Source organism: Bacillus sp. RK1064, from assembly GCF_051488405.1.
GTDB lineage: Bacteria > Bacillota > Bacilli > Bacillales > Bacillaceae > Bacillus.
The window spans coordinates 1,775,927-2,006,612 of record NZ_JBPSCZ010000001.1 but is presented as its reverse complement, the minus strand read 5'-3'; the positions used below and the strand labels follow the sequence as shown (position 1 = coordinate 2,006,612).

The window sequence follows — 230,686 nt, the reverse complement described above, 5'->3', positions numbered from 1 at the left end:
AGTCTGAAACAGGCATCGTCCCAAACGCGGACAACACTTTATGGGATGCCCATTTTGGAAACACCCGATTTATTAGAAAAAGAAACAAGAGATACGGTGTTGTCTGAGTTAAAGCAGATCTTGCTGAATGACGAGGAATATATTTTGAATATTCGCATTGGGGCAACGGATCTTTGTGGTTTGTACGGTATTCGCCGTGATCGTGACACGACCATCTATGAGATCAAATTGATTGCAGATTTAATCACAGATATCATCAATTATTTTGGGCGTTCCTTTGTAATATCTGGGGCTGTGTGGGAGCATTTTGGCCCTGCTCGAAAGGAACAAAAGCCATTCATCCGTGCGCTTTCTCATAGGAGCGGTGAACCGTCTTTATCTGAATTTGATGACGTACAAGGTTTACTCAAGGAGACAAAACTCGATGTGGCTAACGGCATTCATGGAAAGACGGTCATTCATCCAACACATCTTAAGCCGGTGCAAAGCATGTATGTTGTGACGAAGGAAGAGTATATGGATGCATTAAGCATTCTTGAACATGCAGACGGCACAGTTGGCGTAATGAAGAGTACCTTCTCTAATAAAATGAATGAAACGAAGCCGCATTACCGGTGGGCAGAGCACATTTTAATTAAGTCAGATATTTACGGGGTGTTTCATGAAAATAGAAGCTATATCGACATACTCACAGAAGCAGAAGCCGCATACGCTGAGCATCTTGGAACATATGGAAGTTGAGCTTGATCTTAAAGAAGGTGCGCTTCAGCTGGAAAAAGAGCATCTTTTTGACATGGCAGCAAGAGTGAACAAAAAAAGAGCCTTTTTATTCGTTAGTAAGGTGCTCGGTAAGCATATTCCTGTTCATCCAGTAAAACCGCTTCTTGTCTCGGGTCTTTTAGCCATGGCGTATGCACAAGAGCAAACAGGCAAGACGTCTCCGCATCAAGACCTTTTAGTAGAAGCACTCAAGACGGATGACCACACGGCATTAACTAAAGCCTACGAAGCACTCAAAAAAGAGAAGCTTTCATCAGGAAAACAGCCGATCGTGATCGGCTTTGCAGAAACAGCAACAGCACTGGGTCATGGTGTGTATGACGTAATAGAAGGAGCATCTTACATCCATACGACACGTGAACAGCTGCTGGATCTTGATCCTTCATTGGTATTTGAAGAAGAGCATTCGCATGCAACGGATCAGCTTTGTTATGCAGACGAAGTATTACTTCGCACAGACCGTCCCATCGTGCTAGTAGATGATGAAGTTACGACAGGCCGTACGAATATCAATATCATTCGGGACCTTCATGCAAAGCATCCGCGGCATTCTTACACGATTCTTTCTATTTTGGACTGGCGGACAGAGGAGCACGAGAAAGCCATGTGTGAGCTTGAAGAGGAGCTTGGTATTCACATCACATCATTGTCTTTATTAAAAGGGCAAATGGTCTTTCGGGGAAAAACGCTGGATGAGCCAGCTTATTCGTATGAGATTGCTGAGCAAAAGGATCTGCCAAGTCTCTCTGTTCACTCTCTTCAATCTTTCTTTAAGCACGAGCCGTATGCACTTTCTCATGCAGCAAATTCGGCAGGTCATTCGCCATATATACATGAAACGGGCCGTTTTGGTTTAAACGCAGCAGATACGGCAGCCATCGACCAAGCAGCTGCAGAGGCTGGGCTGAAACTGAAAAAGGAACGCAAAGGAAAGCAGACACTTTGTTTAGGAACAGGTGAGCTGATGTATGTGCCGATGAGACTGGCTGCACATATGGGAGAAGGCGTTCTCTTTCATTCAACGACGAGAAGCCCAATTCACCCTGTTGAAAAGGATGGATACGCTGTTCAAAATGGGTTTACCTTTGTGAGTCCAGAGGATGCCCGAATTCAGCACTACGTGTACAACATACCAAAAGATCAATACGATGATGTATTTCTCTTTTTTGAGAAAAAGGTCTCTCAGGAGGCATTGCGTCCGCTTGTTCACTTATTTGCCGAGCGGCATGTGAAGCATGTGCATATTGTGACTTTATCAGACGAGGTGAAGGTGAATGGCTAATGTGTATACAAAGATGGGAAGCTATCCAGAGCAGGATGTAACCTTCTTACTCAAAGATTTATCATCCATTGAGATGGAGAAAAGTACAGAAGAGCGGGAGCGTTCGATTCAGAGCGGTGCGCATTATTCAGAAATGCTGCCGATTGAGTATAAACCAACGGAATCTTATATGGATTTATTCTATCAATCTCTGAAAGAAAGTAAGGAAAAGGTAGCAGAAGCCGTAGCTGTGGTAGCAGAACAGATTGTGAAAAAGCGAGGCTTCCAAACGGTTCTTTGCAGTTTGGCTAGGGCGGGAACGCCGATCGGGGTGCTCATCAAACGATATATTCGAAAGACATATGGTCTTGAACTGCCTCATTACAGCATCTCTATTATTCGTGACCGAGGAATAGATGAGAATGCGCTGCATTATATGCTCAAAGAACATCCGGGCTTTGAGGTTGCCTTTATTGATGGATGGACCGGAAAAGGTGCGATTTCGAGAGAGCTCCAAAAAGCTGTGATTGATTTTGAAAGAAAGTATGATATTCGTCTTTCTAGTGAACTGGCTGTACTAGCTGACCCTGGCTATTGTACAAATGTCTACGGAACGAGAGAGGACTTTCTCATTCCAAGTGCTTGCTTGAATTCGACGGTATCTGGACTTGTCAGTCGAACGGTACTAAACAACCGCTGGATCAGTGCCGATGATTTCCATGGGGCGAAGTATTATGAAGAGCTGCTTGATGAGGATGTGTCCAATCTGTATGTGGATACAATTGAAGAAGCATTTTCTAGCCTCGAACCAAATGTACGTGAGAAAGCAGAGACCATCCTCACACAGGGAATGCCTGCGGACTGGCGGGGGATGGCGTCCATTGAAGCGATCGGTCAGGAGTTTCAAATTAAAAATACCCATTTGATTAAGCCGGGTGTTGGTGAGACGACCCGTGTGCTGCTTAGAAGAATCCCTTGGAAAATCCTGATTCAGCCTGGGTCTCAGGAGAAGCTGAAGCATATTTTGCTTTTGGCAGAGGACAGAGGCGTTCCTGTCATTGAATATGCCAATATGTCCTATACGTGCTGTGGGCTCATTCGTCCGCTGGAGCAGACGTCATGAAGACAAGTGCGTTTGCCAGTGATTTAGACCGGACACTGATTTACTCACATCGAGTGCTGGATCAGTATGAGTATGAAGGAGATTATGATTTAGTTGAGGTGCTGGATGAACGGCCGCTTTCCTATATGTCGGTTGAAACGAAAAAATCCTTGCAGACAATCCATCAACTGGGCTGGTTCATTCCAGTGACGACAAGAACGACTGCTCAGTATGAACGGATCACCTTCTTTCAGCAAGAGCTCCAACCGGAGTATGCCGTCACGACAAATGGAGGCTGTATCCTTCATCACGGCAAGCCGCTTGAGGATTGGCAGGCTATCGTTGATGAGAGGCTCAAAGCGTGTATGTCAGTCAGAGAGATGCTGAGAGCCATCTCCGACCTTCCAGTTGCGGCATGGGTGAAGCGTACCCGGACAGCAGAGGGAAGATTTCTTTATTTGATAATGAAAGATGAGTACTTATCTCGCATTCCACTTGCTGAATTGAAGCTGTGGGGCGAGGAAAGAGGCTGGCAGGTTTCTCTTCAAGGACGGAAGCTTTATTTTATTCCGGAGCCGCTGAATAAGTGGGATGCTGTTGCTTTTTTAAAGGAACGGCTGGAGCTTGAATATGTATATGGTGCAGGCGATTCCCTTTTAGATGCAGGTCTTATTCGTCAGGCGGATATGGGCTTTGCCCCAAGGCATGGAGAAGTGCTCGACTTTGACCCACTACTTGAGCCGACAGCAGCATCGGGCATGGCAGCAGCAGATGAAATCACCGCTTGTGTCATGAAGCAGATGACGACCGTAAAAAAGCCTTCGATTCGATAGCAGAAGTAGAAGGGTGAATGATATGATAGTAGTAGCTTTCGAGAAAATATAGAAGAAAGGAAGGAGCGGCGTGAGTTATAAAGAAATCGATGTCAACCATACACGGGCGGAGCAGGAAGCCTGGAAAAACGTGCTGAAAAAGCCGCTCCCTGAAAGAGACGGTTATGTAAAGGACGAGCATACATTGTCCTTGCCGCGTCTCGCCGCCCGGGTCCTTGGAACTCCGCATGATGCAACCGATTATTTTATTTATTTACATGAATTATATGAAACAGATGGCGTTCATATTTTAAGTGAAACGCTCAATCGTCATATTGAGCCGGAGCATTTTCAAGCGCTTCAACGCATTCATTTGATTAACCAAGAAGAAAAGGGATTATCCGTGAATCGCTTTGTGGCTTTTTTAGATGGTGAACAGCTGATTGTACGCCATCCAAATCCTGTGATGAACCGGCATATCCGCCTTTCATTGATCAAGGTGTTTGAGCATTTCAAACAGATGCATGAGGGTGGATTTCAGCATCCCGATTTCCGCCGGGTTCTGCTGGATGTAGTGAAGTTTTCAAATAATCATCTAGGTCCATGGCTGAAGGAAGTCAATATAGAAGAAAAAATGCCGGCTGTCATTTGGTATGGAGAGGCGAATAAAAGTCAGCTTTATTTTCTTTACTATGTCATGCTGATTGGCTGTGATGTTGTGCTATTTCATCCAGAGGGCGAGGATTCGTTCCGCGAATTAGATCCAGAAGAAAAGCTGACTTTTATTGATCAGTATCCGGGAAATTCAAAGCTTGAACCGTTCCCTACTGAAAAGCCTGAGAGGAAATCAACGGTGGCGTACCGCTCGACAAGAGAGCTTGAAGAGGTGCTCCACACGGAAGATTCAATGCTGTATAAGCCGTGGCAATTCAGAGATCATACCCCTCATTCCATTACGCTGAAGACAACGTATGATGAGCTGTTTTTAATTGCAAAGGAACGTTCCTTTATCCGCCCTAATTTTCAAGCAGATCGGGACACGATACAGATTCCGAATCTCTTTGCGAAAATGATGGGGATCACACGAGACAAGCGTGAATACTGGGATCGTATCCATACGTTAATGGAAGGGAAAGAGACGAAGACCATTCGCCATTTTCCTTTTACGAAAGAAGTGTCTTCGAATTATCAATTTCATTATCAGCATGCCCTTTCTTCTGCTGGAGAGATTGATCCTGAATTATTAATGAAAAGCAATGTATGGCAGTTTTCTCATCTATATGAGGGCGCGCAGCGTGCGATAGCAGAGGCGATATCTCGAATCTGTCAGCATCCAAAGCTATTAAAAGAAGGCAATGAGACCGAATTAGATGTCCGTATTTATTTATTCAAACAGATACTGCATATCGGTCAGGAGCTCATTGAACTCATTCAAACCTTTGATTATGCACAAACCGTACCGAAAGTGATTTTATACCATACGGAATATAATGGTGAGCTGACTCGTTCTGATGCGGCTGCCCTCATTTTCCTAAACGAAATGGGGGTGGATCTCTTCGTGTATCATCCGGCGGGATACCAGTGTATCGAGCGGTATATAGATGACCAATTATTTGATACCCATTGGCTTGATGAGATGGTCATGAATCAGGAGTTTAAAGAGCCATCCATCGTCAGAAAGTTATTTCAATCCATTAAAAATCGATAAGGAGATCAAAGCTTATGACAAATACAAACGGAAATGACATCATTTCAATTGATAAAGAGGAAATCTCCATTGAGAAGGCAGACGATATCCGCGTTCAGCTTCGAAATGAACCAGAAGTGCAAAATATTGCGAGACAGATCGATGCGAAAAATCAGCTGGAGCTGCTTGAATACGGAAAGCAGCCGGCCGTTGAAATCTCTAAGTTCTCTGATCGTATTCTTTCGATGATGCGTTCAACAAGTGTCACTGACTCAGGAACGATGCTGACGCAGCTTGGAAAAATTATGGATCGTTTTGATAAAAATGATTTTGACGAGCCAAAGGGTGGTTTGTTGTCAAAAATCTTTAAACGCGGCGGCAGCATGATTGAAAAGATTTTCAGTAAATATCAAACGCTCGGTGCAGAGATTGAAAAAATTAATGTAGAAATCAGTAAATATAAAGACGAAATGACCAAATCGACTGTGACGCTTGAAGAAATGTATGAGCATAACATTCAATACTATATGGAGCTTGAAAAGTATGTTGTTGCAGGTCAAATGAAAATCGAAGAATTAAAGCAATTGGTTCCTTCTTATGAAGAAAAAGCGGCTAGTGGAAACCAGCTGGCACAAATGGAGCTTGATACACTTCGTAACGGCATTCAAGCATTGGAAGAGCGTGTATATGACCTTGATATGGCACGGATGGTGGCTCTTCAAACGGCACCGCAAATTCGTTTGCTGCAGCGTGGGAATACGAAATTAATCGGTAAAATCAACTCTGCGTTCATCATCACCATTCCAATTTTTAAAAATGGGATCATTCAAGCTGTTACAGCGAAGAGACAAAAGCTTGTGGCTGATTCCATGAGTGAGCTGGATAGAAGAACAAATGAAATGCTGAAACGAAATGCTGAAAACATCTCAAGTCAAAGTGTGGAGATTGCCAAATTGTCTGGACGTCCAAGTATCGACATTGAAACGATCGAATCTTCCTTTAATACGATTGTACAAGGGATGAAAGAGACGAAACAGATCGAAGAAGAAAACAAACGATTACGCGAAGATGGAACAAAACGTATGCTTGAATTGCAAGATAATATTAAGCGGGCTGCCCTAGAGTCCTAAAAAATAAGCTGTCTGTAACTAAAGTTGCAGGCAGTTTTTCCATCAATTTTATTAAAATTTGAAGAAAAAAGGTTTTTATGTGACCATTTTCGGGTAAATCCTGTTCAGGGGAATGGTTCACCCACGTTTGGAAAAGTCCGCTATGGTGAGGATTCGAGTTATTTTTTAGCATAATTAGGAATTTCGAGTAAAATATTGTCTGATGAGAGGAAATACCCCGTAAAATATGTAGTTTATGAAGCATTCTATAGGATTTACGAGTAATACGGCGTATAAACTCTAATCACCAGACCTCTATATGGAATTCATACATATTGTGCGGAAATAAGCGAATTCTAAAGATTGTTCGCATCATAACGCTTATGTTACGGTTATAAAGATGCTAATTTGGAGGGAAAATATGAATTCTGAAGAGAGAACTATCAAAATCAAGATAAATAATGTATCTAAAATTTTCGGTAAAAATGCTAAAAAAGCATCTCAAATGCTTGGAAAAGGGAAAACAAAAAGAGAGATCCTAAAAGAGACCGGCGCAACAGTTGGTGTCAATCGAGCAAATTTTGATGTGTATGACGGCGAGATATTTGTCATCATGGGGCTATCAGGGAGCGGAAAGTCCACACTTGTGCGGCTGCTAAATAGGTTAATCGAACCAACCTCCGGAGAAATATTTATTGATGGGGATATGATAACAAATATGTCAAAGGATCAATTGCGTGAAGTCAGACGGAAAAAGATCAGCATGGTCTTCCAAAACTTCGCATTGTTCCCCCACCGTACGATTCTTGAGAACACAGAGTACGGTCTTGAATTACAAGGTGTAGACAAAGAAGAACGCCGCTCAAAAGCGCTTGAATCCTTAAAGCTTGTTGGACTTGAAGGCTTTGAAGAACAGTACCCAAACCAATTAAGTGGCGGGATGCAGCAGCGTGTTGGATTGGCACGTGCATTAGCAAATGACCCTGACATTTTATTAATGGATGAAGCATTCAGCGCACTCGATCCATTAATTCGTAAAGATATGCAGGATGAATTGCTTGAGCTTCATACATCTGTAGGAAAAACGATCATTTTCATTACCCATGATTTAGATGAGGCGCTTCGGATTGGCGACCGCATTGTGCTCATGAAGGACGGAAATATCGTTCAAATCGGAACACCAGAAGAAATCCTGATGAACCCATCGAATGAATATGTTGAACGTTTCGTTGAAGATGTCGACCTTTCTAAAGTATTAACCGCTGGTCATATTATGAAACGTGCAGAAACAATTCAGATCGACAAAGGGGCACGTGTTGCGCTCACGCTCATGAAAAACCTTGGGATTTCGTCTATCTATGCAGTAGATAAGAAAAAGCATTTATTAGGTGTTATTTCTGCACAAGCAGCGAAAAAGGCGGCAGAAATGGGAGCGTCGCTTGAAACAGTTCTCGATAAAGAATTCACGACAGTATTGGAATCTACGTATTTGACAGAAATCTTTGACGCAGTATCTGATGCAGCAAACATTCCGATTGCCGTTGTCGATGAGAAAAACAGAATGAAGGGTATTGTGGTCAGAGGTGCATTAATTGGTGCGTTATCAGGTAATGATGAGTATATCAACATGTCTTCTAACAAACTTGAGGAAATTAAAACACAAGAGCCTTCTGCACAGGAGGTAGAATAAGATGTTTAGTATGAGTGATTTACCTAGAATTCAGTTCGCGGATTACATTGATCGATTTGTTGACTGGTTAACATTAACGTTTGGTGGTTTCTTTGATGGCATCACAAATGGATTAGCAGGCACAGTAAATGGAATTGTGGCAGCACTTGGTGTGATTCCATCCATTATTTTAACCCTTATTTTTGCCGGCATTGCCTGGTGGATCAGTACAAGAGGAGTTGCTCTTTTCACACTTATTGGATTTTTGCTGATCGACTATTTAGGCTACTGGCATCCAATGCTACAAACACTTGCGCTCGTTTTGACAGCTGTGGTCATTTCCATCGTGATCGGGGTTCCGATCGGTATTTGGGCATCACAGAAGGAAACTGTGCGTAAGATTGTAACACCTATTTTAGATTTAATGCAGACAATGCCTGCATTCGTTTATCTATTACCAGCAATCTTCTTCTTTAACATTGGCGTTGTGCCTGGGGTTGTAGCATCAGTTATTTTCTCCATGCCGCCAACGATTCGTATGACGATTCTCGGTATTAAACAAGTACCAGCTGATTTAATTGAAGCAACAGAAGCATTTGGTTCAACGACATTCCAGCGTTTGTTCAAAGTTCAGCTTCCACTTGCAACAAAAACCATCCTAGCTGGTATTAACCAAAGTATCATGCTTGCTCTATCAATGGTCGTCATTGCGGCAATGGTAGGTGCGCCAGGACTTGGTTCAGAAGTATATAGTGCGGTAACGCAGCTGAAAACAGGAATTGGTTTTGAAGCAGGTATTGCCATTGTGATTGTGGCGATTACACTCGACCGTATTACACAAAACATTAAAACGAAAAAAACCAGGGGGAATGCTTAATGTGGAAAAAGTCTCTCTACATTGGGATGACCGCCCTGCTTGTCTTTTTACTAGCCGCTTGTGGCGTGAAGTCAGATTCAAATGCGAGTGCAGCACAGCAGGTGAATAAAACCATTATCGGCATTGATCCGGGTTCAGGGATTATGGCGCTAACGGATCAAGCGAAAAAGGATTACGGCTTAGAGGATTGGACGGTTGTGTCTGCATCAAGTGCAGCTATGACCGCAACGCTCAAGAAATCTTACGACCGTAAAAAGCCAATTATTATCACTGGCTGGAATCCACACTGGATGTTTACTCGCTATGATTTAAAATATTTAGAGGATCCAAAGAAATCTTACGGTGAAGCGGAAGAGATTCATACGATTTCACGTAAAGGTTTTGCAAAAGATCAGCCGGAAGCAGCCAAAATGCTTAGTCAATTTAAATGGTCTCAAGATGACATGGGCGAAGTCATGATGGATATCCAAGATGGTATCAATCCAAAGGATGCCGCCGTTAAATATGTGAAGAAACATAAAGACCAAGTAGCGAAATGGACAAAAGGCGTGAAAAAGTCGAATGGTGACAAAGTTAATCTTGCCTACGTTGCGTGGGATAGTGAGATTGCAAGTACCAATGTCGCTGCAGAAGTACTGCGTGAGCTCGGATTTGAAGTGACCTTGACTCAGGTGGAAGCAGGTCCAATGTGGACAGCAATTGCAACTGGAAGTGCGGATGCCTCATTATCTGCTTGGCTGCCAAATACGCATAAAACGTATGCAGCGAAGTTTAAAGGGAAATATGATGATCTAGGCACAAGTATGAAAGGTCTTCGCATGGGGCTAGTTGTTCCGACATATATGAAGAACGTCAACTCGATTGAGGATTTGAAAAAATAGCCTATAGTGATGAGGTTCCCTTATAATAGAAGGGAGCATATGAAAAAGCAGTCTGCTCAAAAAGCGGCTGCTTTTTTCTTATATAAGGAAGGTGGACGAGTTGTCGATGATGGATAAGCCAATCATGATTTTCCTGCATGGCGGAGGAGTCAGCAGCTGGATGTGGCAGGAGCAGATGGAAACATTCAAGGAAGCGTATGAATGCTATACGCCTGATCTGATTGGTCATGGGACAAGAGCAAATGAACAGTCATTTTCCATGCGAGAAAGCGCTCTTGAAGTCATCTCGTGGTTCAAGCAGCATGCGCACGGCCGTAAAGTGATACTCATTGGATTCTCTCTAGGTGCACAGGTTGCCGTTGAAGTGTTATCGAATGAGCCTGATATCGTAGACATAGCCGTCATCAACAGCGCTCTTGTGATGCCGCTGCCGTGGCTTTACTTGATGGTGAGACCTCTTTTACCTCTTACGTATCCATTATTAAAGAAAGATTGGTTTATCCAGCTCCAAGCTGAAAAGATGGGGCTTCCAAACGATGTACTGAATGACTATGCGGCGGATTCGAAGAGTTTGCAGAAGAAAACCCTTCTGACGATGTTTCAAGAAAATCTCCATTACAAGCTCCCAGACACGTTTCAACAAGCGAAGGCACGGATTCTTGTCACAGTGGGAGAAAAGGAAAAAGGTATCATGAAACGGTCAGCAAAGAAAATAACGACATCACATCCGAAGGCAGCAGGTGTCGTCGTTCCTGATATTGGACATACATTTACGTTTGAAAAGAAAGAACTGTTTATTGATATGATTCAATCCTTTATAGAAGAGCGTGCGTTACCAGTGGAATTAAAGGAAATCAAGTAGCCGAAAGTGAAGACAGGCATAAAAGAGGCAGTTAGATCTTAGAACCTATATGATATAGGCATAAAACGCTTACAGATGAGCTGCAGTCTGACTGAAAGCTCATGAGCTGTAGAAGGAGGAGCTATGAGTAAAAACTATATCATATTCGGTGCGAGTCAAGGCTTAGGGGATGCTTTTGTAAAAGGTCTTCCTTCAAGTGGAGATACAGTTTGGATTGTGTCTCGAAGTGAACCGAGCAGTTTGAACATAGATGACGGTGTACATAGAATTTGGCTGAAAATTGATTTATCAAGCCAAACCCACATCCCTTTTATGCTCGAAGCATTGGAGAATCAAACCATTGATGTTCTCATCTATAACATTGGTTTATGGGAAAAACGAGGCTTTGAAGATGATTATTCATTCGATCACGATCAGCCAGAGGATATCGCTCATTTAATCAATGTGAATGTCATCTCTACGATTACTTACATCCAAGCACTGCTTCCGCACGTAAGGAAATCGGAGAATGGAAAAATCATCGTGATTGGCTCAACGGCGGGACTCGATCATACAAACCTGCCGCAAGTTTCTTTTGTCGCATCTAAATTTGGCCTGCGCGGAATTGTGAATGCACTGAGAGAGCATGTGAGAAAAGATAAAATATCTGTTACCTGTATCAATCCAGGAGAGCTGGCGGCAGAGGTTCCATATGAAGATGGTGCCGAAAAAGCCATCGCTCTATATGATGAAACGAGAATCCCTGTACAGGATATAGTAGAGCTTGCGAGATGTGTGATTCATTTATCAAGGGTATCCTGTGTAAAAGAAATCAATGTCCCAGCCATGACAGATTTGAATGCGTAATATAAAGAAGACCACCCGTTTAAAGAAAAAACGGGTGGTTTTTTGATTTTATGATGAATGCTGCTGAAGTGTTTGATAAACAGCTTCAGTCAAAATCTCAATGCCGGTAAAGATAGCAGAGCGGTCGAATGTCATATAAGGATGATGTAGACCGGGCTCTAGATCACAGCCTAAACCAAGCATCGTGGATTTGATATGCGGAACCTTTGCTGCATAAAAGTGAAAATCCTCTCCGCCTGTCGTGACGATCGGGGGATCGAGCTGTTCTTTGCCTAAAACCTGTTCAATGGCATGAGACATGATCTGGACAGCTTCCTCATTTAAGGTTGCGGCAGGCAGACGGTGATCGGTTGAAAGTGTAATGGAAGCGCCAAAGGCATCCGCTACAGCATGTACGGCTCTTTCAATTTCTTTTTCTAGTTCATCCATCACAACATTTGTTTGTGCCCTGACATCCAATGTAAAAGAAGCTTTGCCAGGGATGATGTTTGAACTGCCTCCGCCAGCATTCAGGTTGGTCATTTTCACAGAATGTGCAACTCTTGGGTCGACATGGATATGCGCGAGTCTCTGTACGAGGGTAGAAGCCACTTCAATGACGTTGACCCCAAGATGCGGGCGTGCACCGTGGGCTTCCTCTCCAATAATTGTGCCGATGTAATGATTACTCGATCCATGCAAAATGGCAGGTGCACAGCGTCCGTTTAATGTTTCTTGAATTGGGCGCACATGCACTCCGTATAAGTAATCAACGTCTGCTAACACACCTTTTTCAATCATTTTCAGCGCGCCGCCGCCTTTTTCCTCAGCAGGCTGAAAAATGAAGCGGATGGTGCCGTTCGGGAGCTCCTTTTCCTTTAATGCCATGAAGGTGCCGAGAGCCATTGTCATGTGTGCATCGTGACCACATGAATGATTGGCTTGAAACTCACCATCTACTTCCTGCCAAAGTGCATCAATATCGGCTCTCACAGCGACCACTGGTGCGCCTTCTCCCATTTCACCAATCACTCCTGTACAGTCGTCAAATGTTCGAGTCTTGCAGCCCATTTTTTTTAATATGCCTTCAAGATAAGCCGTCGTATTCGTTTCTTCCCAGCTGATTTCTGGGTGGGCGTGCAGGTGTTCAAAGATGTCTGTCACGGTCTGTTGCATTTCGTTTGTCAAAGTTGTCATGAGTAGCCTCCTTGCTGACAGGAAATCTGCCAAAACATTCTTTTAGTGAAATAATATTGATCTTAAATATCATCAGTGTTTATAATATAACACATCATTTGATTATTCAGAAAATTAAGTGAAATTCCGATCGGGACAAAGGGGTTTTGACACATGAAAACAGCGGCAGTATCAGCAGCACCAGAGAAACAAAAACGAAAACTTCAAATGCCGGATGCGTATGTTCTCTTATTTATCATTGCGCTCATTTGTACCATTGCAACGTATTTTGTACCAGCGGGTGAATTTGATCGAAAGACATCAGGGGAAATCACAACAGCTGTTCCTGGCAGCTTTCACCGCATTGATCAATCACCCGTGAGTCCCGTTGGCTTTTTTACAGCCATTCAGGAGGGGATGGTAGGGTCCTCTTCTATTATTTTTCTCATTCTATTTACTGGCGGAACCATTGCCATTTTGGAGAAAACAGGTGCTATTAACGGAATGATTCACCATGTCATCAGCAGGTTTCAAACGAAGCAATTATTGTTTATTTGTATTGTTGGAGGATTATTTTCGGTGCTTGGAACGACCGGCATTGTCGTGAACTCTGTTATAGGATTTATTCCAATCGGGATTATTGTGGCAAGGTCCTTAAAATGGGACGCTGTGGCAGGAGCAGCGGTCATTTACATCGGCTGTTATGCTGGATTTAACGCAACCATTTTGTCTCCATCTCCACTAGGTTTATCTCAGACGATTGCAGAGCTGCCGATCTTTTCTGGCATTGGCCTGCGTGTCATTATTTATCTTTGCTTTCTTATATCTAGTATTGTGTACATCTATTTATATACAAGACGCCTGAAGAATAAAGAAAAGGGAAGCCTTCTTGGTGATCAATGGTTTCCTGCGAAGGGGCTTGGCGGAGCTGATGCGGAATCTGTGGACAAGCCTGCATTTACCGGCAGACATAAGCTGATTTTAGCGGTGTGCGGATTGTCTCTTGGGGGCTTCTTATATGGCGCGCTTCAGCTTGGCTGGACCGATAAGGAAATGGCAGGTGTGTTCATTTTTATGGCCATTGCTGCTGGATTGCTTGGCGGATTAGCAGCCAATGATATTGCGAAAACATTTATTGTCGGCTGTCAAAGCCTTGTGTACGGCGCACTCATTGTCGGAATGGCACGCTGCATTTCTGTCATTTTAGAAAACGGTAAGCTGCTGGATACAGTGGTCAATGGCTTGGCGAGTATGCTGACAGGATTTAGTCCAATTGCTGGTGCGATCGGGATGTATATTGCGAGTGCGCTTCTTCACTTTTTGATTTCATCAGGATCAGGAGAAGCGGTTGTCTTTATTCCAATTCTTGCGCCACTGGCTGATTTAATGGGCATCACAAGACAGGTAGCTGTAGAAGCAGTGATGCTTGGTGAAGGGGTGGTTAACTGTATCAATCCGACGTCAGGTGTGTTGATGGCTGTGCTTGCTGCAAGTGGTATTCCTTATGTGAAGTGGCTGCGTTTTATGGTGCCGCTTGCGCTCATTTGGTTTGTCATTGGCCTTGTCTTTATTTGTATCGGCGTTATGATCAACTGGGGACCTTATTAAACATGTATAAAGCTGCTGACAATTGTTTGGCAGCTTTTTTCTTGTGGAAATATGCATGGAGACAGCGCTTTGAAAGCACAATAAGTGTGTTCACAAATTCGCTACATATTTTTTTTGAGCAACCCCCTTGCAAAAGTTTGTGAAGTGTTGCACAATAAGAATGTGAAATACTTCACATAGGAAAACAACCTAGTTTTACTCAGGAGGATGAGATAAATGACAAACGAAAAAGTAAACAAAGTAGCACTTATTGGAGCAGGTTTTGTAGGCAGCAGTTATGCCTTTACATTAATAAATCAAGCGATCACAGATGAATTGGTTGTCATCGATTTAAATCAAGATAAAGCAATGGGTGACGTCATGGATTTAAACCACGGGAAAGCATTTGCTCCGCATCCTGTGAATACATGGTATGGAGATTATGAGGATTGTAAGGATGCAGACATTGTATGTATCTGTGCTGGTGCGAACCAAAAGCCAGGTGAAACGAGACTTGACCTTGTTGAGAAAAATTTAAATATATTTAAAGGCATTGTAGACAATGTGATGAAAAGTGGATTCGATGGTATTTTCTTAGTCGCCACGAACCCTGTTGATATTTTGACATATGCCACTTGGAAATTCAGTGGCCTGCCAAAAGAGCGAGTGATTGGCAGTGGAACCACACTTGATACTGCAAGATTTAGATACATGCTCAGTGAGTACTTTGAAGCAGCGGCACACAATGTGCATGCGTACATCATTGGAGAGCATGGGGATACAGAGCTTGCTGTGTGGAGTCATGCGAATATCGGAAGTGTACCCATTACAGAATTAATGAAGAGAAATGATCAATACAAACAAGAAGATTTAGATGAGATGATGGAAAATGTCCGCCATGCCGCTTACCAAATCATTGAGAAAAAAGGCGCCACTTACTACGGCGTAGCGATGAGTTTGGCCCGCATTACAAGAGCGATCCTGCACAATGAAAACAGTATTTTGACCGTCAGCACTTACTTAGATGGAGAGTATGGAGCAGAAGATGTCTACATTGGTGTACCTGCCCTTGTGAATCGAAATGGCGCAACAGAAGTGATGGAACTTGCACTTAATGATACAGAAAAAGAACAATTCGCACACAGTGTGAATGTGTTAAAAGAGATTTTGGCTCCTCATTTTTAATCAAAAGCAACCTATCTGAGCAGAAAAGGATGAATCACTATGTGGCAGCAAATATATAATCCGTTTGGTAATGAGTTCGTGAGTGCATTGGTAGCAATGCTCCCAATTTTGTTTTTCCTGCTTGCATTAACTGTATTTAAGTTAAAAGGTGTTTTAGCCGCTTGTTTTACCTTAATCGTCAGCTTTGTAACAGCTGTTTTCTTCTTTCATATGCCAATTGAAAAGGCATTATCTGCTGTGCTGCTCGGTATATCTAATGGGCTGTGGCCGATTGGATATATCGTCATCATGGCGGTATGGCTCTATAAAATTGCTGTGAAATCTGGAAAATTCGATGTCATTCGTTCTAGTATTGCAGGAATCTCTCAAGATCAACGTCTTCAGCTATTATTAATTGGTTTTAGTTTTAATGCATTTTTAGAGGGAGCCGCTGGGTTTGGTGTACCGATTGCGATCAGTGCTGCTCTCTTAACAGAGCTTGGGTTTAAACCGCTGAAAGCTGCGATGCTCTGCTTAATTGCCAATGCTGCGTCTGGCGCATTTGGTGCTGTGGGTATCCCAGTCATTACAGGGGCGCAAATGGGCAATATGACTCCGCTTGCGTTATCTCAAACCCTTGTGTATACGATACCGTTTATTTCATTCTGTATTCCGTTCCTCCTCATTCTCATTGTGGACGGATTCAAAGGGATTAAAGAAACGCTCCCTGCCTTGCTTGTTGTAAGTGGAAGCTATGCCATTTTACAAGCTGTCACAATGGTGACAATGGGTCCTGAGCTTGCCAATATTATTTCAGCTTTAGCAAGTATGGGCATTTTGGCTTTATTTCTTCGAAAATGGCAGCCGAAACACATTTATCGTGAAGAAGGAGCACCAGCCATTGAACAGAAACAAACGTATCGCGGCATTGAAGTGCTGAAAGCATGGTCTCCGTTCTATATTTTAACCGCCATTATTACGGTATGGAGTCTTCCAGCATTTAAAGCATTGTTTGCTGTAGGAGGCCCGCTCAACTGGACAACCATTTTAGTGAAAATGCCTTTTTTGCATCAGCAAATTGTGAAATTACCACCAATTGCACAAACAGAAACACCTATTGATGCGATCTTTAAAATTGATGTCATCAGTGCAACGGGTACTGCCATTCTGATTGCGGTGATGCTGACAGGTTTGTTTAGCAGACATATTACATTAACAGAAGGAGCTGCCTGCTTAAAAGCATCAGTGAAAGAGCTTTGGGTACCTGTTCTTACCATTTGTTTTGTCATGGGCTTTGCCAACTTGGCGAACTTCGCTGGACTAAGTTCAGCCATTGGGCTTGCACTTGCCAAAACAGGCGATTTGTTCCCGCTTGTCAGCCCGGTGCTTGGCTGGATCGGGGTGTTTATTACAGGATCTGTCGTGAGTAACAACGCCTTATTCGGCAACCTTCAAGCGGTCACTGCTTCTCAAATCGGCTCACAGGCAGGTTTGTTAATCGGGGCAAATACAACTGGCGGGGTCATGGCAAAATTAATTTCTCCACAATCCATCGCCATAGCTACAGCAGCTGTTGGAGAAACAGGTAAAGAATCTGAGCTCTTCCAAAAGACCGTGAAGTACAGCTTCATCCTGCTCGGCATTGTGTGTATATGGACATTCATTCTTGCTCAATTTGTATAGGTTTAAAAAAAGACTGAGACAGCTCTCAGTCGCAGCGTGTAGATAAACCCTCGCATTCTTTGTCCGGTCTGTGCTCCGGTGCTCGTCCTTCCTAGACTGCAAAGGTTTTCTATCACGCTGAAAGAAGGAAGACAAAGGGCTAAAACAAAGATCATTTTAGCCCTTTGTAAACAAAAAAGACTGAGACAGCTCTCAGTCTTTTTTGTTTATGTCGATTCCCTTGTCACAAGCCGGGTAGGCAGCTGGATATGTTCACGCTGTAATGGTTTTTGGTCTTGCAGGATCTCGATTATTTGCTGCACAGACCGCTGGCCAAGCTCTACGATCGGGATGTCAATTGTGGTGATTGTTGGAGCTGTCACCTCGCAAATGTCTTGATTGTCATAGCCGATCACCGCTAGATCCTTAGGGATTTGATAACCGTATGAAATGGCCTGTTTAATGAGCCCTGCTGCGACTTGATCATTACCCGTGAAAATGGCATCAGGTGCATTCTTCATGTCATGGATGACATCCATTAAGCGAAAACCGTCTTCAATGGTGAAGGCCTCCCCGAAAAGCCAATCGTCATGCAGCGGCAAGCCGTGTGCAGAAAGTGCATCAAGATAGCCCTGTTTCCTTTGTTTTTGTGCTTCACTGCTTTCAGTATCAAAGCAAAACCCAATCGATCTTCGCCCTGACTGAATCAAGTAGTCAACCGCTTTATAGGCGGCTTCCCGCTCATCGTATCCAATAATCGGGATGTCTGCTGTTTGATGATATTCGTTCGCCATGACAATAGGGCCGTTCGTTAAAAATGGCTCGATCTTTTCCCACGGATTTTCTAATGCCCCTAATATGACCCCATCTACTTCTCTTTTTTTTAATAATTGAAGCCCTTCAAGCTCTAACGATTCCTGATAAAACGTCTGAAGCACGATGGCTTTATAACCTTGATCCAGTACTTCCTTTGATATGCCTTTAATCAATTGTGCAAAAAAAGGATGGTCCACAGCCGGGACAGACACAGCAATGGTTTTTGTCTGATGTGAACGAAGAGTGCGAGCCGCTGAACTCGGTGTATATTCCATTTCTTTCATCACCTGTAAAATGAGCTGACGCTTTTCCTCTGACACATATGGATGATGATTCAGCACTCTGGAAACGGTGGTGGTTGAAACCCCGCAGCGTTTGGCAATTTCATAAATTGTACACATATTAACAAATCCTTTACACAAAGTTATTGTTCTGAAATCGATAACATCATTTACAATGTGAAACAAGTTAAATATTAACAAATGGAATTGATTAATTGGAGGGAATGGAATGCAAATATTGACGAAGATATCAGGTAAAAGCAAGGATTATCTTCCTTTGCTGGATATGATCAATCAAGGTGTTCAAGTAAAGTCTGATTCAGTTGAGAAGCACCTAGCAAATGAAAAGCTGGTGACGTTCCTTGAGCAAGATATAGGGCGCACAGGCTTGGAAAAAATTCTCTTCCATTATAAACAAAATAAGGAAAAAAAGATACCATTTCTGCCAGTTGATAAACTGATTTCAGAGGATGAGATCGATGATATCATGCAGGTGTTGAAAGAAGTATTGAGTTCTGGCCGTTTTACTTCAGGGCCATATATTCCGGCGTTTGAAAAGCAGCTCGCTGAGTACTTAGGGAAGAAATATGTCATTGCCACGTCAAGTGGAACAGATGCCCTAATGATCAGCCTCATATCAGCAGGCGTCCATCCGGGAGACGAGGTCATTTTGCCAGCGAATAGCTTTGCTGCAACAGAAAATGCAGTGCTTGCGATTGGGGCTGTTCCGGTCTATGCCGATATTGATCCAGATACTTACTGCTTGGCACCGAGTGAAATTGAGAAGCATATCACAGATCAAACGGCATGCATTCTTCCGGTTCATTTATATGGAAAGCAAGCGGATATGAAGGCCATTTCGGCGATTGCGAAACAGCATGGGTTGAAAATCATTGAAGATGGCTGTCAGGCGATCGGCAGCAGCGGCCTTGGTGCATATGGAGATGGACTTGTTCTCAGCTTTAATCCATACAAAAACCTTGGCGTCTGCGGTAAGGCAGGGGCTATCGCCACAAATGATGAAGCCTTAGCGGAAAAATGCATGGAGATCAGTTATCACGGCTTTGAAGTAGGAAAGAAAAATGTCAAACGCAGTGACTATGGATTTAATTCTAAAATTGATAATTTGCAGGCAGCGATCGGACTCGAACGCATGAAGTATTTAGGGTTACAAAACTTTAAACGCTTTTACTTAGCAAAGCGATATATTGACCAGCTGCAAACGCTTGAGGATGAAGGATACTTGAAGCTTCCGAAGCTGACGGATGATCATGTCTGGCATCTGTTCCCGATTAGAGTGTTGAAGGGAGAACGAGATGAGCTTGCAGCGAAATTGCTGGAAATGGGCATAGAAACAGATGTTTATTACCCGATTCTATCGCATCAGCATCAAACAAATCTTGTTTCTCAAAAGTATAAACAAACGACACTTCCACACACGGAAAAAGCAGCACAGCAATTACTTCACTTGCCGCTGTATCCAGGCATGCCGCTGCAAGATCAGGAGAAGGTCATCGAGGGGGTTCATCATGTTATCAAGTCTTCCATTCAATAAAAAGCTGCTGAATCAGCCGGAAAATCCGAAGTGGATCGTCTTCTGTGACTTTGATGAAACCTATTATTCTCACGGAATGACCGATGAGCAGAGAGAGGATGTAAAGCGGCTGGAAGCCTTTGTGGCAGAAAAGAGCGAAGCAGGACAGCTCATGCTTGGCTGGGTCACGGGAAGCAGCCTCGATTCTGTCACAAGTAAAATGGAAAAAGGCGGTTTTCATCAATTCCCGCATTTCATTGCGTCGAACTTAGGAACTGAAATTGTGTATACATCGGAAGCTCGTTTTGGACAGCCAGATGCGGAGTGGATGAAGCGGCTGGATGCGCAGGGCTTTTCAGATGAAAAAATTGAAGACATCCTGGAAACCGTACGTGAAAAGGGAATTCATCTCAGACCGCAAACGCAGCTGGGCAGCTCAGGGTATAAGAAGAATTTCTATTATCAGGAGCAGGATGAACGGACAGATCTTCATCATCTATCATTCATCCAAACACTTGCCAAAGAGCGCGGGGTGGCGGTCAACATTAACAAATGCAATCCGCTCGCAGGAGACCCTGCGGATTGCTATGATGTCGATTTTTTACCAGTCGGAACAGGGAAGGATGAAATTGTCCGCTTTATGCTGAACCAATATGATCTGTCGAAAGATCAAGGCTTTGCCTTTGGAGATAGTGGGAACGATTTGCGGATGCTTCAATCCGTCACGCATGGTTTCCTCGTCCAAAATGCGACGGTCGAAGCCAAGCGGCACCATCATCAGATTTGTCATCATGGGTATGCAAAAGGAATCTATGAAACACTGAAAACAGTGATGTATAAACATGAGGAGGCACATTCATGAAGAAAATTGGAATTGTTGGAGCAGGGAATATTGCAAAAGCTCATGCAAGAGCATTATCAACAATCAAAGGTGCAGAGTTATCCGGTGTCTATGATTTGCACGAGTCAGTTGCACAGGGATTCATTAAACAGTACGGCGGACGTGTGTATTCAAGTATTGAAACACTAGCAGATGCATCTGATGGGTTGATCATTGCCTCCCCTAATTTTTGTCACAAAGACCATGCCCTTCAGGCACTAAGAGCAGGACAGCCCATTTTATGTGAAAAGCCGATGGCTGTGTCGCTGAAGGAAGCGAAGGAAATGGTGGAGACAGCCAAACAGTTCCAGGTTCAAGCCAGTATGGGCTTTAACTATCGTTACTTATCCTTTGTGAATATTTTGAAGAACTTGATTGCCAATGGTGAATTAGGCCGCATTTTGACCGTCAGGACTCATTTTAAGAAAAACAGTGCCCTCAGAAGAAAGACATTTTCATGGAGAGACGGCGGTGAGAGTCTGCGCACGAGCGGTGCATTAGGGGATCTTGGTATTCATTTAATTGATATGCTGTGGTACTTATTTGGCAGTGACATGAAGAAAGAATCACTTAATACCAAGATGCTGACACATGTAAAGGAAAAAGAAGAGAAAAAGGTGCAGGTGGATGATCATACCGAAATTTTCGGTCAGATGGAGAATCAAGTGTTCTTTCACTTGGTCACATCCAAAAGCACGCAGCCTGAGGAATGCGGATTTAGTGTAGAAGTCGTTGGTCATGACAAGGTATTCAAATACCATACGAACATGAAAAACGAATATGAGATCAGTGATGGATTGTGTGTGGAGCGTCATCAAATGCCGCAAACCCTGCTGACAGATCCGCCAAATGAATTTTACGGATGGTCTGATACGTTCCGTGATCAGCTGATGCACTGGGTGAATACAGATTCATATCCATCTCATATGAAAGTGGCTGATTTTGTAGATGGGTATCGCGCACAGGCTGCGCTCAATACATGCTTCGAGAGGGAAGAGGCTGTCAAGTCTGCCCGGACATATTAAAGAGGTGGAGCGGAGGATGTCATGACTCCGCTCCTTTTTAGAGGAAGTGAAAAGATGAAAAAAGTATTTTATTTTGGCTGTGTCTTTTATTTTTTTATTGGGACCATTCATGTGTTTTTTGGCAGCTTAACTCCTTATTTACTGTCAAGTTACGATAAGGGTCCCGGGGAATTATCTTCTTTAATCTTTTTTCAGTTTATTGGTTTTTTGACAGGTGTTCTGTTATCCCCCATTCTTGTGAGGAAAAAAGGCTATGGCGCTGTTCTGACCATGGGTCTTTTGCTGATGATCGGGTCACTTCTCCTTGGACTTTTGGTGCCGGGCTGGACAACACTTGTGCTGGCAGGTTTTTTTCTTGGGAGCGGTGCAGGCAGTCTTGAGACCACAGCCGGAGCGTATGTGATTTCGATGGCAAACAGTGCGAAGCGAATCAGCATCATGGAGGTCTTTTTTGGGTTAGGAGCGCTATTATTTCCACTTGTGATTCTGCTCACTGTCACTGAACAGACGTGGCACTATGTGTTTTTATTTCAAGTCGGTGCACTGACTTTCTTTCTTATGCTCTGGCTTGCCTTTATGAACAAATTGCCTCGTGGACAGATGGCTTCTTCTTCCAATTCCAATGGGATGAGAAAACCGTCCTTACTTGTTGATCGAAACAATCGAATGATTGTGGTGCTCATGATCTGTTTTGCTTTTTTCTACGCAGGGATTGAAACGAACTTTGCGAACTTTTTGCCGTCGATCATGCTGGATAAAGGGGGAGACAACTGGAGTCTTTTTGCGGTTTCTACCTTTTGGACAGCGATCGTCATTGGCAGAACTGTCATTGCGAGAAAAGCTGATCAGCTGCATCCGCTGCGTTTTTTAAAGCTAAGCGCAGCACTCATGATTGTGCTGCTCGTTGTATTTGCCCTGACAACCCACATCGCCGCGCAGCTGCTTCTCATCTTTTTCATCGGCCTGTGCGCAGCTGGCATGTTCCCAATCGCACTGACTGCATCTGCATTAATGATTGAAAATGCCATCGACGAGGCAACGAGTTACTTTATTGCAGCCGCAAGTTTAGGCGGAGCCTGCTTGTCCTTCTTGATTGGCTTTAGTCTTGAATGGGCAGGAGCAGCAAGTGCCGTCTTTGTTTTCGCCTTCTTAGCTGTTCTTCTGTTTGCAGCTGCGATTCAAATGAATCGTGCTAAGAAAAAGGATACGGTCCTGTCGCAGCAATCGGCGCTGAAAGCCGATCGGTAAGCAATATCCAATGTCTCCTTGAGTCCACCTGAAAAGATGACAAAGGACTTGTACTAAAACACAGAACGTTTGAATAATATGTACAAGTCAGCATCAAAAGGAGGACGTCTATGTGGCGGTGTTTTTTGGTTATATCTTTTTAGGGTTGTCACTTTCAGCGCCTGTTGGGCCAGTCAATGCAGCCCAAATCGACAGAGGGATTAAAAGTGGATTTTGGCACGCGTGGATTTTTGGTGTGGGGGCGATGGCCGCGGATATTGTCTATATGCTCCTCATCTATTTTGGTGTCGCCCAGCTTTTGACTGCACCTCTAGTGAAAACCTTTTTGTGGCTGTTCGGCTTTTTCGTTCTGACCTATACGGGCATTGAAAGTCTGCGTAAAATCAATTTGCAGGAGAGCCCGAAAAAGGATGGTGGAAACACTTCGGTTGGTCAGTCGTTCATGACGGGGTTTTTCATTTCTCTTTCCAATCCGCTCAGTATTTTATTTTGGCTTGGCATCTACGGCAGTATTTTGGCTAATACGATTGAAAAGTATGGGGCATCTCAAATGCTGATGTACAGCATGGCTATTTTTATCGGCATGCTGATCTGGGATTTCAGTATGGCGCTGCTTGCTAGTTCGTTTAGGCGCTATTTAAGTGAACGTGTCTTACATGGCTTATCCGTTCTTGCAGGCTTATCTTTACTTGGTTTCGGCGCCTATTTTGGGTATCAAGGGATCATGGCGTTGATTGGGTAGAAAAACAGACTGATACATTCAGTCTGTTTCAGCGTGTAGACAAACCCTCGCATTCGGTGTCAGTCCTGCGTGCCGGTGCTCACGAATGTCAAATTCGCTCCGCTCCGGTACTCGTCCTTCCTAGACTGCAAAGGTTTTCTATCACGCTGAAAAGAAGACAAAAGGCTAAAATGAAGATCATTTTAGCCCTTTGTCAACAATTTGAAACAGACTGATACATTCAGTCTGTTTTTTGTAAGGATTGACAGACATAACACATTCTTGAATAATGATGGGATATAAAATGGTTTCAAGGAGCTTTGCCATGCGTATTTTTCTTCCAGTATTTAACTATGTGTGCATGCTGATCTTATCAGTTATCACAGCTACAAAGTCTATCTGTTTAGCTTTTGCTCAGCCCTCATTTATTGGGTGCTTGATTCTGTCTTTTTGATGAAGAACAGATCATAGGAATGATACAAAAGCGCTCTATTAAAAGAAGCAGTTTGACGGCTGCATACACTTGTCTGTTCATGCATCATGGAGTGAAAGACACACATACATGCTCAATTTGAACGAGAACGTCCACCTCTTGAATGCGCAAGGAAAGTCGTTGAAGGACAGTCACCACAGCCTTTTTTTCTCATAGGCTATGGAGAAGACGCTAAAACGAGGTGGAAGAAATGGCCCAGTTGTATGCAAAAAGTTGCCTTGATCAAAATCTACGATCACTAGAAGAATGGAAGCAGGATGCTTTTACTCAATTTGGAGAGATGGTAGGAGATGAGGCAGATACATTCCCTTGTGTACCGGGAAGACAGGGGTTTTTTCTCGATCATTTACGCTATGGGTTTGTTGGTGATCCGAGGGAAGAGGAAGCGGTTGATGAATTAGCCCAGCTGCTGAGAGAATATCAAAGCTGTGCGAAAGAAACGGGTCAATATGCTTCATTTATTTGTTTTTTTGAAACACCGCAGGATTTAAAAGAAAGTTCGCTTGAAGAGTTTGAGCAGCAGTTTTGGTCACTGCTTCAACGACTGCACCAGAAAGATGAAGTGCCATGGCCTGAGGATATTCCACTAGATACTCATCATCATGAGTGGGAGTATTGCTTTCACGGGGAAGCGTATTTTATTTTGTGCTCCACACCGGCTCATAAGCTCAGAAAAAGCCGCCACTTCCCTTATGTCTTGATGGCATTTCAGCCTAGATGGGTGTTTGAGAAATTGAATGGATCGACCAAGTTTGGTCAAAAAATGAGCCAGCTCGTTCGCAAGCGGCTCAAAGCGTATGATGAGGTCAGCGTTCACCCATCATTAAAATGGTACGGTGATCCGACCAATCATGAATGGAAGCAATACTTTCTCCCAGATGAAGAGGCGGAGAAACCAGCCTCCGCCAAATGTCCTTTTACTGCATTAAAAAACATGATGAAATTATGATGCGGTCTGATCCTGCTGCTTCCACTTTTTTCTCATAAATAGCACCATGATGGCAATCACTGCAATGATCCCAAGGCTGATAAAAAAGCCAGGTCGTCCGCTTGCCTCTGTTAAAGTGCCTGAAATGGCGGCTCCAATCAAGAGAAGCGCAAGAATCATTTCGCACGTTTGGCGAGTGGATGGCTTTGATAGCTTTTTACTTGAGAACAGAATGAATACCCATGTGTACAGAAGGGTAAGGCCGGCTGCTGTTGTGAGATGCTCGTAGATGTGTTTGGACAAAAAGAGTGCAAGCAAAATCGAGACAATTAATCCAGCAGCAGTTAAAATAATCGAAGGCCATCCGACATGAGATGGGTCTTTTTGTTTAAAACAAGCAGGTGCATCTTGATGCTCCGACATCGTGCCAAGCAGCGTCGTGACTGCATAGAGTGAGGCAACCAATGTCGAAAAGCCGGCAATAATGAAAATGCCATTAAAGATATGAAGAAAGATTGATAAATGAAATGGATCTAATGATGTAATAAATGGACTGCTGTTCTCGTTAAAGGCTGTTACTGGGACAAGCAAGAGAGCAAGTCCGATCGAGACGATATAGATAACCGCTAGAATGATCAGCATGACGCGTCCAGCCTTTGCCGCATCTTTCGGATCTTTTAAATGAACCGCCATCAGACCCATGACTTCAATTCCCCCAAATGCATAAAACGCGTAAATCAATCCATTCCAAAGACCAAGTGCACCGAGCGGCATCCATTCGTGATCTTTGTTTGGCAGATGCAGGGTCGGTTTATGATCTGTCAGAATGCCGAATAACACAAGCACCGCAAGGATCATAAACAGAAAAATCGCCGCTGTCTTCAGTACCGCAAGGACATTTTCTGTCTTTTGAAAAGAAGAAAGCCCTATGATAATCACGAGCAGGGCAAGAGCGGAGTAAATCGCAGAAAACACCCAGAGCGGAATAGATGGAAACCAGTGGCGGGTAAAAAGAGAAATCGCTGTTAACTGACTTCCCGTAATCAACATTTCTGCAAACCAATACACCCAGCCATTGCTAAACCCTGCCCAGCGTCCATATGCTTTACGAGCATAGGAACAAAATGACCCTTTATCAGGGTTATCGGCTGTCATCGCAGCCAAATGCTTAAAGACGAGATAGGTTCCGACCGCAGCAAGCAAAAAAGAAATGCAGACGGAAAAACCGGACTTTGTAATGGCAATGCTGGAACCAAGGAAGAAACCAGTGCCAATTGTACAGCCGACTCCGATGAGAGAAAGCTGCCACCAAGATAAAGTTTGTTCTTCTTTCAATGCATGTGCAACACCTTTCGATTTCAATGACATTAGCTTGTGACCGCCGTCTTTTTTTATACATGATCAAGGGGACGTTTTGGGCATACTGACATGGAAAGGAGTGCATGTGATGAACGGAGAATATGTCATTTTACCAAAGGATGGACACGGCTTTCGCTTAGGAAAAGGCCAATGTATGCGGGTCGTTGATATTGAAGGTCAGCAAGTAGCAGATGTCATGGCCTATCATGAAAAGGATTTTTATGAAAAATTTGACCAAGGCGCGACAATGGACAGCCTATTTTCGTCAAAAGTGAAAAAAGGGGATAAGCTCTATTCTAATTTATATAAACCGATGTTTACGGTCATTGAAGACACAGTCGAATGCCATGATTTATACATGCCCGCCTGCCGGCAAGAAATGTATCAGCTTTTATACGGACGGACGCATTTAGAGGTCATGCATACATGCTACGATAATTTGCGGACTGCCTTTGAGCCATTTGGGATTCCTAAGGAGGATATGTACTATCCTTTTAATGCCTTTATGAATACAGTCATTGATGAAAAAGGAAAACTGTCTGTGGAGCTCCCAAAATCTCTTCCCGGTGATTACATTCGTCTGCGAGCCGAAATGGATCTCATTGTGGCCGTATCCGCATGTCCTTCTGATATTGGGAAGTGTAATGGCGCAAGCTGTACATCTATACGGGTAGAAATTGATTGAAAAAAGAAAAGGGCCAGTCCATATAGACATGGTCTTTTTCTTTTGTGAATGTTTGATCATTAATGAAAGAGGGGAACGTCTAACAAAATGTTCTTCCTGAAAACATGGTATAATGAAGACTCAAAAAACGTTGTCAAACCAATGAATTCAGAGTAAAACCTGTTCTCTTCATGTAGAGGATGCTTAGGAGGAAAAGTGTATGAGTTTGCAGAAAAAGATCAGCCAAGAGTTGCATGTGCAGCCCTCAATTGACCCAAAGCAGGAGATCGAAAAGCGGGTTGGATTTCTAAAGGAATACTTGAAAAAAACTGGCGCAAAAGGATTCGTCCTCGGCATTAGCGGCGGACAGGATTCAACGCTCGCTGGCCGTCTTGCACAGCTGGCTGCATCTGAGCTGCGTCAAGAAGGAAAAGAAGAGGCAGTCTTTATTGCGGTGCGCCTCCCGCACGGTGTGCAGCAGGATGAAGATGATGCACAGCTCGCTTTATCATTTATTCAGCCGGACAAGTCGTGGAAATATGATATTGCGCCTGCCGTGACGGCATTCAGTGAACAATATCAAAAGGACACAGGCGGTCCGTTGTCTGACTTTAATAAAGGAAATGTCAAAGCACGCATGAGAATGATCGCGCAGTATGCTGTCGGAGGAGAAGAGGGATTGCTTGTCATCGGTACAGATCATGCAGCTGAAGCAGTAACCGGCTTCTTCACGAAGTATGGTGATGGCGGTGCAGATGTTCTTCCGCTCACAGGTCTGACGAAACGCCAAGGCCGGATGCTGCTAGAAGCGCTGCAAGCACCTGAGCGTCTATACTTAAAGAAACCGACAGCGGATCTGCTTGATGACAAACCTCAGCAAACGGATGAAACAGAACTTGGCATTACGTACAATGAAATTGATGATTACTTAGAAGGTAAGCCAGTGTCAGATCAAGCAGCAGAAGCGATTGAAAAGCGTTATGTTCAATCAGAGCATAAACGCCAAGTACCAGCTTCCATGTTTGATGACTGGTGGAAATAAGAAAATGCAAGAGACCTCTCCTGTGATGGAGAGGTTTTTTATAGTAAAAATACTGTTTTGAAAATATAAAATTATTTATAATGGTCTCTTATTGAATATGTATTTAGGATGATAATCAGCAACTTTAACCAGCAGATATTGCTTAATCATTTAAGAAATAAAACAAACCTATATTATTTACTAGAAAAATGAAATTGATTGTATTGTTATTTGAATAATTAAAATTTTCTAAAAAGTAAGTTGACAATCTCCGTTATGTCATTTTATGATTGTTTACGTAAACGCTTACCGTAAACGTTTACTATAATCGAATGGGGAGGAATTTGTTGATGAAAAATAAAGAAAAATGGAGCGGTGTATTCCCGGCTGTCTTAATTCCTTTTAAAAATGACTATTCAATTGATGAACCTGCTTTTCGTAAGCTTGTCCGTTGGGTGGCGGAGCACAAAGGGATTAACGGTATCGTTGTCAATGGACATACTGGCGAGATTATGACTTTACTGCCACATGAACGAGCTGAGGCTGTGCGCATTGCAGCCGACGAATTAAAAGGGGAAGTACCTGTCATTTCTGGGGTTTCTGCTGAAGGGACAATTGAAGCGATCCAACATGCAAAAGCCGTTGAAGAAGCTGGCGGAGAAGGTATACTTCTCATGCCGCCACATTCATGGCTAAGATTCGGTATGCAGCCTGAGTCACCTGTCCAATTCTTTAAAGATGTTGCAGAAGCGATTGACATTTCAATCATCGTACATCAATATCCAACTTGGACAAAAACCTCATATACAACCAATCAATTACTAGAAATGTCGGAAATTGAGAATGTTGTCTCGTTTAAAATTGGTCAAAGAGACATGGCACAATACGAGGTCGATGTGCGGGCATTGAAAAAACATGCACCAGATGTATCGTTACTCACATGTCACGATGAATATTTATTGCCAACATTAATTCAAGGGATTGATGGAGCACTTGTAGGTTTCGGCTGTTTTGTGCCAGATTTGATCGCTGAACTTGTGAAATGTGTGGAAGAAAAAGATCTTGTAGCGGCCAATAAAGTTTACGATAGAATCTTCGAATTAAAGCATGCTGTGTATAAAATGGATGAACCTTCATCTACCTCTCATCTGCGAATGAAGGAAGCGATGTACCAGCGAGGTCTAATCAGTAGTTCGCTTGCTAGGAAGCCGGTCTTACCTTTAACTCATAAGGAGAAAGAAGAGATTCGCCAGGGCCTTCAAAGTGTTGGTTTGCTTAAGGAAAACGTCAGTAGATAACAGACCATTAATTTCATGATGAAGGTGAGTCAGGTTATAATAGAGGACAAAACAACAGACTCCCGGAGGTATGAAATGTGTCAGTAAGTATTAAAGATGTAGCATTGAAAGCTGGAGTGTCTATAGCATCTGTTTCCCGAGTATTAAGTGGTAAACCAGGAGTAGGTGCTCAAACGGCTGAAAGAATCAAACAAGTAATTGATGAATTAGGCTATCGTCCTAATTTAGGAGCTAGAGGGCTCGTCAAAAGGAAGACAGGGAATATAGCTGTAGTGGTTCCGCGTGGTTCATATATTTTGAATAATCCATTTTTTTCAACGATTCTAGATGGAATAGCGAAGGAATTAGATGAGACGGAATTCAATATGTTGATGTCGTTTACATCTATACAGCAGCAGCGATTACTTGAAACGCAGGCAGTAGATGGAGCCATTCTATTTTCACCAAGAAATGAAGAACTAAGCATGGATTGGTTAAAAAGTTTAGCCATTCCCATTATAGTTGTCGGAAGTTATCTAGAGGATTCTCCATTTCCATGTGTCAGGCCAGATGATGAAGAAGGTGTGTGTCAATCAATAACGGCCTTATTTGATAAAGGTCATCGAACCATTGGGCTGGTCAATGGTCCAATGAGTTCGATGCATAGTGTGAGGTATTACAAGGGATATGAGCGCACACTTAAAAGTTTAGGGTTAACAATGAACAAAGAACTTGTGTTTGAGTTAGATGAATTTGATGGGGGAAAAGTAGTAGAAGTGGTTTCTCAATTTCTCCAAGGAAACCAGCACATGACTGGAGTTGTTTGCTCTTCAGATTTTTTGGCGATGGGGGTCATGAAAGCGGCAAATAACGCAAATGTGTCAATACCTCATGATTTGTCTGTCGTTGGTGCCGATGATGTGCCCATTGCAAGTTTTCTAACCCCTTCTTTATCTTCAGTTCATGTTGATTTAGTTGGAATGGGAAGAAAAGCTGTTTCTTTACTAACACAGTTATTGGAAGGAGAACAGTTAGATGCGATGGAACATATCTTCCCTATGTACTATATAGACCGGGGCACCACGGGAACGCCAAAAAAGAAATGATAGATGCTGAAAACTCGTATGAACGCTTTAGAATGTCTCTTGGTTTAAAATGTAAGCGATTTCTTTAGCGCTCTTCGGCATGTACTTTTGCATCATTTCCTCTAATAAGGAGGAGATAACATGACGTTAGAATTCAGCGAAAATTCAAATTCTCATGATGGAGAAGTTGTTGATAGAGCTTCACAATTATTGACTAGGATGGAAAGTGTACCTTTTTCTAGATGGCATTTAAAACCTCGTATCATTATGGGATCTGCTACTTTTTTTGATGCTTTTGATGCTCTATCTTTAGCGTTTGTTCTCCCAGTTCTCATCGGAATGTGGAGTTTATCACCTGCTCAAATTGGTCTTCTTATTGGGTCTGGTTATATAGGACAAGCGATTGGTGCTATTTTCTTTGGATGGTTAGCAGAAAGGCGCGGCCGTGTATTTAGTGCAAAGTGGACAGTATTCCTCATGTCAATTATGAGTATCGCGTGTGTATTTTCAGGTAATTTTATGGCCCTTTTTATTTTTCGTTTTATACAAGGGATTGGGGTAGGGGGAGAAGTGCCGGTAGCGGCATCATATATCAATGAGTTGTCCAGGGCCCAAGGGAGAGGTAGATTCTTTATGCTTTATGAGATGATTTTCCCATTAGGATTAATGATCTCAGCTCAAATTGGCGCATTTGTTGTACCTAGCTTTGGGTGGAAGTGGATGTTTTTGATTGGGGGCATTGGAGGTTTAATCGTCTTTGTATTCTTTTTCATGTTGCGCGAATCTCCAAGGTGGCTTATTTCGAAAGGCAGGTTAGATGAAGCCGAAAGAATTATTGAAGAAATTGAAGCTAGTACTGACAAACGAATGCCTGTAGCAAAGCAAGTATCTAGCAGTACTGAAAAAGGCGACTGGAAAGAGCTTTTTTCAACTTTTTATCGTAAAAGAACATTGATCGTATGGGGACTATGGTTTTCTGCCTACTTTGTTTCGAATGGTTTAAATAACTGGTTACCGAGTCTTTATAATACTGTTTACAATTTGCCAGTTGGAGATTCATTAAGGGCAGCATCTCTAACAAATATTTTACAGACCATAGGGGTATTCGCTTGTGCATTTTTAATTGATAAAGTAGGACGAAAGCGCTGGGCAACCATTGCATTTATTGTAACAGGTGCTTTATTAACTGCTTTATGGATCAGCGGAGCTAATTCTCCAGAAAGTGTTATATATTTAGGGTCCGCTGCTTACGGAATGATGGGGACAATTACAGTTCTTCTCTATCTATATACACCTGAAATTTATCCAACACGTATGAGGGTGATTGGAACGGCATTTGCTACAGCGTGGCTTAGGCTGGCCTCAGCGATCGCTCCTATTATGATAGGCTTTATTTTAGAGGTAAGCGGTGTTTCAACTATTTTTATTCTTTTCGCAAGTGTGACTGTAGTGGGAGCAATTCTTGCTTTTAAAATGATCGAAACGCGCGAGAAAGTATTAGAGGATATTGCACCGTGAGTTACGCACGCAGTGAAGAACTTATTCCAAAGAGGGTAGGTTCTTTTTTCTATACAGATGATCTACGTACAATTTTTCAAATTGCCTATCTTTTCGCGCGCCATTTATCATATAATAGATACATTATGTAGCATTCCTTGTCGTAAGGAGGACGTGTCACGAATATGAAAAACAATAGAGAAATCCCTGTGAGACAGCGAAATATTGTCCTCATTGGCTTTATGGGTGTTGGGAAAACAACCATTGGGCAGCTGGTTGCCAAAAAGCTATATAGAGATTTTATTGATGTGGATCAGGAGATTGAGAAAAAGTATAACATGACGATTCCTGAGATCTTTCAGCAAAAAGGAGAAGCATTCTTCAGGCAGGCTGAAAAAGATTATATCGTCGATTTATGTGAACATACGCAGCTAAAGATCGTTTCTCTTGGAGGCGGTGCATTCAAACAGGAAGAAATCAAACGCGCCTGCTTGAGGCATTGTACGGTTCTTTTCCTTGATTTATCTTGGGAGAATTGGAAACAGCGGCTTGATATTTTGATTGAAAACCGCCCTGTTCTTCACAACCGGACGATTGACGAGATGAAAGAGCTGTTTGAAGAGCGCCGGGAAATATATGCCCTTCATAACTCAAGAGTCGAAACAGATCATCTAGAAGCTGAGGAAGTCGCCAATTATATTGTGGACACACTCAAGCTTGGCTGGGATTTATACTCGAAATAAAAAAGTCTACCAACGAGGGTAGACTTTTTCTATAAGTTCAATTCTTCATTCCTTGAATGAGTGCAGCTTTTAAACAGAAGGAAATAGGCTGCTGCTGTGCATCGAATTGAAGTTGAAACAGCTGCTTTGTATCAGGGTCTGCGAATTGAAGATGGGAAACGATCTCTTTTTGAACATTCTCTGGTGTGCGTCCACGCATCATCCAGTCCTGATAATCAATTTGCAGATCCCAGTAACGCTTCTCTTTTTGAGTCAGTTGGTTGGCAGCGAAGAGCTCTTTCCATTCTGATAACGAGCTTTCTCGCACATGAGAAGGATCTCTGAGTCTATTTAAGTGATTAATGAATGAATCCTGTGCAGTGTTTTCGGGTGCGTAATGATCGACGAGCAGGAATGTGCCGCCTTTTTTTAAGACACGGCTGATTTCAGACATGGCTGCCGGCAGGTTTGTAAAGTGGTGAGCGGCAAATCGGCACGTCACGATGTCAAATGATTTATCAGCGAAGGGCAGTGCTTCTGCGGCTGCCCGCTCAAAAGTAATATGTTTCAGTTGGCGTTCTTCCGCAAGTGCTGCTGCAACCTCGATCATTTTTTGCGTGACATCAATGCCGATTCCTTTAGAAATGATATCTGAAAAGGAAAAAACGGTATGTCCTGCCCCACAGCCGATATCAAGTAAATGCTCGTGACCCTTCGTATTGGCTATTGCTTTCATCCATTCCAGCTCTTCTCCGGCTGCAAATATAGGTGAATCTCGATAGTTCTCGGCATTTTGTGAGAATTGGTTTTCGGCTTTAGCATATGGATTCATTTCTTCTCCCCCTTTGTTGTCTCTTTATCGTAAAATTCATTTTGTTATTTGTCTAAGACATAAAAGATATGACATGAATAGTTAAAACCTATGAGGTGATGAAAGTGGATATACGAATGATGGAATATGTCATGGAAGTGTACCGGCAGAAAAGTTTTACAAAAGCAGCGGATCAACTTCACATTGCACAGCCTTCTTTAAGCCAACAAATGAAGAAGCTGGAAGAGGAATTAGACACACCCCTCTTTATTCGAAAGTATGGACAAGTCACGCCCACACCTCAAGGGAGTCGATTCATTAAAAGGGCTGAGAACATTTTGAAGGAAAGAGATGATTTGCTGCGTGAAATGGGAGAAGCAGCTTATGAGGTGGGGAAAGAGCTGAACATTGGAGCGCCAGCAGTCACAGGGGGCTATGTCTTGCCCGGTTTATTAAAAACCTTTTGTCAAACGTATCCTCATGTTCACGTTCAACTAATAGAAGAATCACCTCGTGAGCTAGAAAAACTTCTATTGGCTGGAAAGCTGGATTTGGCTATTTTATCTATGCCTGTCGAGCATGAATCATTGAAAACGAAACACATGCTGACAGAGCCGCTTCTTCTCGCAGTTCCGCAAACTGCCCAGCCCTGGTCAACAGATGAATTGAACGAAATCATCAATCAAGCAGATCAGAAAGGGTCTGTTCCGTTTCGCCTTCTGGAAGACGCCGCATTTATTATGCTGAAAGAGGGATATGGCTTTCGGCAAGTGGTCATGGAACTATGTCTTCATCATGGTTTTCAGCCGAAGATTACCTTTGAAACAAGTCATATTCAAACAGCGCAGGCATTGGTCAAAAATGGACTAGGTGTGACAGTTGTGCCGAAAATGGTGGCACAAGAGGAAAGGAACGAAGTCACTTATTTGAAAATTGATTCATGCCCAACCCGCACTCTTGTGTTTGCATATGTGGAAGAAAGGTATTTAACGAAAGCCGCTCAAGCCCTAATGGACCTTTACCAGAATCAAGCTTAAACAAACGTTTAATTAAATGCAAAAAGCAGGGGAGCACCCTGCTTTCTAATAGATATCCAGACGCTGATCCGTCATCACAGGAATTTGCTGTCTCACTTCATCCACTAGCTGAAGATCAATTTCCGCATAATAAATGTCTTCCTCATGGCTTGTTTCAAGCAGAATACGGCCAAGTGGATCAATCACCATGGAGTGGCCAGGGAATTCAGTGTCTCTGCTTGTGCCTGTTCTGTTAACAGCAATCATAAATGACTGGTTCTCAATCGCTCTTGCGATGAGCAGGCTGCGCCAATGATCCACTCTTGCTGACGGCCATTGCGCCGTATTGATGAGCACTTTCGCTCCTTTGTTTACAAGTGTTCTGGAAAGCTGCGGAAAGCGAAGGTCGTAGCAGATCATCGCACCGATCTTCACATCCTCATCATAGTCAAATAAACCAAGCTGATCACCAGCGGTTAAATAGTTGTGCTCATCCATTAAGCGGAATAAGTGAATTTTATCATAATCCACTAAGAGCTCACCTTGGCGGTTAAAGACATACATCGTGTTGGTGATGTTGTCATCTTCTGTGCGCTTGTTCAATACACTTCCTGCGATGAGAACCACTTGGTGTTTGCGGGCAAAGGAAGAGAAGAGCTGTTTTGTGCGTTCACCGTTTACATCTGCAAGCTCCTCGGCTTGTTCAAGATCGTAACCGGTATTCCACATTTCGGGTAAAATGATCAGATCAGGCTGCTGACGGATGGCTTCTTCTAAAAACGCTTCTGCTTTTTGAAAGTTCACATCAGGTTCCCCAATTTGAACGTCCATTTGGACAAGAGCGATTTTCATACAGGTTCCTCCTTTATTCGATGGTGTAAATGTGAAAATCCATGAATGTCTATCGATTTGTTTTGCCTGAGAACATCTAGTTTTCAAGCCAGTTTCTTTATCATAAAGGTTTCAATCTTTTTTGCCAATAGAAATGTCAGAAGGTTTTGTCTTTTGTAGTGAAAATGACTTTCTAAGTCAAGAAAACAGTGATATGATACTCATAACTAATAAAACAAAGGGGGATAGTATGGTATGCAATTGTTCGATTTACCACTAGAAGAGCTAAAAGTATATAAACCGAAGAAAACAGCACGACCTGATTTCTCAGACTTTTGGAAGGCGTCGCTCGAAGAACTGCGCCAAGTGGAGGCAGAGCCAGCACTTGAACCTTATGACTATCCAGTGAAAGGCGTCAAGGTGTACCGCCTGACGTATCAAAGCTTTGGTCATTCTCGAATTGAAGGCTGGTATGCGGTACCAGATCAAACAGGTCCGCATCCAGCGCTCGTTCGTTTTCATGGCTATAATGCCAGCTATGACGGCGGCATTCACGACATCGTCAACTGGGCACTGCATGGCTATGCGACATTTGGTATGCTCGTCCGCGGTCAAGGCGGCAGTGAAGATAAGACAGTGACACCAGGCGGGCAGGCTTTGGGATGGATGACAAAAGGCATTTTATCGAAAGAGACCTACTATTATCGAGGTGTTTATTTAGATGCGGTTCGTGCACTCGATGTTATTCAGTCCTTTCCGGAAGTGGATGAACACCGTATCGGCGTGGTGGGTGGAAGCCAGGGAGGTGCACTGGCGGTTGCAGCTGCGGCACTTTCAGACATTCCAAAGGTCGTCGTGGCAGATTATCCTTACTTATCAAATTTCGAGCGTGCAGTGGATGTGGCATTGGAGCAGCCTTATTTAGAAATCAATTCATACTTTCGAAGAAACAGTGATCCAGAAGCGGAAGAAAAGGTATTTGAGACATTGAGCTACTTTGATTTGATCAATTTAGCCGAATGGGTGAAACAGCCCACATTGATGGCCATCGGTCTGATCGACCAAATCACCCCGCCATCTACTGTGTTTGCGGTATACAACCATTTAGAAACAGATAAAGATTTAAAGGTGTATCGCTACTTTGGACACGAGTACATCCCGGCTTTTCAAACAGAGAAGCTTGCCTTCTTACAAAAGCATTTAAGGATCTAAAAGAACAGAGGCCGCTCTAGGAGGGCCTCTTTTTTAATAGCTCGTATTCTGTCTCGTTTTTTCATCAGGCACTAACGCAGTGATAATCAGGGCAAGGGCAGTGATGATATGAAGAATGAATCCGAGAATCGGAATCCAAGCAAGGCAGGATGTGACAATTCCGATGATGCTTCCAATCATTGGTCCCTGGTCTCGCTTCGATAAGACGAGTGTGATAATATGCAGAATAAGCATGACCATGAGCGGTGAATAGCCATTGCTGATAACGAATAGACCTCCGATCACAGGGATGGCAAGGCAGGCTTCAAAAATCCCGGTGATCCATTTCATAATGCGAGATATAGACATCAGATCCAACTCCTTTTTTATATGTCTTATTCGTATTTTCCCAAAACGTGAAGAAGTCATGCAGAATTCTATAGAAAGAGTTGATGGATGTTGAGAGAGAGAATCAAGGAAGAGCTGAAAATCATCGAAGAAACGTATGACGTAAAGATTTGCCTCGCCGTTGAATCAGGCAGCAGGGCATGGGGATTTCCCTCGACTGATAGTGATTATGATGTTCGTTTTTTATATGTTCCCCGGAAAGAATGGTATTGGGCGATGGAAGAGCATCGTGATGTCATTGAACGGCCGATTGATGACGTGCTTGATATCAGCGGCTGGGAGCTTAGAAAGGCACTTCGCTTATTCAATAAATCAAATCCATCCATCATGGAATGGCTATCTTCTGACATCATCTATGCTGAATCTTTCTCTTTAGCAAAGCAGCTAAGAGAATTAAAGGATCGAGCGTTTTATCCTGCAGCATTGATGTATCATTACCTCAATATGGCGAAGCGGAATGAAAGCCGGCATTTACGAGGGGAGCAGGTGCGAATCAAGAAGTATTTCTATGTGCTTCGTCCGCTATTTGCCTGTCAGTGGATTGAACGCTACCGGACGGTTCCGCCGATGGACTTTCATGAACTGCTCGAGGAGCTAGTGGAGGAAGGCCCGCTTTTAACAGAAATTCACGAGCTGCTCAAACGTAAAATGGACGGAGAGGAAATGGATGTAGAGAACCGTCTCGTCTATGTCCATCCATTCATCGACAAAGAGCTGGCGCGTTTTGATGAATTGGTGAAAAGCTACAATCAGCCGAAAGACAATCTCACGCAAGAATTAAATGAGCTGCTGCAGTCTACCCTTGATGAGGTGTGGGCGTAGGAGGGAAGAGCCAGCCGGATAGCGGCAGGCTCTTTTTTATCTCTTATTGTGATAAAACCACAAAAAAAGTCAGAATTTTTGTCATCTTCAAATATTGTAGCGGACAGCTTATGAGCCTTACAATAAAGACATAGCTTACAAAGAGTGGGAGGTGCCCTTTATGGAGTCGGTCACAAGAAATTTCTTCTTGTTTTTGTCAAAGAGCAGTCTCTTGAACCATATTGCTCGTAATTGGGGAAGTGCTGTTGCATCTAAGAAAATCATCGGTGGGAAAGATTTTGAGAGCGCTATCTCTGTCATTAAACGATTAAATGATCAAGGAATGGCTGTAACAGTCGATCACCTTGGTGAGTTTGTCACAAAGGCAGAGATTGCAAATGAGCGGACGAATGAGTGTATTCAAACCATTCAGCGGATTGCTGAGGCGGGACTCAATTCCCACGTGTCACTCAAAATGACATCACTTGGCCTGGATATTGACGATGACCTTGTGTATCGCAATATGAAAAGCATTTTAGATACGGCAGAGAAACACCGTATCATGGTGACAATCGATATGGAGGATGAACAGCGCTGTCAAAAAACGCTGGACATTTTTAAAGAGATGAAATCTCAATATGAGTATGTCAGTACGGTCCTGCAGGCGTATTTGTACAGAACAGAAAAGGATCTTGATGACCTAAATGAGCTTCAGCCATTTTTAAGACTTGTAAAGGGTGCCTATAAGGAATCCGCCGAAGTGGCGTATCCAAACAAAAAAGACGTCGATCAGAATTATCAAAAGCTGATCGAAAAGCAATTACTCACAGGGAACTATACAGCCATTGCGACACATGACGATCAAATGATCGAGTTTACGAAAAATATTGTGAAAAAACACAATATACCGACAAGTCAGTTCGAATTTCAAATGCTGTATGGCATGAGGTCAGAAACGCAGCAGGCACTTGTGAAGGAAGGCTATCAAATGAGGGTCTATACCCCGTATGGACGAGAGTGGTATGGCTACTACATGAGACGTCTTGCAGAACGGCCGGCAAACATTGCCTTTGCTTTAAAAGGGATGACGAGAAAATAATTTGAAACGGGAGCGTGACAAAGATGACAACACCTTACAAACATGAACCATTCACGGATTTTAGCCAGGAAGAAAACCGCAAAGCGTTTGAACAAGCATTAGCAAAGGTAACAGAATCACTTGGTCAAACCTATCCACTCGTGATTAATGGAGAAAGAATCGAAACGAAAGACCAGATTATCTCGATCAATCCAGCGAAAAAGGATGAAGTCGTTGGAACCGTATCAAAGGCCGGAAAAGAAGAGGCAGAACAAGCGGTTCAGGCTGCGGCGAAAGCATTTGAAACTTGGCGCTATACGTCTCCAGAAGAAAGAGCCAGCGTCATCTTCCGTGCTGCGGCAAGCATTCGCCGTAAAAAGCATGAGTATTCAGCCCTTCTTGTCAAAGAAGCAGGTAAGCCTTGGAATGAAGCGGACGCAGATACAGCAGAAGCGATCGACTTCCTTGAATATTATGCTCGTCAAATGCTGGAGCTGGCGAAAGGCAAACCAGTGAACAGCCGCGAAGGAGAACACAATCAATACGTATACACACCAACTGGCGTGACACTCGTCATTCCGCCGTGGAACTTCTTGTTTGCCATTATGGCAGGAACTACAGTAGCACCAATCGTCACTGGGAATACAGTTGTCTTAAAACCAGCGAGTGCAACTCCTGTGATTGCGGCACGTTTTGTGGAAGAGCTTGAGCAAGCAGGTCTTCCAAAGGGTGTGGTGAACTTTGTACCAGGAAGCGGAGCAGAGGTCGGAGATTACTTAGTAGATCATCCGAAAACAAGCCTGATTACATTCACTGGCTCAAGAGAAGTAGGGACACGTATCTTTGAACGCGCGGCAAAAGTACAGCCAGGTCAGCAGCATTTAAAGCGCGTCATTGCTGAAATGGGCGGTAAAGATACAGTGGTTGTAGATGAGGATGCAGACGTCGAATTAGCGGCTAATGCCATTTTCACATCAGCCTTCGGTTTTTCAGGTCAGAAATGTTCGGCTGGATCTCGGGCTGTCGTCCACGAGAAGCTGTATGACCAAGTGGTCCAGCGAGTGAAGGAAATCACAGAAACAAAAACAACAGCGAATCCTCTTTCTGCGGATGTCTACATGGGACCTGTCATTGATCAAGCGTCCTTTGACAAGATCACGGATTATATCGAGGTGGGCAAGGAGGAAGGCCGCTTAGTGACTGGTGGAACGAGTGATGATTCGGAAGGATACTTCATTCACCCAACTATTTTTGCAGATCTTGAGCCAACATCTCGCTTGATGCAAGAAGAAATCTTCGGACCAGTCTTGGCCTTCTCGAAAGTGTCTAGCTTTGATGAGGCACTTGAAGTAGCCAACAACACGGAATATGGTTTGACAGGTGCTGTCATTACCAATAATCGTGATCACATCAACCGTGCGAAGCAGGAGTTCCATGTAGGGAATCTCTACTTTAACCGTAACTGCACAGGAGCCATCGTGGGATACCACCCATTTGGCGGATTCAAAATGTCAGGAACCGATTCAAAAGCAGGCGGTCCAGATTACCTAGCTCTACACATGCAGGCGAAAACGATTAGTGAAATGTTTTAAGATGGAAAAGCATGAACCTGTGCACACGGGTTCATGCTTTTTTTGCTTGTCTACGACTTGTTTCTATACAAATCTGACTGGAAAGAAGTATGATAAATGTATCACTTAATCAGGGAGCAATCAGGATGGAAGAGATATTAGAAAAGCTTCATACATTTTTTGATGTCGATAAGTTAATTGCATTTATTAGCGGGTATTTAAAAAAACCAGTCATTTTAGAAAGCACAGAGTGCCAGCTCCTTGCTTATAATTCTTACAGCATTCAGCAGTTTGACCCAGTCAACCAGCAAACGATTTTCTCAAAGGAATGTCCGGGGTCTGTAGTCGATTGGTTAAAGAAAACAGGGGTAATCGAGCGGCTTCACACGGATTCAAAGCCTTTTTATGTGAGCGGTCATGACGAGCTCGGATTTAATCGGCGGGTGGCTGTGAGCGCCAAGCATAAACAAGAAGTTGTGGGCTTTATTTGGGTGCAGGACATTGAGGATTCCCTCTCTCAGGAGGAGCTGCAATTTTTGCACGAAGCTTCCTTTCAAGTGGGAAAAGTGATTTATAAGAATAAGAAACAGCTGGAGAAAAAGGAAGGCAAGATTGAAGAATTTTTCAAAAAGGTCATGGATGATCATTTTTATACAGAAGAAGAACTGAAGTGGGAGGCTGAGAATTTAAGCATCCCGCTGCCGGCAGTATTTACTGTCATGGTCGTACATGCTGCCGATAACAAAAGTGAGACGGCAGAAGACGTGAAGGATGTCATTCGAACGTATTTGCAGCTAGAAGATAAGGTGAATCACGTATACTCCGTTCAAGCCGACATTGTCGTGATATTGGGCAGCTTGTCAGACCGGCACTCACCGAAAGCGACTGCGGCTGACGTCATCGCTCATCTGCAATCGAAAACGCATGCCCATCCTTCGCCGCTGTATATCGGGATGGGAAGAGAGTATCGAGATGTCATGAAAATGAGTACAAGTCGATTTGAAGCGATAGAGGTCGTGAAGGCTGTGAAAATTGTTGGGGGGCAAGAGCTGATTCCATATGATTACGAGAATCTGGGGGTTTTCCGGTTCTTAGACTCGATTTACAGCCATCAAAAAAAGAAAAATGATTTCAATCCAGATTTGTTACGTTTGAAGGAAAAAGACCGTGACAGCCAAACTTCTTTTTTAAAAACGCTTGAAGTCTACTTATTGAATAACTGCAAGCTAAAGCCTGCTGCAGAGCAGTTGTTTATTCATCAAAATACATTAAACTATCGAATGAAACAAATCTTTGATATGACCTCAATTGATTTAAGTCACTTCAGTCAGCGATGTGAGTTATTTATTGAATTGATGCTGATGAAAAAGGATCAATAGTCATCGAATCCGCAGGTGCCCGGGATCACCTGCGGGTTTTCATGTGAAAATGGCATACAACTGCTGCGTTTCGTTGTATGATAGGTAAGGATTTTATGAAAGGGGGGCCACCTTTGGGAGCAGTCACCTTGGCCATTTTGATTTTTATCCTGACCCTCGTCCTTGTCATTTGGCAGCCAGGACGTTTAACCATTGGATGGTCAGCATGTGGAGGCGCCATTCTTGCCCTTGTCTTTGGTGTCGTTCATCTGGGCGATGTGTGGGAAGTGACGCATATAGTATGGAACGCGACATTTGCGTTTATTGGCATCATTATTATTTCGTTAATTTTAGATGAAATTGGGTTTTTCGAATGGGCTGCACTGCATATGGCAAAAGCCGCAAGAGGGAACGGTGTCCGCATGTTTATTTATTTAACATTGCTCGGCGCTGTCGTGGCTGCTTTTTTTGCGAACGATGGAGCGGCACTGATTCTGACCCCGATCGTCTTGTCTGTGGTGAGAGCGTTAAAGCTGGATGAGCAGATGATCCTGCCTTTTGTGATGGCGAGCGGCTTTATTGCAGATACAACCTCCTTGCCATTTGTCATTAGTAACTTGGTCAATATCGTATCAGCCGACTATTTTCATATTGGATTTCTAGAATATACAGCAAACATGTTCGTGCCAAACCTTGTATCGCTTGGAGCGAGCATGCTAGTGCTTTATGTGTTTTACCGGAAGCTCATCCCAAAAACATACGATCTGTCACAAGCGAAAGAGCCGGCATCAGCTATTCGAGATATCCGCATGTTCCGGTTGTCTTGGTATGTGCTCGGCTGTCTGCTTGTCGGTTATTTTGCAGGGGAACTCATTGGGGTTCCGGTCTCCATCATTGTGGGCGGTATTGCCCTTGTCTTCTTGTGGCTGGCGAGAAGAAGTCCGCAAGTGGCGACAAAACGCGTCATAAAAGAAGCACCGTGGTCCATAGTCTTTTTCTCAATTGGCATGTATGTCGTCGTATATGGACTGAAGAATGTCGGTCTCACAGAAATATTGGCGGCATGGATCGAACAAGGCGCATCGCATGGCTTGCTTGCGGGAACGATGTTTATGGGCGTGCTTGCCGCAGTGCTGTCCTCTGTCATGAACAATCTGCCCACTGTGTTAATCGATGCGATTGCGATCGGTCATACAGATACAGCAGGCGTCATGAGAGACGGACTGATTTATGCCAATGTCATCGGCTCCAACCTTGGTCCGAAAATGACGCCAATCGGCTCATTGGCGACATTGCTGTGGCTTCATGTTCTCAAGAAAAAGGGCGTCCATATTTCTTGGGGTGCATACATGAAAGCCGGAATCATCCTGACCATCCCAACCTTGATCCTTACTTTACTAGGGTTATATGTGTGGTTATGGCTGATACATTAAAGCTAAATACAAAAGAGAGCAGATCCATGAGATCTGCTCTCCTTTATTACAGATATTTCGCATAGCGCTTTTCTAAAAAGTCTTGAAGCAATGAGACTACGCTGCAAATGCCCCAGTAAATGAGTGCGACCAAAATATACATGGTCATATAATCGAATTCGCGTCCGCCTACAATTTTTGCTTGCTGGAAGAGCTCGGGTACAGTAATCATCGCAGCCAGTGAGGAGGCTTTGATTAAATCGAGCATGACATTGGTCAATGGCGGAAGTGCGATGCGGACAGATTGAGGTAAAATGACACCGCGCATCGTTTGCCAATAGCTGAGACCTAGTGACTTGGCAGCTTCCACCTGTCCACTCGGAACAGAGGAGAGAGCCGCCCGGTTGATTTCTGCAATATAGGCAGCGCTATTGAAGCTGAACCCAATAATGGCAGCAGTGACCGCTGTAAATTCAATCCCGATATAAGGGAATCCAAAATAAAGAATAAATAAAATCACCAGAATGGGCACGCCTCGCATGAATGAGATATACAGCCGTGCAGGCAGCCGAAGCATCCACGTGTTCGCCATTCTGGCAAGCGCAATAAAAAAGCCAAGAATTGTACCAAAAAACATGCTCACAAAGGAAATGAGCAGCGTCAGCCAGATGCCTTTCATGACAAATGGAAATGACGCCTTTGCCAGTGCAGGATTAAATATATATTCTAAATGAATATCTCCCACGATTGCGGCTCCTTATTTAGAAATGTCGACATCTTCGACATCAGCATCTATTTTCTTTGAGACGTCTGCATGATGAAAGAATTTTTCGGAAATCTTTTTCATGGTTCCGTCTTTTTTCATGTCTTTTAAGACACGATTTAATTCTTTTTGAAGCTCTGTGTTGTCTTTCTTCATCACAAAACCTTGTTCGTTTGGCATGTATTTTAAGTCAGGGTGAATCGTAATATTTAATTTCGGGAATGCAGCAAGAGCTAGTGTCTGCAAGTAATAATCATTTAGAATGACATCTGTACGACCATTAGCGACATCCTTTAAGTATTGCTCGTTTGTCGCATTATCATAAATGACTTCCTTCGCACCGTACTTGCGAGCGACATCCATGTAAATCGTTGTGGCAGCACCAGCTGCTTTCTTTCCTTTTAAATCTTTTAACGTTTTAATGCCAGACAAATCATCTTTTCGTACGATCGCCGTGCCATAGGAATATTTATAAGGAGTTGAAAAGGCAAACTTATCTTTTCTGTCATCTGTGATGTCAATGTCGTTTGCAGCGGCATCCACTTGACCAGAATTAATGGCGCTCAGCATGCCATCATAGCCCATTTCTTTAAATTCTACTTTCACATCAAGGCGTTTAAACGCTTCTTTGACCACTTCCACTTCATAACCAGTCAATTGATCCTTGCCATTAGATGTATCATGATATGACGTTGGATAAAGGGTGCCTGAAGTAGCAACCACGATTTTCCCTTTCTTTTGAATCTCATCCCACTTTGAATCTCCAGACTGAGAAGAGCTTGATTGACTGCAAGCAGACATGACAAGTATGAAAGCAGACACAACAAGCATCACCCATATCGATTTTCTATGATAAAAACGACTCATTTAAGAATCCTCCTCTATTTTTTATACAAAACAAAACATAGCACGCTTTTTCTGTTAGGACAACGTTTTCAGAAGAAAAGTGAAAAAGTAAGAATATTATGTGCAATTTGCGTGGTGAAATAATGTATAAAAAAGGAAGGTGCGTACAAAATAATTGCGAATAAAGGAGGGAATAACAATGATGAAAAAAGTAAGTGGCTTAATCATATTATCGATGATGCTGTTGCCTGGTTTTTATATGGAAACAGCTCATGGTGAAACACCCCAAATGGAAAAGCGTCCAGTAACGCATCAAGTAAAATTAACGACAGAACAACAAAAACAAATTGAAATGCTTGAGCAGCAAATTCTTTCTAAACGAAAAGAAGTGATTGAGAAATACGTTCAATATGGTGTGTTAACAAAGGAACAAGGTACACATATTACCAAACGAATGGATGAGCATTACAATCATTTGAAAAATAACGGATTCGTTCCATTGCTGAAAAAACCACAGCACCATCGACCATAATGATGAAACCGGCAGCGAGGTGCCGGTTTTTTATTATTTATGAATCTTTTCAGAAGGTGAGGCTTTCACCATCTTTAGGGACAAAAATGGATTGATCTGCATGATGCTCCTGAATGTAAGCTTTTAAAGAAGCTCTTGTTAGCAAGCAATGGTTCACTGCCTCAAGGTGACAAGCGACAATTTGTGCTTTTGGCTGAGAACGGTGAACGTCTAAAATATCTTCCTTCGTCATGGTAATCGGATCGCCTTCTAAAAATTGAGCAGCTCCGCTATTAACCACAATGACATCTGGCTTGCATGTATTGACAACCTCCTTCGGCTCATCACACCAAATGGTATCACCTGCAATGTAAAGGGTAGGTTCATCAGGGTGAGAGAAAACAAAACCGCTGACCTGTCCCATCCGCTTCGCAGTTTCTCCTGTCCCATGCTGTCCACCTGTCCGCTTAATATGAACACCGCAAATGTCTATTTCATCTTCAATGCATGTGACATGCTGGAAACCGGCTTCTTCAACTTCTTTTTTGTCATTCTCCGATTGCGTATAAATGGGCTGGTCTTGAGCTAATTTTTGTTTTGCCTCGTCATCAAAGTGATCCACGTGCAAATGAGTGAGTAAGACAGCATCTGGGTGTAACATGTTGTCTAAGTCAATGTTTACAGGCAGATCAACAATAGGATTGTTCAAATGTTGATTGGCTGTATGAGGAAACGGTGGATATGTTCCTTTTGCTGCTAAAAAGGGATCAATGAAGAAAGTTGCCTGACCATATTGAAGGTATAAAGTAGCATTCCGAATGAGCGTGATTTTCATGAAAAGGCCTCCTTTTTTTCTGATTAAGTTTACAGTATATTAAAAGAGTTCCATATGACAGAGGGTAATGAAAGTCTTTCAGCAGAAGGACTTGATTTTTGAAAGAGGTGAGCCAATGTTAGACCAAACCGATATGGATATATTAAAAGAGCTCTCTAAAAACAGCCGATTGACCATGAAAGCACTAGGTGAAAAAGTTCATTTAACCGGTCAAGCTGTTGCAAATCGTGTGTTAAAGCTTGAAGAAGAGGGTGTGATTGAAGCATATACCATTTCGATTGACTGGCGGACTCAAAAGACCATCCAAACATTTATGCAGCTCTATACCCGCAGTCATCATCACGAACCACTTCTGTCGTTTCTCGACCAACAGGAAGAGATCAAGAACTTGTTTAAAATAAGTGGTGAGGGCTGTTATATGGCTGAAGGCCATTTTTCCAGTCATGATGAACTGGATCTGTTTTTAACGGAGCTGACAAATTACGCAAATTATAAACTGTCTATTGCGGTTAAACGTCTCATTCATCAGTAATAGAAGAGACGCAGGAGGAAAAGGAACGATGAAAAAATTAATCAAAAATCAAGCTGAACCGATGACAAAGGAAAGAATCAAAGCAGACTTGGTTCAACTTGGTGTGAAAAAAGGCATGATTTTATGTGTTCACTCATCTTTATCATCTATCGGCTGGGTAAACGGAGGCGCTGTTGCTCTCATACAAGCATTGATGGAAACCTTATCAGAAGAGGGGACACTGATCATGCCGGCACAAACGTTAGAGCTTTCTGATCCCGCTGATTGGATCAATCCGCCTGTTCCTTTTTCGTGGTGGAAATCGATCAAAGAGACGATGCCTGCATTTGATCCAGCATACACGACGCCAACAGCAATGGGAAAGGTAGCGGAAACGTTTTGGAAATATCCAGGCGTGGCGAGAAGCAATCATCCTCATTTTTCATTCACAGCCTGGGGCAAAAGGAAACATGAGCTTCTGAAACACCACGCACTTTCTTTTGGATTAGGAGAACATTCGCCTCTAGCCCGCATGTATGATCTTCAGGCTCAGGTGCTGCTGATTGGTACGTCATTTGAGAGCCTGACAGCTTTCCATCTTGCTGAATATCGCATCCCTCAGCAAGACCTCATGACAAGAGGAGCTCCCATCTTAGAAAATGGTTGGAGGGTATGGAAAGAGTACCAAGATATTATCACAAGAGAAGAACTATTTGAGCAGATCGGTCGTGATTTTCTGCAATCAGGAGGCACTCATGATCACGGTCAAATCGGACTTGCCAGTTCATATTTATTGCCGGTGAGAGAATCAGTAGACTTTGCGGAAAAGTGGCTTGATTTGTACGATCAGTCGTGATCTACACAGTTTGGAAATTTATATGATAAAGGTCTTGATCAGGCTGCTGTGAGGTATAGCAGGTGAGCTGATAGTCTCCCTTTGGAATAGGGAAAGACAGCACCTGAGCCATGACGCTTGTGATATAAACTTGATCGCTTGCATGCGTAAAAGGCACTGTAACTGTTCTGTCAGCCGAGGCTGGGGGCATATCGCTATTTAAAGTTACAGTAATAGATGCTTTTCCGTTGTTGACCCCTTCAAAGGACACACCCTGATCTCCCATGGCGAATCCTTGAAGAATGTCATCATCTGACCAATCAATCACAGGTGGTGTTTTGCTTCCGGTGTATACGGTGATTTGGTGATAAGAGATAGATAGGGAATAGGCTTGGTTTAACTTATTCATTTAAAAAACTCCTTTATACATAGATTTTCGTTGGAATGTGAATGATTGAAAGAATGATTCTTGAAGAGAATGTTAGGCAGCAAGACGATTGTCGCCGTCTTGCGCTTCTATTTGAGGAATCTAGATGTGAAATTGCGAAACCATTGCTTTTAAATCTCCTGCTAAATGGGCAAGAGCTTCTGATGATGCTGTTACTTCTTCCATTGCGGCAAATTGTTCTTCTGTTAAACCGGCTACTTGCTGTGAATGTTCACTCGTTAGTTTAACGCCTTCTGTGATAGTGGCAAAGGATTGTTTCGCATCGTTTGTATAAGCTGCGATTTTTTGTGATGCACTAGATAAATGCTTGATGCCATCTGCCATTTCTCTCATTGACTGTTGAATATCAATAAATGATTCTTCTGTATGAGAAATAAGTACAGTCCCTTGAGCCGCTTCCTCTTTTACTCGTTTGATGGCATTCGTCGAATGAGTCATCTCTTTTTGGATTTCAGAAATGAGATGGGAAATCATATTTGATGATGCTTGAGATTCTTCAGCGAGCTTTCTCACTTCGTCTGCGACAACCGCAAAACCTTTTCCATGCTCGCCTGCTCGTGCTGCTTCAATTGCTGCGTTAAGAGCAAGCAGGTTTGTCTGATTAGCGATGTCTGTAATAACATTGGAAATATGATCAATTTCAGCTGAACGTGTTTCTAATGCTTTGAATGGCTGTCCCATTTTCCTCTATTGAATTTGCAATAGATTTCATTTGTGAGTTTACTTCCCCAATATTCTGTACACCTTTTAGGGCCATTTCTTGTGCAATTGACTTCTTGAAGCCATTTGTTCCGCATTTTCCGTGATGTTTGCCAGCTCGTTAGATACTTGAATCATCGTGTGCTCACTTGTTGTCATTTGAGCAGATTGTTCTTCTGATGATTGAGCTACTTCTTGAATACTGTGGGTGATTTTTTCTGATGCTGCACTTGTTTCTTCTGCGCTAGCTGAAAGCTGCTCAGATGAGGTGGCCACTAATTCAGATGTGTTCATGACATTAAGAATGGTTTGATTTAATTTTTCCCGCATCTTATTGAAATGACCAGCCAGGTCAGACAGTTCATCGCCTGCCGTATTCGACACATTGATGGTTAAATTTCCTTCGCCGGCACTTTTAATGGCAGAAGCTATGCACTTGAGGCGTGACTGAAACCGCTTTGTGAAAATAGAAATAATGATAACTGCAACAATTAAACTTAACAACAGAACAATGACAAATTTATTATAGAATGACTGAAGCATTTGTGAAATCATGCTTTGATTGGCGCCCGTATAAAAAATACCAATCGTTTTGCCTGCTTCATTTTTGATCGGCATATAAGCCGTTTGATAGTCTTTCCCGGCAACATTTGCTGTGCCGTAATAGTTTTCTCCTTTATCTAATACAGTGGCCTTCACTTCAGGTGAGACTTCTGTACCGACAGCTCGTTTTCCGTTTAACATGACATTCGTCGCGACACGGGTATTCCCTTGGAAAATTGTGATGGTATCATCGGTATATTCAGCTAATTGGTCAACCAATGTATCATGATCATTGATTGGGGTATCCCCTTTATAAAGCTTGCCATCTTTTATCAGCCACGAGCCTGCCACTTTTTCATCTAGGTAGGCATAGCCTAGCTTTAATCACTTTTTGCTTTTTCAGTGGCCATGTGCTTGATGTTTTCTGTCATTTCACGATTCACCACATAACCAACAACTGCTGAAAAGATGATGAGGACACTTAAAAAGATCAGCAAAATTTTGGCACCAAGCCTCAGTTTTCCCTTTTTTTTCATGCTTTTTGACTCCTTTAGGTATAAGGTAGGATAATCCTCCTTAAGGATTATCAGCATGAAAAAAATGTTTGAAATACCTGTATGCAGTTACGAGAAAATTTTTTTAGATAGAAAAGGGAAATGGCGTTAATCGATGATAAATTGTATTCTTGTGCCGTCAGGATCATCCGATAATTGATGACCGACCCATGAGCCTGCTCCCCTATTATCTGAAGGACTGATATATTTGACAGAAGCTCCTGTTCCTCCTTCCTTACACATCGCCATCGGCCATTCGTCCCGATCATACCCGCGCTTTGTTGGGATGCCATGAAGTGATTGGTCTCTCTGTTCATCGCTATGTTTACGGTCAATCGTACATACGGATGAATGGCCTTCATCAATTGCCTCTTCTATGTGCTTCGCGGTTTCTGGGTAACGATCTGATGGGAAGTGAATGGTTTTGTCATAAGATGAATTCGTCGTCTCTTGTTTACTTTGCTCCAGCTGAATATAGCCTGTTGCTACACCAACGACGATTAGTAAAAGCAAGAGAATGATTTTAAGAAGTTTCATAGATGCTAGCTCTCTTTCTTGTTTGCGTATTTTGTAAACAGAAGTATAGCAGAATTACTTACCAATTTCTCCTGGTTTTGAAAAAACGCCTTTTAAAGTTCGAAAAACGGTTTTTATCCGTTTTCTTGCTTTTCATATTTGTAAAAATTCATAAAAATTTTAATTTTGCTGGTCAAAAAAAGATTATGCTTTATCAAAATGGCTTTATCACTGCTTTTTGGGCTAATTTCAAGAATTTAACACACAGAAATTTTAAAAAATAAAATTGACTAGACCGATATGCTTTAATAATATGGAGTCAAATATCAAAAAATGTCGTAATTTATCAAAATATGATTCTATTTACATTGCAGGAGGGGAGTACAAATGGCGGATGTCTCTTATCGGCTTGGTATAGACATAGGAGGAACATTTACTGATTTATCGCTGATGAATGAAGCAACAGGGGCGCTGACTGAACTCAAAACACCCACAGTGACTGACGACCCAGCCCAGGGAATTATCAATGGGCTAAAACTTCTAAAAGACAGAGGTGTTGATTTATCTAAAATCCAATATCTCGTACATGGAATGACAATCGGTCTTAATACATTATTGCAGCGGAAAGGAGCAGATTTAGCCCTTTTTGTGACGGAAGGCTTTCAAGACATATTATCACTACAACGATTACGATTACCCATTCCTTATGACTTCAATTCTCGTTTGCCGGAACCATTGATACCACGAAAGCATGTATACCCAATCTCTGAAAGGTTGATACACGATGGTACGATCAAAAAACCTCTCCATCTGCAGCAATTAGATCATGCTGTCCAGCAGGTCATGTCTAAAAGGCTAGCAGGTATTGTCATTTCTTTTTTACATAGTTATCAAAATCCAGTTCATGAATTACAGGCAAAAGCCTATATCAAACACCATTATCCGCAATTAGAAGTCCTTACTTCATCTGAATTATGGCCTCAAATGAGAGAATACGAGCGTACTGTGATGTCTGTTGTCAATTTGTACATTCAACCAAAGGTAAAACAGTATTTACAAACATTGAAAAGCCGTTTGAAAGAAGAAGGTGTACCAATTTCTCCATACATTACACAATCAAATGGTGGTTTAATGGATGCAGAAAGTGCAGCAACTTCACCTGTTAAAACACTTTTTTCTGGTCCGGCAGCTGGTGTCATTGGTGCGGCAAGAATCGCAGCCTCTGCAAACGAATCCAACCTGATCACTTTTGATGTAGGGGGGACGAGTGCAGATATCTCCATTATTCAAAAGGGGCAGCCTACAATGGCTCAGTCTAATCAGCTTTCAGGTTTTCCTATCATTCTTCCATCTGTTGCGATGTATTCAATAGGGGCAGGCGGAGGTTCTGTCGCGTGGATTGATCAGGGCGGGCTTCTCAAAGCAGGACCAGAATCAGTTGGCTCACAGCCGGGACCAGCTTCGTATGGTAAGGGAAAGAAAGCTGCCTTAACTGATGCGTTCCTCATATGCGGTTATCTCAATCAAGAGCGTTTTGCTGGAGGACATTTACACCTACAGCTATCCGCGGCGGAAAAGGCCTTTCAGCCAATTGCTGACCAGCTCAACAAAACGGTAGAAGAAGCGGCTGACCAGCTGATCCAAGTAGCTGTCGCCAATATGTACACAGAATTAAGCAATGTCATGGAGCAGCAAGGGTTTGACCCAAGAGATTTTAGTTTACTAGCGTTTGGCGGAGCAGGACCGGTTGTGGCGAATTTCCTTGCTCGAGAAATCCATGCGAAAAACGTGGTCGTTCCTCCAAGTCCAGGAACATTATGTGCATTAGGTGCTCTGACCGCTGATTTTATTCATGATGCGGTGCTGTCGAAGAAAATATGCTTACAAGACTACTCGATAGATCAACTAAAACAAGATTTTGAGATGCTTTCGCGAAAAGCGGCTGATTGGTTCAGTCGGCAGAACATTCAGCATATTAAACAGACATCCATTCTATTATTGGCAGATGCACGTTATCAAGGACAAGCCTTTGAGATTGAATTACCATTATCAGCTGAATGGCTGAAGCAAGAACAAGATATCCACCAACTCATTGAAGCCTTTCACAAACTGCATCAGCGTCAATATGGTCATAGAGATGATCAGGCGAACATCGAGTTTACTCATTTACGAGTTCGAGTCATAGGCGAGACGCCGCCGCTGCCTTTCACACCTGTTCATGAAAGCAGCGGACAATCTTTGAAGCCATATGAATACAGGCGAATCTTTATAGAAGAAAAAGAACATGAAGCAGCTATTTATTACAGAGATACTTTGTCAGTAGGTTCTGTCATCAATGGACCTGCCATTATTGAGCAGGATGATACGACAACATTGATTCTGCCAAATTGGACAGGCAGCATTGATCAATCAGGGAACTTGGTGATTTCAAGGGAGGCGGCTTTACATGAGAACTGATCCAGCAAAGCTTGAGATGATGCGCAGTTATTTTAATGCAATTGCGTCTGGCATGGGACATGTCATTGAGCGGACGTCTTTTACGACTTTCGTCAAAGAATCAGCTGACTTTGCGACAGCGTTAGCCACGCCTTCTGGAGATTTCTTTGTTTATCCGAAGACAGTGGGTGTAACGATCTTTTTAGGGCTGAGTCTTAAAAAAGCGATTGAAGAGAGCGGGGCGATGCAGCCGGGAGATATTATCATCACAAATGACCCTTATACGACAGATGGTTTAGCGACTCACCTGCCGGATGTCCATATCATTAAGCCAATTTTCGTAGATGGTGAAATTGTCAGCTATGCTTGGTCTTTTGTTCATGTGAGTGATGTGGGCGGACTTGTGCCCTCGAGTATTTCACCGACAGCAACAGATGTCCATCAAGAAGGATTAAGAATCCCGCCAGTGAAAATTTATGAAGGCGGGAAAGAGAATCAGGTCGTTCGTACCTTTTTAAGAGCCAACAGCCGAGCCAGTCATTTAAATGATGGGGATATCAATGCGATGATTGCTGCAGTAAATACAGCAGAAATTCGGTTAAAAGAAATGATCGGCAAATTTGGAAAAAATGAAGTGAAACAAGGAATGATGGACCTGCTGAAGCAAGCTGAGATTCGTGCAGGAAAGGTCATTGAAGCCATTCCGAATGGAACGAGTGAATTCGCTGATTATTTAGATGATGATATGATCTCGGATGTGCCGATCCGTTTGAAAATCAAGTTAACGGTGAAAGGAAAGCGGCTGATTCTTGATTTTTCTGAGTGTGACCCTCAAGTGAAAACAGCTTTTAACCTTGTCACCAATGGTCAGAAGCATTCCTTCCTATATCAAGGGTTGATTAATTACATTATTAGTAAAGATCCCTTTATACCGATTAATGGCGGAATAACATATCCGATTGAAGTGATTTCACCTAAAGGGACGCTGGTGCATCCAGAATACCCGGCCTCTGTTGGTATTCGGCATTCGATTACGATGAGGCTGTATAATGTCGTGCTAGGCGCCATTGGTAAGCTGTTACCTGAAGCAGTGCCGGCAGCAGGTGCAGGTCAATCTGCTATTGTTGTTCTCTCTGTTCCTGATGATCAAACAGGTGGCAGGAAAATGTCTGTTGTCGAACCATTAGGCGGAGGCGGCGGTGCTCAAAATGGAACTGATGGAGTAGATGGCATTGATCATTCATCTGGCTTTTTGAAAAATACACCCATTGAGAGTTTAGAACAGCATATTGATATTCATGTTCACCGATATGAGCTTTTGCCGAACACAGGCGGGGCAGGAGAAAACAGAGGTGGACATGCGATTGGTTTGGAATTTGAAATGATCAAGCCTGAATCTATGGTGACCGCACGAGGAATGGAACGAATGAAGTTTCAGCCTTGGGGGTTAATGGGCGGCCGAGCAGGAGCTGTTGGTGAGGTCAAGCTGATCACAGCAAAAGGTGAAAAACAAGACCAGCCAAAAATAGATGTTCTGCGTCTTGAAAAAGGCGATATTGTGCAATTAATATCACCAAGTGGAGGCGGCTGGGGAAATCCATTTGCTAGAAATAAAGAAAAAGTGCTTCAGGAAGTGGAAGCAGGTCTATTAAGTGAAGAAAGAGCGCTGCAGCAATATGGCGTTAAAGTGTATCTAGACCAAAATGAATGGAAGATTGATGAAAAGCAAACGAATAAGCTTCGTGAAAAGGTTGATCATCCTGCTGATATCATGTGGGATTTCGGAGAACACAGAGAAGCTTATGAGAAAGTATGGACGGATGAAGCCAGCAGCGAGCTTGCCGTGCAGCTGCGTTCTTACCCAGCTAATGAACGTACGCATTATAAACATGCAGTTCATCAACATTTCAGTCATAGAAATGAGCCGTTAACAAAGAAAGATATTATTCAAGCACTTCGTCATATGGATGGACAAAAAGGGGGAAATCAATCATGAAAAGAAGATTAATCACTATTTTTGCAGGTGTACTATCAATGATTCTACTGCTGACAGCTTGCGGTGGAAATGGACAGGATCAAGGTAAACAGCAGCAGACTGTGATCGTTGGCGTATACGGAGGCGATTGGGAAAAGAATATCAAACCAATCCTCGAAAAGTTTGAAAAAGATACGGGAATTAAAGTCCAAACCGTCTCTGGAGCGGATTCTGAATGGTTTACGAAATTAAAAGCGTCCAATGGAAAAAATCCACCGTATGACCTGCTTATTTTACAGCCTGATACGATTCAAAGAGGCATTGCAGCAAATGTTCTTGCGCCGATTGACGAAGAGCAAGCACCGAATGTCAAAAAACTTTACCGTTCTGTCCAAAAGAAGCTCACTATTGATGGGAAACAATATGCAGCAGGCTTTAGCATGGGGCAGCTAGGAATTGCTTATCGAAAAGATCTTGTGAAGCAGGAACCAAACAGCTGGACAGACCTATGGAGCAGTCAGCTAAAAGGGAAGGTGGCGATATCATCTCCGACTTATTCAGCTGGTTTGCAATTTTTTTCTGCGCTTGTCCATGCTCAAGGTGGGACAGAATCAAATCCTAAGGATATTGATAAAGCCTTTAAAAGCCTTTCACAATTAAAAGGACATGTAGCTGCTTTTCCAGATAATCCAGGGTCTATTCAAACCTTGTTAGAACGTGGTGACGTGGCAGCAGTTCCATATTGGGATGGACGAGTATTTGCACTTGAAGAAGAAGGAATGGATATAGGTTTCTCATATCCGAAAGAAGGCGCTGTTGCAGCTGTTGCGAGCTGGGCTTTAACGAAGGGAAGTCAGCATGAAGAAGCGGCTTACAAACTATTAAACTATTTAAGTGGAAAAGAAGCTCAGGAGGCTTTCTCGGAAAAATCTTATTATGGCATGTCGAATTCTGATGTGAAATACGGTGACAAGATTAAGGGGAAGGTCAAGGTTGGAGAGAATTATTATAGCAAGCTGACTTGGGTAGATTACGAAACAGCAACTTCAGAGCTTGGCAATTGGACAAATCGATGGAACGAAGTATTAGGCGGAGGAAAATAGGTGATCGCATGAGTGGAATCCATTTAGAACATATCAGCCAGCATTTCGGCGAGCAGATTGCTCTTAACGATGTCAGTCTTACGGTGAATGAGGGAGAGTTTTTCTCCCTTCTTGGCCCTAGCGGCTGCGGAAAATCAACGTTATTAAACATCATTGGCGGTTTTTTAGAGCCAACAAAAGGTGTCGTCTATATTGGTGATCAGGATGTGACGACTTTACCGCCTTATCAAAGAAAAACGGGTATGGTCTTTCAAAGCTATGCACTCTTTCCGCATCTGACCGTATTTGATAATGTGGCGTATGGGTTAAAGGTTCAAAAGAAAAAGAAGGCAGAAATCAAAGAGAAAGTAATGGAATGTTTGTCTCTTGTACAATTAGAGGCGTTTGCGAAACGTATGCCGCATCAATTAAGTGGTGGACAGCAGCAGCGGGTAGCGATTGCAAGGGCGCTTGCGATTCAGCCGTCTGTTCTTCTTCTTGATGAACCGCTCAGTAACCTAGATGCAAAACTTAGAAAAAATATGCAGACAGAGCTTCGAAATATTCAAAGGAATGTCGGAATTACAACCATCCTCGTGACCCATGACCAAGAGGAAGCATTAAGCCTTTCTGATCGGATTGGGATTTTAGGTGAGGGAAGAATCCAGCAGATTGGGACGCCTTTAGAGGTGTATCGCCAGCCAAACAATCGATTTGTTGCTGAATTTATCGGGCAGGTGAACCTATTTGAAGCAGTATATGATGAAGCTAAAGCTGCATTTATCGTTCCTCATTTAACCCAGTCAAACGGGCAGCATGTTGAGTTAAAGGCTGCGGCACACCAAGAGAAGAAGGGGAATCATTTACTCATGCTCCGTCCAGAAAGAATCAGCATATCTTCTGAGTGGGAAGACGTTCAGCCCAACCATGTATCAGGCGTGCTGGCAGATGTCAGTTATATTGGTCACTCATTACGTTTGGTGGTGGGGCTCGATAGCGGTGAAATGATTGTCCATGCTTCTGATGCAGCATTTCCTGAACTGCCGAAAGCTGGAGAAGCAATTCATATCAATTGGCAGCCTGAAGATATCGTTTTCCTAGATTCGAAGGTGCATACGTGATGCGTATCAAGAAAAAGAATCAGCGATTTCATTGGTTCATGCTGCTGCCTGCGTGTTTGTTTCTTGTTGTATTTCTTCTAGCGCCGCTTGTGATGATGTTCGTCCTCAGTTTTCGCGATGTGGATTCAATGATGAATACATTACAAACATATAGCTTTTCTCAATATATTCATGTGTTCACGACAGATGCGTATGTGAAGGCGATTGGAAGTACAGTGTGGGTAGCCTTGCAGACAACGGTGATTTGTTTATTGATGGCATACCCCGCAGCATACGTGCTTGTCAAGGCACCTCATCCGCGTCTGCGGGCATTTTTCTATATCTTACTTGTCTCGCCGCTTTTGACAAGTGTTGTGATTCGGACGTTTGCATGGATTGTCCTTCTTTCGCAAAATGGTCTGGTCAATGGCATGTTATTAGATTTACATGTGATTGAAAAGCCGCTCTCTATGCTGTGGAATATGAATGCGGTGATTATTGCTTATGTTCAGGTCATGCTGCCTTTTGCAGTGCTGCCTATCGCGACGAGCTTAACCGATATGGATCGTCATTTACGACCGGCTTCTATGAGTCTAGGAGCTGGACGTATTCGAACCTTCTTTCATGTGACCTTTCCACTGACCATTCCAGGTATGGTGACTGGAGCTATTATTGTCTTTTCACTGGCGGCTGGGAGCTATATCACCCCGCTGTTAGTCGGCGGAAGGATGCAGCCTCTGCTGCCGCTGTCTATTTATCAGCAGGTCATGCAGGTGTATAACTTGCCTCTTGCTGCAGCGATGTCCTTTACGTTATTGGTTTGTGTGCTTGTGGTGGTCAGTTTATTAAGCTATCTATTGAAGCGTTGGGAGGCGAGGATGCATGCGTAAAAAATCATTAGGTGACCGCTTGCTTTCAATCCTGATTTGGACTGCTGGGTCATTGGTTTATCTCTTTTTAACCATACCTGTTCTTGTCATCGTCCTATCTGCTTTTAGTCCAAATGCCTTTCCTGAATTTCCGCCGACTTCGTTCTCCGTTCGTTGGTTTCAAGAGGTCGTGTCGAATCCAGAATGGATGGAGTCTCTGCGTATCAGTGTGATTTTGCTATTCATCGTAACGCCGCTCACGGTTCTTTTAGGCACGATGGCTTCGTATGCTTTAGCAAGGCTTACCTTTAAGGGAAAGGAGGCCATCCAAGCCTTCATTTTGTCACCACTTATGATTCCTCAGGTAGTGTTGGGGATTGCCATGCTTTATTTGTTTACGGCTATGGGGTTTACGGGATCTTTGTGGGCGCTTGTCATAGGTCACGTCATTATTGGCTTTCCCTATGTGGTTCGAACAGTAGGCGTCAGTGTCTCGAATTTGGACCCGCGGCTTGAGCTAGCTTCAATGAATCTTGGCGCAGGACCCATTCGCACATTCTTTCGAGTGACGCTGCCTTTGATTAAGCCAGGAATTATTGCAGGCGGGGTGTTTTCAGCTGTGACGTCATTTGGGGAAATATCGATCAGTTTGTTCGTTTCCTCTCCCCAAACCATTACGATTCCCATCAGGACGTTTAATTACATTGAGCAAACCTTTGATCCGAGTGTCAATGCGATATCTGTCATATTTATTATCATTTCTATCATTGCGTTGCTCATCATTGAGAAAACGATTGGCCTGTCTAAGGTGATGTAAATATAATGAAGAAACAAGGGAGCTGTCATTTGAAATGGCAGCTCTTTTTGTGTTGTTTTTACGGTAAATATTTTCAATTTTTCAGGGAATATAGTTCTTAAGATTTAAGAAATTTTGGAGAATGAAAGGAGACCTCTATCCTGCATTTTCGGTCATATTTGCAAATTTTAAGGGGAAACATGAAATTTTTGCGGTATTTAGTCGATTATTTTCGGTTGAACGCAACTATTATTAGTTATTTTCGGTAAATATCGTAAATTATCATGTGATTCATTCGGTATAACGCATGAATCTTTACACCCATTTTTCGGTGAAAAAAACAATAATTTCATATAAAGTGGACGTAAATAGAAAATATTTAAAAAGAAAAGAAGAAAAAGGCAAATCTATGGAAACGTAGAGACGCAAAGCCATGTCCTAAGGTAAATGTTGCTTTTTTACTATGGTCGGCAGGTTACCGAATCAAAATGGGAGTCCCTCCGTTTTATTCGGGGTGGGCTTCTTTCCGTATTGCGTCTATTTAATCAAATAGACTTGGTTCTTTTGATATAGAGGGTTCAGGGTGTCACATTGGTGGAGAAAACATAGAAGAGGCGGAGGATAAGAATGAATACAGTTTATTACCCCTTAACACATGCGCAAAAGCGAGTATTCTACACGGAAAGATTTTATCCAGGTACAAGTATTTCTAATTTGGGTGGATTCGCCAGATTGAGATCGGTATCAGGTTTAGATCCATCTTTAGTCGTTGACGTGCTTCAAGCATACATTCGCCAAACTGATTCCCTTCGTTTGAGGCTGGTGTATCGACATGAGCAGGAGGAGCCTGTTCAATATATGAAGCCTTATGAAGAACAGCCGATTCGCATGGAGAAGGGCTGGAGTGAAGAAGAAGTGAGGGCTTGGGCGAATGAGCAAATCCGTGAGCCAATGCCGTTAATTGACAGCCCCTTGATTGAATTTACGGTCTTTCAAATCAGTGATCAAGAGTGCTGGCTGTTCTGTAAAGCACATCATATTGTGGCGGATGGTATCTCGATTATCTTGATGGGAAATCGCATTATCGACTTATACCAGGACATGCTGCACGGGGTAGACATCTCACCGGTTGAGGAGATTTCCTTCGTTGATCACATCATGAGTGAGCAAAGCTATGAAACTTCTAAACGATTTCAAAAAGACCAAGCCTTTTGGAATGAGCAATTTGCCAATATTCCAGATTTCGCTTCTTTAAAACCGCATAAGGGATACGAGATGAGTTTACATGCGCAGCGATTTTCGGGGGATATTCCAGATTCTTTGAAGGAGAAACTTCGTGCTTTTTGTGAAGAGCAGAAAGTCAGTATGCTCTCGATGTTTATGTCCACTGTTTATGTATATTTACATCGTTTTAGCGGCTTGGAGGATGTTGTTCTTGGAACCTTTATGGGCAACCGAACGAATGCCAAAGAAAAAAAGATGATTGGTATGTTTGTTTCCACGATTCCAATGCGTGCATCTGTTCATGGGTCGCAAACATTTCTTGATTTCGTAAAACAGGTCATGGCGGATCAAATGAAGATCTTGCGTCACCAAAAGTACCCTTACAATCTCCTCATGAATGATTTGCGAGAAAGAGAAGGGTTTACAGGGCGCCTTTTTGATATTTCTTTAGAATACCAGGTCATGCAGTGGCAGAAAAAAGAGAATCTGTCTTTTATTACTGAACCGATTTTTAGCGGGAGCGGAATGAATGATATTTCAATCCATGTAAAGGACCGCTGGGATACAGATACATTGACCATTGATTTGGACTACCGTACAGATGTATTCACCGAAGAAGAAATCAGTAAAATGTTTGATCGATTTTTGATCATACTAGAGGCGGCGGTCTCTCAGCCTGACCAGCTGATCGGGACACTTCCTTTACTTCCATCAGATGAACAAAAGGAACTGCTGCAACTATCTGAGAGAATTCCGTTTGAAAAACCAGCTGAAAAACCGGTTCACCACATGTTTGATGAGACAGCAAATAAGTATGCAGAGCGGACAGCCGTTGTAGCGGAAAATGGAGCATTTACTTATGGAGAGCTGTATCAAAAGGCAGAAAAGCTGGCGCGGTTTTTACAAATGAAAGGTGTCTCGCGTGATGTGCCTGTTGCTGTCCTAATGGATCGGAAGGCAGATGCTATGGTGGCGATCTTCGGCATATTAAAGGCTGGCGGGGCGTATGTACCGATTGATCCGGCATTACCTGAGGAGCGCATTCAATATATTGTGGAGGATTCTGGTGCTTCCATTGTGTTAACAGAGGAATCGTTCGTTTCAACATACCGTGCCCTCTCGGAAAAAATGGTCGTTCAGCAGCAAATCGAATTAGATGATGGTCTGCTGCCTGAGCTTGTAAATCAGTCGGCACCTGAGGATTTGGCTTACATGATTTATACATCAGGTACGACTGGAAAGCCGAAAGGCGTCATGATTGAGCATCTTCAGCTGCATCATTTGGTCCATGCCTTGCATCATGAGATTTATCAAGGGGCGAGTGAGCTTCAAATGGCGCTTCTTGCACCATTCCATTTTGATGCATCGGTGAAACAAATCTTTGCTGCTCTTTTATTTGGGCATACGCTTCATATCATCCCGCGAGAAACGACGAGAAATGGTGTTCAATTAGCGGCTTATTATAAAAAACATCAAATTGAAGCAGCAGACGGAACACCGGCGCATGTGCAGCTTTTACTTGCAGCGGATTTGGACGGGCTGTCATTGACACACATGTTGATTGGGGGAGAAGCATTGCCTGCGAAAGCAGCACACTCTCTTATCGAAGCGGTTCGTATGAGTGAGCCTGATTTTACTTTGTGGAATGTGTATGGTCCGACTGAGACGTGTGTCGATGCGGCGGTTCATCGTCTGGAACTAAGTGAGCTGCGCGAATCATCTGAACAGCAGCGTTATGTGTCGATCGGAAAACCACTCGGTCATCACCGTCTTTATATTTTAAATGACCATGATCAATTACAGGTGCAGGGGGCTGTTGGAGAGCTATGCATTGCAGGGATAGGTGTTGGACGAGGCTATGTGAATCAGCCTGAATTAACGGAGAAGGTATTCACGGCAGATCCGTTTTCTCCACACGAGCGTATGTATCGAACGGGGGATCTAGTCAGATGGCTTCCGGATGGCAAGATTGATTATCTTGGCAGAATGGATGATCAAGTAAAAATAAGGGGTTACCGCATAGAAACAGGCGAAATTGAAGCAGTGATGGAGCAGGTAGATGGAATCGATCAAGCTGTCGTACTTGTGGTTGATGAAGCGGACGGGGAAAAGGCGTTAAGTGCTTACTATCAAGCTCGTCAAGAAGGTGTGTCAGTTGACATGCTGCAAGCCGTTATCAAACATCAGCTTCCAGCTTACATGATGCCGCTCTATTTCAAAGAGCTCGATGCATTTCCACTCACAGTCAGCGGCAAAGTCGATCGTCGTGCACTTGCTGCTTTAAAAGGCGACAAAGCAGTTCATGCTGTATATGCTGCACCTAGAAACGATCTCGAAACGAAGCTTGTGCGTTTGTGGGAAGAAATCCTTGGTCAAGAGAAGATTGGTGTATATGATTCTTTCTTCGAGCGAGGTGGTCATTCACTTAAAGCGATGACAGTACTCACACATGTTCAGCGAGACTTTCAGGTGGAAGTGCCGCTCTCCATTTTATTTGAACAGCAGACCATTGCCGCTTTGGCTGCCTACATTGAGCAAGCGGAAACATCTTCTGAAACGTTGATACCAAAAGCGCCGGCAGCAGACCACTATCCATTGTCACCTCCACAGCAGCGCGTTTATATGGTGAGTCAATTGGAGCAAAGCACCGCATACCATATGCCAGCTGTTGTGAGGTTAAAAGGAACATTGCAGCGAGAGAAGCTGACTGAAGCCTTTGAAAGACTCATCACACGTCATGATATGCTGCGTACTTCTTTTCATACGTTGAAAGGTGTTCCATGTCAGCAGGTAGCTCCATCAGTGCCATTTCAAATAGAGCAGCTGACAGGCGGCACGATGGAAGAAAATATGCAGCAATTTGTCAGACCTTTTGACCTTGAGTGTGCACCACTTCTTCGTATTGGCTTGAAGTCATTACATGATCAGGAGCACCTGCTCTTTTTCGATATGCATCATCTCATCTCAGATGGTCTTTCGATTGATTTAATGCTGCTTGAGCTGTCAGATGCTTACGAGGGATCGGTCAAAGCTCCATTGAAGCTTCAATATCAAGATTATGCTGTTTGGCAAGAACAACAAGATTTTCAAAAAGAAGAGGCATTCTGGCTGCAGGAATTTTCGGGTGATCTTCCTGCTTTACAGCTGTTGACCGATTATCAACGCCCAGCGGTCCAGTCTTTTGCAGGGGACCGTGTGATCAAAGAAATAGATGAAACGTTAAAGGAACAATTGCAGGAGCTTGCGGCAAATCACCACACGACACTGTATACGGTTCTGCTTTCTGCTTACTATACATTGCTTGCGAAGTACACGGGTCAAAAGGAATTCGTGGTTGGAACACCGGCGGCAGGGCGTGTGCATGCAGACCTGGATGACATGATCGGCATGTTTGTCCAGACACTTGCTTTGCGGACAGAGGTTGATCCGAATGGAACCATGTCGCAGTTGATCGAGCAAGTTAAGGAAAAGACGATGCATGCATTTGAGCATCAGCAATATCCATTTGAACGGCTGCTTGAAAAGCTGAATATACCAAGAGATTTTAGCCGTCATCCTTTATTCGATACCGTTTTTACACTCATGCCAGATCATGGAGCAGCCCAGCATATTGGAGAGATGCAAGTTGAAATTGAAGAAACCAATTTCCATATTGCAAAGTTTGATTTAACGCTGCAAGCGATGGAGTCAGATCAAGGTTTATCCTTTGTCCTCGATTACAGTACGGCGCTATTTAAACGAAGTACAGCCGAGCAAATGCTGCATCATTATATGTATTTGCTGGAGCAGATGGTCCAATCGCCGGAGGAAGCGATTCGATCCTATCGATTACTGTCTGAACAGGAAGCGGAAGCTCAACTGAATCTGTGGAATCCGTTACCGACGCCTTATCCGGCAGAAGAAACCATTGTGACGCAGTTTGAAGCGCAGGTGCAGGAGCATGGTCATAAGTCTGCACTCCAATGTGAAGGTGTGATTCTTTCTTACCAAGAACTGAATGACCGAGTGAACCAGCTGGCTCATTATTTGCGTGAACATGGGTTTGAAAGAGGGATGAAAGCGGCCTTATTCTTTGAACGATCCAATGAGATGGTACTCTCTGTTCTAGCTGTGCTTAAGGCGGGCGGCGTCTATGTACCAATTGATCCTGATTTCCCTGATGAGCGCGTGAAGCACTTTTTGACAGATAGCGGTGCACAATTTTTACTGACACACCAGGTGCTGCGCCAACGTTCGGTACTCGCTTCTTTTGAGGGAACCGTCGTCGAAACAGAAGATCAACTGATTGTTCAGCAGTCAGGCAGCAATATAGACATACCTATTTTACCTGAGGACTTGGCGAATTTGACCTATACATCTGGTACAACTGGCAAGCCGAAAGGAAATATGGTGACACACCGGAATATTTTGAGAACGGTGAAGCAATCAAATTATCTTGCCATTCATCATGAAGACACGGTGATGAGTCTATCAAACTATGTATTTGATGCTTTTATGTTTGATGTGTTTGGTGCTTTATTAAACGGAGCGAAACTGATTGTTCTGCCAAAGGACCATATCTTAAATATGAATGAGCTTTCTGGAGCGATTGAGAAGGGAAAAGTCAGTATTTTAATGATCACGACAGCTCTTTTTCACTTACTCATCGATATGAAAAAAGACAGCCTGAAGAACGTCAGAAAAGTTCTGTTTGGCGGAGAGCGAGCTTCCGTGCCTCATGTCATGACTGCACTTGAAACGGTGGGGGAAGGCAAGCTTGTTCATATGTACGGTCCTTCTGAAAGCACGATTTTCACTACGTATTATCCAGTGAATCACATTGAGAAGCAGGCGTTATCCATTCCAATTGGAAAGCCAGTGAGTCAAACGGCTGTTTACATTGTAGATGAATTTGGACATGTGCAGCCGCCGGGTGTTGCGGGAGAGCTATGTGTCGCTGGTGATGGACTGGTGAAAGGATATTATGGGCAGCCAGAACTCACAAGCGAAAAATTTGTGGAAAATCCTTTCCGCCCTGGTGAGGTCATGTATAAAACGGGTGATCTTGCACGATGGCTGTCAAATGGAGAGATTGAATTCATTGGACGGATTGATCATCAAGTGAAGATTCGAGGTCAGCGTATTGAACTTGGAGAAATTGAGCATCAGCTGCTGCGACATCCGCAATTGAAGGAAGCCGTCGTCATTGCAGCTCCAAATGACACATTATGTGCATATTTTACAGCCGAAGGGTCCGTCTCATTAACTGATTTGCGCGAGCAAGCAGGGCGTGAACTGCCTGTGTATATGATGCCGTCGTTCTTCATGCAATTAGACGAGCTTCCGCTGACGAATAACGGCAAGGTAGATAGGCGCGCCTTACCGGTGCCTGACCTAAGTGAGCAGGGGGTAAATGAGTACATCCCTCCTCAAACCGAAACAGAGCATCACGTAGCGCGCGTTTGGGAGGAAGTTCTTGAAGTGCCGAGAATCGGCAGGGACGATCATTTCTTTGAATGCGGTGGCCATTCGCTGCGCGGCATGAAAATGCTGAACAGGCTGTATGAAGAGATGCACGTGGAGCTCACTTTGAAGTCTTTATTTGAATCTCCAACATTAGAGGCGTTTGCCTTTGCGGTTGATCAAGCGGATCAAACGGAGATCAAGCGGGTGGAGGTTGCAGAAGAAGCGGCCTATTATCCAGTGACATCTGCTCAGAAAAGGCTGTTTGTATTGGAGAAAATGACCGATGCGGAGCAAAGCTATCATATGCCGGCTGCTTTAAAGCTAGAAGGTGTTTTTGATGAAAAACGATTTAAAAAAGCGATTGAGCAGCTTGTCCATCGTCATGAAGCATTTAGAACGAGCTTTGACTTTGTTCAGAATGAACCTGTTCAACGGATTGAATCAAATATTTCCTTAGACATTGAGGAAATCGAAGGGAACGGAAGAGACATACAGGAATTGATGAATGACTTTATCCGTCCATTTGATGTAGGAAAGGCGCCTTTACTCAGAGTAGGTCTAGTTTCTGTTTCCGTAAATGTCCATTATTTACTGATTGATATGCATCATATCATTTCAGATGGCGCATCTGTTGGCATTTTAATTGAGGAGCTTTCAGCCTTGTATCGAGGAGACAAACTACAGGAATTACCTGTTCAATATAAGGATTATGCGGTTTGGTCAAAAAGTGAGACGTTTGCTGCACAAAAAAGAGCTGAAGAGGCGTTTTGGCTGGAGCAATTACAAGGAGAGCTGCCTGTACTGGGACTGCCGGAAGACCTGCCAAGACCAAAAGTGCAAACATTCGCAGGAGAGCGTGTCTCCTTTACAATCGATGGGCCGCTTAAAGCGAAATTGGATGAGCTGGTCAGAGCGCTCAACAGTACGACGTATACAGTCCTGCTCACTTGCTACAGTACCCTTTTAAGCAAGCTTTCGAGACAAGAAGATATCATCATCGGTTCTCCGATTGTAGGCAGAACTCATCCTGATATTCAATCTGTCATCGGTATGTTTGTGAATACGCTGGCACTTAGAACCAAGCCAGCAGGACATCAGACAGCTGCAGAATTTGCGTCAAATGTACACCAGCTTGTGTTAGAGGTAAATGAGCATCAGCTGTACCCATTTGAAGAATTGGTAGACCAAGTGCAAACGGTTCGAGACACTAGCCGTCACCCAATCTTTGATGTAGTGTTCTCGATGGAAAATGCGGATATCCGTGATTTAACGATGGATGGACTTTACATCGTTCCAGAGCCATTTGAAGAAAATATCGCCAAATTTGATTTGACCTTAACTGGAAACGAATCGGCTGATCACATTGAGCTTGTGTTCGATTTTAATACTTCTATCTTTCAACAGTCTTCGATTGAAAAGTGGAAGGAGTTTTTCCTTCATTTATTGGAACAAATGGTATCAGCGCCAGATCAATCGTTAGATCAAATGCAGCTATTATCACCGAAGCAGCAGCAAAAACTGCTCAGCGAATGGTCAGGACCTGTCCTAGACGTCCCGTCAGATCAAACGGTCCATGCACTGATTGAGGCCAAGGTACATGAGGCACCCCTACAAAAAGCGGCGACTTTCTGCGGAACGAGCTGGACGTATGAAGAGCTCAACAGCCGGGCGAATGTAGTTGCTTCAAGACTTATCTCAAGCGGTACAAAACCAGGAGACCGCGTCGGTATTCTCACCCGCCCATCGCTTGATATGATGGCCGCTGTCCTTGGAGTTCTCAAGACAGGTGCGGCATTCGTTCCAATTGATGCGGATTATCCTGATCAGCGTATTGCTTACATGATGGAAGACTGCGGGGCAGAGATACTTCTGATGCAAAAAGGATTAACTGCACCAACTTCCTTTGCAGGTCATGTCCTGCTGATAGAAGATGCGGTAGAAGGCGAAGCAAAAGAGATTCAGGTTCATATGAAACCAACAGATCTCGCCTATATGATTTACACGTCTGGAACGACTGGACAGCCGAAGGGTGTCATGGTCGAGCACCAGTCCCTTGTCAATCTTGCTTTCTGGCACAATGATGCCTTCCAAGTGACAAATGCGGATCGAACCGCCAAATATGCCGGCTTTGGCTTTGACGCCTCCATTTGGGAGATGTTCCCGACATGGATCGCCGGCGCAGAGCTGCACATCATCGATGAAGCGATTCGTCTCGATATGATCAAGCTCAATGCTTATTTCAATCAAGAAGGTATCACCATTGCGTTCCTGCCGACCCAGTTATGCGAGCAGTTTATGTCAATGGACAATCATTCTCTGCGCTACCTACTGACTGGCGGAGACAAGTTGAAACAGGTAAAGCCTGTTCCATATAAACTCGTTAATAACTACGGTCCGACGGAAAATACAGTCGTGGCGACAAGCGGGATCATCAACCCAGATCAAGGAACGCTTCCAATCGGAACAGCGATTGCCAATACCCGTTTTTACATTATGGGTTCGTTATATGACCTCTCGCCGCCAGACGTACCGGGTGAGCTCGTGATTGCGGGGAAAGGACTGGCAAGAGGGTACTGGAATCTTCCAGAGGAAACCAACAAACGATTTGTCCCAGATCCATTTTATCCAGGTGAGCGCATGTACCGTACAGGCGACTTAGTGAAATGGACAGAGGATGGCGAGCTGATCTATCTCGGCAGAAAAGACCATCAGGTCAACATTCGAGGCTTCCGGATTGAGTTGTCAGAAATTGAGGCGCAGCTTCTTGAACTGAATTCAGTCAAAGAAGCAGTTGTGACAACGGTGAAAGATACGAGCGAACAAGATGCGCTTGCCGCATATGTCATCACGGAGAATGAAACAGAAGACTTAAAAGAAAGCTTAAAACGCACGTTGCCAGACTATATGGTGCCTTCATGGATCATCAAGCTAGACCAACTGCCGATGACGGCAAATGGCAAAGTCGATCTGAAAGCATTGCCAGCGCCTGATATGGAAGCAAACCAAACGGCATACGAAGCGCCAAGAGACGAAGTCGAAACGCTTCTATGCGGCATTTGGGAAGACGTGCTTGGCGTGAGCCAAGTCGGCATTCACGATCACTTCTTCTTCCTTGGCGGAGATTCGATTAAAGGCATTCAAATGGCAAGCAGACTCACACAAGCGGGCTGGAAGCTTGATATGAAGCTATTGTTCCAATATCCAACGATTGCGGAGCTCCGCCCATATATTGAAGAAGCTGATCAAATGACAGCCGACCAATCACCAGTTGAAGGGGAAGTCATTTTCACACCGATTCAGCGCTGGTTCTTTGAGCGAAACTTTACGAGTCAGCACCATTGGAACCAATCGGTTATGCTCCATGCGCTAAATGGCTTGGATGAAGCCATCGTTCAGCAAGTGTTGGAGCAGCTGATGATCCATCATGATGCCTTGCGAATGGTGTATCAGCTTGAAGAAGGGCGCATGATCCAGCGTCATCGAAGAATTGAGGAAAACATGGTGGCTGTTGATGTGATGGAAGTACAAGGAGAACTGTCGCAGCAAATCCAGCAGGTAGAAAAGCTTGCAAATGAAGTGCAGGCGAGTATATCGCTGGCGGAGGGACCTTTAGTGAAGCCAGTCATTTTCCGAACGGATCAAGGGGATCATTTATTGCTCGCTGTACACCATCTTGTCATCGATGGTGTGTCATGGCGTATTTTCCTTGAAGATTTTATGGCTCTTTATGAACAGTCGAAGCGGGGGGAAGACCTGACACTTCCTGAAAAAACACACTCCTTCCAAGAATATGCCCAGAAGCTGACGGAATACGCGATGTCAGATGAACTGCTATCGGAAAGAGCTTATTGGAAAAAGGTACTTGCACATTCCGTTACACCGCTTCAAAAGGATCATGTGACGGAGGATCAGCGGATGCTTCATACACAGACCATTCGCTTTACATTGTCTAAGGAGGAAACACGCAGTCTGCTGACAGATGTACATGAAGCATACCAAACAGACATCAATGATATTTTGCTGACAGCATTAGGATTGTCCATGAAAGAGTGGACAGGTGAAGAGAGACACTTTATTCATCTTGAAGGACACGGAAGAGAGGAAATCCTCCCTGGGGTCGATGTATCACGAACCATCGGCTGGTTTACAAGCATGTATCCTGTGTTACTGGATATGTCGCATGCAGACGATCTTTCTTATCAGATCAAGCATTTAAAAGAGGAACTCAGGCACATTCCGAACAAGGGAATCGGCTATGGCATATTAAAATATTTAACCCCTGACAAGATGAAGGACGATATCTCATTTGATGTCACACCAGATATCAGCTTTAACTATCTTGGTCAGTTTGATGAACAGATCGGCGGTGAGTTAAGCCGCTCAACGTGGCATCCAGGACAATCGTTGAGCCCTGAATCAGAGAAGCCTCATGCACTTGATATTGTTGGTTTCGTAGAACAAGCAATGCTCCATGTGACGATTTCTTATCATCATCTTGAATTTGAAGAAGGTACGATGGAACAATTCAAGAATCTCCTTGAAAAGAATGTGAAGGCGCTGATCTCACATTGCGTATCACAGGAGGAAACCCAGATGACACCTAGTGATGTAGGGGATGAAGATCTCACCATGGATGAACTTGAAAAGCTAATGGATATATTTTAAGCAAACGAAGAGGTGGACTTATGAGCAAGCAGAAGATTCAAAAGGTATATCCTTTAACACCCATGCAGGAGGGCATGCTGTATCATGCCATGCTAGACCCTAATTCCTCCTCTTATTTCACACAGCTTGAGCTTGGAATAAGCGGAGAGTTTGATCTCGCTCTTTTTGAAAAAAGTCTCAATGAGCTCATACGGACATATGACATTCTCCGTACAGCCTTTGTCTATCAACAATTGCAAAAGCCTCGTCAGGTTGTACTGGCTGAACGTCATCTAGATGTGTATCGAGAAAATCTATCTCATCTGAATCATCAAGAGCAGCAAAAGGTATTGGGTCAATATAAAAAGCAAGTGAGAAAGCAAGGATTTCACTTAACGAATGATCTATTATTGAAGGTCGCTGTTTTTCAACTAAATGAAACAAATTGGCATCTGATTTGGAGCAACCATCACATCATCATGGACGGTTGGTCCATGGGTGTTTTAATGAAAAAACTGTTTCATTACTATGAATCTTATCGGAACGGTCGAACGCCGGATCGCTCACAGGGTAAGCCTTATGCAGATTATATCCATTGGCTTGGAAAGCAAAATAAACAAGAAGCGGAAAGCTATTGGAAGAAGCGTCTAGATGGCGCTGTTCAACATCAAGGACTGCTGCAGCAAAAAGAATCGAACGGACAATACGACCATCGGGAATGGACGTTTACATGGGATGCTCATACGGTACAAGCCATTCAAGATGTGGCAAGACAAAGCCAAGTGACGGCACCGAACTTGTTCCAAGCGGTCTGGTCCGTTCTTTTAGGCACCTATCATGCAGCAGATGATGTGACATTCGGAACCGTTGTATCAGGCAGACCTCCTAGTATATCTGGGATTGAGCGCATGGCAGGGCTGTTTATCAATACGATACCCGTTCGGGTGACATTGGATCAGGGGCAGACGTTCAAACAGTTGTTTCAAAAGGTTCAGCAGCATGCACTGGAAGCGGAAAACTATGATTTTATGCCGCTTTATGACATTCAGCAAAAGACAGCTGCTGGAGGGCAGCTCTTTGATCATTTGGTTGGGTTTGAGAACTATCCTTTAGATCAGGAGCTGTCTGGTGATACCATGTCTGCACGGCTTGGTTTTTCCATTGATGTAAAGGACGGATTTGAACAAACGAATTTCGACCTAAATGTCCTTGTTTATCCAGGTGAAACGTGGACATTGAAAATCAAATACAACGCCATAGCTTTTGAAGAAAAGATCATTGAAAACATATCAAAACATCTGACCAATCTCATGAAGCAAATCATCCAGAACCCTGATGTACGCCTTCATGATGTGACATGTATCACAGAAGAGGAGAAGCAGCAGATTGAAGCGTGGAATCAGACAGAGCGAGATTATCCGAAGCATCTGTCTATTCCTGAGCTGCTTAATGAACGTATGAAGGCGCAGCCTGACTATCTGGCATTAGTTGAAGGCGATCGAACATTCACGTACGGGGAGCTTGGACAAGAAATCCGTCGTTTAGCCGGCAGTCTTGTTGAAAACGGCGTACAGCCGGGGGATGCTGTCGCGGTGTATATGAACCGATCAACAGATGCGGTGATCGCCATTTTAGCAGTTCTGCACGCAGGGGCTGCTTATGTGCCGATTGATCCTTCCCAGCCTGAGGAGAGAATCCGATGGATGCTTGAAGACAGCGGCGCATCCATTTTGCTTCATGCTGACAATCAGCCGCCAGTTGATGAACATATCAAGGCTGTACATGTGACGAGTAAGCCTCATCACTCACACGTGGATTTATCAGCCCGGACGTCTCCATCTCAATTGGCGTATATCATGTATACATCAGGATCAACTGGACAGCCAAAAGGGGTTCAAATTGAGCATCAGCATATTGTGAGATTGGCTTGCTCTCAGGAGAAATTAGGCTTGACCCAGTCGGATCGTATGGCGCATACAGGGGCCGTTAGCTTTGATGCTATTACCTTTGAGATATTTACCACGCTGCTAAATGGGGCGACGCTTTATCCTGTTGACCGTGATACTTTATTGGATATCCATCGATTCGAACAATTTATCCAAACACATCAGTTGACGGCGCTCTTTTTAACAACTGGATTATTTAATCAGCTCGCTCAGCAGCGGCCGCAAATGTTCAAAGGATTAACCACATTAATTACAGGCGGTGACGTCATCAATGTGAAGAGTGCGGAGCTTGTGAAACAGCATCATCCAGCACTTGTCTTACTGAATGCCTATGGCCCAACAGAAAATACAACCATCTCGACCATTTACGAAGTAAGAGGAGATGAAACGGGGCCGATCCCAATTGGCCAGCCGATCAACCATTCGTCAGCTTATATTTTAGATGATGATCAAAGATTGCAGCCAATTGGAGCGCCAGGAGAGCTGTATGTTGGTGGAGATGGTGTCGCAAGAGGGTATCTCCATCGTCCAGATTTGACCAATCAAGTGTTCATGGCAGATCCTTTTAAGCCGTCAGGCCGTTTGTATCGAACAGGAGATTTGGCTAGATATGGCGCGGATGGCCAGATCGAATTCCTCGGCCGGACAGATGATCAGGTGAAAATTCGAGGCTTCCGTATTGAGCTTGGTGAAATTGAAACAGTGCTTCAGCAAGAAGCGGGCATAGATGATGCGGTTGTGCTTGTCCATTCGTTTTCCTCAGATGAAAAGGAAATCACTGCTTACTTCACAGGGACGATGACAGAAGAAGAGGTGCGGGATTTATTCAATCAAGAGCTGCCAGCTTATATGGTGCCGCACCATGTGATGAAGCTGGATGCTTTTACGCTCACGTCGAACGGGAAGGTAGATCGAAAAGCTTTACCAAAGCCGGACGCGCATCGGGATGAAAAGGAGATCATTCCGCCTGAGACGGAGACGGAAAAGGCACTTGCTCAAATTTGGGAGGAGCTCCTTGGGAAAACGGTAGGAGTAGATGAACATTTCTTCATGGCCGGCGGGCACTCTCTCAAAGCAATGATGATGTCCGCGAAAATTCAAGAGGTGCTTCAAAAGGAAGTACCGATTCAAGTGATTTTTGAGAAGCCGACAATTCGTTCATTAGCGGCTCATGTCGATCAGGATGGTCAAGAAGAAACGGGGCATCCCATCTTACCAGCAGAGCAGGCGGACGAATATCCGGTATCACCAGCCCAGCGCCGTTTATACATTTTGCAGACACTTGAACCTGACAGCACGAATTATCATATTCCGATCGTCTTAACGCTTGAAGGGACACTCGAATATCAGCGGCTCAGATCAGCGTTTGATCAGTTGATCCAAACGCATGAAATCTTAAGAACGAGTTTTCATATAAATGGAGAAGACATCGTCCAAAGGGTGAATGAATGGACTGCATTTGACCTTCCCGTTCATGACATCAAGGAAGAAGAGGCGGAGGCATTCCTTTCTGAAAGTCAAACACCATTTGATTTAACAGCTGCGCCTCTATTGCGAGCTCAGTTGTTGAAGGTCAGTGAGAACCGTCATCTTCTCGTCTTGGAAGCACATCATCTCATTACAGATGGCAGCTCCATGAAGACGTTCATTCAAGATTTGGCGAAGGCCTATGATGGAGAAGCTCTTGCAGAAAGAGCCATTCATTATAAAGATTACGCTGTCTGGCAGTTAAGTGAAGAAGAGACGGAGAAACAGAAGGAGCATGAAGCATATTGGTTGAAGCAATTCGAAGGGGACTTGCCGGTATTAGAGCTGCCAACTGATTATCCGCGTCCAGCGGAACGTGATTTTTCCGGGGAACGATTCATGTTTGGCTGTGATCAAGCGACGACTCAGCGGATTCATGAATTGCTTCAGAAAACAGATACGACCATGTACATGTTCTTGTTATCTGCTTTTCAAGTGCTGCTTGCCACTTATAGCGGCCAGGAAGATATCATTGTTGGTTCCCCTGTTGCAGGACGGACACATCCTGATATACAGGACATGCCGGGGATGTTTATCAACACCGTTGCGATGCGCGGAAAACCAGAACAAACGAAAACATTTTTACAGCTGCTTGAAGAAATAAAAGAAACGAGTGTTGACGCTTTTGCTCATCAAAGCTATCCGCTCGAAGAATTAATTGCACGCCTTCCGCTAGATCGTGATACAACCCGAAGCCCGCTCTTTAGCGTGTCATTTAACATGCAGAACATGGAGGTTCCGGCGCTAAAGCTCGGCGATCTGCACATTTCGCCTTATGCCATTCAGCATCACTCTGTCAAATTTGACTTGTCTCTAGAAGCATTTGAACGAGAGGGAGCATTAAAGCTGAGCTTTGACTATGCAGCGGCATTATTTAAAGAAGAGACGGTCCGCAGGTTCGGAACTCATCTTCTAGCGATTATTCGTGAAGCGGTCCAACACCCGGATGAACAGATCGGCTTGCTCCGTATCCTTGATCAACATGAGCAAATAGAGCGATTGGAGAAAAAAGACGAAGTGCAATCGAATCGTCATGAGCCCTTCCATGTCCAATTTTCGCGTCAGGTAAAGGAAACACCAGATGCCATTGCGGTGATGGATGATCAACGGAAGCTCACTTACCGCGAGCTGGAAGACATGGCAAATGCGCTTGGCAGTGAACTGAAGGTACGAGGCGTCGAGAAAGAAAAGACTGTAGCACTGATTCTTGACCGCTCTGTCTATGTCATCGTCTCAATGCTTGGTGTGATGAAAGCAGGTGGTGCATTTGTACCAATTGATCCGGCCTTCCCTGCGGAACGTATCCGTTACACATTAGAAGATTCAGGTGCACAAGTGATCGTGACAAATGAGTCTCTTGCAGGTTCCTATCAAGATCACAAGTCGATTCAGGTGGTGCAGGTTGAAAAAGCAGTGCAGCAAAGCCGCTCGCTAGATCTGCCGGAAGGCTCAGCCGATCAGCTCGCTTATGTAATATACACATCTGGTACAACAGGGAAGCCGAAGGGTGTACAGCTCACGCATCGTAATCTATCACACTATGTCAACTGGCTGACAAATGAGGTGACATTGCAAGAATGCGATCGGACGGCACTGCTTTCTTCTTATGCATACGATCTCGGTTACACAAGCATTTTCCCTGTTTTAAAAGCAGGGGGGACACTGTATGTGCCTCGTGAAGATGTGTATACAGACCCGGTGCGTCTAATGCTTTTGATTGATGAACAAGAGCTGACGTATATCAAAATGACACCATCCTTATTTCATATGATGGCAGATTCGAAGGATCATGCATTTAACGCTTTACGCCTTGTGATACTTGGAGGGGAACCGATTGTCTCTGAGGATGTTGAAACGTTTATGGAGCAGCACCCATGTGTGGCAGTGATGAACCACTATGGTCCGACAGAGACAACTATTGGGACTGTGACCAAGCTGATCACACCGCAAGAGCTAGGCGCTTTGAAGGATCGCTCTGTGATCGGGCAGCCAATTGCTCACACAAGAGCGCTCGCACTCAATCGTCAGCAGCGCCTTGTCCCTTATGGCGCACCTGGAGAGCTTTATATATCGGGGGAAGGTGTATCGAGAGGGTATTTGAATCAGCCTGAATTAACAGCAGAGCGTTTTCTTGAAAATCCGTATTTTCCTGAAGAGCGGATGTATCGTACAGGGGATTTGGTGAGACAGCATGCAAATGGAGACATTGAGTTTCTCGGAAGAATAGATGATCAAGTGAAAATCCGCGGTTATCGTATTGAGAAACAGGAAATTGAGCATGCCGCGCGTGCACGATTATCCATTCAAGAGGTGTATGTCAAAGTAATTCACATGTCCCGTTTACCGGAGCTTGCACTCTATTACGCAGCGCCTGAACCAATTGGAACACTGACGTTTAGAGAAAAGCTTGCGGAGACACTGCCGGATTATATGATTCCAACGTACTTTGTCAAAGTCGACCACATTCCGCTCACACAAAACGGAAAGGTAGATGCGAAGTCTCTGCCGCTTCCGCACGAGGTGCATATGAACCGCGCGGTGCATGCAGCACCAGAAACGGCACTTGAGCAATCGCTGTGTGACATTTGGTCAGAAGTACTCGGGGTTGAACAAATAGGTGTTGATGGTCACTTCTTTGAATTGGGAGGTCATTCTCTCAAAGGCATGGTGCTCATTTCGAAGGTACAAGCCAAGCTGAACAAGCATGTGCCGCTCAAAGTCCTTTTTGAAAAGCCAACGATACGGGCGATGGCAGCCTATTTGGAAGAAGTGGATTCTTCGGACATCACATCCATTCATCCGGCGGAGAAGCAAGATTTTTATCCTGTCTCTTCCGCTCAAAAGCGGATGTATGTGTTACAGCAGCTGCATCCAGAAGCAGTTACTTACCATATGCCTGCCGTTTTGATGATGGAAGGCAGCCTTGATGTAAAGCAGCTAGAAGAAGCGCTGCAAGCCTTGATCGAACGACATGAATCATTGCGGACAGCCTTTGTAGAAATTGACGGCGTACCAGTTCAAAAAGTCTATCGCCGAGTGCCGTTTACGTTAGAGGTTGTTGAAGTAGAGAGAGGTCATGAGCAGCCTGTCATAGACGCATTTATCACCCCATTCTCATTACATCAAGCACCATTAATGAGGGCAAAGGTGGCGAAGCTTTCTGATGAGAAATATGTGTTCATGATGGATATGCACCATATCATCGCAGATGGTGTCACACGCAGTTTGCTCATTCAAGAATTGGCAGAGTTGTATGAGAAAAAGACATTACCGCCAGTTCAGCTGCACTACAAGGATTATGCGGTATGGCAGCAGGAAGAAAAGCAGCAAGCGCTGCTCGAGAAACAGCGTCAATATTGGCTGGAGCAATACGCTCAGCCGCCTGAAGATTTGGCGCTGCCACTTGATTTTCCACGCCCTCATGTTCAGTCATTTGAAGGAGACCGCGTCGATAGATGGTTATCTGCTGAAAAGGTGCAGTCCATTAAAACGCTCATGGCTGAAAAAGGTGTGAGCTTGAACATGGTCATGCAAACGGCATTTGCCATTTTCCTTTCCAAATTAACTGGGCAGACAGATATCGTTATAGGCGCTGTGACAGCAGGACGTACGCAAGCTTCAATCGAACGGGTTCCGGGCATGTTTGTGAATACACTGGCTCTTCGACATGAAGTGCAGTTAGAGGAAACGACAGCACAATTGCTTGAAAAAATGAAAGATCGCAGCCTAGCAGCCTATGAACATCAAGAATTCCCGTTTGAGGAATTGGTGGCACAGTTAGATCTTCCGAAAGACACGAGCCGCAACCCATTGTTTAGTGTCATGCTGACAACGGATGACCGAGACCTGACGTTACCGGATCTGGATGGACTCAAGCTTTCGCAAAAACAGCAAGAAACAGTTCAAGCAAAATTTGATGTAACGCTCGGTGTATTTGAAGAAAAAGACCAAGTGGGCCTGCGTTTTGAGTATGCAGCGGCACTGTTTAAAAAGAAGACCATTCAGCGTTGGAGTCAATATTTTGAACAAATCATAGACGAAATGCTGGCTAAGCTAAATCAGCCAATTTCAGCGCTATCGATCTTAACTGAAGAGGAAAAACGAGAACTGATCAATGAATGGTCAGGTCCTGTCCTAGACGTCACGTCAGATCAAACGGTCCATGCACTGATTGAGGCCAAGGTACATGAGGCACCCCTACAAAAAGCGGCGACATTCTGCGGAACGAGCTGGACATATGAGGAACTGAACAATCGGGCGAATATAGTTGCTCAGAAATTGATCTCTCTTGGCACAAAACCCGGAGATCGCGCCGGCATTCTCACCCGTCCATCGCTTGATATGACGGCCGCTGTCCTTGGAGTTCTCAAGACAGGTGCGGCATTCGTTCCAATTGATGCGGATTATCCGGCTCAGCGTATTGCGTACATGCTAGAGGACTGCGAGGCAGAGGTGCTTCTGATGCAAAAAGGATTAACTGCACCAACTTCCTTTGCAGGTCATGTCCTGCTGATAGAAGATGCGGTAGAAGGCGAAGCAAAAGAGATTCAGGTTCATATGAAACCAACAGATCTCGCCTATATGATTTACACATCTGGAACGACTGGACAGCCGAAGGGTGTCATGGTCGAGCACCAGTCCCTTGTCAATCTTGCGTTCTGGCACAATGATGCCTTCCAAGTGACAAATGCGGATCGAACCGCCAAATATGCCGGCTTTGGCTTTGACGCCTCCATTTGGGAGATGTTCCCGACATGGATCGCCGGCGCAGAGCTGCACATCATCGATGAAGCGATTCGTCTCGATATGATCAAGCTCAATACGTATTTCAATGAAAAAGGGATCACCATTGCGTTCCTGCCGACCCAGTTATGCGAGCAGTTTATGTCAATGGACAATCTTTCACTGCGCTACCTACTGACTGGCGGAGACAAGCTGAAACAGGTAAAGCCTGTTCCATATAAACTCGTCAATAACTATGGCCCAACAGAAAACACAGTCGTAGCGACCAGCGGGATCATCAACCCAGATCAAGGCACACTTCCGATCGGAACCGCGATTGCCAATACTCGTTTCTACATCATGGGTTCGTTATACGACCTCTCGCCGCCAGGCGTACCGGGTGAGCTCGTGATCGCAGGAAAAGGACTGGCAAGAGGGTACTGGAATCTTCCAGAGGAAACCAACAAACGATTTGTCCCAGATCCATTTTATCCAGGCGAGCGCATGTACCGTACAGGCGACTTGGTGAAATGGACAGAGGATGGTGAGCTGATTTACCTCGGCAGAAAAGACCATCAGGTCAACATCCGCGGTTTCCGTATTGAACTGTCAGAAGTTGAGGCGCAGCTCCTTGCGCTGGTGGAAGTCAAAGAAGCAGTCGTGACAACGGTCAAAGATGCCAGCGATCAAGACGCCCTTGCCGCATATGTCATCACGGAGAATGAAACAGAAGACTTAAAAGAAAGCTTAAAACGCACGTTGCCAGACTATATGGTGCCTTCATGGATCATCAAGCTAGACCAACTGCCGATGACGGCAAATGGCAAAGTCGATCTAAAAGCATTGCCAGCGCCTGATATGGAAGCAAACCAAACGGCATACGAAGCCCCAAGAGACGAAGTTGAAACACTGCTTTGCGGTATTTGGGCAGATGTCCTTGGCGTGAGCCAAGTTGGCATTCACGACCACTTCTTCTTCCTTGGTGGAGACTCAATTAAAGGCATCCAAATGGCAAGCAGACTCACGCAAGCGGGCTGGAAGTTCGATATGAAGCTATTATTCCAGTACCCAACGATTGCGGAGCTGCGCCCATATATCGAAGAAGCCGATCAATTGACAGCTGACCAATCATCGGTTGAAGGGGAAGTCATTTTGACTCCAATTCAACGCTGGTTCTTTGAGCGAGCATTCAGTGACCAGCACCATTGGAATCTCTCGATGATGCTTCATGCGCCAAACGGATTTGACCTTTCGATTACAGAACAAGTGATGCAGAAATTACTTTCACATCATGATGCACTGCGCATGGTATACAGGCAAGAGCATGATGACATTCTGCAATACAATCAGCGGGAGCTCACGGAATCGATTGCGATTATTTCTCATGATGTCTCTAAAGAGCACGACGTGAAAAAGGCCATTTCCACATATGCCAACGAGTATCAGCGTCAGCTGAACCTCGAAACAGGTCCGCTCATGAAAGTGATTTGTTTCCGTGCAAAAGATGGCGATCACTTACTCATCGTGACACACCATCTTGTCATTGACGGTGTTTCATGCCGAATTTTACTAGAGGATTTTATGTCTCTTTATCAGCAGGCAGCTCAAGGACAAACGCTCGTTCTTCCGCCAAAAACCCATTCCTTTAAAGAATGGGCAGAGGCAATCGAACGATACGCACAGTCCAAGCCGTTAAAAAGCCAAAGTGAGTACTGGACAGAGATTGACACTCTGCCATTGACCACTTTACCTGTTGATCATGAAGTAACGAAAAGAAAAGTTGCTCAAACAAAAGCAGTACAGTTGCAGCTTTCAGAAACCGAAACCGAGCATCTTTTAACCGATATTCATCTACCGTATACAACGGAAATGAACGATATTCTTCTATGTGCTCTCGGTCTTGCCGTTCAGGAATGGACAGGGAAGTCCCATGTACATGTGCAGCTTGAAGGTCATGGAAGAGAGGATATTTTATCAGGGCTGGATGTCTCCCGCACGGTTGGCTGGTTTACGAGTATGTATCCAGTTGTTCTTGAAGCAAAGCCGGATCAGACCATAGCTGATGCTATTAAAGGAACGAAAGAGATGCTGCGGCGTGTGCCAAATAAAGGAATTGGCTACGGGATTTTGAAATACATGACAGCTACTGAGCCGTCAGGACAGCACGTACATCCTGAAGTCAGCTTGAACTATCTTGGGCAGATCGATCAGGAAGTGACGACAGAACTCTTTGGACCGTCCACCTATGATATGGGACGACAAGCAAGCCCTGATTCAGAAGCTGTCTATAAGCTGAACCTCAGTGGTCTTGTTCAACACAATCGATTCATGTTGTCGTGTTCCTATTGTACAGATGAATATGAAGAACAAACGATACAGCAGTTCATGGCATTGTTGAAAGAAAAAATCCAATCCATCATTACCCATTGTTTAGCGCAGCACGAAAGAGAATTTACGCCAAGTGACTTCTCTGCGGCTGATCTTGAAATGGATGAAATGGACGACATTTTTGACATGCTTGAGGAAAAATTGACCTAACAACACGAGATCAGTCATACAAACGGGAAGGGAGGATGAAATAGATGAGTTCATTTAAAAGGGATCAAGTTCAAGACATGTATTATCTGTCACCGATGCAAGAAGGAATGCTGTTTCATACCCTCCATCATCAAGAAAAGGGATTTTATGTAGAGCAAATGGATATGAACGTAAAGGGCACACTGCGTCATGACTTACTTGAGAAAAGCATGAATGTCATCGTGGAGCGGTACGATATTTTTCGTACCGTATTTCTCCACGAAAAAGTGAAGCGCCCTGTCCAAGTTGTGCTGAAGAAACGCCCTTTTACGCTTGATGTGGTGGACATGCAGGATCTTTCTAAAGACGAACAGCTTGTACGTATTGAGACATTTAAACAACAGGATCAGCTGAGAGGATTTGATCTCTCGAAGGATTCTCTCATGCGGGCATCCGTTTTCCAAACGGGTCCTGCCAGCTATCGCTGGATATGGAGCTATCACCATATCCTCCTTGATGGCTGGTGCTTTGGGCTTGTGGTGCAGGAGTTATTTGCAATTTATCATGCACTTTTGCATGACGTCCCTTACAAGCTGGAACCGGTTAAACCATACAAAGAATATATTCAATGGCTGGAAAAACAAGATAAACAAGCATCACTTCAATATTGGCAGCAATCATTAGCCGGGTTTGATGGACAATCAACCTTTAAAGAACAGAGAAAACAAACGAATGAACATGAATTAGGCGAAATGGAATGGTCGATGAGCAAAGAAGAAACGGCTGCTTTATCAGAGTTAGCGTTGCAGCAAAATGCCACGTTAAGCAGCGTGCTTCAATCGGTGTGGTCAATTCTGTTGAGCAGATATCAGCGTTCAAATGATGTGTTGTTTGGCACGGTTGTGTCGGGACGTCCGGCAGATTTGGCTGGTGTTGACAGAATGGTTGGCTTGTTCATCAATGTCATCCCAAGAAGAATTCAGCTGACAGATGACATGACATTCCGTTCTCTTCTATCAGAGACTCAGCAGCAGTCTCTTGCAGCCGAGCCGCACCAATATATTCCGATTTATGATATTCAGGCAAAGACAGGTCAGCAGCCACTCATTGATCATATTGTCGTGTTTGAAAACGTCCCAGCCGCAAAGAAGGACGAGCAAGAGGCGCGATTAGGGTTTACTGTGGAAAACATGAATGTATATGAAAAATCGAACTATGATCTCAATTTGCTGGCATCACCAGGAGAACAATTGCAATTGAAGCTGGCCTTTAACCAAAAAGCATTTGATCCTCAATTTGTCCACCGGTTAAAGGAGCAGCTGAGTCTATTGATGAACGAGGCGATCAAGCATCCCGATCAATCGGTTCATACACTTACACTCGTCACGAAACAGGAAAAGCAGCTGATTCTTGAGGAATGGAATGCGCCTGAGCTTGAGCATGACCAGCTGTATTTGTCGAAATGGTTTGAGCATAATGTCCGCAAACAGCCGAATGCAGTGGCATTATCAGCAGGTGAGCACACGATGACATATGCGGAGCTGAATGAACAAGCCAATCGATTGGCAAGGCATTTGCAAAAAAATGGGGTCACGCATCAAACGGTCATCGCCATTTTAGCCGACCGCACGCCTGAACTTATTGTCAGCCTGCTGGCTGTCTTAAAAGCAGGCGCAATCTATGTGCCAATTGATCCCGATTATCCAGAAAGTCGCATTCAATACATGCTTAAAGACAGCGGGGCAACGCATCTTCTGACTCACTCATGCTTTATCGGTCAGGCGAAGGCACTTGCGTTTGATGGTACGTATCTGTTTGCGGATGATCAGGAAATTTCACTGATGAGCTCAGAGAATCTTCTGCTAGAAGCAGGCTTACACGATACGGCTTACATCATGTATACATCTGGTACAACAGGTCAGCCAAAAGGCATCATGACGACCCATTCCAATATTGCCCGGGTGGTCAAAAATACGAACTACTTAACCATTTCAGAAACAGATACACTGCTGTCACTATCCAACAGCGTATTTGATGGCTTTACATTTGATGTATATGGCGCACTTTTAAACGGAGCAAAGCTTGTCTTGCCGAAAAAAGAGACCATTTTAAACATGGGCGAGCTGACGGGGGTGATTAAAAGGGAAAACATTTCTGTCATGTTTGTTCCGACGGCATTATTTAATCTCCTCGTTGATGAAGAAACCGACTGGATGCGCAGTGTGCGCAAGGTGCTGTTCGGAGGAGAGCGGGCATCGGTACAGCATGTGAGGAAAGCCTTTGATGTCATGGGGAAAGACAGACTGATCAATGTCTACGGTCCAACCGAATCAACGGTCTTCGCCACCTATTATCCAGTAGATGAGGCTCTGCCGGTAGAGACGCGTTCGATTCCAATCGGAAAGCCGCTCAACCAGACGGGTGCTTATATATTGAGCCCGCACGGACAGCTTCAGCCGATTGGAATGGTCGGAGAACTATGCCTGAGCGGAAAAGGGCTTGCGAAGGGGTATTTGAATCGTCCTGATCTGACAAAACAAGCCTTTATCGCCCATCCATTTGCTGCGGGAGAAAGGCTGTATCGTACGGGAGACTTGGCCTATTTTCGAGCAGACGGTTTGATTGAGTATGCAGGCAGAGTGGATGACCAGGTGAAAATTCGCGGTCATCGAATTGAGCTGACAGAAATTGAAGCCCACCTTCTCATGCATCCAGGCGTAAAGCAAGCTGCCCTTATAGCTGATCAGCATAACACGCAGCATACAAGGCTGCTCGCCTATATGACGTGTGAGGAGGAGTGGAAGGACAAACTCGATGTGATCAAGTCAGGGCTGAAGGAAAAACTTCCGGCTTACATGCAGCCTCATGAGCTGATCAGACTTGAGAAAATGCCGCTTACGCCAAATGGAAAGGTTGATAAACGTCAGCTGCCAAAGCCAGAGGCGCCTCAAGGAAACCGCCATGTGAAGCTTCCAGTAAATGAGGTAGAACAAAAGTTGCTTGTGATGTGGAGGGAAGTGCTTGAAAGAGATGATATCAGCACAGATGACCATTTTTTTGAGCTTGGCGGGCATTCATTAAAAGCGATGTCGCTTTTATCCAAGGTGTCGAAGGAATTCGATGTTCAGGTGCCCATTCACTTGCTGTTTGAGACGCCTACTATTGAAGCAATCAGCCGTTATATTCAACAGCAGGATCAGGAAGCCGCAGGCTATCTTGTATTCAATGAATCTCAAACGCCAACAGTCTTTGCTCTCCCGCCATTACCAGGCTATGGCTTTATTTATCAGGAAGCCGCAAAAACGCTTGATGGTGTTCGTTTGATCGCCTTTGACTTTATTGAAGCCGATCATCGAATTTCGCAATATGTTCAGCATATCCAGCACCTTCAGCCTGAAGGACCGCTGACTTTGATGGGATACTCTGGCGGGTGCTACCTAGCCTTTGAGCTTGTTCAATCGCTCGAACAAGCAGGGCGGACCGTCGAAAAGGTCATCATGATCGATTCCTATAAGAAAATAGGAGAAAGTGATTTAGAAGGACGATCCATTGATGACGATATAGCAGCGATCGTCCATCAGTCGCAGCAAAGTGAACTTGCCCAAGCGGAGCTCATCCAAGACGCGCTGGCTCAAAAAACGAGAGCCTACTATGAAACTTTTGTTAAGGGGGTGAACCAAGGAGAGATACAAGCAGACATTGACTTCATCCAATCCGAAGAGCAAATTGCGATACCAGACTGGATGGAAAATTGGGAAGCTGCGACGACCGGCGCTTATCGACAATATCAAGGCTATGGTCAGCACGCTGACATGTTCAAAAACAAAGAATGTGCCGCTCAAAATGCACAGCTGATCCAAAAGATAGTCCATCATAAAAATAGAGAAGCAGTCTTGTAAACTTTAGATTAGGCAGGGGTGCACACTGGCAGCCCTGCCTGACAAAAAAGGAAAGGAACTCATATGAAACCATCAACCATCAATCAATCGAATGTACATGAATCAATGGATACGATTTTACAAGATGTACAGAAAACCATTTTACAAACCAACGAAATCGAACGCTTCGCTGTTTTTTCTCGTGAAAAAACCATTCGACCTCGGCCATATCACCTCTCTCATTTATTTCTCGACCATCACATGGAGCAGGAGGCCGCAGTTGAATGGATACAGACGCAAATGGCTTCGCCTATTTTAGCGGACATGCCCCCAGCCATTTCCTATGGGGGGGATATAGATGTTAGTGCAGGAGCTCAAACCTTGCAGGACGCTCTAACTGAGGCAGCCAAAACGACAAACGGGCTGACTTATATCATCAATAGTGAAAATGAACTCACGCAATCCTACGCACAGTTAAAGGAGGATGCCGAACGGGTTCTGACGGGTTTAAGGGCACTAGGGCTTGAGCCAGGTGATCCTGTCTTCTTTCAATTTTCATCGAATCATGCGATGGTCACGGCCTTTTGGGCATGTGTGTTAGGCGGATTTGTCCCAACACTTGTATCGGCAGCCCCGACCTATCGGGAAATGAATGCCTCAGTGAAGAAGCTTCATCACGCTTGGAACCTGCTGGAACACCCGCTCATTCTCACGGATGACTCGCTAATTGATGAGGTGCAAGGCTTAGCTTTACTGTGGCATACAGATCAATTACGTGTGGCAGCCGTTGAACCGATGCTCACTTTAGAAAGAGATCTAGAAGCACATCCAGTCACGCCTGATGATTCAGTCTTTTTTATCTTAACGTCTGGAAGTACGGGGATGCCTAAATGCGTAGAGCATTCTCATAGAAGTGTGCTGGCGAATGTCAAAGGGACAGTGGCAGCCAATCAGTTTACACAAGAGGATGTCTCGTTAGACTGGATGCCATTAGATCATATTGGCGGCATTGTGATGTTCCACCTTGTCAATGTGTACACAGGCTGTGAACAGATTCGGGCAAGGACAGATGACTTCATCGCTCAGCCGCTGCGCTGGCTTGACTGGATGGACCGCTATCGTGCAACGAAGACGTGGGCACCTAACTTCGCATTTGCGATGATCAATGATTATGAGAAAGACATTTCTTCAGGTTCCTGGGATCTTTCTGCCATGACGTGTATGATCAATGGGGCAGAAGCGGTCGTACCGAAGACAATTCACCGGTTTTTACACCTGCTCGCTCCGCACGGCTTAAAGGGAGACGTCATCAGACCGGCTTTCGGCATGTCTGAAATCTCATCAGCCGTTGTCTTCTCTTTTGCGATTGAGCGGGGAGATGAAAACAGCGGGGTTCTGACCTTTGAGGAAACGTCGCTGACAGAGCAGCTAAGACCAGCGGAGGCACGTGAGACAGGAACCGTCAGCTTTACAGAGCTGGGGAAACCGATTCCGGGTATCACGATTCGTATCGTCAACCATCAGCATGAGCTTCTTCCCGAAGATCACATTGGCAGCGTGCAAATCAAAGGGCCGACGACGATGAAGGGCTATTACAAGAATGACGAAGCGAATCAAGAGGTTTTTCAAACAGAGGGCTGGTTTCACACGGGTGATTTAGGTTTTCTGCACGAAGGAAGGCTGACATTAACCGGTAGAGAAAAAGACATGATCATCATCAACGGGAAAAATTATCACAACTATGAGATTGAAGCCATGGCAGAGGAAGTACCAGGCGTAGAAACGAGCTTTGTGGCTGCTTGCTCCGTTCGGATGGAGGCATCTGCATCCGATGAACTGATTCTCTTTTTTACACCGAAGCTGTATGAGCCTGCTTATATCATGAGGGCTAGCCAGCACATTAAAACCCATATTGCGACAAAAATGGGTCTGTCTGCATCAAAGGTTATCCCTGTCCAGAAGCATGCCTTTCCGAAAACAAGCTCTGGAAAAATAGAAAGGGCACAGCTCAAGACAAGGTGGCAGGAAGGTGAATTCGACGAAATCATTAAGGAACTGGACATCAGACTTGAAAATGAACACACCTTGCCTGATTGGAGTTATCAAAAGAAGTGGACACCTGCTCCGCTTCATGAAACTGAAAAGCAAACAGCAGGGGACATGGTGATCTTTGCAGATGCATTAGGGCTGGCAGATCAATTGAGATCTCTCTCAAACAATGAACAAACCTATATTACGGTTGAACCGGGTCAAGCATTCACACAACTCACACATACTCACTTCATCATCCACCCGAATCGGCCGTCAGACTACGAACAACTCTTTGAGACGCTCCGTTCGTATGGCGTTTCGGTGAAACAAATCATTCACCTTTGGAACTACACAAACAAGGAAGACACACTTCAAGCGGCAATGGCGAAGGAAGCGCAGAAAACTGGCAGCATGAGTGCATTATATGTAACAAAAGCGATTGCCGCCTATGAGGAACCTGTAGAGATCACCTTTGTCTCAGCTCATGCGATGAATTTGCCAGAAGATCAAACGCATCATGTGGAAAAAGCAACGACAACAGGATTGATGACAGCTGTACAGCATGAATGGCCGTTTATCAAGGTGCGATGTCTTGATTTTTCTCTAACAGAACCGGCTGACCGTTCTCATGCATCAGCGATCATGACAGAGCTTACACATGACACAAGCCATCATATCGCTGCTTACCGCGAAGGTGTTCGTTATATTCCTCTTTTATCACCGCTGCATCTGGAAAAAGATCAAAAGAGGAAGAAACCGCCATTTGAATCATCTGGGCTTTACGTGATGACAGGAGGGCTTGGCGGCATTGGGCGGATGCTGAGTGAACACCTTCTGACGTCCTATCAAGTGCATCTTGTGCTGCTTGGAAGAAAAGCACGAAAGGCTTTATCTGCGGAGCAGCAAGACGTTTTGACCTCACTTGAGAAACAAGCGAAAGACCATGGCGGCACAGTTTTTTATGAAGAAGTGGACATGACGGACGCAAAAGACATTGAAGCGCTCATCTCAAGACAAGAGGCGGCTCAAGGAAAAAAGCTGCATGGCGTGATTCATTTCGCTGGCATCATTCAAGAGGAGCTGCTTGCTGACATGACGTCTGCGTCCTTACATGCGATGTACGAAGCGAAGGTATATGGCACGATTGCGCTTCATGAAGCGGCTTCTAAACGGCAGAACGTCTTATTTCTATCTAGCTCGTCAGCACGAACGTTAAAGGGCGGGATGACCGTCGGCGCTTATTGCGCTGCCAATGAGTTCGTTGAACAATTTGCTCATTATCAAAGGCTGACATCTACAGTGAAGCCGTATTGCTTTAGCTTTAGCATGTGGGATGAGGTCGGCATGAGCGAGGGTTCGATGATCAAAGGCATGTTAAAAGAAAGAGGCTATCTCCCGATTCCGAAGCGGGCGGGCTTCCAGACAATGCTGGCATGTTTGATGACAGATGCGCCACTCATTTATATGGGATTAGATCGGTCGAAGCAGGACATTCAAGAAATGAGCCAAGCGGAGAGGCAAACAGAGCAAGCCGTGTATGTCTTTTTTAAAACCGACAAAACAAAGGCCATTGAAGAACGGCTGTATCAGTCCATTTATACGTGTTTGCAGTCTCATCTATCTGGTGAATATTCCGTGCATCTATTTCCTGAGGAATATTGGAAAGAATCAGAGGGTGGCATGCCGGATGAAGCGTATTTCAAAGCATTCATTGAGGAAAGTGGACAGGATGCAGAGGACAGAGCGCCTCAAACGGAGACGGAGAAACTTTTGGCAAACATTTGGTCCGAGCTGCTTGATGTCTCACATGTCAGCTGTGGTGATCATTTCTTTCTACTCGGGGGTCATTCGCTCAAGGCAACGCAAATGCTGTCTGCGGTGAGACAAAGAATGGGATTTGACGTGCCGCTCGCTGTTCTTTTTGAGCATACGAGACTTGGGGAATTAGCGGAATGGATCGATTCGCATGCAAAAGTGGATGAAGCGGTACAGGTGCGGAAAATGGAAAAGGGTCAGGAGATTCCGATGTCTTATGCCCAGCAAAGACAGTGGTTTCTCTATCAATTACAGCCCGATCTGCCATTTTACAATAATACAATTTCCTTTCGGATGAATGGACCTTTAGATGTGAAGGTGCTTCAGAGCAGTCTTCAGCAAATGGTGCAAAGGCATGAATCGCTCAGAACTTCCTTTACCATGAGCGGCGATGAACCAGTGCAGATCATACATGAGCATATGACTCTTCCAGAGCTTGAAGTGGTGGATCTATCAGATCTGACAGCACAGAAAGAAAAAGAACAAAAAGCGGCTGAATGGGCAAAAAGAGAGGCGGGCACACCTTTCCGCTTAGAACATGATCCGCTCTTTCGAGTGAAACTGATTCGGCTGTCGGAAACAGATCATTTACTGCTGATGTCCATTCACCACATTGTGTCAGATGGCTGGTCGGTTGGGATTGCCGCAAGAGAGCTGTCTGAGTGGTATACAGCGATGATTGACAAGAGAGAGCCTGATCTTTCGCCGCTGCCAATTCAATATGCGGATTACGCACTATGGCAGAAGGAGTATTTGACTGGAGAGACGCTGCAGAAGCAGATTTCCTATTGGAAGGAGCAATTTGCGGTCCCTGTAGAAGATTTGGTTTTGCCGTATGACTACCCGCGGCCAGCCGTTCAATCCTACAAGGGAAAAACGAAAAAATACCACTTGTCGAAGTCGCTGTCTGAGCAGCTGGCTGCCCTTTCTAAAAAGACAGACAGCACCCTTTATATGACGTTACTGACTGCCTTTTCTACCTTGCTGCATCGATTGTCTTCACAGGATGAGTTTGTGATTGGATCAGTCATTGCTGGGAGAAATCGGACGGAGATGGAGCATCTCATCGGATTTTTCGTAAATACGCTGGCACTTCGGATCGATCATAGCGGGAATCCTGCTTTCACTGAACTATTAGAGCGGGTGAAAGAAACAACAATGGGCGCCTATGCGCATCAGGATGTGCCGTTTGAGATGGTCGTAGATGAGCTGAATATTGTACGTGAGGCTGGCAAGCAGCCGCTGTTTCAGGTCATGTTCGTTCTGCAAAACCTACCGCTTGAAGCTTCTCCGATGGGGGAGGCGACATCCGTTTTAGCCATTGAAGATAACGATACCGCCAAATTTGATCTATCCCTGTTTGTTTTTGAAGGGGCGGAGGGTCTTCAATTAAAACTGGAGTATGATGTGGACTTATTTTCTGACGACACGATGGATCGGTTCCTTCGGTACTACGAGCATCTGCTTGCGTGTATTTGTGAAAATCCAGCACAGCCGATCAGACAAATGAATTACCTGCCAGAGAAAGAAAAGTATCAGCTGCTCTATGAATGGAGCGGTAAAACCAATCAGCCTGCAGGCCCGCTTCTCATCACGGAACGGTTTGAAGCGCAGGTGAGAAAGTCACCCGATGCCATTGCTCTCGAATTCGGGGAAGAGCAGTGGACGTATCGTGTGTTACAAGAGAAAGTCGACCGGCTTGCTGCTTCTCTGCAGCAGCGAGGTGTGACGCCGCATGAACCAGTAGGGCTGCTCATCGACAGGTCGCCTCAAATGATTCTTGGGGTGCTGGCGATTGTGAAAGCAGGAGGTGCCTACGTGCCAATTGATCCTGAATATCCAGATACACGGATTGATTATATGCTGAGGGATACAGGTATTCAGCTGTTACTGACAAAAAATGAATGGCTCAAAAAGGTGTCCATCAGCCAAACCGAACTCATTTGTCTTGATGAGGGATATGAAGAGTTTTTATCAGAAGCAGAACTCATACCTGCTGCCCTAAAACCTGATGGACTCGCTTATATCAATTACACGTCAGGATCAACTGGACAGCCGAAAGGGGTTTTGATCCCGCATCAAGCAGTCATCCGGCTTGTCTGTGAAACAGATTATGTCACCCTTGATGAACATACGCGCATTTTACAAATCGCCAGCTTCTCCTTTGATGCCTTTACGTATGAAATATGGGGAGCCCTGCTAAATGGGGGAAGGCTGATCCTGACCGATCGAAATACGATTTTATCAATGGATACGCTGGCTGAAACGCTGACATCATACAAGATTACAACAGGATTTCTGACGGTGCCGCTGTTCAACCGGTTAACAGAGGAACATCCTGAAGCCTTATCTGGATTCGATGCATTATTGGTTGGTGGAGATGCGCTCTCAGCTGCTCATATCCGCAAGGCACTGCCGTATTTACCTGAAGGGCTTTTAAACGGCTATGGACCAACTGAGAATACGACGTTCTCCTGTGTGCATCACATTCGCTCATTAGACGAAGGGCAGGCGACAGTTCCTATCGGTCAGCCAATTGCTTATTCACAAGCCTATGTATTAGACGACCAGCTGCAGCCGGTTCCGCAGGGTGTTATTGGAGAGATCTACGTTGGCGGAACAGGGCTGGCACTCGGTTACCTTGGAGATGAAGAAAAAACATCGCAATCATTTATCCCGCATCCTTTCCAAAAAGGAGCGCGTTTATATAAAACAGGCGATATGGGCCGCTGGCTCTCAAATGGCACCATCGACTGCATTGGAAGAATGGATCATCAAGTGAAAATACGCGGACACCGCGTCGAATGCGGAGAAATTGAAGCCGCTATGCTGAGTGTTGAAGACATCATAGAATGTGCTGTCATTCCGCATCAGCACGAAAGTGGTCATAAGCGGCTCATCGGTTATTTTGTCCAAAAAGGTGCATGGATCCAGCAAGACATTCGCAGCGCCTTGAAAGACAAGCTGCCAGATTATATGGTACCAAGTCTATTCATAGAGCTAGAGGAACTGCCGCTCACGCCAAACGGCAAGGTAGACCAAAAGCGTCTCCCGCCGCCAGAGTGGAGACAGGAAGAAGTGGACAAACCAGCAGATAAGGCACTCAGTGAGGAAGAACGAGTGCTGGAAAAAGTGTGGACTCAGCTTCTTGGCACTCCTTCAATTAGTGTACATGATAACTACTTTGAGCTTGGCGGAGATTCCATTATTGTCATACAAATGGTGGCACGTCTAGCACAGGAAGGCTACATCATTCAGCCAAGAGATGTATTTGAAAAACAGACCATTTCACAGCTGGCACGCGCTATGAAAAGAGCGGATGTGTCTGTGTCCTATGATCAATCGCCTGTTACAGGAGAAGTTCGTCTGCTTCCAATCCAATCTTGGTTCCTTGAGCAATCAATGACAAACCAAGATTATTGGAATCTATCAGCGCATATTGAATTCAAGCAATCTATACAACCCGAACAATTATCAAAAGTTCTTTCAAAGCTTGTCGATCATCACGATATGCTGAGAGCCATTTATACAAAAGCAGCAGACGGCACATGGATTCAAACCATTCGTGCGCCTGGCATCATCCCTTGTGTCACATTTTTTGATTTGACGGATGTTTCTCACGAGGAAGCGCTGGAGCAAATTCACTTGGAGACAAGCGCTTGTCAAGGAACATTGTCATTAGAGCGGGGAGAAGTGATCAAAGCCATTCTTTTTCAGACAAGTGGTCGTACGTCTGAACTCTTTATCGCAGCCCACCATCTTGTGATGGATGGAATATCGTGGCGCATCATACAGGAAGATCTATTAAATGGATTGAAGCAGCTTGCAGCAGGGCAGGAGATCACACTTGCAAAGAAAACCGCTTCCTATCAGCAGTGGGCAGATGCACTCTATGAATATGCACAAACCGATCAATTACAAGAGCAGGTTCCTTTTTGGCAAAAGATCATGGATCAAGAGGAAGAAGGTTCTCCTTTTCAAACACCTGCGCTTTTCAATATAGAAGAACATGCAGAGATCCTGACTGTTCAATTGACGAAGGATCAAACAGACATTTTACTAAGGCACGCATCACAAGCGTACCGAACTGAGGTCAACGATTTACTTTTATCAGGACTTGCGCAAGCCGTTGGAAAGCCAATATTGATCACGTTAGAAGGACACGGACGCGAGGATTTATTTGAACAGATGGATTTGTCACGGACAGTCGGCTGGTTTACAAGCTCTTATCCTATTTTTATTCCTTTTATTCAAACCGATGTGGAGAGACAAATCAAAGATGTCAAAGAAACCTTAAGAGCTGTGCCGCAAAAGGGGATCGGCTATGGCTTGCTTCAATACATGACAGCATCTCGCTTACTCAAAACGGCAGCGCCGCAGATGAGCTTTAATTACCTTGGACAGTTAGATCAAATAGATGGTGAAGCAAATCTGTATTTAGCAGATGAACGAAATGGACATGTACATGATCCAAAAGCAGAAAGACAGCATTTAATCGATGTGTACGGATACGTTGTCAGTGGCCAGCTTCAGATGAATTTTATGATCAATCGTGAACTGCTTCAGCATGAAGAGGTGCGCCATTTACCTGAACGGTTCAAAGAAAAAATGGAGGACATTCTGACGCATTGTGTAGAGACAAAAGGCGGCTTTACGCCATCTGATTTTCCAATGGTCCAGCTGACACAAAAGCAAATAGATGAGCTTCCAGATCATGTAGTGGATGTATATCCACTATCTCCGATGCAGCAAGGGATGCTGTTTCATGCACTGTTAGATCAAGCGTCACAGGCTTATTTTGGTCAGGTGCATATGACGCTCGAAGGCTTAACGGACGGCGAAGCCTATGAAAAAGCATGGAATCTGCTTGTAGAACGTCATTCGATTTTGCGGACAAGATTTGCTTGGGAGGGGCTAAAGGAGCCTGTCCAATTGATTCAATCAGAAGGAAGCATTCACCTCACTCAGCACGATGTGCGCCACCTGAGTGAAACGGATCAGAAGAAAACCATTGAGCGTTATTTACAATCCGATCGTTCAAAGGATTTCGAATTAGAGGATGCGGCTGAACCGCTCATTCGTATCGCTTTATTCCATCGTGACGAGAAAACATGCACGTTTGTTTTTAGCTTTCATCATATTTTAATCGATGGCTGGAGCCTGTTCGGCTTGATTGAGGAATCCTTTTCAATGTATCGCTCTCTTGTGGATGAACGAGAGATGAACCTTCTGGCTGTGCGTCCATATAAAGATTTTATTGAGTGGCTGCAAAAGCAGGATCAAGAGAGGGCGCAAGAGTTCTGGAAACATTATATGTCAGGAGTGGAGGAAGCCACACCACTTCCTGGGGACGGAGAGCAGACTCCGAATGAAGGAGCAGGTATTGATCAATTTAGTATCAAACTGACGCCTGAAATGCAGCAGAAGCTGGAGAAGATGACAGGCACACAGAAGGTCACGATGAGCACACTGATTCAGGCGGCATGGGGGCTGCTCTTGCACCTTCATTCAGGCTCAGAGGATGTCGTGTTCGGTGTCACAGTATCTGGACGGCCGGCGGACTTACCAGAGGTTGAAAGCATGACAGGGCTCTTTATTAACACCTTGCCGCTCCGTTTGCCGATCACACCAGACAGGACCATTGCCGAGCTGCTGGCACAGACGCAGGAAACGGTTTTTCACATGCGAGAATTTGAGTATACCGTATTGCCAGATATTCAGCAGATGACCCAAATCCCGAATGGAGAATCATTGTTTAACAGCATTGTCGTGTTTGAAAACTATCCGATTGAATCTGTAGAGCCGTATGGTGTACGGATATTAGACATTGCAAGTCATGAAGAAACAAACTATGACCTGACCCTTGTGGCTGTCCCAGGAGATACGCTGGAGCTTCGAGTCACATACCGCTTCAATCAATATACAGAAAAACAAATACAATCGCTGATGCAGCAGCTGGGCCACACACTTGAAGCCATGACAGAACAAGTGGAGACACCACTCTCTGATTTCACGATGGTAACAAATGAAGAAAAAGAGCGGATGATCACCGAGTGGGCGAAAAACGCACAAGTCAGCGTGCTGTACCCAGACCAAGAAGAGGTCTACTCAGGAGTGCACGATCCTTCCTGTGAGACGGAAATATTTGTGCTAAGCGAAGAGCATCAGCTCATGCCGATAGGATTTTCTGGAGATATTTTTATCGGCACGAAGGATATCAAAGCACTTTGCGGGGAGCTTGCCGATTGGATGGAGACGCATAAAATTCCGCATCCATTCAAACATCAAACAGGCGAATACCTCTATCCGACAGGGGATGTCGGCGTTTGGACTGAAAAAAACAAGATTCAGATTTTGGATTGGATGTAGGAGGAGAAGAACGATGTTAGTTAGTAGACGAAAAGGACATGCAGCAAATCATATCGTCAGAATCAACGGAAAACGAATCGATCTCAAAGCATTAGAGCAAGTCATGATGCTTCATTTTCCGCTAAAGGAATGTGTGTTAATCCCTAAGAAAAATCAAGAAGGCAGCCTCTCGCTTGTGCTATTTGCACAGGCGAAGGACCCTTCGCTGACAAGAGAGGACTTGATGAAAGGCCCGCTTCATCCCTATGAAGTACCAGCCGCTCTCGTCTTATTGCCTTCCTTGCCAAGGGCAGAAAGTGGAGCCATCGATACAGAAGCATTGCTTTCGATTGACATCATAGATGAAGAGGGTTTAAGAAAGATAGAAGAGCGTACGAAAGCCATAGATGGAGTGGAGGAAGCGGCCGCTCTCATTGAAAGTCAGACAGAAAAACAAATGCCTTATCACCTAGATGACCTGTTTCCTAATCGACAGCGTGCGCAAGGGAACGTATCGATCTCGAAGGATGAAGCGGGCGAAACAAAGCAAGCATCCGCTCATGAAAAGCCGCCAGCACTTGTGTATGGCGGGGATGTCATCAAAAAACCAGGCACACCTGTCACACTGACAGAGGTGCTGATTCGATCAGCCTTTATGTCACCTGACCGCGGGGTGACCTATATCAAAGAAGGCGGGCGCACATTGACCCAAACCTATCCTGAGTTACTCACAAACGCAGAACGGGTTCTGTCTGGTTTAAGGAAAGCAGGGCTGACAAATGGCGATCAAGTGTTACTTCAATTAAAAGATCATCATGATTTCATCACCGTGTTTTGGGGCTGTATTCTCGGTGGCATCATTCCGACTCCAGTCTCTGTTCCGCCTGTTTATGATGAGATGAATCAAGGAGTGAACAAGCTCAAGGGCGTGTTTCAGCTGCAAAATGAACCGTTTATTATTACAAAAGAAGCAAGTGCTGAAGACATTGCTGGGCTGCGTGAGACATTTGAGGCAAAAGAAATACCTATTTTAACAGTAGAAACATTGCTTACGTGTGAACCGGATGAACAGCATTATGAGCCAGAGCCGGATGAGCCTGTGCTTCAGCTGCTGTCTTCAGGAAGTACGGGTGTGCCTAAGTGTATCCGTCACAACCATCAAAGTATTTTATCTCGGATCATCTCCTTTGAGCAGACAAATGGCTTTACGCATGAGGATGTGTCGCTTAACTGGATGCCGCTTGATCATGTAGGAGGCATTGTCATGTTTCATGTGCATGACGTCTACCTTGGCTGCCAGCAGATTAGTCCATCCATCGATCAATTTATCGAGCGGCCGATGGTGTGGCTGGATTGGGTAGAAACATACGGCGTCACAAGGACATGGGCACCGAATTTTGCTTTTGCCATGATGAATGAATATGAGGACGACATTCGCAAGGGGAGCTGGGATCTCTCCACACTGACTTATATTATGAATGCAGCCGAAGCGGTTGTTCCAAAAGTGACGCAGCGCTTCATGCATATCATGGGTCAGCACAGATTAAGCCGCCATGCGATGGTGCCGGCGTACGGCATGTCTGAAACATCCTCAGCCATTGTTCAATCAAAGAAATTCATGCGGCATGATGATCAGGATGGACAGCTGACGATTGATCAGACCTCGTTAACAGGTGAAATTCAATACGTGACGCAAGATCATCCGCACAAGATGACGTTTACAGAAGTCGGCGTACCTATTCCGTCTGTATGGATTCGGATTGTAGATGAACATCATCATGTGCTGCCAGAAGATCAGGTCGGACGCTTACAGGTGAAGAGTCCAACGATTATGATGGGCTATGATCAAAATGAGGAAGCCAATCAAGAGGTATTTGCGGAAAATGGCTGGTTTCACACAGGGGATTTAGGGTTTATTCATGAAGGGCGTCTTGTTCTGACAGGCCGGGAAAAGGACATCATCGTCATCAACGGAGCCAACTATTTGAATTACGAAATTGAAGCGGTTGTGGAAGAGGTGGACGGGGTTGAAGTCACCTTTGCCGCTGCGTACGGCATTTACAATCCCGAATCAAGCAACGACACGCTTGCCGTCTTTTTTGTCTCGCAAAAAGATTCAATAGAGGAACAAATCACGATGATTCAGCAGATTAGAGAGGCCATCATCCGAAAAATCGGGATAGAGCCTGATCACATCATTCCGGTGAAAAAAGACCAATTTCCGAAAACAGAGAGTGGGAAAATCCAACGTGCCCAGTTAGGTGCAGCGCTAAAAGAGGGAGTATTCCGCGACATTGAAAGGGCACTGGATCTTGCTTCTGAAAATGAACAAACACTCCCAGATTGGTTTTTCAAACGCACTTGGGCAAAGGAGCATATTGGTCCGTCTCAGCCTTCTGCTGATCATGTACTCGTTTTCGAGGATGAAAAAGGGCTGTACCAATCACTTTACGCACAATTTGAACAAAGAAATCAGTCCTATGTTTCTGTGAAAAAAGGGCGTGAATTTTTGCGTTTGTCCAAAGGGATGTACCAGATGAATCCGAGAATCAAGGGGGATTACGTCAGGCTCGCTGCAGCACTTGAAGCAGATGAATTAAAGACAGGGCAGGTACTCCACCTGTGGAATGTGACAGACAAAGAAGCCATCGTTGAGCCTGCGCAGTTCAAAGAAATGCATGCGAGTACCAATCAATCTATTTTGTACTTGTATCAAGCTTGGAGGCAAGAAAACAAAGAGCCAGTCCGGCTTGTCGTGGTGACAAAGGGTGGTCAATTTGTAAGCCCTGAAGACGATCTTCATGTGGAGAAAACGTCGCTCGCTGGTTTATTAAAAACCATCCCGCAAGAATGGGAAGGAGCAGAGGTGTCCCATATTGATATTGAAGCGGAGCGTGTGGAACAGGATGCAAAGCACATTGCTGAAGAGCTGTCAGCGATTCATATAAAAGCAGAGGTGTCATACCGAAACGGGCACAGGTTCGTACCAAAGCTGGAAAAAGTCAATATGATGAAAGCACCTCAAACAGAAGGGTTTTTAGAATATGAAGGTCTTTATTTGCTGACTGGAGGTCTTGGCGGTATTGGATTTGAGCTGTCTAAACAGATGCTCCAATTTGGCCTAAAGCTCGTATTGATTGGAAGGACTTCTCTGGAAGACAGCCTGGAAAAGAAAGAGGCGTTCTCACAGCTAAAAGGCCTCGGTGATGTCATCTATGTACAAGCGGATGTGACCAATTTAGCTGACGTCGAGCGGGCGATTTACAAAGCAGAAAAACACTTTGGTCAATCCATCCGGGGCGTGCTGCATTTAGCCGGGGCTGGCAATGTGTCAGAGCATTTTCAGCATGCGGATAAGTATGCATTGGCTCATACGTCAGAAGAGGATTTCACAAAGGAGCTGTCAGGGAAAGCAGACGGAGCGTTTGTCCTGCAGGAAGCCTTCAAGCATGACCCGGCAGTACCACTCGTCTTTTTTGGATCGGTGAATGGCTTTTTTGGCGGCACAACATTCGGGGCATACTCTGCAGCCAACAGCTTTTTAGATGGACTTGCGCACGCTCTCACCTTTCAAGAAGGAAGACGGGCGATCTCTTTGAACTTCAGCATGTGGGATAATCTTGGTTTGTCTAAGGGACATACCGGCGCAGCGCTAACCGTCCGCAAGGGATTTCAATTGATTGGAAAGAAGCAAGGTCTCCATTCATTAGGTCTAGGTGCCCGGCTGAATGAAGCGCATCTATTTATCGGACTAGACGGAGCCAATCCAGAAATCGCTGAGTATCTTCAGCCAGCACCAATTCCGACTTTTGAGAAAAAGCTTTTTTACACGGTTCAGTCTGGCAAAGAAGTGCATGTTGAAGATATCGCAGGCGTAACAAAAGGTGACTGGGATATTCAGCAAGTACAGGAAATACCGAAAAAACAAGATGGCTCTATTGATCATGAAGCCCTCAAGCTGAATCATCACAAAAATGGACAACCCCTTGAAAAACAATTGCCAGAAACGAAAACAGAGCAAATTCTTGCTGCCATATGGGAGGACATTTTAGACGTAGATCGTGTGTACAAAGAGGATCAATTCTTTGATCTTGGCGGGCATTCATTAAAGGCGACTCAAACTATTTCTCGGATCAATCATGAATGTTCAATCAAGGCGCCTTTAAAAATATTATTTGAAAGTAAGCATCTGGCCCATCTGGCGCAAATGGTTGATGACATCAAAGGGGCACCGGCTGTTCAGGAAGCCAAGATTCCAAAGCTTGAAAAGCGAACAAGCTATGAGCTGTCACATGCTCAGAAGCGCATTTGGTTCTTATCCACATTAGAAAAGAGCCATCATTACAATATATTAGGTGCTTGGAAGCTGACAGGACAACTGCACATTCAAGCGTTAACAAAAGCGATCGGTCTCTTAACGAAACGTCATGAAGCACTGCGTGCAACATTTAAATCGCTTAGGGGCAAGCCAGCTCAACTGATACGTGAAGACCTTCCGCCATCCGTCACAGTTGCGAATTTCTCATTATTTAATGAAAAAACGAGAACGAGAAGACTCAAGCAGCTTATTCAGCAAGAGGCAAACCGCGTCTATGATTTAGAAAGAGGGCCTCTTTCACACTGGACGATTGTGGATATGGGCAATGAGGAATTTTATCTTCTTTGCGCGCAGCACCACATCATTTCAGATGCATGGTCGCTCAGCCTGCTCATTCAGGAGTTAGAAGTGGCATATGACGGGCTTCTTTCAGATGAATCGCCGCAGCTCCCGGCGCTGGAAATCGAATGGACAGATTATGTTCATTGGGAAAATGAGCAACTAACGCATCATCAAGCAGACCAAACCTATTGGCTCGATACCTTACAAGGTGAACTTCCAGTGCTAGAGCTGCCATTTGACCGCCCTCGTCCGCCGGTTCAAACATTTAACGGCGCTACAGAGCAAATCGTCTTGGAAGAACCGCTTATCCGCCGTTTGCAGGCTTTGTCCAAGCAGCAGGGCACAACGCTGTTCATGACGATGCTGTCAGCGTACTACGTCCTGCTTCACAAGCTGTCCGGACAGACAGATATCATCATTGGCTCGCCGATCGCAGGGCGAGATGCCAAACAATCAGAGAAGCTCGTTGGGATGTTTGTGAATACACTTGCGCTGAGGCAGGATATCTCCACAGCAGATACGTTTGCTGATGTCCTGGAAAACGTGAAAGAGATGACGTTAAAAGCATTTGAGCATCAGCGTTATCCATTTGACAAGCTTGTCGATGATCTTTCGTTGGATAGAGATTTAAGTCGATCGCCTATTTTCCAAGTGGCCATGGGGTATGTAACAGATTCGCTCAATGTAAATCTCAAAGGGCTGACAAGTGAACATGTGATGGTCCATCATACAGTGTCTAAATTTGATCTCACCCTGCATGTATTTGAACAGGGAGATCAGCTGTCGATCCATGTGGAATACAATACAGATTTATTTGATCAAGAGACCATCCATCGTTATATGAATTATTATCTTCATCTGCTAGATGGTATGACGGCTCAGCCTGAACGTACATTTTCTGACTATTGCTTAATGGACAAAGCGGAACAGGCCGCCATGATCATAGGAAAAAACCAAACGGCTACATCATATCCAAAACGGACCCTTCAAGAGCTGTTTGAAGAACAGGTGCAGCGTGATCCGCACCGTATTGCCTTGTCCTATTTGGAAGAGCACATGACTTATCAAGAGTTGGATGAGAAGGCGACACAGCTTGCTGCTTACTTGCAGTCTAAAGGAGTTGGACCAGGTTCACTGGTACCGATGCTTTTTGATCGTTCCTTTGACATGATTGTCTCGGTGCTAGGTATCGTCAAGTCTGGTGCTGCGTATGTTCCGATGTCACCTGAATATCCAGATGCACGCATCCGCCTCATCGTTCGCGATACGCAAAGTGATGTGATCATCACTCAGTCTCATTTTGCAAGTCGTCTAGTAGACTTTACAGGTACAAAGATTAACATGGACAAGCCGTTATCAGAAACAGATGCAGTGTATCAAAGAGAACAATCGATCATAGGGGAAGCCCAGCTGGCCTATGTCAACTACACATCAGGCTCAACAGGTACACCAAAAGGCGTGATGCTCCCTCATGCAGGAGTTGTCCGCCTGGTTAGAGAAACAAACTATATTGAACTAGGTCCAGATGACAAGATGCTTCAGCTCTCAAACTATGCTTTTGATGCCTTTACATTTGAATTATGGGGAATGCTGCTGAATGGCGGTCAGCTGATTCTGATCCCAAAATATGCCGCACTGAATATGGATGAATTATCACGGTTGATCAAAACGCATCAAGTGACAGCCAACTGTCTGCCAACCGCCTTATTCAATCGGCTGGTGGAGCACGATCCAAAAAGTGTAGCAGGCTACCGCACATTACTTGTTGGCGGAGAAGCGATGTCTAGTGAGCATGCACGAAAGGTACTCCCGCATATGGAGGGTGTGCTCATCAATGCTTACGGTCCAACAGAAAACACGACTTTAGCAGCAACACATCAAGTCACGCACATGCCAGAGGGTGCAAGATCAGTTCCAATTGGTGTCCCGGTATCGAACTCAACTGTCGTCATACTAGATGAAGCGCTCAACCCAGTGCCAGCAGGCGTCAAAGGAGAAATCTATATCGGCGGAACAGGGCTGGCAAAAGGCTACCTTCATGATCCAGAGCGGACGCAGGAGCGTTTTATTGACAATCCATTTCCTGAACTAGAGGGAGACAAGCTGTATCGTTCAGGTGATCTTGGTACATGGCGCTCAGATGGCACCATTGAATATCTCGGCCGAAAAGACAACCTCGTGAAAATTAGAGGCTACCGGATTGAATGTGGGGAAATTGAAACAGCTCTCCTCAAGCATCCGCAAGTAAAGGAATGTACAGTCATCGCCAAAACGTATGGCAGCTCTAAACGGCTGGCAGCCTACCTTGTCACAGACGGGGAGAATCCTGTTCCGGGCTGGAAAGCATTTTTGCAGGAAAGCCTGCCAGGCTACATGATTCCAAGTTACTTTATTGTAATGGACGAAATGCCAGTCACAACGAACGGAAAGGTTGATCAAAAAGCACTGCCAGAGCCGACAGAAACGATCTCTCTTTCCCAGGGGGATGACAAACCAGTCACCGAAACGCAGGAACAAATTGTCACAGCTTTCAAGGAAGTGCTTGGTGTCAAACAAGTAGGCATGCATGACTCCTTCTTTGATTTAGGCGGCGATTCGATTATGAGTATCCAGGCTGTTGCCAAATTAAAAGAAAAGGGGATTCGTGTTGATCCAAAATGGATTTTCATGCATCCAGCACCTGCGCAGCTAGCCGCACATTTGGACGCAATTCCAGAGGCCGGGGAGCATGTCGAAAGGTCTCCGAAGGACTATGTGATTGAGCTGAAAAAAGGCGATCCAGCTGAACCGAGAATATTCTTTGCACCGCCTGCCGGTGGAACGGTCATGGGCTATATCGATGTTGCTAAGCTGATGACACATCAAGGCGCTGTTTATGCCATGCAGTCTCCTGGCTTATATGAGGATGAAGAACCGCAATTCCTCCATTACACAGAGCTTGTCACCATTTTTATTGAAGCCATTGAGACCTTCTATCGACCAGGCATTGACTATCTAGCAGGGCATTCAATGGGCGGGCATCTTGCCTACGGAATGAATCAGCGGCTCTGCCATGCAGGAAAAGCGCCGAAAGGATTGATCATTTTAGATACGGTGCCAGTGCTAAGAGATGAGGCAGATCAGGCGCTCCATGCCGATATGAACGAAGAAGAAGTGAAAATGCTTGCGCTTGTCCTAGGAATGGGAAATCTCGTCGGCATCCAGCCAGAAGCATTACAAGGGCTGAGCTTCCAAGAAGTGAAACAGACAATACTCAAAGAGGCAGAAAAGGATGAAGTGGTTCATCAATTTATGAATGATCAATATTTAGATAAATATTTGCAAATGCAAACGCATAATACGATCATGTCACAAGCCATTGAATTAGAAAAAGAACCATTCCCTGTGCCGTTTTATATTGTACAAAGCAGTGATCACGCCATCGATTTCCAGAAGAAGTTCTCAGACTGGGAGGCTTATACGAAAGGGTCGTGCTCGTATTATCACATCAAAGGAGACCATGTCACCATGATGAAAAGGCCGCAGGCAGATGAACTGGCACGGATTCTTCAAACGATTATAAAGGGGTAAGGACGTATGAATCAGTTATTTAAAACCTTTGAAAAAAAATCAGACCTTATTCAGCTTATTTGTTTTCCTTTTGCAGGCGGTTATTCCGCCTCGTACCGCCCGCTCTTTGAACAGCTAAAAGGCTCTGCCGAAGTAACAGCAGCAGAGCCCCCAGGGCATGGAACCAATCTCATGCCGCTCGAAACGAGCATTGACCAATTGGCTGAGCTGTACAAAGAAGGGCTTACAGGCAACCTGAACCGCCCATTTATCCTGTTCGGACATTCCATGGGAGGACTTGTCGTGTATAGACTGACGCAGCTGCTAGAAAAGGAAGGGGTCTATCCTGCAGCAGTTGTGATCTCGGCCATTCAGCCGCCGCAAACAAAACGGCAGATCCTGACCCATTTATCCAATGAAGCATTTGTTCAGCATATTGCCGAAATGGGCGGGATTCCAAAGGAATTATTAGAGAACAAACCAATGATGGATTACTTTACGCCGTCCTTACGTGCAGACTACCAGGCACTGGAAACCTTCCAGCACAAAGATCAATCCGTCATCGAAACACCCGTTTATTTATTCAATGGAACACAAGATGAAAAATGCATGCAAGATGCAAACGGCTGGCTGCCATGGGCAAAGACCATCAAACGCACCAATTTCGATGGAGGCCACATGTACATCAACACACACCTCGAGCACTTCGCAGAACAGATGAGACATGTGATTGACCTTGCAGCCAAACAACAATTGATAAAGAAATAAGAAAAAACGGCCCATATTGGGTCGTTTTTTACTGAGGAAGAATACTTGAAAACGCTGATATGGCCAAAGAAAATAAGAATAATAATACGAATGGGATGTAAAATTTATAACTTCTATTTTCTTGATTTTTCACGTAGGAATAGCACCATACACTAAATGAGACTATAACAAAAATATTAATATTCCACAAAAATGGAATTGTGATCGTGTGTTCAGCATTAGGTACATTAAAGAGGTATAAAATAATGACAATCAAGTTACCTATTAAGATGAAATAGTAAGATAATACCCCTCTTTTAAATATACTTTTATAGGAATCTTTTATTCCAAAAATTATAAAGCTTAGAAAAATGATTAATGAAAAAAATAAAACTTCTACTATAGGCTTGAATACTTCTCCAATAACAGCAAGAGAAATACCTATCCACTTACTAAATTCAATTATATCTTGATTTCCTTCAAGTTGCAGCTCAAGTAGATTTTTATTTATTTCATCCATTTTTAATATAGAAAGGATAAAAGCTATAATACCAGAGAGCATACATACTAATAAAATGTGTTTTTTCATAATAACACCCTTTAACAATATCAAATTTTTATGAAATAAAATTCAATAATAGAAGCAATAAATAAAAAGAAAACCCCGGTTATGAGCTGACTGAAATAGATTTTCCCTTTTGTTTTAAAAGAGATTTTGTCTTTAGATAGTATATACCGCATAATTTGCCTTGATATATCAAATGAGACAAAATAAAAAAGAAACAACCCGACAATTTCCACCGGAGAGTGGAAAATAATATAGTATAGTGCTATGTCAATTCCGTATATATACGTATACGATATGAAAAATGCACCTAGGAAAAACCCATTTAAAAAAATAATAATACTAGATAACAAGCCTAAACTAACTATTCCAGAAACTAATATAAGAAGTGACACAAAAAGGTTATTAAAGAAAATTTCTTGATAGCTGTCAATATTTATGTTGTTTTTAAAATCAATACTATCTATAAATGTTGAAGCAAAAACACTTAAACTAAAACCTCCTAAAAAAAATATAATAAAAACTAAAAAATTTTTAAGATAATTTTTCAAAAAATTTCTTTTCGAGTTGATCTTCATGAAAAGTCACTCCTGAAGATTTTTTTTCTGAGTGAATAATAGTACCATTATCAATAAAAAGGATTTCATCGCATAAGTCTGCTGCAAATTGAATGATATGAGTGGAGAGCAAAATGATTTTGTTGGCTTCTTTGAAATTTCTTAAATGTTTCTTCATGTCAGCCATGTTTGTAGGATCCAAACCTGTAAATGGCTCATCTAATAAAATAATGTTTGGATTATGTAATATTGTTAGAATAAAGGACATTCTTTGTCTCATTCCTCTTGAAAGAGAAGAGGAACGCCGATGTGTTTGCTCTTCTAATCCATAGTTACGCAACATCTCATTGATCTGGTCATTTTCTAAAGGTTGTTCTACAAGCATAGATTGATATTTTACCAATTCAAAACAAGTTAAGTTTTCAAATAGAGTTGGATCGTCTTCCATATATCCTATAGATGAGAAATTTTGCTTGCTATGATTTATCAATATTTGGCCTTCATCAGGTTGTATTAATCCAGCTATCATTTCTAGAATAGTAGTTTTTCCAGCACCGTTTTTACCTAATAAGCCAATTATTGAACCTTCTTTGAAATGCATCTCAGAAATCATAACTTTAAAGTTAGAATCTTTATATTCTTTAGTTAGATTATGAAGTGATAACATACAATCCCTCACTCAAATAATGTTTTAAATGATTTGTAGTTTTTATTTATTGTTCTATCCCAAAATCTAATTATTAAAAATATAATAATAAGTGAACTAGTGACCATAACGATATTTGTTACAATAAAATATACTGTGCTATAGGATGAAATTACTGATAAAGCTAAAATGAAACCATAACAAATATTTAAAGTCAATTTACTAAGGGAACTAGGAACTTGATAAACAAATTCCCACTTGAAATATGGAAATACGACAGTAGAACCTACAGTGCAAATAGCTACAAGTATACAGGTGTTTACTAAAGTGATTATCACGTATACAGGCTCATCTAGTTTTATTGTGAAACTTGAAAAAATGGTGTATAAAATACAAAACAACAAATGTAGTATGATAGATAAAATAACCTTATTTTTGATTTTATTTTTAACTAAGTTAGGTAATTTTCGTTTTAAAGGGAGAATGGGACCGTCAATATCAAAAGAAACATACGGTTGTATTGCATTTGATATAAAAATCATAGGAAAAATAACACTAAAAATAAATAAAAAATCATTTTCTATATTTAATGTTTCAAGTTGGTTCGTATTAACACCATAAAGAATTAAACCAAACAGTCCCCCGGATATTGTTAATATAAATAATAATACTGACCATTGAATAGGGGGATTTCTCATGAGGAGTGTAATTTCATAAAACAATATATGATTAAATTTTCTAGATGTCCCTTTTTGTTCTTTCGCTTTTTTCTGGAAATGGAAAATTGGCACATTACGAACGTTTCTTCTCCAATAAATCACTAAAAGTATACTAATGAATGTGAAGGCTAAAATAATATATATTGAATAACTAGATAAAGAACTTTTTAATAAATTGAATTTGAATACAGTGAATACCCAAAGTGCAATGAGACCTGTAGTTATATATCCAATAGTTGATGAAATTGCGAAAAATTTGGTGTTTGAAAGTAGTAACAATACATGCAATCTAAGTAGGTAACCTAAGATGAAAGAAGTGATGGCCAGAGCTGCTAGTGTTAAAGATCCTTGAAACCCATGTATACTTAAATTTGTTAAGTAAGAACCTAGAATGAAGAATAATAATCCAACCATAATACTAAAAAACTTACTCATATCTTTACCGAAAATATATTGATCTAGCTGGAGTTTTAAAATAGCCATCTGTTTTTTATCTGAAGAGAAAAGTATCCTCATTAAACTCTTATCAATATTTACTGTGAACATTAATATAAACAACGATAAATAGATTATTGATAAATTTTTAACTAAGTAAGTAGTTAATACACCTAGTAATAGGGGAGTAATTATGTATAAGAAAGAAAAAAATACAAAAATGAGAGCATTATTACGTTGATGTCTTCTTAAATCATTGATTAACAAGATTTTTGTGTATATTAAATATTTATGCATTTACAACACTTCCATTTTAAAGGTGTAAAGAGAAGGCGTTTACACCTTCTCTATAAAAATTCATTTTTTAGAAAGCAATAGCGTATTTAACCCCATATTTTCTAGCATAACTAATTACTAGAGAGGCAATAGCACCAAGTCCAAAAGTACCTAAGACAGCAGCAATAGCACCAACTGTACCAGCAGCATTTAGAATTGCACTAATAGAAGTTAATGCCCAAGTAGGTATTTGAGGATAGTTTGCTGCTAGATTTGCAAAAGGTGTGACTGGTTCAAGAGTCAATAAAATCATAGTTGTTAAAGTTAAAGTGAAAATAAGACTCAAGCCTAGGATTGCGAACAATCTATTTTTTAAACCCATTTCCATATTTAACACCTCCACCCTTGATTATATACCCATATTATACATAAAAAGGATTTTAGATAAATAGGTTTTTTATACTGTATTTTCCATTATAATGGAAAATTTAGATTTATTTTGATGAAATAACAGGACTGATGGCGAATTTATTCAGAAAATAACACCTCATAAACTTGTATTTTATTAATTTGATAATGATAATACTTCAGTAACTATCTATGAAGTGCGAAGTAAATAGAACCATTATGTAATTCTAACTATTTTGTTACAATATTTCTCGCTTGGATAAATAGAGGAAGGTGCATTGACCTGACAAGCAATCAACACTTCATCAGACATTAAAAAAAAGCGGTCCTCGTTTGAGAGACCGCTTTTTCTTATGAATTCCGCTTCTTCACTACATTCCCGCCAATCACTCCGCCAATAACCAGCACACCTCCGATGAGATGATACCAATCGATTGTTTCATGTAAAATGAGAACCCCAGCGGCGACCGTAATAAACGCAGATAAATTGTTAAAGATGCTGACTTTTGCCGCTTCAAGCTGAGAGAGGGCATAGTTGGATAAATATGCCGTGAGAAGTGAAGAAAGAATGCCTAAAAAGAGCATTGACCATACAAAGGATGCTTGTGTAAATGGGCTGAAAAATTGCGGCATTGTCCCGTTGACCGAATGCCGAATGAGCGCAGCGGCATTGAAGAAGACAAACCCAAAGAATGTCATCACGAAGGTGAGTTCAATCACATGGAAGCGCCGTGTAATCACCCGGGCAAATACACTATATGCACTGGAGGATAAGGCTGAAAGCAATATCAGCACATAGCCGATCATGTGTGAATGCTTTACATCAATTCCTTTCATAACAAAGAGAAGCATCACCCCGCACACAGAAAGAATGGTAAACAGCACTTGTATCCATGTCGCGCGTTCCTTTAAAAACCACGCGGCCAGCACCATCGTCAGAATGGGAATCGTTGCCTGGATAATACCAGCCTCTGACGAAGAGGTATACATCAGCCCCCATACTTGAAAAGCAAAAAACAACACAGGGTAAAGCAAGGAAAACGGTACGATGTAGAGAAGATCACGCCATTGAATAGAGAGACGGTTCTTCTTTCGTAAAAATGGATACAGCAATAGTGCGGCTGCAAAAGAAATCGTAAAGCGGTGTGCCAATAAATCGATCGGATTTGCTGATTCTAATGCAATTTTGACAAACAAAAATGAAAAACCAATAATCGTGGCGTAGCCTATCGCGGCAGCATACGCTTTCTGTTTTGAAATGTTCACAAGTTGACTCCTTACACGAGCATGCATGCTTCAGATGAATTGACCGGTTCTGTTCTTCTATCGTAATCGGATCATCTAAGGTGTACAATAAGAGAACATGATATCTGTACCGGTACAAGGAGGAAGCGGTGTGAGGAAATATGATCAGCTTATTCTCAGCTTAAAAGAGAAAATGGCGTCTGGTGAATACAGTGCTGGCATGAAGATCCCTTCCATTCGCCATTTAGCAACTCAATATGCAGTGAGTAAAAGCACTGTCATCAAAGCGCTGGCTACATTAGAACGTGAACATCTGCTGTATTCTGTAGAAAGAAGCGGCTATTATGTTGTGAAAACGAAGCAGTCGGCGGGCAAACAGGACAGCACATGGATTGATTTTGCTTCATCTGCACCTGATCCCGTCGTGTTTCCATATGTCGATTTCCAGCACTGCATCAACCAAGCCATTGATTTGTATCAAAATGACTTGTTTATTTACGGCACAGCCAACGGATTACCATCGCTGCTTCCAGTCATTTCTAAGCGATTAATGGATTATCAAGTATTTGCAAATCCAGAACAGATCGTCATGACCTCTGGTATTCAGCTGGCGTTATCCATTTTAAGCACCATTCCTTTTCCGAATGGAAAACAGACCATACTAGTCGAACAGCCTGGCTATCACCTATACCTCCAATATTTAGAGAAAAATCAACTGCCCGTGCGGGGGATTCAGCGGACGGAAAAGGGAATTGATCTTCAGGAATTGGAGCGTATCTTTCGAGAAGAGGAGATTCGTTTTTTCTATACGATGCCAAGGTTTCAAAACCCGCTTGGAACGAGCTTGTCAAAACAGGAGAAAAAAGCGATTGCAGCTCTTGCCGAGAAATATGATGTCTATATCGTTGAAGATGATTATATAGCCGATTTAGAATTCGATGCAAAAAGAGACCCGATCTATTCATACGATCAGGCGGGTAAGGTCATTTATTTAAAGAGCTTCTCCAAAATTATCTTTCCGGGACTTCGAACAGGAGCAGTCGTTTTACCTGAGGAACTGATTGGACCTTTTAGTGAACACAAACGGCTCATTGACATCGACAGCTCCATGCTGTCACAGGCAGCCTTAGAAATATATTTAAAAAGTGGGATGTTTGAACGGCATCGAGAAAGAATGCAGACAACCTATCGCAACCGATCCAAACAGCTGGTGACTTGTCTGAAAAATGATCAAATCGCTTATCAACTGGGAGAAGAGGGGCCAGCTACTCATACACATGTACGTGTCGATCGGTCGATTCCGATGAATCAGCTCATTCAGCACCTAAAAAAGGAATCTGTTTCCATTCAGTCAATCGACCGCCATTACCTGTCAACCCATCAAAAAGACCCCATTCTTCAGCTGAACATCTGGCATGTGAAAGAAGAGCAAATCACACGTGGAGTCGATTTGCTAAAGACAGCATTTCAGCAAATTGGGCGATATTAAAGGCGGGACAGCACATCTCTGCAAGAGAGTATCTCAACACTTTCAGCCGCAGCAGGCTTTCGTGTGCACACCGCCATTTGGTAGGCAGGATCGAGTGAGTATGTTTGAACAAAGCAGGGCGCTTCATGATCAGGTAATATCAACGTCGCCAGTCCATCCTCTGACAGACGGGCTGTAAAGGACGAAAGACCATAAGATAATCCCTTTCCAGTCAGCTTGATAAAGGCCTCCTTCATTGACCATAAATGAAAGAAGTAGGCTTCCTGCCGTTCTGCCGGTTGTGAAAGTAAATCCTCATACTCATCTGCTGAAAAAAATCGTTTAGCAATCGCTAGATCAATCGGTTTGATCTCCTCAATATCAATACCTACAGGTGCATCATCTATTGCGCATACGACCCAATCACCAGAGTGAGAAAGATTAAAGTGAAAAGAAGGAATGTGCCGGACGAAAGGCTTGCCGTTGCCCTCTGTTGCAAAAACGATTTGATCAATAGGCAGATCGTACATATCATGGATCATTTGACGAACCAGCACCTCACCTAACAGGGTCCTTCTTGCATCGACCAAAAAACGAAAGCGCTCAGCCGCAGCACGCTTTGCAGGTGATACAAAAGGTTTCAGGCAATCGATTTGTTGTCGTGCACCTATTTCATCTAAGTGTAGTAATTGGATAGCAAATATCTTCATAACGAACCTCAATTTTTTACATTGATTGTAACATTGGAGAGCGCTGGGAAAAAGGGAAACAGGCCTCCTTTTCACTGAAAGCCTAAAATGACAGATGTAGGCTTATTTGATCTTATGAATATAAGAAAAATCTGTTTATTTATTTCAGCACAAGAAAAGCCATTCTTTTTGTAGAATGGCTTGTTCTTATCTGATAAGCGTTTGAACAGGTTTCTCTGCTGTTTTAGTAATAAGCAGCTGCAGGAGCCGTGTAGACTGCGGCAAGGAGAAACGAAGGACGATACCTGTAAAAATAGCAGTCAGAATCGTGCCAATGCCAATCGGTCCGCCGAGCATCCATGCAAATAAAAGCACTGTTAACTCAATGCCATTTCGAACCCACTGCACGTTCAATCCTGTTTTCGCTGAGATGAGCAGCATTAATGAATCTCTTGGCCCGGCGCCAAGATTGGCTGAGACATAAATGCCAACACCATACCCTGATACCACAACGCCTGTAATAAACACATATAAAGCGGGTAAATACCCATGTGGTGCAGGCAATACCGCATTAAAGAAATCTATAAACACGCCAATCAGCACCATGTTCAGTAATGCGCCGATCTTTGGAAATGATTTCGTAAAAACAGAAGTCAGTGTCACAATCAGTGCACCAATAATGATGGACCACTGTCCAATCGTGAGTCCAAAGTGCTGAAACAGTCCGTAGTGGAAAGCGTCCCAAGGACCAATCCCAAGAATCTTTCCTTTCACTGTCAGCGATAATCCAAAAGCTAGTACGATCAATCCAACAAAATAAAAAAACCAACGTAAAAGATGTTCCCGCTTCAAAAGCATTCCCTTCTTTCTTAAACACTCGAATTCAATCGTAACATACTCCCACGCCCCTTTAAATGGCTTTGCTCAATTGTAATCGCTTACTTTTAAAAATATGAAAAAAGGCTGCTCTCATCTCATGAGAACAGCCTTTTTTCATCATACTGGATTCAAAATCCGGTTTAAGAATTGTTTTGTTCGTTCTTCCTTCGGTCGTTTGAAGATTTCTTCCGGAGGGCCTTGTTCGACGATGACGCCGCCATCAATAAAAATCACTTCGTCTGCCACTTCTTGGGCAAACTTGATTTCATGTGTGACCACTACCATGGTCCAGCCTTCTTTCGCTAGATCCTTCATGACCTTTAAGACTTCCCCGACAAGCTCAGGGTCAAGTGCAGAGGTTGGTTCATCAAAAAGCATGAGCTCTGGCTGAATGGCAAGTGCACGGGCAATCCCGACACGCTGCTTTTGACCGCCTGACAGCTGGAATGGATACAGATCTTTTTTATCTTCAAGACCGACCTTTTGCAAGAGCTGGATGGCTTCTTTTCGAACCGTTTCCTTCGGACGGCGCTGTACTTGAACAGGACCTTCCATCACATTTTCAAGCACTGTGCGGTGTGGGAACAGGTGATAATCCTGAAACACCATTCCTGATTTCCTGCGAAGCTTCAGCAGGTCAGCTGATTTATTTTTTTTCGAAAAATCTATCGAGAAATCATCGAAGGTAAAGGAGCCGCCATTTGGTGTTTCAAGTGCATTTAAACAGCGAAGCATCGTTGTTTTTCCTGAACCTGATGGACCGAGAATGGCCACAACCTGCCCTTTGTTGATTGTAAAATCTATTGACTTTAAAATCTCATTTTCACCAAAGGATTTCTTTAGACCTTTGACTGTTAGCATGTCGTTCCCTCCTTACCTTGCGACATATCGATCAAGTCGTTTTTCAATTTGATGCTGAACGAGCGATAGAATGAAGCAGAATACCCAATAGATCAGGGCTGCTTCCATATAAATGAACAATATCTGATCCAAGTTCGCTGCAGCAATTTCCTGAGACTTACGGAAAAGCTCTGCCACGAGGATTTGGGAGGCAAGAGATGTATCCTTCACCAAACTAATGAATGAATTAGATAGCGGCGGAATCGATACACGCACAGCCTGCGGTAAAATGACGCGGACGAGTGTTTTACGATGCGTCATCCCGATCGAATAACCAGCTTCCCATTGTCCTTTTGGAACAGACAGGACGGATGCACGGATAATTTCCGACGCATACGCACCTACGTTTAATGAAAAAGCAATAATGGCACTTGGATATGGATCCAGTGTGATATTAAATGTCGGAAAGAAATAGAAAATAATAAACAATTGCACAAAAAGCGGCGTTCCGCGAACGGCCGACACATAGATGGAGAAAATCCATCTGAGGGCTTTGATTTTAGACATTCTAGCAAGAGCTGTCACAAGCGCGATAAAAATACCAATGATAAAGGCAATGATGGCGAGGGGAATTGTATAATAAATCCCCTGCATCACCATTGGCCAAAAAGATTGCTGAAGAAGATCCCAAGGAATGACGACTCCCAGGGTATTACTTTGTAACATCTTCACCAAACCATTTCTTAGAAATCTTTGCGAGTGTACCGTCTTTTTTCATTTCTTTTAATGCGCCATTCACTTTGTCAACGACTTCGCCGCTGCCTTTTCTGAATGCAAAGTAAGTTTCTTGAGGATCTCCTGTTTCAAATGCAACTTTTAGGTTTTTGTTACCGCTTGTTTTCAAGTAATTCAATACAGCCAGCTTGTCATTGAACGTCAGATCAGCACGTCCTTGCTGAATCAATTGAATGGATTGTGCAAGACCTTCAACGCCTTCAATTTTAGCACCAGCATCTGTTGCTAGCTTATTGTAGTTACTCGTTAATGATTGTGCTGCTTTTTTGCCTTTTACATCAGATAGTTTCTTGATGTCGTTGTTATCTGATTTTGTCACAACAATGGCTTGAGACGTTGTGTATTTGTCAGAGAACTCATATTGATTTTCACGTCCAGTTTTACCAACTTGGTTCGCTACCACGTCAAAACGTTTTGAATTCAGTCCAGCAAACATGCTGTCCCATTGTGTTTCTTTGAATTCAGGTTTTAAGTCAAGTCGTTTTGCTACTTCTGTGATGACTTCTACATCGTAGCCAGTTAATTTATCTGTCTTTTTGTCATGGAATGTGAAAGGAGCATAAGTACCCTCTGTTCCGATCGTCAGAACACCTTTATCCTGAATGGATTTCCAAAGGTCACCTGATTCCTTAGACCCAGATTGTTTATTCGCGTTGTCGCTTGCACCAGATCCACATGCCGTGATCAATGCAACACAAGCGCCTAACATAATGGCAAAGAACATTTTTTTCATTTTATTCCCCACTTTTCTTGTTGGTATTTACAACATATGATCTTACAGAGAAGCAACCTAAAAGTAAAGCATTTGAAACTAGCTTGAGCGAATCTCACCAACTTTATGCCCGCAACCCATTTCTTTCAAACCTCTCACGTCTATAAAGCCTCTCATCTTTTATTTGTGCGAACATTACTAAAATAAAGACTTTGAGACAGTGACCATAGAAGGAAGAATATTTATTATAAAAGATGTATAATTAGTAGGTTGTTTTGAAAATGGAATGAATCACATGGAGACATGTTTTGATAACTGAGCATCTTAGAAGAAGGAGGGCATCATTGTGGATGTTGGACAAAATCAGCCCGAACAACTGAAAAGGGCGATGACCTCCCGCCATTTATTTATGATTTCACTTGGCGGTGTCATTGGGACAGGCTTTTTCTTAGGAACGGGCTATACGATTGGACAAGCAGGGCCAGTTGGAGCCGTTCTTTCTTATATTGTGGGTGGATTGATTATGTATTTAACCATGCTCTGTCTTGGAGAGTTGTCGGTCGCACTTCCTGTGTCGGGGTCGTTTCATACGTATGCGACGAAATTTGTCAGCCCTGCAGCGGGTTTTGCTGTCGGCTGGATTTATTGGCTTGGCTGGGCGGCAACGGTCGCCCTAGAATTCTTATCAGCAGGACAGCTGATGAGGCGCTGGCTCCCGCAAGTGGATGTGTGGATTTGGTGTCTCATATTTGGACTGTGTCTTTTCTTATTAAATGCCCGATCGGCGAAAGCGTTCGGGGAGTCGGAGTTTTTCTTTTCAACCATTAAGATTATTGCGATTTTACTCTTTATAGGTGTAGGCGGAGCGGCGATGTTTGGTTTTATTGAAACAACGAGCGGAGCACCTGCCCCTTACTTCAGTCATTTTGTGAGTGATGGTTTGTTTCCAAATGGATTGCTCGCCGTTGTGGTCACGATGATCACCGTGAACTTTTCATTCCAAGGAACAGAGCTGATCGGGATTGCAGCAGGAGAAAGTGAAAACCCTGAGAAAACCGTTCCTCGTTCGATTCATCAGACTGTTTGGCGTACACTCGTCTTTTTCGTCTTATCAATCTTCGTCTTAGCGGGTATGGTGCCTTGGAAGGAAGCGAGTGTGCTGCAAAGTCCATTTGTTACTGTATTTGAGAGAACGGGAATTCCTTTTGCGGCAGACATCATGAACTTTGTCATTATCATCGCTTTATTATCTGTTGCCAACTCTGGCTTGTATGCATCGACGAGAATGCTGTATTCCTTATCGAAGGAAGGAATGGCAGGAAAAGCATTTAGACGCGTGAATCAGCGCGGTATTCCGATGAATGCCTTACTGCTCACGTTCCTGTTTACAGGGATTTCGCTATTATCCGGGTTCTTTGCAGAGAAAACAGTATTTGCCTGGATCGTGTCCATTGCCGGCATGAGTGCCCAGACTGGCTGGATCACCATTACATTATCACAGATGCTTTTCCGCAGAAGATATCTTAAAGCAGGCGGAAAGCTGGAAAACTTAAAATTTAAAACCCCTCTCTATCCGGTTCTGCCAATTATTGCGATTACACTCAACACAATCGTTTTAATCAGCCTTGCCTTTGATAAGGAACAGCGCATTGGGTTATATGTCGGCGTCCCTCTCATGATCATTGGGTATGTCGTCTATCACCGCTATGTGAAAAAGCATCAGGCGAAAAGTGAACCGCTTAAGCTGCAAATTCATGGAGATGATGAGATTCGGTTTTAAACGATGAAAAAGAAGCCAACCCAATCGGGAGGCTTCTTTTTTTATTTAATGAATGCCTTTCATTGCTTTCTTGATCACTGGTGTTAAGAGCAGCATCACACCGCATAAAACGATGGCAAGCATTCCGATGATACCGAAATAGACGGTTTCTGGCACTTTATCAAACAGTTTGACCACTTGCGCATTGATCGCCTGTGCCATCGCATTTGAAAGGAACCAAAGGCTCATCGTTTGCGCTGAGAAGGCAGCAGGTGCAAGCTTTGTTGTTGCTGACAGCCCAACTGGTGATAAGCAGAGCTCTCCGATCACGACAAGGAAGAAGCTCAGAACAAGCCATAATGGGCTCACAAGTGTATTCGAACCAGACATGTAGGCAGGAATGATCATGATGATGAAGGATAATCCTGCAAATAGAAGGCCAAGTGAGAACTTAATCGGGGTAGACGGCTGTTTCTTTCCAAGTCTAATCCACAACCAAGCAAACACAGGAGACAGCAGCACAATAAAGATTGGGTTCAATGATTGGAACCACGAAGAGGCAAGTGTCATCCCTAGGAAATTCAAGTTTGTTCGTTGATCTGCATATGTGGCTAAAATGTTTGAGCCTTGTTCTTGAATTGCCCAGAACATCACCGCAGCAAGGAACAATGGAATATAAGCGAGAACCCTGGATTGCTCCACTGGGCTCGTCTTTTTACTGAAATACATGACGATGAAATACACAATCGGAATGAGCACACCAAGCACACTGACAAACCAAGTGAATAGATTAATCGTGAGTGCGCCTGTTTGAATGCCAATGACAACAAAAACAGCGAGCACAATGATGATCAATGTTCCGAAAATTTTGAAGTTCTTGCGTTCAGCAGCTGATAACGGATTTGTCACATAAGTGCCGGCAAGACCAAGGTTCGGTTTTTTCGTGATCACAAATGTAATAAGTCCAACAAGCATCCCAACGGCAGCAAGTGAGAATCCGAGGTGGAAGTTCACTTTTTGACCGAGTGTTCCGACAATTAATGGGGAAATAAAACCACCCATGTTGATGCCCATGTAGAAAATACTAAAGCCAGAATCCCTGCGAGGGTCCGTTTTGGTATACAGGTCGCCAACAATGTTTGAAACGTTCGGCTTCAAAAGACCCGTCCCAATAATAATCAGTCCCATACTAATAAAGAGCGCTGTTGCTCCGCTTGGCAAAGCTAAAATGACATGTCCAAGCATAATGAAAACCCCGCCATAAAAGACCGTACTGGACGAACCGAATACTCGATCGGCAAGCCATCCTCCAATAATGCCTGACATATAGACAAGCGCACCGTAGACAGACATGATCGAATTGGCTGTCGTCTGATCAAAACCAAGACCGCCCTTTGTCACCTCTGTGTACATATAGTAAATAAGCAGTGCACGCATGCCGTAATAAGAGAAACGCTCCCAAAATTCTGTGAAAAACAGTGTGTAAAGTCCTTTAGGATGTCCAAAAAACCCTTTTTGAGGAACACTTTTAACAATTTTATCGTGGTCAATTGTAGACATGGCATAGATCCTTTCTTAAAAAAAGAGATATGAGAAAAATGATATTCTTGTATAGTTCTTGTGTCAATATAAAACTATTCTAAAACAGGAAAATGTTAGTTCAATAGGCGTAAAGACTCAAAAAAATGAAACATTCTTTCAAGTGGGAATGGTCAGAAAGTTATATCGAAAAATTTACTTAAAATTTGAAGAATTGTACAAGCAAACCTTTTACACATGCATAGGATGACAAGAGGACTTGTGTGAAAAGGAGGGATTTAGGTTGGGGGAATTGAATGAATCTGTTCTAAAAAAACCTGTTGTCAATGTACAAGATTTTGGTGTGATTGCGGATGGGGAAACGGACTGTACAGCGAGGCTCAATGAATGCTTAGAATGGACGAAAGCACAGGGGTATTCCCACGTCTGGCTGCCGAGCGGCACGTATGTAATCGATGCAGTGTACAGAGGTGATCGATTTTTTCCTTTCCGAGGTGCAGGCATACGGGTGCCAAGTCATATGTACATTGAGATGGCGCCGGATGCCGTGATTAAGGTAAAACCAAATGATTCGTGGGGGTATGCGGCCTTTTATATAGGAAAGGTTCAGCATGTGACCATCAGAGGCGGGCGAATCGAAGGGGATCGTCATGAGCATGTGTACAAGTCGCTTCCCCCTGAACGAAAAACCCATGAGTGGGGCTTTGGGATATGTATTGAAGGGGCCTCCCATGTGGAAGTGAATCGTGTGCAAATCAAGAATTGTACGGGAGACGGCATCATTGTAAGTCCCCACGGTTTATTATCACAAGCTGAATCGTACTCGCCTGCTTCATCTATTCATATTTCTGGCTGCCACATCACAGATTCAAGACGAAACAATATCTCGATTACAGGCTGTGATGGGGTCATTGTGGAGGACTGTCTGCTGGAGAGAGCAGGAGTAAACGGAGTCGAGCCGAGAATGGGTATTGATATTGAAGGCTACGGAGAAAACGCAGTTAATATGGAGGAACCGCTGAATATTCAAATTCGAAACAACATTGTAAGAGGTGGTGCTGCAAGTTCCATTTATAATTTCAACGGCTATGGTGTCATCATTGAAGGCAATCATACAGACAGCAGTATCTCCTATGGCTTTGCCACCGAAACAATCATTGCCAACAATTTGATCCGTGCAGTGGGAGGAGGCGTTACAAAAGCAGGAATTACGAGCTTAGGTGTCTCTCTTGGTCAAACGGAAAACAATGTGATCATTATTGGCAATATGATTGAGGGATTTGAAAAAGGGATTGATGTGAGGGGCGACAGCGTTCACATTACAGGAAATAAGATCAGTCTATTTGAAGATGCGGCTGTGTCCGTTTATATGGCGAATCGTATTCTAATAGAAGGAAATCATATTGAATCGGGGACGAATACAGGGCAAAGAAGCGCAGCGCTGCGTATCTATCAATCGGATAGCGTCGTCTTTTCAAACAATACAATCTACTCGGTGATCGATGGGGCGATGGTGAGAGGAACGAATATCCTGATCCAGCACAATCAATTCAAAGATTTCAGCAGAGGGATATGGGTGCAGGAAGGGGAAGCTGGAATCAATGGCAACCATTTTATTCAAGAAGGACACCCAGAGCTTGCGTCTTCGTATACGATCAGTATCACTGGGAATGCAAAGGCTTTCATCTGGCAGAATCGCTTTAAGCACTACCAAAATTACGCCTTATACAGCAGCACGACGGGTCCATTAGAAATTAAAGATAATTCCTTTGAAGAAACATCTTTATATGTGGTGATGTATATTAAAAATGGTTCACCGCAAATTGGAGATAACCGCTTTTATTTAAATCGTTCGTTCGGACAGCCGACGGCGATCTTTATCGATCAAGCCGCCTCAGCCCGTGTGCTGCGGAATAACATCATTAATTTATCTCCTCAAAAAGCGATTGCCGTCCGCACTATATCTTCCACTCATTCCGTGATCGCCCATAACATGCTGGAACGCAGCCAATTGGTGACACATACCACAGACCGGCTCATCGGAAATATTGAAATCGACACACCATGATGAACAGGTGAAATCCCTAATTTTGGAGGTTCAGAAGGCGGTTGACAATCCTGTAAAAAGGGCATATAGTAATAATTATTTTTCATTTTTCGCAACATTTGCCCTTTTTTTATTGATAAAACCGATTAATTCAATCAGAAAAATGTATCTTCTGAGGACTTCAGTTTGATACAACAGGATATAGAAAGGATGAAGAACAAGTGTCACAGCCGAAAAGGAAGCTCAAGCTAGGCGTATTCATCGCAGGAACTGGACATCATGTTGCCTCTTGGAGACATCCGAACGCCGTATCAGATGCAGCCATGAACCTGGATTATTTTAAACAATTAGCGAAAAAAGCAGAGGAAGGAAAGCTAGATTTACTCTTTTTAGCCGACAGCTTATCCATTAATCAAACCTCTCATCCGAATGTATTGACGAGATTTGAACCGCTCACCCTGCTTTCGTCCATTGCTGAGTCTACTACATCAATTGGTTTAGCAGCAACAGCATCCACTACATACAGTGAGCCTTTCCATATTGCAAGACAGTTTGCCTCCCTTGATCATTTATCAGGCGGAAGAGCGGCATGGAATGTGGTCACATCTTCTATTGAAGAAACAGCGAAAAATTTTAGCGGAGAAGAGCATTTAGCACACCATAAACGATACGAACGAGCAGAAGAGTTCGTCGAGGTCGTCAAAGGTCTGTGGGATTCTTGGGAGGAAGACGCCCTTGTCAGAAACAAGGAAACGGGAGAATTCTTTGAATCTAGTAAGCTTCATGAGCTCCAGCATAAAGGTGAGTTCTTCTCAGTACGGGGTCCTCTCAACGTATCACGCACGCCTCAAGGGCAGCCAGTGATCATTCAAGCAGGATCATCCGAGGATGGTCAAAAGCTTGCAGCGAAAACAGCTGAACTCATTTTCACTGCACAAAACGATCTCGAAAAAGCGAAGGAATTTTATCAAAGCTTGAAGGAGAAAGTAGTGGCTGCTGGCCGTGCTAGAGAGGACGTCAGCATCATGCCGGGTATCTTCCCGATCATTGCTGATACAGAGGAAGAAGCCAAAGCAAAATATGAAGAATTACAGGAGCTGATTGTTCCTGAGATTGGGCTGAGCATTCTGCAAAACTACTTAGGTGGGATTGATCTGTCTCAGTATCCTTTAGACGGACCGCTTCCAGAGATTGATCCAAGCACGTCAAATGCGGTGAAAAGCCGCTTTGATCTTGTGATGAATATGGCGAGAAAGGATAACCTGACCATTCGCCAGCTCTATCAATCGGTTGCCGGCTCTCGTGGTCATAATATTTTCATTGGCACACCAGAGCAGCTAGCAGATGTGATGGAAACATGGATCAATGAAGAAGCAGCAGACGGCTTTAACGTCATGCCGCCGCTCTTGCCAGAAGGGCTGGATGTGTTCGTAGACCGCGTCGTCCCAATCCTTCAGGAAAGAGGTCTATTCAAAACAGAATATACAGGACAAACCTTACGAGAAAATCTAGGATTAACACAGCCAAAAAATCGCTACACGACATAAGGGTGAGGTGACTAACGTTGGGATACACATTTCGTCTGGCAACAGAGGCAGATATAGAGGCGCTGCTTGAACTGACAACAAGAGCCTATGAGCCAATTCGTGAGCTCGGCATCCAGTTCCAAGCAGCACATGCTGATTTCGCTCTCGTGCAGAAAAATGTACAAAAGAATCTTTGCTATGTGATGGAAGAAAACGGAGAACTTCTCTCCACCTTGTCGCTCCGTATGCCTTGGGGAGAGCAGCCAGGACCGTTCGGCGTCCCTCACATTTGGTGGTTTGCTTCAGAGCCTTCCGCCAAAAAAGGGACAGGCTCTGTCTTGCTGGAATGGGTGGAAACTGAAGTGCTAAGGGATACCCTGAAGGTGCCATACGTATCTCTAGGTACAGCTGATAAGCATCCGTGGCTCATGGACATGTATGAGCGCAAAGGCTACGTCAGAGCAGGAGAAAAGGATTTAGGCAAGGGTCACATCACGGTTTATTTTAAAAAACAACTAAGGTCAGATATGACACAATTATAAGAAGAAAGAAGGGTTTACGAACATGAAAAACAAAAAGTGGCTAGTCGTTCTATTTGCAGCAATGATGGCAGTTTTAGCAGCTTGCGGCGGCAACAATCAGAGTGAAGGCAAAGAAAAAGTGTTAAAAGTAGGCGCCACAGGACAAAGCTATCCGTTTGCTTATAAAGACAATGGCAAGCTTGTTGGCTTCGATGTCGAAGTAACTGAAGCCATCGCAAAAAAACTCGGCTACAAACTAGACTGGCAGTTGAGTGAATTCAGCGGACTGATGGGACAGCTGACATCTGGTAAGCTGGATACAGTGTCAAACCAAGTCGCAGTCACAAATGAGCGTAAACAAACGTTTAACTTTACAGATACGTACGCTTACGCAGGAACACAAATCATCGTGAAAAAGGACAACAACGACATCAAAGGTCTTGATGATTTAAAAGGAAAAACAGTGGCGGCGGTTCTTGGCTCTAACCACGCCAAAAACCTAGAGAGCAAAGACCCGGACAAAAAAATCAATATTAAAACATATGAAACGCAAGACGGTGTATTAAATGAAGTGGCAAATGGCCGCGTAGATGCTTATGTCAACGGACGCAGTGTATTACTTGCTCAAATTGAAAAAACAGGTCTGCCGCTCAAAATCGTTGGCAACCCAATTGTGTATGAAGAAGTAGGCTACCCATTTGCCAAAGATAAAAAGCATGACAAGCTAAGAGAAGAATTTAACAAAGCGATCAAAGAATTAAGAGAAGACGGGACACTGAAGAAATTGTCTGAGAAGTATTTCAAAGACGATGTCACAGTGCCAATTAAAAAATAACGACAGCGGCGGTGAAGAGCAGACATGAACAAAATTGATTGGCAGTATATGGTGACGGTTTTTCCGACATTGATTCAATACTTGCCGATAACGATCTTCATGGCGATTGTCTCCATGGTATTTGCCATTATCATTGGTGTGGTATTCGCTCTCATTACGAAAAACCGGATACCTGTTTTATACCAATTTGCCAAGCTGTATATTTCTTTTTTCAGAGCGGTTCCAACCTTGGTTCAGCTCTTTCTCATTTATTTTGGTCTTCCGCAGCTATTCCCTGCGATGACCTCAATGGATGCCCTAACAGCGGTCATTATCGGATTAAGTATTAAAAACTCAGCATACTTAGCAGAAATTTTCAGAGCGGCCCTCAATTCTGTAGATGAAGGGCAGCTAGAGGCATGTCTATCTGTCGGCATGACAAGATGGCAGTCTTACGTCAGAATTATTTTCCCGCAGGCAGTCAGAAATGCGATTCCAGCGACGGGGAATACCTTTATCGGTCTTTTAAAAGAAACATCTCTTGCCTTTACCATTGGGGTGGCAGAAATGTTTGCACAAGGAAAGATGATTGCGTCCGCGAACTATAAATACTTTGAAACCTATTTAGCCGTAGGGATTGTGTATTGGGTGATGACCATCATTTATAGCTTCCTTCAAGACCTATTTGAACGAAAAATCAGCAAACCTTACCGGAATTAAGGAGGTGTGGACATGATCAAGCTCACCAATTTGAAGAAATCATTCGGCGATCTTGTTGTCTTAGACGGAATCAATCTCGACGTGCAAAAAGGGCAGGTTGTGGCCATTATCGGACCTTCTGGCTCCGGTAAATCCACCTTGCTGCGCTGCTTAAATTTATTAGAAATACCAGATGAAGGCATGATTGAAATTGGCGATGCGAAGCTCGATGCGTCCAAGTATACACGTAAAGAAGCCCATCATCTGCGTCAACAAACGGCCATGGTGTTTCAAAACTATAATCTATTTAAAAACAAGACAGCACTGCAAAACATCACAGAATCACTGCTTGTGACGAAAAAAATGACGAAGCAGCAGGCAAATGAGATTGGGATGAAGCTGCTGAAGCAGGTAGGATTAGAGCAAAAGGCTGACAGCTATCCAGTCACGTTATCTGGCGGACAGCAGCAGCGAATTGGAATTGCCCGTGCGTTAGCGGTTGATCCACATGCCATTTTACTCGATGAACCAACGTCAGCGCTTGATCCAGAGCTTGTCTCAGGTGTACTTCAAGTTATTAAATCCATTGCGATTCAAGAAACAACGATGATCATCGTCACACATGAAATGGCGTTTGCAAGAGAAGTGGCAGACCATGTGATTTTCATGGCGGATGGTCATATTATTGAACAGGGCACACCAACTGAGTTATTTGATGAAACGAAGAATGAACGGACAAAACGATTTATCCAAAAAGAAGCAGCGGCTGAAGAAGCATAAGCTGCTTTTTACTCTTTAGAGGGGTGAGTATCAGTGAAATCAATAGGAAATGAAGCTTTAAACAAACGTTTAATTAACATTCGCCGAGCGCTTCATGAACATCCAGAGCTGGCATTTGAAGAATATGAAACGACAAAAAAACTGCGCAGCTGGTTAGAAGAGGAAGGGATCACCGTACTCGATTTTCCAGCTCTTCAAACAGGAATCGTCTGTGAAATCAAAGGAGAACAAGAGGGACCAACGATTGCCCTGAGAGCTGATATTGATGCACTTCCGATTGAAGAAGCATCAGGCGAACCATTTTCCTCAAAGGTACCTGGGAAAATGCATGCATGCGGTCATGATTTCCATACAGCTTCTATCTTTGGAGCGGCTCTTTTATTGAAAGAGCGGAAACACGAGATCAAAGGAACGGTCCGCATTTTGTTCCAGCCGGCTGAGGAAGTCGCGCAAGGAGCGAAACACGTCATAGAGGCAGGCGTATTAGATGGAGTGGATGCGATTTTTGGTATGCACAACAAACCTGATCTGCCAGTAGGCACCATTGGTATTAGAGAAAAAGCATTAATGGCAAGTGTTGACCGATTTGAAATCGATATTAAAGGAACAGGTGGCCATGCAGGTATTCCGAATCACACGGTGGACCCGATTGCCATCAGCGGGCAGATCACAAGTGCTCTTCAGCAAATCGTCAGCCGCCGCATCAGCTCATTGCATCATGCAGTAGTCAGTATCACACGCATTCAAGGCGGTACTTCATGGAATGTGATTCCTGATCGTGTTGAGATGGAAGGAACCGTTCGGACGTTTGAGCCTGAAGTGAGAGCGATGATTCCAGATCTCATGAAACAAATCGTGAGTGGGATTGCCGAAGGATTTGGGGCAAAAGGCGAAGTGAAATGGCATCCGTATTTGCCTTCTGTGTTGAATGACGAGCGTTTGACAAAGGTGGTAGAAGAAACGGCTGGTTCGCTTCACTTAAATGTAGCGCAGGCAGAGCAGTCACCGGGCGGAGAAGATTTTGCCCTTTATCAAGAACACATTCCAGGCTTTTTCGTATGGATGGGGACAAGCGGTACCGAGGAATGGCATCACCCTGCCTTTACATTAAATGAAGAAGCACTCCCTGTTGCCGCTGCCTTCTTTTCCGAGCTTGCTGTTCAGGCATTGGAGTCACGATCATGGAACTAACAAAAAAATTGGCAGAGGCTGTGCTTGTAGCTGATCCACTTCAAGATCAGCGGGCGGTAGAAATGGCTCGAAATGGTCTGTTAGATGCTGCGGCGGCGGCGCTTGCTGCGAAAGAGGATGAAGGAATTCAAAAGCTCATGGCACTTGTGGAACAAGAAGGCGGAGCCGCTCAAATTCCTGTCATTGGACAAGGGAAGAAGGTCAGCCGTCAAGCCGCAGCCATGCTGAACGGCTACTTGATCCACGCCCTTGATTATGATGATGTGCACTCAGATGTGAGAGGACATCCCAGTGCGGTGATCATCCCAGCATTGCTTTCACAGCTGACAGACAGCAAAGGGTATGGTGATCGATTTTTAGCAGCCTACATTACAGGCGTTGAAGTGATGGCAAGGCTTGGCGAATCCATCGGCAAGGCGCATTATGAGCGGGGCTGGCATAATACCGGAACCCTCGGAGCCATTGCAGCAGTATGTGCCATTGGGTATTTAAAACAAGTCTCGCAGGAAGAGCTGGCGAAGGCAATCGGCTTTGCCGGAGCGCAATCAGCCGGAATGAGAAAGCAGTTCGGCTCTGATATGAAACCATTACAAGCCGGCTTAGCGGCTAAAACAGCCGTCTGGTCTATGGACTTAGCTTGTTCAGGTTTTGGCGGGAATGAATCGGTTCTTGATGGTACGCTTGGTTTCTTTTCTCTCTATGGAGATCAGGAGCTGGCGGAAAATCGTTTACTAGAGGAGTATGGTATAGCGTGGCGTATTGTCTCGCCGGGGCTGTGGTTCAAAGTATACCCGTTCTGCTCAGCAGCGCATCATGCAGCAGATGCGATTCTATCCTTAATGGAAGAGCATACTTTCTTATCGGATCAGGTGAAACAAGCAGAGGTCATATTCCCGCCTGGCGGAGATGCAGCGCTTATTGAGCGGACACCTTTGACGGGCGAAGAAGGACGATTCAGTGTCGAATACGTCATCGCACTTGCCGTATTTGGACAGACGCTTACGCTGGATGCCTTTACGAAAAAAACCATTCCATCAGACATGCGCACATGGATGAAGCGGGTGAGCAGAGAATATGATCAAACGAAAGAACCCCATCCAGACGCTGTCCCAAAAGGTCGCTTTACGATTGTGAAGCTTACCTTATCTGATGGCACCACCTTTAGCAAACGAGTCGATCTTCCGCGGGGAGCACCAGGCCATGCACTATCGAAAGAAGACATCATGCAAAAATTAAACAGTGTCACAGACGCATCACATGCACAGCAGATTTTACAAGTTATTGAAGACGGAAACGATTCTTCTTATTTGCAGCTGCTGGCATGATTTAAAAAGAAGAAAAGGGCTAAAATTTATTTAGCCCTTTTTTGTGTATCATTTCTTATTCCATTTTAGTAAACGTCAAGCCAATATGAGCAAGTGCCTGCGGCAAGTCTTTCCGGATGGTGATGTCTTTAAATGAAATATTCGACTGAATCGCACTTAGAGCAAGATCTTGTTTAATTCCTGTTAAAACAGCCGAAATTCCTAAAAGTTTCAGCGTTTGTGCATAGCTGACCAAATATTGAATGCTCTGTTCATTCAGGCGTTTTGTTCCCGATACATCAATGACCAAATGAGAGAGCGACAGTCTGTAGCTTTCCTGTAAAATGGTTTCTAAAATATGCTGAGCACGTGTCTCTTCGATATCACCTAGGAGAGGAAGCACGGCGACACCGTCAACAACAGGGACGATCGGTACAGATAATTGCTGAATCTGCCGGTTGGCACGGTCGAGTTCGAGGACGTAGCTTAATAAAGAAGCCATCGTTTCAAACATATGCACGTGTTCTTCTGTGAATTGCTGCGGCCTTAGATCAAGCCCGCAAATCGTTCCGTAGTTCGTACCATCTGTAAAATCAATCGGTACTCCAATGAATGATCCGCCTTGAAGACGTTTCGTGACTTCTAAGTATTTAGAACGATCATCCAATGATATATCAGGGATCACAAGCGTATCCTGATGATCGACCGCCAGCTTGCAAAATGTCTTCTCGTAAGGAATTTCTTCTCCTTCTTCAAGAAGCTGCTCGTCATGATTTAGCACCTTGACAATCTGATTGGTGGTTTGATCGTTTTTAGCAATAAACAGTGTATTCACATCAGTGAATTGACTCATCATGTTTAAAATACTCGTAGAAGCATCATGAAAATTGCGAAACTGTTTTAATAGTTGTTGACGAGGCATTGTTTTAGGACTCCTTGTAGCTCCGATCATAGACCGGAACAATAGTTGATTTGTCTCTATCATACAAAATGAAACGAGAAATAGATATATTTTAATGCGCAAATTCATGTGAATCGGGCGAGAACAAAAAAGACTGCCGATCCTGAGATCTGGCAGTCTGCTGGTTAAAGGGAGACAGGGACGGTAGACATAGAGAAAAATTCCTCATACAACGCTTGCACGGCTTCTTTTTCTTGAGCCGCTTTGACGCCAAACATCATGCTGACCTCTGAAGAGCCTTGATTGATCATTTCAATATTGACCTTCGCTTTTGACAGCGCCTCTGCCGCTCTTGCTGTGGTTCCAACATTGTGACGCATCGCTTCTCCTACAACCATAATGAGTGAGAGATTCGGCTCTAAAACGACCTCATCTGCATCAAGCACGAGCTTCAAGCGGTCGAGCAGCTCTTGTTCAATATGCTGCTCCTCCAGCTGATCCTGTCTTAAAATAATGTTCATATCATCAATGCCAGAAGGGACATGTTCATACGTAAGCCCATATTCCTCTAGTGTTTGCAGCACCTTGCGTCCAAAACCGACTTCTCGGTTCATCAAATACTTGCTAATATAAATGCTGCAAAATCCGCTGTCTGAGGCGATTCCGACAACGGGTCCATTTGTATGATCTCGCTGGTTCACGATTTTTGTGCCTTTTGCCGAGGGATTATTGGTGTTTTTAATTTGCACAGGAATGCCTGCACGGAAGGCTGGAATGAGTGCTTCATCATGGAACACAGAAAAACCAGCATAGGACAGCTCGCGCATTTCCCGGTACGTCAGCTCTGTAATCTCCTTCGGCTCATGAACGATCGTTGGATTAACAGCGTAAACAGCATCCACATCTGTAAAGTTTTCATACACTTCTGCCTTCAAACCGTTTGCTAAAATGGAACCGGTAATATCGGAGCCGCTGCGAGAAAAGGTGACAATATCTCCCGATAGGCTAAAGCCAAAAAAGCCAGGGAATATGATGATGCCAGAGCGCCCTCTTAATTTGTACAAATGATCATATGACTCCGGAAGGACTTGCGCTTGGCCAGGCTCATCGCTCACAAATAAACCAGCTTCCTTTGGATTCACATAGTGAGCTTCGACACCTTGATGGCGGAAATAGGCGGCAATGAGCTTTGCGTTATTGTCTTCACCGCTTGCTTTGATGGCATCAAGATATCGCTCTGGACGAGACGAATCAGCCTGTAAGAGGGCGTCTAGATCTTGCCTGATGGTGTCAATCACGTCATGACTTAATCCGAGTTCATCCGCAATGGAGGCATACCGTTCGATGACGGCTTCCTGTAAATCGTGTGCTTCGCCTAAACGTAAATATTGCTCACCGCAGCTAATTAATAGATCGGTGACCTTCGTATCCGTTGAATGCCGTTTTCCTGGTGCGGAAACAACGACTGCTTTTCGAGCTGGATCTGCTGTTACAATGTCAAATACCTTTTGCAGCTGCTTGCCAGATGCAAGTGAACTGCCACCAAATTTAACGACCTTCAATGCATACATCTCCTATAGTAAAAATTTTCTCACAAATTGAATAGTTCCTATTATCAACTCTTTTCTTTAAATTATCAAGGTTTTTCTTCGCTGTAAATACAAATGTCCTTTTGGAGAGGACGATATAGCGTGAGTATATGAAAAAAGAGCCGGCAATATGCCGAGCTCTTTTCTTATGAAGAAGATGAGGAGGAAGATAGCTCCTGCTTCATCACTTTATTCTCGCGTTTTTCCTTTAAGAAAAAAGAGAGGACGAGTCCAAGGACCGCAATCAAACCAGACACGATAAATGATGTGTTCATGCCGTGAACGGCTGATTTTAATGGGCTGGCTAATTCTGCATTTGCAGCAGAACTGCTCATGATGGAGACAAGCACAGCCGTCCCAATGGAGCCGCCCATTTGTCTCATCGTGTTATTCATCGCTGTCCCATGCGGGATCAAATGAGGCGGTAAAGAGTTAATACCTGCGGTTGTCAGCGGCATCATGATCATCCCAACCCCGATTAAGCGAAGCGTGTAGGCGACCGTAATGAGGGCGATGGATGAATCAAGGGTGAGCAGCATAAATGGCAGGGTAGTAACAGTAAGTATCGTAAACCCGCCTAATGCCAGCCCTTTTCCACCGACTTTATCAAAAATCCGTCCAATAATTGGTGAGAGGAGCCCCATAAAGAGAGCACCAGGCAATAAGATCAGTCCTGTATCAAGAGCAGACAATCCTCTGACATTTTGCGTATAGAGCGGCAGAATCGTCTCTGTCCCAATCAATAAAGCAAAGACAAGCATCCCAAGGAAGGTCGTTAAGCTAAAGATCGCAAACTTAAAGACACCAAATTCAAGCATCGGTCTTGTCAAATTCGACTGGCGCAGAATAAAGAAGAACAAGCTCACAGCGCCGACAATCAGCGATATGAGGACAGTGGCACTCGTCCAGCCATATGTTCCGACACTAGAAAATCCGTAAAGTAGCCCACCGAAACCGAAGGACGACAAGATGACTGATAAAACATCAATACGTGTCTCTCTTTGCTGCGTTACATTTTTCATTAAGAAGAAAGCAAGAATGAGATCAATGATACCGATTGGCAGAACAATATAGAACAAGAACTTCCAGCTGAAGGAATCAACAATCCAGCCGCCAAGTGTCGGCCCAAGCGCTGGTGCGAACGAAATGACAAGACCGACCATGCCCATCGCCTGCCCGCGCTTTTCTTTCGGGAAAATGGTTAAAAAGATCGTTTGCATCAGCGGCATTAAAATCCCTGCGCCGGCTGCCTGCACAATACGCGCTGCAAGTAATACAGGGAAATTCGTTGCAAATGAAGCAAGAATTGTACCGGCTGTAAAGATGCTAAGCGCCGTTAAAACTAAAGAACGGCTTGAAAATTTCTCGATTAAGAAAGCCGTGATCGGGATGAGAATCCCGTTTGTCAGCATAAAGGCTGTGGTGAGCCACTGTCCCTTGCTGACATCAATATTGAATTCCTCCATGATATGTGGGATCGCTGGAATGAGCAGCGTTTGGTTTAAAATCGCGACGAATGCCCCAACGAGGAAAATCCCCACAATCACAGATCGATTATACGATGTTGTTGATTGGTTCATGTTATCCCTTCTTTATCTATAGAATGATGCTTTTCAGCTGTGACACGTTTTGTGATAAAACGCTGTTTTTACCTAAATAATCGAGCAATGAGCTGATTAAAAAGGTTCTCGGTTGGTCCTTTGATAATTCTTGGCTCAGCAGCTCAAACGCAGAGAGGAGATCGTCCTTTTCTTCTCCGTTTGGCAGTGCGTGAAGCTCTTGTTTGATCTTCGTTAAGGACGAGATGACAAGCTTTTCTTCATCATATTCGTCCTGTGAAGAAAGCAAATAAGAGTCCATCAGCTGATCTGTTAACACAGGCTCAATGGAACAAGGCTTTTTCGACACACGGTCCATCACGCCGATAATCATTTCGGCGGCATTTTCTAATTGGATGTTCTTGTGCTCAATCGCCAGCATTAAGATGAATTCTCTCATTAATCCGTTGAGGACGATCACAAGATCCCAGACATAAGGCGCAACAGATTCACCATATGTGCTTAAAATAATGTCTCTGTGCCGCTGCATGATAATGGAGCGTGTCTCACGTAAATGCTTAATGACAATGGGCGAATGCTGCGAAAAAGCTTCAAAGGACAGCATATTCAAAAATTTATGATTCTCTTTAAACTCTTCAAGCTCAAGCTTAATCTTCTTTGTGAATTTTTCCTTCTTGGACAGCGTCGTTTCTGAATGAATGATCTGAGAAATCTCTCTCATTTTGCACTGATTGTATTTAATCAGTTCTAATAGAAGAGCTTCCTTTGAATCAAACAGTTTATAAATGGACGCTTTTGATATTTTACAGGCATCGGCAATTGACTGCATGGAGACACTCATATAGCCTTTTTGAGAAAATAATTTCTTTGAAACCCGCAAAATCTCTTCTTGCTTTTCGTTCATCTTCATAAGTCCTTTCCGAATCGGTAAAACCATATGGTCACAATGGAAACCGAGTGGTCACTTTTGCAATGATAACAAAACCAATGACCCATGACAAGAAAAGAAACTTAAAAAATACCTATCTATATGACAGGTATTTTATCCTTCCGCATGTGCGGCATATATGATGATCTGTCCGTTAAGTTCGACGATCAAAAGGTCTTTTCGCTGCTTTACAGAGTAAATTGCTGTCCCTTTTTTCAACTGGGAAGCTGTGCCGTGATCAAAATGTTCGGCAGCTGTTTTCTGAATGATACCTACTTGCTGATCTTTAGTGACGGTTAGTTGATGGGTCCAATCTACATTTGCTTGATAGACAGTTCCTTCCCTTCAAGACAGCTTTTATATAGTCATAGTCGTTCCCGAAGGATGTATCGTTACTTTGTATGAGGCGAGTCATGAGATTGTATGTTGGCACAAAATACGATACATTTATCGTATGAATAATCCAATCCATCCAACTCAAGAAGACATAAGACTGATTTCTGTGCTGCACGCATTGGCTGATCCAATCCGGTTAGAAATTGTCCGCTGCTTAGCAGAAGCGGGCGAGAGGACATGCGGTACGTATGAGATGAATATTGCCAAATCTACGCTTTCTCATCACTTCAAAGTGCTGAGGGAGGCAGGCGTCGTGAAAGTGAGAATTGACGGTAAACACCGCTACTATTCTTTAAGAAAAGAAGACATCGAGACCGCTTTTCCTGGACTCGTGTCATCCATTTTAGCCGTAGATAAAGAGCGGTGGTAAGCCAGCTGTCTAGTAAAGCAGCTGGCTGTTTTATTTCCCATAAATCGACTCATACAGTCTTTTCACCGCCGGCTCAATATCCTCTGGCCGCATATGAGAGAAGCCGAGGACGAGTGGAACAAAGCCTTCCTGATGCCCCGGCAATTGCTCATCAAGGGTAAAACGGTCCATCCCGTACATTTTCAGCTTTCTTTCTTTGGCACGCTGTAAAATCTCATGCTGCGTGCGGTTTGAGCGGAACTCTGCGATAAAATGAAGTCCAGCATTTTCCCCAATAATCCGTACATTGTCAGTAAAAACCGTGTCGAGCTCTTCAATGAGCTGCTTCCGCTTTTCCTCATATAAACCATTCATCCTCTTAATATGCCGCTGATACGCCCCATCTTTTATAAAATGAAGAAGGGTGTATTGTGTAAAAAGGTTGGCTGTTTGAATGAAGAAGTGCTGTTCTTTCTTATAGCGTCTCAATAAATGCTGCGGGAGCACCATGTAGCTTAGTCTTAAGCCTGGCAGCAATGACTTTGAAAAGGTCCCCATATAAATGACTTTGTCATATCGATCCAAACTTTGCAGCGCTGGAATGCTGTCTGTACCATACTTGAATTCACTGTCATAATCATCCTCAATGATATAACGGCCGGGATGATCGGCTGCCCAGTTTAAGAGCTGAATCCGCCGGGAAATCGGCATAATTACCCCTGTTGGGAATTGATGTGAAGGGGTAATGATTAAGACATTCGGCTGTTTTTTGTGAATGTCACTCATCCGCACCCCTTTTTGATCAATGCCAATCGTTTCAATTCGGTGATGATTGTTTTTCAGCATTTGATAGAGCCGGCGATAGCCAGGGTTTTCTAATCCGTATACTTGATCGGCTGGAAGAATGCTTGATAAAGAATGGATAAGTGACTGCGTGCCTGCGCTTAAAATGAGCTGTTCTGGGTAGCATTTGACCCCTCGCGCAAGCCCGATCAACCGGGCAATCGTTTCCCGAAGCTCGTACACACCTTGTGGATGCGGAAGCTCACCAAACGCTTCTTGATGGAGGCTGATCGCCTTTTGTTCACTTTTCAGCCAGCTTTTAAATGGAAAATTGGCTGTATCAACAGAGATATGTGAAAAGGAATACCAGTCGTCCCGTGCAATCGGCTCCTCCTTTAAATCTGCTGGAAGGGACGAGGGTTTCAGCTGACCTGACTCATGAAACGTTTCTAATGACTCCACAAAAAAACCTTTGCGTTCGACCGAATATAAATATCCCTCAGCAAGCAGCTGCTGATACGCGCCATTCACTGAATTCACGCTGACGTTTAATGTATCTGCTAACTCTCGTTTAGAGGGTAATTGATCGTGCGGCTGAAGGTTTCGATTTAAAATTTCACCTTTAATTTTCGTATAAATTTGATGATAAATAAATCCGTTTGCCCCTGTTTGATCTAGTTGAATTGTCAGCATCTCGTCATTCCATCCTCTCTGATACCATGAAAAAAATGATATTGGTACTTTCTATCATACCAAAAAATATTCAGAATAATAAAAAAGACATAAAGGGGATGGATGACAATGAGTCAAACGACAACAAACCGTTTTTCAACAGAAGAATGGCAGGGGAAAAGAGACCAATACGTCGCAAGAGGCGTGAGTAATGGCAACCGTCATCTTGCAGCGAAGGGGAAGGGAGCCGAGCTGTTCGATATCGATGGGAAACGTTTTATCGATTTTGCAGGCGCTATCGGTACATTAAATGTAGGCCATTCACATCCAAAGGTTGTGGAAGCCGTCAAAGCACAGGCAGACAGTCTGATTCACCCAGGATTCAACGTCATGATGTACGAATCGTATATTGAATTGGCAGAGAAGCTATGCCGCCTCACACCAGGCGATCATGACAAGAAAGCCATTTTTCTCAATTCAGGTGCAGAAGCTGTTGAAAATGCGGTGAAAATTGCACGTAAATATACGAAAAGACAGGCCGTTGTGTCGTTTACAAGAGGCTTTCACGGCAGAACGAATATGACGATGAGCATGACGAGCAAGGTCAAGCCATATAAATTTGGGTTCGGACCATTTGCGTCAGAGGTGTATCAAGCGCCGTACCCTTATTACTATCAAAAGCCAGAAGGATTAAGCGATGCAGCCTACGATGAGTACATCATTGATCAATTCAATCAATTCTTCGTCGCAGCCGTTGCACCAGAAACCGTTGCTTGTGTGGTCATGGAGCCAGTCCAAGGGGAGGGCGGTTTTATTGTACCATCGAAGCGTTTTGTACAGCACGTTGCTTCATTCTGTCAGCAGCACGGGATTGTCTTTGTGGCAGATGAGATCCAAACAGGCTTTGCGAGAACAGGGAAATATTTTGCCATTGAGCACTTTGATGTAGTGCCGGACTTAATCACGGTGTCAAAATCTCTTGCCGCTGGATTGCCGCTAAGCGGTGTAGTAGGCAGAAAGGAAATACTTGATGCGGCAGATCCAGGTGAGCTCGGGGGGACATATGCAGGAAGTCCATTAGGCTGTGTGGCAGCACTAGCGGTTCTTGATATTATTGAAACGGAACAATTGAATCAACGATCTGAGCACATCGGACAAGTCATTGAGGACAAAGCAAATGATTGGAGAACAACGTATCCATTCATTGGAGAAGTCCGCCGATTAGGGGCAATGGCGGCGATTGAAATTGTGGAAGATCAAAAAACGCGTACACCAGATAAGAAAACAGCCGCAGCGATTGCAGCATATGCAAATGAGCACGGGCTGCTCTTATTAACGGCAGGGATTAATGGGAATATTATTCGCTTCTTAACACCACTTGTCATCACAGATGAGCTGCTGAATGAAGGACTAGGGATCATCGAGGACGCCTTCAAAGCACGCTAAACAACAAAGGGGGATGGTTGTATGCAAAAACAACAAATGGCAAAAACCATGTCGCAGTCTGACGTACTGTTTTTATCCATTGGTGCAATGCTTGGATGGGGCTGGGTTGTACTTTCGGGAGATTGGATTTTAACAGCAGGATTTTTAGGCAGTGTCATCGCCTTTGTCATCGGCGGTATTCTCGTCATCTTTATTGGACTCACGTATGCTGAGCTTTCGTCTGCAATTCCAGAGACGGGAGGAGGGCTCGTCTTTGTCCAGCGGGCATTTGGGATGAAATCAGCGTTCGTCTCAGCATGGGGCGTATTGTTTGGTTATGTGTCCGTCATTACGTTTGAAGCTGTTGCCTTGCCGACAGTTATTGATTATGTCATTCCAACACAGCATGTTGGCTTCCTATGGAATATAGGGGGATGGGACGTTTATTTCACATGGGTGTTGATTGGATCTGGTGGTGCATTGTTTTTAACAGCACTGAATTACATTGGGGCAAAGCCTGCGGCCATTTTTCAGTCTGTGTTCACTGTAGCGATTATTTTGACAGGCTTTCTCCTTTTAGGTGGCGCGACATTTAATGGAGATTTTGCAAACCTTGAGCCAATGTTTCAAGGCGGGGTTGGCGGTCTTATGGCCGTGTTAGTCATGATTCCTTTTTTATTCGTTGGATTTGATGTGATTCCGCAAGTAGCAGCAGAGATTAATGCGCCAAAGAAAATCATTGGGAGAATATTAATTATCTCCATCGTGAGTGCGGTCGTATTTTATCTGCTTATTGTCTTTGGGGTAGCTGCGGGGCTGTCAAAAGGACAGCTTGAAGCCTCTTCATTGGCGACAGCAGATGCGATGGTGCAGCTGCTCGGTCATCAGGCGTTTGGAACAGTGCTTGTCATTGGCGGTGTAGCAGGGATTGTGACGAGCTGGAATGCTTTTATCATCGGTGCAAGCCGTATTCTATATGCGATGGCGGAAAGAGGCATGATTTCCAAATGGTTTGCGTATATTCATCCAAAGTATAAAACGCCGACAAATGCCATTTTATTTCTTGGTGCTTTGGCTTTTTTTGCTCCATTACTAGGGCGTCCTGCCCTCGTGTGGATTGTCAATGCGGGCGGTGTCGGAATTATCGTTGGGTACTTAATAGTGTCCATTGCCTTTATGAGACTTCGAAAAGCAGAACCAGAGCTTGAGCGTCCATACCGCATTAAGTATTGGCGGACGACAGGCGTTTTAGCTATCGGGCTGAGTCTCCTTTTTCTTTCATTTTATTTTCCAGGAATGCCGGCCTCCTTATCATGGCCAGCTGAATGGATATTGCTTTTAGGTTGGGCACTCATTGGGTATATACTATATGTAATGAATCCAAGAACGAAGGAGACGGTAGAGCATGACAAACGAACTCAAAGTGTATAATCCTGCAACAGGAGAAGAAATTGCTTCAGTTGCTCAGCATACAAAAGAACAGATCGAAGACGCCATTACCCGCTCACACAAAGCATTCAAAGCATGGGCAAAAATGTCTGCGCATGAACGTGCCAATATCATTCGCAAGTGGTTTGACCTCATGATTGAACATAAAGAAAGGCTCGCAAAAATCATTACCGAAGAAAACGGGAAGCCGTATCAAGAAGCATTAGGCGAAATCGTCTATGCAGCTGGATACATTGAATGGTACGCAGAGGAAGCCAAACGGATATACGGCAGAACCATTCCGTCACATACGACGAACAAACGCCTTTTTGTCACAAAGCAGCCAGTTGGTCCTGTTGCGGCCATTACACCGTGGAATTTCCCAGCAGCCATGATCACGAGAAAGGCTGCACCAGCACTTGCAGCGGGCTGTACGTTTATTGTGAAACCTGCTGAAGACACGCCGATGACGGCTATTGAACTTGTAAAATTAGGCCACGAAGCTGGAATTCCAGAGGATGCACTGCAATGGGTGGTTGGAGATGGAAAAGAAGTCGGTGAAATATTCACAGATAGTCCATTGATTCGCAAAATCACGTTCACAGGCTCAACGCCAGTCGGAAAGCATCTGATCAAAAACAGTGCGAGTACAGTCAAGCACGTATCAATGGAGCTTGGCGGTCATGCTCCGCTCATCGTAGACAAAGATGCCAATCTTGAACTAGCTGTCAAACAAGCAGTGGCATCTAAGTTCCGTAATGCAGGACAAACCTGTGTCTGTGCCAACCGCTTAATTGTACATGAAGACATTCATGAAGCATTTGCTCAAGGCTTCAGCAAAGAAGTAGAAAAGCTGAAAGTGGGAAATGGCTTTGAAGAAGGCACATCCATCGGCCCAATTATCAATAAGCGCGGCTTTGATAAAATTGTCGGCCAAATTCAAGATGCAGTCGATAAAGGAGCGAAAATTCTTGTCGGCGGAGATACGCATTTCGATGATGAAAAGTCGTATTATTTTGTCCAGCCAACGGTTCTCACACATGTAGACCCTTCAATGAACATTATGCATGAAGAAACCTTTGGGCCAGTGGCGCCGATTACGACGTTCAAAACGCTAGATGAAGCGATTGAATTAGCGAACGATACACCTTTTGGTCTTGCAGCTTATTTCTTTACAGAGAATTATCGAAACGGACTTTACATGTCAGAGAATCTTGATTACGGGATAATCGGCTGGAATGATGGCGGTCCATCGGCTGTTCAAGCACCATTCGGAGGAATGAAAGAAAGCGGAATTGGCCGTGAAGGCGGCATCGAAGGCATCGAACCCTATTTAGAAACCAAATATGTATCCATTGGTTTAGACGAATAGACGTGAAAAAGACTGCCTGAGGAATCTTGGCAGTCTTTTTTATGTTAAACAGCCGGCGGAAAAAGCTGCTCCACCGTTTCTTTTGTTTCTTTTAGAATTTCGTGGATGTAATCTGCTGGTGCCTGCTCCATGCTGCTGAACAAAAGTCGTTCAACAGGCTCAACACCAATAAAATTGAAGACTTCTGTATCTGTTGTCATGCGATGGGAGGCGGAAACGATCCGCTTAGAGTCAAGAAAGGTCCTTGGAGCATCATGCGTGTTGATAATGACACCTTTTTTGTGCCGAAGCAGGTTTTCAATAGCCCCATGCTCATTGATTTGATAAGCGAAGCCCTCAGAAAAAACGCGTTCTACATAGCCCTTTAGCATAGCGGGTAAGCCTGTCCACCAAATGGGAAAAATAAACGTTAGGACATCTGCTTGCTGAATCAGCTTCTGCTCTGTTTGAATGGCAATTGGGACATCACCCCGTTTGATCGCAGCCTTTTCCAACATGCTTAGCTCTGGCGAAAAACCAAGAGCATAGACATCACGAACAGTCACTTCATGACCATTGTTCAAAAGAGTGCTGACAACAAGATCTAATAAGGTTTGATTTAAGCTTTGCTGGGGATGAGCAAATATAATTAAATGGTTCATCTCATAGCCTCCTAGGTGGTCATGTGTCTCATTATGGCACGCGCCACCATCCTATTCAATCCTATATTGGTAATAATAGGTTGGAAAAATGATCTCGTGTTCAAGGTGGAAAGAAACAAAGCGATCGTTTCCGTGAAAACGATCGCTTACGAATCAATTATTTCTTTCTAAAAGCAAGCCCAAGCGCAATCAGTGCTACGACTAGAGCAGCAATGGACAACCCTAGCACAAGTGGTGAGGAAGAGTTGGAGGCTGTTTCAGATGCCTTTTCTTCTTTTGGTTTTTCTTGTCCATGTGAATCCGTTACCGTATTAGATGCCACAATGTTTGTGATCGAATGCGGCTTATCAGCATCTTTATCGCCTGTCCATTCAACGACCGTTCCATCCTTATAATATTGATATGCATCCCATGCAGCTTCACCTGCTTTTTCAGGGTTTTTCGCTACAAAAACGAATTGCTGGAACTGTCCGGCAAGCACGCCTTTACCCGTTGCTTCCCAAGTCACTCTTGTCACCTTGCCATCTTTTTCTTCAGTTGACGTTTTCCATCCAGGGACTGGCTCATATTGCTGGAATTCTACGCCTTTAGGTATTGTCACGACAACCTTAGTCGTTGGACTGTCACTCTCAGAAGGAACTTTTAACGTATAGGTTTCCCACGCATTTGTCGCAGACGTATCAGGCTTGACTGTGACATGAGCACTCACAGGAATCGCCAATAAAAATGAAGCGAGAAGCATTGGTAATAAAGCTTTAACGTATTTTTTCATATGGTATGAACTCCTTTTAGTTTCTTCTAATAAATGTGGTATCGATATTTTCAAAAGAACCAGTTAACGCATGGATTTCAATTTTCCAAGTGCCTTTTTCATTTAACAAGAGATTTTCAGCAGAGAAATGACCATTTTTTAATCGTTTCAGCTGAAATTCACTCGGTTTCTCTTCACCGAATAAGGCGACTTTATGGATCTTGGCTGTCACAGATTGAATATCAGTAATCGTTTGTCCATCCTTCTTCGTAAATGCGACCTCGAATGTGTTTTTTCCCGGGGCATTCGGGGTAATGCTCATGGACACAATGTCACGATGCTCGACCTGGTTTGCGCCAAAGAATGGCTCAGGTGCAGGCGGAGGAGGGCTCGGAATATTGGTGAACACAGCCGTTAATAACAAAATGGCGATTCCGATAATCCACTCAGCTCGTAACGAAACGTTTTGTTTCTGTTTCTTTTCCCATCTCAGCATCAAGTAATGGACAAGTCCTAGAAGGCCCATCAAGATAAATAAACCAAGCTTGATTAAAAAGGTTCGTCCATACGCTGATTCGAAAAGAGCATCAAACGATTGCAAAATGAAGATGGCATTCACAAATCCTGAAAACACAATGAGTCCAACAGAGAGCATCGCCCAAGGGTGAAACGCTGTTAACGTACTCCGTATGAGCGGCTGATCTTCATTTGGCAGCTTCTTCAGCAATAAAAGCACAATGGCTGTTAAACCACCGACCCAGATCGATGCAGAAACGAGATGGATGAAATCAAGGGACGTTGTCAGTATTTTATTATCTGTTGCTGCTGGATGTCCGATTTGTGCTTTCAGCCAGAGAAGCACTGCGAATAGGAGCAGTGGAAACAACCATACCCGAAAAGAAGTAAAAACCCCTTTTTTCATCGCGACTATGCTCCAAATGGTCAGAAGAACAAATGACACCATGAGCATCATCCACAAACTGCCGCCAGAAGTCGACGCAATGGTTTCTTGTAAGAGCGATGGTTGAAATGCCCCCAAAAAGGACACGTCTGCCGCTGATTTTGTTTGAATTGGCAGCTGGAACACGAGTGCTCCGCCCATCATGATCAGTGACAAAGTCAAAAGCCTCTTCATTCGTTTCGCTAATACAGGTGAAATGGATGTTTTAAACCAAAACAGTCCAAACAAAATGGTCCCGAGAAATAAGCTAAACGATGTATAAAGTAAGGCTTTATCAATGGTCGAGGCAACATCGATGGATTCATTCGTTTGACCTTGATCTAATTGGTCAAAGCCGCCATCCGCTTTGCCAATACTAAACGGGATCATGCCAGAGACAGAGTGTCCGTCTGCTGAAACCGCATTCCACTGAATGGTATATATTCCTTTTGGTAAATCCTTTTTTAAAGCAGCTTCCATGATTTTTTGATCTTTAATGACCGTATCTCCCTTATCCACACGATCACCTTTTGCATTGAGCACCTTAATGGCATGAAATCCGCTTTCGATTCCTTCACTAAATGTGATAGAGACCGAAGGAGGCTGCTTCTCCAACTCTTCATTTGCCTCTGGATTCGAGCTGACGACGTATGCATGAGCAAATGCTTCCTTTGGAATGAAAAAAGCCAACGTGACGATAAGGAGCAGAAGCCACTTACTATGTTTCAACAAGTGAATAACCGCCTTTCTACCTATGAAAATGTCTCATGTATCAGAAAGAAAGCGGCAGTAAACTGTGAGTCACAGAAAAAACCGCTCCTCCTATTGTGCCGCTCACTCTAAAAGGTAAACGAAACAAACAGCAAGATGGTTCACTTTTTCTGTGTCATGTCTGCGCAGACATTTCTTGATTGAATAGGTTTGATCATGTATAAGCCTATTCGATTTAAGAAGAGGAAACAAGAAGAGACTATTTGAAAGTTGTGAAATTCCAATGAATTTTGCATCAAAACCACGGCACGTCAACCTTTTTACTCCATTTGTCCTATGCTCTGACAGAGAATTCACATCATATTTCAATTTTGTCACACACTAAGTGACAAAGTGACATTTAGTTTCAATTGAAGGGAAAGTGAAAGCGTTTTACGATAAGGTTAAGGGCTTCACTGACACTTGTTATTATATCTTTTGACCTATAAAGCCCTGAATAAAGGGAGAGAAGAAAGGAGTTTTCATAGATGCAGGAAAAAAGCGGATTCCGCGTAAAAGTACAGCGCTTTGGAAGCTATTTAAGCGGCATGATTATGCCGAATATTGGAGCATTTATCGCTTGGGGACTCATTACGGCATTGTTCATTCCGAGTGGCTATTTGCCAAATGAACAATTAGCTTCACTTGTTGGTCCAATGATCAACTACTTACTGCCGCTCTTAATCGGTTACACAGGCGGTAAGCTCGTATACGACCATCGAGGCGGGGTACTCGGTGCAACCGCGACGATTGGGGTCATTGTCGGTTCGGACATTCCAATGTTTTTAGGTGCCATGATCATGGGACCACTTGGCGGTTACTTGATTAAGAAAATTGATCAGCTGTTCAAAGATCGAATCAAATCGGGCTTTGAGATGCTTGTGAATAACTTTACGGCAGGGATTCTAGGTGCCATTCTTGTCGCGATTGCCTTCTACGCCATCGGCCCAGTGGTACTTGGTCTAAATAAAGCCCTTGCAGCTGGTGTAGATATCATTGTGAATGCACATTTGCTTCCGCTGGCAAGTATTTTCATTGAACCAGCGAAAGTCTTGTTCTTAAACAATGCGATTAATCAAGGAATTTTAGGTCCTTTAGGGGTGGAGCAAGCGGCAAAGACAGGGCAGTCCGTTCTGTTCTTGCTTGAAACAAACCCAGGACCAGGGTTAGGTGTTCTACTTGCGTACATGTTCTTTGGTAGAGGAAATGCGAAACAGTCTGCACCGGGTGCGATTGTCATTCAATTCTTAGGAGGAATTCATGAGATTTACTTCCCGTACATCTTAATGAAACCAAAGCTCATTTTGGCGGTGATTGCAGGGGGAGCAAGCGGCGTTCTGACCTTTACCCTGTTAAATGCAGGCTTAAAGGCTGTGCCGTCACCAGGAAGTATTATCGCCCTCATGCTGATGTCACCAAAAGGCGGACACCTTGCCGTTCTTGCAGGTGTTGTCGTGGCAGCCGTCGTATCATTCCTTGTCGCTTCTGTGATTTTGAAGGCTTCAAAAGCTGTTGATGAGGATCTAACAGCAGCAACAGAAAAGATGCAGGACATGAAAGGGAAGAAAAGCGCAGCAGCTGCTGCTCTCACAGCTCAAAAAGAAGATGCTGAAGCAAATGAGCAAGCAGCATCTCCAAGTGATGTCAATCCAGATGACGTGAACAAAATCATCTTTGCCTGCGATGCAGGAATGGGCTCAAGTGCGATGGGCGCATCCATCTTAAAGAATAAAGTCAAAAAGGCAGAGCTTGATATTGATGTGACAAACACATCCATCAGCAACATCCCAGATGACGCCGATGTGGTCTTTACTCATAAAGATTTAACAGACAGAGCCAAGGCGAAACTGCCGGGCGCTGTGCATATCTCAGTTGATAATTTCTTAAACAGCCCGAAATACGATGAGCTGATTGAGAAATTGAAAAAATAACATGACGAAACGGGTTGAGTTCAATTTTTCTTTATTGAACTCCCCGTTTTGGTTGTTTTTCTGATTTTCCATTCTAAAAAAAGGTGTGTGATCATTCATGAAACAAGTACTTTCAAAAGACAATATTTTTCTAAACGAACAAGCAGGCTCAAAAGAAGAAGCCATTAAAAAAGCGGGCGAGGTCCTAGTGGCAAACGGCTATGTCACAAGTGATTATGTTGACAAAATGTTTGAAAGAGAAAATATCTCATCTACATTTATGGGCAACGGGATTGCGATTCCTCATGGAACAGAGGATGCGAAAGCGGCTGTCCTTCATTCTGGGATTTCCATCATTCAAATTCCAGAAGGTGTTGAATACGGAGAAGGAAATATCGCCAAAGTTGTCTTTGGCATCGCTGGTAAAAACAACGAACACCTTGATATTCTTTCTCAAATTGCGATTGTCTGTTCAGAAGAAGAAAATGTAGAACGCATCATCCATGCAAAGGATCAGGATGAACTGATCGCCATTTTTAACGAGGTGAACTAACATGAAGGCACTTCATTTTGGAGCAGGAAATATCGGCAGAGGGTTTATCGGATCTTTGTTAAAAACATCAGGCTTTGAGCTTGTCTTTACCGATGTAAATGAAGCGGTCATCAACGAGCTGAATGAAAGAGGAGAATACACGGTTGAACTCGCAGCGCCGGGTCAAAAACAAGAAGTAGTCGGCCCAGTGAAAGCGATCAATTCTGCACAAGACACAGCGGCATTAACAGAGGCCGTCGCATCAGCCGATTTAATTACAACAGCTGTTGGACCAGCCGTTTTGAAGATCATAGCTTCATCGATTGCTGAAGGATTAAAACAGAAAAAGCCTGACCATATCATCAACATCGTGGCATGTGAAAATATGATTGGAGGCAGCTCTCATTTAAAAGAAGCCGTTTTCTCTCATTTAACAGAAGAGGAACAAGAAGCGTTGTCACAAACAGTTGGTTTTCCAAACGCTGCTGTGGACCGCATTGTTCCGATTCAGCACCATGAGGACATTCTGAAAGTATCAGTTGAGCCTTTTTTCGAGTGGGTCATTGATGAGACTGGCTTTATTGGTGACGTTCCTCAGATTGAAGGAGCAACCTTTGTAAAAGATTTGACGCCGTATATTGAGCGCAAACTCTTTACTGTCAACACAGGGCATGCACTAGCTGCTTATGTCGGGTATCAGCAAGGCGTTCAAACGATTAAAGAAGCCGTCGATACACCAGAGATTCGCCGAGTTATTGAAGGAGCACTTCGTGAAACAGGCAGTTATTTAATCGACACATATGGCTTTCAGAAAGAAGAACATGATGCCTATATTCAAAAAAACATCAAACGATTCGAAAATGCTTTTATCTCCGACGAAGTCACTCGTGTCGCACGTTCTCCTCTTAGAAAGCTGGGAGCAGACGACCGTTTAATCGGTCCAGCGAAAAAGATCAAACAGCCAGTGTACTTAATCAAAGGTATCGCTGCAGCTCTCGCTTATGACTTTGCCGAAGACGAAGAAGCGGTTCGTTTGCAGGCATTAAGAAAAGAAAAAGGCATTGAAGGTGTGCTGGAAGAAGTATGTGGCCTCACGCCAACAGACGATCTCTATCAAGCCATTCTGAAAGAAACAGCTCGATAATCAGAAAATCCCTTTCCAACGAGTGAAAGGGATTTTTTTACGACTTTTTTAATAGTTTTCCCCGCTTGACGATATATGATGTAAGGGGGAATTTGTATATGAAAAAGAAAACGTTTGCGTCAAGAAGTGTCTTTTTTCAATTAATGTCTGCCATTATCGTGATCACGATCTTAACCGGCGGACTTGTTGGGACAACGGGGTATTTGTTAGCGAAACATGTCTTAATTGATGCGGGGAAAGCAGATTTAAAGCACATCGTCAGCGGAGCAATGGCCACACTTGAACAGTTGAATGATCGTGTAGAGAAAAAAGAACTGACGCTTGAACAGGCGCAGGAACAAGCCCGTATTTACTTGAGCGGGCCTAAAAATGACAACGGGAAAGGGTACCAATTTCAAAAATCAGATTTTATCTATAAAAATAAAGGCTATCTCGTCGCATATGGAGCAGATTATTCCTCTCAAGTCCATCCTGTCAACGACATTGGCGTCATTCCAGATAACACGACCAATCGTGAAAAAATGGTCGCTGGAGCCAATGCAAAAGGCGAGGATACACACTATGTGACCTATCTAGATAAGGACGATGCCACCGGCGAAGAAAAGCAAAAGCTTGCCTATATGAGCCAGTTCACGCCATGGAATTGGAGTATCGGTATCGCCGTCTTCCAGGATGAATTTTATAAAGAATTAGAGCAGATGAAGCTCTATATCATGCTCATTACAGCAGGTGTCGCTCTTCTCGGTCTTGGCGTCTTTTATTTAGCTGCTCGAGGAAAAGTCAGACTGCTCAAGCAAGTCACTGCTGCTTCAAAAGAAATTGCGGCGGGGAATCTTGAACGCACGAGTTTAAAAGAAACAACAGATGAAATTGGACAGCTGGCAAAAGGCTTTAATCATATGTCAGGAGAACTCAGGGCACTTGTGAGCGGTCTACAGGAAACGAGCAGCCAGCTTGTTGAATCAGCGACAGATTTATCGGCGATATCTGAAGAAACCTCAGCCAGCAGTGAAGAAATTGGCCGAGCCATTGGCGACATATCGACCGGAACGCTTCATCAGGCATCTGACCTTGATGCAGCCAATCAACAAATGACCCAGTTCAATCAATCCATCGAAAATGTCAAAGAACAAAGCGATCAAATTAAACGAATCTCTGACCAATCGAGTCAATCATCGCAGCAGGGCCAGCAAATTGTTCAGCAATTAAAACAATCAAATGAACAATCAATTCAGGCGTCTAAAGGTATTAGAACAGGAATCGAGCAGTTAAGTATAAAAGTACAGGATATCTCTAAAATCACTGATACGATTGAAAGCATTTCAAATGAGACGAATTTACTAGCGCTGAATGCAAGCATTGAAGCAGCACGCGCAGGAGAGCAAGGCAAAGGCTTCTCGGTTGTGGCGAGTGAAGTGCGGAATTTAGCTGAGCAGACAAAGCAATCAGCCGTTCAAATTCAGCAAATGGTACAAGGCATTAAAGAAGAAACGACGGCAACAGCCGGTATGATGTCGAGCACAATGGATCGTTTTGCTGAGTTAGATGAAGCGGTACATGCAACAGAACATGAATTCAATGCCATCTCTGCGTCAATTTCACAAACCATCGTTGAAACAGACGCAATGGCAAAAGAGCTGAATGCATTGCTGGAGCAAAACGATCTCATCACAAAAGCGATGCAAGGCGCCGCCCATATTTCTCAAGAAAATGCCGCTGCGATCGAAGAGATCACCGCATCCACAGATGAACAAGTGACAGCCATCTCCAATGTGGCAAAAGCAGCAGAAAGGCTTAATGAATTAAGCATGAGATTGAATCAAGACATTGCGCGTTATCGTCTATAAATCATTTTGACTGTGTGTCTCGTATCAGGTACTATATAGTTAATCAAAACCTTGCTCACGCAATAAAAAGGAGTGTTTCGGTCATGAAAAAGAAGATATTGATGTTCTTACCTTGTGGCTATGGATACTCCACTGCTGTTTTCTTTTAGAATAGATAGAAATTGGTGAAGTCTGTCTACATGAGGAAGAATCTAGCAGAAAAATCAAAGTGAGTGAGGGATATAACATGGAAAAAATCACGAGAAAAAACCCAGAAAGTATGCCGAAGCCCGTTGGCAGCTATAGTCATATCACAAGAGTACCAAAGGGCGCGGGATTATTTGTTACATCGGGTCAAGTCGGAACAGATATCGATGGACAGGTCCCATCAAGTTTAAACGACCAAGTAACCAATACATTTGAAAATATTAAAAAAATCCTTGAATCAGAAGGATTGAATGAAGAGCATGTCATCAAGGTCAATATATGGGCAACGGAAGAAATCGACTGGGATCATCTATATCCTCAGTGGGATACGATCTTTAAAACAGCTTATCCATCAATGACGGTTGCTTATGTATCAGCTTTAGGATGGCCTGAGCTGAAAATTGAAATTGAGCTATGGTGCGCCGATATATGAACCAAAAAAAGAACAGTGCAAACTGTTCTTTTTTACTTGAGCTACTTTTGTAATCCATGCAGCAATAAACGTAAAGACGGTGTAGGTGATGACCCAAATGAGAAAGGATTCATTCCCGCCAATGTATGTGTATATGTGTACATGAGAATGACCTTGCTAACAGGACAATCAAAGTCGGCATCCAAACATTCTTCAAAAGCATTGTCCCAAAAATGCCAATCAGCACGGAAATAATGGGGAAGCCAAATACAACGAATAAGACAAAAACAGCCATATGACGAACTCCTTTTAACAAGTGTTTACATCAAAACATAAAAGATTGATACTGCCATGTGCGGAAGTGCAAAGATCATAATGAGAAAGGCCGTATCAAGACGTCATATGCGGTGCTCTTTTGTTTCAGAATGATAGGCTGCCCGCGTCTCTTCTCCGCTTGTCCAAGCCCCCATTAGAAGTCCAGACATCATGACGCCAATAATAGAGATTCCACCACTGATCCACCCTATCCACTCATGGTGCTGCAAAATAATAGCGGCACTGCAAATCACAGTCATTGAGCAAACACCGGCGATAAAGGCATGTTTTTTTCTCATGCTGATTCACTTCCTTCAAAGAAGATTAGGAGATGGCATCACATATTTCAATGAAATGCCCATCAGGATCAGCGACATAAGCGACGGTTTGACCCCATGGTTTCTTTACAGGTTCTTTGATGATCGGAACCCCTTTTTCCTTCATTGATGCAATGGTTTGATCCACGTCATCCACAACAAACCCTATCTCAAACGTTTGAGAGGATTGATTTGCTTCAGGGACAGGTAATCCAAGTGCATCTTTGACATCCTGGCGTGAATTAATTGATAATGTCACGTCCCCCGTGTCAAACTCAATATAGGATTCAACCCTGAGTTTGATAGGAAAGCCAAGTACATGTTGATAGAAATGAATACTTGCCTCAACATCGTTTACATATAGAATGGTATATTTCATTTTCATGTGAAAAACTCCTCTCTTCATATACGTGTCAAAAACGGAAAGGTTTCCCACTCATTGTACCACATAGGAGATAAAGCACATTTTATTCCAAAAAAATCAATTTTTTTAGCGCAATAGTCTTGAAAAACAAAAAGTGGTGACATATGATAAAAATGTAAAAATAGAAAAAATAGGGGGATCATACATGTTGAAAAAAATCATGGTGGCTGTCTTGTCATTAGGTCTTTTACTAAGCTTTACACAAGTCGACACCCACACTGCAGATGCAAAAACGGTCAAGTCCTACAAAAACTGCAAAGCACTGAACAAAGTCTATAAAGGCGGCGTGGCAAAAAGCAAAAACACGAAAAACAAAGGCGGCAAAACAAAGTACAAGCCGTATGTGTCAAAAGCACTTTACCAAAAAAATATGCGACTTGACCGTGATAAAGACGGCATTGCGTGTGAACGCTAAGCCAATGCAAAGAGACCTGTAACAAGGTCTTTTTTCTATGGGATCAAACTCGTCCCTTTGTGCCAGCTTCCTCTTTATATTAAAATAAAGATAGTTACAAAAAATGATACAAAGTGGGGTACTCAATTTGTCCATACAAGCTGATAAGAAAGACATCCGATTGATTGCCATTGATATGGATGGCACGCTGTTAAACAGTGAACACGTCATTCCAGAGGAAAATAAACAAGCCATTAAAGATGCTGAAGCAAAAGGGGTCCATGTGGTGATTAGCACAGGGCGGACGCTGATGACATGCCGAGAGCTGGTTGAGCCGCTTAAGCTGTCTTCTTACCTTGTGACAGCAAATGGAAGTGAAATCTGGGATTCAAACTTCCAACTGATCGAACGAGATCTGCTGCATCCTGATCACGTCCAAATGATGTGGGATCTAAAAAATAGGTTCGAAACCGATTACTGGGCTTCCACTGTGGAGAAAGTGTGGAGAGGTGAATTCCCAGAACGAATTCATGACCATGAATGGTTGAAATTTGGCTTTGATATTCATGATGATGACGTTCGTGAGGAAGTACTTAATACATTGAAAGCAAATGAGCATCTAGAGATCACAAATTCAAGTCCGACCAATATCGAAGTCAATGCGGCAGGGATTAACAAAGCTGCGGCTCTTGCAAAGGTAGCAGAACGCATTGGCTGTACGATGGACAATGTCATGTCACTTGGCGACAGCCTAAATGATATGGCCATGATTCAAGAAGCCGGATTAGGAATTGCGATGGGAAATGCGCAAGAAGTGGTGAAAGAAGCCGCTGATTGGATTACAGCTCCTAACACAGAACACGGCGTTGCAAAAGCCATCCAACATTGGGTGCTGTCTAAATAAGGTGTATTTCATTACAAGAAAAAGTGAGAGGACTTTGCCTCTCGCTTTTTTTGTTTTCTCCTAGTTCTATTGTTATGTTTTCTGACAATGTCATGTGCAATCTATCCAAAATTGATATAATCAATATAAATTCGAATATTCGGACTTTATATTCCGTTATTCGGAACAACAAGGAGGGGTCCTATGTATCAAGTGGATATCAACTGTGATTTGGGAGAAAGCTTTGGTCAATACACAATCGGTGCGGACGAACAAATTCTTGAATATGTCACGTCAGCCAACATTGCTTGCGGTTTTCATGCAGGAGATCCAACGGTCATGAGAAAAACGGTCAGAATGGCGCTGGATAAAGGGGTCCAAATTGGTGCGCATCCAGGTTTGCAAGATTTGGTCGGCTTTGGCAGACGTCCAATGGCGATCTCGGCAGAGGAAGCCTATGATCTCGTCGTCTATCAAATTGGCGCTCTATCAGCCTTTCTCAAGGCAGAAGGCGGCACGATGCAGCATGTCAAGCCGCACGGCGCCCTTTACAACATGGCGGCTAAAAATACTGAATTATCTGAATCGATTGCGAAGGCTGTGTATCATGTCGATCCAAGTCTTGTGTTATTCGGTCTCTCAGGCAGTGAACTTGCGTTAGCAGGTGAGAGAATTGGCCTTCAAGTGGCTCATGAAGTATTTTCTGATCGGACCTATCAAGCAGACGGGACGCTGACATCTCGCCGCGAACCACATGCACTCATTGAAGATGATGAACGGGCAGTTCAGCAGGTCGTTCGTATGGTGCGAGAAGGGAAGGTTCGTACCGTTCAAGGGGAAGATATTTTGCTTAAAGCAGATACGGTCTGTATTCACGGAGACGGCAGCCATGCGCTTCAATTTGCCAAAACCATTACATCAAAACTAAAAGAAGCGAGTATTCATCTCAAAGCCTTTCAATAAAAATCGTCATCAAAGGGGGAAACAGCATGAAAAAAGAGGAAGTCAAGCACACGAAGGCACCAAAGGGGAATCGTTCTATGCTGATGGGCGCAGCCTTTTTAATGGCGACGTCCGCAATAGGACCGGGATTTTTAACACAAACGACTGTCTTTACACAGCAGCTTGCGGCTAGCTTTGGGTTTGTCATTCTCATCTCTATTTTGTTGGATATTTTTGCACAAACGAATGTATGGCGCATCATCGCCGTGTCAGAAAAGCGAGGTCAGGATATTGCGAATATGGTTCTGCCGGGGCTCGGTTATGTGCTGGCCTTTTTGATTGTCATTGGGGGACTTGCCTTTAACATCGGAAATATCGCTGGTGCTGGTCTCGGTTTTCAGGTCATCTTCGGAGTCGATCCGCGAATCGGAGCAGGGGTCAGTGCTGTCATTGCCATTCTGATCTTTGTGATCAAAGAGGCTGGAAAAGCGATGGACCGTTTCACACAGGTAGCAGGCTTTGTCATGATCGGCCTGATGCTGTATGTGGCGATTTCAACAGCGCCGCCCGTTGGGGAAGCAGCACTCAGAACATTTGTCCCAGAAGAAATTGATATTCTATCGATTGTGACACTTGTCGGGGGGACAGTTGGCGGCTATATCGTTTTTGCTGGCGGACATCGTCTATTGGATGCTGGAATTAAAGGGAAGGATGCACTTCCTCAAGTGACAAAAAGCTCTGTTTTCGGCATCCTGATTACATCTGTGATGCGTGTCGCTTTATTTTTAGCCGTACTAGGAGTGGTCTCAAAGGGTTTACAGATTGATCCAGCGAATCCGCCTGCTTCTGTATTCCAGTTAGCGTCTGGAAAAGTTGGATATAAAATGTTCGGGATCATTATGTGGGCTGCGGCGATTACATCGGTTATTGGAGCGGCTTACACATCTGTTTCTTTCTTTAAAACCTTCTCGCCAAAAATTGAGCAAAATCAACGTGGCATTATCATCGGCTTTATTGCCCTCTCTACTATTTGTTTTATTACGATCGGACGACCTGTGAACATATTAGTTTTAGTTGGGGCCATCAATGCATTGATTTTACCTCTCGCACTTGGCACCTTGCTGGTTGCGGCCTATAAGAAAGAAATTGTCGGCGATTACCGTCATCCATTCTTTTTGACAGCGTCAGGTGCATTGGTTGTCATCATCATGGCTTTGATGGGCGGATATACCATTATGACTGAAATCCCGAAACTATGGAGTTGATTTGAATGAGTATTGATCAAACATATGAGCCTTCACAGATCAGAGAGTTGATTCGTAAAAAAGAAATCACAGGACCAACGGCGGGTTTAGCAGAGGGATATGCTCAAGCCAATTTAATGATCGTTAAAAAGGAACTTGCCTTTGACTTTCTTTTGTTTTGTCAGCGCAATCCGGCTGCATGCCCCTTGCTTGATGTACTGGAGCCGGGTGATCCAGTGCCGAGAAGGTCGGCACCCCAAGCGGATATTCGTACGGACTTTCCTAAATACCGTATTTACCGAAAAGGGATTCTTCAAGAAGAGGTTTCAGATATCTCTGCTTATTGGGAGGATGATATGGTTGCCTTTCTCATCGGTTGCAGTTTTACGTTTGAGCATGCGCTCATGCTGAATGATATCCCTGTTCGCCATATTGAAAACGGTCATAACGTTCCGATGTATCAAACGAATATCTCTTGTGAAAGAGCAGGGGTGTTTCATGGCCCGATGGTTGTCAGCATGAGGCCCATTCCGGCGCATCAGATTACAAGAAGTGTACAAGTGACGTCTAGATTCCCGTCAGTTCATGGCGGCCCCATCCATATAGGCGACCCAGCGATGATTGGAATTGCCAATGTGGATCAGCCGGACTTTGGAGAACCATCTTTGATCAAAGAAGGAGAAGTCCCGGTGTTTTGGGCATGTGGTGTGACGCCGCAGGCCATTGTCATGCATACAAAACCAGACATTGCGATTACCCATGCACCTGGGCATATGTTCATCACAGATCAAAGAGATCAACAGCTCGGTGTGCTTTAGAAAGAGAGGGATCCTCAAGTGGCATTTTCAACGATAAAAGATTTTATCACCTTCCACCCGCTAGGAGATGCAGCGATCGTTATCCAAGCAGGAGCAGACATATGTGAAGAGATTCATGAGCGTGTTGTGCAGCTGTTTTCGTGTATTGAGCAGCATCCATTTGCTGGATATGTGGAAGCTGTTCAAGCCTTTACAAACGTGACTGTTTTTTACGAGCCTTATACTGTTCATCAATCTGCCCACCTTCAAAAAAAGGACTTGTCTCCGTATGAATGGGTGAAAAACTATATTGAAACACTTCTTGAAGAGAAATGGCAGGAGGGGGTTCAGTCGAAGCGCCGCATCGTCGATATTCCAGTCTGCTACGGGGGAGAGGTGGGACCTGATTTAGAAGAAGTCGCCCGGATCAATCGTTTAACACCTGAGGAAGTCGTGCGTATTCACACCGCAGGGACGTATCTTGTTTATATGATTGGATTTGCCCCGGGGTTTCCATTTTTAGGCGGGCTGTCTGAAAAGATCGCAGCCCCGCGCAGGGAAACACCGAGAATGTCCATTCCAAAAGGATCTGTCGGCATTGCGGGAAAGCAGACCGGCGTTTACCCCATTTCCACACCCGGCGGCTGGCAGCTCATTGGACAAACCCCGCTGCCACTCTTTTACCCAGACGAGAAAGTCCCAAGTCTATTGAGAGCAGGGGACGAGGTCAGATTTGTCCAAATGTCTGAAAAGGAATTTTTCAGCATGAAGGAGGCAGAACGTTGAGTATTCATGTCATCAAGTCAGGAATGTTCACAACCATTCAAGATAAAGGTCGGAAAGGCTATCAAAAGTATGGCGTCTTAACGAGCGGCGGCATGGACCCGCTCTCACTTAGAATTGCCAACATTCTCACAGGCAACGAGGAAAACGAAGCCGTACTGGAAATAACTTTAATGGGGCCGGGTCCTGTGTTGACGTGTCAAAAGGATGAGCTTATTGCAGTGACTGGCGCTGACGTGGAAATCGACATCGATGGAGAGCCAGCCCCTTTATGGAAGCCGCTCTTTGTTCGATCAGGAAGCACGATCACCTTTGGTCCTTGTAAGAGAGGCTGCCGCGCTTACCTTGCTGTGGCAGGTGGATTCGATGTGGAGCCGGTCATGCAGAGCAAAAGCACCTATGTGAGAGCAGGAATAGGTGGACTGAACGGACGTCCGCTTGAAAAAGGAGACGTCCTGTCCATTGGAAAGCCTTCAATCGTAGCGGATCGATTGTCTGATAGGCTCAAAAGCGAAGTGAAACAGGCGGCGTACAGCGCACCCGATTGGACTGTAAGTCATACGCATTTTTTGCCGCTGCGGAAATCGCCCGTGATTCGGGTGCTGCCAGGGAGACACCTTTCTTTTTTTCAAGAAATATCTCAACACACCTTTTTCGAACAGCCTTACCAAGTCACGCCTCAATCAGATCGCATGGGCTGCCGCTTGAAGGGGGAGCCGGTTCATTTAAAAGAAAAGCTTGAATTGATTTCAGAAGCGGTTGCCTTTGGTTCTATTCAAATTCCTCCTGACGGCCAGCCGATTATTCTGCTGGCAGATCGGCAAACAACAGGCGGATACCCGCGTATTGGAGAAGTAGCGACGGTCGATCTGCCGCTCATTGCACAAGCGATGCCTGGGGCGAATCTGTATTTTAAGCGAATCGATCATCAGGCCGCAGAGCAGGCGCTATTTAAGCAAGAAGCAGAATTGAAGGAGCTGGCTGCCAGAATCAAGCTGGAAGCATTCGTTTAGAAAAGGGGATGGACATGCAAAATACAAATAAAACCGTGGTGAAATCAATGGAGATTTTGCGGCTGTTTATCGCTCGTGACCAATTAACGTTAAATGAAATGATCGAGCTCTCCGGCATGCCGAAAACGTCTGTGCACCGCATGGCGAGCTCGTTAGCCGATATGGGATTATTAGAAAAACATGATTCAGGTGTTTATCGTTTAGGCCTGATGTTTCTTGAATACGGTCAACTTGTGGCGGACCGCCTTGATATTCGGAGAATTGCAAGACCATTTATGGAAGGCTTGCGGGATGAAGTGGGAGAAGCTGTACAGCTCATCGTTCGTGAAGGAGACGAAGCCATTTACGTGGATAAAATCGAAGGGACGCAGCCTGTTCGTCTCTACACCGCCGTCGGCAGGCGCTCTCCCCTATATGCGGGTGCTTGTGCAAGAAGTATTCTCTCCTTTTTACCAGAGCGCGAGAGACTCGCTTATATTGATTCGATTGAGCTAGGGAAAATCGGAATCGGGACTATTACAGATAAAGAGGTTCTTCGAAACATACTGGATGAATCAAATGAAAGGGGCTATACGTTAAGCTATTCGGAGCTTGAAAACTATACCGCTGCGGTTGGAGCCCCTATTTTCAATCACCTTGGAGAAGTCGCAGCAGGTATTAGCATTGCAGGGTTTGAAGCAGGCTATCAAAAGGAACGCCTTCCATATTTAATTGAGCAGGTCAAAAAAGCCGCGAGTGGTATCTCTAGAGAGTTAGGCTTTCATCTAAACAAATAAAAAGCCAATGACCGTTAAGATCATTGGCTTTTCGCGTTCAGTTTATTAGAAAGTTTTTCCTAAAGCTTTTGCACGTTCGATCGCATCTGCTTTAATTTGCTCTGCTTTCGCAGGTTCAGCATTGTGACCTTCAACGATAAGACCTTCGAAGGAAGGAATTCCGAAGAAGCTCGCAATTGTACCAAGGTAACGGTGGCCTGCTTCAAGTTCAGCAGCAGGACCTTCAGAGTAGTATCCGCCACGTGCTTGGATGTGTAGAGCTTTTTTGTCTGTTAATAATCCAACAGGACCTTGCTCAGTGTATTTGAATGTTTTACCAGCTACAGCAACAGAGTCGATGTATGCTTTAAGAACTGGTGGGAATGAGAAGTTCCAAAGTGGTGAAACAAATACATATTTGTCAGCAGAAACGAATTGATCGCTTAATTCGTTTAGGCGAGCAACTTTCGCTTGCTCTTCAGCTGAAAGTGTATCGAAGCCAGCACCTGATTGCAGCTTGCCCCAGCCAGCGAATACATCTGCATCAATGTGAGGGATGTTTTCTTTGTACAAATCGATATGTACAACCTCGTCACTTGGGTTTGCTTCCTTATAAGATTCGATAAATGCTTTAGCAGTAGCCATACTGTAAGAAACTGTTTCATCATGCGGATGTGCAGTGATGTATAAAACTTTTGCCATGTTCATTCAATCCTTTCTGTTTCAGTGTTTTTTTTAGTGTATCCCAAAGATACACTGAATATGTGGCATCTTTAATCATATTGGAATGCTATGAAAAAGATGTAACAAGCACAGTTACATAAAAACTGATATTTTCATTGTAATCACAATGTAGTTTGAAGTCAAGGTATAAAGTCTCGAAATCAAGATAAAAAGTTTGTAAATTTTTCTGAAACGCTTGGAGATACGGATTTCATCATAAAAACCTACTCCTATTGAACAAAAAAACAGTCGATCTCACAAGTAAAGAGTTTGTAAAGACGTCTCATGAAAAAAAGATGAATGCCCCTAAGCCATCTGCTACAAGCATCTGTTCTCCGATTTCGTATATATAAGAGAAGGCAGGAGAGAGTGAGGGATAAGAGTGGGACGATCCTATGTTGCGATTGGAGATTCCTTAACAGTGGGAGTGGGGGCACGTTTATTTGGCGGAGGCTTCGCTGAGCGGTATCAATGGATGCTTGAAAAAAAGACACAGGCGTCAGTCGAGCTGTCCGTATTTGCAAAGTCAGGGTTAACGACGGATCAGATTTTACAGCTGTTCAAACGATCTGATGTGAGGCGTGCTATTGCACCAGCTGACATCATCACCATCACAGGCTGCGGGAATGACCTTGTTCAAGCTGTTCAGCAGTATGAAGAGGGTGAAGATGAAAAGAAATTGCTGCAAGCGACCTTGCATTGCCAAGCGAATTTTAGCAAGATGATTCAAGAAATCGCTCATATCAAAAGAGGGCAGCAGCCCTATTGCGTGTATCTCATGAATTTATATAATCCTTTTCCGCAAATACCAATAGCGGAGCGGTGGCTTCAGCAATACAATCATCAGCTTCGCTTGCTTGCTGCAAATCCGCATGTAGAGGTTGTGGATGTGTACCGGGCGTTTGAGGGACATGAAAGAGATTACTTATCGATTGATCAATTTCATCCGAACCATAAAGGATATGAAGCAATGGCAAAAGCATTGTTTCAACAATCCTGGAAACAGCTGTAATCCGTTGGGGTTGCAGTTTTTTTCATCCTTTTCAATAAATGACGGTTTCGATATGATAAAAGAAACGAAGTCGAAAGAGGTGTGCAGTCATGGAGGAAATCAGTGCATATTTTCATGAAATGACAGGAACCGCTTATGAAGTGGGAAAACAGCAGGCTGTCTGGTTTAAGGAGAACCCGTTGCTACAGACACAATATATTCGAACAGAACCGCTAGAAAAAGAGGCTGTGAAGGAAACGAAGCAGCTGATGCGCCCTCATCTTCCTCAGTTAGAAGAAGAGATAGCTGGATTTTGTGATGAACTGCAATTAGATGAGCGTTATTTGACCTTTTTCTATTCATCTCATCTTCAGCCAGGCTGTTCCCACTGCGTGAGGCAGGGGAATATGGCGGCCGGTCAACAAACGGTCATGCTGCGTAACTATGATTTCTCCCCAATATTTGATGATATGCGTCTTGTGACGACACATGTGAAAGGCTCGGCATGTCATACGGGCTCGTCACTGCTCTTGTTTGGCAGATCTGATGGGATGAATGAGCATGGTCTTTCTGTGACATTCTCTGCTTGTGGTCCGCCGGTTGGAAATGAAGCCGGTTTAAAGGCTCCAGCAGTTGCCGGTTTGCAAGTGTATCATGTGATTCGATCTGTTCTGGAAAACTGTAGAACGGTTGAGGAAGCCATTCACTCTATTCAGGAAATGCCCGTTGCCTCAAATGTTCACCTCATGCTTGCCGATCGAAAAGGAGAAGCGGCTGTGATTGAAATCATTGATGGCCGCAAAATGGTCAGAAGACCGGAGACAGGTTATATTGCAGCCACAAATCATCCGATTGCTGATCAAACAGGAAAAGGGATGACCAAGCATCATTCTATTGTCAGATACGACATGTTAATGGAGGCTTTAGAAGAACAACGATCAAGTGATTCTCTTGCTAAGCTGTTCCAGACAGAATATCCAGATGGTCTGACTGTGCACAATTATGAGGAGCTGTTTGGGACGATGCGAACCGTCATCTTCCGCCCGGAGGAAGGAACGATGGATTATTGCTTTGGCTCTCCAATATATAATCCGACTTATTCTTTAAAAGCTGGGGGTACACTGCCTTTTCGTGAACAAAAGGTTCAATTTCATCAAAAGGAGTATGGACCGTCATTTTGGAGAAGCGTCTGATGAATCCTTGTTTTTAATTTTGTCACAGCCACTGTGCCAAAGTCAGATCAACTTAAGATTGCATCGTTTGATGAAAGCGTTTTATATTAAGGTGTGACAATAGACCTATTTTTGCAGAGGGAGGCATTTCATGTACATAACGGCACGAGAACAGAAGATCATCAAATACATCATTCAGCAAAATCGTTATGTCACCATTCGTGAGATAGCCGATTCTGTTCAGGTGAGTACAAGAACCATTCATAGAGAACTAAAATCGATCAAACCGATATTAAAGAATTATGATCTTTCACTAGATAAACAGCCGGGGAAAGGCTTGAAGGCAGTCGGTGAACAGGAGGATAAACAGCGGCTTCTTGCTCATATGTCAAATGAGGATCAAATTGAATATAGCTCTGACGAACGGAAGCTCTTAATCCTTTGTGCATTGCTTGAAGCAAAGGAACCGGTGAAATTATATACACTCGCAGCCGATTTGCAGGTAACAAATGCGACCATCAGCTATGACTTAGATGAACTGACGGAGTGGATCGCTCCTTACGGTTTGCAGTTGATCCGAAAACGCGGGTATGGCATTGAATTAAAAGGACCGGAGGAAGCTAAACGAAAGATTGTCGGCAACCTGATTGTCGACCGGCTCGATATTCAATTATTTTTAGAAACAATTGAAATGAATATCAAGCATCGAACGAAAGCGACGGAAAAGGTGTTTGGCGTTGTCAGCAGAGGGCAGCTGCTTAAGGTAGAAAGACTGCTCTTTCATTTGAAAAATAGACTGTCACTCTCTTTATCTGATAGTGCCTATATTGCGCTTGTCGTTCACTTAACCTATGCCATTGAACGGATTCAGCTTGGCGAAACCATTCGAATGGAAGAGGAAGAGCTGCTTGAACTAAAGCGGACGAAAGAATTTGAATCATCACTGCGAATCGCAAGAGCACTTGAACGCATGTTTAATGTGGAGATCCCTGAAGCAGAGGTCGGTTATATGACCATCCACCTGCGCAGTGCAAATCGCAGCTTTGGGGCAGAATACCGTATTGATGAGATCGAGCTGGATATAGCGATCAGAACGAAGAAGCTCATTGATTTTATTTCAAATAAAACCGGCTATCATTTAAATGAGAATGATTCATTGTATGAGGGACTCGTGTCTCATCTCGAACCTGCCATGAACCGTTTAAAGGAAAAGATGAGAATCTATAATCCACTTACACAACAAATTAAAAAGGACTACTTTTTGCTTTTTATGGCGATTGAAGAAGGAGTCGAGCGTTTCTTTCCAGAGATTGAATTTCCAGAGGATGAAATCGCCTTTATTGTGCTTCACTTTGGCTCAGTGCTTGAAATCAAAAAAGAAGAAACGAACATTCATGCATTGGTCGTTTGCTCAAGCGGCATCGGTTCCTCCAAAATGCTCGCTTCTCGTTTAAAAAAGGAATTGCCAGAAATCGCCGAATTCGATCTATCGTCTTTGATGGAGCTAAAAGAAATCGATGCATCAAGCTATGACATGATTGTATCGACTGTTCCGATCCCATATGACCATATCGATTACATCATGGTCAGTCCGCTCCTAAACGAGGATGACGCTATGCGTGTGAAGGCTCATATTAAACGAAAGATTCCTTATATGATTGAGAAAAAAAGGTTGAAAGAAGCTGCCAAAGAAACGGTACAAGAATCCGTTAATATGATGGCGGTTGCAGAAAAAGTGACGAATTACATGTCTGTGATTCGCAGCATCTTGTCCCATTTTACCATCGAAAATAGAGAGACGCTGCCGCAGCATGAGGCAACAATCAGGCAGCTGCTTCGTCAGCTTGAAGAAGAAGGATCTATCACACATGCGGATGATGTAGCGAGCGGCTTACTGGAACGTGAACAGCAAGGCGGTTTAGGCATACCTGGTACCGAGTTTGCTCTTTTTCATTTAAAGCATGAATTCATCAAGGAACCAATCTTTCATATTTATGATCTTGATCAGGCATATGAGGTCAAAAGCATGGATGGCGGGCAGCAAATGATGTCACGAATGCTTATGATGCTGGCGCCGCAAAAGCTTGGCAAGGAAGGGTCTGAAATGTTTAGTCTGATCAGTTCATCCATCATTGAAAGTGAGGAAAGCATGGTGCTTTATGGACAAGGATCAAAGGAAGAGATTGAACAGAAATTGCATCAGCTGTTCTATCAATTTGTAAAAGAAGCAAAATGGTAAGAAAAAAAGCCGAGAGCTTATTCGCTTCTCGGCTTTTTGGCTGTGACACAGACAGCAAGTGTTGGACGAATTTCCTCATACTCAACAGAAAAATGGTCAAACCCCGCAAACTGTAAGTCATTCAATATGTTTTCACCCATCTCTTTTGTCCGGCTGGCGTCAGCACTTTTTTCTCTTGGCTGCATCACAATGACGAGTTTCCCGCCTGGTTTCAACGTGTGATAAAGGTTGAGTAGGCCAGTCTTTGGATCATCCCAAATCGTAAAGTTGTTGACAGACAGTACTTTGTCATACTGCTCTCCGGGCAAGCGTGTTTTCTCGATTTTCCCTACATACAGCCGGACCTGTTTGTCTTTTGACCGTTTGCTGACGCGGGACTGTGCTTGCTCCTGCATGGTGGCGGAGGCATCTAGACCATCAATGTGAAGATCTTCATAATGCTTAAGCATATGTTTGATGCTGTAGCCGGGCCCATAGCCGATTTCCAAAATGTTTTCACTATCTGTCAGATCTAAGTGCTGGATGGCCCACTGATTCAATGCTTTATTTTCATTTGCCATAATGAAGCCTGCGATGCTTCCGAGCCAGCCTTTTGGTCTGCTAAAGGTTTTCGAAATGGTTGACAGCATTTGAGAACGCTCCTTTTTAATGATCATGTAACCGATTTTCCCCATCTTGAAACATGCCGATTTACAAAACGCATCTGTGCAGTTTAGGGATGTTTGAGTAAAAAAAAGAGGTGGTAATGAAAGGATACATCAACAAATCAAGGAGGAGCTTACACATGGATTTACGTGAATACTTAACAAATGGCATTCCGCGCCAAACACAGGATCAGCAGCCAGGCAGTGAAAGAGAAATGAATCCTGCGCCGATCTTTGAGGATGAATCATATCAAGGGTCTGGCAAGCTCAAAGGGAAAGTCGCACTGATTACAGGCGGAGATAGTGGAATTGGACGTGCTGTATCTGTTGCCTATGCAAAAGAAGGTGCACACGTCGCCATTGTGTACTTAAATGAACATGAGGATGCAAAGGATACGCAAAAGCGCGTAGAACAGGAAGGCGTTAAATGTTTAACGATTGCAGGAGATGTCGGTGACGAAGCCTTTTGCGAGAAAGCGGTAGAAAAAACAGTTGAAGCCTTTGGGCAATTAGATATTTTAGTGAATAATGCGGCTGAACAGCATCCGAAAGAACGGATTCAAGATATTTCTAGTGAACAGCTTCACCAAACTTTTAGAACCAACTTCTATTCTTATTTTTATTTTACGAAGAAAGCACTGGATTACTTAAAACCGGGAAGTACAATTATTAATACAACATCCATTAACCCATATCGAGGCAACAAAGTGCTGATTGATTATACGGCGACAAAAGGGGCCATCAACGGCTTTACGCGTTCTATGGCACAGTCGCTTGTGAAAGATGGGATTCGGGTGAACGGTGTAGCGCCAGGTCCAATTTGGACGCCGCTCATTCCATCTACATTTGATGAGGATAGTGTGGAAAGCTTCGGGGCAGAAACCCCAATGGGAAGACCAGGACAGCCTGTAGAGCATGTCGGCTGCTATGTGCTGCTTGCTTCTGACGAATCGTCTTATATGACAGGACAAACACTTCACGTCAACGGCGGTTCCTTTATGAATACATGATCAATAGCGCCACCGCCCAGCATTGATTGGGCGGTGTGTTTAGTATTTCTTGCGATTCTTCTGCACAGATAAGACAGACCATACGATAATGCCCACTACAACTGCCGCAATGACAAGTGAACTTAAATGGAACATCGTTTCATGATGCATGTTCAACTTCTCCCTTCATTGAGCCTCTTTTCTATAGCATCAGCCAGAAGATCTCTTTTTATGAAAAACACATTTCTTTGTTTAATGAATGGATTGTCGTGGAAACCTAAGAGTACGGATGAAATTTGAAGGAGTGAAACGATATGTCACAAGAAGAATTAAAACAAAAGGTACTCAACCTATTAGATGAACAAAAGGTCGGAACACTGGCGACCGTTGAACAGGATAAGCCGCATACCCGCTACATGACTTTTTTCCATGAAGGGCTGACATTATATACACCAACGAGCAAAGAAACACATAAAGCAGACGAAATTGAAAAAAACCCGAATGTCCATATTCTCATTGGTTATTCAGGTGAAGGATTCGGTGACACGTATGCAGAAATCGCAGGTACCGCAACATTAACCGATGATCCAGAACTGATCGACTGCCTTTGGTCTGAGGAGATGGAGAAATGGTTTAAAGGAAAAGATGATCCGAATCTAGTGATTCTGAAGATTGATCCAACCTCCATTCGTTACATGAATGAAGGAAGCCGTACGCCGGCAGAATTATCACTTTAACACTTGCGTAAGCTGGGGGTATGTGTTATAGTTTTATATTAAGTGTTGAAATAAGCAAATAAATAAAGAAAGTAAACTTTCTTTTTTCTATGACATAATGAGAAGCAATAGAGCTTCTACTTGATAAGAACGAGACGCTGTCAAAGCGAACAACTTATTCTTTTCCTTCTGCACCCGCCCCCTATAAAAGCGGAAGAGTGGAAAAAAGACGTTTTGATTTACAATTCACACTGGCACGGCTTCGGAGCCGTAAGGACGAATGAGAGGTAGGGCTTTCGTTGTCTTGTTATCCAGAACTTCCATGGCGTTTACTTTCAAACGTAGGTTCACTCGGAACACATATGACACACTGATATGATCGAATCTTAATTCATACACTCCGTAACGGAGATCACACATTGATTATTTATTTGCATGAAAAGAGCAAGGAAAAGGCTGCCATCTATTTGGCAGCCTTTTTCATTGAGTTAATTTCATGATCACTCACTTCTTCCTTTCTTCTGATAACGCCAAATCCGCCCGATAAAAAAGAACATCACCGCAAACAAAATAGAAAAGACGAACATGTCCAAGAGTGTCACGCCTCTATTTGGGTGCACGATGCCAAACCAAACCCATTGCAGAACAAAAGAGATAGCAAAATAACTGATGGATTCTTTCATGATTTTCCCCATTTCATTTATTTTTTTGACCTTTTATCCACAACATCCAAATGAAGAAAGAACCAATCACGCACGAGCACAACGTAACAGGCGGCAAGGTATGCCAGCTAGTCAGCCCCTTTACAAAACACATATAAAAAAAGAAAATGGAAATGGATACAAGCACCCATTGCTTGAACCAACGAGGAACACGCAGCCAAGCCGCTAGAAAGTAGAAGATAGCTTATCCAATGAGAAAAACTCCTTTTTTGAATCTGATTGGATTTTATCGCAAACAACGAAGTTTGTAAAATATGGAACTGGAAGGCTGGAATGGTATTCTTCTAGCATAGAACATTTTCGCTGCACTGACGTATAAGATAAAGGAACCTCATGAAAGGAAGCGATCAAGTGAAAAGAATACCAGTGATTTTTCTACGATATATTGTCTTCTTTATTCCAGCTATCATTATCAGTTTCATGGTGTGGAACCATTACCAAGATGATTTGTCAGCAGGGAAAGTGACAGAATATGATGTCAAACGAATGTTTACATTTGATGAAGGAAAACGAGTGGTGAGTGCTGTATCAAAAGACCAGCAGCTTCATTTTGGTATGTATGATCCTCAATCAGGAAAAAGAATCAGTGATTGGACCACGGAAAGCGATCCGTTTAATGAAATGCGGCCATCCATTCAAGGTAACAATCTCTTACTTGCTTTAAAAAATAAAGAGGGGCAGCTGGTGATCGAGAAGCTGTCTCCAAGCGGAGAAAAGAAAGAGCTCGTTAAGCAAAATTTACAGATACCCTCGTTTTTAAAAACGAATACATATCAATGGAATGGACGGCTTGTGTTTACAGGAGAAATGGAAGGCGCCGCTGCGGTCCTCGGTGAGCTAAAGAATGGTCAGTTTCATGTACACAACCTCAACGAGCTAAAACTGCCAGCAAGGCCAGTCTCTATGGATGTCGTCATGAATTCCTTTAGAGGACAGACTCCTATTCCTATATTTGAATTGACTTTAAAAAATGACCAGAAAGCATATGTCAGCGGAGTCTCAAACGATAAGCATCAGCTTGGGGTCTATGTCTCCAAAAACGCTGAACCGTTTAGCCTCATTGAAGATAAAGTGGAAAAGCAGCTGGAAAAAACGATCGGAACATCCCAAAACTTTGCAGTCGCTGTCGAATCTAACTATCCAAAAAGACCAAGGAAAGTGAATGCAGAGGGAAGGCTTGGGGAAGCCCTCCCAACACCAAAACCGATTTATCAAACCTTTATCTACCAGCTTAATGAAGAAGAAGTTCTTCTTGTAGGCTCTACAGCAAAGGACGAAGCAAAAGGCAAGCTGACTGGTTATATTTATAACCACCGCACGAATAAGACGACGTCTGTCAGCAAGCTTTTTCAGTCGTTTTCATATGAAACTTTACAAAGAGAAGGACTCTCTTTCAATAAAAATGTGAAAAGCGATTGGATCTATTATTCATTCGAAAATCAATTAACGGGTGCATTTGAGACGAAAAGCAAACAGCTAAAGGAATTTCCTCTGCAAAAAGTCATCTCAATCGAAAACGCAAGTCCTGCTCACCAAACGTCTGTTGACACCTTTATGCAATATGTCATGAAAGGCGGACCGCTCATTCTCAACTGGGCGATATGGCTGTTTATTCCACTGCTGTTATTTGTGCTAGCCATCTTCCTGCCGCCGATTTTGAGACTGGTGAGAAAGAACAAGATCAAGGACAGTATCACATTAGAAGCCAATATTGTATCTGTCAAAGAAACGGGTACCTACATCAACGAACAGCCGCTTGTCAAAATGCAGCTGCAATTTCAATATGATGGGGAAAACATCGAGAAGACAGTTAAAACGGTTGTATCCTATACCCAGATACCACAGCCGGGTCAGCGTATCGCCATTCTCTACAATCCGAAGAAGAAAAAGGCGCTGCTCTTAAAAGAGGGGAACTTCTCACAGACAAGTGAGCCAAAGTTCATCAAAGGCGCTGTTTTAAGAAATATAGAATCATGTGGAACCGTAGGACGAGGCACTGTCTTATCGCTTACATTTGAAGCAGATCAGAAAAGGTATACCATTCCGATGATTCAAGCCGCTGGTTTTGAATTTAGAACAGGAGAAAAAGCCGACCTCGTCGACATCAACGGTCAGCTGAAAATGGCAGCCTATGCCCATGAAGTGCGGAATCGATCGGGGAAAGACGTGACATTAACAGGAACCATCCAGCGGGTGAAGCAATATCCAGTCACGGAAACCTATTATGCTGGATGTGACGGTTTCTAGCGGAGATCAGTCCATCACAAAAACGGTCAGTCAATTCATCCCTGACCATATGGAGGTCGCGCCAGGAACTCAAATCACGATGCAGACAAAACAAGAAGAGTTGGATAAAGAAATCAGTCTCATGCAAGAGAAACAAGGAAGTGCAAAAGTGACCCATGTCGCATTTTCTGGTGTCATCGGCAATCAGCCGTTAGCGATCATTCAGATTGAGAGAGATGGCGTGATGTATGAAGTGAAGCAGCCAATCGATCCAATCACTAGCGTACTGCCGGGTGATGAATTATGGGTTGCATATCACGAAATGACACGTCAAGCAGCCATTGTGAAATATGCATCAATTTAAAAAATACTTCAGCGTGTAGACAAACCCTCGCATTCGGTGTCAGTCCTGCGTGCTGGTGCTCACGAATGTCAAATTCGCTCCGCGCCAGTACTCGTCCTTCCTAGGGCTGCAAAGGTTTTCTATCACGCTGAAAAGGAGAAAAAGGGCTAAAACGAAATTCGTTTTAGCCCTTTTTGATTAAGCTTTTGTATCATACTGGCGGAGCACCTTATCATAGGCGAAGTTGCCGAAAGGAATGAACGCCGCAAAAAAACCAGCGATGGACCATTTCAAATGCCAGCGAACTTTAAAAGTCACATATGCCAAAACAAGCATATAGATGACAAACAATGCGCCATGAAGAGAGCCTACAATGGTGACTGCCATCGGAATATCCGCAAAATATTTCAGAGGCATGGCAATTAAAAGAAGGGTTAAAAGAGACATACCCTCAATAAAACCCGCCTGTCGAAGACGGCTAATACTTGTATGCATATACAAATCCTCCTGTATAAGAGCTAGTTTCTCATCTTCTAATATAAACGAAAGATCGTCTGGACATGCTGAAATCTACGAAAAATTCAAAATATGTTCATGTAATGCTTAAAAAATGGAAAAAAGGAAAAATCACTTAATCCTTATTTGTTTCAGAGAGTACTTGCTTTAAGTGCATCACATCATGTAACAAATGATTCGTCATCGCTTGAACGGCTTCTGTGGAGCGGCGCTCTTTCATTTCAGAATAAATGGCCGCATGCTCTTTTTGAATCGTCTCAGCACGCGCTCCGCCGCTAAAATGAAAGATACGGCAAAAATGAATGAGTGCATTCACATGATTCAATTGTTTACATAAGCGGTGATTGTGACTCGCTAGAATAATTTTTTGATGAAAGGCTTCATGTAACTGGACGATCTCTTTAGATGGCAGCTGCTGCTTGATTGCTTCGTCTGCCTGCGTGAGGACCTGCTCAATATCATCAAGCTCTCTTTGCGCGGCTTCCTTGCATGCAAGCTCAACAGCTAGCGTTTCTAGGGCGGTTCGAACTTGATAAAGCTCCTCGACATCTTTTTCCGTTAACGTATAGACAGAGTAGCCTGACCGATGATCAGCGATCAAGAGCTCATCTTTTTCTAAAAGCCTCATCGCCTCTCTAACCGGTGATCGGCTTACACCAAATTGTTTGGCAAGCTGTGTCTCATTGATGCGTTCCCCTGGCTGAAACTGCCCATCAAATATCATTTGCTTCAGCTGTTCATAAAATTGCATATGGTATGGTGCTGGTCTTTCCATCTCGAATGAATTCATCCCGTCATTCCCTCATTTACACATCATCTTTTGTCTCATGTTATCCAAGTTTTTCCCTCTAGGCAAGCCTGCATCGGAAAAGTCAATATCGTACAATTCAAGAGAAAAAGGGTGTGCTACACTAATGATCAGTTCAGTGAAAGAGGGGATCGACATGAAAACACAAGAAGAACGAACGGTACATTTTGATCAGGACTTGCAAATAGAGGCGTATCGCTTTCATGGCATCATGCAAAAGTTCCCGAATCATTTTCATACATACTATGTGATTGGATTTATTGAGGACGGTCAAAGACGTTTGATCTGCCAAAATGAAGAATACATCATTGAAAAGGGAGACATCCTTCTTTTCAATCCATATGACAATCACGCATGCGAGCAGATTGATCACAGGACACTAGATTATCGTTGTTTAAATATAGAAGCAGATGTCATAGAGAAAATGTTTCAGCACAAGCCGCATTTTAAAGCCCCTGTGTTTTCACAAAGTGAACTGACAAAGCCATTATATGATCTTCATCAAATGATCACAGAAGAAGCTCCAGCTTTGAATAAACAGGAAACGTTTTATTTCTTTATGAAGCAGCTGATTGAAGCCTATGCTGATACATCAGAGGAAAAAGCGTCAGCAGCGCATGCCGCCGAACAGAAAGTCCAAGATGTACAGCAATATATTGAAACATACCGCACGGAAAATATATCGTTGGACGACTTAGGAGAGCTTGTGTCCATGAACAAATACTCTCTTCTGCGTGCTTTTACAAAGTACAGAGGGATCACGCCATATCGTTATTTACAGACAGTGAGAGTGAATTATGCGAAAGAACTTCTCTCACGAGGAGTAAAGCCTGTAGATGCGGCAGTCTCCGCTGGTTTTTCTGATCAAAGTCACTTGAGTCATTTCTTTTCAGAATTTATTGGGCTCACCCCAGGGCAATATCAGCAAATTTTTGCAAAGCAGGTAACAGCAGATGAAAAATAAACAGCTGCTTGGTCATCTAGCGGTCATGTTCACTATTTTTCTATGGGGCTCGACCTTTATCTCAACCAAAATATTGTTAACGGCTTTTTCTCCAACAGAAATATTATTTTTTCGCTTTTTTATTGGATATCTGGCTCTGATGATGATCTACCCGGTCACCATGAAGGTGCAGCGTAAAAAGCATGAAGCGATGTTTGCGCTCGCAGGATTATGCGGTGTGGTCTTATACTATTTTTTAGAAAATGTCGCACTCACCTATACGTTCGCTTCGAATGCAGGTGTCATCAGCTCAGTTGTACCATTCTTCTCATTTTTATTGGCTTATTTTTTATTGAAAGATGAGCCTTTGCACCGCCGGTTTTTCATAGGCTTTTTCATCGCGATGACAGGAATTGTACTGATTAGCTTTAATGGAATGACGACGTTCCAATTGAATCCAATCGGTGATGCGCTAGCATTAACGGCGACCATTGTCTGGGCCTTCTATTCTATTTTATCGAAAATGATCAACCAATATGGATACCATATCATTCAAGTGACGAGGCGTGTCTTTTTTTACGGCTTGCTTTGGATGCTTCCCCTGATCTGGTATTTTAAGATTCGTTTAGACTGGGAGCGATTGACGAACCCGTCGTTTGCCTTTCACTTGCTGTTTTTAGGCCTGTTCGCATCTGCCATTTGTTTTCTAACATGGAGCTTTTCGGTGAAAACGCTCGGTGTGGTGAAATCGAGTGTGTATATTTATGGCGTTCCTATTATTACAATGGTCATTTCAATGATCGTTCTTCATGAGAGATTGACCCTCATGTCTGTACTTGGAACGGCACTGACCTTAGGAGGACTGCTGCTTTCAGATAAAAAAGATGCGGGGAGGAAGAAACAGAAACCCTCGATGCTTTTCCAGGATAAACAGGCGCTTTGATCAAAAAAGCGTCTTTTGTCCATTGAAAGAACGTGGACGCTCTAGTAAACTCAAATTTAAACGGTCGACGGTCGACCGATGATAAAGGGGGAGAAATGAATGAAGCATGTTTCAATTGCGGCGATACCAGGTGACGGGGTTGGGAAGGAAGTTGTACCTGAAGCCATACGAGTATTGAAAGCGGTGTCAGAAGTACATGGCGGTCTGTCTTTTACCTTTCAGGATTTTCCGTGGAGCTGTGAATATTATTTAGAGCATGGCGAGATGATGCCAAAGAATGGATTACATCAACTGAAAGCCTTTGACAGCATTTTCTTAGGGGCTGTCGGAGATGCCAATTTAGTGCCGGATCACGTATCGCTTTGGGGATTGCTCATTAAGATTAGACGTGAATTTGAGCAGGTGATTAACGTTAGACCTGCAAAACAGCTGAATGGTATACGTTCACCGCTTGCTCAGCCAAAGGATTTCGACCTTCTAGTTGTCAGAGAAAACGGTGAAGGTGAATATAGTGAAATTGGAGGCCGTATTTATCAAGGAGAAGATCAGCTTGCTGTTCAAAATGCGGTGTTCTCAAGAAAAGGGACAGAGCGTGCGATGCGTTTTGCCTTTCAATTAGCAGAAAAAAGGCGAAAGCATGTGACGAGTGCAACAAAATCAAATGGCATCGTTCATACCATGCCTTTTTGGGATGAAGTGTTTCAAGACGTAGCAAAGGATTATCCAGAGGTGGCAGCAGACTCTCAGCACATTGATGCGCTCTCAGCCTTCTTTGTAACAAGACCAGAAAAATTCGATGTGATTGTGGCCAGTAATTTGTTTGGTGATATTTTGACAGACCTTGGGGCAGCCATTATGGGAAGTATTGGCGTAGCGCCTGCCGCCAACATCAATGTAAATGGCAAGTACCCATCCATGTTTGAGCCTGTACACGGATCAGCCCCAGACATTGCAGGAAAAGGAATCGCCAACCCAATCGGTCAAATTTGGACTGCTAAGCTGATGCTTGATCATTTCGGAGAAGAAGAGCTGGGTACGCACCTTCTCAGCACCATCGAATCAGTCACAGCAGACGGCTTTTTAACAGCGGACATCGGCGGATCCTATCAAACACAAGAAGTCACAAACGAAATCATCAAACGATTGAAGAAATAATCCGTCATTAGAACCGCATCTCTACGTCTGCTATAATAAAAGGATGGATAGAAGAAAGAGATGTGAAATCTAGTGTCAAAAACAGTTGTATTAGCAGAGAAACCTTCGGTCGGACGTGATCTTGCACGTGTGCTGAAGTGTCATAAAAAAGGAAATGGCTTTTTAGAAGGAGATCAATACATTGTGACGTGGGCGCTTGGCCATTTGGTCACACTGGCTGATCCAGAAGGCTACGGAAAAGAATTTCAATCCTGGCGTTTAGAGGATTTACCGATCATTCCAGAGCCGCTTAAGCTTGTGGTGATGAAAAAGACAGGCAAACAATTCCAAGCAGTGAAAGCGCAGCTTGCGAGAAAAGATGTCAAAGACATTGTCATTGCAACAGATGCTGGACGTGAAGGGGAGCTTGTCGCAAGATGGATTCTTGAAAAAGCACATGTGAAAAAGCCCTTGAAACGACTATGGATCTCATCTGTCACGGACAAAGCCATTCAAGAAGGCTTCAAACGATTAAAAGACGGCAGAGAATACGATAACCTGTATCGCTCGGCAGTTGCACGTGCAGAAGCAGACTGGATTGTCGGCATCAACGCAACAAGAGCGCTGACAACCAAGTTCAATGCACAGCTTTCCTGCGGACGGGTGCAAACACCAACGATTGCCATGATCGCCAAACGAGAAGAAGACATTCAGCAATTTCAGCCGAAGCCGTTCTATGGATTGACTGCACAAGTAGATGGACTGACTTTGACCTGGCAGGATGCTAAAACAAAGCAAAACCGTACCTTCCAAGAGAATGTGATCAAAGAGCGCGTGGCAGCATGCGAAGGAAAACCAGCAGTGGTTGATGCGTTGAAAAAAACAGCGAAAAAAGCTTTTGCGCCGGGCCTGTACGATCTGACTGAATTGCAGCGTGATGCGCATAAACGCTATGGCTTCTCAGCAAAAGAAACATTATCTACACTTCAGCGATTGTATGAGCAGCATAAGCTCGTGACATATCCACGTACAGATTCAAGGTTTATTTCAGCGGATATCGTTCCCACATTAAAAGACCGATTAAAAGGAATGAACGTCAGACCATACGCGCAGCATGTGAACCGGATTTTACAATCAGGTGTAAAAGCGCACAAAGGCTTCGTCAATGATGCAAAAGTGTCAGATCACCATGCGATCATTCCAACCGAGGAAGAGCTGTATCCAGGTGCATTAAGTGATAAAGAGCGTAAATTATATGACCTTATTGCCAAACGATTCCTTGCGGTACTCATGAATCCTTTTGAGTACGAAGAAACAACGGTTATCGCCAAAATAGGCAGTGAAACGTTCACAGCAAAAGGGAAAATCGTGCAATCAGCTGGCTGGAAAGCCGTGTACGATGATTCCTATGAAGAAGAGGAATCAGCCGAGGTGGATCAACATTTGCCGCTGCTTTCAGAAGGACAGTCACTAGACGTACGACAGCTGAAAGAAACAAGAGGAGAAACGAAACCTCCTGCACGTTTTAATGAAGCGACCCTATTATCTGCCATGGAAAACCCAGCGGCATTTATGCAGAAAGAGGAAAAAGACTTAGTGAAAACCCTTGGTGAAACAGGTGGTCTAGGGACAGTAGCAACAAGAGCAGATATTATTGAAAAGCTGTTCAATAGCTTCCTAATCGAGAAAAAGGGCAAAGACATCTTCATCACATCGAAAGGAAAGCAGCTGCTCTCTTTAGTGCCTGAAGATTTAAAGTCTCCTGCGTTAACAGCGGAATGGGAACAAAAGCTTTCTAAAATCGCAAAAGGGCAATTGAAAGCTTCTCAATTCATGAGTGAAATGAAATTATATGCGAAACAAGCCGTATCTGAAATCAAACAGACGAACCAGACCTTTAAGCATGACAATGTCACTGGCACCCATTGCCCAGACTGCGGAAAACTCATGCTGAAAGTGAATGGAAAACATGGAACGATGCTTGTTTGCCAGGACCGGGAATGCGGCCATCGTAAAAATGTGGCGAAGAAAACAAACGCACGCTGCCCGAACTGTCATAAAAAGCTCGAGCTGCGCGGAGAAGGCGATGGCAAAATCTTTGCTTGTGTGTGCGGCCATAGAGAAAAACTGTCTGTCTTCGAAAAACGCAAATCTCAATCCAATCAAAAGAAAGCCAGTAAGCACGATGTGTCTAAATATTTGAAGAAACAAAAGAAAGTGGAAGAACCAATTAATAATGCACTAGCTGAACAATTAAAGAAACTAAAATTAGATCAATAGTTGTGTAAAAACCCGTGCGGAAACGCATGGGTTTTTCAGTGTTCTCAAGCATATCGACATATTATTTTTCTGAAAATGGGAATAAATATGCGAAAAGACTCGTAATTTGGTATAAAATATTTATTTAAATTTAAACAAAAACGCTCTATAATAAATCGTTAGATGCTTAGAGAACGGGGAGTTGAAAGGGGACACGAATGCATACACGCATATATCGTACAGCAATTGTTTTACTCATTGTCATTCTACTAGGCGGATGTACCTGGAAGCAGCAGAAAGAATCAGCTGATCCAGTATCGCCACAGCCTGTATTGCCTGGAGAATATTTTATCACTCACCACTTAATGACAGATCAAGGCTTGATTCGTACCTCTTTTGCAGAGCAGCACATCTACTTATCTGAATCACTCGGACTTTGGATGGATTATCTTGTTCGAAAAAAAGATCAAAATTTATTTGACCAACAGTTGGGTGTTCTACAAGATCAATTTTTACTAGACCATCATCTTCTCAGCTGGCAAATTGAATCTGAGCAAAAAAGTAAGGCCAATGCTTTAGTTGATGATTTACGTGTAGTGGCGGCACTTCAAAAGGCAAATCGTTTGTGGAAGAAGTCAGCGTATCAAACGACAGCAAAAGAAATCGCTCAAGCGTTAAAAGAAAAAAACATGTTCAAAGGCATATTGTCCGATTATTATGATGCATCAACAAATCGAACTTCACACACAATCACACTCTCTTATATAGACCCAAAAGCAATCAAAGAATTGGAATCCCTCAAAATATTCACGAAACAAATGACCAGTAACCAATTAGCCATTCTAAAACAAGCACCGAGAAAAAAAGGATTCTTTCCTAAATCCTATGACATAAAGAAAAAAACCTATTCGTTTGATCGAGAAATCAATATGATCGATCAACTCTATACGGCTCTACATGCCCATCATGCAAAGGTTAATACGTCTGCGATCATGAAATGGCTTAAAACGACTTTTAAACAAGAAGGAAAACTGTACGGGAGATATAAGCTGAGCACATTGCAGCCATCTGTGACGTATGAATCGCCTTCGGTATATGCACTCGTCATATTGTATGCCCTTAAACAAAACGAGCTTGAATTCGCAAAGGCTGTTTATCACCGCATGAAAGAATTACAAACCCAAGATCCTCTCAAGCCTTATTACGGAGGATATATGAACGAAAAAGACACACACTCATTTGATAACTTATTGCCTCTGATTGCAGAAAGGGAGCTTCTAAATGAATCGGTTGTTCAGTAACACGTATCGCTTGTACTATTCTCTGCTCCTCACGTTTGCAGGCCTTATTTTGTTTATGGGCTATCTCAACGTACAAGATGCGGAGAGCTTTATGATCATCGCACTGACATTTGTCGTGTTAGGCTGCGGTATTTTATTTGGTATCCTACCAGCATTAATTTTCACCTTGCTTATTTTGTTCTTTATAGGAAGCGCCATGTTCTTTACAGAGCTCGGTCATGAAAATCCCCTTTTTTCAAATCAAACATTGCAAGATGTAGTAATTTGGGGCGTAGCACTTCTTTTTTTCGCTATTTCAGCGGGAAGCTTGCATGAACGGATCAAGATGCTGCGTCACACCATTGAACAACAAAAGCAGGCCATCAAACAATTTGTGGCGATTGATTCGACCACAGGATTTGACAATGCTGAGCGGATGAAGCTCGAATTGTCCGAGGAAATGAAACGGGCAGAACGGTACAAACAGCCATTTGTCTTTATTCTTCTTCATATGAATTACGCAGCGGAATTCAAATCGTTATATGGAGAAAAAGAAATGCAGCACCTATTTCAGCAATTAAGTCTCAAGATCCGCGAAAGCGTAAGAGAAACCGATAAGAAATTTCGATTATCCGAAGATCGAATGGGCTTGCTGCTAACTCACACACCAGAAGAAAACGTGTCAGTTGTCCTTGATAAGCTAAAGAATAAACTGCAACCGCATGTCCTGTTAAACGGTCGTGAAGTGACCTTGACATTTCTTGTCTGTCATTTAACAAGCAGCTCGGATTATCGAACGCCAGAGCAATTTTTAGAAGAACTAGAAAAAGAGATGATGATGAATGAACTTTAATTCTTTGATGAAATGTTGTTTGATGATCGCGCTTTTTTCGATTCTTTCGTTTAAACACATGGCTTCAGCCGATGCTCTTGTCACGCAGCCAAATACCCTGATCGTTTATTCCACACAATCGGATGAAGTGACTCCAGCCGTTCATATGCTGGATCTACTCGCCGGTCATTTTTCTAAACAGACGACGATTGTATCCGATGAACATTTGGCTGAAAAGAGGATCAATGAATTTCAGCAAGTCATTTATCTCGGTGAAATAAAGAGAACCTTGCCAAAACAAACCATTCGTGCGATGAACGAATCACAGCAGGTCATCGCCATTGGATACAATGCGGAACAGCTTCGCCCATTCTCCAAGCTTACTTTTCACAAACAAGATCATACCAGTCAAATGAAACATACACATGATCAGACATACCGTCAGCTAGAGAGAAGTATCAGTGCGTTAACGGTTCGAGGGGCAGCCCTGCATAGTGAACTTTTATTGAAGAATCATCAAGCTGATCTGCCATTTGTGATTCAAACAAAAGAAGGTGCGGCATATATCGGAATCTTAGATGTCGTGCAGCACAACAAAATTCTTGCAGAAGTGCTAGAAAAATACATGCCTTCTTCTGTGCAAATGACGACAAAATACTTAATGCTCGGGAACATCAGTCCAGCAAGTGACGAGAAGAAGCTGCTTGAACTTGGACAATACGTATCCGCACGGCATATTCCTTTTCAGATCGCAGTGACTCCTGTTTGGATGGATCGAGAAACAGGTGATGAAGTCACACTGAGTGACCGCCCGAAGCTCGTGAATGTGTTAAAACAATTGCAAGGCAATGGAGCGAGTATCATTCTTCATGGCTTTAGCCGTACGTATCGAACGGAGGAATCTGGTCAGAGCTTTGAGTTCTGGGATGCAAAGTATGATCAGTCCATCACGTCAAATGATCCCAAAAAAACTGAGAAGAAACGGAGTAAAAGTCAGTTCCCAAATGAAAAAGACTTTAATGCTTATACCAGATCGAATCAGCAGCAAGAAACCGCCTATACAGAAGAAAAACTGACAAAGGGCATCGAGCTTCTTGCCCAGCAAGGTCTATATCCTCTTGCGTTCGAGGTGCCGCATGATGCCATATCTCAACAAGGTTATGAAGTGATTTCAAGGCATGTGTCAAGTCTATTTGGACAGGTGCAGCTGTCAGACCGCACTTGGAAAACAGTCGGTGCACCGCCGCTGGTGACGTCTCCTGCCATGTTACATGGAATGACCCTATATCCTCAGCGACCAGTAGAGACAGCGTCTGACCAAGAAGATTCAAATGTTTTAACTGAACAGACGATTCAATCCATGCAGCATCTTCAATCAGCCGCAATCGGACTGTCCTATGATGTAGAATCAGGAATAGCCGGATTACAGGAGCTGATAACACAGATGGAGGCAATCCCTTCTAGTGAATGGCTGGATTTAAAGAAAACAAAACAGACGGTCCAAACTGCACATGTAAAAATCCAAACATCAGGGAATGGACATATTCAAGTAGAGCAATCCGACATAGCCGAAACAAAAACAGTCAAACGAAGCGGCATAGAAAATATGCTGCGAATTCTTACAGTCGTGGTGATGCTATTTATTGCGGCATTTGCTTTATACACATTGTATTTAAGACTGACAATGAAAAAACGAATTTTTAAGGAGAGAAAATTAGGTGGCTGATGTCTTATTTTATCTTTCATTACTACTGATTTGGACTATGCTCCTATACCACATGTTTCTCATGCAGGGCGGCTTTCAGCATTACCTCACCTATGAAAAAGTGCTGCCTAAATGGACAAAACAAGGGAAAGAGCTGCCAACCGTCAGTATCCTGATTCCTGCTCATAATGAAGAAATTGTCATTCGGCAGACGTTAAAAGCGATGGTCCAGCTATCTTATCCTAAACACCTCCTTGAAATCATTGTGATTAATGACAATTCCTCTGATCGCACAGGAGATATTGTGCAATCATTCAGTGAGCAATATGATCATGTCCATATGATTGAAACGAAGCCGCCATTTGCAGGGAAGGGAAAATCTACTGCACTGAATGAAGGATTGAAGGCTTCGACAGGAGAAGTGATTTGCGTATACGATGCAGATAACATGCCGGAACAAAAGGCTGTCTATCATTTGGTTCTTGGGTTATTGAATGATCCAAAAGCAGGCGCCGTTGTCGGGAAATTCAGAGTGATCAATGCAGCCCAAAATTTGCTGACCAAATTTATTAATATTGAGACCATCTGCTTCCAATGGATGGCGCAGGGCGGGAGATGGAAGTGGTTTGGGATTGCGACAATACCAGGCACCAACTTCGCCATCCGCCGGCACATTTTAGAAGAACTCGGCGGCTGGGATGTCCAAGCTTTGGCCGAGGACACCGAATTAACGATCCGTGTGTATAACCTTGGGTATGTGATTCGATTTTTCCCAGCTGCGATCACATGGGAACAAGAGCCTGAGACATGGAAGGTCTGGTGGCGGCAAAGAACGCGCTGGGCTAGAGGTAATCAATATGTTGTACTCAAATTTTTAAGACAGTTTATGAAGCTGAAACGAAAACGAATGATTTTCGATTTGTTTTATTTCTTCTTTACGTATTTCTTATTTTTCTTCGGTGTTCTGCTCTCAAATGGCATCTTTATTGTGAACCTATTTGTTGACCTTCACTTATCTGTAGGGACTGTCGCACTGATCCTGTGGGGATTAGCCTTCTTCCTCTTTCTAACAGAAGTGATGATTACATTAAGTATTGAGAAAACAGAGCTCACCAAACAAAACATTCTCATTGTGGTCCTCATGTACTTCACCTATTCTCAAGTATGGATTGCGCTTGTCGTGTACTCCTTATGTGTAGAGGTGAAGAGCCGATTATTGAAACAAGAAGTGAAATGGTACAAAACGGAGCGTTACGATCAACAACAAAAGAAAAGCGGGTGACAAATTGAAATCGGTCAAATGGATGATTTTTATATTAGCGCTATCCCTTGCTATTCAGCCTTTTTTCATGGCAAGTCAAGCAATGGCGCAATCCAATCGAGTACAAGTGAAAGACGATTGGGTTCGCTCATCAAAAGGAAGTCAAACAGAAACGCAGCATCTATCAGAAGATGTGGTGACTTTGTATGGACAAGAAGACCGCACTGAATTTTCCTATCAAATGGAGAAAGAAAAAGTAGAGTCTAGCACTCTTACATTAAATATAGAGGCTTCACCATTACTCATTTCGCCATCGTCTTTCACAGTGATGATCGATGGAGAGATTGAAAAGACAATCCCTGTATCAGGGAAAAACCAAAAAAAATCGATTCAAATCAAATTGAACAAAGCGCAATTGAAAAAAGGATCTCATCAAATTCAGCTCGCATTTTATGGTGTGTTAAAAGAAGGTGTGTGTATCAACCAAGAGACACCTGCCAATTGGCTGAAAGTATATCCTGAAAGTGAGCTGGCGTTCAAAGGAGCTCAAACGAAAGACGTGACGTTAGACAGCTTCCCTTCACCTTTTATTCCATCAGGTGAGCAGAAAGAACAAACAGATATTGTGATTCCAAATACACCGGAAGCGGCTGAATTAGAAGCGGCTATGAAAATCTATCGTACGTTGAAAAACAAAGACCGTCTAGCAGACCTCAAACTCGTTCAAGAAAAGGACCTCAAGCAAATTGCGCATCCAACCATTGCTGTGGGAGCAAAAGGAAGCTGGAAAGGACGAATGAAATCAATCGAGCAAGCGGCTGGAATTAAAACAGAAAGCAATCAACTTACGTTAGCGGTGAGAACCCTGACAGCAAAGAAAAAAGAACAGCCCATTTTATTTGTCTCTGCTAAGCAGCCAAAGACAATTGCTGAAAAAATCAGTGTCCTGACTCAACCTGAACTGACGGGTCAGCTCACTGGTACCGACCTGCTGCTGCAAAAGGTGACAGCTAATGCTTCTAAGCCATCGCATCATATTCGTTTAATAGATTTTGGCGGAGATGATGTCACAGTTGGAACCAAAAAGACGGCATCTGATCACTACTATTATCCGAAAGCATTAATCGCTCAACAAAAATCAGGTGCAAAACTAAATCTATCATTTAAAAAATCGGATCCAGCGAACAAAGCGGAACGTCTAACAGTGATGATCAATAACGAACCGCACGACATACCGTTAACAAAACTAGGAAACAAAGATGAGAATGGATTCTATCATGTGTCCATTCCAGTAGACTCGCAAGTGCTTCAAAAGAACGAGTATGTGGACTTGCAATTTGTCACAACGGGTTTTAAAAGCATGGAATCGTGCAGACATACGGATGAAGAAGGCTGGATTTACATTGACAAGAACAGCTCTCTTCAAATACCAGAAGGAACAAATAGTGATACACCGGATTTAGCCGCATGGCCGCTTCCTTACACTTCAAAAACACAGCAAGGAAACACATTGATCATCATGCCAGATCAAATCAAGCAAGCAACGATCAATCAAATGGCGATGCTGACAGAATCATTTAGTCAGCCGGAAGCTGCTCAATATCATTTGATCAAAGCATCGAATGTGACAAATGAACAATTGAAAAAGAACTCTCTCATTTTCATCGGGGGCATCCAGACATTCTCTCTTTTAAAAGAAAAAGCAGACGATCTCATCGTTCCAGCGAAAAAGGGTCAATATGATGTATCCTCATTTGGCATGATCAACGAAACCACAGCTCGTATTGTATGGACGCAGCCATCTGTATGGAATAAAGAACAAACAATGACCGTTTTTGCAGGAATGACGGCAGCTGACGCTGATGTTTCAAATGATATGATACGTTTCCTTCAAACAAATACGGAGACCGCAACAGTTGCAATAGAAAGCAAAAACAAAGAGATGTTCTCTAATCATCAAACAGTCACCAGCACAACAAATGATCTGAAAAAAGGTGAAAAGCAAGGCGATGGTGAGTCTTGGATTTACTTTGCGTGTATCGCTGTACTGATCATTTTTGTGGTGATGATGATTGTTTATTTCGTACGAAAAAATCGCAAAAAAACTGAGTGATAAACGGTCAAAAGACCTTGAAAAAATCTCTTTACTTTGGTGTCAAACGGGAGTATGATCTCTTTTATAAAAGACCAATCGCTGAATCATTTCGATGAGCGGGGGAACCAATTGTGGTGGAAAGCACCACGTGGGGTGAATCCTTTTTAGGTAGGGCAAAGTCTCATGCGCCCGAATCCGTCAGCTAACCTCGTAAGCGTTAAAGAGAGCAAAGACCAACCTGTGATCTAAACAATAGGCACAGGGGCATTCTATTGCCTCTGTGTCTTTTTGGCGATCCATCTTTTGTAATTTAAATCGTTTGACACTAAAGGAGCGGGCATCACATGTACAGTTTGATGAAGCGTATTTTAATTGGTAAACCATTAAAATCACAGGCAGCAGGAGAACAAAAACTATCAAAAATCAAAGCGTTGGCATTATTGTCATCAGACGCATTGTCATCAGTTGCATACGGTACAGAACAAATTTTAATTGTTCTTTCCGTGGTTAGTGCAGCAGCATTTTGGTACTCACTCCCGATTGCAGGTTGCGTATTAATTCTTTTAATGGCGTTAATTCTATCTTACCGCCAGATCATTTATGCTTATCCAGAAGGCGGAGGGGCATATGTTGTCTCTAGCAGAAACCTAGGTGAAAAACCAGGATTGATCGCTGGTGGGTCATTGCTTGTAGACTATATTTTGACTGTAGCAGTGAGCATATCAGCGGGTACTGATGCCATCACATCGGCTTTTCCAGCACTATATCCATATCATGTTTTGATCTCAATTGTATTGGTCATCGTGATTATGGTGCTCAACCTTCGTGGATTGACAGAATCGGCATCTATCCTGGCTTATCCTGTATACTTGTTTGTATTTTCACTCCTTATCTTAATTGGAGTAGGTGGCTTCAAATTATTAACAGGAGGCGTACCGCCAGCACCTGAGCATGCAGCGGTAGGCACACACGTACAAGGCATTACATTATTTCTGTTATTAAAAGCTTTTTCATCTGGCTGTTCTGCTCTGACTGGAGTAGAAGCCATTTCAAATACCATTCCATCCTTTAAAAAACCAGCTGCTCAAAATGCAGCAAGAACATTATTGATGATGGGTGGATTACTAGCCGTTTTATTTGTGGGGGTCACATTGCTTGCATTTGGTTTTGGCATCTCACCAAAGCCAGAAGAAACGGTTGTATCACAAATTGCATCAGACACTTTTGGACGTACGTTTTTCTATTACGTGATTCAGGCTGTCACAGCGCTAATCTTAATATTAGCGGCAAATACCGGCTTTTCAGCCTTTCCTTTATTGGCTGTCAATTTAGCAAAGGATAAATATATGCCGCGTATGTTTACTGTAAGAGGAGACCGGCTTGGTTACTCCAATGGCATTATCTTTTTAGGCGTAGCCTCTATGCTGCTCATTTGGTTGTTTGATGGGAAAACAGAACACCTCATCCCGCTATATGCTGTCGGTGTGTTCATTCCATTTACCCTGTCGCAGACCGGCATGTGTGTGAAGTGGATTCGAGAAAAACCGCAGGGCTGGAAAACGAAAATGCCAATCAATATAGTCGGAGCACTGATTTCTTTTACAGTTTTCATGATACTCATTTTGACCAAGTTCCATCTCGTATGGCCAGTATTTGTTTTCATGCCTATTGTTCTATTTATCTTTCATTCCATTAAAAAGCATTACCTGTCTGTTGGAGAACAACTGCGTTTATTGAATGAAACAGAGCCTGTTGAGATTAAAGGGAATGTGGTCATCGTACCGATAGCAGGTGTAACACGTGTCGTCGAACAATCTGTCCAATATGCAAGGTCTTTGTCAGATCAAGTCATAGCGGTTCATGTATCCTTTGATAAAGAAAAGGATAAGAAAATTGAAGAGGATTGGGAAAAACTAAACAGCGGTGTACGGCTTGTGATGCTGCATTCTTCCTATCGAAGCCTCATTCACCCGCTTGATAAATTTCTTGAAACCATTGAGGCAAAAGCAAATGCGCATCAATATAAAGTGATGGTGCTCGTGCCTCAATTTATCCCGAAAAAAAGATGGCACACCATTTTGCATAATCAATCTGCCTTTTTATTAAGATTCCGCCTTTTATGGAAGCGTGATATTGTGGTGGCGACCCTCCCATATCATTTTAAAAAGTAGCAAAAGCAAGTTGAAACGTTTGATTAAAAGGATGCGGTGGTATGGAGTAAGAAAAAAGGAGTTTTCTCACATGCCGCAAAGAACCGCAGGAAAAGAAGTAACAGCGCTACTGGAAGAGTGGGGCGTGAAACATATTTATGGAATGCCCGGCGACAGCATAAACGAATTGATTGAAGAACTTAGGCATGAATCAAGCCAAATACAATTTATACAAACGAGACATGAAGAAGTGGCAGCACTTTCAGCGGCGGCTGATGCCAAACTAACAGGTAAACTCGGTGTCTGCTTATCAATCGCTGGACCGGGTGCTGTCCACTTATTAAATGGACTATATGATGCAAAAGCAGATGGTGCACCAGTTTTAGCAATTGCAGGACAGGTTGCTTCGGCCGAAGTAGGAAGAGACGCATTCCAAGAAATCAAATTAGAGCGGATGTTTGATGATGTCGCTGTCTTTAATCAGCAGGTACAGACGGCAGAAGCGCTGCCTGACTTATTGAATCAAGCCATCAAAGCAGCTTATACCCATAAAGGTGTGGCAGTTCTCACCGTATCGGATGACTTATTTTCTCAAAAAATTAAGCGTAAACCCATTTATACATCTCCTCTTTATGTTGAGGGAGAAGTACGGCCAAAGAAAGATCAACTGCTAAAGGCAGCTCAGCTGATTAACAATGCGAAGAAGCCAGTCATCTTAGCAGGTAAAGGATTAAGAAATGCAAAAGAAGAGCTTCTTTCATTTGCAGAAAAGGCAGCTGCTCCTATCGTCATCACACTCCCTGCAAAAGGGGTTGTGCCAGACAGGCATCCATACTTTTTAGGTAACCTAGGTCAAATTGGAACGAAGCCGGCATATGAAGCGATGGAAGAATGTGATCTCTTAATTATGCTTGGAACCTCCTTTCCATATAGAGACTACTTACCAGAGGACACGCCAGCCATTCAACTGGATATTAAACCAGATCAAATCGGTAAAAGATATCCAGTAGATGTGGGAATCGTGAGCGACAGCAAGAGTGGTTTGCATGAACTGACTTCCTACATTGAATATAAAGAGCAGCGTGGTTTTCTTGAAGCTTGTACAGAGCATATGATGAAGTGGCGAGAAGAAATGGATAAGGAAAAATCCGTTGCTACTTCACCGATTAAACCACAGCAAGTCATTGCTAGATTAGAAGAAGCAGTCGAAGACGACGCTATTCTTTCAGTTGATGTTGGTAATGTGACGGTCTGGATGGCACGTCATTTCGAAATGAAACAGCAGGATTTCATTATCTCCAGCTGGCTTGCCACAATGGGCTGTGGTTTACCTGGTGCGATTTCGGCTAAGTTAAATGAACCGAACCGACAAGCCATTGCTGTCTGTGGTGATGGAGGCTTCACAATGGTCATGCAAGACTTTGTGACAGCTGTAAAATATAAGCTCCCGATCGTTGTCGTGATCTTAAACAACAACAATTTAGGAATGATTGAATATGAGCAACAGGTAAAAGGAAACATGAATTATGGTATAGAGCTGGAGGATATTGATTTTGCTAAGTTTGCAGAAGCATGTGGCGGCAAAGGAATCTCTGTGTCATCACATGAAGAATTAGCGCCAGCCTTTGATACAGCCCTTCAATCTGATAAACCAGTCATTATTGATGTCACTGTCGCCAATGAACCCCCGTTACCTGGAAAAATCACGTACACCCAAGCAGCAGGCTTCAGTAAATATTTATTGAAAAAATTCTTTGAAAAAGGTGAGCTGGATATCCCTCCACTCAAGAAAAGCCTCAAACGCTTTTTCTAAACACAAGGTAGTCGGTCTTCTGAAAAGAAGGCTGACTTTTTTTTGTGATGATTAGGGAAATCATTTCAATTGTCACTTGCCTTCATCTCTATTAAAATATTTGGAAATTAATTTTGTAACTTAAAGCCTATTTTTCCAATTCGATGAGAAAGGTAAAATAGACTTTATGATCAATAATGGAGGGAGTGACTTCTTCTGGGCAAGATACTTGATGCAAAAGCACTAACAAGTGCCACGGACACAAGGGCAAAACACTACCAGGAACTCCGCGAACAAATGGTAGATTTAAAAAAGACACTTCAAGGCATGGCAAACCTCGGTGATGATTTCACTGGAAAAGGCGCCGACAACATTAAAAGCTTTTATAAAGAGCTGGCTGGAAATGTAGACATGTTTATCAGCTTCATTGATAAGCAAAAGGCCTTACATGAAGGTGTTTCTGGGACACTCGATGATACAAACTTTGGCGGCGATACCTTCGTAGAAGAACACTTTTTAGACAACGCAGTACATATGGGCATCAAAAACGCCAAAAGCATTGTAAAGGATCAAAAAAAGGCACTTAAAACCATTTTTCAGGACATTGATGACCTCATTTCTCTAGAGGTATTTGACAGCAAAACCTTTGATGAAAAAATTGCAAATGCAGAAGATGAACGAAAAAAGACAGTAAAAGACCTAAGAGAGCTTGATCAAAATTTAAAAGATGAATATGCTTTGTCAGAAACGGAGCAGCAAGCTACAATGGCATTGTACGCGGAAATGATGAATGCCACAAATGACGGAAAAGCGATTTCGCCTATGAATTTTGACAAGAAAGCGTATCAAAATAGCGAAATCTACAAGGCAAAAAGCGATATTGAGAAGCAAACTGCTGAATATCTCAAAATTAAAAAAGAACAAGAAGAAGCTAGAGAAATCGCAAAGGAACAAGAAGCACTCGCCAACCGCCCTTGGTATGAAAAAGCACTTGATTATGGTGGAAATATCGTGAATGAACTGACTGGTGTAAACGATGCAAAACGCGCCGCAACGGGCGTTGACCCGGTCACAGGCGAAGAACTTACCGCAGGACAGCGCGTCGCCGCAGGCGGCATGGCAGCAGCAGGTTATATCCCAATCGTCGGTTGGGCAGGCCGCATTTTCAAAGGCGGGAAAGCCGTTTATAAAACAACTCAAGCCACCTCGGCCGCAGTCAGAGCAGTCGATATTTACAAGACATCGCAAAAGTCTTTTGACGCCCTAAAAACATCCCAAAAAGGCTTATATGGCCTCACCGCCACCAACGGCTTCAGCGAAGCGATTACGGGGCGAGATATGTTTGGAAATAAGGTCTCGAAAGAACAGCAGGAAGCGAGCATGAACGCAGCGCTTGGAATGCTTTTGCCGTTTGGGGCGAAAGGGTTTCATGGGAAGATGGGGGTTAAAAGTACTGCTAAAAATGTAGATAATGGTACAGTGTGGAGGAATATAAAAGTTACTCAACCACTTTATGAAGGTACAAAAATCCCAAAATCTTTTGAATTAGCAACAGCAGATGGAAAGTTCTGGGTGCATCCAAATGGAACAAAACATATGGTTGAGTATATAACAAGAGATGCTACTACACATGGTATGCCGATAAATAGTCAAACTTTATTGTCGAGTTTCCAAAGCTCTGTTAACAATGCTGCTAAGCAAGGAATTAAATATGAAGAAATTATGAAGGTAGGTAATTGGGAATTAATATTTAGTAAACCCCGGGGAGACGGATTACTACCAGTAATAAAGCATGCTGTGTATATGCCTTAAAAGGAGAAATGATGATGTTAAAAGTAATAGATTATAAAGACAGCCAACCTATAAACATTGAATATGATCTTTATACACCGATTAATATAGAATTTGGTAGTTGGAATATATCAAAAGAGCCAACGATATATTGGAGAACTGGAGATTTAAAGAAATCTTTAATTGAAATAGGTTTAGGGAAATATACAGGTAATATTCGTTCAATTACACTAACGTTAAGTGAAAATGTACACAAAATGGAAAGTTTGAAATTAGATATGGGAGATATAAATATGGTTAAAGGTGTACCGAGTTTTCAGATAGAAGAATCTAATGATAATACCTATATAGACGAAAAAGGTAAATTAGACGTATATATAGGGAAGGATAGGGTATTAATTTCATTCTCAGAAAATGATGCAGTGTCTATTTTACAAAATGATACAGTAGGATTTGTTTTGGATAAAGAAGAAGTAGTTTGTGGTATTATCATAAGTGGTATGTTAGAACATGAAAAGAAAACATTAGAAGATGCATTGAATTAAAGTATTATGAAATACAAAAACCTTGATGGCTAAATGTCTTTAAAGGTTTTTTGTGTTTATCGGAGTTTAGAAAATGATTCGATAGTGATGAATATGGTGAAGGAACTTTGATTTATTAAAAGAATCTTTGGAATAAACGTCACATACAAAACTAATGGTTTATATTATTTCAAAAGGTCACATGAATTATCAGTTAAAAAAGCTTAAAATGAGAAGAAATCAAGTAGAAATCATTACAAATTGAAAAGGAGAATAAAAACCATGCTATGGATCCTCACACAAAACCAGCAAACTCTAATTCATGTCCAAGAAATCACAGTAAGCGGGAAAAAAATTGAAGGGATGATCTTGGGAAGTACTTCTTGGGCAAAGATGCTCGGCAAGTATGACTCAAATGATCGCGCAGCCGAGATTCTTCAAGACATGATGAAGACGATTGAAGAACATCCAAATGCCACGATTACATACCGAATGCCGCTTCAATAAAAAAGAAACCACCTTTTCATCGCGAAAAGGTGGTTTTTGTTTAGGATGGTGTTTTTCCAAAGGCTAAGAATAAAGGGATGCCTGTGCCGACAAGGGTTGTGGCAAATAGGAACATACCGCAAATAAATAGAAAATGGCTGGCTGAAAAGACGAGTGCCAGAATGAGAAAAACGATGCTGAGTCCTACCATGCTATAGGATGGGACAAAGCGGCGTTTGTAGGTGGCTTTTTTTGTTAGGAATGAGAAGAAAATACCAAATACCAAAGGGACAATCCATAAGTAAAATAAAATAATAAGAGACATACATCATACCTCGATTTTTCCTTCTATTTTATCAGATGCCGATCACAACGGATACTACAAAGCTTCACTTTGTAAAATAATTCATGCAATCGACACAATTAAGTGGGCTGATTCATCGAATACGTTTTTTGTTTCATATATTCAGGCTGTAAAAGGGCGTACACACAATGATCGGTAAAGCGATTGCCCAGCCATTCACATTGCCTTAATATTCCCTCAAGCGAAAAGGATAATCTCTCTGCAATGCGTCTGCTTTTCTGATTGTCGACAGCAGCCCTAATCTCAATACGGTGCAGTCCGCACTCTTCAAATAAATAGCGAATGACCGCTTTGCAGGCTTTTGTCATGGTGCCTTTTCCTTGATAGCCTTCTCCGAGCCAATAGCCGATTGAAACGGTCCTATTGATCCAATGAATTTGATGGGTGCCAATGATGCCGACGAGTTCTCCATGTGACCAGATGCCCGCTTGAAAACCGTTGTTCTGCATCGCTTGCTGCATGGCGCTTTGGATAAACGCCATACTGTCTTCCTCTGTCTGCGTTGAATCCACCCAAAGCATCCATTCACGTAAATACTCTCTCGACCGCTGAATGAGCAAATACAGACTTCTTGCGTCTCTTGGCTCAAGCAGCCGCATGGATATCTCTTGATCCTGATAAACAAACATGAACCCACATCCTCTCAGGGGAATTCTACCATAACCAAATGGAAAGAAAAAGACAGCTCAACACTGTCTTTTACATAAACGTATCTACAATTAAGAAAAGATTAAGTGCTACAACAAGAGCTGCTATCACCCAAGATATTCCTGTCACCCAGCGGGCATTCGTTAATTCGCCCATAATTCGCTTTTTACTTGTAAATAAAATGAGCGGAATTAAAGCAAAGGCAATACCAAAGGATAAGACGACCTGACTCATCACAAGCGCGGAGGTCGGGTTCACCCCAGATGCAATGATCGCAATAGGGGGAATGATGGTAATCAGCCGGCGGACATATAGCGGGATTCGGTATTGAATAAAGCCCTGCATAATGATATCGCCTGACAGTGTACCAACAGAAGAGCTGGATAGTCCGGCTACAAGCAGACCTACACCAAATAAGATGGCTGATACAGGCCCTGCGAGTGTACCAAAATGCTGAAACGCAACATCCAGATCTTCAACAAAGAGACCATTTTTATAAAATAAAGCGGCTGCCACAATTAACATGCTGGCATTGATGGCCCCGGCGACTATCATCGCAATGAGGATATCTAAAAACTCAAAGCGGAAAATCTGCTTTTTCTCCTTTTCCGTTCTGCCGACGACTCTTCTTTGGGTTAAAGCTGAATGTAAGTAGATTGCGTGAGGCATCACAGTGGCACCTAAAATTCCAGCTGCAAGCAGCACGCTGTCTGCGCCATCAAATTTTGGAATGAACAGTCCGCCAGCGACACTTGCGATATCTGGTTTGGCGACAAAGGTTTGCACAGCGAAAGCGATCACGACAACGAACAGCATGCCTGTAATACCTGCTTCTAATGCTCGATAGCCTCGTCTTTGCAGCTCTAATATCGCAAATGAACCGATAGCGGCGATAATAGATGCTTCAAGCAGAGGGATTCGAAAAAGCAAGTATAAACCAAGTGCCGCCCCGATAAACTCAGCTAAATCCGTGGCAATAATGACGAGCTCTCCCTGAATCCATAAACCGATTGAAACGGGTTTTGGAAACTCTTCACGTGCGATTTCAGGTAAGTTTTTACCTGTCGCGATTCCAAGCTTTGCGGATAAGGACTGGATGAGCAAAGCCATGAGATTTGATATGAGAATGACCCATAAAAGGAGATATCCGTATTTGGAGCCAGCCGCAATGTTGGTGGCGAAATTTCCTGGATCAATATATGCAATGGCTGCGATAAAAGCAGGGCCGAGAAAAGGAAGGAGCCTTCTAAATCCTTTGACCTTTCCTTCAAGTGCACGCTCAGCTGCCGCTGACATGTGTGCCTGTGCCTCAATGTATTTGTTTGTCATATGTCATCACCTAGATTCTACAAAGTTTTGCTTTGGCACAAAAAGTTTCCTTGATGCAATTTTTAATCATCATATGCCCATCTTCATGAAAAGTCAACTATCTGAACTAATAGGTTTGTTTATCATATGTAAGTGAAAAAAATAGATACCTTGTCAATCCATCACATAAAAAACACCGCCTCTTAGACGGTGTCCCTACTGCTTCCTCTGTTATTCGTTTTCTTTAAGATACCCTTGATCCCACACTGCGGAAGATCAGGCTTAAGATAATGACAAAGATCGCTGCTCCTAAGATTGCTGGAAAGATCGCAAAGCCTGCCAGACTAGGACCCCACGTTCCAAGTAATCCATGACCAATCCAAGCACCTGCAAGCCCGGCAATCATTGAACCGATCCATCCTCCTGGTACACTGCCTCCAGCGAGTGCACTGCCAATAAGGCCGATGACAATCGCCACAACTAATGAAATCAGAAATCCTAACATGTTGATCACTCCTCTTTTTGTTTGTGTATTAAGCAATAACCGTTTTGAAAAAGTTTCAAACCTTTCGAAACCGCTTCAATGTTCTATACGTATGATGGACAAGGATTGTGTATAATAACAAACAAATACTTGAGCGGCATCTAAGGAGGCAAATGGCATGGAGGAAAAAGAGTGGCTAAAAGCACAATTAAAGGAGATTGAACAGTGGGAGAAAGACCAGCAAAAGGTATGGTTTTGGGAGAAACTCAGCCGCCTTCCATTTCAAATGCTGGACAAGCTGACGCCTGCCTTTATTCAGAAAAAAATCGGTGTGCTGCTTGATGAAATGGGGCATTACATTCAATCAGGCGGTGCCTATTTGACATCAGAAAAAGGCATCATCCATCAATTTCAAAAGAAATGTGCTGATGATTCCATTCAGCGCATAGAAGATATTGAAAAAGCTCCTATTGAAATCATGGATGCCATTAGTGAACATATGGGGAAAAACAGGACGAACCTCGCCACGGTACAAGGTGCGACAACTGGTGTCGGCGGTATGTTTACGCTGGCAGCAGATATTCCTGCGGTACTGGGTCTCTCCCTTAAAACATTACAGGATATTGCCGTCACCTATGGCTATGATCCTAAAAACAAGAAAGAGCGGGTCTTCATCATTAAATGCTTACAGCTGAACTCTGCTGATGTGGTTGGGAAGAAATCTATATTAAAAGAGCTGAGGAGCTATCAAGCTTCAGAAGGAAAGCACGAAAACATGATTTCCCAAATCCAAGGGTGGCGTGAAGTGGTGTATAATTACCGGGATTCGTTTGGCTGGAAGAAGCTGTTTCAGCTTGTTCCCATAGCAGGCATTTTGTTTGGCGCAGTTTCCAACCGCTCACAACTAAAAGGTATTGCCGAAACAGGCATGATGCAATACCGAAAGCGAAGAATTGTCACAAGATTAGAAGAGCTCACGCAGCAAGAACAGAGTGAATCTGGTGCATAAAAAATCCCTTTCTCAAAGGGATTTTTTATTTGGTCTCATCCTCATCTTGAAAAGCATGGATAGGAGAATGTTCATAACGCGCACGCAGCTCGCGAATCTGCTTGATTAGGGTGGAACCAATGGTTTTTTCGGCTTCCTCATACAAAGGATCGAGGGCTTTCACCCATTTTTGTCTTTCTGCTGGCGTCAATTCATGAATGGCAATCGGCGATTCCCGTTTAATGTCCTCCAGCTGATCTTTGTTCATCTGTTCTGCATGTTTTTCATTCCAAGCTGTTGTTTCTTCCATGGCTTCAAGTAAAATTCGTTTCGTTTCAGGTGTCTGGCGTTCAAAGAAGGATTGATCTGTTAAGACCACATAGCCCAAATACCCGTGATTACTGATCGTCATATAGTCTTGTATATGATAGAATTTTTTTGAATAAATATTTGAAATGGTATTTTCTTCACCGTCTACTTTTTTTGTCTCTAATAGCTGGAACGTTGAATTAAACGATTCCTGATAGGGCTTTGCGCCAAGAAGTTTGAATTGTTTTTCAATCATATCGCTTTGCATAATGCGGAGAGATTGGTTTTTTAAATCACCAGGCTGTTTGATTGGACCTTTATTAGAGGTGATTTGCTTAAAGCCATTTGTCCAATAGGCCACTCCCTTTAGCCCGTCTTTTTGCAGGGTGCCAAACAATCTTTGTCCAATTGCACCGTGTAGGCCTTCTTGAACCGCATCATAATTAGAAAAAGCAAAGGGAAGGTCAAGAGCCAGCCACTCAGGGGACAGCATGCCGAGCTTCGAGGTAGACGGGGCAATAAATTGAACTTGATTCTCTTTGAGTGCATTAATTTCTTCTATATCAGAATAAAGACTCCCGTTGGAGAAAATTTGAATGCTGATCTTCCCATCAGATTTTTCGTGCACAAGCTCAGCAAATTTCTTTGCGGCAAGTCCTTTTGGTGTATTATCTGCCACGACATGGCTAAATTTGAACACAAGCTGATCCTTCAGCCCTGTCTGTTCATCATCAAAGGTCGTCGCTGATTTTGGCATCATATGATAAAAACCAAAGTATAAAGCGGTTACAAAACCGATTATGAGCAATAGTGTATAGGCGAGTAAATTCTTCATGCGTCCGATCCCCCTTATGTCAAGCATACTTGACCGAGGAAGAATTCGTAAAGATACAGGTGAAAAAATGATGAGAAATCGATTGAAATTACAACAATTATCTATTAGATGGAAGCTCACCATCCTCACATATTTCGTTGTCATTTTCGCCCTTTTAATCGGAGGAATTGTCCTTGTTGGGGGAATCCAGCAAACAGAGGAACGAGAGCTTCGAAAAAGGCTCATGAACACGGCGAGAACAGTGGCTGAGATGAATGAGGTGAAGCAGGCGTTAGCTGATCAAACAAAGGAACGTAACCGATTACAGCATGCCATCGAAGAGATTCGGATTATTCAAGACGCTGACTACATTGTCGTCATGGATATGGATCATGTGAGATTAACGCATCCGGTAAAAACAAGGATTGGTCAGCGCTCGGAGGGGACAGATGAAGAGCCTGCTTTTGCAGAGCATATTTATTTCTCAGAAGCAGAGGGAGAGCTTGGGACAGCCATCAGAGCCTTTTATCCAGTGAAGGATGATCAATTTAATCAAACAGGGGTTGTCCTTGTAGGGAGAACGCTGCCAAGTATGATCGATATATTAGGAGAAATGAAGCGGGATATCCTCATGATCCTTCTGCTGACGCTCAGCTTTGGGCTTGTAGGCTCATTTTTGCTCGCCCGTCATATTAAACAGCAAATGTTTAAGCTGGAGCCGCATGAGATTGTCAGAATGCTAGAGGAGCGCACCGCAACCTTTCACTCTATTAATGAAGGGGTCATCGCCATTGACAATCAGCACATGATCACCATTTTTAATGAAAAGGCGAAGCAAATTTTTGGTGTGACAGGGGATGTCGTAGGCCGGAATATTTGGGATGTGCTGTCTGACACAAGACTCCCTGAGATCATTGATCGCGCTGAACCCGTTTACAATGAAGAAATTCATATGAGCGGAAAGCGGATTATGAGCAGCCGGATTCCGATTGTCATGAAAAAGAAAATTATCGGAGCGGTCGCCATTTTTCAGGACCGGACAGAAGCGGCAAAATTGGCAGAGGAGTTAACCGGAGTCAAGAACTTTGTTGACGGTCTGCGGGTGCAAAACCATGAGCATATGAACAAGCTTCATACGATTGCCGGGCTGATTCAGCTTGGTAAACCCGATCAGGCGCTCGATCTAGCCTTTCAAACGACGGAAGAACAGGAACATGTGATGGACTTTCTTCACCGCGTCATTCAGCATGATGCCGTTGCGGGATTATTGATGAGCAAAATCAGAAGGGGCAAGGAGCTAGGCATAAAGGTCGAAGTAGACGAACATAGCTGTCTGCGTGATTTCCCTGAGCGTTTAGATCAGCATGATATGACGAAGCTGCTTGGCAATCTGATCGAGAACGCCTTTGCCTCGTATGATACTGTAGAAAGAAACACAAAACGCATTTCTATTAGTATTGATCAAACCGAGGATGTCCTCGCGATGTTAATTGAAGACAATGGCTCCGGGATTGAAGAGGAAATGATTCCTTATATTTTCGATAAAGGTTTCACATACGGCAAAGAAGGCGGAACAGGCTATGGTCTGTATATTGTAAAAACGATTATCGATAAAGGAATGGGAAATGTAGAAGTCACATCAAGCATCGGCATTGGTACCACCTTCTCAATCGAATTCCCAATGACAATAGAGGAGAGAGACAGATGACTCAGATTAAGGTGATATTAATTGAAGATGACCCGATGGTGCAAGAAGTGAATAAAGAGTTCATTAAGAGTGTTCCTGGCTTTCAAGTTGCGGCAGTCGCAGGTAATGGGGAGCAGGGCATCCAGCTGATCAAAGAAATTCGTCCAGACCTTGTTGTCCTCGATGTATATATGCCAAAAAAAGATGGCGTGAAGACGCTTCAAGACATTAGAAAGCAAAAGATACAGGTGGATGTGATCGTTATTTCTGCGGCAAAGGACAAAGAGACCATTGGCATCATGCTTCAAAATGGTGCACGAGATTATATCATCAAGCCGTTTAAGTTCGAACGTATGAAAGAATCACTTGAAAACTATAAAGCGTTTAAATCTAAAATTCGCACAGCAGCAGAATTTTCTCAGGAGATGCTGGATGATATCATACGAAAGCCTGCTGTTAAGCAGGAGGATACTTGGCTCCCTAAGGGGCTGAATGTGCATACGATGAATGAAATTAAAGCCTATATGGGCTTGCAGGAAGGCCCGCAGTCTGCAGAGGAAGTTGCCAATGCACTCGGCATTGCCCGTGTCACGGCACGCCGGTATTTAGACTTCTTAGTGAAAGAAGGCGAGCTGAATTTAGATATGCAATATGGCGGGGTTGGCCGGCCTGTCAATAAATATATCGTACATTCTGACTAAGAGACCAAAAAGACCAAAATGTACGATATGTTCATAAGCTTCACAGCCTTTGATGAAATCGCTATCATTTATCTACAGATAATAGTTAAGCGTTTACATCAAAGGGTGAGGGAGTTGATTTTTTATGAAGAGGCTTTTGAAGAACCTGACATTTCAGGTGATTGCAGCTGTCATTATCGGAATCATTGTCGGGATGGTTTGGCCAAACGTCGGAAAAGAAATGAAGCCGCTTGGTGACACCTTTATCAATGCCGTTAAAATGGTCATCGCGCCAATCATTTTCTTAACCATTGTTCTTGGTATTGCCAAGATGGGGGATATGAAAAAGGTTGGAAAAGTTGGGGGAAAAGCATTTATTTATTTTGAAGTCGTCACGACGCTTGCTTTGGTCATCGGTCTTTTTGTGGTAAATATCATGAAGCCAGGTGCAGGTCTGGACTATAGCAAGCTTGAAAAAGGGGACGTTTCACAGTATACCCAAAATGGGGGACAGGGTATCGACTGGATGGAATTTGTCACACACATCGTGCCTTCTAACATGGTAGACGCCTTTGCGAAGGGTGATATTTTACAGGTCTTATTCTTCTCTATTTTATTCGGTGTTGCGCTTGCTGCACTTGGCGAGAAGGGGAAAGGAATCATTGAGTGGCTTGATAAGCTGTCACTTGTTTTCTTTAAAATCATTGGATATATCATGCGTGCTGCGCCGCTCGGTGCATTTGGGGCAATGGCTTATACGATCGGACACTTTGGTTTGGCATCGATTAAACCGCTCGCAAGTCTGATGCTCTCCGTTTATATGACCATGTTCCTGTTCATCTTCGTTGTGCTGAACATCATTTGTAAAATGTATGGCTTCAGCCTGTTCGGTTACCTGCGATTTATCAAGGATGAAATTTTAATTGTTCTTGGCACAAGCTCATCAGAATCCGTGCTGCCAAGAATGATGGATAAAATGGAACGCTACGGGTGCTCTAAGTCTGTGGTTGGTCTTGTCATCCCAACAGGGTATTCCTTTAACTTAGATGGAACCTCGATCTACTTATCGATGGCTGTGGTCTTCTTGGCACAAGTGTTTGGTGTAGACTTGTCCATCGGTCAGCAGATCACCATCATCCTTGTCCTAATGCTCACATCAAAGGGAGCGGCTGGGGTGACAGGAAGCGGATTTATCGTGCTGGCTTCTACACTCGCTGCACTACAGGTCATTCCGCTGGAGGGGCTTGCACTGCTGCTTGGGGTAGATCGATTCATGAGCGAAGGAAGGGCCATTACAAATCTTATTGGAAATGGAATTGCAACAATCGTTGTTGCGAAAAGTGAAGGTGAATTTGACGAAGCGAAGAGCAAAACAGCACTTCAAGAAATGCGCAATATGAAGCAGGCTGTATAGTATAAAAACAACCTAAAAACCGAAACCTTATGTTCTACATGGGGTTCGGTTTTTTCTTGTGCTGAAAAGAAAAAACATTAAAGCTTGATAAAATTAAAACGAATCGTAAGACCTTATTGACCTTTTATTATATAATTTACAGAAAGATCCGATATAATGTATATCAGATCCGATGAAAAATAGACTTTAGTCCTGGCAGGTGTGTAACGTAATGGCGGCATTTTTTAAATTGTTCGAAAAACCCGGTGTTAAGCGGTTTTCTGTATTTGTAGTATTAGCCACAGCCTTATATCTATTAAGAGGAATGATGAATTTAATTCTCTTGACCTTCATATTCACCTTTTTGATGAATCGGTTAGAAGAGGTCATTAGAGGTTTTTTAAGTCACTTCCTGAAAATAGGACAGAAATCGGTTATCACCATTTTGTATATTCTTTTGGCTGGTGGATTGACGTTTGGCGGATTCGTGTTTGTGCCAATTATCGCCAAACAGGTGGAGCAGCTATTTCATTTAGGAAAGAAAATTGCAGATCATCCACAAGATTTACCCTTCTTTGATGTCATCACCAACGTATTCGGAGATTTTAAAATATCAACTTACTTTGAGAAAGGGTTTAATTTCCTCTATACATACTTAACAGATTTCAGCACGTTTAGTATCCAGGTCATTATGTCCTTAATATTAAGCATGTTCTTCCTGTTCGAAAAGGAACGCCTCATTCAATTCATGAACAAGTTCAAAACGAGTAAAATCTCTGTGTTCTATCATGAAATAGCCTTCTTTGGACGTAAATTTTCCAGAACGTTTGGAAAGGTACTCGAAGCACAGTTTATTATTGCAACCGTTAACTGTGTCTTAACAACCATTGCGCTAGGCATTATGGGATTCCCGCAATTATTTGGATTAGCGGTCATGGTCTTTTTGCTAGGCTTAATCCCAGTAGCGGGTGTGGTCATCTCACTTATTCCACTCAGCATCATTGCGTATACCCTTGGAGGCGGCATGTATGTCCTTTATATTGTGCTGGTGATCGTCATCATCCATGCCATTGAAGCCTACTTCTTAAACCCGAAACTCATGTCAGCAAAAACAGAACTCCCTATTTTCTTCACATTTATTGTGCTGATCTTCTCTGAACACTACATCGGGATTTGGGGACTCATTATTGGTATACCAATCTTTGTGTTTATCCTAGATATTTTGGAGGTCACCAACAAGGAGGAAAGTAGTTAAAAAGTTCATTTGAACCTGTTTACAATTTTCTAAAAATAAGGTATAAATAGTATGAAAATATCATAATAACCACACGCTTAATCCTTCTAAAGGAATGGGGGACCCACTATTTTGGGGTGAATTTTTCTCTGTTGAGAAAAAAGGACATCTCTTCGTCCTAACCCGTCAGCTAACCTCATCGGCGTGAAGAGAGTAAACAGTGGTACGTGTATGGAAACAAAGACCCACGAGAAAACTCTCTTGTGGGTCTTTTTTGATGAGGAAGGGGAGATTTTATTGAAGCTAGCGACGAAAATTATTATTGCCTTGTTTGTAGGTGCAATCACAGGACTACTGCTCAACATTTTTGCTCCGAATGTATTCAAAGTGTTAGACCCTTATCTATTTACGCCTCTAGGTCAAATCTTCTTAAACTTGATTAAAATGTTAGTAGTGCCGATCGTATTCTTTTCCATCACACTAGGTGTAGCAGGTCTAGGTGATCCGAAAAAGCTTGGCAGAATCGGCGCAAAAACCATTACTTATTTTCTACTTACTACTACTTTTGCCATCATCATTGGCATTTCATTGGCCTTATTGATCAAGCCGGGAGCATTCGGTAATTTTGATACGAAAGCGGCTGATTATTCCGCAGAGGAAGCCCCATCAATGGCAGAAACACTACTCAACATCATTCCAACCAATCCAGTCCAATCTTTAGTTGAAGGGAACATGCTTCAAATCATCGTCTTTTGTGTGTTTTTAGGCCTTGGCATTGCCATGCTTGGGAAGAAGACGGAAGGTTTGCTAAAGCTGTTTGAACAAGGAAATGAATTAATGATGTTTCTTGTCGGCATAGTGATGAAGTTCGCACCGTACGGAACATTCGGTTTGATCGCAACCGCAATTGGCAGCCAGGGATTTGATGCGATGAAAGCGATGGGCCTCTATTTCTCGGTCGTATTAGTTGCGCTCGTGCTGCATTTCTTCCTGACTTATGGGTCAACTGTCGCCATTTTAGCGAAGCGAAATCCGATGGCGTTTTTCAAAGGATTTTCTCCAGCAATGGTTGTCGCATTTAGTACATCAAGCAGTAACGCAGTCCTGCCAGTCTCAATGGAAACAGCCCAGAAACGTTTGAAGGTGCCAGAGCCGATTTCAAGCTTTGTACAGCCGCTTGGTGCAACCATTAATATGGACGGCACAGCGATTATGCAAGGGGTCGCGACCATTTTTATCGCACAAGTATATGGAGTTGAACTGACGCTTGTCCAAATGCTGACGGTTGTCTTAACGGCTGTCTTAGCAAGTATCGGCACAGCGGGTGTGCCAGGAGTTGGGCTCATCATGCTCGCTATGGTACTGAACTCTGTGAATCTGCCTGTTGAAGGCATTGCGCTCATCCTTGGCATAGACCGCTTATTAGATATGGCAAGAACCGTTGTCAATATTACAGGTGACGCCGCATGTGCGGTGATTGTGACAGAAACGGAGAAAAAACACGAGAAAGACGCAGCATCACCGAACCTATCCATGTAATGTAAAAGAAGGGCTGACTCGATCAGCCCTTTTTTTCATGGGCCTCTTGTCATGCGTGATATACTTTTAACAGAATGAGCGGTCTTATTTGCCGCCATAGGCATTACATCAGAAGGAGGAACCACGTTGCAGTCTGCTGTTCTAAAAGTAGAGAAAGTCGATAAACGAATTGGCCGGAAAATGATCTTACAAGATATATCTATAGAAATAGGGAGAGGAGAAATCGTCGGCTTACTAGGACCAAATGGGTCTGGAAAAACAACCTTGATTCGCTTGATCGTTGGTTTGATGAAAAAAAACAATGGCCGAATCATGATCAATGGATATTCACAGGATGAGGATTTTCTACACGCAATGTCATCTGTTGGTGCGATCATAGAAAATCCCGAATTTTATTCTTATTTAACAGGTTTTGAAAACCTTGAACTATATGCGGCGATGCACGATGGAGTGACGGAAGAACGCATGCAGGAAGTGGTGAAAAGAGTTCGTCTGGAGCACGCCATTCATCAGAAGGTGAAGACGTATTCACTGGGGATGAAACAAAGGCTTGGGATTGCACAAGCCATATTACATCAGCCGAACCTGCTGATTTTAGACGAACCGACAAATGGACTTGATCCTGCAGGTATGAAGGAATTCAGGGAGCACTTGCAAATGCTCGTACGAGAAGAAGGAACGTCCGTGTTATTTGCCACACATTTATTGCATGAGGTAGAAGAGCTATGTGACCGCATGATCATCATTCAAAAAGGACAGATCAAAGCCAGTGCGAAGCTCCGGGACATGGAGGGGAAAGAACAGATACTCATGAATATTCAGCCAGTGGAAAAGGCGGTTTCGTGGCTCGACACGCAGGCCTATACATATGAACGAAATGGAGCGCGTGTATTACTTCAATTGAACAAAGAACAAGTGCCTGAGCTGAACAAACAGCTTGTTCTGGCTGGGTTTGATGTACTTGAAATGACGCCTCAAAAGCCATCAATTGAAGAGGCATTTATGAAATGGACGGAAGGCGGGACGGCAGATGCTTCAACTCATCAAGAATGAGCATAAGAAAATTATGAGGAAAAAGATCACATTCATTGCACTTGGATTGATCGTTGTTTTTCAATTGGCGATGGCTCTAGCGTTGAAACGAGTCATTTCCAGCTTTGGTGGACAAGACACTGTCGCCAATTATTTTGCTTATTCCACGAACGTCGTGTTTATTTTACAGGTGCTCGCTGTTGTCATTGGCGCAACCTTGATCTCAACAGAGTTTCAAAAAAGGACGATCAAGTTTTTATTGATCCGGCCCAAAACAAGGCTGCAAATTTTTCTGTCAAAATACATCACACTTGTGCTGACGGTCATATATTTGTTTGTTTTTTATTATGTATTAGCTTTCTTATTTGGCCTTATTTTCTTTGGTACTGAATTTGATGAAAGTACGGGACGATTATTTCAGCATACGTTTGCTGTTATCGGATCTCAGTGGGTGGAAGTGATGATGATGGCAAGCTTCGCTTTTATGTGTTCCAGCTTGTTTAGGAACAGCCTCGTTGCGCTTGTGACCTCGTTTTTTGTTTTATATGCGGCGAAATCACTTGTGCCTATTATGTCTCTTTTAGAAAATCAGTGGGGGAAAATCCTGCTTTTTGCTAATACGGACTTTACTCAGTACAGCTTTCAAGGACCGCCGCCCTTCCATGGCATGAGCCCTTTGTTTTCTCTATTTATGGTGGGGGCGCATTTTGTTTTCTTTGTTGGTACGGCTTGGATTCTTTTTTGGAAACGTGATGTAAATGTGTAAAAATTGTGTCAAATAACAAGAAAAATTCGTGACATCTTTGTGAAAACGAGTCTGTATTTCACGATAACCGGCTGATTTTGTCTTATAATAAGGTGGAATCTTGGAGGTGGCACTATCGTGAAAAATTTCATTACGGCTTTACCAATTTTGTTGCTGCTGTCGTTTTCGTTTGTGTCTTTTGCCATCCAGTTTGATCATCTTGTTTATTTCAGACTAGCGCTGGGAATCTTTTCGTTAGCGGGTCTTTTCTTTCTGTATACACTTAAAAGAAACATGAAATGGTTCATGGTTTATTTATATGCGAGCTGGATCATTCTTGCTGCTGTCACAACATTTGAGGAGCCTGTCTTTTCTCAGTTCTTCTTCGGTGGTTTAACAATGACAATGGGTTATCTCACATATATGCTCATTTATTTAGGAATGAAGCAGGACCGTGTAGCGAAATCACATTAAAACAAAAGTCGATAAAATCACATCATAGATTTTATCGGCTTTTTTCTTTCTGTTGAAAAAGACAAAAGAGACGAGCAGCCAGCTGTGACTGCTCGTCTTATGTTTATGATTCACGTCCAGCAGCTGCAAGCTGCTTCTGATGCTTTTTGTCGATTGTTTCGTATATACTTTCCATCATTTTAGGGTCGCGCATGATGGCCTTCTTGTTCTCTTCAATCAATTGCTGATATGTTTTGATTTTCTTCTTAGACATGTGACTCATCGCTCCTTTATATAAGTATAGACGTCTATAGGATTTCACATAGATGAAATTGATAATCATTATCAATTAGAAACTCTATTATACAAAGCGAAATGTCAGAAGTAAAGAATCTATTCAGAAAATTCACGTAACCGACAAATTCGAAGCCTAGTCGACGCTCATTCTTTCCCAGGAAATAATTCCTGTCATTTCTTGTCGTAAGTGAAACATCTATATAAAACATTCTTTCGCTCATTGAAACGTTTTGGATGTGCAACTCGTCTTATGGAGAGATTTGATGTAAGAGATGTGAGAAGAAAAAAAGACACCAGCAAGCGTTTGCTGATGTCCTTCGTTTAACCAATTAAGAAACGTGCCCTTGAAGAAACTCTGTCACTTCTTCAGGTGATTTTGCGTTTGCGCTGTGTAAATGACCTGTTTTTTCGCCATTTTTGAAAATTAACAGGCTTGGAATACCCATGACCTGATACGTTTCTGCTAATTCAGGGAAATCATCTTTGTTTATTTCAAACCATTCATGGTGAGCATAAGCCTCTAAGATGTCTGGAATGAACATGTCCATTCTTGTACAGTCAGGACACCATGTTGCAAAGAATTTAACGATGACTTCTTTGTCAGATTGAATGATTTCATTGAATTGTTCAGTACTTGTGATTTTTTTCAATTTGTCACAACTCCTTTTCAATGTCATTTTAATATAAAATAATGGCGAATGACATACAAATGCTCGGGAGGCGCTTACAACCTTTACAAATCATTTCAATTCCGTAACAACAAAAATTAATTAGAGCATTTTTGCTTGAAAGTGATAAGATAGTAAAGATGAATTTTAGTGGGGGGAGTATCCATTGAAAATAAGTTTAGGATTGATTTACGGCGGAAAGTCAGCCGAACATAATGTATCACTGCAAACAGCCCTTGCAGTTACAAAAGCACTTAACACTGAGAAGTTCGATATACATCCAATTTATATTACAGAAGAGGGCGAATGGCTAAGAGGAGAAAAACTCACTGAACCAGTTTCAAACGTCAAAATGCTTCAATTTGAACAGAACGCAAAGACGTTTTTACCAACTTCTTTAAATGAAAGCATGTTCCCGCAGCCTGCATCTGCTGATGAGAAGATTGATGTTGTCTTCCCATTGCTGCACGGGCCAAATGGTGAAGATGGAACGATGCAAGGATTACTTGAACTGCTAAATATCCCGTATGTCGGCAACGGTGTTCTTGCTTCTGCAGCGGGTATGGATAAAGTCATGATGAAAGATGTTTTTGCTCAAGCAGGACTTGCACAAGCAAAGCACCTTTCCTTCAATAAAAAAGACTATGAAAAGGCCACACCAGACAGCTTAGAACAGGTGGAACAAATACTTGGCTATCCATGCTTTGTGAAACCTGCCAACATGGGGTCAAGTGTTGGAATTAGCAAATGCCGCAGCAAAGAAGAGCTGCAAACCGCATTCGGCTTGGCTTTCCAATATGATCGTCGTGTGGTCGTCGAAGAAGGCGTCGTTGGAAGAGAAATCGAAATTGGTGTATTAGGAAATGACGAGCCGAAATGCTCTGTCGTTGGTGAAATTGCACCTAAAACAGATTTTTATGACTACAAAGCAAAATATGAAGATGGCGATACAGATTTGATCATTCCTGCAAGTGTGTCAGAGGATGAATACAAGACGATTCATGATATGGCGATTAAGGCATTTAAAGCCCTCGATGGATCTGGTCTTGTACGTGCAGACTTCTTCCTCACAGAAGAAGGTGAAGTGCTGATCAATGAAGTGAATACAATGCCTGGATTCACACCATTTAGTATGTTCCCGCTGCTTTGGAAACACACTGGTGTAGAGTATCCAGAGCTGATTGAAAAGCTAGTGTCACTTGCAATTGAACGCCATCAAGAAAAACAAACCATTAAAACGACTTTTTAATGTGAGCAACAAGCAGACACTATCCTTAGGTAGTGTCTCTTTTCCTTCAAACGTGAAATGAGAAAGAGAGGCGAAAAAATCATGATCAAACGTACAGTGAAACAAATCGCCCAAATGGCTGGTGGGACACTATCTAATCAAGCTTTTGGCGAAGAGCAAATTCACGGAGTGACAACAGATACACGAAAAGTATCAAAAGGTGCATTGTTTATCCCCCTAATTGGAGAACATTTTAACGGTCACACATTTGCTTCTAAAGCAGTGGAGCTTGGAGCCGCAGCTGTTCTTTGGAATCAAAAAGAAGCCAATCCACCGTTCGGTGTACCTGTCATTCTTGTAGAGGATACACTGGCAGCACTTCAACGGCTGGCAAAATCATACTTGAAAGAAGAAAAACCTCGTGTTGTCGGTATTACAGGAAGTAATGGGAAAACCACAACGAAAGACATGATTCATTCCGTCTTACAAACGGCTTATCAAGTTCATAAAACAGATGGTAACTTTAATAATCATATCGGTCTACCTCTCACCATTCTTGCAATGCCGGAAGGAACAGATATTGCTGTGTTGGAGATGGGGATGAGTGCAAAAGGTGAGATCGAGTTTTTGTCAAAACTCGCTGAGCCTGATGCAGCAGTCATCACCAATATTGGAGAATCTCATATGCAAGATTTGGGATCAAGAGAAGCCATTGCTGATGCAAAATGTGAAATCACAAAAGGATTAAAAGAGGATGGCATCTTTTATTACTTAGGAGATGAACCCTTGCTGCGCGAGAGAGCGACTGCACTTTCGCAGCGTGTGAAAACCTTTGGGGAAGCAGAGGACTGTGATATCAAGGTAACGCATATCAACCAGCTTGCAGAAGGAACTGAATTTCAAGTCGAAGGGTATGCTCAGGGGTTTCTCATTCCTGTATTAGGGAAACATAATGTGAAGAATGCCCTTGCTGCAATTGCCATAGGCCAGCACTTTGGACTGAATGAAAGACAAATCGCCCAAGGACTCATGCAAACAAAGTTGACAGGGATGCGTCTTGAGCTGTTTAAAACAGAGAAAGGAATCACTGTTATCAATGATGCGTATAATGCAAGTCCTACTTCCATGAAAGCTGCAATTGATCTTGTAGGAGATATGGACGGCTTCGCTAATCGCATTCTTGTCCTTGGAGACATGCTCGAGATGGGCAGCGAAGAAGAAACGTATCATTATGAACTAGGCCGCTACATCAAGCCTGAATTTATTGATCATGTGATGACGTATGGCCGCCTAGGTGCATTCATCGCTGAAGGAGCAAAGAAATCATTCGGTGACGCGCGCGTGTTCTCATTTATGGACAAAGAGGAACTGAAGAAAAAACTTGCTGACGTAGCAGGTCCTGACGATGTTGTTCTAGTCAAAGCCTCACGCGGCATGAGATTAGAAGAAGTCATTACTGCACTATAAAGAGTGAGCGCAAAGAAGGTGACAGAATGATTGGCTGTCTATGTATACATGGATTCACTGGCGCCCCCTATGAAGTGGAACCGCTGGCGCAATATTTAAAGCAGAAGACAGATTGGAACGTTCAGTCAGTCACGCTTCCGGGGCATGGGGATGAGCTTCAGCTCAAAGGCATTTTCTATCAAGAATGGATTGCAACAGCTGAATTAGAACTGCTATCTCTTTACCGAACATGCGACACCATTTTTTTGATCGGCTTTTCCATGGGAGGAATGATCGCTTCTTATCTTGCAGCGAAGTATCCGGTTGCTCGTCTCGTTCTTTTAAGTGCTGCGGCTAAATATGTGAATCCAAAACAAATGATTCAAGACACAAGGCAGATGCTGAAGGAATCATTGTCTGGGCTGATTGATACGAATCCTTTGTATGATAGATACCGCCATAAGCTAACGAGCACACCGCTGTCAGCCGCTGTAGAATTTATGAAGCTGGTGAAGCAAACGAAGAGCTCCCTTGAGAAGCTTCACCTCCCTGTGTTAATTGTTCAAGGTGAAAGTGATGGGATTGTGCCCGCTTCAAGTGCAGAATTTATTGATCATAAAATCCCGTCTCGTCAGAAAGAAATGTTTTATTTACCTGATTGTAAACACCATGTTTGTCACGAGCCATGTGCACAGCAATTGTTTGAAAAAGTAGAGCAATTTCTAAAAAAAACAATTTAATCTATAGAAAAGCGAAAATGTGGCTAAACTAATATAAATTGAATCCCACTTGTTAAAAATTGCATCATTTTTGTCGAATGAGTGACAAGCCTATGGTACAATAGGAAAGAAAAGGTGGTTGATTCGGTTGTTTCATTATGACGGAAAAACCTTTGTCCCGCAGTCTAATTCGAGTAACGGAGAAGTATCGGCAGGAACCATATTTCAATATCGTCAGGACGGGAATATATTAACGGGCACATATCAAGGCGGCAGTATTGTATCTGGTGTACTTGTAGGAACTGTGAATGAGGATGGAACACTTCATTTTAGGTACCACCATGTCAGCAAAGACGGCAGCATGAGAAGCGGGTCTTGCAATTCTACACCTAAGCAGTTGGATAACGGAAAAATTCAACTGTTCGAAAAGTGGAAATGGATGGATGGAGATCAAAGTGATGGTGAATCTGTCATTGTGGAACAGTAGATATATCCATTTCTGTCTTGTTGAAAAACAAATAGTGTAATGGTAAGATATAAGGTAGGGTAATTCGGGCTTTGTATATAATGGACCTGTCCTTTCGGAAAAGGGCAGTTTTTAATGATCATTCACGAGATTACTGAAACAGCAATTAGAAGGAGTTTGAATAATTTGACTATAACGTTTCAAGATTTTCAATTAAGCGAAAGTCTCATGAAAGCTATTAACCGCATGGGATTTGAAGAAGCAACACCGATTCAAGCGGAAACAATTCCTCTCGGTCTTCAGAATAAAGATGTCATTGGACAAGCACAAACAGGAACAGGAAAAACTGCAGCATTTGGTATTCCTCTTGTAGAAAAAATCGACCCAGCGTCTCCAAATATCCAAGCGATTATCATTGCGCCAACAAGAGAACTAGCGATTCAAGTATCTGAAGAGCTATACAAAATTGGCCAAGACAAGCGTGCGCGCGTACTTCCGATTTACGGTGGACAAGATATCGGCCGCCAAATCCGTTCGCTCAAGAAAAATCCTCATATCATCGTAGGGACTCCAGGACGTTTACTCGATCACATTAACCGTCGTACAATGCGTCTTCAAAATGTTGAAACTGTTGTGCTAGATGAAGCAGACGAAATGCTAAACATGGGTTTCATCGAAGACATTGAAGCGATCCTTTCAAATGTACCAAGTGAACACCAAACACTTTTATTCTCTGCGACAATGCCTGCACCAATTAAGCGCATTGCAGAACGTTTCATGACAAACCCAGAACATGTAAAAGTAAAAGCGAAAGAAATGACAGTCTCTAACATCCAACAGTTCTACTTGGATATCCACGAGCGTAAGAAGTTTGATACATTGACTCGTCTTCTTGACATTCAATCACCTGAGCTTTCAATTGTCTTCGGCCGTACGAAGCGCCGTGTTGACGAATTGACAGAAGCACTTAACCTTAGAGGTTATACAGCTGAAGGAATTCATGGTGACCTGACACAAGCGAAACGTATGGTTGCGCTTCGTAAATTCAAAGAAGGTTCAATCGATGTGCTTGTAGCAACAGACGTTGCAGCACGTGGACTTGATATCTCAGGCGTAACACACGTGTATAACTTTGACGTGCCACAAGATCCAGAGAGCTACGTACACCGTATTGGACGTACAGGACGTGCTGGACGTACAGGTATGGCGGTGACATTTATCACACCGCGTGAAAAAGATATGCTTCGTGCGATTGAGCAAACGACTAAACGTAAAATGGAACGTATGAAAGAACCAACTCTAGATGAAGCAATTGAAGGTCAACAGCAAGTAACCATTGATCGTCTGCGCACAATCATCAGTGAAAACAACTTAAACTTCTACATGACAGCTGCTGCTGAATTGCTAGAAGATAATGATTCTGTCACAGTGGTTGCGGCTGCCATCAAAATGATGACAAAAGAGCCAGATGCAACGCCTGTTCGTTTGACAGATGAAGCACCAATGATTTCAAAACGCAATCGCAACAACCGCAGCTCTTCTAAACGTAGAGACGGCGGCGGAGGAGGCGGCTATCGCGGGAAAAGCCGTTCATCGTACGGTGATAAAAAGCGTTCATCAAATGACCGCAATCGTTCTTCTAACGATCGTCGTCAAAAGAAATCTTATAACAACTAACATACAAGAGCGAATCCTTTGCAGGGTTCGCTTTTTTTAACAGGCTTATTGAAACTTTTTAGGCTCTGTTTCGTAATATATTGATAGAAAAGTAAGAGAATGGGGGAAGAATGTGAGAAAACAGCCGCAACGTCAAATTAGCTTAAATGGATTAAAGGTATGGCGTCTTCAAAATGGAATTATCTCATTGATTTTCTTACTCATCATCATTGGGGTATTTATTGCTAGTTATTATTTTCAATGGCCATATTGGATTGGGGCCATCCTCGTCGGTTTATGGGTCTTACAGGTCATTTTTGGTATTTGGCTTATACCGAAAATCCGTCATCGCATCTGGCGCTACGAAGTATTCGAAAATGAAATTGAAATTCAGCATGGACTCATTCGCGTCACACGTGTGATTGTACCGATGGTGCGAGTCCAGCATGTCGATACATCGCAAGGGCCGCTTTTAAGGCGCTACCGTTTGGCATCTGTTCAAATATCGACTGCTGCTACAGTTCATGATATACCGGCGCTAGAATTAGAAGAAGCAGATGAGCTTCGTGATTACATATCTCGTTTAGCAAGGGTGACGGAAGATGATGTCTGAACCAAAACGTGTACATCCAATCTCGATGTTCATTGATTTTATATCAGATGCCGTATCCATGATCAAAAACTTCATTATCCCTTTTTTCGTGCTTATTTTTGTGAACTCGAATTCGAGCATTCGTTTTTATGCATTTATCATTCTCGGTGTGCTTCTTTTATGGAAAGCTGTTTCAACCGTTTTAGCATGGAGGCGATTCACCTACCGGATGGAAGATGATGAATTTCGCGTGGAATCGGGCGTCATCACAAAAAAGAAAAAATATATTTCGTTAGAACGAATTCAAACCGTGAATACAAGTGAAGGTATCTTCCAGCGGATTTTCGGCTTGGTGCGGGTCCAAATCGAAACAGCAGGCGGAACGGACGGTCCGGAAGTGAGCCTGACGGCGATTACAAAAGCAGAAGCGGAACAATTAAAGCAATCGATTTTCAACCGGAAGAAAAGCTTGCAGCAAGAAGAGATGTTGGATGAAAATGGGGATGTTCCGCATGATCCTCTGACAGCGCAACAACCTGTAGAAGAAGAAATGAATGTTTCCTATCGGATGGGTGTACCAGAGCTGCTTTTGGCTGCGACCACTTCAAGCGGAATCGGAGTCATTATTTCCGGGTGTCTCGCCATTTACACACAAATAGATGAAATTCTTCCTTTGGACGGATTCTTCAAACGCTTCTCTTTTTTAAGTCATGCAAGTATTGAGATTTATGCGATTCTCATATTTATTGCCGTATTGATTGCGTGGATTCTTAGTGTGGGGGTTACAGCCCTTCAATATGCGAATTTTACCGCAAAACGAAAAGGGAAAGACATCATCATCACAAGAGGACTCATCGAGAGGCATCAAATGACCATTCCACTTGCGAGAATTCAAGCAGTGAAAATCAAAGAAAATATTCTCCGTGAGCCCTTTGGCTTTGCGACGGTGATGCTTGTGAGCGCAGGAGGTTCTATTACAGAAAAAGAAACCTCTTCCGTCTTATTTCCGCTGATTCGAAAGAAAAAAATCAGCGAACTGCTGTCTCAATTCACAGATCATTATCACTTGGCGCCAGAAGCTGAACTGAAAAAGGTGCCAAAGCGTTCACTCAAACGCTACCTGATCTCTTACGGCTTTGTGCCATTACTTGTCGGCGTGATCCTATCTGTACGTTTTCCACCATGGGGGTATTTGGCACTCATTCCGCTTCCTATTGCTTTGGTTTTTGGCTATTTAGCTTATAAACAATCAGGCTATACGATCAAAGATTCATTGATTCAACTGACATCAAGAGGCATTGGCAAAACCACTGGCATTGTCTTGAGAAAACGAATGCAAAACTATACGATGACGCAATCTTTCTTCCAAAAGAAAGGCCGATTGGCGAGTATTCACACTTTTGTGAAATCCTCTGCACTGCTTGATTCCTTTGGTGTGCATCACCTTGAGGAAGAAGATGCTGCACGTATAATGGATTGGTATTCGTATGAAAAAAATAAATCTTCTTAAACAAAAAATGTCGATCAGCTTCCCGTTCATAGGAGTGATCGACATTTTTTATGAGGTTAGTAGCGTCTTTTTTTTGAATGGAAAAATAGCGTAAGAGGTGCTAGGAGCATGCCGCCGATCAATCCAAATAAGTGAGCCATAATATTGATGTTTGAGTTAACGAAAGTCATGATGACAGAGACTGCAAGAATCGTTATGATCACCTGAGAATTGCCGCGGTCCATCATGTGCGGTTTAAATAGAACAAGGTATAAATAAACGCCAAACAAACCGAAGATGGCACCAGAAGCGCCGACATGTACATACTCTAAAGGCTCTACCCAATAGGTTCCGAGATTGCCAACGAACCCTGCACCAAGATAGATGATCAGAAATCGAACCTTCCCAAGCAAATACTCAAGCGCTGGAGCGAATAAGAACAAGGACATAGAATTGAACAAAATATGGGTCAGACTTCCGTGAAGGAAAATAGGTGTGACGAGCCGCCACCATTCTCCGGCAGCTACCCCATAATTGAAACCGACGAGATGGTCGTGACCAAGCTGTATAAGAGGGATAGGAATCGCAAATATAAGCCACAGACCAATTTGCAAAGCAAGAATCGTTGTTACGATTGGATACGATCTAATAAATTGTTGAAAGCTCTCCGTTCGAATAAACATAACAAACCCCTTTTGACTAGATAATGGTAAGTTTATAGTAACACGTTTATGAAGAGAACATCCAAATTAGTACGAGTATCATAGGAGGTACCTCATGATCAAAGGAATAGGCATTGATATTGTAGAAATCAACCGGCTCGCGCGAGTGCTTAACAGACAGCCTCGTTTACCAGAACGAATTTTAACGTTAAGTGAACAAGACATCTTTAACGAACTCAGTGAAAAGAGGCAGCTGGAATTTTTGGCGGGACGGTTTGTAGCAAAGGAAGCTTTCGCTAAAGCTTACGGAACGGGAATCGGCCGGCATTTAAGCTTTCATGACTTGGAAATTCAGAAAGACGAACATGGAAAACCTTTCATCAAAAGCAAGAAAACGATGGGCGACCAGGTTCATGTGTCCATCACTCACACGAAAGAATATGCTGCTGCACAAGTTTTAATTGAAAGGTTGTCAAGCTAGTCTGCATATTGTTTGTCCCCCCTTCATATATTGGGTAGTGCGATAAGGAAGGGCGAGTTGCTAACAGGCTTTGATGGTTCGCGGTACGCAGTTAACTCTTGAGGCGTACTGTTAAAGTCAAACAAGCGGTTTCTTCCTTTTAACACAATTAACGAAGGGGTTGAAAAGGGTGAGAAGAAGCTTTGTTTTGCTTGTAACGGGAATCCTTTTTGTACTGATTCTCTCCGCATGCGGTCAAAAATCTCAGCAGGATATCGTTGGAGATTTAAACAAAAAGGCAGAGGAAATGACATCATACAAAGCCAAAGCAAAAATGACCATTGAGACAGGAAATGACCCGCAGGAGTATCGAGTAGAAATTTGGTACAAGAAGCCGGAACTTTACCGTGTCTATTTAGAAAATCCAAAAAAGGATCAGAGTCAAGTCATTTTAAGAAATGGCAATGGTGTGTTTGTGCTGACACCTTCATTGAACAAGAGCTTCCGTTTCCACAGTGATTGGCCAAATAATAGCAGTCAGGTCTACTTATTTGAGTCACTCGTGAAGGACATTAAAAATGACAGTGCAGCTCAGTTCAAAGCGAAAGAATCAAAGTATGTGTTCGAAACCAAAACCAATTATCAGCACAACCAAATGCTGCCTACCCAAGAGATTACCTTTCATAAAAAAACAATGGCGCCTGCCAGTGTGAAAGTACTGGATAGCGACAAAAAGCCAATGGTGAAAGTGGAATTCTCTCACTTTGAATTCAATAAATCCTTTGACAAAGATGCATTTGATGAGAAGAAAAACATGACACTCTCTCAAATGGATGTAGCCACAAGTGCAGACTCATCTGACAGCTTTGCGGTGAAAACGCCAGTTGATATGCCAGAGGGCGTGAAGAAGATGGAAGAGAAAGAAATGATGACAGATGCTGGGAAACGTTATGTGATGACGTATGGCGGTAAGAAATCCTTCACACTCATTCAGGAAAAAGCGAGAGTAGCTGAAGCATCTACGCCTGTGACGATGAACGGCGAGCCAGTCGACCTTGGCATGACAGTTGGGGTTCTCACAGACCAATCCCTTTCATGGACATCTGACGGAGTGGACTACTTGATTTCTTCAAGTGATCTATCGAAGGAAGAGCTCTTGATGGTTGCAAAGAGTGTAGAAGGCCAGTCAGCTAAATAAATATCTCAGGCGAGAGCCTTGGAAATGAAACATCAGCCCTATGCAAGGGCTGATTTTCTTTGATTTGTTTCACATTATTCTTGATTTTTAGTATCATAATAAAGGTATTGAATCATTCAATAGGGAAGTGTGATGGATGGACACAAATGCCTTTTATAGAGACACATGGGCAGAAATTAATTTAACAGCAATTAAGCATAATGTTTCACATATGAAAGATCATATTGGTCAAAGTGTTCAACTGATGGCTGTGGTGAAAGCCAATGCATATGGACATGGAGATATAGAAGTGGCAAGAGCTGCCCTCAAAGCAGGAGCAGACTTATTAGCCGTAGCCTTTTTAGATGAGGCCGTCTCTTTAAGAAATAAAGGCATCAAAGCACCGATTCTTGTACTCGGCGCCGTACCGCCGGAATATGTCAAAGCCGCCGTTCGATACAATGTCATCATGACCGCTTACTCCATCGATTGGCTGAGAGAAGTCACCACAATGGTGAAAGGACAGATGGGACAACCTATACGTTTTCATTTGAAAATAGACAGCGGAATGAACCGATTAGGTGTGAAAACGATAGAGCAAGTGAACGAAGTGAAAAAGCTTGTCAGTGAACACTCTTATTTACAGCTGGAAGGCGTATTTACTCACTTTGCGACAGCTGATGAAAAGGATGAGGCCTACTTTGATCGGCAGGTCGATACCTTTCAAACACTGCTCGAGCCGCTTCATACGGACAAGCTGCTCGTTCATTGCGCCAACAGTGCAGCAGGTCAAAGGTTTAAAGACGTTTTGTTTAATATGGTTCGCTTCGGCATCAGTATGTACGGGCTGTCACCGTCAGAAGAAATCAAGGATGAATTACCTTTCAAGCTGGAAGAAGCCATGTCTCTTTATACAAAGCTTGCCCATGTGAAGCGCATTCAAAAGGGTGAGAGTGTCAGCTACGGGGCGACGTATACAGCCAATCAAGATACGTGGATCGGTACGGTTCCAGTCGGCTATGCAGATGGGTGGATCAGGAAGCTGGCAGGAACGGAAGTGCTCGTTGGCGGAAAGCGCCGGAAGATCGCAGGAAGGGTTTGCATGGATCAATTCATGATTGAACTGAAAGACAATCTTCCAGTAGGGGAGCCGGTCGTTTTAATTGGTAAGCAAGGGGAAGACATGGTATCAGTCGATGAAATCGCAAAAAGGCTTGAAACCATTAACTATGAAGTCACTTGCTCGATTGGCCACCGCATCCCAAGAGTATATATGGAGGACGGCAAAAGAGTGCATGTACGGAATCCGCTGCTTCAAAGCGGGCCAAGCTTTTTATAAACAGTGTTCAAAAGAACGATGGTCAAACTGACTTCGTTCTTTTTTATTCGACAAAAGTAGGGTAAACATTCTCCCTTTTTTAGAGATTTTGGAAATACCGTATGATTTTCGGAAAAAAGCGTATAATGGGAAAGAGGAACTCCATTATCATCTTGATTTACGGGTGGCGAGCCGCTTCATGTTCTAATAAGAAATGATGAAAAAACAGCTTTGCTTGTGCATTGAATAATGGTATGATTAGTCTTGGAATGGATCGATACGGTATCCGTAAGTTTTGTGGAGGTGTATGTTTTTTGTCTGAATCCAGCGCAACAAACGAAATGAAGATTCGACTGCCGGAGACTTTAATGTCTGAGATCGAACGAGTAGCAGAGCAGGATAAGGTAACAAGAAATGAATTGATCTACCGAGCGACAAAAACGTATATTCGTGAACGTAATATTCGACAAAATCGTGAATCGATGAGACGCGGCTACATGGAGATGGCGAAAATTAATCTGAATATCTCTTCAGAGGCACAATACGCAGAGTTTGAGGCTGAGAATACAGTTGAGCGATTAGTCAGCGGGGGTTAAACATTTGATTGTTAAACGCGGTGATGTTTACTTTGCTGATTTATCTCCTGTTGTTGGCTCCGAGCAGGGCGGGGTTCGCCCGGTATTGGTGATTCAAAATGACATTGGAAATCGCTTCAGCCCGACTGCTATCGTTGCAGCCATAACAGCCCAAATACAAAAAGCGAAATTACCGACTCACGTCGAAATCAATGCAAAGCGCTACGGCTTTGAACGAGATTCTGTCATTCTTTTGGAACAGATTCGTACAATCGATAAACAAAGATTGACAGATAAAATCACACATCTTGATGATGAGATGATGGAGAAGGTTGATGAAGCCTTACAAGTTAGTTTGGCTCTTATTGATTTTTAATATGGTGATATTTGGTTGCTCTCCTGTGAGCAACTTTTTTTTGTGTTCATTTTTTATTAAGGCTATAATGGAGAGAGAATGAAAGTTATTGTTTTTTATGTATGTAGGGGGTAAATTATGTCGAATCATATCGTGTTAGCTTTTGCGAGAGCGCACCAAAAGGAATTAGAAAAAGAATGGACTGACATCTTCAAACGACTCGGAGAAGAAGAAACGGACATGATGCTAAACGATAAAATGTATGAAACGATTTGTTCCGAATATGTCCAGCTTATTCTGGCATCCCTTTCAGAGGCGAATGCTGAGGATTTTGAAGAAAAAGTGCAATCTTTTGCTTTAAAAATTGTACAAATGGGTATATCACTTAAGTTACTGGCAAAAGGGCTAACGGAAATCCGTTCACACTTATATCACAAAATGAACAGTGACAAAAATACTGAACAAGGAAGTAATGAGCTCATATGGGAAATTGATCGGTTCATCTCACCAGTTCATAACGAAATATTGAATCACTACTCCATCTCATGGGAGAAAACCGTCAACCTTCAAAAAATTGCGTTACAGGAACTTTCTGCTCCGCTGATTCCGGTGTTTGAGCACATCACTGTCATGCCTCTTGTCGGAACAATTGATACAGACCGTGCGAAGAAGATCATGGAGAATCTGTTAAATGGCGTTGTGAAGCATCGGTCACAGGTGGTCTTAATCGACATCACCGGTGTACCTGTCGTCGATACAATGGTGGCACACCATATCATTCAAGCGTCAGAGGCTGTGAGATTAGTAGGTGCAAAATGCTTATTGGTCGGTATTCGCCCAGAAATCGCCCAAACCATCGTCACCCTTGGAATTGATTTATCTCAAGTTACAACAAAGAATACCCTTCAAAAAGGAATTCAAACTGCTTTAGAAATGACAAATCGAAAAATTGTTTCATTGGAGGGGAAACCCAGTGAGAAATCACCCGAAGATTCCAATCTTAAAATTATATAATTGTCTTCTAATTTCGATACAGTGGGAGCTTGATGACCAAACAGCCCTTCACTTTCAAGAAGACTTGCTGAATAAAATTCATGAAACAGGAGCGAACGGCGTTGTCATTGACCTAACATCTGTTGATATGATCGATTCATTTATCGCAAAAGTATTAGGCGATGTCATCACGATGTCAAAGCTCATGGGGGCAAAAGTTGTATTAACAGGAATACAGCCGGCAGTCGCTGTAACACTGATTGAACTTGGTATATCACTGGAAGAAATTCAGACAGCATTAGATCTTGAACAAGGGCTTGAGACATTGAAGCGGGAATTGGGGGAATAGATATGAAAGACCAATCCTGTGTGAAAATTTTGACGGAATGGGACATAGTTGCGGCAAGACAACTGGGGCGAAATGTTGCTAAAGAATTAGGATTTGGAACAGTTGACCAAGCAAGAATTACGACGGCCATTTCTGAACTAGCTCGAAACATCTATTTATACGCTGGTAAAGGTCAGATTTGTATAGAAGAAGTGATGGAGCGCGGAAAGCGTGGACTCAAAATCATTGCAGCCGATGAAGGGCCTGGCATCATGGATATACGTAAAGTGATGGAAGACGGTTTTTCTACATCAGGCGGACTCGGAGCAGGTCTTCCGGGAGTCAGAAGACTGATGGATGATTTTGAATTAGATTCTACACAAGAACAAGGAACGGAGATAAAAGCTGTTAAGTGGCTTCGCTAGGAGGGAAACCATGGATTTTAAGGAGGTAATGGAGCAGCGGTATCATCAGCTGCTCAGTCGTTATATCAGTGATTTAACTGAAACATCGCTTTATCAAGCTCAAAAATTTAGCCGAAAAACCATTGAGCATCAAATACCTCCTGAAGAAATAGTGAGTGTTCACCGAAAAGTGATTCAGGAGCTATACCCTGATTTGCCGGAAGATGTCTTTCATTCACTAGACTTCTTAATTGAAGTCATGATTGGGTACGGACTAGCTTACCAGGAACATTTAACACTTAGAGGCATCCAGCAAGAAATTAAATCAGAAATCGAAATTGCTGCTAATGTTCAGCAAACCCTTCTGGAAACGAAAATTCCAGAAGGAGACACATTTGATATCGGGGCTATTAGTGTGCCGGCAAAACAGATGAGTGGAGATTATTACCATTTTGTCACCGATCACGATACGATTAATATCGCGATCGCAGATGTGATTGGGAAAGGCATCCCGGCTGCGCTCTGTATGTCGATGATTAAGTATGCGATGGATTCCTTGCCGGAGTCAGGAAGCGGTCCCACAAAGGTGTTAAAAACCCTTAATCGTGTTGTCGAGCAAAACGTAGACCCGAGCATGTTTATTACCATGTTCTATGGCAGCTATAATAAAGCAACGCATGAATTTAAATATGCATCGGCTGGTCATGAGCCGGGCTTTTTCTATTGCAAAAAAGAGAATCAATTTTACGATTTAGACGCTAAGGGACTTGTCCTTGGGATCGCACCAGACTTTGACTATCGGCAGTATGAGAAGTATTTGGACGTCGGGGATATGGTCATCTTATTCTCAGATGGCGTGACAGAATCCAAGGCAGAGGACGGTTTTTTAGAGCGGGAGGATATCAAAACGCTTATAGCAGAGCACCTATCTTATTCCGCTCAGGAAATGGTCGATGCTATCTATGCCAGCTTACTGAAGCTGCAAGATTTTCAGCTTCATGATGACTTTACATTACTTGTTCTGAAAAGAAAGGTTTAGAAAGTAAATATGCGGGTATATAAAATTCTAGGAAACAAGAATTTCGAGGTGAATGCATAATGAATATGTCTATGAAAGAGCATCAAATAGATAATAAGACGAAAATTAGCGTCAGCGGAGAAATCGATGTATACTCCGCTCCTGAGCTAAGAGAAAAGCTTATGCCTAAAGCGGAGCAAGGGGATCATCTTGAAATCTGCTTGAAGGATGTTTCTTATATGGATAGTACGGGTTTAGGTGTATTTGTTGGGCTGTTTAAAGCGGCTCAAAAAGCAGGCGGAACATTAAAGCTTGAGAACTTGTCAGATCGGCTTGTAAGGTTGTTTGAAATTACTGGACTAAAGGACATCATTGACATTTCTGCAAAGACAGAGGGTGGGGTACAATGAACGAATCAGTAGATCTAATCGAAATGAAAATCCCAGCGAAACCAGAATACGTAGGCATCATTCGCCTGACTCTTTCAGGCGTAGCAAGCCGTATGGGCTATGTTTACGAAGAGATTGAAGACTTAAAAATTGCCGTCAGTGAGGCTTGTACAAATGCAGTTCAGCATGCCTACAAAGGTGAACATGGCGAAGATGGAGAGGTAGCTGTTCGCTTTCTTGTCTATGAGGATCGTCTAGAAATCATTGTCTCTGACAAAGGCGGTAGCTTTGACTTTAAGCAAAAGCAGGAAGGACTAGGGCCTTACACATCTGCTCATACGGTGGATCAATTGGCAGAAGGAGGTCTTGGTTTATATTTGATGCAAACATTGATGGATGAAGTCGAGGTGCAAGCAAACTCCGGAGTTACCGTTGCGATGACAAAGTTTTTAAACAGGGAGCGAGTTGACCATGACACAACCATCCAAAACTATGAAACTAACTAAAGATGAAGTAGATCGCCTCATCCAAAGCTATCAAACCAATCAAGACGAGCAGGCGCAGCTCACGCTTGTCGAATGTTATACAAATCTGGTCGATATGCTGGCGAAAAAATATTCCAAAGGGAAAAGTTTTCATGAGGATCTCAGACAAGTTGGAATGATTGGTTTACTCGGCGCTATTAAGCGATATGACCCGCTCGTCGGTAAATCATTTGAAGCCTTTGCCATTCCAACCATCATCGGGGAAATCAAACGCTTTTTACGTGATAAGACATGGAGTGTCCATGTACCAAGGCGGATCAAAGAGCTTGGACCAAGAATCAAGATGGCAGTTGATCATCTGACAACGGAGACGCAAAAGTCACCTAAAGTTCAAGAAATTGCAGAATACCTAGATGTGACAGAAGAAGAAGTACTTGAAACAATGGAGATGGGCAAAAGCTATCAAGCGCTGTCTGTTGACCAAGGCGTAGAGGCTGATTCTGAAGGAAGTACAGTCACCATTTTAGACGTTGTCGGCTCACAAGAAGAGGGCTACGAACGTGTAAACCAAAAAATGATGCTTGAGAGTGTGCTTCATGTTCTGACAGATCGAGAAAAAGAGATTATCGATCTGACTTATTTACAAAATAAGAGTCAGAAAGAAACAGGCGATTTACTCGGGATATCCCAAATGCATGTATCGAGACTGCAACGGAAGGCAGTTAAAAAGCTACGAGATGCATTATCAGAAGATGCGTCTATGGAGCTAGGGTAATGAAGCAGATTGAACAGCATGAGCATGTGAATGCCATTATCTATCAATCGAATAAAGAAGGGAAATCTTGCTGCGGGGACAGTTTTTTTATTAAAGCAGATGATGAAGAACTAATTTGTGCTGTGGCAGACGGATTAGGCAGCGGTCAGTTCGCCAATGAATCATCTTCTTTAGTCAGCGAAATTGTCGAAGAATATGGACATGAGGATATGACGACCCTCATCGACAGATGCAATCAGGCTATGAAAAATAAACGCGGGGCCACAGTTGCGATCTTAAAGGTGAATTTTTCCCAGCAGCAATTTACCTATTGTTCGGTTGGTAATATTCGGTTTATCTTGAATGCCCCTTCTGGCGACTATATTTATCCACTTCCGACATCAGGATACTTATCAGGGAAACCTAGAAAATATAAAACTTACACCTATTCCTACGAAAAAGGATCGACATTCATTATGTATTCAGACGGACTGAATGTGCCAAACATGAGAATGTGTTTAAAGCATAGTCATTCAGTTGCAGACATTGCCAAACAGCTTGAAACATACACACAAGACAAGAAAGACGATCTCACCTATGTACTTGGTCAGCTCATGTAAAATAGCTGACCTTTTTTCTGTTTTGCCGGTTTTTTTGATACACTAAAAGAGAAGACACAGTGAGAGGATGCAAAGTATGAAGACATCTGACTTTTTATTGAAACAAATTGCAACAGAATTAAAGCTTTCAACAAAACAAATTGAAAGTGTCATCAAGCTCTTAGAGGATGGCAACACCGTCCCGTTTATTGCCCGTTACCGGAAAGAGCAGACAGGCTCACTGGATGAGGTGCAAATTCAAACCATTTCAGAGCGCTATACATATATCCAAAATGTCATGAACCGAAAAGAAGAAGTCATTCGCTTAATCGCTGAACAAGACAAACTGACGGATGAATTAAAACAAAAAATTGAACAAGCTCATAAACTGCAAGAGGTCGAAGATTTATACCGGCCATTCAAACAAAAACGTAAAACAAAGGCGAATGTAGCCAAAGCAAAAGGGCTCGAGCCGCTGGCGGAATATGTACTCGCGCTGCCAAGCGATGAGATCGAGAAGAAGGCTGCTTCTTTTATCAACGAAGAAAAGGAAGTAAGAAGTGTAGACGAGGCACTTGAAGGCGCGCAGCACATCATTGCTGAACAGCTGGCTGATGATCCTGATATGCGGAAATGGATTCGCAGTGAAACGTACCAAAAGGGCAGTCTGGTCACATCAGGAAAAGACATCGAGAGCGATGAGAAAAACGTCTATGAAATGTATTACGATTATCAAGAGCCCATCAAAAAGATAGTGCCCCACCGTGTACTAGCGGTCAATCGTGGAGAGAAAGAAGGCATCTTAAAGGCAGCCATCGAACCACCTGCTGAAAATATTCGTTTCTATCTCGACAAGCAAGTCATAAAAGGCAAGCAGACGACGGCGAGACCGTTTATTGAAGCGGCAATTGATGATGCCTATAAGCGCCTCATTCAGCCTTCAATCGAACGAGAAATACGCAAAGAGCTGACAGAAAAGGCAGAAGAGCAAGCGATTCATATTTTTGCTGAAAACTTAAGAAAACTGCTTCTTCAGCCGCCGATGAAAGGGAAGCGTGTACTAGGAGTCGACCCTGCATTTCGTACAGGCTGTAAGTTAGCCGTCGTGGATGATACGGGCAAAGTCCATCATATTGGCGTCATTTACCCGCACCCGCCTGTGCAGAAAAAAGCGGAAGCCAAACAAAAAGTGAAAGAGATCATTCAATCATCAAATATTGAAGTCATTGCGATTGGAAATGGAACAGCTTCAAGAGAGACCGAACAATTCATCGCAGACCTGATTCAAGAGCTGGATCAGCCGGTGTCCTATTTAATCGTGAATGAAGCAGGGGCAAGTGTATACTCTGCGTCTGCACTGGCGCGAGAAGAGTTTCCAGACCTGCAAGTCGAAGAACGAAGTGCCATATCAATTGCTAGAAGATTACAAGATCCTTTAGCAGAGCTTGTGAAAATTGATCCGAAGTCTGTCGGGGTGGGCCAATACCAGCATGACGTGAGCCAAAAGCAATTAAACAGCTCGTTAACCTTCGTGGTGGAGACTGTCGTCAACCAAGTCGGTGTGAACGTCAATACGGCCTCACAGGCGCTGCTGCAATATGTGTCAGGCCTTTCAAAAGCCGTCGCAGGAAATATCATCAAGCGCCGCGAAGAGATTGGGAGATTCACAAGCAGAAAAGAGCTCAAGGATATTCCAAGACTTGGTGCTAAGACTTATGAGCAGTGTATCGGCTTCCTGCGCATCGCAGACGGACAAGATCCACTTGATCGTACAGGCATTCACCCAGAGAGCTATAAAGAAACAAAACAATTCTTACGCATGATCAAGATGACGCCAGACGATCTTGGCACAGAGCTGTTAAAGGAGAAAATTGCAGAGGTCAAACTGGACGAAGCAGCAGAGCAGTTTGATATTGGTATCATTACACTTCAGGATATCATCGATCAGCTGACAAGACCTGAGCGTGATCCGCGCGATGAAGTCCCAAAACCTCTTTTGAAAACAGATGTGTTGAAATTGGAGGACTTGAAGCAAGGAATGGAGCTGCAAGGAACGGTGCGAAACGTCGTAGACTTCGGCGCATTCGTTGATATTGGTGTAAAGCAGGACGGGCTTGTACATATTTCAAAGCTAAGCAACCGTTTTGTGAAGCATCCGCTTGACGTTGTATCAGTTGGTGACATTGTAACTGTATGGGTGGACTCCGTTGACCAGGCAAAAGGCCGCGTTGCCCTCTCCATGCTGAAACCAGAGTAAACAAAAAACGAGGCGCACCTTAGGATGGGGTGTGCCTTGATGTGACTGAATGTTTTTTTCTGTAGAAGTACCAGCATTGATTCAGCAATTTGATTTGGTAATGATTTTTTTCAAAAAATGCCTTCTGCATCTGATTTTTCAGCCAGTTGGGCATCGCCCATTCCTCCTTTGATCGAAACAGTGGGTGTACCTTCAATGTATGCAAAGGGGAAATTGTCCCGTTCGAGGTTTTTATAGAAAGGAACGATCTTGATTGAAGGAGAGAGAGTTACAGCAGTTAACAGAGCATATTTCTGAGCAGTTCTTTGGTAAGGCATTCCGCCATCAAGCTGTTTTTAATGACCGTCTCAAAACGACAGGCGGAAGATATTTGCTTGGTACACACAATATTGAGTTAAATCGCCGATATTTAGAGGAGCATGGAAGAGCTGAATTGATTGGGATCATCAAGCATGAACTGTGTCATTATCATCTGCACCTTGAGGGGAAGGGCTATCAGCATCGTGACCGGGATTTTAAAGAGTTATTAAAACAAGTAGGAGCCCCGCGTTTTTGTACACCGCTAAAGACCGTACAAAATAAACGGCGTGTACAGAAACGGCATGAATATGTCTGCACAGGATGCGGTCAGTATTTTATCAGGAAAAGACGATTTGATACCTCTCGTTATGTGTGCGGCGTCTGCAAAGGAAAATTAAAATGGCGGCGTACAATCGATTCAGAGTGAAAAGCATTCCTTTATGGGATGCTTTTTTTTTGTGGCCAATGGAACTGATCATCGTGATATGTAGGAGATGAAGTAGACATATTGAGACAAATAGAGACGCAAATCTCATTTTGTCTCTTTTTTGATCGGTGTGAATCGTTCAAAACCTAAGTTTTCAAGTGCCATGATGTTGGCACGTTTTTTGCTTGTATATAAGTGCAAGCAAAAAAAGATAGGAGGTTTTACCATATGGAAATGGCACTCACAAAAGAAAAAGCCGTTTGGATGTATCAAAAAATGCAGGAAATCCGCCAATTTGAAGATCAAGTACACACGCTTTTTACAAAAGGGATTTTGCCAGGCTTTGTCCATCTTTATGCTGGCGAAGAAGCTGTTGCTGTAGGAGTCTGTGCTCACCTGAATGAACAAGACAGTATTACAAGTACACACCGCGGCCACGGCCATTGTATCGCTAAGGGCTGTGATCTAAAAGGAATGATGGCAGAAATCTATGGAAAAGCCACAGGTCTTTGTAAAGGAAAAGGTGGATCCATGCACATTGCAGATTTTGATAAAGGAATGCTCGGTGCTAACGGAATTGTTGGAGGCGGCTTTCCACTTGCGTGCGGGGCAGCCCTCACGGCTAAATATAAAAAGACAAATAATGTAAGCGTTTGCTTTTTTGGGGATGGTGCAAACAATCAAGGGACTTTTCACGAAGGAATCAATCTCGCCGCCATCTGGAAACTGCCTGTCATTTTCATCGCAGAAAACAATGGTTACGGGGAAGCGACGCCATTTTCCTATGCTTCAAGCTGCAAATCGATCGTGGATCGAGCCGCCAGTTATGGCATTCCGGGTATTCAAGTAGATGGAAAAGATGTGACAGCCGTTTATCAAGCAGCAGAACAAGCGATAGAACGAGCAAAAAATGGAGAAGGTCCGACATTGATTGAATGCATGACATATCGGAATTATGGTCATTTTGAAGGAGACGCTCAGCGCTACAAAACAAATCAAGAAAAAACAGAACACCAAGAAGAGAAAGATGCCATCGCTCTTTTTAAAAATGAATTATTAAAGAAGCAGCTGCTGACGAATCAGGAGATATCAAGTATTGAAGCGGCTGTAGCAGAAGCGATAGATGAAGCCGTTAGATTCAGTGAAGAAAGTGAATATCCAGATCATACCGAATTACTGACCGATGTGTATGTTTCGTATCAATAAATCAGAAAGGGGAGAGGAAAATGACAAGAGAAATCAGCATGTCTAGTGCTTTGAATGAAGCGATTAAACTGGCAATGAGAAGAGACGAAGATGTCATTTTAATGGGGGAAGATGTTGCGGGAGGCGCTCATGTAGATCACTTACAGGATGATGAAGCATGGGGCGGAGTTCTTGGAGTAACCAAAGGAATCGTACAGGAGTTTGGACGTGAGCGTGTCCTAGACACACCGATTAGTGAAGCTGGCTATGTAGGCGCGGCCATGGCAGCTGCTTCAACAGGGCTAAGACCAATTGCGGAACTTATGTTTAATGATTTTATCGGTACTTGTCTGGACCAAGTGCTGAATCAAGGCGCAAAATTTCGTTACATGTTTGGCGGAAAAGCAGAGGTGCCGATCACGATTAGAACGACACATGGGGCGGGTTTTAGAGCAGCAGCCCAGCATTCGCAAAGTTTGTATGCGTTATTTACAAGCATTCCTGGATTGAAAGTAGTTGTGCCTTCTTCACCTTATGATGCCAAAGGGCTGCTGCTGGCAGCAATCGAGGATCAGGACCCTGTCATCTTTTTTGAAGACAAGACGCTTTACAATATCACAGGAGATGTGCCGGAGAGATATTACACATTGCCGCTTGGTAAAGCAGATGTGAAGAGAGAAGGCTCAGACGTGACCATCTTTGCAGTAGGCAAACAAGTGCATACAGCACTCGAAGCGGCAGAAGAGTTAGCTGCTCAAGGTATTGAAGCGGAAGTGATTGATCCAAGAAGCTTGTCGCCGCTCGATGAAGAGGCCATTCTGACTTCGGTAGAAAAAACAAATCGGCTTGTCATTGTGGATGAAGCAAATCCAAGGTGCGGAATTGCCGCAGATATCTCTTCTTTGATTGCAGATAAAGGATTCGATTTACTTGACGCTCCAATCAAAAAAGTGACGGCTCCTCATACACCAGTACCATTTTCACCACCTCTTGAAGATATATATCTGCCGACACCTGATAAGGTTGTGAACACCGTATTAGAGATGATTGGCAAGAGTCATGACAAGATATCTTGAACTAAAGAAAGGAGAGAGGGAGATGGCTGTCGAAGTTGTGATGCCTAAATTGGGTATGTCGATGAAAGAAGGAACGGTATCTGTCTGGAATAAGGGGGTCGGTGAGACCGTAAATAAAGGGGAAAGCATTGCAAGCATCAACTCCGAAAAAATTGAAATGGAGATCGAATCACCTGCTGAAGGAACCATATTGGATATAAAAGTGTCTGAGGGAGAAGGTGTACCGCCTGGCACGGTCATTTGCTATATCGGTGAAGGAAATGAACAGGTGGAGGAAAAGAAAGAAAGGGACGTCCAGTCAAAACCAAAGAAAGAGAGAAAGAAAATCTCCCCTGTTGCTCGTAAAATTGCGAATAGCGCAAACCTAGACATTGATACGCTGGTGGGGACAGGACCGGGGGGAAGAATTACGAAAGCAGATGTGCTTCATGCGCTTCCTGAACGGGCAGAGAAAAAACAAAATGAGACAGAGCATCAACCTGTTAACACGATGCGGAAAACAATTGCCTCAAGAATGATGGAAAGCCTGCAAACAAGTGCACAATTAACCATTACGATGAAAGCGGACGTGACAAAACTTACAAACTTACAACAACAGCTGAATGAAACAGCCATAGCCCGTCACGATACAAAATTGACCATGACCGATTTTGTAGCCAAAGCAACGATCCTTTCATTACTCCAACACCCTGCGATGAACAGTCAATATCAAAATGAAAGAGTGGAAACTTTTGAGTATGTTCATCTTGGGATAGCTGCTGCTTTAGAAAACGGCTTAGCTGTGCCAGTTATTCGACATGCGGAGAGACTAGAGCTCATTGAGCTAGCGAAGACCATCAAATTGTATGGCAAAAAAGCACGTGAAGGCAAACTTCTTCACGATGAAATCGAAGGCTCTACCTTTACGATCACCAACCTAGGTGCATATGGTGTAGAGCATTTCACTCCGATTTTGAATCCGCCGGAAGCCGGTATCCTTGGCGTTGGAACAATGTATGAAACCCCTGTTTATCGAGAGGATGAATTGTGCAAAGGGACCATCCTGCCACTCAGTCTTACGTTTGATCACCGCGTGCTGGACGGAGCGCCGGCATCCGCATTTTTATCAACGGTCAAAGCATATTTAGAAGAACCAATATCCATTCTTTTATAGGAAGAAGGTGAACGTATCATGACACTGGTCATTATAGGAGGCGGACCAGCAGGTTATGTGGCGGCCATAACAGCTGCCCGTTTTGGCAGGAAGGTTGTGTTAATTGATCAAGGTCAGCTGGGGGGTACCTGCCTCAATGAAGGCTGTATTCCGACCAAAGCGCTTTTGCAAAGCGCCGATATGTTTGAGCATGTGAAATCGGCTGTACATTTTGGAATTGAGCTTCCAGAACATGAGCCTATCATCCAGTGGGATGTCGTTCAAAAACGGAAACAGTCTGTCGTCAAGCAACTAACTGATGGCGTTCGCTACTTGATGAATAAAAACAAAATCAGCGTGTTGAATGGGAAGGCGTCATTTCTATCGGCACATGAGCTATTGATAGAAAGTGAAGGGAAATCTGAAATCATTCAAGCAAAACAAATCATTATTGCATCAGGGGCAGCGCCTGCTGCTTTACCTTTTGCACCTTTTGATGGGGAATGGATCATTCACAGCAAGGATGCCATGTCACTTTCTTCGATACCAGATTCGCTTTGTATCATTGGGGGAGGGGTGATCGGCTGTGAGTTTGCAAGCATATTTAGCAGAATGGGGACAAGAGTTGTCATGGTTGAGCGGGCAGTGCACATTTTACCTGAAGAAGATCGTGATATAGCACAATGTCTTCACGAGCAACTCGAAGAAACGGGTGTAGACATTTTGACGTCCGCTGCAGTCAAACAGCTTGATTCTTCTTCAAGAAAAGTAGTGGTAGAGAAAAATCAAGGAGAGCAGTGTGAAATCCAGTCTGATCTTTGCTTAGTGGCAATTGGCAGAACTCCGCAGCTTGGAGAGTTGAATCTTGATCAGGTCGGCATTGAATTTGACAGAAACGGAATCTACGTCAATGAACATATGCAAACCAATCTCCCGCATATTTATGCGTGCGGTGATGTGACAGGTGGGGTCCAGCTTGCTCATGCTGCTTTTCATGAAGGAGCGGTTGCGGCATCCCATGCATCAGGTGAACATGTAAAAGTTAATGAACAAGTGATTCCAAGATGCATCTACACCTCTCCAGAAATCGCCAGTGTTGGTTTAAATGAAGAGAGTGCTAGAAAACAATATGGGGATATTCGGATAGGGACATGTGCATTTTCTGCAAATGGAAAAGCGTTAATATTAAATCAACCAGCCGGTCAAGTAAAGGTCATTGTAGAACCGCAATATCAAGAAATTTTAGGTGTATCAATCATCGGACCGAATGCAACAGAACTGATTGGACAAGCGGCGATGATGATGCATACAGAGCTGACCGCTGATACATTAGAGCAGTTTATTGCGGCACATCCGACACTTTCAGAGGCGATACACGAAGCCTTGCTGCAAACAATGGGACGAGCGGTGCACTGCTGAAAAAGACTCTATTTCTATCCGATTGACTTCTTGGGTTAGCCAATGTTAATTGAAAGCGCTTTTATAATTATCTATAATGAATAAAAAGCCCCCAGAGGAGAGGATGGAATGAATCCGACGCCTTGTTATTTAAATACGTGGAAACGTTTTGTTCGTGAAGGTTTGCTTGATAAGTCTCGTCTGAATAAGAGAGTGATGGAATCATGGCACAGGTGTAAACAGGCAAATGTGAATCCGTATTTAGATAAAGGACAGTCGTTGTTAGAAAAGGAATTATTCAGTGCCCAAAAAAAGAAATACTCATTATTCCTCAATACCGCTCTTCCTTACTTAAATAAAATCAGTCAGCAATTAAAAGAATCTGACATGCTGGCCTTACTCATCGATGCAGACGGTTATGTGCTAAGTCTGACAGGTAGCCAAAGAACGATGGTGGAAGCAAGAAAAATTAATTTTATGGAGGGTTCGCGCTGGACCGAAACAGATGTAGGGACGAACGCTATTGGAACGGCACTCGTCATCGGGGAAGCTGTGACGATCAACGGAACTGAGCATTTTTCTGTCGCCTCTCACCATTGGAGTTGTTCAGCCGCTCCTATTCGTGATGCAGACGGTACGATCATAGGGGTGATTGATATCTCCTGTATCGCGGATAACAAGCACCCTTTTATGCTTGGAATGGCTTCAACGGTTGCTTATGCCATAGAGAGAGAAATTCAAGTCCAGCAAAAAAGGAGAGAGATGGAGCTGATCACTCATTCTCTCCAGCAGGTGGAAGCAGACGCACCGTATGTGGTCTGTAATGAAAAAAAGCAAATTGTTTCTGCAAGCAGGTCGATTAGAGAACGATTTTCTGACTGGTACGGAATGGATGTCGAGCGGCTTAAGGGTCATCCATTTGTTATCCGGGGAACGCAGATCATTCAATCAGAGCTAGATGGAAAGATGCTGGGCATGTCCCTTTCCCTTGAAGAAGCAGCGAAAAGCAGCATCACCGTTTCTTTTGCTCAATTTCCCGGGGAATCTGGAACAAGTAAGGTGTTTCAACAGACGCTCAGTGAGATGAAGAGAGCGGCACAAACAGATGCCAATGTATATATTTGGGGCGAAACAGGTACAGGGAAGGAACTGGCCGCTAGAGCTATTCACTCAGCCAGTGAAAGGCATAGAGGACCGTTTATTGCTGTTAATTGCGGAGCCATTCCTGAAAGCCTGTTAGAAAGCGAATTATTCGGCTATGCTGAAGGGGCTTTTACAGGGGCAAAACGTCACGGAGCTAAAGGGAAATTTGAACAAGCTCATAAAGGAACACTCTTTTTAGACGAAATTGGCGAAATCCCATATGCGATGCAAGTAGCACTTCTTCGGGTGATAGAAGAAAGGAAAGTCGTTCCGCTCGGCGGGACACACGAAATCCCTTTGGATATTCGAATCATTACAGCAACACACCGTAATATGAACGAACTGCTGAAGGAAGGAAAAATACGAGAAGACTTGTATTACCGTCTTCATGTCTATCCGATCAACATCCCGCCGCTTAGAGAAAGAAAAGAAGACATTCATGATTTAAATCGTTATTACCAAAAGAAGTACCACTGGAATGCGGCGTTTCCTGAATCATTTTTTCGTAAGCTAGAAGCGTATCATTGGCCAGGAAACATACGAGAGCTTTTTAATCTGTTTGAACATCTAAGGGTCCTCTTTCCTAAAGGCGGATGGATTGGTGAATCGCAATATGCTTCAGTATTAGAGACGATTGATCAGAAAAAGCAGAAGCTGCATCCAGAAGAGTGTACCGAGATTCCAAAAGAACTCACGTTTAGGGAGCGCATTCAAAAGCAAACAGTGATAGAAGCACTGCATAATACGAAAGGTCATGTGTCAGAAGCAGCGAAGTTAGCAGGGGTGCCAAGAAGTACTTTTTATAAGTGGATGCGAAAGTTTAAGCTGTCTTAGTCTCCTGAGGAAGGCTGCATCAAGGCCCTTGGTCTACGTTAAGAGGTCGGGGGCTTTCTGCCAAGTTAAACAAATGGCATGGAAAAAGGCTTGACTGTTATATTAGTATATGTTAAATTATAAAAGCCGTCGCAAATGGGGCAGGAATGAAACGCTTAAAAATTCTTGACACATTTTTCTGGCATATATATAATGAAACATGTCTTATTATTCCGCAGTAGCTCAGTGGTAGAGCTATCGGCTGTTAACCGATCGGTCGTAGGTTCGAGTCCTACCTGCGGAGCCATAATGGAGAAGTACTCAAGTGGCTGAAGAGGCGCCCCTGCTAAGGGTGTAGGTCGCGTAAGCGGCGCGAGGGTTCAAATCCCTCCTTCTCCGCCATTATTGTATGGCCCGTTGGTCAAGCGGTTAAGACACCGCCCTTTCACGGCGGTAACACGGGTTCGAATCCCGTACGGGTCATGTTTTGTTTTTTGATTCGTTGGGCTATAGCCAAGCGGTAAGGCAACGGACTTTGACTCCGTCATGCGTTGGTTCGAATCCAGCTAGCCCAGCCATTTTTTATATATGTTTTTCTGCATAGCAGATGAGCCATTAGCTCAGTTGGTAGAGCATCTGACTTTTAATCAGAGGGTCGAAGGTTCGAGTCCTTCATGGCTCACCATTGTCACGCGGGTGTGGCGGAATTGGCAGACGCGCTAGACTTAGGATCTAGTGTCTTTATGACGTGGGGGTTCAAGTCCCTTCACCCGCATTGTTTTTTCAAACAGTGCACTTATGAATATAAGAGCACATCATACACGCGGTCGTGGCGGAATGGCAGACGCGCTAGGTTGAGGGCCTAGTGGGTGAATAACCCGTGGAGGTTCAAGTCCTCTCGGCCGCATCCCAATAATACCAAGGGTTTAACCACCTTTGGTATTATTTTTTTTGTGCGGAAAATACAGCTATGGGAGAAGACTTGCTTACCACATGCACCTTTTACAGCAGAAATATTGAATATTGCTAGTAAAGTAGTAACGGTTTTTTTCATAATATCTTTTAGCATAATCAAACGCTATGTCATAGGATTTAGATCTAGTATATCCTACTGAAAGAGTTATAGTCTCTGATTAATTTGGAAACAAACTTATATGTACCTCCAATAGCTAGTCTTGGTACTGGTGAAAAGACGATCTATATTTTAGCGGCTAAAGTCCTGAATGCATCAGCAAATTGAGTTGATCTCAATCCATCTAAAGCCCCGCCTAATAACGCCGCAAATGGAGCAACGCCTTTTACAAGAAACGAGCGTCCATTTTATCCTGAAATGATGGCTTATTTTTTATCAAGTAAATTTATGATACGTTTTCCTCGTCCACCTCCAGCTTCTAAGGAATGATGAGCTTTGGCAACATCAGATAAAAAATAAATGCTATCAATAACTGGTCTGACCTTGTTGGAATCTACATAAGATGCTAATTCTTTTAGAAGTTCATTTTTGGGATTTGCACTGAATGTGCGAACTCTACGAGAACCGAAAGTAGTTGAAGCTAATATATATATTAAGGACGAAAAACTAGGAAATCCAATAGTAACCATTCTACCGTTCTTTGCAAGCAAGCGCCTATAATGTTTGAGGTCAGTTCCCACTGTGTCCATGACTACATCAAACTTTTTAAGATCAGTAGGAGATGTTTTTTTATAATCAAATACTTCGTCTGCACCTAGCTCTTGAAGAAAAGTAAGATGTTTTTCGTTTGCAAGAGCAGTTACATGAGCACCTAACATTTTGCCAATTTGAATCGCAATGCTTCCGACTCCTCCACTTGCACCACGTACAAGTAACTTTTCGCCTTTTCTAAGTTTAGTTTTATATTTTAAAGCAATAATTGCAGTAGCACCTACGCCTGGCAATGCCGCAGCTTGTAAGAGATCAACCTTTGTAGGAATTTTAGATATTTTCTCAGGTGATATAGCTACATATTCAGCGGCACTACCAATTTGGCTCCTTAATTTCATAGGAAGAACTCCCCACACTCTATCACCTAATTGATAATTTTTTACGTTCGATCCTACCTCAACAACCTCACCAGAAAAGTCTGCCCCTGTTCCTTTAGGGAATTGATTACCCGTTAATAGTTTCATCTTGCCTGATCGAAATAGCGTATCCATAGAGTTTACACTCGACCCATGTACACGAATGAGTACTTCTCCAGTTTCTATAACAGGTTTTGATATAGAATCTTCAAAAAGAACATTCGGTGATCCATATTTAGTATATTGTGCAGCACTCATCTTTTCATTTTTCATTTACTCACTCCATCTCCTAGAAAAAGTATGAACTTGAAGGGTATTAAAATCAATTTAGCTCTCTAATACATGGGTGACATGGTTTACATATTTGATTATAATAAATGGAATTGATTTAACAAGTACTCAATATAAACTGACTAAGTAAGGAAAAACTGACTAAGGAGTGGATAAAATATGACTGAAAGTGAGCTAAATAAAGCGATAGCTCCAGCAAGTTATGCCTTAAATATATTAGCGGGAAAATGGAATTTAAAAATCTTAGCTGTACTATGTAGTTACAATGATATTCGATATAATGAGTTAAAGCGTAAAGTGTATGGAATTACAGGAACAATGCTCAATCAATCATTAAAGGATCTGATTGAAAACGGAATTGTTCAACGAGTTCAGTATAATGAAGTTCCATCAAGAGTAGAATATTCATTGACTGGGGCAGGACTAGAGCTGATCCCTATATTTGAACAACTTCTTTTATGGGGCGAAAACCAATTAGAAAAATCAAAGTCATAATAAAATCCATCTACGTGAGAAGTTCGTTGGGGAATCATAGCATAGCTTCCTAACAAAGATTTTATTCACTTTAAGCTATGATGAAGAAAAACAACAAAAAATCTTGAGATTACTAGGGAAGCGCTAGAAAAGGGGATGCAAATACATGTCAATTTACCATAAAGTCATTGGAGATGGATTTCCGATTGTAATATTACATGGTTGGACACTTGACCATCAAGATGAGAACGAGAAGTTAAAAATAGAAAATCGTTTTCTAAAATAATCATTGACATATTAAAAAATACATAGAATGGGAAAGGAAGTGAAAAAAGAATCGTTAGTGTCGATTTATGAAACCGTAAAAAAGTCAAGTGAGTATAAAGTGCATGCATTTTGTCAGATGTTTGAACTTGCAAAACCCACATTTTATCGATGATAAAAACAAGGTTATCCCAAA

Annotated in this window: 183 protein-coding genes, 7 tRNA genes, 1 pseudogene and 3 riboswitches (2 of these 194 cut by a window edge); of the genes and pseudogenes, 141 read left to right on the top strand and 50 right to left on the bottom strand. The window is 43.3% G+C overall.

Features of this window, described 5'->3' with window-relative positions:
- The 11 genes from ACSSTM_RS10190 to ACSSTM_RS10140 form a co-directional block, all read left to right on the top strand.
- On the top strand, positions 1–741 hold the 3' portion of the coding sequence (locus tag ACSSTM_RS10190; protein ID WP_420735115.1) for an HpcH/HpaI aldolase/citrate lyase family protein. It extends 450 nt beyond the left edge of the window; 741 of the gene's 1,191 nt are visible here — the last part of the coding sequence; the start codon falls outside the window, past its left edge; it ends in the stop codon at positions 739–741.
- Complete coding sequence (locus ACSSTM_RS10185) at positions 731–2,062, top strand: phosphoribosyltransferase family protein (protein ID WP_420735139.1); 1,332 nt, start codon at positions 731–733, stop codon at positions 2,060–2,062. The genes ACSSTM_RS10190 and ACSSTM_RS10185 overlap by 11 nt, the downstream gene beginning before the upstream one ends.
- Positions 2,055–3,164, top strand: a complete 1,110-nt coding sequence (locus ACSSTM_RS10180; RefSeq protein ID WP_034664228.1) for a cysteine protease StiP family protein — start codon at positions 2,055–2,057, stop codon at positions 3,162–3,164. Before ACSSTM_RS10185 ends, ACSSTM_RS10180 begins: the two co-directional genes overlap by 8 nt.
- The gene (locus ACSSTM_RS10175) at positions 3,161–3,976 is read left to right on the top strand and encodes an HAD family hydrolase (protein WP_095285935.1); all 816 of its coding nucleotides are present in this window, start codon (positions 3,161–3,163) and stop codon (positions 3,974–3,976) included. The genes ACSSTM_RS10180 and ACSSTM_RS10175 overlap by 4 nt, the downstream gene beginning before the upstream one ends.
- 70 nt (positions 3,977–4,046) lie before the next feature.
- A complete protein-coding gene (locus ACSSTM_RS10170; RefSeq protein ID WP_095285936.1) occupies positions 4,047–5,663 on the top strand; it encodes a YceG family protein in 1,617 nt (538 codons plus the stop codon).
- Between the two features lie 14 nt (positions 5,664–5,677).
- Complete coding sequence (locus tag ACSSTM_RS10165) at positions 5,678–6,772, top strand: toxic anion resistance protein (RefSeq protein ID WP_003217200.1); 1,095 nt, start codon at positions 5,678–5,680, stop codon at positions 6,770–6,772.
- Between the two features lie 400 nt (positions 6,773–7,172).
- Positions 7,173–8,441 carry a glycine/proline betaine ABC transporter ATP-binding protein OpuAA gene (gene opuAA / locus ACSSTM_RS10160; protein WP_034664221.1) on the top strand — a complete coding sequence of 423 codons (1,269 nt, stop codon included), beginning with the start codon at positions 7,173–7,175 and terminating at the stop codon, positions 8,439–8,441.
- 10 nt (positions 8,442–8,451) lie between these two features.
- Positions 8,452–9,297: a glycine/proline betaine ABC transporter permease subunit OpuAB gene (opuAB, locus tag ACSSTM_RS10155; protein WP_034664471.1), complete on the top strand. Its 846-nt coding sequence runs from the start codon at positions 8,452–8,454 to the stop codon at positions 9,295–9,297.
- A complete protein-coding gene (locus ACSSTM_RS10150; RefSeq protein WP_034664219.1) occupies positions 9,297–10,178 on the top strand; it encodes a glycine betaine ABC transporter substrate-binding protein in 882 nt (293 codons plus the stop codon). The genes opuAB and ACSSTM_RS10150 overlap by 1 nt, the downstream gene beginning before the upstream one ends.
- 106 nt (positions 10,179–10,284) lie before the next feature.
- A complete protein-coding gene (locus ACSSTM_RS10145; protein ID WP_226509333.1) occupies positions 10,285–11,040 on the top strand; it encodes an alpha/beta fold hydrolase in 756 nt (251 codons plus the stop codon).
- A 123-nt stretch (positions 11,041–11,163) separates the two neighbouring features.
- A complete protein-coding gene (locus tag ACSSTM_RS10140) occupies positions 11,164–11,886 on the top strand; it encodes an SDR family NAD(P)-dependent oxidoreductase (RefSeq protein WP_034664217.1) in 723 nt (240 codons plus the stop codon).
- A 48-nt stretch (positions 11,887–11,934) separates the two neighbouring features.
- On the opposite strand, the gene ACSSTM_RS10135 is transcribed toward ACSSTM_RS10140, so the two are convergent.
- Positions 11,935–13,062 (bottom strand): M20 peptidase aminoacylase family protein, encoded by a 1,128-nt coding sequence (locus tag ACSSTM_RS10135; protein ID WP_034664215.1) that lies wholly within the window; start codon positions 13,060–13,062, stop codon positions 11,935–11,937.
- Between the two features lie 153 nt (positions 13,063–13,215).
- Between ACSSTM_RS10135 and ACSSTM_RS10130 the strand changes: the two genes are divergently transcribed.
- The 3 genes from ACSSTM_RS10130 (at position 13,216) to ACSSTM_RS10120 (ending at position 17,475) form a co-directional block, all read left to right on the top strand.
- Positions 13,216–14,649 carry a YfcC family protein gene (locus ACSSTM_RS10130; RefSeq protein ID WP_420735114.1) on the top strand — a complete coding sequence of 478 codons (1,434 nt, stop codon included), beginning with the start codon at positions 13,216–13,218 and terminating at the stop codon, positions 14,647–14,649.
- A 216-nt stretch (positions 14,650–14,865) separates the two neighbouring features.
- Entirely contained in the window at positions 14,866–15,813 is a 948-nt protein-coding gene (locus ACSSTM_RS10125) for an L-lactate dehydrogenase (RefSeq protein ID WP_060595484.1), read from the top strand.
- 39 nt (positions 15,814–15,852) lie between these two features.
- A complete protein-coding gene (locus ACSSTM_RS10120; RefSeq protein ID WP_034664209.1) occupies positions 15,853–17,475 on the top strand; it encodes an L-lactate permease in 1,623 nt (540 codons plus the stop codon).
- Positions 17,476–17,681: 206 nt separating this feature from the next.
- On the opposite strand, the gene ACSSTM_RS10115 is transcribed toward ACSSTM_RS10120, so the two are convergent.
- Positions 17,682–18,671, bottom strand: coding sequence for a LacI family DNA-binding transcriptional regulator (locus ACSSTM_RS10115; protein WP_034664207.1), 990 nt, complete (start codon positions 18,669–18,671; stop codon positions 17,682–17,684).
- Between the two features lie 109 nt (positions 18,672–18,780).
- On the opposite strand from ACSSTM_RS10115, the gene ACSSTM_RS10110 reads away from it, so the two are divergent.
- The 6 genes from ACSSTM_RS10110 (at position 18,781) to ACSSTM_RS10085 (ending at position 25,401) form a co-directional block, all read left to right on the top strand.
- Positions 18,781–20,106 (top strand): DegT/DnrJ/EryC1/StrS family aminotransferase, encoded by a 1,326-nt coding sequence (locus ACSSTM_RS10110; RefSeq protein WP_106038501.1) that lies wholly within the window; start codon positions 18,781–18,783, stop codon positions 20,104–20,106.
- Positions 20,081–20,947: an HAD-IIB family hydrolase gene (locus tag ACSSTM_RS10105; protein ID WP_034664203.1), complete on the top strand. Its 867-nt coding sequence runs from the start codon at positions 20,081–20,083 to the stop codon at positions 20,945–20,947. The genes ACSSTM_RS10110 and ACSSTM_RS10105 overlap by 26 nt, the downstream gene beginning before the upstream one ends.
- The gene (locus tag ACSSTM_RS10100) at positions 20,944–21,990 is read left to right on the top strand and encodes a Gfo/Idh/MocA family protein (RefSeq protein ID WP_034664201.1); all 1,047 of its coding nucleotides are present in this window, start codon (positions 20,944–20,946) and stop codon (positions 21,988–21,990) included. The genes ACSSTM_RS10105 and ACSSTM_RS10100 overlap by 4 nt, the downstream gene beginning before the upstream one ends.
- A 54-nt stretch (positions 21,991–22,044) precedes the next feature.
- Positions 22,045–23,238 (top strand): MFS transporter, encoded by a 1,194-nt coding sequence (locus ACSSTM_RS10095; protein ID WP_034664199.1) that lies wholly within the window; start codon positions 22,045–22,047, stop codon positions 23,236–23,238.
- Between the two features lie 112 nt (positions 23,239–23,350).
- Complete coding sequence (locus ACSSTM_RS10090; RefSeq protein ID WP_034664197.1) at positions 23,351–23,980, top strand: LysE family translocator; 630 nt, start codon at positions 23,351–23,353, stop codon at positions 23,978–23,980.
- A 662-nt stretch (positions 23,981–24,642) separates the two neighbouring features.
- Positions 24,643–25,401 carry a YqcI/YcgG family protein gene (locus ACSSTM_RS10085; protein WP_106038502.1) on the top strand — a complete coding sequence of 253 codons (759 nt, stop codon included), beginning with the start codon at positions 24,643–24,645 and terminating at the stop codon, positions 25,399–25,401.
- Here ACSSTM_RS10085 and ACSSTM_RS10080 read toward each other — a convergent pair.
- Entirely contained in the window at positions 25,396–26,748 is a 1,353-nt protein-coding gene (locus ACSSTM_RS10080) for an amino acid permease (protein ID WP_034664193.1), read from the bottom strand. The genes ACSSTM_RS10085 and ACSSTM_RS10080 overlap by 6 nt on opposite strands.
- 79 nt (positions 26,749–26,827) lie before the next feature.
- On the opposite strand from ACSSTM_RS10080, the gene ACSSTM_RS10075 reads away from it, so the two are divergent.
- From ACSSTM_RS10075 to ACSSTM_RS10050, 6 genes are all read left to right on the top strand, one after another.
- On the top strand, positions 26,828–27,424 hold the full coding sequence (locus ACSSTM_RS10075; RefSeq protein WP_034664192.1) for a DUF1989 domain-containing protein: 597 nt from the start codon (positions 26,828–26,830) through the stop codon (positions 27,422–27,424).
- Positions 27,425–27,623: 199 nt separating this feature from the next.
- Positions 27,624–28,445 (top strand): ammonia-dependent NAD(+) synthetase, encoded by an 822-nt coding sequence (gene nadE / locus ACSSTM_RS10070; RefSeq protein ID WP_034664190.1) that lies wholly within the window; start codon positions 27,624–27,626, stop codon positions 28,443–28,445.
- 329 nt (positions 28,446–28,774) lie between these two features.
- Entirely contained in the window at positions 28,775–29,722 is a 948-nt protein-coding gene (locus ACSSTM_RS10065) for a dihydrodipicolinate synthase family protein (RefSeq protein ID WP_187704318.1), read from the top strand.
- Between the two features lie 77 nt (positions 29,723–29,799).
- Positions 29,800–30,807: a LacI family DNA-binding transcriptional regulator gene (locus tag ACSSTM_RS10060; protein WP_187704319.1), complete on the top strand. Its 1,008-nt coding sequence runs from the start codon at positions 29,800–29,802 to the stop codon at positions 30,805–30,807.
- A gap of 120 nt (positions 30,808–30,927) precedes the next feature.
- Positions 30,928–32,304, top strand: coding sequence for an MFS transporter (locus tag ACSSTM_RS10055; protein WP_437404158.1), 1,377 nt, complete (start codon positions 30,928–30,930; stop codon positions 32,302–32,304).
- A 164-nt stretch (positions 32,305–32,468) separates the two neighbouring features.
- Positions 32,469–33,026: a shikimate kinase gene (locus tag ACSSTM_RS10050; RefSeq protein ID WP_034664188.1), complete on the top strand. Its 558-nt coding sequence runs from the start codon at positions 32,469–32,471 to the stop codon at positions 33,024–33,026.
- A 37-nt stretch (positions 33,027–33,063) separates the two neighbouring features.
- On the opposite strand, the gene ACSSTM_RS10045 is transcribed toward ACSSTM_RS10050, so the two are convergent.
- On the bottom strand, positions 33,064–33,837 hold the full coding sequence (locus ACSSTM_RS10045) for a class I SAM-dependent methyltransferase (protein ID WP_034664185.1): 774 nt from the start codon (positions 33,835–33,837) through the stop codon (positions 33,064–33,066).
- 116 nt (positions 33,838–33,953) lie between these two features.
- Between ACSSTM_RS10045 and ACSSTM_RS10040 the strand changes: the two genes are divergently transcribed.
- Positions 33,954–34,853: a LysR family transcriptional regulator gene (locus tag ACSSTM_RS10040; RefSeq protein WP_034664183.1), complete on the top strand. Its 900-nt coding sequence runs from the start codon at positions 33,954–33,956 to the stop codon at positions 34,851–34,853.
- A 45-nt stretch (positions 34,854–34,898) separates the two neighbouring features.
- On the opposite strand, the gene ACSSTM_RS10035 is transcribed toward ACSSTM_RS10040, so the two are convergent.
- Positions 34,899–35,684, bottom strand: coding sequence for a carbon-nitrogen family hydrolase (locus tag ACSSTM_RS10035; RefSeq protein WP_034664181.1), 786 nt, complete (start codon positions 35,682–35,684; stop codon positions 34,899–34,901).
- 234 nt (positions 35,685–35,918) lie between these two features.
- Between ACSSTM_RS10035 and ACSSTM_RS10030 the strand changes: the two genes are divergently transcribed.
- Positions 35,919–36,875, top strand: a complete 957-nt coding sequence (locus ACSSTM_RS10030) for an acetylxylan esterase (protein ID WP_034664179.1) — start codon at positions 35,919–35,921, stop codon at positions 36,873–36,875.
- A 33-nt stretch (positions 36,876–36,908) separates the two neighbouring features.
- Here ACSSTM_RS10030 and ACSSTM_RS10025 read toward each other — a convergent pair whose 3' ends face one another.
- Positions 36,909–37,223, bottom strand: coding sequence for a hypothetical protein (locus tag ACSSTM_RS10025; RefSeq protein WP_012008865.1), 315 nt, complete (start codon positions 37,221–37,223; stop codon positions 36,909–36,911).
- Positions 37,224–37,313: 90 nt separating this feature from the next.
- Here ACSSTM_RS10025 and ACSSTM_RS10020 point away from each other — a divergent pair, with 90 nt between their 5' ends.
- The 5 genes from ACSSTM_RS10020 to ACSSTM_RS10000 all read left to right on the top strand — a co-directional run bounded on the left by ACSSTM_RS10020 (position 37,314) and on the right by ACSSTM_RS10000 (position 43,503).
- Entirely contained in the window at positions 37,314–38,084 is a 771-nt protein-coding gene (locus tag ACSSTM_RS10020) for a nucleotidyltransferase domain-containing protein (protein WP_309416245.1), read from the top strand.
- Positions 38,085–38,244: 160 nt separating this feature from the next.
- Complete coding sequence (locus ACSSTM_RS10015) at positions 38,245–39,162, top strand: proline dehydrogenase family protein (protein WP_034664177.1); 918 nt, start codon at positions 38,245–38,247, stop codon at positions 39,160–39,162.
- Between the two features lie 23 nt (positions 39,163–39,185).
- Positions 39,186–40,733: an L-glutamate gamma-semialdehyde dehydrogenase gene (gene pruA, locus ACSSTM_RS10010; RefSeq protein ID WP_034664174.1), complete on the top strand. Its 1,548-nt coding sequence runs from the start codon at positions 39,186–39,188 to the stop codon at positions 40,731–40,733.
- Positions 40,734–40,858: 125 nt separating this feature from the next.
- Positions 40,859–42,091 carry a PucR family transcriptional regulator gene (locus ACSSTM_RS10005; protein ID WP_034664173.1) on the top strand — a complete coding sequence of 411 codons (1,233 nt, stop codon included), beginning with the start codon at positions 40,859–40,861 and terminating at the stop codon, positions 42,089–42,091.
- Between the two features lie 113 nt (positions 42,092–42,204).
- On the top strand, positions 42,205–43,503 hold the full coding sequence (locus tag ACSSTM_RS10000) for an arsenic transporter (protein WP_095285947.1): 1,299 nt from the start codon (positions 42,205–42,207) through the stop codon (positions 43,501–43,503).
- 46 nt (positions 43,504–43,549) lie between these two features.
- Here the strand turns inward: ACSSTM_RS10000 and ACSSTM_RS09995 are convergent, their stop codons facing one another.
- Complete coding sequence (locus ACSSTM_RS09995; protein WP_034664171.1) at positions 43,550–44,227, bottom strand: amino acid ABC transporter permease; 678 nt, start codon at positions 44,225–44,227, stop codon at positions 43,550–43,552.
- A 12-nt stretch (positions 44,228–44,239) separates the two neighbouring features.
- Complete coding sequence (locus ACSSTM_RS09990) at positions 44,240–45,112, bottom strand: transporter substrate-binding domain-containing protein (protein WP_034664168.1); 873 nt, start codon at positions 45,110–45,112, stop codon at positions 44,240–44,242.
- A gap of 181 nt (positions 45,113–45,293) precedes the next feature.
- On the opposite strand from ACSSTM_RS09990, the gene ACSSTM_RS09985 reads away from it, so the two are divergent.
- The gene (locus ACSSTM_RS09985) at positions 45,294–45,623 is read left to right on the top strand and encodes a YckD family protein (RefSeq protein ID WP_106038535.1); all 330 of its coding nucleotides are present in this window, start codon (positions 45,294–45,296) and stop codon (positions 45,621–45,623) included.
- Positions 45,624–45,672: 49 nt separating this feature from the next.
- Here the strand turns inward: ACSSTM_RS09985 and ACSSTM_RS09980 are convergent, their stop codons facing one another.
- Positions 45,673–46,437: an MBL fold metallo-hydrolase gene (locus ACSSTM_RS09980; protein WP_106038504.1), complete on the bottom strand. Its 765-nt coding sequence runs from the start codon at positions 46,435–46,437 to the stop codon at positions 45,673–45,675.
- A 115-nt stretch (positions 46,438–46,552) separates the two neighbouring features.
- Between ACSSTM_RS09980 and ACSSTM_RS09975 the strand changes: the two genes are divergently transcribed.
- Positions 46,553–46,969 (top strand): Lrp/AsnC family transcriptional regulator, encoded by a 417-nt coding sequence (locus ACSSTM_RS09975; RefSeq protein ID WP_034664465.1) that lies wholly within the window; start codon positions 46,553–46,555, stop codon positions 46,967–46,969.
- Positions 46,970–46,997: 28 nt separating this feature from the next.
- Entirely contained in the window at positions 46,998–47,804 is an 807-nt protein-coding gene (locus ACSSTM_RS09970; protein WP_095285948.1) for an aminoglycoside N(3)-acetyltransferase, read from the top strand.
- Between the two features lies 1 nt (position 47,805).
- Here ACSSTM_RS09970 and ACSSTM_RS09965 read toward each other — a convergent pair whose 3' ends face one another.
- From ACSSTM_RS09965 to ACSSTM_RS09950, 4 genes and pseudogenes are all read right to left on the bottom strand, one after another.
- Entirely contained in the window at positions 47,806–48,192 is a 387-nt protein-coding gene (locus ACSSTM_RS09965; protein WP_106038505.1) for a competence protein ComJ, read from the bottom strand.
- Positions 48,193–48,312: 120 nt separating this feature from the next.
- Positions 48,313–49,824: pseudogene (locus ACSSTM_RS09960) on the bottom strand (methyl-accepting chemotaxis protein).
- Positions 49,825–49,853: 29 nt separating this feature from the next.
- Complete coding sequence (locus tag ACSSTM_RS09955) at positions 49,854–50,009, bottom strand: hypothetical protein (protein ID WP_420735112.1); 156 nt, start codon at positions 50,007–50,009, stop codon at positions 49,854–49,856.
- Between the two features lie 126 nt (positions 50,010–50,135).
- Positions 50,136–50,564: a NucA/NucB deoxyribonuclease domain-containing protein gene (locus ACSSTM_RS09950; RefSeq protein ID WP_034664156.1), complete on the bottom strand. Its 429-nt coding sequence runs from the start codon at positions 50,562–50,564 to the stop codon at positions 50,136–50,138.
- Positions 50,565–50,930: 366 nt separating this feature from the next.
- On the opposite strand from ACSSTM_RS09950, the gene ACSSTM_RS09945 reads away from it, so the two are divergent.
- From ACSSTM_RS09945 to ACSSTM_RS09890, 12 genes are all read left to right on the top strand, one after another.
- Positions 50,931–53,000 carry a hydantoinase/oxoprolinase family protein gene (locus tag ACSSTM_RS09945; protein WP_034664154.1) on the top strand — a complete coding sequence of 690 codons (2,070 nt, stop codon included), beginning with the start codon at positions 50,931–50,933 and terminating at the stop codon, positions 52,998–53,000.
- Positions 52,990–54,975 (top strand): hydantoinase B/oxoprolinase family protein, encoded by a 1,986-nt coding sequence (locus ACSSTM_RS09940; protein ID WP_095285951.1) that lies wholly within the window; start codon positions 52,990–52,992, stop codon positions 54,973–54,975. The genes ACSSTM_RS09945 and ACSSTM_RS09940 overlap by 11 nt, the downstream gene beginning before the upstream one ends.
- Positions 54,972–56,057, top strand: coding sequence for an ABC transporter substrate-binding protein (locus ACSSTM_RS09935; protein WP_034664150.1), 1,086 nt, complete (start codon positions 54,972–54,974; stop codon positions 56,055–56,057). Before ACSSTM_RS09940 ends, ACSSTM_RS09935 begins: the two co-directional genes overlap by 4 nt.
- An 8-nt stretch (positions 56,058–56,065) precedes the next feature.
- Positions 56,066–57,157 (top strand): ABC transporter ATP-binding protein, encoded by a 1,092-nt coding sequence (locus ACSSTM_RS09930; protein ID WP_034664147.1) that lies wholly within the window; start codon positions 56,066–56,068, stop codon positions 57,155–57,157.
- A complete protein-coding gene (locus ACSSTM_RS09925; protein WP_034664145.1) occupies positions 57,157–58,026 on the top strand; it encodes an ABC transporter permease in 870 nt (289 codons plus the stop codon). The genes ACSSTM_RS09930 and ACSSTM_RS09925 overlap by 1 nt, the downstream gene beginning before the upstream one ends.
- Positions 58,019–58,822 (top strand): ABC transporter permease, encoded by an 804-nt coding sequence (locus tag ACSSTM_RS09920; RefSeq protein WP_034664143.1) that lies wholly within the window; start codon positions 58,019–58,021, stop codon positions 58,820–58,822. The genes ACSSTM_RS09925 and ACSSTM_RS09920 overlap by 8 nt, the downstream gene beginning before the upstream one ends.
- A gap of 369 nt (positions 58,823–59,191) precedes the next feature.
- Positions 59,192–59,284, top strand: a riboswitch (cyclic di-GMP riboswitch).
- A 144-nt stretch (positions 59,285–59,428) separates the two neighbouring features.
- Positions 59,429–70,135, top strand: coding sequence for an amino acid adenylation domain-containing protein (locus ACSSTM_RS09915; protein ID WP_437404157.1), 10,707 nt, complete (start codon positions 59,429–59,431; stop codon positions 70,133–70,135).
- 20 nt (positions 70,136–70,155) lie between these two features.
- Complete coding sequence (locus ACSSTM_RS09910) at positions 70,156–80,847, top strand: amino acid adenylation domain-containing protein (RefSeq protein ID WP_437404156.1); 10,692 nt, start codon at positions 70,156–70,158, stop codon at positions 80,845–80,847.
- A 44-nt stretch (positions 80,848–80,891) separates the two neighbouring features.
- Positions 80,892–84,725, top strand: coding sequence for a non-ribosomal peptide synthetase (locus ACSSTM_RS09905; protein ID WP_106038508.1), 3,834 nt, complete (start codon positions 80,892–80,894; stop codon positions 84,723–84,725).
- A 63-nt stretch (positions 84,726–84,788) separates the two neighbouring features.
- A complete protein-coding gene (locus ACSSTM_RS09900) occupies positions 84,789–94,919 on the top strand; it encodes an amino acid adenylation domain-containing protein (protein ID WP_437404155.1) in 10,131 nt (3,376 codons plus the stop codon).
- Between the two features lie 13 nt (positions 94,920–94,932).
- Positions 94,933–103,128 carry an amino acid adenylation domain-containing protein gene (locus ACSSTM_RS09895; protein WP_437404154.1) on the top strand — a complete coding sequence of 2,732 codons (8,196 nt, stop codon included), beginning with the start codon at positions 94,933–94,935 and terminating at the stop codon, positions 103,126–103,128.
- A gap of 6 nt (positions 103,129–103,134) precedes the next feature.
- Positions 103,135–103,875, top strand: a complete 741-nt coding sequence (locus tag ACSSTM_RS09890) for a thioesterase II family protein (protein WP_034664131.1) — start codon at positions 103,135–103,137, stop codon at positions 103,873–103,875.
- A gap of 28 nt (positions 103,876–103,903) precedes the next feature.
- On the opposite strand, the gene ACSSTM_RS09885 is transcribed toward ACSSTM_RS09890, so the two are convergent.
- The 6 genes from ACSSTM_RS09885 to ACSSTM_RS09860 form a co-directional block, all read right to left on the bottom strand.
- Positions 103,904–104,443 carry a hypothetical protein gene (locus tag ACSSTM_RS09885; protein ID WP_034664129.1) on the bottom strand — a complete coding sequence of 180 codons (540 nt, stop codon included), beginning with the start codon at positions 104,441–104,443 and terminating at the stop codon, positions 103,904–103,906.
- Positions 104,444–104,463: 20 nt separating this feature from the next.
- Complete coding sequence (locus tag ACSSTM_RS09880) at positions 104,464–104,997, bottom strand: stage II sporulation protein M (RefSeq protein ID WP_034664127.1); 534 nt, start codon at positions 104,995–104,997, stop codon at positions 104,464–104,466.
- Positions 104,954–105,643, bottom strand: coding sequence for an ABC transporter ATP-binding protein (locus ACSSTM_RS09875; protein ID WP_034664125.1), 690 nt, complete (start codon positions 105,641–105,643; stop codon positions 104,954–104,956). The genes ACSSTM_RS09880 and ACSSTM_RS09875 overlap by 44 nt, the downstream gene beginning before the upstream one ends.
- Positions 105,644–105,651: 8 nt before the next feature.
- A complete protein-coding gene (locus ACSSTM_RS09870) occupies positions 105,652–107,073 on the bottom strand; it encodes a hypothetical protein (protein ID WP_034664123.1) in 1,422 nt (473 codons plus the stop codon).
- 67 nt (positions 107,074–107,140) lie between these two features.
- The gene (locus ACSSTM_RS09865; protein WP_034664121.1) at positions 107,141–107,440 is read right to left on the bottom strand and encodes a hypothetical protein; all 300 of its coding nucleotides are present in this window, start codon (positions 107,438–107,440) and stop codon (positions 107,141–107,143) included.
- Between the two features lie 371 nt (positions 107,441–107,811).
- On the bottom strand, positions 107,812–108,726 hold the full coding sequence (locus ACSSTM_RS09860) for a DMT family transporter (protein ID WP_034664118.1): 915 nt from the start codon (positions 108,724–108,726) through the stop codon (positions 107,812–107,814).
- A 130-nt stretch (positions 108,727–108,856) separates the two neighbouring features.
- Between ACSSTM_RS09860 and ACSSTM_RS09855 the strand changes: the two genes are divergently transcribed.
- Positions 108,857–110,194, top strand: coding sequence for a PLP-dependent aminotransferase family protein (locus tag ACSSTM_RS09855; RefSeq protein WP_106038512.1), 1,338 nt, complete (start codon positions 108,857–108,859; stop codon positions 110,192–110,194).
- Here the strand turns inward: ACSSTM_RS09855 and ACSSTM_RS09850 are convergent.
- The 5 genes from ACSSTM_RS09850 to tcyA all read right to left on the bottom strand — a co-directional run bounded on the left by ACSSTM_RS09850 (position 110,191) and on the right by tcyA (position 114,109).
- Positions 110,191–110,883: a 4'-phosphopantetheinyl transferase family protein gene (locus tag ACSSTM_RS09850; protein WP_034664114.1), complete on the bottom strand. Its 693-nt coding sequence runs from the start codon at positions 110,881–110,883 to the stop codon at positions 110,191–110,193. The two genes, ACSSTM_RS09855 and ACSSTM_RS09850, sit on opposite strands and share 4 nt — an antisense overlap.
- Positions 110,884–111,069: 186 nt before the next feature.
- Positions 111,070–111,714, bottom strand: coding sequence for a YczE/YyaS/YitT family protein (locus ACSSTM_RS09845; RefSeq protein WP_034664112.1), 645 nt, complete (start codon positions 111,712–111,714; stop codon positions 111,070–111,072).
- Positions 111,715–111,858: 144 nt separating this feature from the next.
- Complete coding sequence (locus ACSSTM_RS09840) at positions 111,859–112,602, bottom strand: amino acid ABC transporter ATP-binding protein (protein WP_106038513.1); 744 nt, start codon at positions 112,600–112,602, stop codon at positions 111,859–111,861.
- 12 nt (positions 112,603–112,614) lie between these two features.
- Positions 112,615–113,307 carry an amino acid ABC transporter permease gene (locus ACSSTM_RS09835; RefSeq protein ID WP_034325166.1) on the bottom strand — a complete coding sequence of 231 codons (693 nt, stop codon included), beginning with the start codon at positions 113,305–113,307 and terminating at the stop codon, positions 112,615–112,617.
- Positions 113,294–114,109 (bottom strand): cystine ABC transporter substrate-binding lipoprotein TcyA, encoded by an 816-nt coding sequence (gene tcyA / locus ACSSTM_RS09830; RefSeq protein WP_003213831.1) that lies wholly within the window; start codon positions 114,107–114,109, stop codon positions 113,294–113,296. Before tcyA ends, ACSSTM_RS09835 begins: the two co-directional genes overlap by 14 nt.
- A 325-nt stretch (positions 114,110–114,434) precedes the next feature.
- Here tcyA and ACSSTM_RS09825 point away from each other — a divergent pair, with 325 nt between their 5' ends.
- The gene (locus ACSSTM_RS09825; protein ID WP_420735105.1) at positions 114,435–115,868 is read left to right on the top strand and encodes an amino acid permease; all 1,434 of its coding nucleotides are present in this window, start codon (positions 114,435–114,437) and stop codon (positions 115,866–115,868) included.
- 45 nt (positions 115,869–115,913) lie between these two features.
- Here ACSSTM_RS09825 and ACSSTM_RS09820 read toward each other — a convergent pair whose 3' ends face one another.
- Positions 115,914–117,407 (bottom strand): peptide MFS transporter, encoded by a 1,494-nt coding sequence (locus ACSSTM_RS09820; RefSeq protein WP_034664107.1) that lies wholly within the window; start codon positions 117,405–117,407, stop codon positions 115,914–115,916.
- Between the two features lie 262 nt (positions 117,408–117,669).
- On the opposite strand from ACSSTM_RS09820, the gene ACSSTM_RS09815 reads away from it, so the two are divergent.
- The 8 genes from ACSSTM_RS09815 (at position 117,670) to ACSSTM_RS09780 (ending at position 126,289) form a co-directional block, all read left to right on the top strand.
- Positions 117,670–119,454: a right-handed parallel beta-helix repeat-containing protein gene (locus ACSSTM_RS09815; protein WP_095285963.1), complete on the top strand. Its 1,785-nt coding sequence runs from the start codon at positions 117,670–117,672 to the stop codon at positions 119,452–119,454.
- Between the two features lie 200 nt (positions 119,455–119,654).
- Entirely contained in the window at positions 119,655–120,980 is a 1,326-nt protein-coding gene (locus tag ACSSTM_RS09810; RefSeq protein WP_437404153.1) for an LLM class flavin-dependent oxidoreductase, read from the top strand.
- A 17-nt stretch (positions 120,981–120,997) separates the two neighbouring features.
- Entirely contained in the window at positions 120,998–121,501 is a 504-nt protein-coding gene (locus tag ACSSTM_RS09805) for a GNAT family N-acetyltransferase (protein ID WP_095285964.1), read from the top strand.
- Between the two features lie 22 nt (positions 121,502–121,523).
- Positions 121,524–122,315, top strand: a complete 792-nt coding sequence (locus tag ACSSTM_RS09800) for an amino acid ABC transporter substrate-binding protein (RefSeq protein ID WP_034664099.1) — start codon at positions 121,524–121,526, stop codon at positions 122,313–122,315.
- A 24-nt stretch (positions 122,316–122,339) separates the two neighbouring features.
- Complete coding sequence (locus ACSSTM_RS09795) at positions 122,340–123,014, top strand: amino acid ABC transporter permease (RefSeq protein ID WP_060595532.1); 675 nt, start codon at positions 122,340–122,342, stop codon at positions 123,012–123,014.
- A 12-nt stretch (positions 123,015–123,026) separates the two neighbouring features.
- On the top strand, positions 123,027–123,773 hold the full coding sequence (locus tag ACSSTM_RS09790; protein ID WP_060595533.1) for an amino acid ABC transporter ATP-binding protein: 747 nt from the start codon (positions 123,027–123,029) through the stop codon (positions 123,771–123,773).
- A gap of 33 nt (positions 123,774–123,806) precedes the next feature.
- Entirely contained in the window at positions 123,807–124,964 is a 1,158-nt protein-coding gene (locus ACSSTM_RS09785) for an amidohydrolase (protein ID WP_106038518.1), read from the top strand.
- Complete coding sequence (locus tag ACSSTM_RS09780) at positions 124,955–126,289, top strand: MmgE/PrpD family protein (RefSeq protein WP_187704333.1); 1,335 nt, start codon at positions 124,955–124,957, stop codon at positions 126,287–126,289. The genes ACSSTM_RS09785 and ACSSTM_RS09780 overlap by 10 nt, the downstream gene beginning before the upstream one ends.
- A gap of 55 nt (positions 126,290–126,344) precedes the next feature.
- Here the strand turns inward: ACSSTM_RS09780 and ACSSTM_RS09775 are convergent, their stop codons facing one another.
- From ACSSTM_RS09775 to ACSSTM_RS09760, 4 genes are all read right to left on the bottom strand, one after another.
- Complete coding sequence (locus ACSSTM_RS09775; protein WP_034664090.1) at positions 126,345–127,190, bottom strand: GAF domain-containing protein; 846 nt, start codon at positions 127,188–127,190, stop codon at positions 126,345–126,347.
- A 164-nt stretch (positions 127,191–127,354) separates the two neighbouring features.
- Positions 127,355–128,731 carry an aspartate kinase gene (locus tag ACSSTM_RS09770; RefSeq protein WP_034664088.1) on the bottom strand — a complete coding sequence of 459 codons (1,377 nt, stop codon included), beginning with the start codon at positions 128,729–128,731 and terminating at the stop codon, positions 127,355–127,357.
- 173 nt (positions 128,732–128,904) lie between these two features.
- Positions 128,905–130,338, bottom strand: a complete 1,434-nt coding sequence (locus tag ACSSTM_RS09765; protein WP_034664086.1) for an MDR family MFS transporter — start codon at positions 130,336–130,338, stop codon at positions 128,905–128,907.
- A gap of 16 nt (positions 130,339–130,354) precedes the next feature.
- Positions 130,355–131,221, bottom strand: coding sequence for a TetR/AcrR family transcriptional regulator (locus tag ACSSTM_RS09760; RefSeq protein ID WP_066031326.1), 867 nt, complete (start codon positions 131,219–131,221; stop codon positions 130,355–130,357).
- A gap of 478 nt (positions 131,222–131,699) precedes the next feature.
- Between ACSSTM_RS09760 and ACSSTM_RS09755 the strand changes: the two genes are divergently transcribed.
- A complete protein-coding gene (locus ACSSTM_RS09755; protein WP_034664461.1) occupies positions 131,700–132,011 on the top strand; it encodes an ArsR/SmtB family transcription factor in 312 nt (103 codons plus the stop codon).
- Positions 132,012–132,041: 30 nt separating this feature from the next.
- On the opposite strand, the gene ACSSTM_RS09750 is transcribed toward ACSSTM_RS09755, so the two are convergent.
- On the bottom strand, positions 132,042–133,466 hold the full coding sequence (locus ACSSTM_RS09750) for a PLP-dependent aminotransferase family protein (protein ID WP_095285966.1): 1,425 nt from the start codon (positions 133,464–133,466) through the stop codon (positions 132,042–132,044).
- A gap of 108 nt (positions 133,467–133,574) precedes the next feature.
- On the opposite strand from ACSSTM_RS09750, the gene gabT reads away from it, so the two are divergent.
- Genes gabT through ACSSTM_RS09735 form a run of 3 tightly spaced genes read left to right on the top strand, consistent with a single transcriptional unit; the run spans position 133,575 to position 137,670 of the window.
- Entirely contained in the window at positions 133,575–134,891 is a 1,317-nt protein-coding gene (gene gabT / locus ACSSTM_RS09745) for a 4-aminobutyrate--2-oxoglutarate transaminase (RefSeq protein ID WP_106038522.1), read from the top strand.
- 21 nt (positions 134,892–134,912) lie between these two features.
- Positions 134,913–136,301 carry an APC family permease gene (locus ACSSTM_RS09740; RefSeq protein ID WP_034664075.1) on the top strand — a complete coding sequence of 463 codons (1,389 nt, stop codon included), beginning with the start codon at positions 134,913–134,915 and terminating at the stop codon, positions 136,299–136,301.
- The gene (locus ACSSTM_RS09735; RefSeq protein ID WP_106037096.1) at positions 136,276–137,670 is read left to right on the top strand and encodes an NAD-dependent succinate-semialdehyde dehydrogenase; all 1,395 of its coding nucleotides are present in this window, start codon (positions 136,276–136,278) and stop codon (positions 137,668–137,670) included. Before ACSSTM_RS09740 ends, ACSSTM_RS09735 begins: the two co-directional genes overlap by 26 nt.
- 44 nt (positions 137,671–137,714) lie before the next feature.
- On the opposite strand, the gene ACSSTM_RS09730 is transcribed toward ACSSTM_RS09735, so the two are convergent.
- The 3 genes from ACSSTM_RS09730 to ACSSTM_RS09720 form a co-directional block, all read right to left on the bottom strand.
- The gene (locus ACSSTM_RS09730; protein ID WP_034664068.1) at positions 137,715–138,311 is read right to left on the bottom strand and encodes an NAD(P)H-dependent oxidoreductase; all 597 of its coding nucleotides are present in this window, start codon (positions 138,309–138,311) and stop codon (positions 137,715–137,717) included.
- Positions 138,312–138,468: 157 nt separating this feature from the next.
- Entirely contained in the window at positions 138,469–139,083 is a 615-nt protein-coding gene (locus ACSSTM_RS09725) for a YcnI family copper-binding membrane protein (RefSeq protein WP_034664065.1), read from the bottom strand.
- A gap of 16 nt (positions 139,084–139,099) precedes the next feature.
- Positions 139,100–140,734 carry a copper resistance CopC/CopD family protein gene (locus ACSSTM_RS09720; RefSeq protein WP_106038524.1) on the bottom strand — a complete coding sequence of 545 codons (1,635 nt, stop codon included), beginning with the start codon at positions 140,732–140,734 and terminating at the stop codon, positions 139,100–139,102.
- Positions 140,735–141,240: 506 nt separating this feature from the next.
- Here ACSSTM_RS09720 and ACSSTM_RS09715 point away from each other — a divergent pair.
- The 5 genes from ACSSTM_RS09715 (at position 141,241) to ACSSTM_RS09695 (ending at position 146,804) form a co-directional block, all read left to right on the top strand.
- Positions 141,241–142,683 (top strand): PTS mannitol transporter subunit IICB, encoded by a 1,443-nt coding sequence (locus ACSSTM_RS09715; protein WP_034664061.1) that lies wholly within the window; start codon positions 141,241–141,243, stop codon positions 142,681–142,683.
- A 97-nt stretch (positions 142,684–142,780) separates the two neighbouring features.
- The gene (locus tag ACSSTM_RS09710; RefSeq protein WP_034664060.1) at positions 142,781–143,215 is read left to right on the top strand and encodes a PTS sugar transporter subunit IIA; all 435 of its coding nucleotides are present in this window, start codon (positions 142,781–142,783) and stop codon (positions 143,213–143,215) included.
- 1 nt (position 143,216) lies between these two features.
- Positions 143,217–144,338, top strand: coding sequence for a mannitol-1-phosphate 5-dehydrogenase (locus tag ACSSTM_RS09705; protein WP_437404152.1), 1,122 nt, complete (start codon positions 143,217–143,219; stop codon positions 144,336–144,338).
- A gap of 98 nt (positions 144,339–144,436) precedes the next feature.
- Positions 144,437–146,185 (top strand): methyl-accepting chemotaxis protein, encoded by a 1,749-nt coding sequence (locus ACSSTM_RS09700; RefSeq protein WP_034664058.1) that lies wholly within the window; start codon positions 144,437–144,439, stop codon positions 146,183–146,185.
- Between the two features lie 226 nt (positions 146,186–146,411).
- Positions 146,412–146,804 carry a RidA family protein gene (locus ACSSTM_RS09695; protein WP_034664057.1) on the top strand — a complete coding sequence of 131 codons (393 nt, stop codon included), beginning with the start codon at positions 146,412–146,414 and terminating at the stop codon, positions 146,802–146,804.
- A 377-nt stretch (positions 146,805–147,181) separates the two neighbouring features.
- On the opposite strand, the gene ACSSTM_RS09690 is transcribed toward ACSSTM_RS09695, so the two are convergent.
- Together ACSSTM_RS09690 and ACSSTM_RS09685 are read right to left on the bottom strand one after the other, a co-directional pair.
- Positions 147,182–147,397: a DUF5316 family protein gene (locus ACSSTM_RS09690; RefSeq protein WP_437404151.1), complete on the bottom strand. Its 216-nt coding sequence runs from the start codon at positions 147,395–147,397 to the stop codon at positions 147,182–147,184.
- Between the two features lie 25 nt (positions 147,398–147,422).
- On the bottom strand, positions 147,423–147,800 hold the full coding sequence (locus ACSSTM_RS09685; RefSeq protein WP_342689457.1) for a VOC family protein: 378 nt from the start codon (positions 147,798–147,800) through the stop codon (positions 147,423–147,425).
- Positions 147,801–147,984: 184 nt separating this feature from the next.
- Here ACSSTM_RS09685 and ACSSTM_RS09680 point away from each other — a divergent pair, with 184 nt between their 5' ends.
- From ACSSTM_RS09680 to ACSSTM_RS09645, 8 genes are all read left to right on the top strand, one after another.
- Positions 147,985–148,254, top strand: a complete 270-nt coding sequence (locus tag ACSSTM_RS09680; RefSeq protein ID WP_080769491.1) for an excalibur calcium-binding domain-containing protein — start codon at positions 147,985–147,987, stop codon at positions 148,252–148,254.
- A 103-nt stretch (positions 148,255–148,357) separates the two neighbouring features.
- Entirely contained in the window at positions 148,358–149,137 is a 780-nt protein-coding gene (locus tag ACSSTM_RS09675) for a Cof-type HAD-IIB family hydrolase (protein ID WP_370876201.1), read from the top strand.
- 183 nt (positions 149,138–149,320) lie between these two features.
- Complete coding sequence (locus tag ACSSTM_RS09670; protein ID WP_034664046.1) at positions 149,321–150,079, top strand: LamB/YcsF family protein; 759 nt, start codon at positions 149,321–149,323, stop codon at positions 150,077–150,079.
- A 26-nt stretch (positions 150,080–150,105) separates the two neighbouring features.
- Positions 150,106–151,323 (top strand): NRAMP family divalent metal transporter, encoded by a 1,218-nt coding sequence (locus tag ACSSTM_RS09665; RefSeq protein WP_034664043.1) that lies wholly within the window; start codon positions 150,106–150,108, stop codon positions 151,321–151,323.
- A 5-nt stretch (positions 151,324–151,328) separates the two neighbouring features.
- Positions 151,329–152,120, top strand: coding sequence for a putative hydro-lyase (locus ACSSTM_RS09660; RefSeq protein WP_095285971.1), 792 nt, complete (start codon positions 151,329–151,331; stop codon positions 152,118–152,120).
- Positions 152,121–152,138: 18 nt separating this feature from the next.
- Positions 152,139–152,885: a 5-oxoprolinase subunit PxpB gene (gene pxpB / locus ACSSTM_RS09655; RefSeq protein ID WP_034664039.1), complete on the top strand. Its 747-nt coding sequence runs from the start codon at positions 152,139–152,141 to the stop codon at positions 152,883–152,885.
- Positions 152,882–153,895, top strand: coding sequence for a biotin-dependent carboxyltransferase family protein (locus ACSSTM_RS09650; RefSeq protein ID WP_095285972.1), 1,014 nt, complete (start codon positions 152,882–152,884; stop codon positions 153,893–153,895). The genes pxpB and ACSSTM_RS09650 overlap by 4 nt, the downstream gene beginning before the upstream one ends.
- 14 nt (positions 153,896–153,909) lie before the next feature.
- A complete protein-coding gene (locus tag ACSSTM_RS09645; protein ID WP_034664034.1) occupies positions 153,910–154,671 on the top strand; it encodes an IclR family transcriptional regulator in 762 nt (253 codons plus the stop codon).
- Positions 154,672–154,716: 45 nt separating this feature from the next.
- Here the strand turns inward: ACSSTM_RS09645 and ACSSTM_RS09640 are convergent, their stop codons facing one another.
- Positions 154,717–155,352: an FMN-dependent NADH-azoreductase gene (locus ACSSTM_RS09640; RefSeq protein WP_034283819.1), complete on the bottom strand. Its 636-nt coding sequence runs from the start codon at positions 155,350–155,352 to the stop codon at positions 154,717–154,719.
- Positions 155,353–155,755: 403 nt separating this feature from the next.
- On the opposite strand from ACSSTM_RS09640, the gene ACSSTM_RS09635 reads away from it, so the two are divergent.
- From ACSSTM_RS09635 to ACSSTM_RS09625, 3 genes are all read left to right on the top strand, one after another.
- Entirely contained in the window at positions 155,756–156,385 is a 630-nt protein-coding gene (locus ACSSTM_RS09635) for a GDSL-type esterase/lipase family protein (RefSeq protein ID WP_034664032.1), read from the top strand.
- Positions 156,386–156,474: 89 nt separating this feature from the next.
- On the top strand, positions 156,475–157,557 hold the full coding sequence (locus tag ACSSTM_RS09630) for a C45 family autoproteolytic acyltransferase/hydolase (protein WP_034664031.1): 1,083 nt from the start codon (positions 156,475–156,477) through the stop codon (positions 157,555–157,557).
- Between the two features lie 130 nt (positions 157,558–157,687).
- Positions 157,688–159,775 (top strand): BglG family transcription antiterminator, encoded by a 2,088-nt coding sequence (locus ACSSTM_RS09625; RefSeq protein ID WP_095285974.1) that lies wholly within the window; start codon positions 157,688–157,690, stop codon positions 159,773–159,775.
- Between the two features lie 17 nt (positions 159,776–159,792).
- Here ACSSTM_RS09625 and ACSSTM_RS09620 read toward each other — a convergent pair whose 3' ends face one another.
- Complete coding sequence (locus tag ACSSTM_RS09620) at positions 159,793–160,431, bottom strand: class I SAM-dependent methyltransferase (protein ID WP_254637603.1); 639 nt, start codon at positions 160,429–160,431, stop codon at positions 159,793–159,795.
- A 128-nt stretch (positions 160,432–160,559) separates the two neighbouring features.
- Between ACSSTM_RS09620 and ACSSTM_RS09615 the strand changes: the two genes are divergently transcribed.
- A complete protein-coding gene (locus ACSSTM_RS09615; protein WP_034664026.1) occupies positions 160,560–161,429 on the top strand; it encodes an SDR family oxidoreductase in 870 nt (289 codons plus the stop codon).
- 293 nt (positions 161,430–161,722) lie between these two features.
- A complete protein-coding gene (locus ACSSTM_RS09610) occupies positions 161,723–162,145 on the top strand; it encodes a pyridoxamine 5'-phosphate oxidase family protein (RefSeq protein ID WP_095285975.1) in 423 nt (140 codons plus the stop codon).
- Positions 162,146–162,624: 479 nt separating this feature from the next.
- Here ACSSTM_RS09610 and ACSSTM_RS09605 read toward each other — a convergent pair whose 3' ends face one another.
- Positions 162,625–162,807: a hypothetical protein gene (locus tag ACSSTM_RS09605; protein WP_095285977.1), complete on the bottom strand. Its 183-nt coding sequence runs from the start codon at positions 162,805–162,807 to the stop codon at positions 162,625–162,627.
- 390 nt (positions 162,808–163,197) lie between these two features.
- Here ACSSTM_RS09605 and ACSSTM_RS09600 point away from each other — a divergent pair, with 390 nt between their 5' ends.
- Together ACSSTM_RS09600 and ACSSTM_RS09595 are read left to right on the top strand one after the other, a co-directional pair.
- Positions 163,198–165,093 (top strand): hypothetical protein, encoded by a 1,896-nt coding sequence (locus ACSSTM_RS09600; RefSeq protein WP_437404150.1) that lies wholly within the window; start codon positions 163,198–163,200, stop codon positions 165,091–165,093.
- On the top strand, positions 165,071–165,436 hold the full coding sequence (locus ACSSTM_RS09595) for a hypothetical protein (RefSeq protein ID WP_437404149.1): 366 nt from the start codon (positions 165,071–165,073) through the stop codon (positions 165,434–165,436). Before ACSSTM_RS09600 ends, ACSSTM_RS09595 begins: the two co-directional genes overlap by 23 nt.
- Before the next feature lie 177 nt (positions 165,437–165,613).
- On the opposite strand, the gene ACSSTM_RS09590 is transcribed toward ACSSTM_RS09595, so the two are convergent.
- Both ACSSTM_RS09590 and ACSSTM_RS09585 read right to left on the bottom strand, forming a co-directional pair.
- Positions 165,614–165,910 carry a DUF3817 domain-containing protein gene (locus tag ACSSTM_RS09590; protein ID WP_034664017.1) on the bottom strand — a complete coding sequence of 99 codons (297 nt, stop codon included), beginning with the start codon at positions 165,908–165,910 and terminating at the stop codon, positions 165,614–165,616.
- 136 nt (positions 165,911–166,046) lie between these two features.
- A complete protein-coding gene (locus tag ACSSTM_RS09585) occupies positions 166,047–166,721 on the bottom strand; it encodes a GntR family transcriptional regulator (protein ID WP_034664015.1) in 675 nt (224 codons plus the stop codon).
- A 154-nt stretch (positions 166,722–166,875) separates the two neighbouring features.
- On the opposite strand from ACSSTM_RS09585, the gene ACSSTM_RS09580 reads away from it, so the two are divergent.
- The 14 genes from ACSSTM_RS09580 (at position 166,876) to ACSSTM_RS09515 (ending at position 185,955) form a co-directional block, all read left to right on the top strand.
- Positions 166,876–167,703 (top strand): helix-turn-helix domain-containing protein, encoded by an 828-nt coding sequence (locus ACSSTM_RS09580; RefSeq protein WP_034664455.1) that lies wholly within the window; start codon positions 166,876–166,878, stop codon positions 167,701–167,703.
- Positions 167,693–168,625, top strand: a complete 933-nt coding sequence (locus tag ACSSTM_RS09575) for a DMT family transporter (protein ID WP_095285978.1) — start codon at positions 167,693–167,695, stop codon at positions 168,623–168,625. The genes ACSSTM_RS09580 and ACSSTM_RS09575 overlap by 11 nt, the downstream gene beginning before the upstream one ends.
- Before the next feature lie 99 nt (positions 168,626–168,724).
- Entirely contained in the window at positions 168,725–169,780 is a 1,056-nt protein-coding gene (locus ACSSTM_RS09570; RefSeq protein WP_095285979.1) for a tartrate dehydrogenase, read from the top strand.
- A gap of 72 nt (positions 169,781–169,852) precedes the next feature.
- Complete coding sequence (locus tag ACSSTM_RS09565) at positions 169,853–172,039, top strand: DNA topoisomerase III (RefSeq protein ID WP_095285980.1); 2,187 nt, start codon at positions 169,853–169,855, stop codon at positions 172,037–172,039.
- Positions 172,040–172,236: 197 nt separating this feature from the next.
- Positions 172,237–173,319, top strand: a complete 1,083-nt coding sequence (locus tag ACSSTM_RS09560) for a glycosyl hydrolase family 8 (RefSeq protein ID WP_095285981.1) — start codon at positions 172,237–172,239, stop codon at positions 173,317–173,319.
- Positions 173,300–174,151, top strand: coding sequence for a GGDEF domain-containing protein (locus ACSSTM_RS09555; RefSeq protein ID WP_095285982.1), 852 nt, complete (start codon positions 173,300–173,302; stop codon positions 174,149–174,151). Before ACSSTM_RS09560 ends, ACSSTM_RS09555 begins: the two co-directional genes overlap by 20 nt.
- The gene (locus ACSSTM_RS09550; RefSeq protein WP_034664005.1) at positions 174,141–175,856 is read left to right on the top strand and encodes a DUF2334 domain-containing protein; all 1,716 of its coding nucleotides are present in this window, start codon (positions 174,141–174,143) and stop codon (positions 175,854–175,856) included. Before ACSSTM_RS09555 ends, ACSSTM_RS09550 begins: the two co-directional genes overlap by 11 nt.
- A gap of 37 nt (positions 175,857–175,893) precedes the next feature.
- Positions 175,894–177,117 (top strand): glycosyltransferase family 2 protein, encoded by a 1,224-nt coding sequence (locus ACSSTM_RS09545; RefSeq protein WP_392387702.1) that lies wholly within the window; start codon positions 175,894–175,896, stop codon positions 177,115–177,117.
- Positions 177,118–177,121: 4 nt separating this feature from the next.
- Complete coding sequence (locus ACSSTM_RS09540) at positions 177,122–179,209, top strand: cellulose biosynthesis cyclic di-GMP-binding regulatory protein BcsB (protein ID WP_095285984.1); 2,088 nt, start codon at positions 177,122–177,124, stop codon at positions 179,207–179,209.
- 69 nt (positions 179,210–179,278) lie between these two features.
- Positions 179,279–179,423: riboswitch (cyclic di-AMP (ydaO/yuaA leader) on the top strand.
- Between the two features lie 112 nt (positions 179,424–179,535).
- A complete protein-coding gene (locus ACSSTM_RS09535) occupies positions 179,536–181,362 on the top strand; it encodes an APC family permease (protein WP_034663998.1) in 1,827 nt (608 codons plus the stop codon).
- 70 nt (positions 181,363–181,432) lie between these two features.
- Complete coding sequence (locus ACSSTM_RS09530) at positions 181,433–183,154, top strand: pyruvate oxidase (protein ID WP_034663997.1); 1,722 nt, start codon at positions 181,433–181,435, stop codon at positions 183,152–183,154.
- Between the two features lie 195 nt (positions 183,155–183,349).
- Positions 183,350–184,945 carry a ribonuclease YeeF family protein gene (locus ACSSTM_RS09525; RefSeq protein ID WP_420735137.1) on the top strand — a complete coding sequence of 532 codons (1,596 nt, stop codon included), beginning with the start codon at positions 183,350–183,352 and terminating at the stop codon, positions 184,943–184,945.
- Between the two features lie 14 nt (positions 184,946–184,959).
- Positions 184,960–185,469 carry a hypothetical protein gene (locus ACSSTM_RS09520; RefSeq protein ID WP_095286240.1) on the top strand — a complete coding sequence of 170 codons (510 nt, stop codon included), beginning with the start codon at positions 184,960–184,962 and terminating at the stop codon, positions 185,467–185,469.
- A gap of 261 nt (positions 185,470–185,730) precedes the next feature.
- Positions 185,731–185,955: a hypothetical protein gene (locus ACSSTM_RS09515; RefSeq protein ID WP_034663989.1), complete on the top strand. Its 225-nt coding sequence runs from the start codon at positions 185,731–185,733 to the stop codon at positions 185,953–185,955.
- Between the two features lie 40 nt (positions 185,956–185,995).
- Here ACSSTM_RS09515 and ACSSTM_RS09510 read toward each other — a convergent pair whose 3' ends face one another.
- The 4 genes from ACSSTM_RS09510 to ACSSTM_RS09495 form a co-directional block, all read right to left on the bottom strand.
- Positions 185,996–186,259 (bottom strand): hypothetical protein, encoded by a 264-nt coding sequence (locus tag ACSSTM_RS09510; protein WP_034663988.1) that lies wholly within the window; start codon positions 186,257–186,259, stop codon positions 185,996–185,998.
- A 98-nt stretch (positions 186,260–186,357) separates the two neighbouring features.
- Positions 186,358–186,927, bottom strand: coding sequence for a GNAT family N-acetyltransferase (locus tag ACSSTM_RS09505; protein WP_095286238.1), 570 nt, complete (start codon positions 186,925–186,927; stop codon positions 186,358–186,360).
- Between the two features lie 70 nt (positions 186,928–186,997).
- Complete coding sequence (locus ACSSTM_RS09500; RefSeq protein WP_034663985.1) at positions 186,998–188,275, bottom strand: Nramp family divalent metal transporter; 1,278 nt, start codon at positions 188,273–188,275, stop codon at positions 186,998–187,000.
- Positions 188,276–188,498: 223 nt separating this feature from the next.
- Positions 188,499–188,759, bottom strand: a complete 261-nt coding sequence (locus ACSSTM_RS09495) for a GlsB/YeaQ/YmgE family stress response membrane protein (protein ID WP_034663984.1) — start codon at positions 188,757–188,759, stop codon at positions 188,499–188,501.
- Between the two features lie 157 nt (positions 188,760–188,916).
- Between ACSSTM_RS09495 and ACSSTM_RS09490 the strand changes: the two genes are divergently transcribed.
- Positions 188,917–189,747: an EcsC family protein gene (locus ACSSTM_RS09490; protein WP_095286236.1), complete on the top strand. Its 831-nt coding sequence runs from the start codon at positions 188,917–188,919 to the stop codon at positions 189,745–189,747.
- 25 nt (positions 189,748–189,772) lie between these two features.
- On the opposite strand, the gene ACSSTM_RS09485 is transcribed toward ACSSTM_RS09490, so the two are convergent.
- Positions 189,773–190,870: a DctP family TRAP transporter solute-binding subunit gene (locus tag ACSSTM_RS09485; protein ID WP_437404148.1), complete on the bottom strand. Its 1,098-nt coding sequence runs from the start codon at positions 190,868–190,870 to the stop codon at positions 189,773–189,775.
- A gap of 67 nt (positions 190,871–190,937) precedes the next feature.
- Here ACSSTM_RS09485 and ACSSTM_RS09480 point away from each other — a divergent pair, with 67 nt between their 5' ends.
- From ACSSTM_RS09480 to ACSSTM_RS09445, 8 genes are all read left to right on the top strand, one after another.
- Complete coding sequence (locus ACSSTM_RS09480) at positions 190,938–192,557, top strand: ATP-binding protein (RefSeq protein ID WP_034664453.1); 1,620 nt, start codon at positions 190,938–190,940, stop codon at positions 192,555–192,557.
- Positions 192,554–193,237 (top strand): response regulator, encoded by a 684-nt coding sequence (locus ACSSTM_RS09475; RefSeq protein WP_034663980.1) that lies wholly within the window; start codon positions 192,554–192,556, stop codon positions 193,235–193,237. Before ACSSTM_RS09480 ends, ACSSTM_RS09475 begins: the two co-directional genes overlap by 4 nt.
- A 124-nt stretch (positions 193,238–193,361) precedes the next feature.
- Positions 193,362–194,630, top strand: coding sequence for a C4-dicarboxylate transporter DctP (dctP, locus tag ACSSTM_RS09470; protein ID WP_034666695.1), 1,269 nt, complete (start codon positions 193,362–193,364; stop codon positions 194,628–194,630).
- A 211-nt stretch (positions 194,631–194,841) separates the two neighbouring features.
- Positions 194,842–195,864 carry an AI-2E family transporter gene (locus ACSSTM_RS09465; RefSeq protein WP_268495856.1) on the top strand — a complete coding sequence of 341 codons (1,023 nt, stop codon included), beginning with the start codon at positions 194,842–194,844 and terminating at the stop codon, positions 195,862–195,864.
- A gap of 64 nt (positions 195,865–195,928) precedes the next feature.
- Positions 195,929–196,062: riboswitch (cyclic di-AMP (ydaO/yuaA leader) on the top strand.
- Between the two features lie 78 nt (positions 196,063–196,140).
- Positions 196,141–197,382, top strand: coding sequence for a dicarboxylate/amino acid:cation symporter (locus tag ACSSTM_RS09460; protein ID WP_095286244.1), 1,242 nt, complete (start codon positions 196,141–196,143; stop codon positions 197,380–197,382).
- Positions 197,383–197,508: 126 nt separating this feature from the next.
- On the top strand, positions 197,509–198,435 hold the full coding sequence (locus ACSSTM_RS09455) for an ABC transporter ATP-binding protein (protein ID WP_095286230.1): 927 nt from the start codon (positions 197,509–197,511) through the stop codon (positions 198,433–198,435).
- Complete coding sequence (locus ACSSTM_RS09450; RefSeq protein WP_034663976.1) at positions 198,413–199,180, top strand: ABC transporter permease; 768 nt, start codon at positions 198,413–198,415, stop codon at positions 199,178–199,180. Before ACSSTM_RS09455 ends, ACSSTM_RS09450 begins: the two co-directional genes overlap by 23 nt.
- 117 nt (positions 199,181–199,297) lie before the next feature.
- Positions 199,298–199,633 (top strand): hypothetical protein, encoded by a 336-nt coding sequence (locus ACSSTM_RS09445; RefSeq protein WP_034663975.1) that lies wholly within the window; start codon positions 199,298–199,300, stop codon positions 199,631–199,633.
- 103 nt (positions 199,634–199,736) lie between these two features.
- Here ACSSTM_RS09445 and fbpB read toward each other — a convergent pair whose 3' ends face one another.
- Together fbpB and ACSSTM_RS09435 are read right to left on the bottom strand one after the other, a co-directional pair.
- Entirely contained in the window at positions 199,737–199,886 is a 150-nt protein-coding gene (fbpB, locus tag ACSSTM_RS09440; RefSeq protein WP_003214266.1) for a Fur-regulated basic protein FbpB, read from the bottom strand.
- A 352-nt stretch (positions 199,887–200,238) separates the two neighbouring features.
- A complete protein-coding gene (locus ACSSTM_RS09435; RefSeq protein WP_034663973.1) occupies positions 200,239–200,559 on the bottom strand; it encodes a thioredoxin family protein in 321 nt (106 codons plus the stop codon).
- A 184-nt stretch (positions 200,560–200,743) separates the two neighbouring features.
- On the opposite strand from ACSSTM_RS09435, the gene ACSSTM_RS09430 reads away from it, so the two are divergent.
- From ACSSTM_RS09430 to ACSSTM_RS09400, 7 genes are all read left to right on the top strand, one after another.
- Positions 200,744–201,826, top strand: coding sequence for a D-alanine--D-alanine ligase (locus ACSSTM_RS09430; protein ID WP_034663971.1), 1,083 nt, complete (start codon positions 200,744–200,746; stop codon positions 201,824–201,826).
- An 81-nt stretch (positions 201,827–201,907) separates the two neighbouring features.
- Positions 201,908–203,272 (top strand): UDP-N-acetylmuramoyl-tripeptide--D-alanyl-D-alanine ligase, encoded by a 1,365-nt coding sequence (locus tag ACSSTM_RS09425; RefSeq protein WP_095286242.1) that lies wholly within the window; start codon positions 201,908–201,910, stop codon positions 203,270–203,272.
- 26 nt (positions 203,273–203,298) lie between these two features.
- The gene (locus ACSSTM_RS09420) at positions 203,299–203,991 is read left to right on the top strand and encodes an alpha/beta hydrolase (RefSeq protein WP_034663968.1); all 693 of its coding nucleotides are present in this window, start codon (positions 203,299–203,301) and stop codon (positions 203,989–203,991) included.
- A 127-nt stretch (positions 203,992–204,118) separates the two neighbouring features.
- A complete protein-coding gene (locus ACSSTM_RS09415) occupies positions 204,119–204,457 on the top strand; it encodes a glutamate synthase (RefSeq protein WP_034663966.1) in 339 nt (112 codons plus the stop codon).
- 165 nt (positions 204,458–204,622) lie between these two features.
- Positions 204,623–206,113, top strand: a complete 1,491-nt coding sequence (gene cshA / locus ACSSTM_RS09410) for a degradosome RNA helicase CshA (RefSeq protein ID WP_034663965.1) — start codon at positions 204,623–204,625, stop codon at positions 206,111–206,113.
- Between the two features lie 112 nt (positions 206,114–206,225).
- Entirely contained in the window at positions 206,226–206,705 is a 480-nt protein-coding gene (locus ACSSTM_RS09405; protein ID WP_034663964.1) for a PH domain-containing protein, read from the top strand.
- Positions 206,695–208,194: a PH domain-containing protein gene (locus ACSSTM_RS09400; protein WP_437404147.1), complete on the top strand. Its 1,500-nt coding sequence runs from the start codon at positions 206,695–206,697 to the stop codon at positions 208,192–208,194. Before ACSSTM_RS09405 ends, ACSSTM_RS09400 begins: the two co-directional genes overlap by 11 nt.
- Positions 208,195–208,250: 56 nt before the next feature.
- Here ACSSTM_RS09400 and ACSSTM_RS09395 read toward each other — a convergent pair whose 3' ends face one another.
- Positions 208,251–208,856: a rhomboid family intramembrane serine protease gene (locus tag ACSSTM_RS09395; RefSeq protein ID WP_034663961.1), complete on the bottom strand. Its 606-nt coding sequence runs from the start codon at positions 208,854–208,856 to the stop codon at positions 208,251–208,253.
- A 94-nt stretch (positions 208,857–208,950) separates the two neighbouring features.
- On the opposite strand from ACSSTM_RS09395, the gene acpS reads away from it, so the two are divergent.
- The 14 genes from acpS to ACSSTM_RS09325 all read left to right on the top strand — a co-directional run bounded on the left by acpS (position 208,951) and on the right by ACSSTM_RS09325 (position 219,947).
- On the top strand, positions 208,951–209,316 hold the full coding sequence (gene acpS, locus ACSSTM_RS09390; protein WP_034663960.1) for a holo-ACP synthase: 366 nt from the start codon (positions 208,951–208,953) through the stop codon (positions 209,314–209,316).
- 160 nt (positions 209,317–209,476) lie between these two features.
- Positions 209,477–210,493 (top strand): LolA family protein, encoded by a 1,017-nt coding sequence (locus ACSSTM_RS09385; RefSeq protein WP_152620487.1) that lies wholly within the window; start codon positions 209,477–209,479, stop codon positions 210,491–210,493.
- Positions 210,494–210,629: 136 nt separating this feature from the next.
- Positions 210,630–211,811: an alanine racemase gene (gene alr / locus ACSSTM_RS09380; RefSeq protein ID WP_106038585.1), complete on the top strand. Its 1,182-nt coding sequence runs from the start codon at positions 210,630–210,632 to the stop codon at positions 211,809–211,811.
- Between the two features lie 293 nt (positions 211,812–212,104).
- Positions 212,105–212,386, top strand: coding sequence for a hypothetical protein (locus ACSSTM_RS09375; protein ID WP_012008995.1), 282 nt, complete (start codon positions 212,105–212,107; stop codon positions 212,384–212,386).
- 4 nt (positions 212,387–212,390) lie between these two features.
- A complete protein-coding gene (gene ndoA, locus ACSSTM_RS09370) occupies positions 212,391–212,741 on the top strand; it encodes a type II toxin-antitoxin system endoribonuclease NdoA (protein ID WP_003214169.1) in 351 nt (116 codons plus the stop codon).
- A gap of 117 nt (positions 212,742–212,858) precedes the next feature.
- Positions 212,859–213,734: an RsbT co-antagonist protein RsbRA gene (locus tag ACSSTM_RS09365; RefSeq protein ID WP_045210228.1), complete on the top strand. Its 876-nt coding sequence runs from the start codon at positions 212,859–212,861 to the stop codon at positions 213,732–213,734.
- Positions 213,694–214,062, top strand: coding sequence for an RsbT antagonist protein RsbS (gene rsbS / locus ACSSTM_RS09360; RefSeq protein ID WP_003214235.1), 369 nt, complete (start codon positions 213,694–213,696; stop codon positions 214,060–214,062). The genes ACSSTM_RS09365 and rsbS overlap by 41 nt, the downstream gene beginning before the upstream one ends.
- Positions 214,063–214,064: 2 nt before the next feature.
- Complete coding sequence (locus ACSSTM_RS09355) at positions 214,065–214,466, top strand: anti-sigma regulatory factor (RefSeq protein WP_034663954.1); 402 nt, start codon at positions 214,065–214,067, stop codon at positions 214,464–214,466.
- 10 nt (positions 214,467–214,476) lie between these two features.
- Positions 214,477–215,484: a PP2C family protein-serine/threonine phosphatase gene (locus ACSSTM_RS09350; RefSeq protein WP_095286219.1), complete on the top strand. Its 1,008-nt coding sequence runs from the start codon at positions 214,477–214,479 to the stop codon at positions 215,482–215,484.
- 59 nt (positions 215,485–215,543) lie between these two features.
- Positions 215,544–215,873, top strand: coding sequence for an anti-sigma factor antagonist (locus ACSSTM_RS09345; RefSeq protein WP_034663950.1), 330 nt, complete (start codon positions 215,544–215,546; stop codon positions 215,871–215,873).
- Positions 215,870–216,358 carry an anti-sigma B factor RsbW gene (gene rsbW / locus ACSSTM_RS09340; protein ID WP_034663948.1) on the top strand — a complete coding sequence of 163 codons (489 nt, stop codon included), beginning with the start codon at positions 215,870–215,872 and terminating at the stop codon, positions 216,356–216,358. The genes ACSSTM_RS09345 and rsbW overlap by 4 nt, the downstream gene beginning before the upstream one ends.
- The gene (sigB, locus tag ACSSTM_RS09335) at positions 216,324–217,112 is read left to right on the top strand and encodes an RNA polymerase sigma factor SigB (RefSeq protein ID WP_034663946.1); all 789 of its coding nucleotides are present in this window, start codon (positions 216,324–216,326) and stop codon (positions 217,110–217,112) included. The genes rsbW and sigB overlap by 35 nt, the downstream gene beginning before the upstream one ends.
- Positions 217,112–217,711, top strand: a complete 600-nt coding sequence (locus ACSSTM_RS09330; protein WP_034663944.1) for a PP2C family serine/threonine-protein phosphatase — start codon at positions 217,112–217,114, stop codon at positions 217,709–217,711. Before sigB ends, ACSSTM_RS09330 begins: the two co-directional genes overlap by 1 nt.
- Positions 217,712–217,787: 76 nt before the next feature.
- Positions 217,788–219,947, top strand: coding sequence for a Tex family protein (locus ACSSTM_RS09325; protein WP_437404146.1), 2,160 nt, complete (start codon positions 217,788–217,790; stop codon positions 219,945–219,947).
- 19 nt (positions 219,948–219,966) lie between these two features.
- Here the strand turns inward: ACSSTM_RS09325 and cmpA are convergent, their stop codons facing one another.
- Positions 219,967–220,101, bottom strand: coding sequence for a cortex morphogenetic protein CmpA (cmpA, locus tag ACSSTM_RS09320; RefSeq protein ID WP_095286213.1), 135 nt, complete (start codon positions 220,099–220,101; stop codon positions 219,967–219,969).
- 99 nt (positions 220,102–220,200) lie between these two features.
- Here cmpA and ACSSTM_RS09315 point away from each other — a divergent pair, with 99 nt between their 5' ends.
- The 13 genes from ACSSTM_RS09315 to ACSSTM_RS09255 all read left to right on the top strand — a co-directional run bounded on the left by ACSSTM_RS09315 (position 220,201) and on the right by ACSSTM_RS09255 (position 228,328).
- Complete coding sequence (locus ACSSTM_RS09315; RefSeq protein ID WP_034663941.1) at positions 220,201–220,674, top strand: SprT family protein; 474 nt, start codon at positions 220,201–220,203, stop codon at positions 220,672–220,674.
- A gap of 228 nt (positions 220,675–220,902) precedes the next feature.
- Positions 220,903–221,880, top strand: coding sequence for a thiamine pyrophosphate-dependent dehydrogenase E1 component subunit alpha (locus tag ACSSTM_RS09310; RefSeq protein ID WP_034663939.1), 978 nt, complete (start codon positions 220,903–220,905; stop codon positions 221,878–221,880).
- A 20-nt stretch (positions 221,881–221,900) separates the two neighbouring features.
- Entirely contained in the window at positions 221,901–222,935 is a 1,035-nt protein-coding gene (locus tag ACSSTM_RS09305) for an alpha-ketoacid dehydrogenase subunit beta (protein ID WP_095286211.1), read from the top strand.
- 22 nt (positions 222,936–222,957) lie between these two features.
- Positions 222,958–224,088 (top strand): dihydrolipoamide acetyltransferase family protein, encoded by a 1,131-nt coding sequence (locus ACSSTM_RS09300; protein ID WP_420735101.1) that lies wholly within the window; start codon positions 222,958–222,960, stop codon positions 224,086–224,088.
- Between the two features lie 18 nt (positions 224,089–224,106).
- Entirely contained in the window at positions 224,107–225,486 is a 1,380-nt protein-coding gene (lpdA, locus tag ACSSTM_RS09295) for a dihydrolipoyl dehydrogenase (protein WP_420735100.1), read from the top strand.
- A 108-nt stretch (positions 225,487–225,594) separates the two neighbouring features.
- Positions 225,595–227,442, top strand: coding sequence for a sigma-54-dependent Fis family transcriptional regulator (locus ACSSTM_RS09290; RefSeq protein WP_420735099.1), 1,848 nt, complete (start codon positions 225,595–225,597; stop codon positions 227,440–227,442).
- Positions 227,443–227,653: 211 nt separating this feature from the next.
- Positions 227,654–227,728: transfer RNA gene (locus ACSSTM_RS09285), tRNA-Asn, on the top strand.
- A gap of 4 nt (positions 227,729–227,732) precedes the next feature.
- Positions 227,733–227,823: transfer RNA gene (locus ACSSTM_RS09280), tRNA-Ser, on the top strand.
- A gap of 9 nt (positions 227,824–227,832) precedes the next feature.
- A tRNA-Glu gene (locus ACSSTM_RS09275) sits at positions 227,833–227,904 on the top strand.
- A 20-nt stretch (positions 227,905–227,924) separates the two neighbouring features.
- A tRNA-Gln gene (locus ACSSTM_RS09270) sits at positions 227,925–227,999 on the top strand.
- 31 nt (positions 228,000–228,030) lie between these two features.
- Positions 228,031–228,106: transfer RNA gene (locus ACSSTM_RS09265), tRNA-Lys, on the top strand.
- 7 nt (positions 228,107–228,113) lie between these two features.
- A tRNA-Leu gene (locus ACSSTM_RS09260) sits at positions 228,114–228,196 on the top strand.
- Between the two features lie 48 nt (positions 228,197–228,244).
- A tRNA-Leu gene (locus ACSSTM_RS09255) sits at positions 228,245–228,328 on the top strand.
- Positions 228,329–228,759: 431 nt separating this feature from the next.
- On the opposite strand, the gene ACSSTM_RS09250 is transcribed toward ACSSTM_RS09255, so the two are convergent.
- Positions 228,760–229,734, bottom strand: coding sequence for an NAD(P)-dependent alcohol dehydrogenase (locus ACSSTM_RS09250; protein WP_420735098.1), 975 nt, complete (start codon positions 229,732–229,734; stop codon positions 228,760–228,762).
- A 177-nt stretch (positions 229,735–229,911) separates the two neighbouring features.
- Here ACSSTM_RS09250 and ACSSTM_RS09245 point away from each other — a divergent pair, with 177 nt between their 5' ends.
- Together ACSSTM_RS09245 and ACSSTM_RS09240 are read left to right on the top strand one after the other, a co-directional pair.
- The gene (locus tag ACSSTM_RS09245) at positions 229,912–230,247 is read left to right on the top strand and encodes a winged helix-turn-helix transcriptional regulator (RefSeq protein WP_095286249.1); all 336 of its coding nucleotides are present in this window, start codon (positions 229,912–229,914) and stop codon (positions 230,245–230,247) included.
- A gap of 392 nt (positions 230,248–230,639) precedes the next feature.
- Positions 230,640–230,686 carry the 5' end (the start) of an IS3 family transposase gene (locus ACSSTM_RS09240; protein WP_161937192.1) on the top strand. It continues 373 nt past the right edge of the window, so 47 of the gene's 420 nt are visible here — the first part of the coding sequence; it begins with the start codon at positions 230,640–230,642; its stop codon lies beyond the right edge, outside the window.

Coding starts and splice junctions, on each gene's coding strand:
- ACSSTM_RS10185 (WP_420735139.1), top strand. CDS start 731: ATGGAAGTTGAGCTTGATCTTAAAGAAGGTGCGCTTCAGCTGGAAAAA.
- ACSSTM_RS10180 (WP_034664228.1), top strand. CDS start 2,055: ATGGCTAATGTGTATACAAAGATGGGAAGCTATCCAGAGCAGGATGTA.
- ACSSTM_RS10175 (WP_095285935.1), top strand. CDS start 3,161: ATGAAGACAAGTGCGTTTGCCAGTGATTTAGACCGGACACTGATTTAC.
- ACSSTM_RS10165 (WP_003217200.1), top strand. CDS start 5,678: ATGACAAATACAAACGGAAATGACATCATTTCAATTGATAAAGAGGAA.
- opuAA (WP_034664221.1), top strand. CDS start 7,173: ATGAATTCTGAAGAGAGAACTATCAAAATCAAGATAAATAATGTATCT.
- opuAB (WP_034664471.1), top strand. CDS start 8,452: ATGAGTGATTTACCTAGAATTCAGTTCGCGGATTACATTGATCGATTT.
- ACSSTM_RS10150 (WP_034664219.1), top strand. CDS start 9,297: ATGTGGAAAAAGTCTCTCTACATTGGGATGACCGCCCTGCTTGTCTTT.
- ACSSTM_RS10145 (WP_226509333.1), top strand. CDS start 10,285: ATGATGGATAAGCCAATCATGATTTTCCTGCATGGCGGAGGAGTCAGC.
- ACSSTM_RS10140 (WP_034664217.1), top strand. CDS start 11,164: ATGAGTAAAAACTATATCATATTCGGTGCGAGTCAAGGCTTAGGGGAT.
- ACSSTM_RS10135 (WP_034664215.1), bottom strand. CDS start 13,062: ATGACAACTTTGACAAACGAAATGCAACAGACCGTGACAGACATCTTT.
- ACSSTM_RS10130 (WP_420735114.1), top strand. CDS start 13,216: ATGAAAACAGCGGCAGTATCAGCAGCACCAGAGAAACAAAAACGAAAA.
- ACSSTM_RS10125 (WP_060595484.1), top strand. CDS start 14,866: ATGACAAACGAAAAAGTAAACAAAGTAGCACTTATTGGAGCAGGTTTT.
- ACSSTM_RS10120 (WP_034664209.1), top strand. CDS start 15,853: ATGTGGCAGCAAATATATAATCCGTTTGGTAATGAGTTCGTGAGTGCA.
- ACSSTM_RS10115 (WP_034664207.1), bottom strand. CDS start 18,671: ATGTGTACAATTTATGAAATTGCCAAACGCTGCGGGGTTTCAACCACC.
- ACSSTM_RS10110 (WP_106038501.1), top strand. CDS start 18,781: ATGCAAATATTGACGAAGATATCAGGTAAAAGCAAGGATTATCTTCCT.
- ACSSTM_RS10105 (WP_034664203.1), top strand. CDS start 20,081: ATGTTATCAAGTCTTCCATTCAATAAAAAGCTGCTGAATCAGCCGGAA.
- ACSSTM_RS10100 (WP_034664201.1), top strand. CDS start 20,944: ATGAAGAAAATTGGAATTGTTGGAGCAGGGAATATTGCAAAAGCTCAT.
- ACSSTM_RS10095 (WP_034664199.1), top strand. CDS start 22,045: ATGAAAAAAGTATTTTATTTTGGCTGTGTCTTTTATTTTTTTATTGGG.
- ACSSTM_RS10085 (WP_106038502.1), top strand. CDS start 24,643: ATGGCCCAGTTGTATGCAAAAAGTTGCCTTGATCAAAATCTACGATCA.
- ACSSTM_RS10080 (WP_034664193.1), bottom strand. CDS start 26,748: ATGTCATTGAAATCGAAAGGTGTTGCACATGCATTGAAAGAAGAACAA.
- ACSSTM_RS10075 (WP_034664192.1), top strand. CDS start 26,828: ATGAACGGAGAATATGTCATTTTACCAAAGGATGGACACGGCTTTCGC.
- nadE (WP_034664190.1), top strand. CDS start 27,624: ATGAGTTTGCAGAAAAAGATCAGCCAAGAGTTGCATGTGCAGCCCTCA.
- ACSSTM_RS10065 (WP_187704318.1), top strand. CDS start 28,775: ATGAAAAATAAAGAAAAATGGAGCGGTGTATTCCCGGCTGTCTTAATT.
- ACSSTM_RS10055 (WP_437404158.1), top strand. CDS start 30,928: ATGACGTTAGAATTCAGCGAAAATTCAAATTCTCATGATGGAGAAGTT.
- ACSSTM_RS10050 (WP_034664188.1), top strand. CDS start 32,469: ATGAAAAACAATAGAGAAATCCCTGTGAGACAGCGAAATATTGTCCTC.
- ACSSTM_RS10045 (WP_034664185.1), bottom strand. CDS start 33,837: ATGAATCCATATGCTAAAGCCGAAAACCAATTCTCACAAAATGCCGAG.
- ACSSTM_RS10040 (WP_034664183.1), top strand. CDS start 33,954: ATGATGGAATATGTCATGGAAGTGTACCGGCAGAAAAGTTTTACAAAA.
- ACSSTM_RS10035 (WP_034664181.1), bottom strand. CDS start 35,684: ATGAAAATCGCTCTTGTCCAAATGGACGTTCAAATTGGGGAACCTGAT.
- ACSSTM_RS10030 (WP_034664179.1), top strand. CDS start 35,919: ATGCAATTGTTCGATTTACCACTAGAAGAGCTAAAAGTATATAAACCG.
- ACSSTM_RS10025 (WP_012008865.1), bottom strand. CDS start 37,223: ATGTCTATATCTCGCATTATGAAATGGATCACCGGGATTTTTGAAGCC.
- ACSSTM_RS10015 (WP_034664177.1), top strand. CDS start 38,245: ATGGAGTCGGTCACAAGAAATTTCTTCTTGTTTTTGTCAAAGAGCAGT.
- pruA (WP_034664174.1), top strand. CDS start 39,186: ATGACAACACCTTACAAACATGAACCATTCACGGATTTTAGCCAGGAA.
- ACSSTM_RS10005 (WP_034664173.1), top strand. CDS start 40,859: ATGGAAGAGATATTAGAAAAGCTTCATACATTTTTTGATGTCGATAAG.
- ACSSTM_RS09990 (WP_034664168.1), bottom strand. CDS start 45,112: ATGAGTCGTTTTTATCATAGAAAATCGATATGGGTGATGCTTGTTGTG.
- ACSSTM_RS09985 (WP_106038535.1), top strand. CDS start 45,294: ATGAAAAAAGTAAGTGGCTTAATCATATTATCGATGATGCTGTTGCCT.
- ACSSTM_RS09980 (WP_106038504.1), bottom strand. CDS start 46,437: ATGAAAATCACGCTCATTCGGAATGCTACTTTATACCTTCAATATGGT.
- ACSSTM_RS09975 (WP_034664465.1), top strand. CDS start 46,553: ATGTTAGACCAAACCGATATGGATATATTAAAAGAGCTCTCTAAAAAC.
- ACSSTM_RS09970 (WP_095285948.1), top strand. CDS start 46,998: ATGAAAAAATTAATCAAAAATCAAGCTGAACCGATGACAAAGGAAAGA.
- ACSSTM_RS09965 (WP_106038505.1), bottom strand. CDS start 48,192: ATGAATAAGTTAAACCAAGCCTATTCCCTATCTATCTCTTATCACCAA.
- ACSSTM_RS09955 (WP_420735112.1), bottom strand. CDS start 50,009: ATGAAAAAAAAGGGAAAACTGAGGCTTGGTGCCAAAATTTTGCTGATC.
- ACSSTM_RS09950 (WP_034664156.1), bottom strand. CDS start 50,564: ATGAAACTTCTTAAAATCATTCTCTTGCTTTTACTAATCGTCGTTGGT.
- ACSSTM_RS09945 (WP_034664154.1), top strand. CDS start 50,931: ATGGCGGATGTCTCTTATCGGCTTGGTATAGACATAGGAGGAACATTT.
- ACSSTM_RS09940 (WP_095285951.1), top strand. CDS start 52,990: ATGAGAACTGATCCAGCAAAGCTTGAGATGATGCGCAGTTATTTTAAT.
- ACSSTM_RS09935 (WP_034664150.1), top strand. CDS start 54,972: ATGAAAAGAAGATTAATCACTATTTTTGCAGGTGTACTATCAATGATT.
- ACSSTM_RS09930 (WP_034664147.1), top strand. CDS start 56,066: ATGAGTGGAATCCATTTAGAACATATCAGCCAGCATTTCGGCGAGCAG.
- ACSSTM_RS09925 (WP_034664145.1), top strand. CDS start 57,157: ATGCGTATCAAGAAAAAGAATCAGCGATTTCATTGGTTCATGCTGCTG.
- ACSSTM_RS09920 (WP_034664143.1), top strand. CDS start 58,019: ATGCGTAAAAAATCATTAGGTGACCGCTTGCTTTCAATCCTGATTTGG.
- ACSSTM_RS09915 (WP_437404157.1), top strand. CDS start 59,429: ATGAATACAGTTTATTACCCCTTAACACATGCGCAAAAGCGAGTATTC.
- ACSSTM_RS09910 (WP_437404156.1), top strand. CDS start 70,156: ATGAGCAAGCAGAAGATTCAAAAGGTATATCCTTTAACACCCATGCAG.
- ACSSTM_RS09905 (WP_106038508.1), top strand. CDS start 80,892: ATGAGTTCATTTAAAAGGGATCAAGTTCAAGACATGTATTATCTGTCA.
- ACSSTM_RS09900 (WP_437404155.1), top strand. CDS start 84,789: ATGAAACCATCAACCATCAATCAATCGAATGTACATGAATCAATGGAT.
- ACSSTM_RS09895 (WP_437404154.1), top strand. CDS start 94,933: ATGTTAGTTAGTAGACGAAAAGGACATGCAGCAAATCATATCGTCAGA.
- ACSSTM_RS09890 (WP_034664131.1), top strand. CDS start 103,135: ATGAATCAGTTATTTAAAACCTTTGAAAAAAAATCAGACCTTATTCAG.
- ACSSTM_RS09885 (WP_034664129.1), bottom strand. CDS start 104,443: ATGAAAAAACACATTTTATTAGTATGTATGCTCTCTGGTATTATAGCT.
- ACSSTM_RS09880 (WP_034664127.1), bottom strand. CDS start 104,997: ATGAAGATCAACTCGAAAAGAAATTTTTTGAAAAATTATCTTAAAAAT.
- ACSSTM_RS09875 (WP_034664125.1), bottom strand. CDS start 105,643: ATGTTATCACTTCATAATCTAACTAAAGAATATAAAGATTCTAACTTT.
- ACSSTM_RS09870 (WP_034664123.1), bottom strand. CDS start 107,073: ATGCATAAATATTTAATATACACAAAAATCTTGTTAATCAATGATTTA.
- ACSSTM_RS09865 (WP_034664121.1), bottom strand. CDS start 107,440: ATGGAAATGGGTTTAAAAAATAGATTGTTCGCAATCCTAGGCTTGAGT.
- ACSSTM_RS09850 (WP_034664114.1), bottom strand. CDS start 110,883: ATGAAGATATTTGCTATCCAATTACTACACTTAGATGAAATAGGTGCA.
- ACSSTM_RS09840 (WP_106038513.1), bottom strand. CDS start 112,602: ATGCTAACAGTCAAAGGTCTAAAGAAATCCTTTGGTGAAAATGAGATT.
- ACSSTM_RS09835 (WP_034325166.1), bottom strand. CDS start 113,307: ATGTTACAAAGTAATACCCTGGGAGTCGTCATTCCTTGGGATCTTCTT.
- tcyA (WP_003213831.1), bottom strand. CDS start 114,109: ATGAAAAAAATGTTCTTTGCCATTATGTTAGGCGCTTGTGTTGCATTG.
- ACSSTM_RS09820 (WP_034664107.1), bottom strand. CDS start 117,407: ATGTCTACAATTGACCACGATAAAATTGTTAAAAGTGTTCCTCAAAAA.
- ACSSTM_RS09800 (WP_034664099.1), top strand. CDS start 121,524: ATGAAAAACAAAAAGTGGCTAGTCGTTCTATTTGCAGCAATGATGGCA.
- ACSSTM_RS09795 (WP_060595532.1), top strand. CDS start 122,340: ATGAACAAAATTGATTGGCAGTATATGGTGACGGTTTTTCCGACATTG.
- ACSSTM_RS09790 (WP_060595533.1), top strand. CDS start 123,027: ATGATCAAGCTCACCAATTTGAAGAAATCATTCGGCGATCTTGTTGTC.
- ACSSTM_RS09780 (WP_187704333.1), top strand. CDS start 124,955: ATGGAACTAACAAAAAAATTGGCAGAGGCTGTGCTTGTAGCTGATCCA.
- ACSSTM_RS09775 (WP_034664090.1), bottom strand. CDS start 127,190: ATGCCTCGTCAACAACTATTAAAACAGTTTCGCAATTTTCATGATGCT.
- ACSSTM_RS09765 (WP_034664086.1), bottom strand. CDS start 130,338: ATGAACCAATCAACAACATCGTATAATCGATCTGTGATTGTGGGGATT.
- ACSSTM_RS09760 (WP_066031326.1), bottom strand. CDS start 131,221: ATGAACGAAAAGCAAGAAGAGATTTTGCGGGTTTCAAAGAAATTATTT.
- ACSSTM_RS09755 (WP_034664461.1), top strand. CDS start 131,700: ATGAATAATCCAATCCATCCAACTCAAGAAGACATAAGACTGATTTCT.
- ACSSTM_RS09750 (WP_095285966.1), bottom strand. CDS start 133,466: ATGCTGACAATTCAACTAGATCAAACAGGGGCAAACGGATTTATTTAT.
- gabT (WP_106038522.1), top strand. CDS start 133,575: ATGAGTCAAACGACAACAAACCGTTTTTCAACAGAAGAATGGCAGGGG.
- ACSSTM_RS09740 (WP_034664075.1), top strand. CDS start 134,913: ATGCAAAAACAACAAATGGCAAAAACCATGTCGCAGTCTGACGTACTG.
- ACSSTM_RS09735 (WP_106037096.1), top strand. CDS start 136,276: ATGACAAACGAACTCAAAGTGTATAATCCTGCAACAGGAGAAGAAATT.
- ACSSTM_RS09730 (WP_034664068.1), bottom strand. CDS start 138,311: ATGAACCATTTAATTATATTTGCTCATCCCCAGCAAAGCTTAAATCAA.
- ACSSTM_RS09725 (WP_034664065.1), bottom strand. CDS start 139,083: ATGAAAAAATACGTTAAAGCTTTATTACCAATGCTTCTCGCTTCATTT.
- ACSSTM_RS09715 (WP_034664061.1), top strand. CDS start 141,241: ATGCAGGAAAAAAGCGGATTCCGCGTAAAAGTACAGCGCTTTGGAAGC.
- ACSSTM_RS09710 (WP_034664060.1), top strand. CDS start 142,781: ATGAAACAAGTACTTTCAAAAGACAATATTTTTCTAAACGAACAAGCA.
- ACSSTM_RS09705 (WP_437404152.1), top strand. CDS start 143,217: ATGAAGGCACTTCATTTTGGAGCAGGAAATATCGGCAGAGGGTTTATC.
- ACSSTM_RS09700 (WP_034664058.1), top strand. CDS start 144,437: ATGAAAAAGAAAACGTTTGCGTCAAGAAGTGTCTTTTTTCAATTAATG.
- ACSSTM_RS09695 (WP_034664057.1), top strand. CDS start 146,412: ATGGAAAAAATCACGAGAAAAAACCCAGAAAGTATGCCGAAGCCCGTT.
- ACSSTM_RS09690 (WP_437404151.1), bottom strand. CDS start 147,397: ATGAGAAAAAAACATGCCTTTATCGCCGGTGTTTGCTCAATGACTGTG.
- ACSSTM_RS09685 (WP_342689457.1), bottom strand. CDS start 147,800: ATGAAAATGAAATATACCATTCTATATGTAAACGATGTTGAGGCAAGT.
- ACSSTM_RS09680 (WP_080769491.1), top strand. CDS start 147,985: ATGTTGAAAAAAATCATGGTGGCTGTCTTGTCATTAGGTCTTTTACTA.
- ACSSTM_RS09675 (WP_370876201.1), top strand. CDS start 148,358: ATGATACAAAGTGGGGTACTCAATTTGTCCATACAAGCTGATAAGAAA.
- ACSSTM_RS09670 (WP_034664046.1), top strand. CDS start 149,321: ATGTATCAAGTGGATATCAACTGTGATTTGGGAGAAAGCTTTGGTCAA.
- ACSSTM_RS09665 (WP_034664043.1), top strand. CDS start 150,106: ATGAAAAAAGAGGAAGTCAAGCACACGAAGGCACCAAAGGGGAATCGT.
- ACSSTM_RS09660 (WP_095285971.1), top strand. CDS start 151,329: ATGAGTATTGATCAAACATATGAGCCTTCACAGATCAGAGAGTTGATT.
- ACSSTM_RS09645 (WP_034664034.1), top strand. CDS start 153,910: ATGCAAAATACAAATAAAACCGTGGTGAAATCAATGGAGATTTTGCGG.
- ACSSTM_RS09640 (WP_034283819.1), bottom strand. CDS start 155,352: ATGGCAAAAGTTTTATACATCACTGCACATCCGCATGATGAAACAGTT.
- ACSSTM_RS09630 (WP_034664031.1), top strand. CDS start 156,475: ATGGAGGAAATCAGTGCATATTTTCATGAAATGACAGGAACCGCTTAT.
- ACSSTM_RS09625 (WP_095285974.1), top strand. CDS start 157,688: ATGTACATAACGGCACGAGAACAGAAGATCATCAAATACATCATTCAG.
- ACSSTM_RS09620 (WP_254637603.1), bottom strand. CDS start 160,431: ATGATCATTAAAAAGGAGCGTTCTCAAATGCTGTCAACCATTTCGAAA.
- ACSSTM_RS09615 (WP_034664026.1), top strand. CDS start 160,560: ATGGATTTACGTGAATACTTAACAAATGGCATTCCGCGCCAAACACAG.
- ACSSTM_RS09610 (WP_095285975.1), top strand. CDS start 161,723: ATGTCACAAGAAGAATTAAAACAAAAGGTACTCAACCTATTAGATGAA.
- ACSSTM_RS09605 (WP_095285977.1), bottom strand. CDS start 162,807: ATGAAAGAATCCATCAGTTATTTTGCTATCTCTTTTGTTCTGCAATGG.
- ACSSTM_RS09595 (WP_437404149.1), top strand. CDS start 165,071: ATGCTGGATGTGACGGTTTCTAGCGGAGATCAGTCCATCACAAAAACG.
- ACSSTM_RS09590 (WP_034664017.1), bottom strand. CDS start 165,910: ATGCATACAAGTATTAGCCGTCTTCGACAGGCGGGTTTTATTGAGGGT.
- ACSSTM_RS09585 (WP_034664015.1), bottom strand. CDS start 166,721: ATGAATTCATTCGAGATGGAAAGACCAGCACCATACCATATGCAATTT.
- ACSSTM_RS09580 (WP_034664455.1), top strand. CDS start 166,876: ATGAAAACACAAGAAGAACGAACGGTACATTTTGATCAGGACTTGCAA.
- ACSSTM_RS09575 (WP_095285978.1), top strand. CDS start 167,693: ATGAAAAATAAACAGCTGCTTGGTCATCTAGCGGTCATGTTCACTATT.
- ACSSTM_RS09570 (WP_095285979.1), top strand. CDS start 168,725: ATGAAGCATGTTTCAATTGCGGCGATACCAGGTGACGGGGTTGGGAAG.
- ACSSTM_RS09560 (WP_095285981.1), top strand. CDS start 172,237: ATGCATACACGCATATATCGTACAGCAATTGTTTTACTCATTGTCATT.
- ACSSTM_RS09555 (WP_095285982.1), top strand. CDS start 173,300: ATGAATCGGTTGTTCAGTAACACGTATCGCTTGTACTATTCTCTGCTC.
- ACSSTM_RS09550 (WP_034664005.1), top strand. CDS start 174,141: ATGAACTTTAATTCTTTGATGAAATGTTGTTTGATGATCGCGCTTTTT.
- ACSSTM_RS09545 (WP_392387702.1), top strand. CDS start 175,894: ATGCTCCTATACCACATGTTTCTCATGCAGGGCGGCTTTCAGCATTAC.
- ACSSTM_RS09535 (WP_034663998.1), top strand. CDS start 179,536: ATGTACAGTTTGATGAAGCGTATTTTAATTGGTAAACCATTAAAATCA.
- ACSSTM_RS09530 (WP_034663997.1), top strand. CDS start 181,433: ATGCCGCAAAGAACCGCAGGAAAAGAAGTAACAGCGCTACTGGAAGAG.
- ACSSTM_RS09520 (WP_095286240.1), top strand. CDS start 184,960: ATGTTAAAAGTAATAGATTATAAAGACAGCCAACCTATAAACATTGAA.
- ACSSTM_RS09515 (WP_034663989.1), top strand. CDS start 185,731: ATGCTATGGATCCTCACACAAAACCAGCAAACTCTAATTCATGTCCAA.
- ACSSTM_RS09510 (WP_034663988.1), bottom strand. CDS start 186,259: ATGTCTCTTATTATTTTATTTTACTTATGGATTGTCCCTTTGGTATTT.
- ACSSTM_RS09505 (WP_095286238.1), bottom strand. CDS start 186,927: ATGTTTGTTTATCAGGATCAAGAGATATCCATGCGGCTGCTTGAGCCA.
- ACSSTM_RS09500 (WP_034663985.1), bottom strand. CDS start 188,275: ATGACAAACAAATACATTGAGGCACAGGCACACATGTCAGCGGCAGCT.
- ACSSTM_RS09495 (WP_034663984.1), bottom strand. CDS start 188,759: ATGTTAGGATTTCTGATTTCATTAGTTGTGGCGATTGTCATCGGCCTT.
- ACSSTM_RS09490 (WP_095286236.1), top strand. CDS start 188,917: ATGGAGGAAAAAGAGTGGCTAAAAGCACAATTAAAGGAGATTGAACAG.
- ACSSTM_RS09485 (WP_437404148.1), bottom strand. CDS start 190,870: ATGAAGAATTTACTCGCCTATACACTATTGCTCATAATCGGTTTTGTA.
- ACSSTM_RS09480 (WP_034664453.1), top strand. CDS start 190,938: ATGATGAGAAATCGATTGAAATTACAACAATTATCTATTAGATGGAAG.
- ACSSTM_RS09475 (WP_034663980.1), top strand. CDS start 192,554: ATGACTCAGATTAAGGTGATATTAATTGAAGATGACCCGATGGTGCAA.
- dctP (WP_034666695.1), top strand. CDS start 193,362: ATGAAGAGGCTTTTGAAGAACCTGACATTTCAGGTGATTGCAGCTGTC.
- ACSSTM_RS09465 (WP_268495856.1), top strand. CDS start 194,842: ATGGCGGCATTTTTTAAATTGTTCGAAAAACCCGGTGTTAAGCGGTTT.
- ACSSTM_RS09450 (WP_034663976.1), top strand. CDS start 198,413: ATGCTTCAACTCATCAAGAATGAGCATAAGAAAATTATGAGGAAAAAG.
- fbpB (WP_003214266.1), bottom strand. CDS start 199,886: ATGTCTAAGAAGAAAATCAAAACATATCAGCAATTGATTGAAGAGAAC.
- ACSSTM_RS09425 (WP_095286242.1), top strand. CDS start 201,908: ATGATCAAACGTACAGTGAAACAAATCGCCCAAATGGCTGGTGGGACA.
- ACSSTM_RS09420 (WP_034663968.1), top strand. CDS start 203,299: ATGATTGGCTGTCTATGTATACATGGATTCACTGGCGCCCCCTATGAA.
- ACSSTM_RS09400 (WP_437404147.1), top strand. CDS start 206,695: ATGATGTCTGAACCAAAACGTGTACATCCAATCTCGATGTTCATTGAT.
- ACSSTM_RS09395 (WP_034663961.1), bottom strand. CDS start 208,856: ATGTTTATTCGAACGGAGAGCTTTCAACAATTTATTAGATCGTATCCA.
- acpS (WP_034663960.1), top strand. CDS start 208,951: ATGATCAAAGGAATAGGCATTGATATTGTAGAAATCAACCGGCTCGCG.
- alr (WP_106038585.1), top strand. CDS start 210,630: ATGGACACAAATGCCTTTTATAGAGACACATGGGCAGAAATTAATTTA.
- ACSSTM_RS09365 (WP_045210228.1), top strand. CDS start 212,859: ATGTCGAATCATATCGTGTTAGCTTTTGCGAGAGCGCACCAAAAGGAA.
- ACSSTM_RS09355 (WP_034663954.1), top strand. CDS start 214,065: ATGAAAGACCAATCCTGTGTGAAAATTTTGACGGAATGGGACATAGTT.
- ACSSTM_RS09350 (WP_095286219.1), top strand. CDS start 214,477: ATGGATTTTAAGGAGGTAATGGAGCAGCGGTATCATCAGCTGCTCAGT.
- ACSSTM_RS09345 (WP_034663950.1), top strand. CDS start 215,544: ATGAATATGTCTATGAAAGAGCATCAAATAGATAATAAGACGAAAATT.
- rsbW (WP_034663948.1), top strand. CDS start 215,870: ATGAACGAATCAGTAGATCTAATCGAAATGAAAATCCCAGCGAAACCA.
- sigB (WP_034663946.1), top strand. CDS start 216,324: ATGACACAACCATCCAAAACTATGAAACTAACTAAAGATGAAGTAGAT.
- ACSSTM_RS09330 (WP_034663944.1), top strand. CDS start 217,112: ATGAAGCAGATTGAACAGCATGAGCATGTGAATGCCATTATCTATCAA.
- ACSSTM_RS09325 (WP_437404146.1), top strand. CDS start 217,788: ATGAAGACATCTGACTTTTTATTGAAACAAATTGCAACAGAATTAAAG.
- cmpA (WP_095286213.1), bottom strand. CDS start 220,101: ATGCCCAACTGGCTGAAAAATCAGATGCAGAAGGCATTTTTTGAAAAA.
- ACSSTM_RS09310 (WP_034663939.1), top strand. CDS start 220,903: ATGGAAATGGCACTCACAAAAGAAAAAGCCGTTTGGATGTATCAAAAA.
- ACSSTM_RS09305 (WP_095286211.1), top strand. CDS start 221,901: ATGACAAGAGAAATCAGCATGTCTAGTGCTTTGAATGAAGCGATTAAA.
- ACSSTM_RS09300 (WP_420735101.1), top strand. CDS start 222,958: ATGGCTGTCGAAGTTGTGATGCCTAAATTGGGTATGTCGATGAAAGAA.
- lpdA (WP_420735100.1), top strand. CDS start 224,107: ATGACACTGGTCATTATAGGAGGCGGACCAGCAGGTTATGTGGCGGCC.
- ACSSTM_RS09290 (WP_420735099.1), top strand. CDS start 225,595: ATGAATCCGACGCCTTGTTATTTAAATACGTGGAAACGTTTTGTTCGT.
- ACSSTM_RS09250 (WP_420735098.1), bottom strand. CDS start 229,734: ATGAAAAATGAAAAGATGAGTGCTGCACAATATACTAAATATGGATCA.
- ACSSTM_RS09245 (WP_095286249.1), top strand. CDS start 229,912: ATGACTGAAAGTGAGCTAAATAAAGCGATAGCTCCAGCAAGTTATGCC.